Source organism: Stenotrophomonas koreensis, from assembly GCF_001431525.1.
In the GTDB taxonomy this organism is placed as follows: domain Bacteria; phylum Pseudomonadota; class Gammaproteobacteria; order Xanthomonadales; family Xanthomonadaceae; genus Stenotrophomonas; species Stenotrophomonas koreensis.
Genome location: NZ_LDJH01000011.1, coordinates 1 through 188,329, shown reverse-complemented (window position 1 = coordinate 188,329; position 188,329 = coordinate 1). Strand labels below are relative to the sequence as shown.

175 protein-coding genes, 4 pseudogenes and 1 riboswitch are annotated in these 188,329 nt (G+C 66.2%); of the genes and pseudogenes, 73 read left to right on the top strand and 106 right to left on the bottom strand.

Annotated features, from left to right (window positions below; genetic code table 11):
• Positions 1 to 160: 160 nt before the first annotated feature.
• The 4 genes from pyrF to ABB25_RS07070 all read left to right on the top strand — a co-directional run bounded on the left by pyrF (position 161) and on the right by ABB25_RS07070 (position 5,897).
• Positions 161 to 886, top strand: coding sequence for an orotidine-5'-phosphate decarboxylase (gene pyrF / locus ABB25_RS07085; RefSeq protein WP_057665354.1), 726 nt, complete (start codon positions 161 to 163; stop codon positions 884 to 886).
• Positions 887 to 979: 93 nt separating this feature from the next.
• A complete protein-coding gene (locus ABB25_RS07080) occupies positions 980 to 1,930 on the top strand; it encodes a hypothetical protein (protein ID WP_211259297.1) in 951 nt (316 codons plus the stop codon).
• Positions 1,930 to 4,614 (top strand): glycerol-3-phosphate 1-O-acyltransferase PlsB, encoded by a 2,685-nt coding sequence (gene plsB, locus ABB25_RS07075; protein ID WP_083488166.1) that lies wholly within the window; start codon positions 1,930 to 1,932, stop codon positions 4,612 to 4,614. Before ABB25_RS07080 ends, plsB begins: the two co-directional genes overlap by 1 nt.
• Positions 4,615 to 4,778: 164 nt before the next feature.
• On the top strand, positions 4,779 to 5,897 hold the full coding sequence (locus ABB25_RS07070) for a hypothetical protein (RefSeq protein ID WP_152981085.1): 1,119 nt from the start codon (positions 4,779 to 4,781) through the stop codon (positions 5,895 to 5,897).
• Positions 5,898 to 6,082: 185 nt separating this feature from the next.
• Here the strand turns inward: ABB25_RS07070 and ABB25_RS07065 are convergent, their stop codons facing one another.
• The gene (locus tag ABB25_RS07065) at positions 6,083 to 6,286 is read right to left on the bottom strand and encodes a YdcH family protein (RefSeq protein ID WP_057665382.1); all 204 of its coding nucleotides are present in this window, start codon (positions 6,284 to 6,286) and stop codon (positions 6,083 to 6,085) included.
• A gap of 98 nt (positions 6,287 to 6,384) precedes the next feature.
• Between ABB25_RS07065 and ttcA the strand changes: the two genes are divergently transcribed.
• The 3 genes from ttcA to ABB25_RS07050 all read left to right on the top strand — a co-directional run bounded on the left by ttcA (position 6,385) and on the right by ABB25_RS07050 (position 9,103).
• Positions 6,385 to 7,296 (top strand): tRNA 2-thiocytidine(32) synthetase TtcA, encoded by a 912-nt coding sequence (gene ttcA, locus ABB25_RS07060; RefSeq protein ID WP_057665378.1) that lies wholly within the window; start codon positions 6,385 to 6,387, stop codon positions 7,294 to 7,296.
• 69 nt (positions 7,297 to 7,365) lie between these two features.
• Complete coding sequence (locus tag ABB25_RS07055) at positions 7,366 to 8,274, top strand: recombination-associated protein RdgC (RefSeq protein WP_057665349.1); 909 nt, start codon at positions 7,366 to 7,368, stop codon at positions 8,272 to 8,274.
• A gap of 10 nt (positions 8,275 to 8,284) precedes the next feature.
• On the top strand, positions 8,285 to 9,103 hold the full coding sequence (locus ABB25_RS07050) for a M48 family metallopeptidase (RefSeq protein ID WP_425477314.1): 819 nt from the start codon (positions 8,285 to 8,287) through the stop codon (positions 9,101 to 9,103).
• A gap of 45 nt (positions 9,104 to 9,148) precedes the next feature.
• On the opposite strand, the gene ABB25_RS14965 is transcribed toward ABB25_RS07050, so the two are convergent.
• Entirely contained in the window at positions 9,149 to 10,942 is a 1,794-nt protein-coding gene (locus ABB25_RS14965) for a methyl-accepting chemotaxis protein (protein WP_057665345.1), read from the bottom strand.
• 599 nt (positions 10,943 to 11,541) lie between these two features.
• A complete protein-coding gene (locus ABB25_RS07035; protein WP_057665341.1) occupies positions 11,542 to 12,420 on the bottom strand; it encodes an alpha/beta fold hydrolase in 879 nt (292 codons plus the stop codon).
• A 137-nt stretch (positions 12,421 to 12,557) separates the two neighbouring features.
• Between ABB25_RS07035 and ABB25_RS07030 the strand changes: the two genes are divergently transcribed.
• Entirely contained in the window at positions 12,558 to 13,115 is a 558-nt protein-coding gene (locus ABB25_RS07030) for a biotin transporter BioY (RefSeq protein ID WP_057665339.1), read from the top strand.
• Between the two features lie 6 nt (positions 13,116 to 13,121).
• Here ABB25_RS07030 and hemH read toward each other — a convergent pair whose 3' ends face one another.
• A complete protein-coding gene (gene hemH / locus ABB25_RS07025) occupies positions 13,122 to 14,084 on the bottom strand; it encodes a ferrochelatase (protein ID WP_057665337.1) in 963 nt (320 codons plus the stop codon).
• A gap of 153 nt (positions 14,085 to 14,237) precedes the next feature.
• Here hemH and ABB25_RS07020 point away from each other — a divergent pair, with 153 nt between their 5' ends.
• The 4 genes from ABB25_RS07020 to tatC all read left to right on the top strand — a co-directional run bounded on the left by ABB25_RS07020 (position 14,238) and on the right by tatC (position 16,628).
• A complete protein-coding gene (locus ABB25_RS07020; protein ID WP_057665335.1) occupies positions 14,238 to 15,113 on the top strand; it encodes a lipid-binding SYLF domain-containing protein in 876 nt (291 codons plus the stop codon).
• Positions 15,114 to 15,197: 84 nt separating this feature from the next.
• Positions 15,198 to 15,425, top strand: coding sequence for a Sec-independent protein translocase subunit TatA (gene tatA, locus ABB25_RS07015; RefSeq protein WP_057665333.1), 228 nt, complete (start codon positions 15,198 to 15,200; stop codon positions 15,423 to 15,425).
• A gap of 14 nt (positions 15,426 to 15,439) precedes the next feature.
• Positions 15,440 to 15,895: a Sec-independent protein translocase protein TatB gene (gene tatB / locus ABB25_RS07010; protein WP_057665331.1), complete on the top strand. Its 456-nt coding sequence runs from the start codon at positions 15,440 to 15,442 to the stop codon at positions 15,893 to 15,895.
• Complete coding sequence (tatC, locus tag ABB25_RS07005; RefSeq protein WP_057665374.1) at positions 15,888 to 16,628, top strand: twin-arginine translocase subunit TatC; 741 nt, start codon at positions 15,888 to 15,890, stop codon at positions 16,626 to 16,628. The genes tatB and tatC overlap by 8 nt, the downstream gene beginning before the upstream one ends.
• A gap of 596 nt (positions 16,629 to 17,224) precedes the next feature.
• On the opposite strand, the gene ABB25_RS07000 is transcribed toward tatC, so the two are convergent.
• Positions 17,225 to 18,148, bottom strand: coding sequence for a BPSS1780 family membrane protein (locus ABB25_RS07000; protein ID WP_057665329.1), 924 nt, complete (start codon positions 18,146 to 18,148; stop codon positions 17,225 to 17,227).
• A gap of 79 nt (positions 18,149 to 18,227) precedes the next feature.
• Positions 18,228 to 18,947, bottom strand: a complete 720-nt coding sequence (locus tag ABB25_RS06995) for a glutamine amidotransferase (RefSeq protein ID WP_057665327.1) — start codon at positions 18,945 to 18,947, stop codon at positions 18,228 to 18,230.
• 319 nt (positions 18,948 to 19,266) lie between these two features.
• Here ABB25_RS06995 and glyQ point away from each other — a divergent pair, with 319 nt between their 5' ends.
• The 5 genes from glyQ (at position 19,267) to ABB25_RS06970 (ending at position 28,507) form a co-directional block, all read left to right on the top strand.
• Positions 19,267 to 20,178, top strand: coding sequence for a glycine--tRNA ligase subunit alpha (gene glyQ / locus ABB25_RS06990; protein WP_057665325.1), 912 nt, complete (start codon positions 19,267 to 19,269; stop codon positions 20,176 to 20,178).
• A complete protein-coding gene (gene glyS / locus ABB25_RS06985; protein WP_057665323.1) occupies positions 20,175 to 22,250 on the top strand; it encodes a glycine--tRNA ligase subunit beta in 2,076 nt (691 codons plus the stop codon). Before glyQ ends, glyS begins: the two co-directional genes overlap by 4 nt.
• 153 nt (positions 22,251 to 22,403) lie before the next feature.
• The gene (locus ABB25_RS06980; RefSeq protein WP_057665320.1) at positions 22,404 to 24,191 is read left to right on the top strand and encodes an autotransporter assembly complex protein TamA; all 1,788 of its coding nucleotides are present in this window, start codon (positions 22,404 to 22,406) and stop codon (positions 24,189 to 24,191) included.
• A gap of 23 nt (positions 24,192 to 24,214) precedes the next feature.
• Positions 24,215 to 28,045, top strand: coding sequence for a translocation/assembly module TamB domain-containing protein (locus tag ABB25_RS06975; protein WP_057665371.1), 3,831 nt, complete (start codon positions 24,215 to 24,217; stop codon positions 28,043 to 28,045).
• Positions 28,046 to 28,048: 3 nt separating this feature from the next.
• Positions 28,049 to 28,507 carry a hypothetical protein gene (locus ABB25_RS06970; RefSeq protein ID WP_057665318.1) on the top strand — a complete coding sequence of 153 codons (459 nt, stop codon included), beginning with the start codon at positions 28,049 to 28,051 and terminating at the stop codon, positions 28,505 to 28,507.
• 638 nt (positions 28,508 to 29,145) lie between these two features.
• Here the strand turns inward: ABB25_RS06970 and ABB25_RS06965 are convergent.
• Together ABB25_RS06965 and ABB25_RS14850 are read right to left on the bottom strand one after the other, a co-directional pair.
• Positions 29,146 to 29,745, bottom strand: a complete 600-nt coding sequence (locus tag ABB25_RS06965) for a nitroreductase family protein (protein ID WP_057665316.1) — start codon at positions 29,743 to 29,745, stop codon at positions 29,146 to 29,148.
• Positions 29,746 to 29,925: 180 nt separating this feature from the next.
• Positions 29,926 to 31,890 (bottom strand): N-acetylmuramoyl-L-alanine amidase, encoded by a 1,965-nt coding sequence (locus ABB25_RS14850; protein ID WP_211259296.1) that lies wholly within the window; start codon positions 31,888 to 31,890, stop codon positions 29,926 to 29,928.
• A 258-nt stretch (positions 31,891 to 32,148) separates the two neighbouring features.
• Here ABB25_RS14850 and ABB25_RS06955 point away from each other — a divergent pair, with 258 nt between their 5' ends.
• On the top strand, positions 32,149 to 32,664 hold the full coding sequence (locus tag ABB25_RS06955; RefSeq protein ID WP_057665311.1) for a very short patch repair endonuclease: 516 nt from the start codon (positions 32,149 to 32,151) through the stop codon (positions 32,662 to 32,664).
• Here ABB25_RS06955 and ABB25_RS14290 read toward each other — a convergent pair.
• From ABB25_RS14290 to ABB25_RS06870, 14 genes are all read right to left on the bottom strand, one after another.
• Positions 32,595 to 34,160, bottom strand: coding sequence for a DNA cytosine methyltransferase (locus ABB25_RS14290; protein WP_083488163.1), 1,566 nt, complete (start codon positions 34,158 to 34,160; stop codon positions 32,595 to 32,597). The genes ABB25_RS06955 and ABB25_RS14290 overlap by 70 nt on opposite strands.
• Positions 34,161 to 34,357: 197 nt before the next feature.
• Complete coding sequence (locus ABB25_RS06935) at positions 34,358 to 36,481, bottom strand: AIPR family protein (RefSeq protein WP_057665304.1); 2,124 nt, start codon at positions 36,479 to 36,481, stop codon at positions 34,358 to 34,360.
• 14 nt (positions 36,482 to 36,495) lie between these two features.
• The gene (locus tag ABB25_RS14285; RefSeq protein ID WP_160319420.1) at positions 36,496 to 37,452 is read right to left on the bottom strand and encodes a PD-(D/E)XK motif protein; all 957 of its coding nucleotides are present in this window, start codon (positions 37,450 to 37,452) and stop codon (positions 36,496 to 36,498) included.
• Positions 37,436 to 40,156, bottom strand: a complete 2,721-nt coding sequence (locus tag ABB25_RS06920; protein WP_083488161.1) for a Z1 domain-containing protein — start codon at positions 40,154 to 40,156, stop codon at positions 37,436 to 37,438. Before ABB25_RS06920 ends, ABB25_RS14285 begins: the two co-directional genes overlap by 17 nt.
• Positions 40,149 to 41,597 carry an ATP-binding protein gene (locus ABB25_RS14280; RefSeq protein ID WP_083488160.1) on the bottom strand — a complete coding sequence of 483 codons (1,449 nt, stop codon included), beginning with the start codon at positions 41,595 to 41,597 and terminating at the stop codon, positions 40,149 to 40,151. The genes ABB25_RS06920 and ABB25_RS14280 overlap by 8 nt, the downstream gene beginning before the upstream one ends.
• A 75-nt stretch (positions 41,598 to 41,672) precedes the next feature.
• Positions 41,673 to 43,418 (bottom strand): hypothetical protein, encoded by a 1,746-nt coding sequence (locus ABB25_RS06910; protein ID WP_057665294.1) that lies wholly within the window; start codon positions 43,416 to 43,418, stop codon positions 41,673 to 41,675.
• Positions 43,415 to 45,601, bottom strand: coding sequence for a hypothetical protein (locus ABB25_RS06905; RefSeq protein ID WP_057665292.1), 2,187 nt, complete (start codon positions 45,599 to 45,601; stop codon positions 43,415 to 43,417). The genes ABB25_RS06910 and ABB25_RS06905 overlap by 4 nt, the downstream gene beginning before the upstream one ends.
• The gene (locus ABB25_RS06900; protein WP_057665289.1) at positions 45,598 to 46,737 is read right to left on the bottom strand and encodes a BatA domain-containing protein; all 1,140 of its coding nucleotides are present in this window, start codon (positions 46,735 to 46,737) and stop codon (positions 45,598 to 45,600) included. The genes ABB25_RS06905 and ABB25_RS06900 overlap by 4 nt, the downstream gene beginning before the upstream one ends.
• Positions 46,734 to 47,636, bottom strand: a complete 903-nt coding sequence (locus ABB25_RS06895) for a DUF58 domain-containing protein (protein WP_057665287.1) — start codon at positions 47,634 to 47,636, stop codon at positions 46,734 to 46,736. The genes ABB25_RS06900 and ABB25_RS06895 overlap by 4 nt, the downstream gene beginning before the upstream one ends.
• A gap of 3 nt (positions 47,637 to 47,639) precedes the next feature.
• Positions 47,640 to 48,629, bottom strand: coding sequence for an AAA family ATPase (locus tag ABB25_RS06890; protein WP_057665284.1), 990 nt, complete (start codon positions 48,627 to 48,629; stop codon positions 47,640 to 47,642).
• 32 nt (positions 48,630 to 48,661) lie between these two features.
• Positions 48,662 to 49,357: a DUF4159 domain-containing protein gene (locus ABB25_RS06885; protein WP_057665282.1), complete on the bottom strand. Its 696-nt coding sequence runs from the start codon at positions 49,355 to 49,357 to the stop codon at positions 48,662 to 48,664.
• Positions 49,358 to 49,552: 195 nt separating this feature from the next.
• Positions 49,553 to 50,887 (bottom strand): TldD/PmbA family protein, encoded by a 1,335-nt coding sequence (locus ABB25_RS06880; protein ID WP_057665279.1) that lies wholly within the window; start codon positions 50,885 to 50,887, stop codon positions 49,553 to 49,555.
• Positions 50,888 to 50,907: 20 nt separating this feature from the next.
• Positions 50,908 to 52,542 (bottom strand): TldD/PmbA family protein, encoded by a 1,635-nt coding sequence (locus tag ABB25_RS06875; protein WP_057665277.1) that lies wholly within the window; start codon positions 52,540 to 52,542, stop codon positions 50,908 to 50,910.
• A 125-nt stretch (positions 52,543 to 52,667) separates the two neighbouring features.
• Entirely contained in the window at positions 52,668 to 54,296 is a 1,629-nt protein-coding gene (locus ABB25_RS06870; RefSeq protein WP_057665275.1) for a TldD/PmbA family protein, read from the bottom strand.
• A 117-nt stretch (positions 54,297 to 54,413) separates the two neighbouring features.
• Here ABB25_RS06870 and ABB25_RS06865 point away from each other — a divergent pair, with 117 nt between their 5' ends.
• From ABB25_RS06865 to ABB25_RS06845, 5 genes are all read left to right on the top strand, one after another.
• Complete coding sequence (locus ABB25_RS06865; protein ID WP_057665273.1) at positions 54,414 to 55,031, top strand: DUF938 domain-containing protein; 618 nt, start codon at positions 54,414 to 54,416, stop codon at positions 55,029 to 55,031.
• A gap of 245 nt (positions 55,032 to 55,276) precedes the next feature.
• On the top strand, positions 55,277 to 57,073 hold the full coding sequence (locus tag ABB25_RS06860; protein WP_160319419.1) for a M61 family metallopeptidase: 1,797 nt from the start codon (positions 55,277 to 55,279) through the stop codon (positions 57,071 to 57,073).
• A gap of 188 nt (positions 57,074 to 57,261) precedes the next feature.
• A complete protein-coding gene (locus tag ABB25_RS06855) occupies positions 57,262 to 57,900 on the top strand; it encodes a tetratricopeptide repeat protein (RefSeq protein WP_057665271.1) in 639 nt (212 codons plus the stop codon).
• 92 nt (positions 57,901 to 57,992) lie between these two features.
• A complete protein-coding gene (locus ABB25_RS06850) occupies positions 57,993 to 58,907 on the top strand; it encodes an AEC family transporter (RefSeq protein ID WP_057665268.1) in 915 nt (304 codons plus the stop codon).
• 57 nt (positions 58,908 to 58,964) lie between these two features.
• The gene (locus ABB25_RS06845; RefSeq protein ID WP_152981077.1) at positions 58,965 to 60,035 is read left to right on the top strand and encodes a hypothetical protein; all 1,071 of its coding nucleotides are present in this window, start codon (positions 58,965 to 58,967) and stop codon (positions 60,033 to 60,035) included.
• A gap of 148 nt (positions 60,036 to 60,183) precedes the next feature.
• Here the strand turns inward: ABB25_RS06845 and ABB25_RS06840 are convergent, their stop codons facing one another.
• Positions 60,184 to 61,665, bottom strand: coding sequence for an AAA family ATPase (locus ABB25_RS06840; RefSeq protein ID WP_057665264.1), 1,482 nt, complete (start codon positions 61,663 to 61,665; stop codon positions 60,184 to 60,186).
• A 116-nt stretch (positions 61,666 to 61,781) separates the two neighbouring features.
• On the opposite strand from ABB25_RS06840, the gene ABB25_RS06835 reads away from it, so the two are divergent.
• The 5 genes from ABB25_RS06835 (at position 61,782) to ABB25_RS06815 (ending at position 66,058) form a co-directional block, all read left to right on the top strand.
• Positions 61,782 to 62,414, top strand: coding sequence for a ParA family protein (locus ABB25_RS06835; protein WP_057665262.1), 633 nt, complete (start codon positions 61,782 to 61,784; stop codon positions 62,412 to 62,414).
• 20 nt (positions 62,415 to 62,434) lie between these two features.
• Positions 62,435 to 62,911, top strand: a complete 477-nt coding sequence (locus ABB25_RS06830) for a SixA phosphatase family protein (protein ID WP_057665261.1) — start codon at positions 62,435 to 62,437, stop codon at positions 62,909 to 62,911.
• 3 nt (positions 62,912 to 62,914) lie between these two features.
• Positions 62,915 to 63,508, top strand: coding sequence for a YceI family protein (locus ABB25_RS06825; RefSeq protein ID WP_057665259.1), 594 nt, complete (start codon positions 62,915 to 62,917; stop codon positions 63,506 to 63,508).
• Positions 63,505 to 65,553, top strand: a complete 2,049-nt coding sequence (locus tag ABB25_RS06820; protein WP_057665258.1) for a phospholipase D family protein — start codon at positions 63,505 to 63,507, stop codon at positions 65,551 to 65,553. Before ABB25_RS06825 ends, ABB25_RS06820 begins: the two co-directional genes overlap by 4 nt.
• 61 nt (positions 65,554 to 65,614) lie before the next feature.
• A complete protein-coding gene (locus ABB25_RS06815; RefSeq protein ID WP_057665256.1) occupies positions 65,615 to 66,058 on the top strand; it encodes a hotdog fold thioesterase in 444 nt (147 codons plus the stop codon).
• On the opposite strand, the gene ABB25_RS06810 is transcribed toward ABB25_RS06815, so the two are convergent.
• A complete protein-coding gene (locus tag ABB25_RS06810) occupies positions 66,055 to 68,622 on the bottom strand; it encodes a sensor domain-containing protein (protein WP_057665254.1) in 2,568 nt (855 codons plus the stop codon). The genes ABB25_RS06815 and ABB25_RS06810 overlap by 4 nt on opposite strands.
• A 105-nt stretch (positions 68,623 to 68,727) precedes the next feature.
• Between ABB25_RS06810 and ABB25_RS06805 the strand changes: the two genes are divergently transcribed.
• From ABB25_RS06805 to ABB25_RS06790, 4 genes are all read left to right on the top strand, one after another.
• The gene (locus tag ABB25_RS06805) at positions 68,728 to 69,516 is read left to right on the top strand and encodes a lysophospholipid acyltransferase family protein (RefSeq protein WP_057665252.1); all 789 of its coding nucleotides are present in this window, start codon (positions 68,728 to 68,730) and stop codon (positions 69,514 to 69,516) included.
• Between the two features lie 9 nt (positions 69,517 to 69,525).
• On the top strand, positions 69,526 to 70,503 hold the full coding sequence (locus tag ABB25_RS06800) for a YheT family hydrolase (protein WP_057665367.1): 978 nt from the start codon (positions 69,526 to 69,528) through the stop codon (positions 70,501 to 70,503).
• 77 nt (positions 70,504 to 70,580) lie between these two features.
• Positions 70,581 to 72,653: a tetratricopeptide repeat protein gene (locus ABB25_RS06795; RefSeq protein ID WP_057665250.1), complete on the top strand. Its 2,073-nt coding sequence runs from the start codon at positions 70,581 to 70,583 to the stop codon at positions 72,651 to 72,653.
• A 15-nt stretch (positions 72,654 to 72,668) separates the two neighbouring features.
• Positions 72,669 to 73,277 carry a YbhB/YbcL family Raf kinase inhibitor-like protein gene (locus ABB25_RS06790; RefSeq protein WP_057665249.1) on the top strand — a complete coding sequence of 203 codons (609 nt, stop codon included), beginning with the start codon at positions 72,669 to 72,671 and terminating at the stop codon, positions 73,275 to 73,277.
• A 73-nt stretch (positions 73,278 to 73,350) separates the two neighbouring features.
• Here the strand turns inward: ABB25_RS06790 and ABB25_RS06785 are convergent, their stop codons facing one another.
• Together ABB25_RS06785 and ABB25_RS06780 are read right to left on the bottom strand one after the other, a co-directional pair.
• Positions 73,351 to 74,169: an META and DUF4377 domain-containing protein gene (locus ABB25_RS06785; protein WP_244477767.1), complete on the bottom strand. Its 819-nt coding sequence runs from the start codon at positions 74,167 to 74,169 to the stop codon at positions 73,351 to 73,353.
• 48 nt (positions 74,170 to 74,217) lie between these two features.
• The gene (locus tag ABB25_RS06780; protein ID WP_057665247.1) at positions 74,218 to 75,012 is read right to left on the bottom strand and encodes an undecaprenyl-diphosphate phosphatase; all 795 of its coding nucleotides are present in this window, start codon (positions 75,010 to 75,012) and stop codon (positions 74,218 to 74,220) included.
• A 223-nt stretch (positions 75,013 to 75,235) separates the two neighbouring features.
• Between ABB25_RS06780 and glnA the strand changes: the two genes are divergently transcribed.
• The 15 genes from glnA (at position 75,236) to ABB25_RS06705 (ending at position 86,680) form a co-directional block, all read left to right on the top strand.
• Positions 75,236 to 76,645: a type I glutamate--ammonia ligase gene (glnA, locus tag ABB25_RS06775; RefSeq protein ID WP_057665245.1), complete on the top strand. Its 1,410-nt coding sequence runs from the start codon at positions 75,236 to 75,238 to the stop codon at positions 76,643 to 76,645.
• 301 nt (positions 76,646 to 76,946) lie between these two features.
• Positions 76,947 to 77,285, top strand: coding sequence for a P-II family nitrogen regulator (locus ABB25_RS06770; protein ID WP_057665243.1), 339 nt, complete (start codon positions 76,947 to 76,949; stop codon positions 77,283 to 77,285).
• Positions 77,286 to 77,304: 19 nt separating this feature from the next.
• Positions 77,305 to 78,729: an ammonium transporter gene (locus tag ABB25_RS06765; RefSeq protein ID WP_083488158.1), complete on the top strand. Its 1,425-nt coding sequence runs from the start codon at positions 77,305 to 77,307 to the stop codon at positions 78,727 to 78,729.
• Between the two features lie 83 nt (positions 78,730 to 78,812).
• Positions 78,813 to 79,556, top strand: a complete 744-nt coding sequence (locus ABB25_RS06760) for an N-acetylmuramoyl-L-alanine amidase (RefSeq protein WP_057665238.1) — start codon at positions 78,813 to 78,815, stop codon at positions 79,554 to 79,556.
• Positions 79,557 to 79,605: 49 nt separating this feature from the next.
• Positions 79,606 to 80,649 (top strand): two-component system sensor histidine kinase NtrB, encoded by a 1,044-nt coding sequence (locus ABB25_RS06755; protein WP_057665236.1) that lies wholly within the window; start codon positions 79,606 to 79,608, stop codon positions 80,647 to 80,649.
• A complete protein-coding gene (gene ntrC, locus ABB25_RS06750; RefSeq protein WP_057665235.1) occupies positions 80,646 to 82,091 on the top strand; it encodes a nitrogen regulation protein NR(I) in 1,446 nt (481 codons plus the stop codon). The genes ABB25_RS06755 and ntrC overlap by 4 nt, the downstream gene beginning before the upstream one ends.
• A 51-nt stretch (positions 82,092 to 82,142) precedes the next feature.
• Positions 82,143 to 82,712, top strand: a complete 570-nt coding sequence (locus tag ABB25_RS06745; RefSeq protein ID WP_057665233.1) for a superoxide dismutase family protein — start codon at positions 82,143 to 82,145, stop codon at positions 82,710 to 82,712.
• Positions 82,713 to 82,724: 12 nt separating this feature from the next.
• Complete coding sequence (locus tag ABB25_RS06740) at positions 82,725 to 83,348, top strand: superoxide dismutase family protein (RefSeq protein ID WP_425477313.1); 624 nt, start codon at positions 82,725 to 82,727, stop codon at positions 83,346 to 83,348.
• Positions 83,349 to 83,594: 246 nt separating this feature from the next.
• Entirely contained in the window at positions 83,595 to 84,206 is a 612-nt protein-coding gene (locus ABB25_RS06735) for a helix-turn-helix transcriptional regulator (RefSeq protein WP_160319418.1), read from the top strand.
• Positions 84,207 to 84,275: 69 nt separating this feature from the next.
• Positions 84,276 to 84,743, top strand: coding sequence for a DUF2589 domain-containing protein (locus ABB25_RS06730; RefSeq protein ID WP_057665227.1), 468 nt, complete (start codon positions 84,276 to 84,278; stop codon positions 84,741 to 84,743).
• Between the two features lie 57 nt (positions 84,744 to 84,800).
• Complete coding sequence (locus tag ABB25_RS06725; RefSeq protein WP_057665223.1) at positions 84,801 to 85,367, top strand: DUF2589 domain-containing protein; 567 nt, start codon at positions 84,801 to 84,803, stop codon at positions 85,365 to 85,367.
• Positions 85,368 to 85,439: 72 nt separating this feature from the next.
• On the top strand, positions 85,440 to 85,703 hold the full coding sequence (locus tag ABB25_RS06720; protein WP_057665221.1) for a hypothetical protein: 264 nt from the start codon (positions 85,440 to 85,442) through the stop codon (positions 85,701 to 85,703).
• Positions 85,703 to 86,113: a hypothetical protein gene (locus ABB25_RS06715; protein WP_057665220.1), complete on the top strand. Its 411-nt coding sequence runs from the start codon at positions 85,703 to 85,705 to the stop codon at positions 86,111 to 86,113. Before ABB25_RS06720 ends, ABB25_RS06715 begins: the two co-directional genes overlap by 1 nt.
• A 1-nt stretch (position 86,114) precedes the next feature.
• Complete coding sequence (locus tag ABB25_RS06710) at positions 86,115 to 86,327, top strand: hypothetical protein (protein ID WP_057665218.1); 213 nt, start codon at positions 86,115 to 86,117, stop codon at positions 86,325 to 86,327.
• Complete coding sequence (locus ABB25_RS06705; RefSeq protein ID WP_057665216.1) at positions 86,324 to 86,680, top strand: hypothetical protein; 357 nt, start codon at positions 86,324 to 86,326, stop codon at positions 86,678 to 86,680. The genes ABB25_RS06710 and ABB25_RS06705 overlap by 4 nt, the downstream gene beginning before the upstream one ends.
• A gap of 57 nt (positions 86,681 to 86,737) precedes the next feature.
• Here ABB25_RS06705 and ABB25_RS06700 read toward each other — a convergent pair whose 3' ends face one another.
• Together ABB25_RS06700 and ABB25_RS06695 are read right to left on the bottom strand one after the other, a co-directional pair.
• Positions 86,738 to 87,247 (bottom strand): lysozyme, encoded by a 510-nt coding sequence (locus tag ABB25_RS06700; protein WP_057665363.1) that lies wholly within the window; start codon positions 87,245 to 87,247, stop codon positions 86,738 to 86,740.
• Between the two features lie 174 nt (positions 87,248 to 87,421).
• Complete coding sequence (locus tag ABB25_RS06695) at positions 87,422 to 88,309, bottom strand: hypothetical protein (RefSeq protein WP_057665214.1); 888 nt, start codon at positions 88,307 to 88,309, stop codon at positions 87,422 to 87,424.
• Between the two features lie 102 nt (positions 88,310 to 88,411).
• Here ABB25_RS06695 and ABB25_RS06690 point away from each other — a divergent pair, with 102 nt between their 5' ends.
• Together ABB25_RS06690 and ABB25_RS06685 are read left to right on the top strand one after the other, a co-directional pair.
• Positions 88,412 to 89,692 (top strand): acetyl-CoA C-acetyltransferase, encoded by a 1,281-nt coding sequence (locus ABB25_RS06690; RefSeq protein WP_057665213.1) that lies wholly within the window; start codon positions 88,412 to 88,414, stop codon positions 89,690 to 89,692.
• Between the two features lie 506 nt (positions 89,693 to 90,198).
• Positions 90,199 to 90,663 carry an REP-associated tyrosine transposase gene (locus ABB25_RS06685; protein WP_057665211.1) on the top strand — a complete coding sequence of 155 codons (465 nt, stop codon included), beginning with the start codon at positions 90,199 to 90,201 and terminating at the stop codon, positions 90,661 to 90,663.
• 471 nt (positions 90,664 to 91,134) lie between these two features.
• On the opposite strand, the gene ABB25_RS06680 is transcribed toward ABB25_RS06685, so the two are convergent.
• The 3 genes from ABB25_RS06680 to ABB25_RS06670 form a co-directional block, all read right to left on the bottom strand.
• Positions 91,135 to 92,400 (bottom strand): heme biosynthesis protein HemY, encoded by a 1,266-nt coding sequence (locus ABB25_RS06680; protein ID WP_057665209.1) that lies wholly within the window; start codon positions 92,398 to 92,400, stop codon positions 91,135 to 91,137.
• Positions 92,401 to 92,563: 163 nt separating this feature from the next.
• Positions 92,564 to 93,541 carry a uroporphyrinogen-III C-methyltransferase gene (locus ABB25_RS06675; RefSeq protein ID WP_083488155.1) on the bottom strand — a complete coding sequence of 326 codons (978 nt, stop codon included), beginning with the start codon at positions 93,539 to 93,541 and terminating at the stop codon, positions 92,564 to 92,566.
• Between the two features lie 83 nt (positions 93,542 to 93,624).
• Positions 93,625 to 94,404, bottom strand: coding sequence for a uroporphyrinogen-III synthase (locus ABB25_RS06670; RefSeq protein WP_057665205.1), 780 nt, complete (start codon positions 94,402 to 94,404; stop codon positions 93,625 to 93,627).
• A 61-nt stretch (positions 94,405 to 94,465) separates the two neighbouring features.
• Here ABB25_RS06670 and ABB25_RS06665 point away from each other — a divergent pair, with 61 nt between their 5' ends.
• From ABB25_RS06665 to ABB25_RS06645, 5 genes are all read left to right on the top strand, one after another.
• Positions 94,466 to 94,921, top strand: coding sequence for a YiiD C-terminal domain-containing protein (locus tag ABB25_RS06665; RefSeq protein WP_057665361.1), 456 nt, complete (start codon positions 94,466 to 94,468; stop codon positions 94,919 to 94,921).
• Positions 94,918 to 95,340, top strand: coding sequence for a hypothetical protein (locus ABB25_RS06660; RefSeq protein ID WP_057665203.1), 423 nt, complete (start codon positions 94,918 to 94,920; stop codon positions 95,338 to 95,340). Before ABB25_RS06665 ends, ABB25_RS06660 begins: the two co-directional genes overlap by 4 nt.
• 49 nt (positions 95,341 to 95,389) lie before the next feature.
• Positions 95,390 to 95,827, top strand: a complete 438-nt coding sequence (locus ABB25_RS06655; protein ID WP_057665201.1) for a rhodanese-like domain-containing protein — start codon at positions 95,390 to 95,392, stop codon at positions 95,825 to 95,827.
• Positions 95,828 to 95,927: 100 nt separating this feature from the next.
• Positions 95,928 to 96,449, top strand: a complete 522-nt coding sequence (gene secB, locus ABB25_RS06650) for a protein-export chaperone SecB (protein ID WP_057665199.1) — start codon at positions 95,928 to 95,930, stop codon at positions 96,447 to 96,449.
• A gap of 17 nt (positions 96,450 to 96,466) precedes the next feature.
• Positions 96,467 to 97,498 carry an NAD(P)H-dependent glycerol-3-phosphate dehydrogenase gene (locus tag ABB25_RS06645; protein WP_057665197.1) on the top strand — a complete coding sequence of 344 codons (1,032 nt, stop codon included), beginning with the start codon at positions 96,467 to 96,469 and terminating at the stop codon, positions 97,496 to 97,498.
• Between the two features lie 662 nt (positions 97,499 to 98,160).
• On the opposite strand, the gene ABB25_RS06640 is transcribed toward ABB25_RS06645, so the two are convergent.
• The 12 genes and pseudogenes from ABB25_RS06640 to ABB25_RS14995 form a co-directional block, all read right to left on the bottom strand.
• Positions 98,161 to 98,535, bottom strand: coding sequence for a VapC50 family PIN domain-containing toxin (locus tag ABB25_RS06640; protein WP_211259295.1), 375 nt, complete (start codon positions 98,533 to 98,535; stop codon positions 98,161 to 98,163).
• Positions 98,536 to 98,581: 46 nt separating this feature from the next.
• Positions 98,582 to 98,734 (bottom strand): hypothetical protein, encoded by a 153-nt coding sequence (locus ABB25_RS14845; protein ID WP_211259294.1) that lies wholly within the window; start codon positions 98,732 to 98,734, stop codon positions 98,582 to 98,584.
• 3 nt (positions 98,735 to 98,737) lie between these two features.
• Positions 98,738 to 99,193, bottom strand: coding sequence for a helix-turn-helix domain-containing protein (locus ABB25_RS15005; RefSeq protein WP_057665196.1), 456 nt, complete (start codon positions 99,191 to 99,193; stop codon positions 98,738 to 98,740).
• Between the two features lie 390 nt (positions 99,194 to 99,583).
• On the bottom strand, positions 99,584 to 100,087 hold the full coding sequence (locus ABB25_RS06630) for a VanZ family protein (protein ID WP_160319417.1): 504 nt from the start codon (positions 100,085 to 100,087) through the stop codon (positions 99,584 to 99,586).
• Positions 100,088 to 100,117: 30 nt separating this feature from the next.
• Entirely contained in the window at positions 100,118 to 100,696 is a 579-nt protein-coding gene (locus tag ABB25_RS06625; protein WP_057665192.1) for a GNAT family N-acetyltransferase, read from the bottom strand.
• On the bottom strand, positions 100,693 to 101,415 hold the full coding sequence (locus ABB25_RS06620) for a sugar transferase (protein WP_057665189.1): 723 nt from the start codon (positions 101,413 to 101,415) through the stop codon (positions 100,693 to 100,695). The genes ABB25_RS06625 and ABB25_RS06620 overlap by 4 nt, the downstream gene beginning before the upstream one ends.
• A gap of 1 nt (position 101,416) precedes the next feature.
• Positions 101,417 to 102,604, bottom strand: coding sequence for a UDP-N-acetylglucosamine 4,6-dehydratase (locus ABB25_RS06615; protein ID WP_057665187.1), 1,188 nt, complete (start codon positions 102,602 to 102,604; stop codon positions 101,417 to 101,419).
• The gene (locus ABB25_RS06610) at positions 102,601 to 103,776 is read right to left on the bottom strand and encodes a LegC family aminotransferase (RefSeq protein ID WP_057665185.1); all 1,176 of its coding nucleotides are present in this window, start codon (positions 103,774 to 103,776) and stop codon (positions 102,601 to 102,603) included. The genes ABB25_RS06615 and ABB25_RS06610 overlap by 4 nt, the downstream gene beginning before the upstream one ends.
• Positions 103,777 to 103,797: 21 nt before the next feature.
• Positions 103,798 to 104,217 (bottom strand): type II toxin-antitoxin system VapC family toxin, encoded by a 420-nt coding sequence (locus ABB25_RS06605; protein ID WP_057665182.1) that lies wholly within the window; start codon positions 104,215 to 104,217, stop codon positions 103,798 to 103,800.
• The gene (locus tag ABB25_RS15000) at positions 104,214 to 104,438 is read right to left on the bottom strand and encodes a FitA-like ribbon-helix-helix domain-containing protein (protein WP_425477312.1); all 225 of its coding nucleotides are present in this window, start codon (positions 104,436 to 104,438) and stop codon (positions 104,214 to 104,216) included. The genes ABB25_RS06605 and ABB25_RS15000 overlap by 4 nt, the downstream gene beginning before the upstream one ends.
• A 54-nt stretch (positions 104,439 to 104,492) precedes the next feature.
• A pseudogene (locus ABB25_RS14895) lies at positions 104,493 to 104,720 on the bottom strand (glycosyltransferase); the annotation flags it as partial.
• 26 nt (positions 104,721 to 104,746) lie between these two features.
• Positions 104,747 to 104,914: pseudogene (locus tag ABB25_RS14995) on the bottom strand (glycosyltransferase); the annotation flags it as partial.
• Positions 104,915 to 105,697: 783 nt separating this feature from the next.
• Here ABB25_RS14995 and ABB25_RS14265 point away from each other — a divergent pair.
• Positions 105,698 to 106,858: a Coenzyme F420 hydrogenase/dehydrogenase, beta subunit C-terminal domain gene (locus ABB25_RS14265; protein ID WP_083488152.1), complete on the top strand. Its 1,161-nt coding sequence runs from the start codon at positions 105,698 to 105,700 to the stop codon at positions 106,856 to 106,858.
• Here the strand turns inward: ABB25_RS14265 and ABB25_RS14260 are convergent.
• The 24 genes and pseudogenes from ABB25_RS14260 to ABB25_RS06495 form a co-directional block, all read right to left on the bottom strand.
• The gene (locus ABB25_RS14260; protein WP_160319416.1) at positions 106,851 to 107,984 is read right to left on the bottom strand and encodes a polysaccharide pyruvyl transferase family protein; all 1,134 of its coding nucleotides are present in this window, start codon (positions 107,982 to 107,984) and stop codon (positions 106,851 to 106,853) included. The genes ABB25_RS14265 and ABB25_RS14260 overlap by 8 nt on opposite strands.
• Positions 107,977 to 108,957 (bottom strand): glycosyltransferase family 2 protein, encoded by a 981-nt coding sequence (locus ABB25_RS06590; RefSeq protein ID WP_083488150.1) that lies wholly within the window; start codon positions 108,955 to 108,957, stop codon positions 107,977 to 107,979. Before ABB25_RS06590 ends, ABB25_RS14260 begins: the two co-directional genes overlap by 8 nt.
• Positions 108,950 to 109,978 (bottom strand): glycosyltransferase, encoded by a 1,029-nt coding sequence (locus tag ABB25_RS14255; RefSeq protein WP_160319415.1) that lies wholly within the window; start codon positions 109,976 to 109,978, stop codon positions 108,950 to 108,952. The genes ABB25_RS06590 and ABB25_RS14255 overlap by 8 nt, the downstream gene beginning before the upstream one ends.
• A gap of 26 nt (positions 109,979 to 110,004) precedes the next feature.
• Positions 110,005 to 110,967, bottom strand: a complete 963-nt coding sequence (locus ABB25_RS14250) for an ATP-grasp fold amidoligase family protein (protein ID WP_083488148.1) — start codon at positions 110,965 to 110,967, stop codon at positions 110,005 to 110,007.
• A gap of 484 nt (positions 110,968 to 111,451) precedes the next feature.
• A complete protein-coding gene (locus ABB25_RS06585) occupies positions 111,452 to 112,597 on the bottom strand; it encodes a glycosyltransferase (RefSeq protein WP_152981074.1) in 1,146 nt (381 codons plus the stop codon).
• An 8-nt stretch (positions 112,598 to 112,605) separates the two neighbouring features.
• Complete coding sequence (locus ABB25_RS06580; RefSeq protein ID WP_057665171.1) at positions 112,606 to 113,505, bottom strand: glycosyltransferase family 2 protein; 900 nt, start codon at positions 113,503 to 113,505, stop codon at positions 112,606 to 112,608.
• On the bottom strand, positions 113,499 to 114,569 hold the full coding sequence (locus ABB25_RS06575) for an EpsG family protein (protein WP_057665170.1): 1,071 nt from the start codon (positions 114,567 to 114,569) through the stop codon (positions 113,499 to 113,501). The genes ABB25_RS06580 and ABB25_RS06575 overlap by 7 nt, the downstream gene beginning before the upstream one ends.
• A gap of 69 nt (positions 114,570 to 114,638) precedes the next feature.
• A complete protein-coding gene (locus ABB25_RS06570; protein WP_057665167.1) occupies positions 114,639 to 115,955 on the bottom strand; it encodes a lipopolysaccharide biosynthesis protein in 1,317 nt (438 codons plus the stop codon).
• A 104-nt stretch (positions 115,956 to 116,059) separates the two neighbouring features.
• Entirely contained in the window at positions 116,060 to 117,343 is a 1,284-nt protein-coding gene (gene tviB / locus ABB25_RS06565) for a Vi polysaccharide biosynthesis UDP-N-acetylglucosamine C-6 dehydrogenase TviB (RefSeq protein ID WP_057665166.1), read from the bottom strand.
• A 2-nt stretch (positions 117,344 to 117,345) separates the two neighbouring features.
• Entirely contained in the window at positions 117,346 to 118,428 is a 1,083-nt protein-coding gene (locus tag ABB25_RS06560) for an NAD-dependent epimerase/dehydratase family protein (RefSeq protein ID WP_057665164.1), read from the bottom strand.
• Between the two features lie 272 nt (positions 118,429 to 118,700).
• Positions 118,701 to 120,059, bottom strand: a complete 1,359-nt coding sequence (locus ABB25_RS06555) for an O-antigen ligase family protein (RefSeq protein WP_057665162.1) — start codon at positions 120,057 to 120,059, stop codon at positions 118,701 to 118,703.
• Between the two features lie 65 nt (positions 120,060 to 120,124).
• Positions 120,125 to 120,397: a hypothetical protein gene (locus ABB25_RS06550; RefSeq protein ID WP_057665160.1), complete on the bottom strand. Its 273-nt coding sequence runs from the start codon at positions 120,395 to 120,397 to the stop codon at positions 120,125 to 120,127.
• A gap of 92 nt (positions 120,398 to 120,489) precedes the next feature.
• Entirely contained in the window at positions 120,490 to 121,683 is a 1,194-nt protein-coding gene (locus tag ABB25_RS06545; protein ID WP_152981072.1) for a hypothetical protein, read from the bottom strand.
• A pseudogene (locus ABB25_RS14890) lies at positions 121,658 to 122,236 on the bottom strand (CpsD/CapB family tyrosine-protein kinase); the annotation flags it as partial. The pseudogene ABB25_RS14890 and the gene ABB25_RS06545, both read right to left, overlap by 26 nt.
• A 186-nt stretch (positions 122,237 to 122,422) precedes the next feature.
• Positions 122,423 to 123,802: pseudogene (locus ABB25_RS06540) on the bottom strand (GumC family protein); the annotation flags it as partial.
• On the bottom strand, positions 123,784 to 124,473 hold the full coding sequence (locus tag ABB25_RS06535; protein WP_425477311.1) for a polysaccharide biosynthesis/export family protein: 690 nt from the start codon (positions 124,471 to 124,473) through the stop codon (positions 123,784 to 123,786). The gene ABB25_RS06535 and the pseudogene ABB25_RS06540, both read right to left, overlap by 19 nt.
• A 52-nt stretch (positions 124,474 to 124,525) precedes the next feature.
• Positions 124,526 to 125,353 carry a tyrosine-protein phosphatase gene (locus ABB25_RS06530; protein ID WP_057665154.1) on the bottom strand — a complete coding sequence of 276 codons (828 nt, stop codon included), beginning with the start codon at positions 125,351 to 125,353 and terminating at the stop codon, positions 124,526 to 124,528.
• Positions 125,354 to 125,368: 15 nt separating this feature from the next.
• Complete coding sequence (locus ABB25_RS06525) at positions 125,369 to 126,583, bottom strand: MraY family glycosyltransferase (protein WP_160319414.1); 1,215 nt, start codon at positions 126,581 to 126,583, stop codon at positions 125,369 to 125,371.
• Between the two features lie 306 nt (positions 126,584 to 126,889).
• Complete coding sequence (locus ABB25_RS06520) at positions 126,890 to 127,465, bottom strand: OmpO family porin (RefSeq protein ID WP_057665150.1); 576 nt, start codon at positions 127,463 to 127,465, stop codon at positions 126,890 to 126,892.
• Between the two features lie 358 nt (positions 127,466 to 127,823).
• On the bottom strand, positions 127,824 to 128,396 hold the full coding sequence (locus ABB25_RS06515) for a porin family protein (RefSeq protein ID WP_057665147.1): 573 nt from the start codon (positions 128,394 to 128,396) through the stop codon (positions 127,824 to 127,826).
• A 159-nt stretch (positions 128,397 to 128,555) separates the two neighbouring features.
• Entirely contained in the window at positions 128,556 to 129,404 is an 849-nt protein-coding gene (locus tag ABB25_RS06510) for a hypothetical protein (RefSeq protein WP_057665145.1), read from the bottom strand.
• Positions 129,401 to 129,898, bottom strand: coding sequence for a LeuD/DmdB family oxidoreductase small subunit (locus ABB25_RS06505; protein ID WP_057665144.1), 498 nt, complete (start codon positions 129,896 to 129,898; stop codon positions 129,401 to 129,403). Before ABB25_RS06505 ends, ABB25_RS06510 begins: the two co-directional genes overlap by 4 nt.
• Positions 129,895 to 131,166: a 3-isopropylmalate dehydratase large subunit gene (locus ABB25_RS06500; RefSeq protein WP_057665142.1), complete on the bottom strand. Its 1,272-nt coding sequence runs from the start codon at positions 131,164 to 131,166 to the stop codon at positions 129,895 to 129,897. The genes ABB25_RS06505 and ABB25_RS06500 overlap by 4 nt, the downstream gene beginning before the upstream one ends.
• Positions 131,163 to 131,966 carry a GntR family transcriptional regulator gene (locus tag ABB25_RS06495; protein ID WP_057665140.1) on the bottom strand — a complete coding sequence of 268 codons (804 nt, stop codon included), beginning with the start codon at positions 131,964 to 131,966 and terminating at the stop codon, positions 131,163 to 131,165. The genes ABB25_RS06500 and ABB25_RS06495 overlap by 4 nt, the downstream gene beginning before the upstream one ends.
• Before the next feature lie 164 nt (positions 131,967 to 132,130).
• Here ABB25_RS06495 and ABB25_RS06490 point away from each other — a divergent pair, with 164 nt between their 5' ends.
• A complete protein-coding gene (locus ABB25_RS06490) occupies positions 132,131 to 133,390 on the top strand; it encodes an MFS transporter (protein WP_057665138.1) in 1,260 nt (419 codons plus the stop codon).
• A 726-nt stretch (positions 133,391 to 134,116) separates the two neighbouring features.
• On the opposite strand, the gene ABB25_RS06485 is transcribed toward ABB25_RS06490, so the two are convergent.
• From ABB25_RS06485 to ABB25_RS06470, 4 genes are all read right to left on the bottom strand, one after another.
• Positions 134,117 to 134,779, bottom strand: coding sequence for a hypothetical protein (locus tag ABB25_RS06485; protein ID WP_057665136.1), 663 nt, complete (start codon positions 134,777 to 134,779; stop codon positions 134,117 to 134,119).
• 80 nt (positions 134,780 to 134,859) lie between these two features.
• Positions 134,860 to 136,980, bottom strand: coding sequence for a TonB-dependent receptor (locus tag ABB25_RS06480; RefSeq protein WP_160319413.1), 2,121 nt, complete (start codon positions 136,978 to 136,980; stop codon positions 134,860 to 134,862).
• A gap of 317 nt (positions 136,981 to 137,297) precedes the next feature.
• Complete coding sequence (locus ABB25_RS06475; RefSeq protein WP_057665132.1) at positions 137,298 to 138,086, bottom strand: SDR family NAD(P)-dependent oxidoreductase; 789 nt, start codon at positions 138,084 to 138,086, stop codon at positions 137,298 to 137,300.
• A gap of 11 nt (positions 138,087 to 138,097) precedes the next feature.
• Positions 138,098 to 138,751: a hypothetical protein gene (locus tag ABB25_RS06470; RefSeq protein ID WP_057665130.1), complete on the bottom strand. Its 654-nt coding sequence runs from the start codon at positions 138,749 to 138,751 to the stop codon at positions 138,098 to 138,100.
• Between the two features lie 152 nt (positions 138,752 to 138,903).
• Between ABB25_RS06470 and ABB25_RS06465 the strand changes: the two genes are divergently transcribed.
• Entirely contained in the window at positions 138,904 to 140,487 is a 1,584-nt protein-coding gene (locus ABB25_RS06465) for an alpha/beta fold hydrolase (protein WP_057665128.1), read from the top strand.
• Between the two features lie 105 nt (positions 140,488 to 140,592).
• Here ABB25_RS06465 and ABB25_RS06460 read toward each other — a convergent pair whose 3' ends face one another.
• The gene (locus ABB25_RS06460) at positions 140,593 to 141,531 is read right to left on the bottom strand and encodes a VOC family protein (protein ID WP_057665127.1); all 939 of its coding nucleotides are present in this window, start codon (positions 141,529 to 141,531) and stop codon (positions 140,593 to 140,595) included.
• A gap of 85 nt (positions 141,532 to 141,616) precedes the next feature.
• A complete protein-coding gene (locus ABB25_RS14540) occupies positions 141,617 to 142,408 on the bottom strand; it encodes a GntR family transcriptional regulator (protein ID WP_152981070.1) in 792 nt (263 codons plus the stop codon).
• Positions 142,409 to 142,465: 57 nt separating this feature from the next.
• Between ABB25_RS14540 and ABB25_RS06450 the strand changes: the two genes are divergently transcribed.
• The 4 genes from ABB25_RS06450 to ABB25_RS06435 are packed head-to-tail and all read left to right on the top strand — an operon-like array spanning position 142,466 to position 146,001.
• Positions 142,466 to 143,260, top strand: a complete 795-nt coding sequence (locus tag ABB25_RS06450) for an enoyl-CoA hydratase/isomerase family protein (protein ID WP_057665122.1) — start codon at positions 142,466 to 142,468, stop codon at positions 143,258 to 143,260.
• Complete coding sequence (locus ABB25_RS06445; protein WP_057665120.1) at positions 143,260 to 143,550, top strand: DUF1330 domain-containing protein; 291 nt, start codon at positions 143,260 to 143,262, stop codon at positions 143,548 to 143,550. The genes ABB25_RS06450 and ABB25_RS06445 overlap by 1 nt, the downstream gene beginning before the upstream one ends.
• Complete coding sequence (locus ABB25_RS06440; protein WP_057665118.1) at positions 143,547 to 144,587, top strand: nitrilase-related carbon-nitrogen hydrolase; 1,041 nt, start codon at positions 143,547 to 143,549, stop codon at positions 144,585 to 144,587. Before ABB25_RS06445 ends, ABB25_RS06440 begins: the two co-directional genes overlap by 4 nt.
• Positions 144,580 to 146,001 carry an aldehyde dehydrogenase family protein gene (locus ABB25_RS06435; RefSeq protein WP_057665117.1) on the top strand — a complete coding sequence of 474 codons (1,422 nt, stop codon included), beginning with the start codon at positions 144,580 to 144,582 and terminating at the stop codon, positions 145,999 to 146,001. The genes ABB25_RS06440 and ABB25_RS06435 overlap by 8 nt, the downstream gene beginning before the upstream one ends.
• A 59-nt stretch (positions 146,002 to 146,060) precedes the next feature.
• Here ABB25_RS06435 and ABB25_RS06430 read toward each other — a convergent pair whose 3' ends face one another.
• From ABB25_RS06430 to ABB25_RS06415, 4 genes are all read right to left on the bottom strand, one after another.
• Complete coding sequence (locus tag ABB25_RS06430) at positions 146,061 to 146,549, bottom strand: metal-dependent hydrolase (protein WP_057665114.1); 489 nt, start codon at positions 146,547 to 146,549, stop codon at positions 146,061 to 146,063.
• A 212-nt stretch (positions 146,550 to 146,761) separates the two neighbouring features.
• Positions 146,762 to 148,657 (bottom strand): phosphomethylpyrimidine synthase ThiC, encoded by a 1,896-nt coding sequence (gene thiC / locus ABB25_RS06425; RefSeq protein ID WP_057665113.1) that lies wholly within the window; start codon positions 148,655 to 148,657, stop codon positions 146,762 to 146,764.
• Between the two features lie 82 nt (positions 148,658 to 148,739).
• Positions 148,740 to 148,841, bottom strand: a riboswitch (TPP riboswitch).
• A 36-nt stretch (positions 148,842 to 148,877) separates the two neighbouring features.
• The gene (locus tag ABB25_RS06420) at positions 148,878 to 149,303 is read right to left on the bottom strand and encodes a protein tyrosine phosphatase family protein (RefSeq protein ID WP_057665111.1); all 426 of its coding nucleotides are present in this window, start codon (positions 149,301 to 149,303) and stop codon (positions 148,878 to 148,880) included.
• Positions 149,304 to 149,319: 16 nt separating this feature from the next.
• Positions 149,320 to 150,075, bottom strand: a complete 756-nt coding sequence (locus ABB25_RS06415; RefSeq protein ID WP_057665108.1) for a sulfite exporter TauE/SafE family protein — start codon at positions 150,073 to 150,075, stop codon at positions 149,320 to 149,322.
• Between the two features lie 109 nt (positions 150,076 to 150,184).
• Here ABB25_RS06415 and ABB25_RS06410 point away from each other — a divergent pair, with 109 nt between their 5' ends.
• From ABB25_RS06410 to ABB25_RS06400, 3 genes are read left to right on the top strand one after another with little or no spacing between them, the layout of a single operon-like run.
• Positions 150,185 to 151,078 carry an MBL fold metallo-hydrolase gene (locus tag ABB25_RS06410; RefSeq protein ID WP_057665106.1) on the top strand — a complete coding sequence of 298 codons (894 nt, stop codon included), beginning with the start codon at positions 150,185 to 150,187 and terminating at the stop codon, positions 151,076 to 151,078.
• Positions 151,075 to 151,500 (top strand): YeeE/YedE family protein, encoded by a 426-nt coding sequence (locus ABB25_RS06405; protein ID WP_057665103.1) that lies wholly within the window; start codon positions 151,075 to 151,077, stop codon positions 151,498 to 151,500. Before ABB25_RS06410 ends, ABB25_RS06405 begins: the two co-directional genes overlap by 4 nt.
• The gene (locus ABB25_RS06400; protein ID WP_057665101.1) at positions 151,500 to 151,916 is read left to right on the top strand and encodes a DUF6691 family protein; all 417 of its coding nucleotides are present in this window, start codon (positions 151,500 to 151,502) and stop codon (positions 151,914 to 151,916) included. The genes ABB25_RS06405 and ABB25_RS06400 overlap by 1 nt, the downstream gene beginning before the upstream one ends.
• A 53-nt stretch (positions 151,917 to 151,969) precedes the next feature.
• On the opposite strand, the gene ABB25_RS06395 is transcribed toward ABB25_RS06400, so the two are convergent.
• The 9 genes from ABB25_RS06395 to ABB25_RS06355 all read right to left on the bottom strand — a co-directional run bounded on the left by ABB25_RS06395 (position 151,970) and on the right by ABB25_RS06355 (position 158,613).
• Positions 151,970 to 152,545: an HdeD family acid-resistance protein gene (locus ABB25_RS06395; protein WP_057665099.1), complete on the bottom strand. Its 576-nt coding sequence runs from the start codon at positions 152,543 to 152,545 to the stop codon at positions 151,970 to 151,972.
• Between the two features lie 72 nt (positions 152,546 to 152,617).
• Positions 152,618 to 153,055, bottom strand: coding sequence for a GFA family protein (locus ABB25_RS06390; protein ID WP_211259292.1), 438 nt, complete (start codon positions 153,053 to 153,055; stop codon positions 152,618 to 152,620).
• A gap of 21 nt (positions 153,056 to 153,076) precedes the next feature.
• Complete coding sequence (locus tag ABB25_RS06385) at positions 153,077 to 153,574, bottom strand: hypothetical protein (RefSeq protein ID WP_152981069.1); 498 nt, start codon at positions 153,572 to 153,574, stop codon at positions 153,077 to 153,079.
• 81 nt (positions 153,575 to 153,655) lie between these two features.
• Positions 153,656 to 155,404 (bottom strand): gamma-glutamyltransferase, encoded by a 1,749-nt coding sequence (gene ggt, locus ABB25_RS06380; protein ID WP_057665095.1) that lies wholly within the window; start codon positions 155,402 to 155,404, stop codon positions 153,656 to 153,658.
• Positions 155,405 to 155,635: 231 nt separating this feature from the next.
• On the bottom strand, positions 155,636 to 156,535 hold the full coding sequence (locus tag ABB25_RS06375) for an extracellular catalytic domain type 1 short-chain-length polyhydroxyalkanoate depolymerase (protein ID WP_083488142.1): 900 nt from the start codon (positions 156,533 to 156,535) through the stop codon (positions 155,636 to 155,638).
• A 183-nt stretch (positions 156,536 to 156,718) separates the two neighbouring features.
• On the bottom strand, positions 156,719 to 157,024 hold the full coding sequence (locus tag ABB25_RS06370) for a putative quinol monooxygenase (protein ID WP_057665090.1): 306 nt from the start codon (positions 157,022 to 157,024) through the stop codon (positions 156,719 to 156,721).
• Positions 157,025 to 157,103: 79 nt separating this feature from the next.
• Positions 157,104 to 157,418: a hypothetical protein gene (locus ABB25_RS06365; RefSeq protein WP_057665088.1), complete on the bottom strand. Its 315-nt coding sequence runs from the start codon at positions 157,416 to 157,418 to the stop codon at positions 157,104 to 157,106.
• Positions 157,419 to 157,482: 64 nt separating this feature from the next.
• Positions 157,483 to 157,830 carry a hypothetical protein gene (locus ABB25_RS06360; protein WP_152981068.1) on the bottom strand — a complete coding sequence of 116 codons (348 nt, stop codon included), beginning with the start codon at positions 157,828 to 157,830 and terminating at the stop codon, positions 157,483 to 157,485.
• A gap of 228 nt (positions 157,831 to 158,058) precedes the next feature.
• Positions 158,059 to 158,613, bottom strand: coding sequence for a DUF924 family protein (locus ABB25_RS06355; protein WP_057665085.1), 555 nt, complete (start codon positions 158,611 to 158,613; stop codon positions 158,059 to 158,061).
• Between ABB25_RS06355 and ABB25_RS14535 the strand changes: the two genes are divergently transcribed.
• Positions 158,597 to 159,097 carry a hypothetical protein gene (locus tag ABB25_RS14535; RefSeq protein ID WP_152981067.1) on the top strand — a complete coding sequence of 167 codons (501 nt, stop codon included), beginning with the start codon at positions 158,597 to 158,599 and terminating at the stop codon, positions 159,095 to 159,097. The two genes, ABB25_RS06355 and ABB25_RS14535, sit on opposite strands and share 17 nt — an antisense overlap.
• Positions 159,098 to 159,252: 155 nt before the next feature.
• On the opposite strand, the gene ABB25_RS06345 is transcribed toward ABB25_RS14535, so the two are convergent.
• Both ABB25_RS06345 and ilvD read right to left on the bottom strand, forming a co-directional pair.
• A complete protein-coding gene (locus ABB25_RS06345; RefSeq protein ID WP_057665081.1) occupies positions 159,253 to 159,705 on the bottom strand; it encodes a 5' nucleotidase, NT5C type in 453 nt (150 codons plus the stop codon).
• Between the two features lie 238 nt (positions 159,706 to 159,943).
• Entirely contained in the window at positions 159,944 to 161,794 is a 1,851-nt protein-coding gene (gene ilvD, locus ABB25_RS06340) for a dihydroxy-acid dehydratase (protein ID WP_057665079.1), read from the bottom strand.
• Positions 161,795 to 161,946: 152 nt separating this feature from the next.
• Between ilvD and ABB25_RS06335 the strand changes: the two genes are divergently transcribed.
• Together ABB25_RS06335 and ABB25_RS06330 are read left to right on the top strand one after the other, a co-directional pair.
• Complete coding sequence (locus tag ABB25_RS06335) at positions 161,947 to 162,528, top strand: DUF1190 domain-containing protein (RefSeq protein WP_057665078.1); 582 nt, start codon at positions 161,947 to 161,949, stop codon at positions 162,526 to 162,528.
• Positions 162,529 to 162,534: 6 nt separating this feature from the next.
• Entirely contained in the window at positions 162,535 to 163,734 is a 1,200-nt protein-coding gene (locus ABB25_RS06330) for a glutathionylspermidine synthase family protein (RefSeq protein WP_057665076.1), read from the top strand.
• Between the two features lie 232 nt (positions 163,735 to 163,966).
• On the opposite strand, the gene ABB25_RS06325 is transcribed toward ABB25_RS06330, so the two are convergent.
• The 10 genes from ABB25_RS06325 to ABB25_RS06280 all read right to left on the bottom strand — a co-directional run bounded on the left by ABB25_RS06325 (position 163,967) and on the right by ABB25_RS06280 (position 173,661).
• On the bottom strand, positions 163,967 to 165,265 hold the full coding sequence (locus ABB25_RS06325; RefSeq protein ID WP_057665356.1) for a DUF58 domain-containing protein: 1,299 nt from the start codon (positions 165,263 to 165,265) through the stop codon (positions 163,967 to 163,969).
• A 47-nt stretch (positions 165,266 to 165,312) separates the two neighbouring features.
• On the bottom strand, positions 165,313 to 166,305 hold the full coding sequence (locus tag ABB25_RS06320; protein ID WP_057665355.1) for an AAA family ATPase: 993 nt from the start codon (positions 166,303 to 166,305) through the stop codon (positions 165,313 to 165,315).
• A gap of 26 nt (positions 166,306 to 166,331) precedes the next feature.
• Positions 166,332 to 167,447, bottom strand: coding sequence for a DUF4350 domain-containing protein (locus tag ABB25_RS06315; RefSeq protein WP_057665074.1), 1,116 nt, complete (start codon positions 167,445 to 167,447; stop codon positions 166,332 to 166,334).
• Positions 167,444 to 169,027 carry a DUF4129 domain-containing protein gene (locus tag ABB25_RS06310; protein ID WP_152981066.1) on the bottom strand — a complete coding sequence of 528 codons (1,584 nt, stop codon included), beginning with the start codon at positions 169,025 to 169,027 and terminating at the stop codon, positions 167,444 to 167,446. Before ABB25_RS06310 ends, ABB25_RS06315 begins: the two co-directional genes overlap by 4 nt.
• Complete coding sequence (locus tag ABB25_RS06305; RefSeq protein WP_057665071.1) at positions 169,017 to 169,982, bottom strand: stage II sporulation protein M; 966 nt, start codon at positions 169,980 to 169,982, stop codon at positions 169,017 to 169,019. Before ABB25_RS06305 ends, ABB25_RS06310 begins: the two co-directional genes overlap by 11 nt.
• Positions 169,979 to 170,665, bottom strand: a complete 687-nt coding sequence (locus ABB25_RS06300) for an RDD family protein (RefSeq protein ID WP_057665068.1) — start codon at positions 170,663 to 170,665, stop codon at positions 169,979 to 169,981. The genes ABB25_RS06305 and ABB25_RS06300 overlap by 4 nt, the downstream gene beginning before the upstream one ends.
• A 160-nt stretch (positions 170,666 to 170,825) precedes the next feature.
• Positions 170,826 to 172,004 (bottom strand): vWA domain-containing protein, encoded by a 1,179-nt coding sequence (locus ABB25_RS06295; RefSeq protein WP_057665065.1) that lies wholly within the window; start codon positions 172,002 to 172,004, stop codon positions 170,826 to 170,828.
• 3 nt (positions 172,005 to 172,007) lie between these two features.
• Positions 172,008 to 172,253 (bottom strand): DUF2164 domain-containing protein, encoded by a 246-nt coding sequence (locus tag ABB25_RS06290; protein ID WP_057665063.1) that lies wholly within the window; start codon positions 172,251 to 172,253, stop codon positions 172,008 to 172,010.
• 2 nt (positions 172,254 to 172,255) lie between these two features.
• Positions 172,256 to 173,101, bottom strand: a complete 846-nt coding sequence (locus ABB25_RS06285; RefSeq protein WP_057665061.1) for an AAA family ATPase — start codon at positions 173,099 to 173,101, stop codon at positions 172,256 to 172,258.
• Positions 173,098 to 173,661 carry a gamma carbonic anhydrase family protein gene (locus ABB25_RS06280; protein WP_057665059.1) on the bottom strand — a complete coding sequence of 188 codons (564 nt, stop codon included), beginning with the start codon at positions 173,659 to 173,661 and terminating at the stop codon, positions 173,098 to 173,100. Before ABB25_RS06280 ends, ABB25_RS06285 begins: the two co-directional genes overlap by 4 nt.
• Positions 173,662 to 173,813: 152 nt before the next feature.
• Between ABB25_RS06280 and ABB25_RS06275 the strand changes: the two genes are divergently transcribed.
• The 4 genes from ABB25_RS06275 (at position 173,814) to ABB25_RS06260 (ending at position 177,454) form a co-directional block, all read left to right on the top strand.
• The gene (locus tag ABB25_RS06275) at positions 173,814 to 175,127 is read left to right on the top strand and encodes a sensor histidine kinase (RefSeq protein ID WP_057665057.1); all 1,314 of its coding nucleotides are present in this window, start codon (positions 173,814 to 173,816) and stop codon (positions 175,125 to 175,127) included.
• A complete protein-coding gene (locus ABB25_RS06270; RefSeq protein ID WP_057665055.1) occupies positions 175,124 to 175,726 on the top strand; it encodes a response regulator transcription factor in 603 nt (200 codons plus the stop codon). The genes ABB25_RS06275 and ABB25_RS06270 overlap by 4 nt, the downstream gene beginning before the upstream one ends.
• A 107-nt stretch (positions 175,727 to 175,833) precedes the next feature.
• Positions 175,834 to 176,538 (top strand): pirin family protein, encoded by a 705-nt coding sequence (locus tag ABB25_RS06265; RefSeq protein ID WP_057665053.1) that lies wholly within the window; start codon positions 175,834 to 175,836, stop codon positions 176,536 to 176,538.
• A 67-nt stretch (positions 176,539 to 176,605) separates the two neighbouring features.
• Entirely contained in the window at positions 176,606 to 177,454 is an 849-nt protein-coding gene (locus tag ABB25_RS06260; RefSeq protein WP_057665051.1) for a pirin family protein, read from the top strand.
• 49 nt (positions 177,455 to 177,503) lie between these two features.
• Here ABB25_RS06260 and ABB25_RS06255 read toward each other — a convergent pair whose 3' ends face one another.
• The 7 genes from ABB25_RS06255 to ABB25_RS06225 all read right to left on the bottom strand — a co-directional run bounded on the left by ABB25_RS06255 (position 177,504) and on the right by ABB25_RS06225 (position 184,542).
• Positions 177,504 to 178,043 (bottom strand): cytochrome b, encoded by a 540-nt coding sequence (locus ABB25_RS06255; protein WP_057665050.1) that lies wholly within the window; start codon positions 178,041 to 178,043, stop codon positions 177,504 to 177,506.
• A complete protein-coding gene (locus tag ABB25_RS06250; RefSeq protein ID WP_057665047.1) occupies positions 178,040 to 179,098 on the bottom strand; it encodes a catalase family peroxidase in 1,059 nt (352 codons plus the stop codon). The genes ABB25_RS06255 and ABB25_RS06250 overlap by 4 nt, the downstream gene beginning before the upstream one ends.
• Positions 179,099 to 179,544: 446 nt before the next feature.
• On the bottom strand, positions 179,545 to 180,906 hold the full coding sequence (locus tag ABB25_RS06245) for a leucyl aminopeptidase family protein (RefSeq protein WP_057665045.1): 1,362 nt from the start codon (positions 180,904 to 180,906) through the stop codon (positions 179,545 to 179,547).
• 21 nt (positions 180,907 to 180,927) lie between these two features.
• A complete protein-coding gene (locus ABB25_RS06240) occupies positions 180,928 to 181,629 on the bottom strand; it encodes an HAD family hydrolase (protein ID WP_057665043.1) in 702 nt (233 codons plus the stop codon).
• Between the two features lie 62 nt (positions 181,630 to 181,691).
• On the bottom strand, positions 181,692 to 182,663 hold the full coding sequence (locus tag ABB25_RS06235) for a phage holin family protein (RefSeq protein WP_057665041.1): 972 nt from the start codon (positions 182,661 to 182,663) through the stop codon (positions 181,692 to 181,694).
• Between the two features lies 1 nt (position 182,664).
• Positions 182,665 to 183,027, bottom strand: a complete 363-nt coding sequence (locus ABB25_RS06230) for a hypothetical protein (protein ID WP_057665039.1) — start codon at positions 183,025 to 183,027, stop codon at positions 182,665 to 182,667.
• 81 nt (positions 183,028 to 183,108) lie between these two features.
• A complete protein-coding gene (locus tag ABB25_RS06225) occupies positions 183,109 to 184,542 on the bottom strand; it encodes a Do family serine endopeptidase (protein ID WP_057665038.1) in 1,434 nt (477 codons plus the stop codon).
• 475 nt (positions 184,543 to 185,017) lie between these two features.
• Here ABB25_RS06225 and ABB25_RS06220 point away from each other — a divergent pair, with 475 nt between their 5' ends.
• Both ABB25_RS06220 and ABB25_RS06215 read left to right on the top strand, forming a co-directional pair.
• On the top strand, positions 185,018 to 187,171 hold the full coding sequence (locus tag ABB25_RS06220) for an adenosylcobalamin-dependent ribonucleoside-diphosphate reductase (protein ID WP_057665036.1): 2,154 nt from the start codon (positions 185,018 to 185,020) through the stop codon (positions 187,169 to 187,171).
• Positions 187,172 to 187,285: 114 nt separating this feature from the next.
• The gene (locus tag ABB25_RS06215; RefSeq protein ID WP_057665033.1) at positions 187,286 to 188,044 is read left to right on the top strand and encodes a TSCPD domain-containing protein; all 759 of its coding nucleotides are present in this window, start codon (positions 187,286 to 187,288) and stop codon (positions 188,042 to 188,044) included.
• Positions 188,045 to 188,111: 67 nt separating this feature from the next.
• Here the strand turns inward: ABB25_RS06215 and ABB25_RS06210 are convergent.
• Positions 188,112 to 188,329 (bottom strand): transposase (locus ABB25_RS06210; RefSeq protein ID WP_160319412.1); only part of this gene is annotated, 218 nt, incomplete at its 5' end.

The window sequence follows — 188,329 nt, the reverse complement described above, 5'->3', positions numbered from 1 at the left end:
ATGCGCTGTTCAACCAGTACAACGCCTGGTTCGGCCAGCGCTGGTTCGTGCTGCCGGGGCCGACCTACGGTGGCTATGAGCCGGCCGCGTTCGGCAATGACTGGTCGCTGCCGGCCGATGTCCGCCGCGCGCGCAAGCAGCAGGCGCTGGAGCTGGCGCGATGAGCCGCGCGCCGCTGCCGCTGACCGACCACGAGCGGCTGATCTTCGCCCTGGATGTGCCCGGCAAGCGCGAGGCACTGGAGTGGGTGGAGCGCCTGGATGATGCCGTCTCCTTCTACAAGATCGGCATGGAGCTGCTGGCTTCCGGCGAGTACTTCGATGTGCTGGAGGAACTGGCCAGGCGCAACAAGCGCGTGTTCGTGGACCTGAAGTTCTTTGACATCCCGGCCACCGTGGCCGGGGTCATCAAGCGCCTGTCGCAGTGGCCGGTGGACTACTGCACCATCCACGGCTGGCACCCGGGGATGATGGAAGCGGCCGCTGCGGCCAACACCTCGCAGATGCGCCTGCTGGCGGTGACCGTGCTCACCTCGATGGGCCGGGCGGATCTGGCGCAGATGGGCATCGACCGCGAGCCGGTGGCGGTGGTGGTCGAACGCGCGCTGGCCGCGCAGGCCGCCGGCATCGACGGGGTGATCGCCTCCGGCCAGGAGGCCGCGCCGATCCGCGCCGCCACCGGCGCCGGCTTCTCGATCGTCTGTCCGGGCATCCGTCCCGGTGGCCCGGCCGGTGATGACCAGCAGCGCACCGTCGGCGTGGCCCAGGCCTTTGCCGACGGTGCCGATGCGATCGTGGTCGGCCGGCCGATCCGGCTGGCGGCCGACCCGCGTGCGGCGGCGCTGGCGATCCAGGCCGAGATTGCCAGCGCCCGCCAGCCGCGCTGAACACGGCACAGCGCACACAACGGTGCCGGCTCACTTGCGGGCCGTCACCGTTGCTCGGCAAGATGCGCGGGCTTGTGATCATGGGGAAGCGTGATGCTCTGCTTTGAGTCCTTGCCAGCGCGTCGCTGGTGGCTGGCTGCTGCCGGTGTGTTGCTGTTGGCGGCCTGCAGCCGCAGTGAGCCAGCGCTGCAGGGGGCGGCGACCGAGCCGGCCGCAGCGGTACGTCAACTGGCCGACTACCTGCAGCAGGGTGACCTGGCCGGCTTCGCGCGGGCGGCGGTGCCCGCGGAGCAACATGCCGCGCTGGCCCAGGCCTGGGCCGAGGGCGACAGCCTGTGGCCGCTGACCGGCCTGCCGCTGGATGAGCACCTGCCCGACCTGCTGGCCACCCTGGCCGCCGACAACGCCCAGGCCGACCTGCAGCGCGTGTTCAAGGCCCAGTTCGAGGGCCAGGCGGCCAACCTGCGCCAGACCGCGCATTCACTGGGCATGTTCGGTGCCCAGTACGTCAGCCATCAGGGCGATTACAGCCCGCTGCAACGCGAGCACTACCGTCAGCTGGTGCTGGGCCTGAGCCGCTGGGCCAGCCAGGCACCGTTGTCCGACCCGGCCCTGGCACAGGCCAGCATTGCTGCACTGACCGCCGCGGCGCAGGCCAGCGGGTTGGACGGAACCCCGGCCCTGCAGGCCGCCGGCATGGAGCCGGCCCTGCAGCAGCTGGCGCCGGTGCAGCAGGCCCTGTTGGATGTGCTGGCCAGTTATGGCCTGGACCTGCGCCAGAGCCTGGCCGAACTGCAGGTCGGGCTGCTGCAGGAAGACGGCGACCAGGCGCTGGTCCAGGTGCAGTACCCACTGGCCGGCGAGACGGTGTCCTTCCAGGCGCAGATGCATCGCGTCCAGGGCCGCTGGTACATGCAGCAGAACCTGGAAGATGCGCAAAAAGCGCTGGCTGCGGCGGCCAACGCCCGGCAACAGCGGCAATCGGAAGACAATGCGCCGGCCCCGGCGGCTGCGCAGGACGCGCAAATGGCCTCTGCGCCATAATGTGCCCGATGTCGAACCCCAATTCCCTGCCCTCCGGTGAGGGCCACACGCCTGCCGAACCGGCCGCCGCCGCTGCGCCTGTTGCGATGATCTCGCCACGTACCGGCCGCCGCCCGCTGTGGGCGCGCCTGCTCGGGCGCCTGATTGCCCCGTGGCTGGCGTTGAAGATTGAAACCCCCGAGCACGCCCAGGACCCGGACGGGCGTCCGGTGGTCTACGTGCTGGAGGACTACGGCCTGTCCAATGCCCTGATCCTGGACAAGGCCTGCCAGGACGCCGGCCTGCCTTCGGCGCTGATCCCGCTGCCGGGCGACCTGCTCGGGCGCAAGCGCGGTTACCTGGCGCTGTCGCGGCGCAGCTCGGCCAACCCGTTCAACCCGCTGCTGGCTGAAAAGAAGGCCAAGCGCACCCATTCCGATTCGCTGAGCAAGCTGCTGCAGGCCCACCAGCGCGATGGCAGCCTGGATGTGCGGCTGGTGCCGGTGAGCATCTTTGTCGGCCGTGCGCCGGAAAAGCAGACCGGCTGGTTTGCGGTGCTGTTCTCGGAAAACTGGGCGCTGGTCGGCCGTTTCCGCCGCCTGCTGTCAGTGCTGCTCAACGGCCGCGACACCATCGTGCGCTTTGCCGCGCCGGTGGCAGTGCGCGAGACCGTGGCCGAAGGGCTGGATCATGAGCGCAGCGTACGCAAGCTGCAGCGCGTGCTGCGCATGCACTTCCGGCGCATCCGTGAATCGGTGATCGGCCCGGACCTGTCCACCCGCCGCCTGCTGGTGGACAAGGTGCTGGCGGCCGATCCGGTGCGCGAGGCGATCATCAACCAGGCCAAGCGCGACAACAGCAGCCCGGCCGAGGCGTGGAAGAAGGCTCATGCCTATGCCTGGGAGATCGCCGCCGACTACTCCGGCCCGGTGGTGCGCTCGGCCAGCTTCCTGCTGTCCCATGTCTGGAACCGGATCTACGCCGGCGTGCTGGTCCACCACCTGGACAAGTTCAAGGCCGCCGCGCCCGGACATGAAGTGATCTATGTGCCCAGCCACCGCAGCCACATGGATTACCTGCTGCTGAGCTACCTGCTGTATGACCGCGGCATCGTGCCGCCGCACATCGCCGCCGGCATCAACCTCAACCTGCCGGTGGTCGGCACCCTGCTGCGCAAGGGTGGTGCGTTCTTCATCCGCCGCTCGATCCGTGGCAATGCGCTGTATTCGGCGGTGTTTTCCGAATATGTCGGCCAGCTGATGGCCGGTGGCTATTCGATTGAATACTTCATCGAGGGCGGGCGTTCGCGTACCGGCCGCCTGCTCAAGCCCAAGGGCGGGATGATCGCGATGACCGTGCGCGGCTTTTTGCGCCAGCCGCGCAAGCCGGTGCTGTTCCAGCCGATCTACATCGGCTACGAGAAGCTGATGGAGGGCAACAGCTACCTGGACGAGCTGACCGGGCGGCCGAAGGAGAAGGAGTCGATCTGGGGCCTGATCTGGGGCATCCCCAAGGTGCTCAAGTCCAACTACGGCCAGGTCGTGGTCAACTTTGGCGAGCCGATCGCGCTCAACGACGTGCTGGCCGAGCAGGCACCGGAGTGGGACGGCAAGCCGGTGCCGGAGGATGTCAAACCGGCCTGGCTGGGTGGCACCGTGGACCATCTGGCGCGCGTCATCCAGGAGCGCGTCAACGGTGCGGCCGACGTCAACCCGATCAACCTGCTGGCGCTGGCGCTGCTGTCCACCCCCAAGCACGCGATGGGCGAGGCCGACCTGACCGCGCAGATCGAGCTGAGCAAGAAGGTGCTGGAGGAGATGCCGTATTCGGACCGCATCACCGTCACCCCGCACAGCCCGGAGCGGATCATCGGCCATGCCGAGGAAATCGGCGTGCTCCAGCGCATCAGCCACCCGCTGGGCGATGTGCTCACCGTCTCCGGCGACAACGCGGTGCTGCTGAGCTATTTCCGCAACAACGTGCTGCACCTGTTCACTGCCGCGGCCTGGGTGGCCTGCTGCTTCCAGAACAACCGGCGGATGAGCCGCACCGCGCTCAAGCGGGTCGGCCGCCGGCTGTACCCGTTCCTGCAGGGCGAGCTGTTCCTGCCGTGGAGCGAGGAGGAGTTTGCCGAGCGCATCGACCACACGATCAGCGTGTTCGAGCGTGAAGGGCTGCTGCAGCGCGTCGGCGAGGAGGACGAGGACCTACTGGCGCGTTCGTCCGGGCAGAGTGATGAGGTGTTCCGCCTGCGCGCGATCGGCCATTCGCTGCAGCAGGCCTTCGAGCGCTACTACATCACCATCTCGGTGCTGGTGAAGAACGGCCCCGGCACCCTCGGTGCGGCCGAGCTGGAAGGCCTGTGCCAGCAGGCGGCCCAGCGCCTGAGCCTGCTCTACGCCCCGGCTGCGCCGGAGTTCTTCGACAAGGCGCTGTTCCGTGGCTTCATCCACAAGCTGCGCGAGCTCAAGCTGGTCTGGCCCGATGCCGGCAGCAAGCTGCTGTTCGACGAGCGCCTGGATGCCTGGGCCAAGGATGCCAAGTTCATCCTCGGCCGCGAGCTGCGCCACACCATCGAGCGGATCAGCCCGGAGGCGAGCAAGCCGGCGGTTGCCAGTGAGCCGGCCGCCGCCGAGCCACCGGCGCCGGCCAACGATGCCGAGCCGCCAGCGGAGCCGCCGCACGGCAGCGACCCACAGGCCTGATTCCCACCGCCGCGCTGGCTGCCAGCGCGGCGGTTTTCATTTGTGCCTTGTGGGGATTGCCGGTGTGCCGGGTGGCAGTGAATACTGCGCCAGCCCGATAGGGGCAGGGGGAAAACATGAGACAGGTTGTTGCCGGGGCTGCCTTGTTGGCGGCCGGTTGTATGGTGTCCGTGGTGCAGGCGGCAGCGCCGGTACGCGGCTATGACCCGGTCAAGGATGACGGGATCGAGACGTTGCCGCTGTACATGGTGGCGTTGCAGGAGACGGTGCGGCCGCAGTACGGCTACCTGGGCCTGTCGCCGGAGTTGGTGACCCAGTCCTTCATCATCAACCCGGTGCCCGGCATCAGCCCGGCCGCCGGCATTGTCGGTGGTGCCCTGGGGGGGGCGTTGGCCAATGCCATGGTACGGGCCGAGGCCATGGCCATTGCTCGCGAAAACTGGCAGTGGGCCAACAACGGTCAATGCCGGATTGATACCCGGGACCCGCTTGAGCCGGCCCTGGTGCAGGCACTGCAGCAGGTTGGCATGCCGGCGCCTCAGCAGCACGTGGTGCTGGAAGGCGGCAAGCTGGAGGATCACTTCGACCCCACCTTGGCCCACCAGCTGATAAGCCACAGCAGCAGCCTGACCCCGGACATGACCGCGCTGTTGACCACCGTGCGGGTGGAAGGCTGGTCGGACAAAGCGCGCAGCCGGCACCAGGCCGACTGGGTCAATGTGCTGCAGGTGTTGTCCACCCCGATGTGGCTGGATGGCAAGCAGGCCCACGATACCGACTACCTGAAACAGCAGCTTGACCAGTGGTATGCCGGCACCGGGAATGCCGCGCGCATTGGCCAGATCAATGCGGCCGGGCGCAATGCCGACCCGGCCATGCGCCGGCAGGCGGTCAGCCTGCAGCGCAGTTACGACACCCGCCTGCGTCGGATCACACGCAAGGAATGGACCCCGTATGCCGCCGGGATGACCCGCGCGCTGGGTTGGGGCAGCAATGACTGCGCCTTGATGACGCGGGCCTTGCAGGAAAATGCCCGCGAGGCGGCCAGGCTGCTGGCCCTGGCCTATACCGGGAAACTGCCGCAGGAAGGGCAAATGGAAGAGGCTCCGGTGGCCGGGCAGGGGGCCGAACAGGTACTCACCGCCAGTGTGATGTATCGCGCCGACCAGCCCCGGCATCTGCTGCCGTTGGCCCCGTCGGTGCACCTGTCACAGCAGGCGGCCGGTGGTATCCCGGTGGTTCACCACCACACTGTGCTGGATGCCGATGACCTGACGCCCTGAGCGGGTGGCCTGCCTGTGTCACAAGCGGCGGCTAACGGGGTCCGGCTAATGCGGCTCGGCTAATGGGGTCAGGTTGACTTCCATTCTTGCCGTTGTTTTTTGATGGGGCCGGGCTTGGTGGTTGCGGTGGCAGTGGGCTTGCCCGCAATCAGCCTGGGTCTTGGCCGCTGGTGTTGTCCGGCCCGTCAGGCCGGTTCGTCGGGGATCAGCAGGTTTTCCAGCTGGGTGATGCAGTCCTTGAGATGGAGCCTGCGGCGCTTGAGCCGTTTGAGTTCCAGCTCGTCCTCGGGGTTGGCCGCGAGCTGGTCGATGGCCTGGTCCAGCGCACGGTGCTCGGCGCGCAGCTCGGGCAGGCGCTGGCTGATCAGGGCAAGGTTGGCAAGGCTGATGTCCACCGTTGCACCGTACACCACCGGCGGGCCGGGTGGCTGCGAAGTCCGGGTCGCGCCGGCACTGGGGACCGGGGCGAGCCGGTAGAATGGGCGGCATGAGTGCCGTCATCCCCCTTCCCGATCCGATTCCGCGCGCCGCGCGTGACCCCCGCGTGGCCGAACGCGAACACAGCAAGCTGGGCAAGCGCCTGCGCCGCCAGGTTGGCCAGGCGATCGCCGATTTCGGCATGATCGAGGCCGGCGACAAGGTCATGGTTTGCCTGTCCGGCGGCAAGGACAGCTACACCCTGCTGGACATCCTGCTGCAGCTGCAGAAAAAGGCCCCGGTGCCGTTCGAGCTGATTGCGGTCAACCTGGACCAGAAGCAGCCCGGCTTCCCGGAACACGTGCTGCCGGAGTACCTGACCGCGCTGGGCGTGCCGTTCCACATCATCGAGCAGGACACCTATTCGGTGGTCAGCCGGGTGATTCCCGAAGGCAAGACCATGTGTTCGCTGTGCTCGCGCATGCGCCGTGGCTCGCTGTACAGCTGGGCCGAGGCCAACGGCATCACCAAGATCGCGCTGGGCCACCACCGCGATGACATGGTGGCCACCTTCTTCATGAACCTGTTCCACCATTCCAAGATCTCGGGCATGCCGCCGAAGCTGCGCAGCGATGACGGCAAGCACGTGGTGATCCGCCCGCTGGCCTATGTGCGCGAGAGCGACATCATTGAATACGCCGAGGCGAAGCAGTTCCCGATCATCCCGTGCAACCTGTGCGGCAGCCAGGAAAACCTGCAGCGCAAGCAGGTCGGGCTGATGATGAAGCAGTGGGAGAAGGAGCAGCCGGGCCGGATCGAGCAGATCTCGCGCGCGCTGGGTGATATCCGTCCCTCGCAGCTGGCCGACCGCAACCTGTTCGACTTCATGGCGCTGGGCCGCCGCGATGATGCGCCGCTGCCCGATGCCCACGCCTGGCTGGCCGGCTCGCCTGCCGAGGCGGCCGACGAAGCCTCGGCCTGAAACACGTTCAATGCCTCGCTGGCGGCTGCCGGCGGGGCGGTTTTCCGTCCCGTTTCCATAGGTATCGCAATGTTCTTCAAGAACCTGACGTTCTTCCGTTTCCCCACTGCGGTGGATTTTTCCGAAGTCGATACCTTGCTGCCGCACGCGCTGCTGCGCGATGTCGGGCCGCTGGAAATGCACAGCCGTGGCTTTGTTTCGCCGTATGGCCGCGAGGAGAAGGAACAGTTCTCCCAGCGCCAGGGCGATGCCCTGTGGCTGGCCGTCGGTGCCCAGGAAAAGATCCTGCCAGCGGTGGTGGTCAATGACCTGGTCGCACGCAAGGTCGAGGAAATCGAGGAGAAGGAAGCCCGTCGCCCGGGTGGCCGCGAGCGCAAGCGGATCAAGGATGACCTGCTGCACGAGCTGATGCCGCGCGCCTTCGTCAAGGCCTCGCGCACCGATGCGCTGATCGACCTGCAGCACGGCTACATCGCGGTGGATACCTCCAGCCGCAAGACCGCCGAGAACGTGGTCAGCGACGTGCGTGGCCTGCTCGGCAGCTTCCCGGCGATGCCGCTCAATGCCGAGATCGCACCGCGCTCGATCCTGACCAGCTGGATTGCCGGCGAGCCGATGCCGGCCGGGCTGGAGCTGGGCGAGGAGTGCGAGCTGAAGGACCCGATGGACGGCGGTGCGGTGATCAAGTGCCAGAAGCAGGAACTGCGCTGTGCCGAGATCGACAAGCACCTGGATGCCGGCAAGCAGGTGACCAAGCTGGCGCTGACCTTCGAGGACAACCTGTCCTTCGTGCTCGGTGATGACCTGATCGTGCGCAAGCTCAAGTTCCTGGACGGCGCGCTGGACCAGCTCGAGGACAGCGAGGGCGAGGGCCGCCGGGTCGAGCTGGAAGCGCGCTTTGCGCTGCAGAGCGGGGAGATCCGCCGCCTGTTCCAGATCCTGGAAGAGGCCTTCAAGTTGAGCCGTGCCGACGCCTGAGCGCGGCCTGCTGGGCCGCCTGCTGCAGCGGGCGGCTGCCGGCAGTGGCCCCGCGGCGGGCAAGCCCAGGGCCGCCACCCGGGTGCGTGACGTGCTGCAGCTGGAAGTGGAGGGCAAGAGCCTGCAGATCCAGCGCCTGCGCGATCCGCGCTGCCGGCGCATGCGCCTGGTCGTGGATGAGCGCGGTGCGCGCCTGAGCATGCCGCAGCGGGCCAGCCAGGCCGCGGCCGAGGCCTTTGTGCGCGACAACGGGGTGTGGCTGCTGGCCCAGATGGCCGCCCTGCGGGTGGGGGAGGACGGGCACGAAGATCGACCGCTGAGCGAGCGGCCGGCCCGGCTGCCGCTGCTGGGCAGCGAGCGGGCCGTGCACTGGCTGCCGGCCCGGCATACCCATGTGCTGCTGGCCGCTGATGGCAGCCTGCAGTTCCATTACAGCGCCCAGGCCGGGCAGGCGGCGCTGGTGCGCGCACTGGCCGAGTTCTACCAGGCCCAGGCGCGTGCGCAGATCGGCCCGGAAACCGCTCGCTGGCTGCCGGGCCTGCCGCGGGCACCGCGCCGCTTTGTATTCAAGCAGATGAGTTCGCGCTGGGGCTCGCTGGCGCCCGATGGCACCGTGGCGCTGGACCTGTCGCTGGTGCTGGCACCGCCGGCAGTGTTGCAGTACGTGCTGGTGCACGAGTTGTGTCACCTGATCCAGCCCAACCACTCGGCCGCGTTCTGGGCCGAGGTCAGTGCGCGGATGCCGGCCTGGCCGGACCAGCGGCAGTGGCTGGCGGCCGAAGGCCGGCGGCTGAAATACCGGCTGCGCAGCCTGCTGGCGGTGGCCTGAGCCAGGGCCTGGCCAGCCGGCTGGCCACCGCTGCAGCAACGGCGCTCATTCCCGGTGGCTGTAACCGAACACCGCCACCGCATCGCGCAGGTCCTGCACCTGCTGCTGCATCAGGCGTGCCGAGGCCGTGGCCTCCTCCACCAGCGCCGCATTGCGCTGGGTGGTCTGGTCCATCTGGGTCACGGTCTGGTTGACCTGGCCGATGCCGGCGCTCTGCTCGCGCGAGGATTCGGCGATCTGCCCCATCAGCTGGGTGACCTGCTCCACCTGGCTGACCACCTGGGCCATCGTGGTCGTGGTCTGCTGGATGCAGCGCGAGCCTTCATCAACCCGCTGCACGGACTCATCGATCAGCTGCTTGATCTCCTTGGCGGCAGTGGCGCTGCGCTGGGCCAGCGTGCGCACCTCCCCGGCGACCACGGCAAAGCCACGGCCCTGGTCACCCGCCCGTGCCGCTTCCACCGCTGCATTCAGCGCCAGGATATTGGTCTGGAAGGCGATGCCGTCGATCACCGAAAGGATGTCGGCAATCCGCCGCGAAGACTGTTCGATGCCCTGCATCGTGGTGACCACGGCCTGCACCTGTTCGCCGCCCTGGCGGGCAACCCCGGCGGCGGCAATGGCCAGCGTATTGGCCTGGCCGGCATTGTCGGCATTGCGCTGCACGGTGGCAGTGAGCTCCTCCATCGAGGCGGCCGTTTCTTCCAGGTTGGCGGCCTGCTGTTCGGTGCGCGCGGACAGGTCTTCATTGCCGGCGGCGATTTCCGCCGCGGCCGTCTCCAGCTGGCTGCTGGAATCCTGGATCTGCTCGACGATGGTGCTCAGGCGCTGGGCGGTGGTGTTGGCGGCGCACTGGATCTGGGCAAAGACACCGTCGTAGCTGCCCTGCATGCGCGCCTCCAGATGACCGCCAGCCAGTGCATCGAACATCTGGCGTACCTCACTGACGGTATCGGCAAGTATGTCCAGCAGGTGGTTGATGCCTTGGGCCAGGGTATCCAGGAACTCCCCCTGGCCATCGGCGACCAGGCGCTGTTCCAGGTCGCCCCGCGCGGCGGCATCGATGATCGTGGAGATCTGGCCTTCGATGGCCAGTTCGGCGGTACGGTCGGCCCACTCGACGATGAAGCCGCTGTTGCCGTTGTCACTGAATAGCGGGGTGATCAGCTGGCTGAAGTGCACCGGGCCGATGCTGACCTTGCCATGGTGGATCGAACGCAGCTGGTCGAGCAGGCCGCGGATGCGCTCGGGGTGGGTGTGGAACTGGTGGATCGAGGTGCCTTCCAGGCGGTCGACATCAAACTGCGGCCAGCGCTGGCGCAGGGTCTGCTGCTGGTTGCGCAGCAGCTTGCGCATCGCGCCGTTGAGGTAGCGGATCACATGCTCGCGGTCGGCAATCATCACCGCGGTGGAGGAGACATCCAGCGCATGGCGGATTTTCTGGTTTTCCTCGTTTTCACTGTCGCTGCCGTGGTCACTGCGCGCTGGCGGGTTGGCACAGCGCCACACCGCCTGTGCCAGGCTGCCCGGCGTGGCGCGCAGCGGCTGCAGGCCCGCCGGCAGCGGTTGGCCGTGCTCGATGCAGGCCAGTGCGCTGGACAGCTGCTGCGGGCTGGCACCCAGCCAGCGACGCTGGGCCTGCAGCTGGCGGTACAGCACGCCGGCCAGGGCGATGGCCGGCAGGCCCGGCAGCAGGGCCTGCCAGTGGCCGGCAAGGCCGGCTCCCAGCAGGGAGGCCAGCACCAATCCAATCAGCAGCCAGCGCAGCAGGCGCGACCGCGTCGAAACCGTCGGGTCAGGAGGGAGGGAGTCGGGCTTGGGGTAGCTGAGGCTGGACATGGTGTGTTCCTGCTGGAGCGTGGGGGGGGCGTGGCAGCTGATGCCAGGCAGGACAGGCCGGCGCTCGACGCGCACGCTCTGCAGGGTTTCTATCGGCCGCCGGGCGTCCGGCTTGACGCCGTTGGTCGGATGGCGCGGATTCTTTCCCCGTCCTGTCATGAAAGTCTGGCAATGACCGTGCCCGTCGCATCCGCTGTGCGGCCCCGCGCCAGCGCCGGATCCGCTGGCGGGGTCATGGCACCGCGCCCGGCCACGGCATCAGCCCGGTGCGCGAGGCATCCAGTGAGGCACGGATATCTGCGCATTGGCCTGATTGAGCACCTGCTCGCGCGCGTTGCGCGCCTGCAGGTCATGCTGCATCGCCACCAGGCGGTCAGCCAGGCTGCCTGCGGCCGCCTGCCCAGGGCGGCAAATCCGGCACTGACCCAGCCCAGCCACAGGGCCAACAGCAACAGGCCGATGACGGCCGTGGGCATACGGGTGAGCGGACGACGGAACAGCATGCGCGTAATCGAGCCGGCCCTTTGGTCAGCAGGTCGTGGGGATCTGCTGCGGGTAACGGCCGTGCGCGGGAAAAGTGAATCCTGGTGTGACTCAGCTCAAGCTTTCGATTCAGCTTTGTTGACAAAGGCCAGGATCGCTGAAGCCGCCGCGTGGGCGTTTTCCATGTGCAGATGATGCCCGCCGCCCAGGCGCACGGTCTGCAGGCCCGGCAGGCAGGCCTGGCGCTGCTGCTGCAGTTCCGGCGCGATGAAACGACCGGGTGGATCGGCCTGCAGCAGCAGGCTCGGGCAGCGGACCGCCGCCAGCAGCGCCTGTACCTGGGCCTCGTCCATGTAGACGGCACTGGGCAGGGTCAGTGCCGGATCGGTGCGCCAGACCCAGTGGTCACCGTCCTGGCGCAGGCCCCGCTCGACCAGCGCCCGGGCATTGGCGGGGCTCAAGCCATTGGCCTGCACCCGCGCACGCACTGCATGCGCCGGGCTGGGCAGTGGCCGTGGCGGGCGGCGCTGGCCGGGCTGGACCGCCAGCAGGTAGTCGCGCAGCCGGCTGGCGGTCTGTGCTGGCGGCGCGCTCAGCGGGCCGAGGGCATCGATGCAGACCAGCTGCTGCACCCGCTCGGGCAGGCTGGCCGCGAGCAGGGTGGCGATGCTGGCACCCAGTGAGTGCCCGAGCAGGGTGACCCGCTGCCAGTCCAGCGCATCGAGCAGGCCGAGCAGGGCAGCCGCGTGCTGGGCCTGGCTGTAGCCATTGGCCAGCCAGCTGCTGTGGCCGTGGCCGGGCAGGTCGATTGCCAGCAGGTCCCAGTCCAGGCCGGCCACCAGCAGCGGCGCCAGGCGGTCGAAACTGGCGGCGTTGTCCAGCCAGCCATGCACGGCCAGCACCGGAGTGGCTCCCGGACGGCCCCAGCGCCGGCCGGTCAGGCGTGCTGCCGGCAGCGCCAGTTCGAATTCGGTGACAGGGGCGGTGGCAGGCATCGGCAGGCAGGGCAATGACGGTGGAAGGGGCAGACAGTAGGTGGCGGGGACGGGCGCGGCAATGCCCGCCAGCGGCCTGGCTTGCCTGCGACGGGTTTGCCCGGCAGTGTGGGCGCCCGTTTGCTGTCGAGTTGCCGATGAACCGGGTTGTGCGTTTGCTGCCGTTGCTGCTGGGTGTGGGCCTGATCGTGCTGTGCGCGCGGCTGCCGGCGTTGCCGCTGGGGCCGGTGCCGGTCACCCTGCAGTCGTTTGCGGTGATCCTGGCCGGCGCCGTGCTCGGACCCTGGCGCGGTGCCGTGGCGGTGCTGCTGTACCTGGGCCTGGGGCTGGCCGGGGCACCGGTGTTTTCCGGCGGAGCGGCCGGCGTGGCGGTGCTGAACGGTGCCAGTGCCGGTTACCTGCTGGCGTTTCCGTTGCTGGCGCTGCTCGGCGGTGGCCTGGTCTGGCGGGTGATGCCGGCCGGCAGCACGCCGCGTCCGCTGTGGCTGTTTGCCTGTGGCCTGGCCGGCAGCGTGCTGGTGCTGCATCCGCTGGGGATCGCCGGGCTGGTCCGCGCGCTGGAGATCACCCCACTGCAGGCGCTGTCGATCGACCTGCGCTACTGGCCCGGGGATGTGCTCAAGAACGCGCTGATGGCGGTGCTGGCCAGTGCCGTGCACCGCCGCTGGCCGGGCCTGCGCCGCGGCCAGTGCTGAGCCGCTTCAGCCGGCGTGGGCGTTGACCACCGCCGCCAGCGCACGGGCGTGCGCCGGTGAATCATTCAGGCACGGGATGTAGCGCATGCTCGCCCCGCGCTCGGCCAGGGTTTCGGTAAAGCCCATCGCCACTTCCTCCAGGGTTTCCAGGCAGTCGGTGGCAAACCCGGGGCAGGCCACGTCGATGCGCTTGACCCCGGCCTCGGCCATTTCCCACAGCATCGGCTCGGCGTAGGGCTGCAGCCACTTCTCCTTGCCAAAGCGCGACTGGAAGCCCATCGCCCATTGTTCCGGCGCCAGCCCGAGCGCATCGGCAATGGCCTGCGCGCTGGCCTGGCACTGCTGCGGGTAGGGGTCGCCGTTGTTGGCCACCCGCTGCGGGATGCCGTGGAAGGAAAACACCAGCTTTTCCGGCTGGCCGTGCGCCTGCCAGTAGCTGCGGATGGAGTCGGCTACCGCCTCCACCCATTCGCGCTGCACCGGGTAATCGTTGACCGTGACCACCTCGGTGGCCTGGTGGCGCAACCGCCACTGCTGCACCACATCGATCACCGAGGCGGTGGTGGTGGTGGAGTACTGCGGGTACAGCGGCAGTACGATCAGGCGCCGGGCGCCGTCGGCCACCGCCTGGTCCATCACCGTGGCCAGCGCCGGCTGGCCATAGCGCATGGCATGCAGCACGCGCATCTGCGGCAGCTGCGTGGCCAGCGCCCGGGCCAGCCCGGCGGTATACACCGCCAGCGGCGAGCCTTCAGGCAGCCAGACCTGGGCGTATTTCTCGGCCGACTTGCGCGAACGCAGCGGCAGGATGATCCCGCGCAGCAGCGGTTGCCACAGCAGCGGTGGGATCGATACCACCCGCTGGTCGCTCAGGAACTGCGCCAGGTAACGGCGTACGGCCGGCGCGGTCGGCGCCTCCGGCGTGCCCAGGTTGACGAGGATGACGGCGGTATCGGCTTGAGTATGCATGGGCGCATTCTGACACCGCCGGCAGCTTCAATCGACGCGGCAGGCGCCATCGCAGCGATAGCCGGGGCCAAACCGGGTTGGACGCGATTCATCCATTGCGTCCCAATTGCGGCATCTTGCTTTATCTTGCTGACCAGTCCTTGGGAGATCTCCATGCGTAGCCTGCCCCGCTTGATCCTGCTGTCCGCTGCGCTGGCGGCCACTGCTCCGGCGTTTGCCGGCCCGCAGGAAGACCAGCGTTCGCGCAATGCCATCCGTGTCCTGGCCGAAATCCAGAACATTCCCGAGCAGGCCATTCCGGACAAACTGCTTGACGAGGCCCGCGCGGTGGTGGTGATTCCGGACACGATCAAGGCTGGACTGGTGATCGGTGGCCGTCGTGGCCATGGCCTGATGTCGGTCAAGAATGCCGATGGCAGCTGGTCCAACCCGGTGTTCATCAAGCTCACCGGTGGCAGCATCGGCTTCCAGGCCGGGGTGCAGTCCTCCGATGTGATCCTGGTGTTCCGCAACGACCGCTCGCTGGACAACATCGTCAACGGCAAGTTCACCCTCGGCGCCGATGCCGGTGTCGCTGCCGGCCCGGTCGGGCGCAGTGCCGCCGCCGCTACCGATGGCCAGCTCAAGGCCGAGATCTGGTCGTGGTCGCGTGCCCGCGGCCTGTTTGCCGGGGTCGCGCTCGATGGCGCGGTGCTGCAGATCGACGATGCCGCCAACCTGGATGCCTACGGCCCCGGCACCACGCCGCGGATGATCATCGAAGGCCGGATCAACGAATCGCCGTCGCAGGACGTGGTCGGTTTCCGTGATCGCCTGGAAGAGGCAACCTATTCAGCCCGTGGCAACCGCAATGGCACCCCCACCGCCAGCGCACCGGCCGCGCGCAGTGCCGCGGTCGTGGTCAACGCCCCGGCTGCCGAGCCGGCCGGCGCCCAGACCGCACCACTGAACAGCAGCGCCCAGCCGCCGGCGCAGCAGGGCTTCCAGCCGGTCAGTGAAGGCGAGATCCGCACCGAAACCCTGGATTGAAAGATCCAGGTCTCTGGTCATGACGACTGCGGCAACAGCGCTGGGTTATCCTCGGCGCTGTACTTCTTTGAGCGTGGATTGATCATGGGCAGTTTCAGTATCTGGCATTGGCTGATCGTGCTGGCGGTGGTGCTGCTGGTATTCGGCACCAAGCGCCTGACCAGTGGTGCCAAGGACCTCGGCTCGGCGGTCAAGGAATTCAAGAAGGGCATGCGCGAGGACGACAAGCCCACCGCGCAGCTGGGCAACGAGGCCGCCACCGGCGACAAGGACAAGGCCGCCAAGGCCGATGCCTCCCAGCCGCGTGACTGAGCGGTTGTCCTGCCGTGTTTGATGTCGGCTTTTCCGAAATCCTGCTGATCGCGGTGGTCGCGCTGCTGGTACTCGGGCCCGAACGGCTGCCGAAGGCGGCGCGTTTCACCGGGCTGTGGGTGCGCCGTGCGCGCAGCCAGTGGGATTCGGTGAAGACCGAGTTCGAGCGCGAGATGGCTGCCGAAGACCTCAAGCGCAGTATCGACAGCGCGCGCGCCCAGGCCCGCGAGATTGCCGGCCAGCTGGGCAGTGTCGAGCAGGCGCTCGCTGCTGCGCCGGCGGCCGCCGTGGCCGCCAGCACGGACGCCTTGCCGTCTTCGACCGCAGAGCCGGTGACGCTGGCTGCCGACGTTGATGCCGACGCCGTGGCGGAGGCAGAGCCGGTAGCGGTGGCCGGGCGCAGCGTGTCGCTGGAAGGGCCATTGCCCGGTGCAACAACGCCGCAGGGCGAGGAGCAGCGTGGTGGCTGATACCGATGCGCCGTTGATTGAACACCTGATCGAGCTGCGTGGCCGCCTGCTGCGCGCGCTGGCCGGCTTTTTCGTCGTGCTGCTGTGCCTGCTGCCGTTTGCGGCGAAGCTGTACGGTTGGCTGGCACAGCCGTTGACCAGCCTGTTGCCGGCTGGGCAGAGCATCATTGCCACCAACCCGGCCGGGGCCTTCTTCGCGCCGCTGAAACTGGCGATGTTCTGCGCGCTGTTCATCAGCATGCCGTGGCTGCTGTACCAGACCTGGGCCTTCGTGGCTCCGGCGCTGTATGCGCGCGAAAAACGCCTCGCCTTGCCCTTGCTGGCCTCGGCGGTGGCGCTGTTCTATGCCGGCTGTGCGTTCGCGTTCTTGCTGGTGCTGCCGGCGGTGTTCCATTTCCTGACCAGTTTCGGTGCCGATGTCATTGCGGTGACCCCCGATGCCGGCGCCTATCTGGATTTCGTGCTCGCCCTGTTCCTGGCCTTCGGCCTGAGCTTCGAGCTGCCGGTGGCGATGGTGATCCTGGTGCTGCTGGGCTGGGTCAGTCCGGCCCAGCTCAAGGAAGCACGTGGTTACGCGGTGGTCGGCATTTTCGTCATCGCCGCCATCGTTACCCCGCCGGATGTGATCTCGCAGCTGATGCTGGCCATCCCGATGTGCCTGCTGTACGAGCTGGGCATCCATGCCTCGCGCTGGCTGCTGCCGCGGCCGCTGGCCCGCGACGCCGCCGGCTGAGCCTGCCGCTGCGGGCTTTGACCGTACGGGCAGGTAACGCGCTTGCGCGCGAACCGCGATCATCCGCGCCGCTGCTGCAACGCCTCGCTTCCGAGCTTGACTCCCACACAAAACACGATGGCGATGCCCGCCGCGAGCACCGCTGCAACAAAAACGTTGCCTGCAGGTCGCTGCCTGCTTGTAAGCAGCGGGTTTGCTCGCAATGTTTGCCTTGGCTGGGAAGCCCATCGTGCGCAAGCGCACTCCCACAACCGCCCGCGCGCCTGGGGTTGCAGCGCTGTTGCAGTTGTCGCTGCCGCTGAAAGACTCCAACAGCCTGCGCCCCTGGGGTTGCAGCCCCCTTGCCGCGATGCCGTTAGCTTTTGTGGGAGCGGCCTTGGCCGCGATGCGTTGGTGGCGCCCACGAAATCGGCCCGGTGCACACGCCGGGTTGTTGCAGGGGCAATCCTGGCGCGATCAGCAGCAAAACGATGCCGGGCCATTGCCGGCAGGGCTGTCCGCGTCTTGGGCTAACGGGGCGGTGCTTCCGCCGCGCTGGTGATGAAAAACCCCGGCCATGCCGGGGTTTTTGTTGGTGCCGGAAGGCCGTGGCAGGCTCAGGCCTCGAACACGTCCGGGCGGGATTCGCTGGCTGCCGACGGGGTGCCGTTGCCGGGGTGGCTGCCCGGCAGTGGCGGCAGGCTGAACAGGTCCTTCCACGCGGCATACACCGCGCCGGCCAGCACCGGCAGCAGGGTGCCGGTGTACAGCATCAGGATCAGTACCAGGGCCAGCGCCGGGCCGAGGATCAGCGAGACCACCAGCAGCACCACGAAGGCGGCGATGTTCAGCGCCACCAGGCTGACCAGTACGCTGGCATACAGCACCACCATCGCCGGCAGGTTGGCCAGCCCGGCGCGCAGGCTGGCAGCCAGCGCCTGCCAGCCATTGCGCTGCTCGAACATCACCTGCGGCAGCATCAGCGCCAGCATCAGCGCCACCGCCAGCGTGGTCAGCACGCTGATCGCCATCCACAGCAGGGTGCGGTAGACCGGCAGGGTCGCCGCCAGCTCGTACAGGCGCTCCTGGCTGACCTGCTGGCCGCTCTGGCTGAGCTGCTGCAGTTCCTGCTGTACGTCCAGCCAGCGTTGCACGCCTTCCTGGCCGACCAGCAGCAGCTGCAGCAGGCCCAGCACGATACCGGCGAGGAAATACGGCAGCACGGCCAGCATCAGGTGCGGCATGCGCCCGTTGCGGGTGCCTTCGAGCAGGTGGCCGGGGCGTGGCAGGCGGCCGTGTTCGGCCTCGCGCACCGCCCAGATCAGCCCGCCCATCATCACCGGCACGGCAAACAGGATCAGCAGCTGCAGCACAATGCCCAGTGCCGGGTTCAATGCCGACAGGGTGACGCCCAGCATCACCACCAGCCCGAACAGCATGCCCAGCTGTCCCAGCCGCAGCGGCGCGCTGCGCCAGACGGTAAAGCCGGCCATCAGCCAGCGTGCGCCGGCAGCGGCCGGCACCTTGCGGATATCAGTCATACGCCCTTTGATCAACTTGCGGTCGGCGGGGCCGACGAGGGTGGATTATCGCTGTTTTCCGCGCCGGCGTTGGCGGCGCTCAGGCAGCCAGCCGGGTTTGGCGGATGAAACGGCGCAGCAGGTGGCGTGCCTGTGGGGCGGCATGCACCTGGCGGACCAGCTGACGCGCATCACCGCCGTGGCGGGCAATGCATTGCGCGCGTTCGCGCAGGTAGCCGCGCATGTGGTGGGTGGCGAACTCGGGATGGAACTGGACCCCCCAGGCCTGCGGGCCGACGCGGAAGGCCTGGCAGTTGTCGCGCGCCGAGGCTGCCAGCACGGTGGCTCCCGGTGGCGGGGTCAGTACGGTCTGCAGGTGGGTGGCGTGGGCCGGCAGGGTGGCGGGCAGGCCGGCAAACAGCGGGTCGTCGGCGGCTTCGGCGCGCAGCTGCAGTGCGATCGTGCCCGATTCGCGGCCGGCCGGATTGAACCCGACCTCGCCACCGAGTGCATGCGCCAGCAGCTGGTGGCCGTAGCAGATGCCCAGCACCGGCAGCCGGGCGGCGACCGCCTCGGCCAACCAGGTGGCGGTGGCCTCGCTCCAGGGCGCGCGGTCGGTGACATACGCCGCCGAGCCGCTGACCACCACCCCGGCGAGGTTTTCCAGCCGCGGCAGCGGCTGGCCGGCACTGACATCGACCACCCGGGTCTGGCGTGCCGGCACCCCGGCCGCGACGCGGATCCAATGGGCAAGGCTGCCGTAGCGGTTGAGCGAGGGCAGCGGTTTACCGGTCTGGATGATCAACAGCGGGGCGGACATGGGGCGGGCAATCGGCAAGTGACCCCCACGTTGTGCCGGCTTGGCACCGGGCACGCAAGGCCGCTCTGCGCCCAGACGCGGGCGGCCTGGGCTGGCGGCGATTGCGCGCGACCGCCGGCCGCTGCGCAAAGCCTTGCTGGCCAAGGCCTGGCGGCGGTCGACCGGGCCGTGCCTGATAGCGCCAGCGCATGGCCTGATGCGGTTTGGTGATCAGCCGCCGCCCGCGCTGCCAGCTGCCGCAGCCATGGCCTGCGCGGCAAAGGCTCCGGCGCGGGGCGGCGCTATACTGCGCAATCCCCAAGAACAGACAAGCCGGCCGATGTCCGTCACTTCCCGCGTACCGATCACCTTTCAGGGCCTGATCCAGACCCTCAATGAATTCTGGGCACAACAGGGCTGCGTGCTGATCCAGCCGCTGGACCTGGAAGTGGGCGCGGGGACCTTCCACCCGGCCACCTTCCTGCGCTCGATCGGCCCGGAAAGCTGGAACGCCGCCTACGTGCAGCCATCGCGCCGCCCGACCGACGGCCGCTACGGCGAGAACCCCAACCGCCTGCAGCGCTACTACCAGTACCAGGTGGCGATGAAGCCGAGCCCGGACAACATCCAGCAGCTGTACCTGGATTCGCTCAAGGCGCTGGGCATCGACCCGCTGGTGCACGACCTGCGCTTTGTCGAGGACAACTGGGAATCGCCGACCCTGGGTGCCTGGGGCCTGGGCTGGGAAGTCTGGCTCAACGGCATGGAGGTGACCCAGTTCACCTACTTCCAGCAGGCCGGTGGCCTGGAGTGCAAGCCGGTGCTGGGCGAGATCACCTACGGTCTGGAACGCCTGTGCATGTACCTGCAGAACTGTGACAACGTCTATGACCTGATCTGGACCTATGGCCCGGACGGCAGCCCGGTCAGCTATGGCGATGTCTACCACCAGAACGAGGTGGAGCAGAGCACCTACAACTTCGAGTACGCCGACGTGGAGGAAATGTTCCACCGCTTCGACGCCTGCGAGAAGGAAGCCCAGAAGCTGATCGAAGCCGGGCTGCCGCTGCCGGCCTACGAGCAGGTCACCAAGGCATCGCATTCGTTCAACCTGCTCGACGCCCGCCGGGCGATCTCGGTGACCGAGCGTCAGCGTTACATCCTGCGCGTGCGCACCCTGGCGATGGCCGTGGCCAAGCTGTACGAGGCCAAGCGCATCGAAGCCGTTGCAGCCAAGGAGGTGCAGGCATGAGCATGAAGCCGCTTCTGATCGAACTGGGCGTGGAAGAGCTGCCGGTCAAGGCGCTGCCGGGCCTGTCGCAGGCCTTCTTCGACGGCATCGTCGGTGGTCTGGAAAAGCGCGGTGTCGCCGTCGAGCGTGGCGCTGCCAAGCCGCTGTCCACCCCGCGCCGCCTGGCCGTCCTGCTGCCGGGCGTGGGTGCCCAGCAGCCGGAACAGCACTCCGAAGTGCTCGGCCCGTACCTGAACATCGGTCTGGATGCCGACGGCAACCCGACCAAGGCGCTGGCCGGCTTTGCCGCCAAGGCCGGTGTGGAGTGGACCGCACTGGAGCGCACCACCGACGCCAAGGGCGAGCGTTTTGTCGCCCGCAGCACCAAGCCCGGTGCTGCCACGGCCGACCTGCTGCCGGAGGTGATCGCCGAGGCGATTGCCGCCATGCCGATCCCCAAGCCGATGCGCTGGGGCGCCCACACCCATGCCTTTGCCCGCCCGGTGCACTGGCTGGTGGTGCTGCACGGCAAGGACATCGTGCCGGTGCAGCTGCTGGGCCTGAGCAGTGACCGCTTCAGCCGCGGCCACCGCTTCATGCACGACAAGCAGGTCTGGATCAGCGACGCGGCCGAGTACGTCGAGGCGCTGGCCGGTGCCAAGGTGCTGGTCGATGTGGACCTGCGCCGTGAGCGCATCGTCGCCCAGGTCAACGACACCGCCGCCGCTGCCGGTGGCGTGGCGCGCATCACCGAAGACAACCTGGGCCAGGTGGTGCACCTGTGCGAATGGCCGGCTCCGGTGCTGTGCCGCTTCGAGCGCGAATTCCTGGCCGTGCCGCAGGAAGCGTTGATCGAGACCATGGAGATCAACCAGAAGTTCTTCCCGGTGCTGGACGGCGAAGGCCGTCTGACCGAGCAGTTCATCGGCATCGCCAACATCGAATCCAGGGACGTGGCCGAGGTGGCCAAGGGCTACGAGCGGGTGATCCGTCCGCGTTTTGCCGATGCCAAGTTCTTCTTCGACGAAGACCTCAAGCAGGGCCTGGAAGCGATGGGCGCCGGCCTGTCCAGCGTGACCTACCAGGCCAAGCTGGGCACCGTGGCCGACAAGGTCGCCCGCGTCGCCGCACTGGCGGCGGTGATCGCACCGCAGGTCGGTGTCGATGCCGCCAAGGCGCAGCGTGCCGCGCAGCTGGCCAAGAATGACCTGCAGTCCTACATGGTCGGTGAGTTCCCCGAGCTGCAGGGCATTGCCGGGCGTCACTACGCCGTGGCCGCTGGCGAGGATGCGGATGTCGCGCTGGCCATTGATGAGGCGTACCAGCCGCGCTTCGCCGCCGATGACATCGCCGCCTCCGCGCTGGGCAAGGTGCTGGCCATTGCCGAACGCGCCGACACCCTGGCCGGTGGCTTTGCCGCCGGGCTGAAGCCGACCGGCAACAAGGACCCGTTCGCGCTGCGCCGCAATGCGCTGGGCCTGGCGCGTACGTTGATCGAATCCGGGTTTGACCTGGACCTGGGCGCGCTGCTGGCCGCGGCCAATGCCGGCCTGGCCGACAAGGGCGTGCAGGCCGATGTGGCCGAGCTGGCCGACTTCATCACCGACCGCCTGAAGGGCTACTACGCCGACCGCGGCGTGCCGGCCACCCAGTTCAATGCGGTGGCCGAGCGCAAGCCGGCTTCGCTGTATGACTTTGACCGTCGCATCGATGCCATCGGCATCTTTGCCGCGCTGCCCGAGGCCGCCGCGCTGGCGGCAGCCAACAAGCGCATCGGCAACATCCTGCGCAAGGCCGAGGACGTGGTGATCCCGGACAGCGTCGATGCCGCCCTGCTCGCCGAGCCGGCCGAAAGCGCGCTGGCCGAGGCGGTTGCCGCGGCCATTGCGCAGACCACCCCGGCACTGGAGTCCAAGGACTACGTGGCCGTGCTGACCCGCCTGGCCGGGCTGCGGCCGCAGGTCGATGCGTTCTTCGACGGCGTCATGGTCAATGCCGAGGACCCGGCGCTGCGTGCCAACCGCCTGGCCCTGCTCAAGCAGCTGGGTGGCCGCCTGGGTGCGGTCGCGGCGATCGAGCACCTGTCCAGCTGATCCCGCTGCCGGCGTTTTCCCGCTGCATCAGGGCCCGCTTCGGCGGGCCTTGGTGTATCCGGGCCGCGGTCGTTTTCGTGACGCAGTCTTCACCTTGTCTGGCCCGCAACTCCGGCATTTTGTCTGCCCTGTCGCCCCGGTTATGCTGGACCGATGCAGCCTTATCGATTTGTCGTTCTCCTCTCCGCGCTCGTGCTCAGTGGCCTGTCCTTGCCCGCGTGGGCGCGGGGCACGATTGAAAAAGTCAACATCCAGGGACTGGACAAGGATGACGATGCCGAGATCATCGAAAACATCGAGGTGTCGCTGTCGCTGTACCAGGTGATCGGCAAGGAACAGGGCGAATCCCGGCTGGAATACCTGCTGGGCCAGGCCGAGCGACAGACCCGCCAGGCACTGGAACCGTTCGGCTATTACAACCCGGTGATCCAGGTCCAGCCGCAGCGCAGCGATGACCGCGTGCAGGTGCAGATCCAGGTCGACAAGGGCGAGCCGGTGCGCGTGCGCCGCGAGAACATCGCCATCGAGGGCCCGGGCAGCGATGACCTGTACCTGCAGCGTGACCTGCAGGCCTTCGCGCCGCGCCGCGGGCAGCCGTTTGACCACAGCACCTACGAGGCGAGCAAGGTCACCATCACCCGCCGGCTGACCGAGCGCGGGTATTTCGACGCCGATTTCCTGCAGCGCCAGGTCTCGGTGACGCGCGCCGAAAACGCCGCCGACATCGACCTGAGCTGGGATTCGGGCCTGCGCTACAACATCGGCGAAGTGCGTTTCCACCAGGACTATTTCCGTGATGACCTGTTCGCACCGCTGGTGTACTGGGAGCAGGGCAGTTACTGGCACGAAGGCAAGCTGGACCGGCTGCGTGAATCGCTGACCAAGCTGGACTACTTCAGCGTGATCGACATCCAGCCGCGGCCGGAACAGGGCTGGGACAGCGGCGAGGTGCCGGTGGATGTCACCCTGACCCTGGCCAAGCGCACGATCTACACCGCCGGTGTCAGCTACGGCTCGGAAAGTGGCGCCGGTGTGCGGGGCGGGATCGAGCGGCGCTACGTCAACCGCCGCGGCCACAAGCTCAACACGCAGCTGGACTATGCGCAGAAACGCAAGAGCTTCCTGACCAGCTACCGCGTGCCGGCCTTCCGCTGGCTCGATGGCTGGTATGCGGTCACCGCCTCGGCCTATGACGAGCAGACCGACTACATCGACCTGCGCAACTACAAGCTCATCGCCAGCCGCAGCGGCGAAGTCTCGGAAAACCTCACCGTGGTGGCCTCGCTCAATGCGCTGCATGAGCGCTGGCGCTACAGCTCCGGTGCCGGTTACGACGGGGCGCAGTACGAAAGCGCCAACCTGTTCTACCCGCAGCTCACGGCCGACTATGTCGCGGTTGATGACCGCCTGTTCCCGCGCCGCGGTTACAGCGGCTCGGCCAGCGTGCGCGCCGGCATCGGCGGTGCCGGTTCGGATACCAGCTTCCTGCAGGCCCATGCGGTTGCCCGCGCCTACCTGCCGGTGGGCAACAACAACCGCCTGATCGCCCGGGTCGAGGCCGGCTCGACCTGGACCAGCGACGTGCTGGCGATCCCGCCGAGCCTGCGTTATTTCGCCGGCGGTGACCGCTCCATCCGCGGCTATGCCTTCCGCGAGGTCGGCCCGCGCACGCCGGCACCGGACCGCTATGCGCTCGGTGCCAAGAACGTGCTGGTGGCCAGTGCCGAGTACGAGCACTACTTTGCCGGCAGCCCGTGGGGCGTGGCCGCGTTTGTCGATACCGGCAGTGCGTTTGACAACACCATCGCGCTGAAGACCGGCATCGGCCTGGGCCTGCGCTGGAAATCCCCGGTCGGGCCGGTGCGGGTGGATGTGGCCCATGGCCTGGATACGCCCGATTCCTCGTTCCAGCTGTACCTGAACATCGGAGCGGACCTGTGAGCCCGGCCAAGCCGATCACGGAAATGAGCGCAGCCGAGCGCGCCGAGCGCCTGGCCGAGCTGAAGGCGCGGCGGCGCGCCCGCCTGCGCAAGGCGGCCATCGGCACCGGCATCGGTGTGGCCTCCCTGCTGCTGGTGGTGCTGATCGCCGGCTACTGGCTGCTGCAGACCCTGGCCGGGCGCGATGTGCTGCTGGCGCAGCTGCAGGCACGGCTGCCGGCCGGGGCCAGCCTGAGCTGGTCGGCGGTGGAAGGCCCGGTGGCCGGGCCGTTGACCCTGCATGACCTGGAGTTCCGCTACGACGGTGTGCAGCTGCGCGCGGCCAAGGCCTACCTGGACCCGGACATCCGCCCGCTGCTCGGGCGCAAGCTGCGGCTGGATGCACTGCAGCTGCGCGATGCCACGCTGGAGCTGGGCCCGCCCAGTGACGAGCCGTTCCAGTTGCCGCGCTGGCCCGATGTGCTGCCCAGCCTGGAGCTGCCGCTGTCGATCCAGGCCGACACCATCGCAGTGGACAACCTGGCCATCACCCGGCTGGGCGAGCCGCTGCTGGTGCTGCACAAGCTGCGCGGCGGGCTGACCCTGGCCGATGGCGAGCTGCGGGCCACGGCCTTGAAGGCCAATACCGACCAGGGCGACCTGCTGCTGGACGGGCATTACACCCCGCGCAATGACTACGCCACCGAGCTGGTCGCGCGCGCGCTGCTGCCGATGCCGGCCGGGGGCCAGGCCCGGCTCGGGCTGGCCGTGCGTGGTGACCTGGACCGGATGGAGGTGGCCCTGGCCGGGCACGCGCCGCAGCCGGTGCACGCAATGCTGATCCTGGAAGGGCGGCAGCAGCCGCGCTGGCGGGCCTTTGCCCGTGGCGAGGGGCTGGAGCTGGGCCACTGGATTCCCGGCGCGGCCGAAACCGCGCCGCTGTCGCTGCAGCTGGCCGCCCGCGGCCAGGGGGGCCAGGCCCGCGTCCGCGGCCGGGTGCAGCAGGGCGAACAGGACATCGTGCTGGTGCCGTCCAACATCGCCATCGAAAACCAGGTGCTGACGGTGGCGCCGCTGGTGGTGCAGGCCTTTGGCGGCACCATCGGTGCGCGTGGCACGGCCGATTTCAGCGACAGCGCCAACCCGGCGTTCCGGTTGTCACTGGCGCTGGAGGGCCTGAGCTGGACCCCGGAAGCCGAGGGCGATGCCGCGCCGGTGCCGGTGTTCCTGCGCCAGGCCCTGCTTGGCGTGGCTGGCACCGCGCAGGCCTGGGCGGTCAATGGGCTGGCCGATATTGCACGCGAACAGCAGCAGGCCGCGTTGAAGCTGGATATCCGCGGCAACCAACGCGCAGCCTTCATCCATGAACTGGTCGCCACCACCCCCGGTGGCAAGGCCAGCGTCGAGGGCAGGCTGGGCTGGGAGCCGGCACTGGCCTGGGAGGCCCGTGCCAGCCTGGATGGTTTTGACCCGGGCTACTTCCTGCCCGGCTGGGATGGCCGTCTATCCGGCCAGGTGCTTTCCAGCGGTGCCCGGCAGGCGCCTGCCGATCCGGCCGACCCGGCCGCGCAGGCCGGCCCGCTGCAGGCCAGCGTGGACATCCCGCGCCTGCAGGGCCAGCTGCGTGGCCGGCCGCTGCAGGCCAGTGCCAGCGTGCAGCTGCTGGGCGAACAGGCCGAAGGCAAGCTGGAGCTTGCCCTGGGCAACAGCCAGGTCAGTGCCCAGGGCAAGGTCGGCAGCCAGCTGGATGTGCAGGCGCAACTGCAGCCGCTGCAGCTGGATGACCTGCTGCCGGGCAGCAGCGGCAGCCTGGCCGGCTCGCTGGCCTTGCGTGGGCGTAGCGACAGCCCGGACATCACCGCCGACCTGCGCGGCTCCGGCCTGCGCTGGGGCGATTACCAGGCCGACAGCGTCAGCCTCGTCGGTGAACTGCCGTGGCGCGGGCGGCAGGGGCAGCTCGCCCTGCAGGCCAGCCAGCTGCAGGCCGGCATGGCGCTGGACAACGTGCAGCTCACCGCCAGCGGCAATCTGCAGCAGCTGGCGCTCGCCGGCACGGCCGGCAATGAACTGGGCCAACTGGCGTTGCAGGGGAATGTCGGCCAGACCAGCACCGGCTGGGCCGGCGGCCTGCAGGCCCTGCAGCTCGACCCGGCCAAGGGCGCGGCCTGGGCCCTGCGTGCACCGGTCGCCTTCCGCGTCGACGGCAGCCGTATCCGGGTCGGCGACCTGTGCCTGGGCGCGGCCACCGGTGGCGCCCTGTGTGCCAGCGCGGACTGGCCCAACAACGGGGTCCAGTTCAGTGGCGATGCGCTGCCGCTGTCGCTGGTCCAGCCGTGGTTGCCACTCAATGAAGGCCGGCGCACCCACCTGCGCGGCGAGCTGACCCTGGATGGCCGGCTGCGCCCGCAGGGCAAGGCGCTGGTGGGCCAGTTCACGCTGCTCTCGCCCGAGGGCGGCGTGCGCCTGGGCGACAACGCGCGTGGCGAGCTGGTGCGCTATGACAACTTCAATGCCCGGATCGACCTTTCCCCCGGCGCGATCAACGGCTATGTCGGCATTGGCTTTGCCGGCGATGGCTTTGTCGATGCGCGGGTGGCCACCGGCTGGTCGGACAATGCGCCACTGGTCGGCGACATCTACCTGAACATGTCGCGGTTGTACTGGCTGGAGCTGTTCTCGCCGGACCTGGTGCGCCCGACCGGGTTGCTCGAAGGCCATGTCAGCCTGCGCGGGGTACGCGCCCAGCCGCAGATCGGCGGTGAGGCACGGTTGAGCAACTTTGCCGGTGAGTTCCCGGCGCTGGGCCTGAACCTGAGCGAGGGCAGCGGAGAGCTGGTGGCCCAGCCTGATGGTTCGGCGCGGATCCGCGCCAATGTCAAAACCGGCGGTGCCGGTGCGCTGCAGGTGGATGGCGGGCTGTCGCTGTTTGGCCAGGAGCAGCCGTTGCAGCTGCGCATCACCGGCAACCAGGTGCTGCTGGCCAACACCCCGGAACTGCGCATCATCGCCAACCCGGACCTGCAGTTCACCCTGGACCAGCAGGCGATGAAACTGACCGGCAGCGTGCAGGTGCCCGAGGCCAGCATCGACCTGGAGCGGCTGGACCGCGGTACCTCCACCTCCGATGACGTGGTCGTGCTTGACCCGGTGGACCCGACTGCCGGGCCGTCCTCGCCACTGGCCATGGAGCTGGCCATCCGCCTGGGCGACAAGGTCACGATGAGCGGTTTCGGCCTGAAGGGCACGCTGGCCGGCGACCTGCAGGTGGTGGCCCGCCCGGGCCGCGAGATGACTGCCAATGGCCAGCTCGAGGTCGGTGGCCGGTACAAGGCCTATGGCCAGGACCTGACCATCACCGATGGCCGCCTGCTGTGGAACCACGGCGTGGTCTCCGACCCGCGCATCGCCATCCGTGCCCGGCGCGAGATCGGTGAGGTCACCGCCGGCATCCAGGTCAGCGGCCGGGCGATGCAGCCCAAGGTCGATATCTGGTCCGAGCCGGCGATGTCGCAGTCCGAGGCACTGTCCTACCTGGTGCTCGGGCGCAGCCTGTCGATGGCTTCTTCCGACCAGGTCGACCAGGTCAGTGCCGCCTCGGCCGCGCTGTCGGCCGGCAGTGGTTTTCTGGCCAGCCAGATCGGCGCCCGGCTCGGCTTTGACGATGCCGGCGTCAGCCAGTCGCGTGCGCTGGGCGGGGCAGTGCTCGGGGTGGGCAAGTACATCACGCCCAAACTGTATGTCGGCTACGGCGTTTCGATGATCGGCGCCGGCCAGGTGCTGACCCTGAAGTACCTGCTGCGCAAGGGCTTTGACATCGAAGTGGAATCGAGCACGGTGGAAAACCGCGGCTCGGTGAACTGGCGCACGGAGAAATAGGCCATGGGCATGATCGGCAGCTGGTTGTTGCTCGCTGCCGTTGCCGCTGCCGATACCCAGTGGCAGCCGCCACCGGCCGAGCTGCGCGGGGTGTGGTTCCAGCAGGACCCGGAGCAGCTCCAGTGCCAGCGTCTGCTGCAAGCCCGTGATCCCTGGGAGCACGAAGGCAGCGTGCTGATCGGTGCGCTGTGGATTGATGACCGCGTGCTGCACAACTGGGCCGACTATGGTGAAGGCGACATCCATCAGGTCGTACGCAGCGTCCAGGTTTCCCCGACGCAATGGCAGCTGGAGGTGTCAGTGGGCATCGACACCTTGCCGGACCTGGAGCAGGACGGCAGCTTTCCACTGTGGCTGTCACTGGCTGACGGCGTTCTGGTCTGGCATGAGCAAACCGGGCAGCGGTATACCCGTGCCTGGCAGCGGTGCTCGGATCTTCCGCCGCGGCCTGACGGAAATTGATCCAGCCCCGCCTGATCTGTGCCGTCGCAGGAACGCCGCATGGCGCGATGCGCGTGCAGGCAGGCCGATGATGGGCTTGTCGCGGCCGGGTCCGCTGCCACAGGTGTGGCGGTTGTCGCGACCCAGAGCGCTGCTGCAAAAGCCATGCAGGCCGGCGGTTGTGTGAGCGGGCTTGCCCGCGACGGTTGCCCGCTGAGGTCTGTGGCAACGGTAAAAGCATCGCGGCCAAGGCCGCTCCCACACAATCAAGGTCACGACCTGCCTATCAAGACAGTTGACTGCCACATCGGCGATCAACCTCGCCGATTGATCAAGACAGTTGACTGCCACACAGGCGGCATGCCTTTCGCTTTTGTCTGTAGGAGCGGCGCTCGCCGCGATGCTTATCGCTTTTGCAGGCGCTGATCCCGCCGCGATGCGCTTGCTGCTGTGGTAAGCGCGCTTGCGCGCGATGCCTTTCGTCGTTGCAGCAACCGTTTCGGTCGCCATGCGCCGGCTTTTGCAGGCGCCCCAGTCGCGACGCTTCCGTGCCGCAGTGTCGATGCCCGCGGCAGACGTCGCGACCACGTTGCAATAACGTCCACAAAAAAGCCCCACCAAGGGCGGGGCTGTGAAGCGTGATGCAGTCGCGGCAGCAATCAGCCGGCGACGATGAAGCGGGTGGCGTTGTCGATGAAGCCCTTCTCGCCGAAGCCGGCTTCGTTGGAGCCGAACGGCATCTGTGCGCGCAGCTTCCAGCTGGCCGGCACGCCCCACTTGGCGGCCACGGCGGCATCCGGCAGCGGGTTGTAGTGCTGCAGGCTGGCACCGATGCCGGCCTCGCTCAGCGCCACCCACACCGCGTACTGGGCGATGCCGCTGCCCTGCTCCGACCACACCGGGAAGTTGTCGGCATACAGCGGGAACTGCTCCTGCAGGCCCTTGACCACGTCCTGGTCTTCGTAGAACAGCACGGTGCCGGTACCGGCGGCGAAGCTGTTGATCTTGCCTTCGGTGGCGGCAAACGCATCGGCCGGGACGATCTTGCGCAGTTCGTCCTTGACGATGTCCCAGAAGGCCACGCTCTGCTCGCCATGCAGGATCACCGCGCGCGAGGACTGCGAGTTGAACGAGGACGGCGCCTGGCGGATCGCTTCCTGGATCAGCGCGGTGACTTCGTCCTTGCTCTGGGTGACATTGCGGCCCAGCGCGTACTGCGTGCGGCGGCGGGTGATCGCATCAAGGTAGGTGTTGCTCATCGTAGGCCTCTGGGCTGGATTGGAAATCTGGAGCGGAGGTTACGCCGGCAGACACCCGCTGGGAACGCCAAAAATAGAACAATCCGTTGGTTTCTGATTGATTGGTTATATTTTTGTAGACTGAATTTCACAAAAAAACCGCCCGGGAGCGATCCCGGGCGGGTCTGCGACAAGCCGGGCTCAGTAGACGATCTGCACGTCGTCGATGTAGACGTTCACGTCATAGGCGGTGTTGGCCCGCTCCAGCCAGACCGCATCCAGGGTCACCGTGGCGGCGGTGATCGCACCATTGCCGCCGCTCCAGGCATCCCACTGCGCGGCATCGGCCAGGGTCCAGCTCACATAGGTCCAGGTATTGGCCGGCAACGCGCGGGCAACCGAGCGTTCGGTACCGTCGCTGTCATCGATGCCCACCCGCAGGCTCATGCCGGTGGCACCGGTATACGCCCAGAAACCGATCTTGCCGTTGGCGCGGGTCAGGCTGGCATTGCTGGCCGGGCTGCCGCCGCCGGAGAGCAGGCGCACGGCCCAGTTGGCAGTGGTGGCGGTGTTGTCCTTGAGCAGCACGCGCAGCGAGCAGCTGCCGTTCTTGCGCGTGGTGCAGTCACGGGTGGCGCTGGAGGTGGTGGCAATGCCGGTGGTGGAGCCGGAGTAGGTCGGGCTGGTGTTGAAACGGCCCACCGTGCTTTCGAAGCGGTCCAGGTAGGTGGTGCTGCCCGATGGCGGGGTGGTGCCGCCGCCGCTGCCCGGGTTGATCAGGTTGTAGTACTTGGACCAGTTCCAGTTGATGCCCGGGTCGGTGTGGTTCTGCCCGGGGAAATGCTGGTGGCCTTTGATCTTGACCGAGCTGGCCAGCTCGACCAGGCCACTGCTGGGCGCACCCTTGTAGGCGCTGGCGCAGCTGATCGCGCTGAACTTGGCGCAGAAGTTGCGCACCAGTGCGGCCGAGGCGGTGTACATCGCATCGGTGTACCAGGAGCTGTTGTTGACCCAGCCCTCGTGCTCGATCCCCAGGGTGTAGCTGTTCTGGTTGCGGACATGCCAGGCGGTGTGGGCATCGCGCACCATCTGCGTGACCTGGCCATCGGAGGAGCGGATCACATAGTGCGCGCTGACGTTGGAGGTCGAGTTCTGGAACCAGCTGATCGAGCCGGCGTAGGAGCCCTGGGTGGTGTGCACGGTGACGGCACTGACCGCGGCGCTGCGCGAGGCGGTGTAGTTGGTCGAGTGGGCCGGGTTCCAGATCGCCGGGCCGTAATCGGTGGAGGCAATGCCGGCATCGGTAGCCGGGCTGGCGCTGCCCTGCCAGGTCAGGGTCTCGGTCACCGGGTCCACCGCAAAGCCATCGATCTCGATGCGGTCGGCAGCCACGTCCAGGCGCACCATCGGCGCCCGCATCACCACCAGCTGGCGCGCATCGAAGGCCTGCTCCCAGGCAATCGCGCGCTCGGGCACCTTGATCCCGCGGTCATCCACGCCGCGGTCCTGCGCCAGCAGCACATCGAAGGCAAAACTGTTGCGGGCAAAGCTGTCCACCTCGCCACCGGCCAGCGGCGAGGCCGAGTAACCGGCATAGCGCGCCAGCGCCGGACGGATCGCCTCCGGGGTCAGGGCCTGGCCTTTCAGTGCGCGCGGGTTGCCGGCCAGCGGGTGGTCGCGGCGGATCTGCGCATCGAGCAGGGCGGCGGCGGCCAGGATGTTGGTCAGCGGATCGTTGCGCACCTGTTCGGCACTGACCCCGAGCAGGCGGGCGCCCTCGCTGACCTGGTCGGCAAAGCCCTGCCCGTGGTACAGGCCCATCACGCCCCAGGCCGCCGGCATCCGGTGGTGGGCCTCTTCCTGGTGGTCATGCGCGGGCTGCATGTGCAGCCAGCGGCTCTGCACATAGGCCAGTGCTTCCAGGGTGCCAGCCGGGATCGACGGATAGCGCTTGTAGGCCTGGGCAAACATGCGCACAAAGGCCGCGCGCTGGGGTGCCAGGCGCTGCTCTTCGGCACGCAGGGTGGCCTCCAGCTGGGCTTCCTCCAGCGAGGTGCTGCCATCGAGCAGGATCGGCTCGACCGGCAGGTGGACGGACTGGGCCATGGCCGGAGCGGCCAACAGGCTGGTCAGGGCGACAGACAACAAGGTAAGACGATGCGACATCGGACATTCCCCAGGTGTGTGGTTGCCCGGCCATATGTACCTGAACGCTGGCTGGATATTGGAGGCAAACACTGGATGTGTGACCCACTGCGCCAAGGCCACGCGACCCCGTTCATTACCCGTGCCTGCTTGCCGACGAGCGGCAGTGCGGATGCGGCGTTGCCGCAGGGCAAAGCCAGGCATTTACCGATACCGTGAGCCGGGCAAGGTGGACATGGCAATCTGGTTGGCAGTCACAGTTCGTCCAACCTTCCAGCCATGAAGCGAACCAGCAAACCCACAGTGCAGGAGACACCGCAGGAGCAGCGCTCACGCATGATGCGTGGCATACGCGGCAGTAATACCCAGCCGGAATTGCAGGTACGCAAGGCACTGCATGCACGCGGCTTCCGTTATCGCCTCAATGCCAAGGAGCTTCCCGGCAGGCCCGACATTGTGCTGCCGAAGTGGAAGACCGTGATCTTTGTGCATGGCTGCTTCTGGCATGCACATCAGGGATGTCGCTACTTTCGTATTCCTGTCACACGCACTGAGTTCTGGCAGGAGAAGCTGGCGGCGAATGCGGCGCGTGATGCGAAGCAGGTTGAGCAGCTGTTGGCGGCGGGCTGGCGGGTGCTGGTCGTGTGGGAGTGTGCCTTGAGGAGCAAAAACGCCACCAGCCTGGAACAGGTGGTGGCGTTTGTTGAAGGCAATGAGGGCTTCGCTCAGATTTCCGAAGAAGCCTTGCCAGATGCACTGCCGTTGATGGCAGCGAAGACGACCGAGGCAATCTGACGCGCCAAGTAAGGCGGCACAGCATTGCCAACCTGCTTGCGCTGTGCACCTGCTGGACCTTCGAAGAAGAAGTTGTCCGGGAAGGTCTGCAGGCGGGCAGCTTCACGCACGCTCAAGCTACGGAACTGCCTGAAATCAGGATGGATGAAATAGTGACCATCCTTCGCAAGATGACTGGTGATCGTGGAACTAGGGGCATCCGCACACTGCACATTGAACCGATCAACGAACTTGGTACCTTCTGCCCAGTTTTTGTGGGCAGGGCCAAGCGAGGGGAATTCACCAGGTCCGCGAGGTGCACGCTTATGTACTTCGGCAAAAGCAGCGGCGTAGGCATAGCGCTCAAGATCAGAGGTCATATGTCCGCGGCTGAAGTGATTAAGCCAACCTCCTTTCAGGCGCTCATCGACAAGCCATGCACGAAGATCGTGAGGGAGGTGTTTCCCGGAATGCCATTTCTCTGCCCGGGCACTTACAAACTGACCGCCAGTTCCTGGGTCTTTCGCAAGTTTTGACTTGAGGGCATTGGCTCGAGCCATTAGTAACTTTGCAACCTCGGGTTCTGCCGCCGCCACTTTTTGGGCAGTGTTGCGCAGTATGGTTGAGGCTGTCTCAGCCCAGTTCTTCCCATCATCTTCGGTCAATTTACTGCGAAGTTCAGGAAGTCCGTGCAAGGCATGCGCGACGATTACTTGCTTGGCCTTGCCCGGCTGAAGAAGCGCATCTTCGGGAAGGGAGACACCTTCCTTGATACCCATCAGGACAACACGATGCCGTGCTTGGGGAAGCCCCAATTCTTCGGCACGAAGAAGAAAGTCACGTTCTTCCGGTTCAAAGCCGGAATGTCTGACCACAGGGACAACCCGATACTTCGGGCCATCAGGACCGCCAGGTTGTGTCAGGTCAGCGATGATTCGGGGGAACATCCGTTCCCCATCTACTCGCGAAGACAGCATGCCCTTGACGTTCTCGAGGATGAAAACGGCCGGCTGGTACTTCGAGACGATGTGCAGGTAGTGGCGATACAGGAAGTGACGATGATCCTTGGCCGGGTCGTAGTCCTTGATGCCGACATTGCGTGACCTGCCAGCGAGTGAGAAGGCTTGGCACGGCGGGCCACCGACCAGCACCCACGGTGCAGTGGAGTTGGTGCCGATCTTCTCGCTCAGCAGTTGATCCAGTCGATCGTCGTGCTCACCCTCACCAAGTGTCAACTGATGCGCTTCGGAGCAGGCGGCTTCCCATTTCTCACGGGTGTCTTCCGTCCACGGCTGCAGAACTTCGCCACGAACATAGGCGTAGTAGCTGTCAGGAGCCTTGCCCAAGGGGAACTGATGGAAGAACGCTCGAGTGCGCAGGGTCTTGGCGGCATGCCCATCCATCTCGGCAGAAAGCACAACCTTGAAGAGCTTTTCGCCTTGTTCATTCGTGAACGTGGAAAAACCTTCGCCGAGGCCGCCGGCGCCGGCGAAGATATCGACTACTTTGATAGGCATGGAACTGGGATTGCACCTTGTGGGACGTGCCAGGATGGGATCACGGGCCGACAAAGTCAATGAGAAATGCTGTCCAGACGATGGCCTACAGCCGCTATGCTTTTCCTGAGGCATTGATTCAATGTGTCTTGTAGCGCCGCCGTACTCATCCGCGCAGTACTGCATGCAACATTTCAGAAGTGGAAATGGTGGTCAAACTAGGGTTGTCCAACTACATTTTCGTGGTGCCGGAAACCTTCAGCCTCACATCGATCACTGATTTCACGGAGTCGCTTCCAGTCCCGGCCAGTAGCCAAGCGGACTGCGGTTCCGGGTGAGGATGCACGGCGAAGCAAATCCAAGTCCGGCCCAAAAACATGGATTTCAATACTGCGCCATTCCAGAAGTGCTTGCCAGTATCCGTTCTCTGCCTTCATCAGGATCTGCTGTTGCAAAGATATTCCGTCGTCCTGAATTCCTTGCTGTCGTGCATCCCGTGCTTTCGATTTGTGCTCGTTCTTTTCAATTGACCACTCGATGGCTGTTGTATCCAATCGAAATGGAATGGCTGAAAGCTTGCCCCAGCACAACTCCTTTTTCGCCCACTCACCGACGTTGGATGATCCCTCTGGCAGTTCAAGAAGGGTACGTTGCGCGAGAACCGCCGCTCTTTTGAAAACCTGCAAAAAGCCTTGATCTGCTTCCTGCTGTTCCCAGACCTTTTTCAAGTCAGGTTCACGACCCGCTTTGCGAAGTGCATGGAATATAAATGACCATGCATAGGCAACAATCTGAGGACGGTAGTCTCCCTCGTACCATTGCCCCTTTGCAGCGGACACCGTAGTCTCGCCAGCCTTCCATAGTATGGCCATTGCAGCGATATTCTGATAGTAGGTATCGCCAAAGTCAGGGCTCAATTCCTCCCATCGTTGTGCTTCCGTCTGGTCACCTTTCGATGAGAATTTTGTTGCGAATTTCATGAAATTTTTCTGGGCACCAAGGCTCACCCAATATGGCTTTTCATGCAGTACGCTGTCGTACTTGGCCAGATCTGTCTTGTTGATCACTTGGGCGGACGGATACTGCAGGTCAAAGGAATCTTTCTTTGCTTTCGAAAGATAAAGTCGCTCGTTCTGGAATTGCCCGCGAGATCGCTCATAGAACCACTTGCTTTGCACGCGGATGCCAGTGCGCGCCGGAACCATGAGACGTCTTGAAATTTCCTCCATCTTGCGGTGGAAGGGATGGTTGGCAAAGAAGTCCGCAATTGCCACCTTGTTTTGTGTGTTTGCAAATTCGGCTATCTTCGGGATGAGATCATGCGCGTCGTTGCTCGCAACTACCGTAAGCTTCATGGGCACGCTCACACCCGCGAGATTGAGCCGATCCTGCTTCTTGGCGCGTAGGATGCTCGCTGTGGTCTGGCCACCGTTGACGATCTGCAGGTCAGAGATTTTCATTATCCTGGCAGTCGATCCAATCGAATCAAGTGTCACTGATGCCGCAGTAGCTGCAATGCCATTGTTGTAAGCAAAGAACAAGTGTGGTGCATCTTGGATGGTTTTCCGAATGCCCTTGTTTACCCCGCCCTTCATGCCAAGGAATGATCGAACGTTGCCTTCCAAGAGGCGGCTCCCGTAACGATCAAAAAGATCAGCCAAGAGGTTCCCCTCGATAACGCACAGGAAGGATTGAAGTCCTTCGCCTCTTGATGCCTCGATGCACGCGATGCCAGTTGATCCGAATTCGTCCAGATCTATCTGCAGCATCTCCCGCTCTCGGGAGGACTCATAGAGGGCTTTGATGCGCTGGAGATCCCAAATGTGGATTTCCGTTTGAGTACCGCAAACTTCAGATCTGGATTCGCGCTTGTAGGCACGACTGAGAGACTGGTTTGAAAAAATATGGAGACGAATACAGGAAATGGACGCGCGCTTCCTTCGCAGGGTGCTTGCTAGTTGGTAGGCTGGACTTGACTCCGTGATTTTCTCATCCAATCCGCCATCCAGAGCCTCTGCAGCAAAGTTCTCTAGCCATCCGCGCAATTGATCCACATCAGCAGTCGTCAGGATTGCTGGTTCATCGTCATCTATCCAGCGCCCGATAACCATGGAAAGTGTTCCATCGGACTCATCGATATCTGTAAATCCATGGAGCTTTATCTGCTTATTCTTGGCGCCCTGTCTTGAATCTTCGGCCAAGATGAATTCGCCGAAAACGGGGTCTTCTTCCAAACGCTCAGCGACCTCTGAGACAAAGGCGATTGTGTCGACAAGATTGGAGGTTTCTCCGCGCCGCATTACCATCTGGCGAAGTTCATTCAAGAACTCTGAATCTTCCATATCAATTCCCCTTGTTACTGCTTTCTCAGTCTCTTCAATGAAATCACGTAAACAGCCGAGTCAATGCCTTCCGGAACCGTATCAACGGTCAGTCGTGGAAAGTCATCGTCAACAGTGAAGTGCTCCACCTGCATTGGTTCGAACGCGATTCCGTCATAGTGCGACTGCTCGACGTAGCCTGCCTCAAGCAACGCGTCACGAAAAAAGGTCAAAGCGCTGGATTCCGGAGCCAAGCGCTGCTCTAGCTGGGCCACTATTCCATTTAATGTAATGGCAGCCGTTTCCTTTGTAGCCGCTGGGCGCAATGTCCATACGCTCAACGAAATAGGTAGCCGGCTGTCCAGTTGTTTGAGAGAGCTTATGCTTATCCCTTGTGCCCCAGGACCAACTGCCTTGATCTCGATCACAATGTCGGAAAATTGAAAGTCTTGATCGCCGCCGTAAGGGCCAACCCATGCTGCGGCAACCTCTGATATTCCATACCTTTGCTCATCAAGTATGGAGTTCATGGAGAGCAATTCAGCGAGAAGACCCTTGACCTGAAAATCTGCAAGCAATCTAGCGTTGCCTCTATTGAACAATTTTTGCCAAAGCGTGAGGCGTCTGTGAACGAGTTTTACAAGATCGTTCTCGTGTGGTATTTCAGCAATCTCGTCTATCAGGTCCTGACATAGTCGGCCAAAGACGGAGGAAAGCTCCTTGTTGCGCAGCCTGAGAACCATCAGCCACGTATCAAAATCTTTTCTTTGATGCCTGAAGTAGTCCAGCGCGTCTGATCTAATCGCTGCAGTTGGTGGCTTTGTTTTGACTTCGATTGCGAGGAGGTGCGAGCCACTACCATCAACGCCGCCATAGGTCTTCTTGTCTGAGTTTTCATCGACTAGAAAGATCAGGTAATCATCAGGATTTAGCAGGCTGTTGCTTGCCTTTTGGGATGCCACTTCCCAGGTTTTCTCAATCGAGGTCTTCATACGAATCATCCTCATCGTCATCAATCAGTCCAACGTTATGCAGATAGACCTTGTTCAGGCGATACCGGACGGGTGAGAGGTTGGTATCCTCATAAATTGGAAAAGATAGACTTACGCCGATCAGGAAATTTGTATTGATTTTACAGGCAGGAATGATTCGGTTGACGCTTTTGGATCCCGGCTTCGGGTCGGTTGGCTGTACAAGATGGACCGTCAGAAGCGGATTCTCGCGTACGCGTCGATATGCATCGCCTGGGACGCGCGTTTGGGAATTTCTCTCCGGATTGGACGCCCTCCAAGAGTTCTCAGCTTGATCGATCAGTTCATTTTCAATGCCTGTCTTTTCATCTGAAATTTCACCCAAGCGCATCTTGTTGACTTTCAGGAAGTCCGTGCCCGCTGATTTGTTTTTTTCAAACTGGCGTTTGCGTTTTGAGACCCGGATCGGAGATCCATCGGTATTCTCAAGGGTGATGCCATCAGCGGTATCACCCTCACCTTGAGGAAGGCATACATCCCAGTACTGCAAGGATTCGATTTCGTTCTCGGCAATGAAGGACAAGAAGGGCTTGTCTTTGGTTTTGCTGTCAGGCATGAATTCCTGATTTGCTGGCGGGATCTCCAATTCCGCTAGATATGCAGAAATTTGACTGGAGTGCACCCGTCGCCAGAGGTATCGATTACCCATTTGTTCTGGCGGCCCCAGCCTCCTGAGGAATGCCTCTGTAACCCTTGCATTACTCTTGTTCGCTTCTGGCGACTTGGGCAGACTGGTTGTCTCTACCCCTCGACCACTGAAGGAAGCCTCAACCAAGACCTCCTTGGAATGGCGCATCTTGTTCTTCGCGGTTACCAGCAATAAATCAGGATGCGACTTCACTCGAATACCGAAACGGCTGGGCGGTAAACGATTGATGTGCATATGCCTGATATCTGTCCTGAGTTCGTTGACAACCTCAGCGATATGCCCGAACCAGTCTTGTGCCTCGGGAGCCATCCAGACTCGGCAAAGATCATCGTAATCAGGCCTGTAACCGAACCATCTTCCCATTTGCAGCAGGGTGTCGTAAGCCCTCGAGTTGCGATAGAAGTAGCTTACGCACAGTCCTTCAAGCGTAAGCCCGCGCGACAGGGTAAGGCCGCCGATCGCGATGACTCGTCGACCTTTTTCTGTATTTCTGTAATGCCGATAGTTGAGTCTTTCTTCGGCTTCAGTCTTCTGATTGATGGTTACGACTTTTACCGATGCGATTGAATCGTGTAGTTTTCTGCGGATCTGGTCCCAAGTTACGCCGCTTTCAGGGTAATGTTCAATATAGAGTTCATGCAACCTACAAAGCGGTTCGTGGCGCGACCACAAGTCATCATCGACAAGGTACTGTTTGATCTCATTTGTGAGATCAAAAAGGTAGCTCTTCACAGTCTCCGCAAGTCGAGCTTGGACCTCTGTAAAGCGTGTGACATTTACCAGCATGGATCGGTGGCGTAACCCTTCCTTCCGAAGATCCCGTATGGCACATGAAAGAAAGAATACATTCAGTGCATCCTGCATCGACTTTGGAAGCTCAGCCACCTCCAGATTCTTTTTGTGCTTGTCCGGGAAGATCGCCTGCGCATCAGTGATATCGACCAGTTGGTTCGCGTGTTCGCCATCTTCAAGAAATATCGAGGATGCACCGATATATGTGCTCGGGGCTCTGAGACTGTAGATGAAGTTGTTCGGGAACAGGTCCTTCCGCTCCGTGTCGGGATTTATGAAAACGTTTGCAAATGGTGTTGCCGTATATCCTACATAGGCTGATCTGCGGAACTGGTCCATGAGTTCCCGAATCAGGCTGTTGATCCTGGCGGGATCCTCATCTTTCTTGGAATTAACGGATGCGTTGTCTGCCTCATCATCTACCAGGAACAGCGGGATATCCAGTTGCGTGGATCCATGGCGCATCTGGCCTTTGAGGAACTTGATCAGCCTCGTGAGTGGTGTCGTGTTCTTCTTCAGAACCAGGAGCAAGGGTTCCCCGAGATTCTGTAGAGGGATCCCTCGCAGGGCACGCTGGTTGGCTGTCAAGAAGTCAGAATCGATGGACGTGAGTACGTTCGGCGTGGCTTCGCGAAACCTTCCTGCCCCAATTGTCCGTCCGCGAATTCCTTCGATGAGTTCGCTGCTATCCTGGCCCACAAATCCTTCGTCCATGCGTTCTTGAGACTGTGAACGCAATTCCTCGATCATTCCTGTGAGAAGAACAACAACCTTGTAACCGGCATCAGCTGCCTTGTTGATCAAGCCACAATAGTTGGCTGTTTTTCCAGACTGGACATCACCCATTACGAGGCCTTGAGTCCTCCAGGCAGTTACGTCAGCAGGGTTTCCGCATTCCGTCAGGATGTTGTCAGTATCTTCATTGATTGTTCGAAGCACTGGTCCTGTGAAGCCTTGGGACTGCAGTTGGCGCACGTAGGAGTCCCAGTAAGTCCAAGTGATACTGGATCTGGCGTCATCCAGCCAAGGCTCGATCTCTCCGCTTGAAAGCCCTTCTCCAGGACTCATGCTTACTCCAACCATCGCCTCAAGTCGACGTCTTGTCGGCTCAAGATCCATTCCGCTGAAAATCTTGGAGAGAACATCCATCGTACTTACAAGCACGTCGTCAGTCAGATCTTGTACTCCAATGATTCCCATGGCTGTCAGAAATGGATCAGACATCAGCTAGCCTCACTTTGATTGCTTCATGCATGGTCGGGAAACGTGCCAGTGGATCAATTCCAAGAACTTTGGCTACATCAAGTCCCGTAAGTTCAAGAATGATCCTGGCCATATCAACGAGATGATCGATTTGATTATCAGCGTCCTGTGGCTTGTCTGAGCACATGTCGGCATATATCTGGTCGTAGGGCAATGAAACCGCCAGGTGTTCAAATACTGTCTCCATGTGGCGCTGCTGGTCTGCATCCATTGATTCGCAGAGCTTTGCGATCAATGGGTGGTTGATATTTACCTGGTAGCTGAAGCTGCCATGTTTTGGTTCGAATCGATCCCAGAGTGGAACGACTTCAGTATTTTTTCCTGATCGTCGGCCTGTATATACAATCGCTTTTCTGCTCTTTTCAGCAAAGTGTGGGATCAGGCGTTTGAGACGATCGCGGATTGCATCAGGTGGGTAGGCTGCAGACTTCTTGATATCCAATGCCCACAAGTCATCGAATGAATTAGGGATATCGACCCTTACCCTGGTGAGCTTGTAGAACTCATGTTTTGGAACTAGTCGAAACCACGTCCCCCAGATTACAAGACGTCGTCCGCGGTAAACGTAGAAGCCTTGTGTGCCGCGGAGGCCGTCACGTCCCCCAGCAGTCTCGATCTCTTCTTCGCTCAGTCGGCTGATTGGAGGCAGAACGAAGGGTGAAACCTCGACAGTGCCGCGATCATGGCGGATGGTTTGTCCTTCAAGCTCTTGCCGGAACTGGTTGGAGGCCAGAAAAGGGTCGCGAAGAGGCAATGACATTCCATTCACTGTTATCGATACTGCAGAGTGCAGTCCTTCTTTCTGCGTAAATCGATGGAATACAAGCGCCAAGTGCTCCAGCAAGGGGGCCATCTTGGAGGTCATTTCCTTTTGGACGTCCCTTGCTCCAGCTGTCAGCCTGTCGAGATCTTGCCATACCACAAGGGTTCCGGAATCCTGAGCACGCAATCGCGTGAACATTGGCATTTTTTCAAACTCAAGCTCATCAGGGACAACTACCAGCCAGCGTCCTGTCTCCCGTACAACGTCCAAATCCCATCGCCGGGCAGTGATGGTTCCAGCCTTGCTGCTGATAACAGTCAGTTTTCGACACTGGGAAAGAGAGGCCGTCTTGAGTCCCAGTCCAAATCGGCCGAGATCGTCTGTCCCTCGTTGATCGACAGGGTTGGAGCTGCCATGTCGCATGGCATTGGTAAGCTCATCAGGAGCCATGCCTTTGCCATCGTCGAGAATCGCAACGAAGGGGTTTTCGCTGGCGTCGTACTGGATTCGAACGGTAGATGCTCCAGCCGAAAGACTGTTGTCCACGATGTCAGCTACCGCAGCTTCCACTGAATACCCGACGGACCGCATCGACTCGACCAGCGATACAGGGTCCGGAACTACTTCAAGCGTCTCCATCTCATCCCTTGAAAGAGCAGTTTCAAGGAGTCTATTGGATTGTCACGGCCGGGTGAAATCGGCAATGGAGGAGCTTCAATTTTTCCGCTCCACCCACCACAACACACCCAGCAGCCCGACCAGTGCCAGCCACCACGGCCAGCGCGGGCCGGGCTGTTGCGGCAGTGCGTGATCGGCCGGAAGTGAGGAGGCGGCGACGACTTCGGCGGTGTCGCGCAGGCGCTGGGCGCGGTGCAGGCCGGGGGCAGTTTCGGGTGCGGTGACGAACACGGCTTGCTCGCCGATGCGGTGCCAGCCGCTGTGTTCGGGCCACCAGGCGGCGCAGCCGGGCGTGGCCGGGTCGATGCGCAGGTGCTGGCTGTGCTGGCTGTCGCTGTGGACCACTTCGGTGTCGCCATCCAGCCCGCACAGGGTGTTGCGTTCGTGCTGCCACAGGCGCGCATCGTGCTGCACATAGGCGCCTTCCTGCACCCGGGCACGGGCCAGGGTGCCGGTGGCCTGCGCCCACAGGGCGGCGTGCAGTTCGTCGCGACCGGCCAGCACCAGCAGGTGGGTATCGGGCAGGGCGAGCAGGCCGATGCGGCCACGGCCCACGGTCTGCCAGAAGCCGATGGCGTGCGTGCCCTGACGCAGCGGCCGGGCATCGTTGGAGGTCACATTCCAGCGCTCCAGCGGCGGTGCGCTTTCGGCCTGTGCGGGCGTGTGCGCACGCGGGCCGCGCAGTACGTCCAGGCGTTCGGGCGGGGTCTTGTCCGTTTCCAGCGCCAGCGCTGCGGTACGGTTGCCGCCGCTAACGCGCAGACCCAGTTCTGCCAGGGCCTGGCGATGGCTGGCCTCCAAAGCGTCGCGTGGCTGCACCAGCACGCCGAGGCCTTCGCGCAGCGCGCTGCGCAGGCGGGCGCGGCCGGCACTGCCCAAGGCCAGCAGGCTGCGTTCGTCGAGCAGCAGCAGGTCGCTGTTGGCCAGTTGCCGTGCCTCGATGCCGGCACCGACATCGCCCAGCACCACGCCGCCGCCGGTGGGCAGCTGGCGCGTGGTGGCCAGTGCCGCATCGCTGGCCCAGCGCTGGAAGAACTTGTTCTCCGCATTGGGCGCGCCGGCCAGCTGGTGCAGGCGCAGGGCATGGCCATCGACCACGCTCACGGGCAGCGGGGCGCTGTCGATCAGGCGGTTGTCGGCATCATTGATGCGCAGGGTGTAGAGCACCTGGCCGGCAGCGCGCACTGGCGCCTGCAGGGCGATGCGGCCGTCATCATTGATGGGCTGGCGATCGACCAGACGCTCGGCCGGGTCACGCAGTTCGGCCTGCCAGTCGCGCTTGGATGCACCGGCCACCCGCGCCAGCACCTGCAGCTGGCCGCCGGCGGCGACGGCATCGGGCAGTTGCACCTCCACCAGCCCGTGCAGCGGTGCGGGTGTGTGCGCGAGCGCGGCACGCTGCGGCAGGCGGTCACGCGCGGGCAGGCCATCGCCGATCAACTGCACGGCGGTGATCTGCGGCTGGGCACGCAGCAGGCTGGCCAGGTCCGGCACGTGCTGCGCACCGTCTACATCGCCGGCTTCGGGCAGCGCGTAGCGCGGGATGCTGGCATCGCTGCCCGGCGTGGCATCGGGCGAGGTCAGTACTTGCGCGGTGACGGCCGGCTGGGTCTGCAGCGGCGGGAACAGCGTCAGCCACAGGGCGCTGGCCACCAGCGCCTGCACGATGCACAGCACGGTCTTGCGGGCGGCAGACAGGCCGGGGCGGCGCAGGGTGCCGACCATGCCGACCAGTGCGGGCAGGACGATCAGGCCCAGCGGCCAGGACAGGGCGGTGCTCATGGGTGGGCCTGCATGGTGCGGCTCTCCGGGGCGCGCTCCAGCGCATCGAGGTAACGCTGGCCCATGGCATCGGTGGCCGGACGTGCCAGTGGACGGGCCACCGGCTGGGTCCAGGCCTGCCACAACGCGGCGCGCAGGCTGTCGCGGCAGGGCAGGCAGGTGGGATCAGCGATCAGCGGGTCCAGTGCCGCGGCCAGGGCCAGCGGGTCGCGCAGCGTGGCGGTATGGGCCGCCAGCCAGCGCTGCAGCGCCGGGATGTCCGGCAGGCCGCCACGGTCCAGCGCCAGCCAGGCCTGGGCGATGGCGTCCTCGCCGGCAGTGCTGCCGACAAGGCGCAGGCGGCGGCTGGCCAGCCCGTCGCGCTTGCCGCCCATGCGCCGGTTGAAATCGATTGGTGGCAGCTCCGGCCCCAGCCGCGCCAGGTAGATGCGCTCGGCCTGCTGCACCTGCTTGATGAAGCCCAGTGCCTTGTAGGCATGGGGCAGAGCCTGCTCGGGGCGGCCCTGGCGCAGCTCGCCCTCGCTGAGCCACATCGCATCCAACGCGGCTTTCAGCGTGGCGCGGGTCTGCGGGTCGAGCAGGGTGGCCGCTTCGGCGTGGTCGTGGGTGTGGCCGTACTCGGCCAGCACGTCGGCCACGGTGGTGGTGCCCATGGGGCGCGGTTCGGACGGCTGGCCGTGGTCGTGGCCGGCATGGCCAGCGGCAGCGTGATCGTGACCATCGGCGTCGTGATGATCCTGGCTTTCGTGCTCGCTGCCAGCATGATCGCCGGCTGGTGGCTTCAGGCCCGGCGGCGGTTCCGGCTCGCCCTCGCTTTCCTCGCCCAGGAACTGGCCGTAGCGCAGGCGCAGGATGCGCTGGTCCACGCCGATGGCATCGGCGCGCACCACAAAACGTTCCGCATCCAGGCTGCGGCGCTGGGCGATCAAACCTTCCGCATCGAGGATGATCTGGCGCTGGCTGCGGAAGTAGGCCGGCAGCACCTTCTTGATCGCACCTTCCAGGTCACTGGCCTGCTGCTCGGCCTCGCTGGGCAGGCGCAGGATCAGGCTGGGGCTGTGGCTGGTCTGCGCGTTGGGCGCGCGGTTGTCGCGCACTTCCAGCCGGGCGATCACATCATCGCCGGGGCCGGCACCGAGCGCGGTGATATCCACGCGGTGGCTGTAACGGCGCAGGCGCGCATTGCCGCTGCCGGTCAGCACGATGCGGGTTTGCTGGAAGGTGATGTTTTCGCCGCTGCCTTCGGTGCGGGTCAGCAGCAGGCTGGCGGCCGGCTGCACGGCGTAGTCGTCGCTGGCCTCGAACACCAGCTCCCAGTGGCGCTGGCCGATGCGCCCCGGGGTGAGCGGCTGTTCGGGCGTGACCACGCGCACCTGCGGCGGCAGGTCGGGCGTGGCATCCAGGCGATGCAGCGGGGCATCGGCCAGGGCCGGTGTGGTGACCACGCGGTACAGCGCAGAGGTGATGAGCGTGTGGCGGGCCTGCCAGCTGTCACCTTCGCCACGTTCCAGCGCGATCTGGTGGCCATCGTGGAAGTGCAGGGCGGCGCTTTGCACGTTGGCCAGGCGCAGTTGCCAGTGCAGGACGGTGTTGTGCGGGGCACGCACGTCCAGCGCTGCCTGCGTGCTGGCGGCCTGGCCGGTGTAGGCCGGTGGCGTGACGCGCAGGGCGATGGCCTGCAGCTGCGGCATGGCATCGGTGGCAATGGCTGGCACGGGCGTGGTTGCGCGGGCGGGCACAGGCGGCGCAGCGGGAGGGCCTGCCCACCAACTGGCGGCGATCAGCAGCAGGACCACTGCCACGGCAGCGATCAGAGCACGGCGCGGGAAGGGCGTGGACAGCGCTTCGCGGCGCTGGGCGATGGCCGCTTCCAGCTGCTGCCTGAGCCGGGCCTGCAGCGGGTTGAGGGGGGCGTCATCGGCCAGCAGCAGGTCGGCACTGTCCAGCAGGGCCGCATCGCGGTTGAGCTGGCGCACCAGCCAGCGCGCATCCATCGCACGCAGGCTGCGCCACAGCCAGAAACCCACGGCCAGCAGCGCGGCGGCGAACAAGGCGACCGACCCGTGGCCGAACGGGCGGATGGCGACGGTGGCGGCACAGGCCAGCGGCAACAGCAGCCAGCCGGCCTGGCGGATGCGTGCCAGGCGGGCGCGTTGCCACAGGCGCTGCACGCTGGCGTTCATGCGGCCTCCCGGCGCGGCCAGCTGGCCACAGTGCGTTCGAGCAGGAACAGCGCGGCGATCAGCACGACCAACAGCGGTGCCAGCGGCTGCGGTGTGGGCGCGTACAGCCAGGCCGCACCGGCGAGCGGCGCATGGTCGGCGGCATCGGTGCGGGCGGCGGTCACGCGCGGCTGCAGCGCGGCGAGCAGGCGTGCGGGGAAGTCGGCATCGAGCACGCGCGGGGCAGCCGCAGCGCTGAGCGGGGCGGTGAGCAGGAAGCGGCCATCGGCAGCGCGGGCCAGCAGCGGGGCACCGTCGCCGTTGTCGAGCAGGGTGGGGGTGCTGTCATCGATGGCGGCGGCCACCAGCACGCGGCCACCCTGATGGCGGTGTTCCTGCGCGGCTTCGGGCAGCGGCGCCTCGGCCAGCCATACCAGCAGGGTATCGGCGTCGAGTGCGGGCAGCGGCGCAGTGAGCGGTGCGATGTCGGCATCAGACTCCGGTTGCCAGGCCGCGGCCACGGCCTGCCACACGCGCAGGCTGGCGCGCATGGCGTCGCTGTCGTCATGGCGCAGCACGATGCGCGGTGCGGCCGGTGCGGCGGCTTTGCCAGCATCGCCGGCTGGCGCGGTATCAGGCGCGGCCTGCACCTGCCAGTCCACCGCGCGGGAAAGCCGTGGGCGTTGGCCGTCAGTCCCATCCATCATCGGACCGACCATCACCTGCAGGGCGGTGCCCGGTGGCAGCTGGGCATCAAGCTGGCGCAGCAGCGAGCTGGTGGGTTGGTCGGCCGGCGGTACCGGCACATCGGCGGCGATGGCGGGGAAGCCGTCAGCCAGCCAGACATCGCGCAAGCCTTCGACAGGCGCAGGCGCAGGCAGCACGGGCGACACCGCACGCACGCGCTCGTTCGCGCTGCCGGCCTGACGCACCGGCTCGGCCAGCAGCAGCGCCAGCGCGGTGATGAGCAGCAGGCGCAGCAGCAACAGCAGCCACTGGCGCAGGCGCCACTGCCGCTGCGGGCGGGCCACATCACCCAGCCAGCGCAGCGCGGCAAAGGCGAGGGTTTCGGTGGGCGGGCGGCGGATCAGGTGGATCAGCAGCGGCAAGGCCAGGGCAAGCAGGCCGAACAGGCCGGCGGGCAGCAGGAAGCTCATCGCGCCCCTCCGCTGGCAGCGCACAGCCGCCCCAGCACGGCCGTGGTGGCTTCATCCGTATGACCGACCGCCACATGCACCCCGGCGGCGCGCAGGCGGCCGTGCAGGGCGTCCTGGGCCGCAGCAAAGCGCTGCAGGTAGCCGGCACGCAGTGCCGGGCCGTGGCCGGGCAGTTCGCTGCCGGTTTCCGGGTCGACGAAGCGATGGCCGGCGGCAAACGGGAAGTCGCGTTCCTCACCGGTGAGCAGCTGGGCCAGCCAGGTATCGCGGCCGCTGGCAGACAGCCGTTCCAGTGCGGTGGTCAGTGCGTCTTCAAAGCCATCGCTGAGGGCAATCGTCAGGTCATCGCGGCCGATACGGGCCAGCAGCGGGGCCAGCACCTCACCTTCCGGCCACTGGCCCTGCGGCGTGGTGCGGGCCAGCTGCAGGGCCAGGGCATCGCGCTGGCGCAGCGCACTGGTGGCCGGCAGCAACTGCAGGCCGTTCGCGCTGACAACCGCAAGGCCGAGGTGGTCGCCTTGGGCAATGGCCAGTTCGGTCAGGCAGGCAGCTAGCTGGCAGGCCGCATCCCAGCGCCGCCACGTTGGTGTGGCGCGGTCGGCCTGGGCCATCGAGGCGCTGGCATCGAGCAGCAGCCAGATCGTCAGTGGCGCTTCGCGCTCGCTCTGGCGCACGAACAGTTTTTCCGAGCGGGCGTAGAGCTTCCAGTCCACCCGGCGCGGCTCATCGCCGGGCTGGTAGCCGCGGTATTGCGAGAACTCCAGTCCTTCGCCCTGCTGGCGGCTGGCATGCAGGCCCAGGCCGCGCACGCCCCGGCCGCGGCGCGGGCGCAGGGACAGGCCGCGCAGGCCGGCACGCACGCCGGCCGGCAGCGGGAACAGCGGGGAGGGCGTGCTCATCGCTCAGTTCGGATGCGGGACATCGGCCAGCAGCGCGGCGACCACGGCATCGGCGCTGACCTGCTCTGCTTCGGCATTGAAGCTCAGCAGCAGGCGGTGGCGCAGCACCGGTGCGGCCAGCGCGGTGATGTCCTGGCGGGTGACGGCCAGCCGGCCCTGCAGCAGGGCACGCGCCTTGGCCGCGAGCACCAGTGACTGGCCGGCACGCGGGCCGGCGCCCCATTGCACCCAGTGGTTGATGCGGGCCGGTGCGCCCTCGCCCGGACGGGTGGCGCGCACCAGGGCGGCGATCCATTCCAGCAGGTCCTGGCCGATGTGGACCTGGCGCGTGGCCGCCTGCAGCGCGATCAGCTCGGCCGCATTCATCACCTGCGGCACCTCGGCGCTGCGGCTGCCGGTGGTGGCAGCCAGGATCTGTACTTCCTCGGCAGCAGTGGGGTAATCCACCCGCACATGCAGCAGGAAGCGGTCCAGCTGGGCTTCGGGCAGCGGATAGGTGCCGGCCTGTTCGATCGGGTTCTGCGTGGCCAGCACGAAGAACGGCTGCGGCAGGCTGTGGGTGGTGCCGGCGTAGCTGATGGTGCGCTCGCCCATCGCTTCCAGCAGCGCGGCCTGGGTCTTGGGCGGGGTGCGGTTGAGTTCATCGGCCAGCAGCAGGTGGGTGAACACCGGCCCCTGCTGGAAACGGAACTGCCGACGGCCACTGGCCGGGTCTTCCTCCAGCACCTCGGTACCGATGATGTCGCCGGGCATCAGGTCCGGGGTGAACTGCACGCGGCGGAAATCCAGCGCCAGCGCCTGGCCGAGCGAGCGCACCAGCAGGGTCTTGCCCAGACCGGGCGCCCCTTCCAGCAGGCAGTGGCCACCGGCCAGCAGGCCGATCAGCAGCTGTTCGACCACATCGGCCTGGCCGACGATGGCCTGGCCCAGGGCCGCGCGCAGCTGGGCCAGTTTCGGCAGCAGCGCATCAAGTTGCGAAGCAGAAGCAGTCATTGCGGTCACCGGCGGGGGGCAGTGGGTGGTGTTCAGTGGGTGAGGGCGTACATCACGATGTTCACGCCGAACTTTGTGATGTCCTCGGCCAGGAAGCGTTTGTTGCGCCAGTCAAAGTCCCATTCACAGCCATAGTCCTTGTTGCTGTAGAGCAGGCCCAGACGGTTGTTGAATTCGATGCCCTTGAGGTAGTCGTGCACCAGGTCATCGCCCCAGCCATTGAGCTCGAAGCCGGTGGCCGGTGGGCCCTCGGGGAAGGCGAAGAAGCTGTGGTAGAGCGCGTGGTTGTTGGGCAGTTTCTGCAGTGCATTGGCGCCGAAGATCTGCGCCATCTGGTGCTCGAACGAGGTGGCGAACAGGCCGTCGATGTCGTGGTTGCAGTCATCGACGAAGACAAAACCGCCGCTGCGCACATAACGTTCGAAATTGGCGCGTTCGGCCGGATTGAAATCCACCAGCTTGTGGCCGGCCAGATAACAGAACGGGGCACGCAGCATGGCCGGATCGCTCAGGGCGATGACGTGCTCGTTCGGGTCCACCCGCAGCGTGGTGTAGTCGATCAGCGAAGTGATGATGTTGGACGGCATGCGCGCATCCACATCCCAGTCGCCGCTGTCGTACTTCAGGCGGGTGAAGTGGAAGTCGTAACGCGCGCTGGCCACTGCACGCGGCAGGGCCAGCGCGGCCGAAGCCGCCGCGAGTGCGGCCAGGAAGGCGCGACGGTTCATGGGGGAGAAGCCAGAAACGAGTGGAGAGGAGTGAGAAACGAGTAAAGCGCTGCCGCTGAAACCGAACGAATAAAGACGCTCGCGCTTGCCTTGTTGAAAGCGCGCGCTCCTGTTTCTACTCGTTCCTCGTTTCTCTGCACTTTTTCCTCGCTGCTCCCCACTCGTTCCTCTTTTCTCTTCACTCTTTCCTCGCCCTTACACCGCGTCGGAGAGCGAGGTGAAGGTGAAATCGCGCAGTTTCATCGGTGGGATCACCATCACATAGCGCGACTCGTCGCCGGCCACGCGCACTGGCTTGCCCAGCTCGTCGATGTTGTTGAGCATGATGATCGGCGATTCGTTGAAGCGGAAATTCTTCACCGGGTACTTGATCTGGCCGTTCTCGATGTAGAAGGTGCCGTCGCGGGTCAGGCCGGTGAGCAGCACGGTCTGCGGGTCGACCATGCGGATGTACCAGGTGCGGGTGACCAGGATGCCGCGCTGGGTGGAGCGCACCAGTTCGGCGGTGGACTTGCTGCCGCCGGCCATGATCAGGTTGCCCGGGCGGGCCAGCGCCTGCTTGCCCTGCTGCTGTGCCCAGTAGCGCGAATACAGCAGGTTGGCGATGCGGCCATCCTTGATGATGTCCAGCTTCTGCCGCGGCATGCCTTCGCCATCCCACGGCAGCACCGGCGCCTCCGGGTGCCACGGGTCGGCAACCAGGTTGACCTGCGGGTCATACACCAGCTCGCCGAGCTTGTTGCCGCCGCCCTTTTTGGACAGGAAGCTGCGGCCTTCATCGGCGCTGCGCGCGTCGAAGAAGTTCATCATGAAGCTCACCAGGCCGGCAGCGGCGGCCGGCTCCAGGATCACCGTGTACTTGCCCGGCTCCAGCGCCTTGGCCTCGGCCGAATCCAGCGCCTTTTGCTTGGCGATCTCGATCTCGTCGCTGGCATTGAAGCGGTCGGCGTGCTGCAGGTTGCGGCCGACCCAGCCCGAGCCACGGCCATCTTCGGTGCGCACGGTGCAGGTGTAGTTGAAGTTGGTGTGGCGCTGGTAGGCGAAGTTGCCATTGGAGTTGGCGGTGGCGGTGAAGCCGCGGCCGTCATCCAGGAAGCCGGCGGCGATCAGCCCGTTGCCACGGCAGGGCAGGATCGAATCGGCCGCGACCTGGGCGCGGAACTCCGGGTCGATCGCCGCGGTGCTCTCGCTCCAGGTATCGGACGGGGTGTAGACCTGCTTGCCGATGGCCGGCAGGAACTCCGGGTTTTCCGGCGCCAGCCGGGCCAGGTCCTCGGCACGGCGGACCACCCGTTCCAGCGCGGCGTCATCGAACTCGTTGATCGAGGCGCTGCCCACGCGTTTGCCAAAGGCCACCTGGACCATCAGCGAAGTGCTCTGGACCACGCCGCTGGTGGAGACGTTGTTCAGCGCAAAGCGGATGTTGCCGTCGATGCTGCCTTCCAGCGTGGCGGTGCATTCATCGGCGGTGGACAGTGCGATGACCTTGTCCAGGATCGCCTTGGCCTGTTGTTCGGTGTAGATGCTCATGGATCGATGCTCCAGGCCGATCAGCCGAGGCTGCGGGCAGTGTTGATGACGTTGATGCCGTTGAAACGGGCGGTGGACGAACCGTGCGAGACCGCCGAGACCTGGCCCGGCTGGCCCTTGCCGTCGAAGAACGAGCCACCCAGGCGGTAATCGCGCTCATCGGCGACCGCGCTGCAGGCGTTCCAGAACTCCGGGGTGCGGATCTGGTAGGCCACGTCCTCGAGCATGCCGGTGACCTGGCCATTCTTGATTTCGTAGAACAGCTGGCCGCCGAACTGGGCGTTGTAGCGCTGCTGGTCGATCGAGAACGAGCCATCGCCAATGATGTAGATGCCGTTTTCCACGTCCTTGACCAGCTCGGCCACGCTGAGCGGGGTCTTGCCCGGGGCCATCGACACGTTGGCCATGCGCTGGAACTGCACCGACGACCAGGAGTCGGCATAGCAGCAGCCGTCCGATTCGCTCTTGCCCAGGATGTGTGCCTGGTCGCGGATGGTCTGGTAATCGACCAGCTTGCCGTCGGTGATCAGGTCCCAGCGCTTGGTGGCCACGCCTTCGTCGTCGTAGGCCACCGCACCGAGCGAGCCGGGCTGGGTCTTGTCGGCGAACATGGTGACCAGCTCGCTGCCGTACTGGAAACCCTGCTCGCGCTTGTCCAGGGTGGCAAAGCTGGTGCCGGCATAGTTGGCCTCGTAGCCGAGCACGCGGTCCAGCTCCAGCGGATGGCCAACCGCCTCGTGGATGGTCAGCCAGGTATGCGAGGGGTCCAGCACCAGGTCGTACTTGCCCGGCTTGACCGAGGGCGCACGCAGCTTGGCGCGGGCATGGCGGGCGGCGGCAATGGCGTCTTCGACCATGTCGTAGGAGTGGCCGTAGACGGTGTCGCCGGTGGGCAGCACGGTCTTGCCCGAGGCCGCGCCGTCCAGGTATTCCCAGCCCAGGCCCATCGGCGAGGACAGTCCGGCGCGGGTGCGGAATTTGCCGGTGTCCTTGTCGATCGCGGTGATGGTCATCGGCGCCCAGATCCGGTGCACGTCCTGGTCGATGTAGGAGCCGTCGGTGGAAGCGAAGTACTTCTGCTCGTTGATGGCAAAGATCTGCGAGTTGACGAAGCTGGCGCCGGCCGCCATTGCGGCGGCATTGACGCTGAGCAGCAGCTCGACCTTGTCCTTGACCGGAACCGCCATCGCGTTGGTCTTGATCGGCGTGGCCCAGCGCACCTCGCCCACGCCCGGGGCCGCGGCCAGCTGCACCGGCGCGGTCTGGATGCGGGCGTTGGCGCGGGCAATCGCCGCGGCCTGGCGCGCGGCAGCGGCCACGCCATCGGCCGTGAGCTGGTTGGTGGCGGCAAAGCCCCAGGCGCCGTTGACGATGACCCGGATGCCGGCGCCGGTGGATTCACCGTTGACCACGTTCTGCACCTTGTCCTCGCGGGTGACCACGAACTGGCGCAGGTAGCGGCCGATGCGCACGTCGCAGTAGCTGGCACCGGCCTGGCGTGCGGCCTGCAGGGCGACATCGGCCAGGCGTTTCTTCAGCGCCGGGTCGAGCGTTTCAATCAGTTGCTCGGCGGCCACGGCCTGGCCGAACCAGGCCGGCAGCACCAGGCCGCCAGCGGTCAGCCCGGACAGGGCGAGGAAGTCACGTCGTTGCAAGGCGGCTCTCCAACTCGGAAGTTACGGCGGGTGGGGCGAACAGCAACGTGGCGCCCACGTTGACCGTCGATTCTTGCGATGCGGCGCAGACAGCGTCAAATGACTTTTGACACGGTTTGCCTGCGTCAACCCAGGTTGCGTGCGGTGTTGATAACGGCCATGCCGTCAAAACGGGACGTGGCCGAACCGTGCGAGACCGCCGAGACCTGGCTGGGCTGACCCTTGCCGTCGAAGAACGAGCCGCCGAGGCGGAAGTCGCGCGCATCGCAGATCGCCGAGCAGGCGTTCCAGAACTCCGGCGTGCGGATCTGGTAGGCCGCATCCTCGACCAGGCCGGTCACTTCGCCGTTTTTGATCTGGTAGACCAGCTGCGCACCGAACTGGGCGTTGTAGCGCTGCTGGTCGATCGAATACGAGCCGCGGCCATGGAAGTACAGGCCGTTTTCGACCTTGGCGATCAGGTCGGCCGGGGTGAGTGCTTCCCTGCCCGGTGACAGCGAGACATTGGCCATGCGCTGGAACTGCACGCTCTTCCACGAGTCGGCATAGCTGCAGCCGTGCGAGGCGTCCTCACCGAGGAGGTGCACTTCATCGCGGGTGGCCATGTAGTTGACCAGCTTGCCGTCGCGCACCAGGTCCCAGCGCTTGGTCTGCACCCCTTCATCGTCATAACCCACCGCACCGAGCGAGCCGGCGGTGATGCGGTCGGCAAAGAAGTTGACGATGTCGCTGCCCCACTGGAAGCCCTGCTCGCGCTTGTCCAGGGTGGCAAAGCTGGTGCCGGCGTAGTTGGCCTCGTAACCGAGCACGCGGTCCAGCTCCAGCGGGTGGCCGACGTTTTCGTGGATGGTCAAAAACAGGTTGGAGGGATCGATCACCAGGTCGTACTTGCCCGGTTTGACCGAGGGCGCACTGAGCTTCTCACGTGCCTGGCGGGCGGCGGCGATGGCATCCTCGCGTGGGTCATAGCTGGCGCCGTAGGCGATCACCCCACCCGGCAGCACGGTCTTGTCGGCCGCGCGGCCTTCCAGGTATTCCCAGCCCTTGCCCATTGGCGCGGACAGCCCGGCGCGGGAACGGAACTTGCCGCTGGCCTTGTCCACTGCAGTCACGGTGAAGGGCAGCCAGATGCGGTGGATGTCCTGGTCGATGTAGGAGCCATCGCTGGAGGCGAAGTACTTCTGCTCGTTGATCACAAACAGCTGCGAGCTGACGAAGCTTGCCCCGGCCTTGAGTGCATCGGCATTGATGTCCATCAGCAGGGCCAGCTTCTCTTCCAGCGGCACCGCCATGGCATTGCGCTGCAGCGGGGTGGCCCAGTGCACCTCGCCCAGCGACGGGGTCGGGGCCAGGATCACCGGCTGCTGGCGCAGGCGGGCATTGGCGCGGGCAATTGCCGCGGCCTGGCGCACGGTGGCCACCACCGCTTCGCTGCGCTGGTCGTCGGTGGCGGCAAAGCCCCAGGCGCCACCGACAATGACCCGGATGCCGATCCCGGCCGATTCGCCATGGACGATGTCCTGCACCTTGTCCTCGCGGGTCATCAGCGCCTGGTTGAGGTAGCGGCCGATGCGCACGTCGCAGTAGCTGGCACCGGCCTCGCGTGCGGCCTGCAGCGCGGTGTCGGCCAGGCGCCGGCGGGCGGCGGTATCGGCCGGTTCGAGCAGGCGCCGGGCGGCGACAGCATGGTGCGGGGCGAGGGACAGGGCAGTGAGGCCCAGGCCGGCGGCGGTGAGGAACTGGCGACGCTGCATCCCACGACTCCCACGATGTGCAAGCCTGCGACTTTCCGCAGTGTGGCCACCGGCTGGCAAGTGACCATGGTCATGTTGGCAGGCACACTGGCAAGGTTATTTCGCTGGAGCTTTTCGATGACCGACAAACCCTTCGCCGAATCCTGCGAGCGCAACCGCGATCCGATCCTGGCCGCGCTCGCACCGTTGCTGGCCGATACCCGCCAGGTGCTGGAGATCGGCAGCGGCACCGGCCAGCATGCGGTGCACTTTGCCGCCGCGCTGCCACACCTGGTCTGGCAGGCCAGTGACCATCCCGACCACCTGCCCGGGATGCGGCTGTGGCTGGACGAGGCGGCGCTGGCCAATACCCCGGCGCCGCTGGTCCTGCAGGTCGACCCGCAGGCAGGTTTGGTGCCGCTGCCGCCGGTACCGGAAGGCGGCTTCGATGCGGTGTACACCGCCAATACCCTGCACATCATGGGCTGGGATTGTGTCCAGGCGCTGTTCGCTGCCCTGCCGGGCGTGTTGCGCGAGGGGGGCCAGTTCTTCAGCTACGGCCCCTACAACCGCGATGGCCAGTTCACCAGCGACAGCAACCGTCACTTCGATGCCTGGTTGAAGGGGCGCGACCCGCGCTCGGGCCTCCGTGACCTGGGCCAGCTGCAGGCGCTGGCCGCCCTGCATGGCCTGGCCCTGGTCGAGGACCTGGCCATGCCGGCCAACAACACCCTGCTGGTCTGGCAGCGCTGCTGACGGGCTGTCGGTCGCGACCAGCGGCGCTCTTGCGGTCTGTGCCGAACTGTTGCAGGAGCGGGCCCTGTACGCGGCCAATCCACGGCGCCTGCGCGCGAAGGGTTTTCCATCTGGCATGCTGCTGCGATCCGGCAGGGGGCCGGCGGAGAGCGATGATGGCGCGTTGGCAGGAATGGGCGGCGGCAGCAATGGTGGGCGGGACGATGCTGGGAGTGCTGTGGGCAGGTCCGGCGAACGCATCGGCAGTGCCATGGCCATTACCGGCCATGCAGCTGACCGTGCAGGCGCACGATGTGCAGCGCCGCATCCAGCAGGTGCGGCAGTCCCTATCGGTCAGGCCGGGGCCGCTGACCCTGCATTACCCGCAATGGATTCCCGGCCATCACGCCCCCACCGGGCCGATCAACCAGATCGCCGGGCTGCAGTTCTCCGGCAACGGCCAGCCGCTGGCCTGGCAGCGTGACCCGCTGGACGTCTACGCCTTCCAGTTGACCATTCCCGAAGGCGTCAGCACGCTGGAGATCGCCTTCGATTACCTCTCGCCCACCGCCAGCGACCAGGGCCGGGTGGCGATGACGCCCAACCTGCTGGCTATCCAGTGGCACCGCGTGCTGCTCTATCCCAAAGGCTTTGATACCCGGTACCTGCTGGTGGCGCCCACGCTGTGTTTGCCGACGGGCTGGTACAGCGCCAGTGCGCTGCGCAGCGTGCGTCGCGGTGATTGCGAGCACTACCTGCCGGAATCGGTGATGACCCTGATCGATTCGCCGGTCTATGCCGGCCGCCACCTGGCCCGTTTCCCGCTGGATGCCGGCAAGAGCCAACCGGTGATGCTGCATGTGGTGGCTGAGCAGGCGGCGTTGCTGCAGCCCGCCGATGCGGTGCTGGCAGCGCACAAGGCGCTGGTGGCCGAGGCCGATGTGCTGTTCGGCCAGCGGCCGTACGCGCACTACGATTTCCTGCTCGCGCTGTCGGACACCTTCTCCGGCATTGGCCTGGAGCATGCGCAGTCCAGCGAGAACGGCATGCACGAGGGTTACCTGCAGGGTGAGGGGCCGATTGCCGACAACGACCTGCTTGCGCACGAGTACGTGCACGCGTGGATCGGCAAGGCCTGGCGCCCGGCCGGTAGTTTCTCGCCGCACTACAACGCGGCGCAGGACAACCGTGGCTTGTGGATCTATGAAGGCCTGACCCAGTACTGGGCGCTGGTGCTGGCCGCGCGCTCGGGGCTGTGGAGCCAGGAGCAGGCGCTGGCGCGGCTGGCCCAGCTGCAGGGGCAGTTTGCTGCCCAGCCCGGCAACCGCTGGCGGTCGCTGGCCGATACCCAGTACCAGGGCATCATCGATTTCAACGACAAGCCGCAGGCCTGGGCGGACTGGCAGCGCGGGTTTGATTTCTACGATGCGGCGATCCTGCTCTGGCTGGAGGTCGATGCGCGCCTGCGCACACTCTCGGCCGGCCAGCGTGATCTGGATGGCTTCACCGCGCGTTTCTTCGCTGGCGGTGTGCACGGCGACATCCGTCGATTTGATCCCGAGGCCCTGGTGGCCGCGCTGGAGCAGTACCAGGCGGGCGACTGGTCGCCCTGGCTGGCCCAGCGCCTGCACGCCGTTGATGGTCAGCGCCCGCCCGGGCTGGCCGCAGCCGGCTGGGAGCTGGTCTGGAGCACCACGCCCAATGCGATGGTCCGCGATGCCGAAGCCGATGGCAGTACCGACCTCCAGCACGCGCTGGGCATCAGGCTCGATGCCGATGGCCGCATCGGCTGGGTGGGCTGGGATTCGCCAGCCGCCGCGGCCGGGCTGGCGCGCGATGTGCAGGTGGTGGCGGTCAATGGCCTGGCTTTCAGCCGGGCCCGGTTGAAGGCGGCACTGGGCGATGCGGCGGCGACCGGCACGCCGCTGAGCCTGCTGGTACGCCAGGCCGACAGTTACCGCAGCCTGGCCATCGACTACCGCGGCGGCCTGCGTTACCCGCAACTGCGCCGGATTGCCGGCCAGCCGGACCTGCTTACGCCGATCCTGCGCCCGCAGCGCTGAGCGCCCTGGTCTGCCCGCCCATCAGTGGCGGGCATAACCCACTGAAAAACAATCGAAAAACTCCCGGACTGGGGACGTCTGTCGCGGCCTGGGTGGGGTCGATTCCGTTCTCCTGCTCGCATGAAGGGCAGATGAAGGTTTACGATCAATGACAGGGGGGAAGTTTTTTGCTTGCAGGGGGAATAGTGATGCGCATCCAGAAATACCTGTTCGGGTTGTTGCTTGGCCTTGCCCTGGCAACGGCATGGAGTGCTTCGGCACAGGCGCTGCCACCGATCCGTGAGTTCTACTTCGATGAGGACGCGGCAGCACAACCGATCGTAGTGGTCGACCCGGCCGCCAGCGACCTGCTCGACCAGCTGGTGCGCCACCGCACCCGGGGCCGCCGTGCGGTCGAGGCCAGTGTGCAGTTGGCCAACATTGCCGCCGCCGACAACCGGGTGGAACTGGCAGATTCGCTCTACCAGGAGGCCCTGACTGGCTCGGCGCCCAATTCCACCATTGGCCGTGGCGTGCGCTGGAACATGGGCTGGCATGCCTTCCGCCAGGGCCGTCATGAGCAGGCACAGCAGCTGTGGCTGCAGGCACTGGAGCAGGTACGCGGGGAGCCGTCATGGGCGCCGCCGACCCTGGCCCTGGTGCTGCACCGCCAGGGCAATACCGACGAGGCGGTGAAGTGGTATGCCGCCGCCGTGCGTACCGAGCCGCAGCTGTGGATCGACCCGGCCAATTTCGAGCGCCTGCTGCCGCACTGGCAGCCGGTCGAGCGGCAGGCACTGGAGCAGGTGCACCAGGCCTGGGTAGCCAACCCGCCGAGCTGGCCCTGACGCCAGCGGCTTGAGGCCGGGTTTGTTGCGGCGCACACTGGCCAGCGTGTGAGGGCGCCGCGCGCCCGCTTCCTGCCCGGTGGTTGCCCCAGATGGCTGTTGATGCGTTTGCCCTGATGCTGCTGTTGCTCGGCCTTGGGATGCTGTTTGCGCGCCTGCGCGTGTTTGCCTCCAATGCCCCGGAAACGCTCAACAAGGTGGTGCTGTACCTGTGCCTGCCGGCAGCGGTGCTGCTGTATGTGCCACGGTTGCAGTTCCAGCTGCACCTGCTCGGGCTGGTGCTGACCCCGTGGTTGCTGATGCTGGCCACCCTGGCGCTGGTGGCACTGGGCGGCCGCCTGCTGCGCCTGGACCGGGCACGCCAGGGCGTACTGCTGCTGTGCGTGGCGCTGGGCAACACCAGTTTCATCGGCTACCCGATGGTGCGCGCGCTGCTGGGCGAGGACGCGCTGCCGTATGCCGTGGTGTATGACCAGTTCGGCACCTTCGTGCTGTTGTCCACCTTCGGCCTGTACGTGCTGGCCAGCTACGGTGGCAACAGCCGGCCCGGGCTGCGCCAGATGCTGGCGCGGATCGTGCGTTTTCCGCCGGTGTGGGCGCTGCTGTTCGCGCTGCTGCTGATGCCGGCCCAGCCGCCCCACTGGATTGCCGCGGCATTGCAGACGCTGGCCGATGCCATGCTGCCGCTGGTGATGCTGGCCGTCGGCCTGACCATCGAGCTGAAACTGCCACGCGAGGAATTGCCGGCACTGGGCTACGGCCTGCTGCTCAAGCTGCTGGTGCTGCCGGCGCTGGCCCTGCCGCTGGGGTGGGCGTTTGGTCTGGACGGCGCCGCGTTGCAGGTCAACGTGCTCGAATCGGCCATGCCCAGCATGATCACCGCCGCCGCCTTGGCGATGATGCAGGGCCTGGCCCCGCGCCTGGCCGCCGCTCTGGTGGCCTACGGCATCGTGTTGTCATTGGCCACCCTGCCGGGCTGGCTGTGGGTGGTGTCCCGCCTGAGCTGAGTGACGTATGCGTCACCGTTCCGGGTTGTGGCAAGATGGGGTAAATAGGGAGGGGTGATGCGTTCTGCACGGATGTGGGCGGTGGTGGGGGCCTTGTTGCTGGCGGTGTGCGTGCTGCTGGCGTCCTGGCTGGGTGCCGGCCGTGCGGCCGAGGCGCCCGTTCCTGCCGGTGCGATGGACAGCCGCGAGCCCACCGGCGCGGCAAGCTCCGGCGTAGGGGATCAGGCGAATGCAACGGCAGGGCCTGCCGCCTTGTCGCTGGCGACGGTGTCGTTCCCGCCCAGCCCGGAGCAGATCGCATCGTACGAGGCCAGCAAGCAGCGGCTGCTGCCATTGCTGGCGGTCGGCTCGCCACGGGAGCGATTGGCGGCCCTGATGCTGCAGGGCGGGCTGCCCGATGGTGCCCGCAACGCGCAGTTGGTGGCCCTGCTGCTGGGCGGAGGGGGCGCCGAGCCGGCGGTGGCATTGCAGGGCTTGGTCGCCTGCGAGCGCTGGCCGGCCTGCCCGCGTGAGCAGGTGCTGGCGGCCACCGCCGCCCTGGCCGCAGAGGATGCCCACCTGCAGTTGCTGCGCCTGCGCTTGAGTGCGCCGGACGCGCAGGAGGCGGCCTGGGTGGCCGCGGTGCAGGCACCGTATTACGCCGATGCGTTCGAGTCCCAGCTGCAGGTGTTGATGGACGCCACCGCACCGCTGGCCAGCAACCCGGCCCATGACATGCTGCGCACCGTAGAGGCGTTTGCCCTCACCTCGGGGGCGGGAATGTACGACGTGGACACGATCAGGCAGCGTTGCCCGGCGGCCATACAGGTCACAGAGCGGGTGCGGCAGTGCCGTCAGCTGCTCCAGCGGATGGCCGACAGCCCGACACATGCCAGTGCCAGCGTTGGCATGGCGATATTGCTGCGCCAGGCGCTGTCACCGGCCGAGGCGGGCCTGTGGCGGCAGCGGCTGCGGCAGTTGTACTGGCAAGCGGCACTGGCCGCGCCGCGGGGCGATGCCGAGCCGGGGTATGCGCAGCAGGTGGCAGGTCTGGGCGAGCGCAATGCGTATGTGTGGTTGCTGCGCCGGCATGGCCTGCCGTTGAGCCCGCCGCCACACTGGCAGCCGGGTCAACCGACCGGTTACTGAGGTTGCCCGGATGTGCGCTTTCGCGGCCGGGGCCGCTCCTACGGGTATGGGGGCGGCTAGGGGGAGCGCGCAGGAGCGCCGCCCGGCGCGATGCTCCTGCGCCGGGCTAATGTGGATATCGACTAGGGTTGCTGGGCCGTGCGCGGCTTCAGTCCGCCGGTACGGTGCGCGGCAGGGCCCATTCGCGCAGGGCCTGCACCTGTTCGGCCATCAGCACCGACAGTGGCCGGGTGTTGCGGATCTCGGCCATCAGCAATGGCGTATCCAGCGGCCTGCCTTCGGCAAAGGCGGCATACAGGCCGGAAACCACGGCCTGTTCGATCTCGGCACCGGAGAAACCCTCACTGGCTGCGGCCAGGGCCGGCAGCTGGAACTGTTCGGTATCCAGCTCGCGTTTGCTCAGGTGCAGCTGCAGCAGCTCGACCCGGGTATCGGCGTTGGGCAGGTCGACGAAGAAAATCTCGTCAAAGCGGCCCTTGCGCAGCAGCTCCGGTGGCAGCTCGTGCACGGCGTTGGCGGTGGCGACGATGAAGACCGGCGCCTTGCGCTCGGCCATCCAGGTCAGCAGGTAGCCGAGCACCCGGCGCGAGACGCCGCCGTCCTCGCCCCCGCTGGCCAGGCCTTTCTCGATTTCGTCGATCCACAGCACGCACGGCGCCAGCTGCTCGGCCGAGGCCAGCGCATCGCGCAGGTTGGATTCGGTTTCACCGTGGTACTTGTTGTACAGGGTGCCGAAATCCAGCCGCAGCAGCGGCACGCCGAAGCCGGCCGCCGTGGCCTTGGCCAGCAGCGATTTGCCACAGCCCTGCACCCCGAGCAGCAGCATGCCCTTGGGCGGGTCCAGCCCGGGCGGCACCGCACCACCGATGAACGGCAGCCGGCGCTGGTTGATCCAGCGCTTGAGCCGGTTGGCCCCGGCCACCTCGGCAAAGCGGGCGGTATCAAACTCGTAGTGCAGGTGGCCGGAACGGTTGAGCAGCTCGAATTTCAGCCTGGCCAGCTGCGGCAGGTCGCCGGCCGCCAGCGCGCCATCGGCATGGATCAGCTGGCGGGCAATGCGCCGCGCATCGCCCAGGCTCAGGCCCTGCAGGTTGCGCAGGATCTGCTGCACCGCCTCGGTGTCGACCTCGACCCGGCGCCCGCCGTGCTCGCGCGCGTAGCCGGCCACTTCCTCGCGCAGCATCCGCAGCAGCGCGCCGGCATCGGGCAGGCGCGGGTTGAAGCGGGTGGCCATCGCCTCCAGGTCAGGTGGCAACTCGACCTTGGTGCCCACCAGCACCACCACATGCGGCTGGCAATGCCGGCGCAGCAGGATGTCGCGCAGCAGCCGCTGGTGGCTGGCATAGCCCAGGTAGGGGTGGAAATCCAGCAGCAGGTAGATGCCGCGCTGGTCGGCAGCATGGATGTGGCGCAAGACCGAGCTGGGGTCGGTCGGGCCCTCGGCCGGGTCCTCGCGGTCGATGTCCAGCCGGCGCAGACCCTCGGTGATCGACCAGCGGTGCAGGGCCCGCCAGACCTGCATCAGGCTCTGCCGGAACAGGTCCACCACCTGCGCTTCGTCGGCGCTCTGGATCACGATCAGCGGGGTATTGGCACGGATCAGTGCCGCCAGGTCCTGCAACTCACTCATGGCACGGGCCGGAAAACAAAGCGGCCACGATAGCAGAGCACCCGCCCGCCACGCCGCGCTACCGCCGGCAACAGGCCACGGTGTAGGCTGCAGGGGTTGCCATGTGAGGAATGAGCATGAAAACGATCCTGGTGGCCGGTTCCAAGGGCGGCGTGGGCAAGACCACGGTCTCCACCCACCTGGCGGCACACAGTGCCCTGCAGGGCCGCAACACCGTGATTGCCGATGCCGATCCGCAGGCCTCGGCCAGCCGCTGGGCCCAACGCCGGGTCGAGCTGGACAGCGCGGTGCTGCCGTTGAATGTGTACCGCAAGAAGGCCTGGGAAAAGCTGGTTCCGGCCGGCACCGACACGGTGATCATCGATGCCCCGGCCGGCGCCTGGGCCGATGAGCTGGGGCACTTCCTGGCCGTCGCCGATGCGGTGGTGGTGCCGGTGCTGCCCTCGGCGCTGGATATCGAGGCGATCGTCGGCTTTCTGGATTCGCTGGCCGGCAATGCGCGGGTGCGCAGCGGCGCGCTGCCGGTCGGGCTGGTGCTCAACCGCACCAAGCCCTGGACCCAGACCAGCCAGGCCGCGATCCAGATGCTGGCGCAATGGCCCTACCCGGTGGTGGCGCAACTGCGCGACAGCCAGGGCTATGTGCTGATGACCAGCCATGGCCGCAGCCTGTTTGATTACAACAACGCGGCCGTGCGCGAGCACCAGGCCGATTGGCAACCACTGCTGGACTGGCTTGAACGCGCCTGAGGCGCCCTGGAGGCAACACCATGCGGGAACTGATTTTGCTACGTCACGCCCATGCCGAAGCGGCCGCCGATGGCCTGGCGGACATGGACCGGCCGTTGTCGGCGGTGGGCCAGGCCGAAGCCGAGGCCGCCGGCCGCTGGCTGCGCGACAACCACCTGCTGCCGGACCGGGTGATCTGCTCGCCGGCGCGGCGTACCCGCGAAACCCTGGAGGCGGTGCTGGCGCAGACCGGCTATGTCGAGCAGCGGCTGGAGCCACGGATCTACGAGGCGATGCCGGGCAGCCTGGTCAGCCTGATCGAGCAGCACGCGGAGGTGCAGCGGCTGTTGCTGGTCGGCCACAACCCGGGGCTGGAGCAGCTGGTGGCCCTGCTCAACAGTGGCAGCAGCAGCGAATACCGCGGCATGCCGCCGGCCGGGATCGCGGTGCTGTCGCTGCCGGCACAGGCCGCACTGGAGCCGGGCGTGGCCACCCTGACCAGCTTCTGGTGGCCATAAACCATGGGCGGTTGGCGCTGGCTGGCGTTGCTGGCGCTGCTGGCCGGTGCCTGCGCCCAGGCGCAGCCGCCGCTCCGGGCTGCCGGGCCGACGCAGACGGTGGCCATCGATACCCAGCGCAGCCTTCTTGGCTTTGAGATCCGTACCCGTTACGGGCAGCGGCTGACCGGCCGCTTTCCGGTGTTCAGCGGCCAGGTGCAGACCCTGGCCGATGGCCGTCACCAGGTCAGCCTGGTGATTGACGCCCGCAGCGCCGAGGTCAGTGGCCACCGGCGCTACACCGGCTGGTTGCGCGGTGCCGAGTTTTTCGACGTCCAGCACCACCCGCAGATCCTTTTCAGCTCGCAGCCGCATCCGGCCGATACCGCATTGGCTGGGGGGGATGTCGAGGGCGAGCTGACCCTGCGCGGCATCCGCGGGCCGATCCGGATGCGGGTGATGCCGGCCCAATGTGATGCTCCCGGCTATGATTGTCCGGTTTCCGGGCGCGGAACGGTTTCGCGCACCGTGTATGGAATGGACGGCTGGCAGTTGGCCTTGGGTGATCGGGTGACGTTTGTAATGCAGGTGCGCCTGAGCGGCGTGGATCCATCGTGATGGTCTGGTTGCGCCTGATCGCGCTGGCCGTGCTGCTGCTCGGCAGCGGCTGCAGCTCGTTGTCCCAGTTCGAGCGCGAACGCGCCGTCGGCATCGCGCTGCAGGCGCGTTCGGACGCGCGCGACTGCCAGCGCGAGGACAACTGTGCGGCTGATTCGCCGTTGCGCGCGCTGGCCGGGGAGGCCTTCAGCCGCTCCCAGCCCAGCCAGCCGGTGCATTACGCCACCATCCTGGATGAGGGCGAAGCCTCGCTGGTGGCGCGGATCAACCTGTTGCGCAGCGCCACCCGCAGCATTGACCTGCAGACCTACATCTTCGATACCGATGACAGTGCGCGGCTGGTGATCGATGAACTGCTGGCCGCCGCCCGGCGCGGGGTCAAGGTGCGCCTGCTGATCGACCAGCTCTCGGCGATCACCGACCTGCAGACCCTGGGCGCACTGGCCGGAGCGCACCACAACCTGCAGCTGCGGGTCTACAACCCGACCTTCGGCAAGGCGACCCCGACCTACCTGCACTACGCCGCCAGCGTGATCTGCTGTTTCCGCCGTTTCAACCAGCGCATGCACAACAAGCTGCTGGTGATTGACGATGCCATCGGCGTGGTCGGTGGCCGCAACTACCAGGACGACTATTACGACTGGGATACCGAATACAACTTCCGCGACCGCGACGTGATCATCAGCGGCCCGGAAGTGCGGGAAATGGCCGTCAATTTCGATGCGTTCTGGGCCGCGCCGCGGGCGGTGCCGGTGGAGCAGCTCAATGATGTCGGCCGCTACCTGCTGCGCCATGGCGTGCCGGCGTTGCCGCCGTTGCCCGGACGCAACCCGGAACGGGTGGCGCGGGCGCAGGCACTGGCCGATGACCAGGCCTGGGTACAGGCGCGCTTTGTCGACAGTGCGCTGGAAGTCGGCCCGGTGCACTACGTGGCCGACCTGCCGGACAAGCACCAGCCGGCGGCCGGCGACGAGGATGCCAGCTTCCGTCTGGACCGCCTGCTCGACAGGGCGCAGCAGGAAGTGTTACTGCAGACCCCGTACCTGGTGATGTCCGATGCCGCGCGTGATCTGTTCGGGCAGCTGCGCCAGCGCCCGCAGCGGGTGCGGGTGAAGGTGTCCACCAACAGCCTGGCGGCCACCGACAACCCGATCGTGTATGCGCTGTCCTACAAGTACAAGCGCCGCAACATGCGCGAGCTGGGGATGGAGATTTACGAGTACAAGCCGTTCCCACAGCAGCCGCCGGTAGCCGCGTTCAACCTGGAGCCGGGGGCGGCCACCGACATGCTGCCGGCCTGGGTGCTGGCACCGCAGGCCAGTGCCGGCGGTGAGCTGCGCCGGCCCCTGTCCGCCGGCGTTGCGGTTGAGCGTGAGCTGCCGGCTGCGCAGCCCCGGTCCTCGTTGCTGGGCTCCGGGGCCAGCGGCCGGTCGCAGACCAATGCCCTGGGTGACCTGCGCCGCCGCCAGCCCGGTGGCAGCGAGGTCGAGCGCGATGTGCTGCGTGCCGAAACCCGGCCCTCGTTCCTGGGTTCCGGCGCGACCAGCAGGCCGCTGCCGGTGACCCGCGATGGCGTGCGCATGGGCCTGCATGCCAAATCCCTGGTGATCGATCGCCGGATCGGCGTGATCGGCACCCACAACTTCGATCCGCGCAGCGAGAACTACAACACCGAGGCGATGGTGGTGATCGAGGATGCAGCGTTTGCCCAGGCCCTGGCGGGCAGCATCGAGGCGGACATGCGCCCGGAAAACTCCTGGGTGGTGGCGCCGCGCCAGCACCTGCCGGTGCTCGGGCAGCTCAACTACAGCGTGGGCAAGGCTTCAGAAGCCTTGCCGGTGCTGGATGTATGGCCCTGGCGCTATGCCACGGTGTTTGAGTACCAGCCTTCGGCGCAGTGCCCGCAGCCGCTGTCGATCCGCGATCCACAGTTCTATGCCTGTTACCGCGCACTGGGCGATTTCCCCGAGGTCAATGTCGGCGGCAAGTGGCTGCTGGTGCGTATGCTCACCGCCTTCGGTGCCGGGCTGGTGCCGATCCTCTGAGGGCAATCCTCCGAGGACAATCCTGCGCGACCTTTTTCTACCTGGATGGGAGTGTTTGACGATGTCTAGCGTGTTTGTTTCCCCGGTGGACCTGGCGGCGGTCAATGCACTCAGCGCCGACAGCCTGATTGCCCATCTGGGAATCGAGTTCACCGCCGCCGGCGATGACTGGCTGGAGGCCACCATGCCGGTGGATGCGCGCACCCATCAGCCGTATGGCCTGCTGCATGGCGGGGCCTCGGTGGTGCTGGCCGAAACCCTGGGCAGCACCGCCGGCAACCTGTGCGTGGATCCGCGCCAGTGGATGTGTGTCGGGGTGGAAATCAATGCCAACCACCTGCGCGGCGAGCGCAGCGGGGTGGTGACCGGGCGCGCCACCGCGGTGCATGTCGGGCGCAGCACCCAGGTCTGGGAAATCGATATCCGCAATGCCGCCGGCAAGCGCGTGTGCGTCTCGCGCCTGACCCTGGCAGTGGTGCCGATGCAGCAGCGCGCGGGCGCTTAAACCGGCCGTGCGCTCTGCCCGGCCTGATGCTGCCGCAGCCACTGCACCAGCGCCGGTGCCTGCAGGGCACTGGTGTAGTGGAAGCCCTGCGCGGCGGTGAAGCCGAGCGCGCGCAGCCTGGCGACCTGGGACGCCTCGGTAATGCCCTCGGCGATGATGGCCAGGTTCAGTGCCGCGCCGATCCGGCAGACCGCCTCGGCCAGCGCCAGCGCCACCGGGTCGGTCTCCAGGTTGGCGACAAAGCTCTGGTCCAGCTTGATCTCCGCCACCGGCAGGTCGCGCAGGTAGTTGAAGCTGGAATAGCCGGTGCCAAAGTCATCCAGTGACAGCCGCACGCCCAGCTGGGCCAGGTTGCGCAGCGTGCGCAGGGTATCCGGATGGCGGTCCAGCAGCACCGCCTCGGTCACTTCCAGGGTCAGCTGCGCCGGCTGCAGGGCATTGGCCTGGAGGTGCTGCCTGACCCGCGCCGTCAGGCCCGGATCACGGAAATCGGTCGGCGACAGGTTCACCGACACCGAGTTCACCGCCAGTCCCTGCTCGCGCCACTGGCGCAGGTCGCGGCAGGCCTGGCCGAGCATCCACATGCCCAGCTCGCCGATCAGCCCGCATTCCTCGGCCAGCGGGATGAAACACTCCGGGCTGATGCTGCCCAGTTCCGGATGGTCCCAGCGGGCAAGGGCCTCCACGCTGTGCACCTGGTTGTCGTGCAGGTTGACCTGCGGCTGGTAATGCACGCGCAGGCTGTTTTCGCTGACCGCCTGGCGCAGGCGGATTTCCAGCGCCCGCCGCTGCTGCATCGCATGGTCCATCGATTCGCTGTAGAAGCGCGGCTGGCTGGCACCGGGCAGCTTGCTCTGGATCCGCGCCAGGTTGGCCTGCTGCAGCAGGCTCTGGATGGTGCTGGCATTGTCCGGATACAGGCTGATGCCGACGCCGGCGCGCAGGCGCAGCTCGGTCTGTCCCACCTGCAACGGTGCCTGCAGGCGGTCGATCAGGTGCTGGCTGATGCTGCGTGCCTGCTCGGCATCGCAGTCGGTAATGACCATGGCAAATTCATCACCGACAAAGCGTCCGGCAGTATCGGCCGGGCCGAGCACGGACTGGATCCGCTGGGCAATTTCGCGCAGCAGGTTGTCACCGGCGTGCTGGCCCATCACCTGGTTGATCTGCTTGAAACGCTCGATATCCAGCGAAACCACCGCGACCGGGTGGTGGGCATGCTCGGCGGCAGCCAGTGCCAGGTTGGCACGGGCGACCAGCTGGCTGCGGTTGGGCAGGCCGGTCAGGTTGTCGTGATAGGCCAGGTGGTGGATGTGCTGGCGTGACAGGTCACGCTCCAGCGCCACCGCGCACAGGTGCACGCAGGTGTCGATCAGGCGCAGATGGCGCGGATCCGGCTCCTGGGCGGTGCGGTAGTAACAGGCAAAGGTGCCCAGGATGCGCCCGTCGCTGGCTTCCACCGGGGTCGACCAGCAGGCGGCCAGGCCATGCTGCAGCGCCTGGTAGGCAATCCCTTCCCAGTTCGGATCGGTGGCGATGTTGCTGCTGACCACCGGTTTGCCGGTCCAGGCGGCGGTGCCACAGCAGCCACAGGCCGGGCCGATCGGCATGCCATCGATCAAGGCGGTGTAGCTGGGCGGCAGGCTGGGGCCGGCGAACGGGCGCAGCTTGCCTTCATTGTCGATGCGCACCACCGAGGCGATGATCTCCGGCGCGATGCGCTCGACCTCGTTGCACAGCAGGGTCATCACCTCTTCGGTGGGGACATCGCGGGCCATCGCCTCGAGCAGGCGGTTGAGCAGCATGGCATGCACCCGCGCCTCGCTGATATCGGTGAGCACGACCACCAGGTGGCTGGGCTGCTGCTGCTCGTCAAACACCGGGGTGGCATTGATCTCGCACCAGACGCCGGGTTCGGAGCAATGGCGCAGGTAGACCTCGGTGCGCAGCGGCTGTCCGGCCAGCAGTGGCGCGAGCAGCTGCTGGCTGGAGCTGGTGCCCTGCGAGCTGTCGATGACCAGCGGCAGCAATGACTGGCCGACCAGCTGGGCATCGCTGTAGCCCAGCAGCTGGCGCAGGCCGCGGTTGGCGTGCAGGATCCGCCCCTGGCCGTCGGTGATCAGGATCGCCGCACGGACCTGGTCAAAACCGATCGTGAGCAGCTGGCTGCGTGCCTCGGCTCTGCGCTGGCTCTGGATGTCACTGAGGTAGATGGCGCGCAGCCCACTGCCGGCGATGCCGTGCACCGATACGCTGACCCAGTGCCGGTGGCCATCGGCGTGCAGCAGCTGGATGTCGCCGCGGTAGCGTTGCACGGTGTCGATCCGGGTACGCCGCTGGCGGCCGCGCGGGTGGAAATGACGCGCAAGCGGCAGCGGAACCAGCTCGGCCAGCGGCTTGCCGATGGCATGCCGGCGGCGCAGCCCGCACAGGCGTTCAGCGGCCTGGTTGAGCCAGCGCACACGCAGCTCCCGGTCAAGCAGCAAGATGCCCTGGTCGGCTTGCTCGGCGGCCAAGGCAATTGCCTCGGGATTGCTGTCCAGACCACTCTCCGGTTGTTCCATTGCAGGCTCTGTTCCCGATGCAATCGTGCGCGTTTGCCCAACCTACCCGTAACCCTGACCCGCGGCTGCTGGCGTCGACTCCGGGCTATCCGGTATCGTGAATGGATGAATTCACGCCCTGTCGTCACCGACCATTGGGTGGCGCGTACCTTCCGCTACCTTTATCGCATTCCTTGGCTCCTCGTGCATCTGTTTTTGGGGCTTCCGCTGGTGCTGCTGTCCATGTTGCCGGCATGGCGCGACTGGGGCGTTGGCGGCCTGCCGCTGGAGCAGCGTGCCGTGCAGCTGTGGTCGGGTGGGCTGCTGCGTGTCTTTGGCCTGCGGGTGTCGCGGTCGGGTTCCCCGTTGCCCGGTGGCGTGCTGCTGGTGGCCAACCATGTCAGCTGGATCGACATCCAGATGATCCACAGCCAGCAGATGGTCGGCTTCGTTGCCAAGGCCGAGATCGCGCGCTGGCCGGTGGTCGGCTGGCTGGCCGCGCGCGGTCAGACCATCTTCCATCACCGTGGCGATACCCAGTCGCTGGGCGGGGTGATGGATGAAATGGAGCAGCGTCTGCGCCAGCAGCGGCCGGTAGCGGTGTTTCCGGAAGGGCGCACGCGCAGTGGTGACGAGGTCGGGCCGTTCCATGCGCGCATTTTCACTTGTGCGGTACAGGCCCGGGTCCCGGTACAGCCGGTGGCGCTGGTCTATGGTGAGCACGGCCAGGCGCAGACGCAGGTTGCCTTTGCCGAGGGCGAAGGTTTTGTCGGCAATTTCCTGCGCCTGCTCGGTGAACCGGCGCGCAGTGCACAGCTGCATTTCCTGGCCCCGATTGCGCCGGGCGAACTGGCCGGGCGGCGGCAGATTGCCGAGCTGGCACGCGAGCGGATCGTGCAGGCGATGGCGGCCTGAGAAGCGATGATGCAGGCCTATCAGCCGCCGGCGTGGTTGCGCAACGGCCACCTGCAGTCCTACCTGTCCTCCAGCCAGCTGCGCCAGCGGCGCGGCGCAGGCCTGCTGCGCCAGCTCGGGGTGGTGAGCGAGGAACTGCTGCTCGATGGCGGCAACGGGGTGCGCCTGCAGGCCTGGCACAGCCGCCTGCCGCAGGGTTCGCCGCAGGCCCTGGCGCTGCTGCTGCATGGCTGGGAGGGCAGTGCCCGTTCCGGCTACATGCGGATGACTGCCGCGCGGCTGCTGCAGGCCGGGTTTGCAGTGGTGCGGCTGAACTTCCGCGACCACGGTGACACCTTCCACCTCAATCCGGGCCTGTTCCATTCGGCGCGGCTGGACGAGGTGGTCAATGCCACCGCCGACCTGGCCCGGCGTTATCCCGCCTTGCCGCTGGTCGCGGCCGGGTTTTCGCTGGGCGGCAATTTTGCCCTGCGCCTGGCCCTGCAGGCGCCGGCGGCCGGGATACCGTTGCAGCGGGTCGCGGCGGTCTGTCCGGTGCTGGACCCGGGCCAGACGATGGACCAGCTCGAGCGTGGCAGCGGCCTGTATGGCCGCTACTTCCACCGCAAGTGGACTGCCTCGTTGCGGCGCAAGCGCGCGCTGTTTCCCGAGCTGATGGCCCATTGTGATGACCAGGTACTGGCGCAGGACCTGCGCGGGCTGACCACCTGGCTGGCCAGTCGCTATGCCGGTTTTGCCACCGTCCAGGACTATTTCGATGCCTATTCGGTGGCCGGCCCGCGGATCGCGCCACTGCAGGTGCCGGCCTCGGTGCTGATGGCCGCCGATGACCCGGTGATTCCGCTGGCCAGTTTCCAGGACTGGCCGTTGCCGGCGCATTCGCAGCTGCTGATCAGCCGCTGGGGCGGCCACTGCGGCTTCATCGAGAACCTGCATGGCGACGGCTGGGCCGAACACTGGGTGTGCCGGCAGCTGCAACAAATCTGAGCCTGGCATGGCTGCTGGCCGGGCAACGGCGGTGGGGATGGCTACAATGCGCAATTGCCCACTGATTCCTGAACGTCATGCAAGAACAGATCCTCCAGGCCTTCCAGCGCAACGCCAACGATGAGGCTGTTGTTCTGGCCCAGCAGTGGGTCGAGCAATCCCCGGGCCAGGTACAACCGTTGAGCTGGCTGGCCACTGCGCTGCGCCAGCAGGGCCAGGTCGAGGCCGCGCTGGCCGCGCTGGACCAGGCGCTGGGCCTGCAGCCCGACGATGCGGTGCTGCACCTGCAGCGCGCCACCCTGCTGCTGACCGGCCGCCAGTTCGAGCAGGCGCACGCGGCGCTGGAACGCACCACCGAGCTGGACCCGAACCAGCTGGACAGCTACCTGATCCAGGCCCATCTGGCGCTCGCGCAGCGGGATTTCGAGCGCGCGCAGAGCCTGAGCAAGGTGGCTGCACGGCTGGCTCCGGAGCATCCGCAGCTGCTGGCCATCGATGGCATGGTCGCGCTGCATCAAGGCAATGCCGACCAGGCGCTGGCCCTGCTCAACCATGCCGCGCAGCAGCTGCCGGATGACCCGCGCATCCTGTACGGCCTGGGCTTTGCGTTCCTGGCCAAGGAACACCTGGCCTTTGCCGAGCAGACCTTCCGCAAGGTCATCGCCGGCCAGCCCGACAGCCTGCCGCTGATGTCGCTGGTGGCCGACCTGTGCCTGCGCCAGGGCAACAGCGAGGGCGCCGCGCAGATGCTCGAGCAGATGCTCACCGCCCCGCAGGGCAACACCCCGGGGGTACGCCGGCTGGCGGCAATGATCCAGCTGCAGGCCGGGCAGCCGCGAGCGGCCGCCGACCATGCCATTGCCTGCCTGCAGGACGAGGTGCTGGATCCACGTGCACTGCAGGTGGCATTGATGGCCTGGCAGCAACTGGGCGCCGAGGACGAGGCACGGCAAGTGCTCGATGCGCAGCTGGAGGCCCGCTCGCAGGAGCATTCGCTGTGGCTGGCCCGGCTGGCGGTGGAGCCGGTGGGCTCGGAAGCGGCCGCCGCGGTGGCCCAGCGCTGGGTCGAGGCGATGCCGGCACATGTGCCGGCGTGGGAGGTGCGCATGCGCCTGCACGACATGCTTGCCCAGCCGGAACAGGCCGAGGCGGTGGCACGCCGGATCATCGAACTGGAGCCGGGCCGGGTCAGCGCCGAACAGCGCGTGGTCGGCGCCCTGCTGGAGCGCAATGACGCCGATGCGGCGGTGGCGCATGTGCAGGCGATGATCGAGCGCGCCGACGAGGCTGCGCGGCCGACGCTGCGCACCTGGCTGGGCGTGGTCCAGGACGGTGCCCAGCGCCCGGCCGATGCCGTGGCCACCTGGCTGGAAGTACGCCAGGCCGAGGCACCGCAGCGGCTGCCGCTGCCGCCGCAGGCCAAGAGCCCGATGAGCTGGCCGGAGCTGGCCCCCATCAGCGAAGACATGCACGACCGCCCGCTGTTTGTCACCGGCCTGCCCGGTTCGGGCGTGGAGCGGGTAGTCACCGTAATGGGTGCGGCCAGCCCGGTGCTGCGTACCGACCGTTTCGGCAGCAACCCGCCCAATGACCCGTTCCAGCGCTTCGATACCCTGGCCGCGCTGGCCAGTGGCGAGCTGTCCGCCGAGGCACTGGTGCAGCAATGGCGTGATGCATTGCCGGCCCGTGGCGTTGCCAACGGCAACATCATCGACTGGCTGCTGTGGTGGGACAACGGCCTGCTCTGGTCGCTGCGCCAGCACCTGCCACAGGCCCGCCTGCTGGTGGTGCTGCGTGACCCGCGCGACATGCTGCTGGAGTGGCTGGCCTTCGGTTCGTCCGCGCCGTTCGCGCTGAACACCATCACCGAGGCCACCGCATGGCTGCAGCGCGGCCTGGAGCAGCTGGCCAACCTGCACGATCAATCGCTGTATCCGGTGGCGCTGATGCGCATCGATGGTTTCGAGCGCGACCCGCAGGGCCTTGCCCAGCTGCTGCAGCAGGTCTTCAACACCGGCTTCCCGGTGGTCGACCAGCTGCCGCCGCCGCGCCTGCCGTCCGGCCATTGGCGCCAGTACCGCGATGTGCTGGGCGCTGCCTTCAACAACCTGACCCCGGTCGCTGTGCGTCTGGGCTATCCCGAAAATTGAGCACAGGAGGATGTGATGCGACTGACCAGCAGCAGTTTTGACAACGGCCAGCCGCTGCCGGTGGCCCTGGCGGCCGGCAAGGCCGATGGCTTTTCCAGCAACCGCAACCCGCAGCTGGCCTGGGAGCAGGTTCCGGAAGGTACCGCCTCGTTCGTGCTGTTGTGCGTGGATCCGGATGTGCCGACGGTGCCGTCGATGGTCGGTGCCGAAGGGGTCATCATTCCGCAGGAACAGCCACGCTGTGATTTCAGCCACTGGGTGATGGTCGACATTCCTGCCGATGTGCGGGAAATCGCCGAAGGTGCCTGTTCGGACGGCTTTGTCGTCGGCGGCAAGCAGGCACCGGCCGGCCCGGCCGGCGCGCGCCAGGGCATCAATGACTACACCGGCTGGTTTGCCGGCGATGCCACCATGGCCGGCACCTACCGCGGCTACGACGGCGCCTACCCGCCAGCCAACGATGCCCGCGTGCACCGTTATTTCTTCCGCCTGTTCGCGCTGGATATCGCCACGCTGCCGGTGGACGGCGATTTCAGCGCCGCCCAGGTGCAGGCGGCGATGCAGGGCCATGTGCTGGCCGAGGCCGCCATCCATGGCACCTACACGCTGAACCCGGCGCTGTAAGCGCAGGCAATGAAAAAACCGCCGGTGCAGACCGGCGGTTTTTTGTTGCCTGCGCTTATGGCATCGCCTGGGCTCAGGGGCCGACGTTCTCGCTTTCCACCACCAGGTCCAGCACGTAGGCCAGCGAGGAGCCATCGGCCGGCGGGTTGGCCACCGGATAGCGCTTGAGCCGCAGGATGTTGCGGGTGCCGGGCTGGTGCTGGTATCCCTCGATTTCACCGTAGAAAAGACTGAAATCCGCACTGGCAGGCTGCTTGATGCCTTCGGCGCTGTAGTGCACCGGCCGTACCTGCAGGCACTGGGCGTTGGCCATCACGCCGTGGCTGCACGGCTTGCGCTGCGGGGTCACTTCCCAGAACACGGTTTCGCCCGGGCCGCCAAAGCGGGTCTGCGCGGTGGGCTCGCCGCGCCAGCTCAGGGTGGCGCCGTCGGCACTGACCAGCAGCAGCTGCCCCGAATCGATCGCCTTGACCTGCAACGGCTTGCTGAACTGGGCGGCGATGGCCTGGTCGGCGGCCATCAGCGCCGGTTCGCAGGCGCGTTCGGTGGCGGCCAGCGGGCCGATGACCAGGGTCTGCTGCTCGAGCCGGTAGCTGCCATTGTGCTGGTTGCAGCCGCCGGAAATGTGGATCCGGCCCTCGGCAAAGTCCAGCTGCAACGGCACGTCTTCATTCGGGAACAGCACATCGATCGGCTGGTTGCCGGCATCGGTTGCCGAGGTCAGCAGCCAGTGGTTGGCACCCAGCTGGCTGGCATCGACGGTCAAACCCGTGGATTCAGCCGGGGACACGGACGTCTGGCTGTCCACGGCCTGGCTGGCCGGGGTCGGCGTTGATGGGGCGCAGGCAGTCAACAGCGCCAGCGGCAGGGTCAACAGGGCGGCTCGCAACACAACAACCTCCAACAATCCAAGTGAATGGGGGGCGGGAAGGCCGCAGACTCAGCTGCCGGCCGGCAGCAGCAGCAACAGGCCGATACCGAGCGCGATCCGGTACCAGGCAAAGCCATTGAAACTGTGGTTCTTGATGTAGCCCAGCAGCCATTTGACCACGACAAAGCCGGTCAGCGCCGAGGCGACAAAGGCCAGTGCGACTTCTGCCCAGGCCTCGTTGCCGAGCTGGCCCTCGCTGGCCATTTCCAGCAACGCGTAGCCACTGGCGGCGAACATGGTCGGGATGCCGACCAGGAACACGAACTCGGCCGCGGCCGCGCGCCGGCTAAGGCCCAGGAACATGGCCAGGAAGATCGCTGCGGCCGAACGCGAGGTGCCCGGGAAGACCCCGGCCACCACTTGGGCCAGGCCGACGCCGACGGCGACCGTCCAGGTCACCGTGGTACGGTCCGGCAGCAGGCTGGCGCGCTTTTCGGCCAGCAGCATCCACAGCCCGCCGATGATCAGGGCGATCGCCACCGGGGTCACCGTTTCCGGCAGTTCCCAGCCGAGCAGGCGTACCGGCAGCCCGACCAGGGCGGTGACCAGGAAGGCGGTGCCCAGCTTGAGCACGTAATCGCGGTTGTCGGCCTGGCCCAGGCCGGTGGCCAGGCTCCACAGGCGCTGGCGCAGCACCAGCACCACCGCGACGATCGCGCCGGCCTGGATGACGATGTTGAAAAAGTCCGAGCGGCTGCCCAGCCAGTGCTGGGCGATCAGCAGGTGGCCGGTGGAGGACACCGGCAGGAATTCGGTGAGGCCTTCGATGATGCCCAGCAGCAGGGCGCTAAACAGGTCGGACATGGGCAGTGGGCAGCGCTGGAGCAGGAAGGGCGGAAAACGCGTTCAGTTTGCACCCATGCGGTGCGTTGCAGCAAGGATGCACCTTTTTGGTGCACAGCCAAGGGGCGCGGCCTTCCTGCATGTTTTTATTTCCCTATTAAAACAATGGCTTGCAGAAAAATCAAAAGTTGGCACGTGGTTTGCTATACCTGATCTACGAATCCACCCCGCCGAGGTTGTAACGATGTCCGTTGAAAACGTTGAGAAGCTGATCAAGGAAAACCAGATCGAGTTCGTCGACCTGCGCTTTGTCGACATGCGTGGTGTGGAACAGCACGTCACCTTCCCGGTTTCGATCATCGAGCCGAGCCTGTTCGAGGAAGGCAAGATGTTCGACGGCAGCTCGATTGCCGGCTGGAAGGGCATCAACGATTCGGACATGGTGCTGATGCCCGATACCGAGTCGGCCTACGTCGATCCGTTCTATGCCGACCCGACCCTGGTGATCAGCTGCGACATCCTCGACCCGGCCACGATGCAGCCGTACAACCGCTGCCCGCGCGGCATCGCCAAGCGCGCCGAGGCCTTCCTGAAGTCCTCCGGCATCGCTGACCTGGCCTTCTTCGGCCCGGAACCGGAATTCTTCATCTTCGATTCGGTGCGTTACGCCAACGAGATGGGCAACACCTTCTTCAAGATCAATTCCGAGGAAGCGGCCTGGGGCACCGGCGACAAGATGGGCGGCGCCAACTCCGGCTATCGCCCGACGGTGAAGGGTGGCTACTTCCCGGTGCCGCCGACCGATTCGCTGCACGACATCCGCGCCGAGATGTGCAAGACCCTGGCTGCGGTCGGCATCGAAGTGGAAGTGCACCACCACGAGGTGGCCAACGCCGGCCAGTGCGAGATCGGCGCCAAGTTCAACACCCTGGTCAAGAAGGCCGACGAGCTGCTGCGCCTGAAGCACGTGGTCAAGAACGTGGCCCACCGCAACGGCAAGACCGCCACCTTCATGCCCAAGCCGATCGTCGGTGACAACGGCAGCGGCATGCATGTGCACCAGAGCCTGGCAAAGGACGGCAAGAACCTGTTCTCCGGCGACGGCTACGGTGGCCTGAGCCAGACCGCGCTGTGGTACATCGGCGGCATCTTCAAGCACGCCAAGGCGATCAACGCCTTCGCCAACGCCGGCACCAACTCCTACAAGCGTCTGGTCCCGGGCTTTGAAGCCCCGGTGATGCTGGCCTACTCGGCCTCCAACCGTTCGGCCTCCTGCCGCATCCCGTTCGTGGCCAACCCGAAGGCCCGTCGCATCGAGATGCGCTTCCCCGATCCGATCCAGTCCGGCTACCTGACCTTCACCGCGCTGATGATGGCCGGCCTGGACGGCATCCGTAACCAGATCGACCCGGGCGCACCGAGCGACAAGGACTTGTACGACCTGCCGCCGGAAGAAGAGAAGCTGATCCCGCAGGTCTGCTCCTCGCTGGACCAGGCGCTGGAAGCGCTGGACAAGGACCGCGAGTTCCTCAAGGCCGGTGGCGTGATGAGCGACGACTTCATCGACGGCTACATCGCCCTGAAGATGAAGGAAGTGACCTCCTTCCGTGCCGCCACCCACCCGCTGGAATACCAGCTGTACTACGCGATCTGATTGTTGATCGCGGCAACCCATCCCGGCCGGAGGTTCCTCCCCCCGCCGGCCAGGATGTTGCCGTTGCCCCGGTTGGGGAGCCGGGGCAGGGGCTTGCAGCAGTGCCATCCCTTGTGGGTGCAGCCGTTATCCGGACGTGTCTTCCGCATCAGCGGGAGGTGGCGTTGACGGCGCGCAAGCACGCGCCGTGATGCACACACAGCACTTTTCGATGTACCGCCTGCGCCGTTGTTGCGCAGTGCGGCCAGCCAGGCGTGGCCGGCAAGGCCATTGCCTCGACCTCCACCATCGGGATACCTGCATGAAACTGATCACCGCCATCATCCGGCCGTTCAAGCTCGACGAGGTCCGCGAGGCCCTTGCCGAGGTGGGCGTGACCGGCATCACCGTGACCGAGGTCAAGGGCTTTGGCCGGCAGAAGGGCCACACCGAGCTGTACCGCGGTGCCGAGTACGTGGTGGATTTCCTGCCCAAGATCAAGCTGGAAACCGTCGTAGCCGAAGCCTCGCTGGAGGCGGTGATCGAGGCGATCCAGCAGGCCGCCGGCACCGGCAAGATCGGTGACGGCAAGATCTTTGTCGCCACGGTTGACCAGGTCATCCGTATCCGTACCGGCGAAATCGGCGTCGACGCGCTCTAACCTCCCACGGAGCTACCCCATGAAGACTGTTCGTCCTGCCGGGCTGATGCCGCGGCACGCTGCGCTGTTGCTGTTTTTCACCGTCCTGCTGGCGCTGCTGGCCGGGCCGCTGGCATTTGCACAGTCACCGGCCGAAGTGATTCCGCTGCCCGACCCGGAAGTCAGCGTCGCTGCGCTGGAGCCGACAGCGGCCGAGCCGGCCGCGGTTGCCGGGCCGGCTGCCGCCGCCTATGACCACGGTGACGTGGCCTGGATGCTGACCTCGACCCTGCTGGTGCTGCTGATGGTGGTGCCGGGCCTGGCGCTGTTCTACGGCGGCATGGTGCGCAGCAAGAACGTGCTGTCGGTGCTGATGCAGGTGCTGGTGGTGTATTCGGTGGTGGTGCTGGTCTGGGTGGCTTACGGCTACAGCGCGGCCTTCAGTGCCGGCAATGCCTTCTTCGGCTCGTTCAGCGAGCGTGCCTTCCTGCGCGGCATCACCGCCGATTCGGTGGCCAACGGCCTGCCTGAATTCCTGTTTGTCGCCTTCCAGTCCACCTTTGCCGGCATCACCACCGCGCTGGTGATCGGCTCGTTCGCCGAACGCATCAAGTTCAAGGTGGTGATGTTCTTCGCCATCGCCTGGGTCACCCTGGCCTACCTGCCGATGGTGCACATGGTGTGGAGCGGCGCCGAGGGTTTTCTGGCGCACAAGGGCGTGATCGACTTTGCCGGCGGCACCGTGGTCCACATCAATGCCGGCGTGGCCGGCCTGGTCGGCGCCTGGCTGCTGGGCCCGCGGCTGGGTTATGGCCGTGAGGCGATGAAGCCGCACAGCGTGCCGTTCACCTTCATCGGTGCCGCGCTGCTGTGGGTGGGCTGGTTCGGCTTCAATGCCGGTTCGGCGCTGGCGGCCAACGGCGCCGCCTCGCTGGCGATGCTCAACACCATGGTGGCCACCGCCGCCGGTGTGGTTGGCTGGACCGTGATCGAAGCCATCAGCAAGGGCAAGCCCTCGGCACTGGGTGGCGCTTCCGGCGCGATTGCCGGCCTGGTCGGCATCACTCCGGCCGCCGGTACGGTGGGCCCGATGGGGGCGATCGTGATCGGTGTGCTGGCCGGTGCGGTCTGCGTGTGGGCGGTCAATGGCCTCAAGCGCCTGCTGCGCGCCGATGACAGCCTGGACGTGTTCGGCGTGCATGGCGTGGGCGGCATCATCGGTGCGTTGCTCACCGGTGTGTTCAGTGATGCCTCGCTCGGCGGCACCGGGCTGGAGGGCAGCATCGGCGCGCAGGTCTGGGTGCAGCTGGTCTCGGTGGTATTCACCGTGGTCTGGTGCGCGGTGGCTACCGCGTTGATCCTGCTGCTGGCCCGGGTGCTGTTCGGCGGCCTGCGCGTGGACAGCGAGGCCGAGCGCCAGGGCCTGGACATCTCCAGCCACGGCGAGCGCGCCTACGAGGGCTGATGGTTGCAACGGTCACGGGCGCCGGCTGGCGCCCGTGACTTCGGTAACTTGTGGGCCCCGCCGTTGACGGTTGCAATGCCCGGATGAAAACAAACCTGCTGCTGCCCCTGGCGCTGGTCGCCGCCCTGAGCGCCTGCTCTCCGCAGGTGGTGCGTAACCCGCTGGCGAGCTGGCACCCATCGCCCAACCACAATGAACGCGGGCCGGTGGTGATCGTGCTGCACCACACCGACCAGGATTCGGTGGAGGAAAGCCTGCACACGCTGAGCACGGCCAACAGCGGTGGCAAGGTCAGCTCGCACTACCTGCTCGGCAAGGACGGCCACCTGTACCAATTGGTGGAGGACAGCCGCCGCGCCTGGCATGCCGGCCCGGGCCGCTGGGGCCCGCTGGGGGATCTGAACTCGACCTCGATCGGGATCGAAATCGACAACGATGGTGACAGCCCGTTCCCGCCGGCCCAGATCCAGGCATTGATCGTGCTGCTGGAGGACCTGAGCACACGGCTGAACATCCCGCGCCATGCGGTCATCGCCCATGCCGACCTGGCACCGATGCGCAAGCAGGACCCGAACCGTTTCTTCCCGTGGCAGACCCTGGCCGAGGCCGGCTTTGGCCTGTGGCCCAAGGCCGAGCATGGCCCGGCCCCGGAAGGGTTTGATCCGCTGCTGGCCCTGCGTGCGTTTGGTTATCCGGTCGATGCCGGCAAGCCGGAGGCGGCCATTACCGCCTTCCATCGCCGCTTCCGCGGTGATGACCAGCTGCCGCCGGTGCTGGATGCGGAGGATGCGCGCATCCTGCACTCGTTGCTGCAGCAGCTGCCTTGAGCAGACCAGGGCGCTGCCGGCTGCGCGGGCTTTGCACTATATTGGTGCAATGACTGCCAGTGACGCCCCACCGGATCTTGAACAGTTGGCCACGCCCCTGGCCTGGGCCGGGCCGGATGGCAACGTGCGCGGGGTCAACCCGGCCTTCGTGCGCTGGCTGGGGGTCAGTGCCCGGCGGCTGATCGGGTTGCCGTTGTCGGCGTTGGAAGCCCAGGGCCAGGTGCTGGCGCACTTCATGGCGCGCGACCAGGCCGATCTGTTGCGGCTGGACCGGCTGGCGCTGGCCCTGCCCGGCGAGAGCGTGCAGTTTGCCCAGGGCTGGCTCGGGCGCAGCGATGATGGCCGCTGGCTGCTGGAGCTGCATCCGGTTGATGAGTTTGCCGTGGCCGACCCGGTGCAGGCCCTGCCCAGTGCGTTGAATGCCGCGCTCAAGGGCCTGGCGCACGAGCTGCGCAACCCGCTGGCCGGGCTCAAGGGCGCGGCGCAACTGCTGGCCCGGCGCAGCGCCGGGCGTGACCCGGAAGAGGGCGAGCTGATCGCGCTGATCAGCAGCGAGATCGAGCGGTTGAACAACCTGCTTGAACAGCTGCTCTCGCCGCAGCCGCCGCAGCCGCCGGCGCGGCTCAACATCCATGCAGTGCTGGAACGGGTGCTGCGCCTGGCCGAAAGTGAAGCCGGCTGGGCGGTGCGCCTGCAGCGCGACTATGACCCGTCGATTCCCGAATTCACCGGCGATGCCGACCGCCTGACCCAGGCGATCTGGAACCTGGTGCGCAATGCGATGCAGGCCGGCAGCAGCACGGTGACCCTGCGCACCCGGGTCGACCACGGTGCGCGCATCGCCGAGATGATCCACCCACTGGTGCTGCGGCTGGAAATTGCCGATGACGGCCGTGGCGTGCCGGAAGACCTGGCCGAACATATCTTCCTGCCGCTGGTCAGTGGCCGTGCCGAGGGCACGGGCCTGGGGCTGGCGCTGGCACAGCAGGTGGCGCGCGAACACCGCGGCTCGCTGGGCTACCGCTCGCGCCCCGGGCATACCGTGTTCACCCTGTTGCTGCCCTTGCTGGACGACGTTGCGGAGGTGCCATGACCACTGTTGATGCTGCAGCCGTGATCTGGGTCGTCGATGACGACCGCTCGGTGCGCTTCGTACTGGCCACCGCGTTGCGCCAGGCCGGCTGGAAGGTAGCGGTGTTCGACAGCGCCGATGCGGTGCTGGCGGCGCTGGCCGCTGGCCAGGTGCCGGCCCTGCTGTTCACCGATGTGCGCATGCCCGGGCAATCCGGCCTGGCCCTGCTGGAGCGGCTCAAGGCCGAGCATCCGCAGCTGCCGGTGATCGTGATGAGCGCCTACACCGACGTGGCCAGCACTGCCGGGGCGTTTCGTGGCGGCGCGCATGAGTTCCTGTCCAAGCCGTTCGACCTGGACGAGGCGGTGGCGCTGGCGCGGCGCGCCTTGCCGACCCTGCAGGAGCCGCCGTTGCCGGCTGCTGCGGCCACTCCCGCCGCGGTCTCGGTGGACGGCCCACCGCAGCTGATCGGCGATACCGAGCCGATGCGCGCGCTGTTCCGGGCCATCGGCCGGCTGGCGCAGGCGCCGCTGAGCGTGCTGATCCATGGCGAAACCGGCACCGGCAAGGAGCTGGTGGCCAATGCCCTGCACCGCGAATCGCCACGCGCACACGGTCCGTTCGTGGCGCTCAATACCGCCGCGATTCCGGCCGAGCTGCTGGAAAGCGAGCTGTTCGGGCACGAGGCCGGCGCGTTCACCGGGGCCAACAAGCGCCATATCGGCCGCTTTGAACAGGCCGATGGCGGCACCCTGTTCCTGGATGAAATCGGCGACATGCCGGCCTCGCTGCAGACCCGCCTGCTGCGGGTGCTGGCCCAGGGCGAATTCTTCCGGGTCGGTGGCCGTGAGCTGATCCACGTCGATGTGCGCGTGGTCGCCGCCACCCATCAGGATCTGGAGGCACTGGTCGAGCAGGGGCGTTTCCGTGCCGACCTGCTGCACCGGCTGGACGTGGTGCGGCTGCGGATGCCACCGCTGCGCGACCGCCGGGCCGATATCGCGGTACTGGCGGAGAACTTCCTGGCACGCGCGGCTCAGCGGCTGGAAATGCCCCTGAAGCGGCTCAGCGCCCCGGCACTGGCGGCGTTGTCGGCGCATGACTGGCCGGGCAATGTGCGCGAGCTGGAAAACGTCTGCTGGCGGCTGGCGGCGCTGGCGGTGGCCGACACCATCGATGCGGCCGATGTCCAGGCCGCGCTGGCGCGTGGTGGCCGCCTGGCCGGGCCGGCGCTGGCCGGCAGCGGCATGGACTGGGAGGCGCCATTGGCCGCCTGGGCCAGGCAGCAGCTGCATGCCGGGGTGGCCGATGTGCACGCGCAGGCACGGCAACGGCTGGATACCACCCTGCTGGAAGTGGCGCTGGAACTGACCGGCGGCCGGCGCGCCGAAGCGGCCAGCCGGCTCGGGGTAGGGCGCAATACCCTGACCCGCAAGCTCGGTGCCAGCCGTCACCGGGGCTAGGCGTGTTTGCTCTACCATTGCCGCGCACGATGTTTTGACGGAGGCAGGCGCATGCGGGTTGATTGGTTGGCGGTAGTGGCGATGGCAGGCCTGGCCGCGTGTTCAAGCGCACCGGTACCCAGGCCCGAAGCGCCGCCGGCACCGGTACTGGCGCAGGTGGGCACGGTGATGCAGGCCGAGGCGGCGCTGGCACCGGCGTCGGCCAGCCTGGTCAGTGGCCGTCTGGAACTGGCCAGCCAGCCCGGTGGCGTGCGCATCACCGGCACCCTCGGCGGCCTGCGTGCCCACCAGCTCGCCGCCTTCCATGTGCACGAGCGTGGCGATTGCACGGCGGTGGATGCCAGCAGTGCCGGTGGCCACTTCAATCCGCTCGGACAGGCCCATGGCCGTGCCGGCCAGGGCGGCCATCACCTGGGTGACATGGACAACCTGCAGGCCGATGCCGGCGGGCGGGTAGCGGTGGATGTGTACCTGGCCGGGGTCGTGCTTGGTGGCGGTGCCGGCAATGACATCCTTGGCCGTGCCCTGGTGGTGCATGGCCAGGGCGATGATTACCGCAGCCAACCGGCAGGCAATGCCGGGGTGCGGGTAGCTTGTGGCGTGATTCGTAGCAGATCCTGACTTTCTGGAGGAATACCCATGCGTAGCGTAGTGAGTGCGGCCGTGTTGAGCGTGTTGCTGGTTGGCTGCAACCAGGCCGGACAATCCCCGGCGGCCCCGGCCGAGCCGGCACCAGCGGCTGACAATCCCGCGCCGGCGGCAGCGCCGGTCAATACCGCACCCAACGATGGCCCGGGGCAGGCGGTTGCGGCGGCCGAGTTGCTGCCGACGGCCGGCAACCAGGTCAGCGGCCGGCTGCAGTTCTACCGCGAGGGCGGGCAGCTGCGCGTGCGTGGCACCATCAGCGGCCTGAAGCCCAACAGCGAACATGGCTTCCATGTCCATGAAACCGGTGATTGCGCTGCGCCCGATGGCAGCAGTGCCGGCGGCCATTTCAATCCGGACGCGGTGGCCCATGGCGCGCACGATGCCCCGGTCCACCACACCGGCGACATGCCGAACATGCGGGCCGACGCCCAGGGCGTTGCCACGGTCGATGGCCTGCTCGCGCGCGAGGCCACCCTGGGCGATGGCAGCAGCCACGACATCCTCGGTCGTGGCCTGATCATCCATGCCGACCCGGATGACTATGTCAGCCAGCCGACCGGCAATGCCGGTGCCCGCCTGGCCTGCGGGGTGATCGGCAGCGCGCAGTAACGCCGACAGGCAACCGCGTTACAACCTGTGAGCAAACCACGATGCCGGCCCTGTGCCGGCATCGTGCGTTGAGGGGCAAACGTAAGAGGACAGGACCGGTTTGGCAGTTCGCCGCCTCTGGTGTGTTCTGACAAGTTGTTGCAACGCGTGGAAAACACCGGGGCATTGCGATGGCGACAACCATTGCTGTCCTGCCCGCCCGTGTTGGCGGCAGGTCAGGGAATGGAACAGTCACAAGGAGACGCAATGGAGGTTCATGACCCGATGACGAAGTGCGAATGCGCTGCAACGCCCACACCGGGCGAGCTGTGGTTTGCCACCCGGAAAAGCCGTGCTGAGCCGGCGGTGGGAAATCTGGGGTCAAGCACGCTGTGCGTGCTGGCCTGGGCCCTGGCGCTGCTGGGTGAAGCCTGCCGGCAGTGTGCGCTGCAGCAGCCGGCATCACCCGGCGATGGCCCGCGCCGGCAACGCCAAGAGGTACTGCAACGGGCGATTGCCTGGATTGAAGAAAATGCCAGCAGCGAAAACCTGTCCGTCGAACAGATGGCCGATGCACTGCATATGTCGCGTTCCAGCCTGCACCGGAAAATCGTCGACCAGGCCGGTTGCTCGCCGGGGGAGTTGATCCGCCAGATACGCATGCAGCTGGGCAAGCAGTTGTTGCTGGCCGGCAGCGACAATGTTTCCGAAGTGGCCTATTCGGTCGGTTATTCCAGCCTGTCCAGTTTCAGCCGCGCCTACCGGCAGTACTACGGCATTGCACCGTCAGCGGAATACCTTCCGGCTACCCGCATGCGACCTGCAACGGTGGGCCAAGCAACTGCAACCGGCTGGAAAAGCCTGGATTTGCGCCTGTAGCAGACTGATCGGCATCCGGGCTGTTAGAGCCATTGAGGGGGGCAGATGGTCGCAGCAACAGCAATCACTTTGAGCCAGCTGGTGCAGTCGCTGGCAACGGCGGTGGTGCAGGCGCAGCAGCAGGTCGAAGACCATCAAGTGGCGGGCCTGGATCGTTATTTCGATCCCGACGGCCGGCCGCACAGCCTGACCATCCGCACCCGTTCGCTACGCCCCGATGCCGCTGCCGATGCCGAGGACTGGTACAGCGCACCGTTGCTGCCGCTGCTGCCCAACAGCCAGTTGCGGATCAAGAATGCACATCTGGAACTGCGTGCGGAACTGGCTGACCTGGGCAACAAGGCCACCGCACAGCCTGGCGATGCGCAGGGCAGCGGTGCCGCTGCCGCGGTGCCGGAGCTGGCACTGGTGCTGGCCAACAACAGCAACGAAGGCAGCGTGCGGATCCGTCTGGAGCTGGAAGCCGTGGAGGCCGGCGATGGCCGTTCCCGGCTTCTGGATCACCTCGCCAAGACCCAGGGTTTCATCGACAGGTGATCCCGGGTGCTGCCTGCAGTGTGCAGGTGGTCGCCGCCGTAAATAAGGAGAGTTGCAATGGCTAATGCCGCAAGTGTTGTTGACCAGTTCAAGGGCCTGCCGATGGAAACACTGATCGGTGCCCCGCTCAAGGCGGCCTGTGATTCACAGGTACAGCTGGCCCAGGCCACCGCTGACTTCATCAAGCAGGTGGGGCAGCTGGAGGATGGCAAGGCACGCATGAGCGAATTCAAGTACAAGCGTCCGACCTACGATGCCAACGGCATCCAGAGTGGCAGCGAAGAAGTGTCGCTGGAGGTGCCGATGCTGGCCGTGGTGAAGGTTCCCAGCCTGGGGATCACCTCGTTGGACATCACCTTTGACATGGAGGTGAAGTCCTCGTTTGCCGAGAAGAGCAACACCCAGGCCTCGGCCACTGCGAACGCGTCGTGGAGCGGCTGGGGCGCGAAGGTGAGCATCCAGGGCTCGGTCAGCACGGCCCGCGAAAACACCCGCAGCAGCGACAACTCGGCCAAATACCATGTGCAGCTGCATGCCGAGGACCGTGGCCTTCCCGAAGGCCTGGCGCGGGTGCTGGATATCCTGCAGGCCTCGATCTCGACCCCGCTACCGGTAACGCCGTAAGCACGGCCCGGCGTGCGATCACCCAGCGGCCAGGGGTGATCGCAACGGCGCGCGGGTGCAGGAGGACAGAGCATGGTTGACCTGAGTGACGTGCGTTACATCAAGCGGATCGTGATTGGCAGCAGCAATCCGTCACGGATGCAGACCGAGCAGGAGCTGGCGCAGAGCCAGGCACTGCTCAACCGCTGCCTCAACGAATCGCCACGCGGCTCGATTGTCGGTATCGAGCGCAGTTTTACCCTGCTCCAGCTCGGTGAGCACCAGGTGGTGATGCAGTGGCTGTGCTACCACGTTGGTTTTGCGCGGCGTCCGGTGTGGCTGCAGGAGCAGCCGTGATGCACGATCTGGATCAGCTCGCGCAGGGGGTGGTGGATGCGCTGGTTGGTGCCCACCGCAGCTGCCGGCAGCTGCACAGCCAGCAGCTGTGCCGCCAACTGGGGATCGGTGCCAGCGTGTCGGTCACCACCCTGCGCGATGGCCAGTGGCAGACCCGGCAGCAGGCGCTGCGTGGCTTGATCAACCGCCATGGGATACAGCCGCGCCGCCTGCAGTTGCAGCTGCGTTGCCGGGTGCAGGATGCCGGAACCGATCACCAGGGCCAGCCGCGGTTGTGGCTGGAGCTGGACCGGCGGGCGGCGACGCACCAGCTGCTGATCCAGGCCGATATCGATATCTGCTGCCGGCTGCGGATGTGGTTTGACCACTGCCTGCTGCGGGATGTCTCCATCGCGCTGGAGGAGGACTGAGATGGCATGGCCGTGGCAGCAAGCGCGCTGCAGGATCGCGCTGGACCCGGAAACCACCCGCCTGCTGTGGCCGCTGGTGGCGGCCGAACTGGCCCATCGCCGCCGTCGGCAGCGGCAACGCCGTGCGCTGCTGGCTGCCGCCGGGTTGCTGCTGTTGATGGTGTTGTCCCTTGCCGCCTGGCAGGCTTTTTCAATCACCCTGGGAGGGTTATGAAAACACTCAATTGGATTGTGGCCTCATCGCTGTTGTCAGTGGCCGTGTGCCTGCCGGCACGGGCGCAGTCGAGCCCGGCGTTGATGCTGGTCGAGCAGCAGCAGCTGGAGGTGGTGGTCCATCGTGGCCAGGCCGCCATCGATCATGTCCGCGCCCATGCCGGGCGTTCGCTCTGGCTGGATGTCAACGACCTGGCCCTGCGCCTGAACCAGGCCCAGTGCACGGTGATCGGGCGCTATGTCGAAAATGGCCAGTACCAGGTCCAGCCGCTGAAGTTCAGTGGTTTGTGCAATCAGCTCGACCGGCTGACGGTGATTGACGCCAACGTGTTGCAGGCCACGCTGCGGCCTTGACCGGCCACCGCCGGCGGCAGTCATCCGGGGCCCGGCTGCGCCAGGGCCCCGGTGGGTTCACGGGTAGCGCGCGTGCAGGTAGATCGCCAGCTCCTCGCTGCGCCGGCGCAGCAGCCCGGGCATGGTCTTGCCCTGTGAACGCGACCAGGCTTTCCATGCCGCCTCCAGGTCGGGGTAGGGCGTGGGTGCAGCCGGGTCGTTGACCAGCTTGAGCACCGAGGAGCTGGCAAAGGCCTTGCCGCCGATGTTGAAGCACAGCCCTACCAGCGCATCGAACTGATGCGGCCGCAGTGCCCGGCGCACACCGGCAAGCACGGTCTTCTCGAACGGACGCAGGTCCTGCTGCAGCAGCTGCCCGGCCTGGCCCTGGCTGATGCCGTGGCAATACTGCGGCCATTGCTCGCGGCTGATCAGATGCCCATAGCCGATGGTCGCACCGGCCACCCACTGCCGGCAGGGCTTGCCGGTCTGGTCATCATAGGGGGCAAGCCGCAGCCCTTCGGCTTTCTGCAGCCAGGCCAGGCCGGCCTGGCTCAGCGCTTTGGCGCCATCGAAATGTTCGTGCATGAGGATGTTGTGGTCGCGTGCCGATTGCACCTGACCGGTATACCCAGTGGCATTGCACCGGGTTTGCCCGGCTGGCGCAGACGCTGTGCCGGGTGGTGCAAAGCCCCGCCGCCATTGGCCCGGGCATGAAAAAACCGGCCCTGGGGGCCGGTTCGGGGGCAGCACGTGCCGGGCTCAGTGGCCGATCAGCTGGCGGGCGTCCTGGCCGCTGCGGACGTGTACGTAGAGCACATCCAGGCCGTGGGCTTCCAGCACCGCGGCCATCTGCCGCTGGCGGATCAGGAACTGTTCGTACACCCGGCTCAGACGCTCGAAATCGGCGCGCTCATGCTGGTAGTGCTCGCACCAGCTTTGCGGGTCGAACAGGGCCATGCGCACTTCCCCGCCGGCGTAGCGCAGCAGCGGCTCGGGGGCCGCATCCAGCCATTGTTCCTGCTCCGGCGCCAGCAGCGCGGTTTCGATCAGCGGCCACAGCGCGCCCAGGCCCTGGTTGTCGTACTGCATGGCCATCATCGCGGCCAGGTCGTGCACGGTGAAATAGCGCGCATGCTCGATCCGGGCACCGAAGGCATTCTGGGCCAGCAGCGCGGTGTCCGGCTGCGCCATGCCATTGGCCAGCAGCACCTCTTCCAGCGCCTCGCGCACGCTCTGGACCACGGCCGCATCACTGCCGGAAAGCAGGAACGGCACCACCCGCAGGCCGCCACCGGTCAGTTCCGGGTTGGCCTGCAGCGGCATCGGCACCTCGCCGTTGGCGTCGGTGCCAAAGGCCAGCACCCGCGGGCCCTCATCCTTGCCCGGTGCGCGCTGCTGCAGGTCGGCAAAACGGCGGTGCACGGCCCAACCCGGGCGCAGTACCTCGGCCGGGTCGAAATGCGCAGCGGCGAAGACGAAATCCAGTTCCGGCGCCTGCGGTACCAGCTTGGCCAGATCACGGCCGACCAGGGCGGCGAGGTTGCCGGCGGCGGTGGTGTCCAGCGCGGCATGCTGCGGGGTGTCGCCACCGGCCAGCTCCAACGCGAGCAGGCCCAGGGCGTGGTCTTTCGGGAAGTGATTGCTCATGGCTCCAGTCTGGCCCCTACGGGGGCGTACAGCTACACTTTGGCCATTATGCCTGCACGCGCTGTGCAGGGGTCGTTGCCCTTCATCCTGCAAGGTGTGTCCATGTCTACTGTTCGCCGTGTCGCCATCCTGGGCGGTGTCCGCATTCCGTTCTGCCGCCAGAACACCGCTTACGCGGATGTCGGCAACCTCGGCATGAGTGTGCGTACCCTGGGCGCGCTGGTGGAGCGTTTCGGCCTGCATGGCAAGCAGCTGGGCGAAGTGGCGATGGGCGCGGTGATCAAGCATCCGTCGGACTGGAACCTCGGCCGCGAGGCGGCACTGTCCTCGGGGCTGTCGCCATTGACCCCGGGCATCACCCTGCAGCGCGCCTGCGGCACCTCGCTGGACAGCATCATCACCGTGGCCAACAAGATCGCCGTCGGCCAGATCGAATCCGGCATCGGTGGTGGCTCGGATACCACCTCCGATGTGCCGATCGTCTACGGCAAGGCCCTGCGCAGCCGGCTGTTGGCCGCCAACCGTGCCAAGACCACCGGCGACAAGATCAAGGCCTTGGTCAGCGGCTTCCGGTTTTCCGAGCTCAAGCCGGAATTTCCCGGCGTGGCCGAACCGCGCACCGGCAAGAGCATGGGCGCGCACTGCGAGGACATGGCCAAGCAGTGGAACATCAGCCGCGAAGACCAGGATGCCTGGGCGGTTTCCTCGCACAAGAAGCTGGCCGCCGCGTATGAATCCGGTTTCTTCAGCGACATGGTGGTGCCGTTCCGCGGTGTCGAGCGCGACAACATCCTGCGTCCGGATACCAACCTGGAAAAGCTGGCAACCCTGAAGCCGGCCTTCGACAAGGTGTCCGGCCGTGGCACGCTGACCGCCGCCAACTCCACCCCGCTCACCGACGGTGCCTCGGCGGTGCTGCTGGGCAGCGAGCAGTGGGCGGTGGACAACGGCCTGGAGGTGCAGGCGTACCTGCGCGATGCACACGTTTCGGCGGTGGATTTCGTCCACGGTGAAGGCCTGCTGATGGCGCCGACCATCGCCGTGGCCGAGATCCTCAAGCGCAACAACCTGACCCTGCAGGATTTTGACATCTACGAAATCCACGAGGCGTTTGCTGCCCAGGTGCTGTGCACGCTGCGTGCCTGGGAAAGTGCCGATTACTGCCGCGAGCGGCTGGGCCTTGACGCACCGCTGGGCGCGATTGATCCGGCCAAAATCAACCCGATGGGCTCCTCGCTGGCCGCCGGCCACCCGTTTGCCGCCACCGGTGGCCGGGTGATTGCCGCCGCCGCCAAGCAGCTGGCCCAGCGCGGCGGTGGCCGTGCGCTGGTGTCGATCTGCACCGCCGGTGGCATGGGCGTGGTCGCCATCGTCGAACGCTGAGTGCAGCCCGGAAGCCTCGCCACCGGGAGGCTTCAACAACTGCACAAAGCATCGTGAGCAGGCTCGCCCCCACAAAAGCCGGCATGGAAGCATCGGTCGCGTGGGGCATGTGGCTTGTGTGGGAGTGCGCTTGCGCACCACGGGCAGTGGCAAGCATCGCGAGCAAGCTCGCTCCTACAAAAGCGGCATGAAAGCATTGACCGAGCCGAACAGGTAGCTCGTGTGGGAGTCAACTGTCCTGGTCAATCTGCGTGGTTGATCGCCGTTGTAGGTGCGGCGCCCGCCGCGACCCGGGCCATCAAGATATCCCACCACCGCGAGCAGGCTCCCCACAAAAGCAACGGCATCGCTGCCAGGTGGGGTTGCACCACCCAGGGTCGCAGCTGTTGTGGGAGCGCGCTTGCGCGCGATGGCAGAAGCACTGACAGCCCGGGTTCCCTGTTGCCCAGGTATTCAAGCGCTGTCCTCCTGCATGGTTGCCCACTGCCCATGGGCATCCTCAGCGCATGACAGGCTCATTCGACAAACCAGGCTATGCCGCCTTGCGACAGGGCAGATGGTCGGCGCCCGGCCAGGTCTACCTGTTGACCTTCACTACCCACGACAGGCTGCCGCTGTTCGCCGATCCTGCCATCGCCGTGCACTGCTGCCGTGCCATCGCCGCACTTGCCCATACACCGGATGGGGAGTTGCTGAGTTGGGTGCTCATGCCCGATCACTGGCATGGGCTTTTGCAATTGGGGGGTCGGATCACCCTGTCACAGTGGGTCGCACGCTTGAAGTCGACAACCACCCGGCACCTGCCGGAGGGTGTGGCCAGACCTGTTTGGGAGAAGGGCTTCCATGACCACGCCGTGCGTCAGGAGGAGGATCTGCTGCAGGTTGCCCGCTATATCGTAGGCAACCCTGTGCGTGCGGGATTGGTCAGTCGGTGTGGTTTGTATCCCTGGTGGGATGCGGTGTTGTTTTGATTTACCTACTCATCGCTGACTGAGTCCCACAAGAGCTTCGCGAGCAAGTTCGCTCCCACAAAAACCGGTATGGAAGCATCGGTCGCGTGGGGCATATGGCTTGTGTGGGAGTGCGCTTGCGCACGATGAGCAGTGGCAAGCCGTGAGCAAGCTCGGCTGCCACAAAAGCGAAAAGTTTCGCGAGCAAGCTCGCTCCCACAAAAAACCTGCATGAACGCCATCGGTTGAGTGGGGCATGTGGCTTGTGTGGGAGTGCGCTTGCGCACGATGAGCAGTGGCAAGCTTCGTGAGCAAGCTCGGCTGCCACAAAAGCGAAAAGTTTCGCGAGCAGGCTCGCTCCCACAAAACCGGCATGAAGGCATTGCGGGTGGGGCTGGGGGCGCGCAGGCGGCGGGTGGGTGCCGGTAGCGGGCGTAGGGCAGCCCCGCGGGTGAGGCGGGGCGTTGGTTTCTTGCCGGTCGGCCCCGCCGGTCAGGCGGGGTCGTCGCTGAGGTGGGGCAGGCCGTGCTGGTCGCGTTGTTCGACGGCCGCAGGCGCTGCCGTTGTCGTGGCCGGTTCCAGTGGCTGTACCGGTTCGCCGTGCTGCAGCCGCAGGGCATTGAGCAGGCACTGGCTGGCGCGGGCGTGGTCATCCTGGGCGGCATGCAGCTGGCCCAGGGTTTCCCAGGCCGGTGCGCCGGCACCGGCGGCCAATGCCTGTTGCAGCAGGGTCTGGGCCTGTGGCCACTGCTGGTGGCGGCAGGCAATCTGCGCGGCGGCCAGCAGCAGTGCCGGGTCTTCCGGGTGGCTGTGCAGCCAGCGTTGCAGGCGTTGTTCCAGCGCCTGTGGCTCGGCGCCGGCATCCAGCGGTACCAGCAGCGGCAGCAGCTCCGGTGCCCACTGGGCCTCCAGGGCCTGTTCCAGTGCGCGTGCGGCCGGTTCGTGCCAGCCCAGGGCGATTGCACGCTGGACATAGGCGGCGGTGACCTGCGGCTGCTGGCGCAACGGTTTGGCCAGTGCTTCCCAGTGTTCGGCCAGGCGGGTGACATCGCCGGCCTCGCTGAGCATCTGGCTGGCGATCGGCGCTTCCAGTGTGGCCAGCTGCTCGACGGTCAGGGCCTGTTGGCTGCGCAGCGCACCGAGCAGCCCGTAAGCCTCCTCGGCCCGGCCCAGTGCCAGCAGCGCGCGTTGGCGCAGCACCTGGCCGCGCGGCGGCAGCGGCTGCAGGGCGGGTGTATCGAGCAGGGCCAGGGCCTCGTCGGGCTGTTGCCGCAGCAGCAGGCGGCGGGCCTGGAGCAGGGCATGACGCAGGGGATCGATCTCCTGCAGCCGCTGCAGGTGGCGCTGGGCGGCGGCTTCATCACCGCGCTTGTCGGCCGCCCGCAATGCCGCCGACAGCGCAACCGGGCCGACCTCGGCCTCGCCGGCCGCCGATAGCAGCAGTTTTTCACCAGCCAGCCAGCGGCCATGGTGCAGCGCGCTCAGGCCATCGATCAGGCGTGCACGGGCCTGCTTGCGGCGGTAGCGCACCCAGACACGGAACGGCGCGGCCAGCAAGGTCCACAGCAGCCACAGCAGCAGGCCGGCGATCAGCAGCAGCAGGCCGGCCTTGGGCAGGGTGGAGACGTAGTCGTTGCCCCCGACCGACACGATGACCTGGCCAAACCGGCTCAGGCTGGGGTCGTTGAGCCATTGCGCGCCCAGGATCGCCACGGCACAGATCAGGACCAGGGCCAGAACAGCACGGAACAGTTTCATGCAGTGGTACCTCCATGGCGCAGGGCCGAGCCGGGCCCGGCGAAGCTCAGGGAAAGCGGGTGCTGGCACCTTGTTGCCGGTGCCTGCGGCAGGTGTGGGCGGGCCGGGTTTTCCGGCCCCGGGCGCAGCGTCGGGTGGTTGGCTGCAACCGCACGGAACAGTTTCATTCAGCGCTACCCCCCTGGCGTAGCTGACGCATCTGGCGCAGGGTCGAGCCCAACTCTGCCGAGGTCAGGGAAAGCGAGGTCTGGCGCATGTTTTCCAGCGCCTGCTGCTGGCGTTGGCGGGCCGGGCTGTCCGGCCACAGGCGTACCACCCAGTCGTTGATCCGGGCCACCGCGCGCGCCCAGCCTTCCTGGTCGCCACGTTCCAGCGCGGCGCGGGCCAGGCTGGCTTCCAGTTGCAGCGCATCCAGGCCGTGCACGCGCTGGGCATCGGCCAGCAACACGCTGGCATCGCTGGGATGGATTTCCACCAGCGGCGAAAGCAGGCGCTGCCACCACTGCAGCTGCGCCGCCGGGGTGGCCTGGCTGTGGTGCTCCAGCGTCAGCAGGGTCTTGAGCACCTGGTCCAGCGCGCGTGCCTGGCTGCGCCGGGGGTCTTCACCGAGCGCGTCCAGGGCGCGTTTTTCCTGCACCAGGGCCTGGCGCAGGTCGAGCAGGCCGGGGCCTTCCAGGTCCTGCAGCAGGGTGGCGGCCAGCCCGTACAGGCGGCGTGCGCCGTCCAGGTCATGGCCATGTTCGAGCCGTTGCAGGGCCTGGCCGAGCACCACCTCGGCCTCGTCCTGGCGCAGCGCCAGCAGGCTCTGGCGGCTGTCGGCACTGAGCCTGGCGACGTTCTCTTCCAGCAGTGCATTGCGCTGGGACAGGCCCAGCACCTCATCGCGCAGCAGCCGGTTGCCGCTGGCGGCATCCTGCAGTGCCCGGGCATTGGCGCGCTGGTCGGCACGCAGCGCCTGCAGGCTCTGCTCCAGCGCGCCGACCTGCTGCTGCAGCTGGCTGGCAAGGGTGTCGGCCTGCTGCCGCTGCTGCAGCACATAGCCGGTACCGGCGGCCAGCAGGCCAACTGCCATCAACACCCCGGCAACCGGCCAGAGCCAGCGCGGGCGGTGAACAGGGGGCGCGGTAGGAAGGTCGCTCATTGCCACGTCAGGTCACAGCGTAAAAGGGAGGTGGGCCAAACCGGAAGGGCAAGCATCCCCTTTGCCCGGGCGGGCCGCAAGTTTCAGCCGCCGCCAGGCAAGGCCAGCGCCTGCCAGGCAGCGAACAGGTCGGCGGGCATCGCACTGCTGGCCTGGTGGACGCGGGCAAAGCCGAGGTCACGCGCCTGTTGCGCCAGCCGCGCACTGGCGGCAATGGTGGTGCACTGGCGCAGCTGTTGCTGCTGGCGTGGCTCCAGCTGCGCCCACAGCTGTTCCAGTGCCTTGCCGCTGCTGAGCATCAGCACGCTGTTGGCCGGCAGCCGGTTCAGCCGCGCGCGCTGGCGCCCGCGCAGGCGCAGCGGCACGCGGTCATACACCTCGGCCAGCACCACCTGCGCGCCGCGTTGCTGCAGGGTCCGGGCGATCACCCCGCGCCCGCCCGGCGCGCTGACCATGCCGATGCGCTGGCCGCGTGGATCGCGCAGGGCCGGCAGTGCGAGCAGGCCTTCGCTGTCCATCTGCCGTGGCGCCTGCACCTGTGCCAGCCCGGCCTGGCGCAGGGCATGGGCGCTGCCTTCGCCCACCGCCAGCCAGGCCGGTGGCGGGTCGATGCCGGCCAGCGGCAGCAGGGCATTGGCCGCCTGCACCGCCGCCGGGCTGGTGAACAGCACCTGCGGGCAGGCCAGCGCCGCGGCCAGCTGCTGGCGGTCGGCCGCCGTGGTGCGCGGCACGATTGCCCACGGCGACAGCGCCAGCAGCCGGCCACCGGCCGCCGTGGCCAGGCGGCGCAGCGGCGCGTGCTGGCCGCGCGGCCGCAGCGAGAGCAGGGTCCAGGAAGGGGGGAGATGTGCGGGAAGGCTCATTGGCGGCATTATGCGGGGCCTGGCCGTGCTGGCCAGCGTGTCCGGGTTTTGGGAAATCACTATGCAAGAGCATCTGGCGCAACTGAGCGCCACCCTCAAGGCAATGCCACCGGTGGTTGCGCTGGGTATCGAGGTGGATCACTACCACAACCACCAGCTGAGCTTGCGTGCGCCGCTGGCCGCCAACCTCAATGACAAGGGCAATGCCTTCGGCGGCAGCCTGGCCTCGGTCCTGACCCTGTCCGGCTGGGGGCTGGTATCGCTGGAGCTGGCCGCTGCCGGGCTGCAGGCCGATGTCTATGTCGCCGACAGCCGGGTGCGCTATCTGGCGCCGCTGTATGGCGACCTGCTGGCCAGCGCCCGTCTGGACGAGGAAGCCAGCTGGGAGGTGTTTCTGACCCGCTTTGCCGAGCGCGGACATGCCAGCGTGAACCTGGTGGCGCAGGTGCTGGCCGATGGCCGGCCAGCGGCCACCCTGAGCGGGCGCTTCGTGGCCAAGGCAAAGGAGCAGGCATGAACAGGCGACTGTGGTGGCTGGCGATCCTGCTGGCCGGGGTGCTGCCGCTGCTGGCGATGGCGGCCAACCCGCCACGCAAGGCGATGCGCAGCTTCGACCAGGTGCACATCGCCTGGGCCAATGCGATGCGCTGGGGCGAGCTGGAAGAGCGCGAGCCGTTCCTGAGCGAGCAGGCACTGGCGCGGCTGGATGGTTTCCAGCGCAGCCGCTGGGCCCAGGTCAGCATCAGCGGCTACCGCGAGCGTGCGCGGGCGCTGCAGCCCGATGGCCGGCTGCGCGTGCGTGCCGAGCTCAGCGTGGTCAATGTGCACACCCTGGCCGAGCGCAGCGTGGTGGTGGATGAATACTGGGCATGGTCGCCCGAGGACCGCAGCTGGAAACTGGCCTCCGGCCTGCCGGACCTGTGGCCGGAGCCCTGAAACGGTGGCTTGTGCGACAATCGACGACCAATTTTTGGATTGACTGTCAGTGAACGTGGAAGAGCTGATGGCCTTTGCAGGCCGTAACCCGATGTTGTCGCTGGCCCTGGCGGGCCTGACCGTAGCGATTATCTACACCGAAATTGCCGGCCTGTTCCGTGGCTTCAAGGCCATCAAGCCGGCCGAGTTGACCCAGCTGATCAATGCCGGCAATGCCGTGCTGGTGGACCTGTCGGCCCCGGTGGACTTTGAAAAGGGCCATATCGCCGGCAGCCGCAATGTCCAGCCCCAGCAGTTCGGCCCGACCCACAAGCTGGTGGCCAGCGCCAAACAGCAGCCGGTGGTGCTGGTGGACCGTACCGGCGTGGCCTCGGTTGCCGCGGCCAAGGCGCTGAAGAAAGCCGGTTTTGAAAAGATCCATGTGCTCGATGGTGGCCTGCCGGCATGGACCGCCGCCGACCTGCCGTTGGTCAAAGGTCGTAATTGAGTGATCCGGCCTTGCATGTTGGCCTACGCGCCTCCATTGCTATGCCTTGCTGCACCCCTTCATCCTTCTTCCCAGTAATTCGTTGCGGAGTACTTAAGAAATGTCCGAAGAGAACACCAACGGCGTTGCCGCCCCGGCTGAAAACACCGCCAACGGCCCGGCCTTCACCATCGAGAAGATCTACGTCAAGGACGTTTCTTTCGAATCCCCGAATTCGCCGGCGATCTTCGGCGAAAACGTGCAGCCGGACCTGCAGCTGAACCTGAACCAGCGCGTCCAGCGCCTGAGCGAGCAGGTGTTTGAAGTGGTGCTCGGCGTCACCCTGACCTGCAAGGTCGGTGACAAGACCGCCTACGTGGCCGAAGTGCAGCAGGCCGGTGCGTTCGGTCTGGTCGGCCTGGAGCCGCAGGCCATCGACGTGCTGCTCGGCACCCAGTGCCCGGCGATCCTGTTCCCGTACGTGCGCACCCTGGTGTCGGACCTGATCCAGGCCGGCGGCTTCCCGCCGTTCTACCTGCAGCCGATCAACTTCGAAGGCCTGTACGCCGAAACCCTGCGCCAGCGTCAGGCCCAGGCCGATGGCGCCAGCCTGGCCGACGCCGAGCCGGCCGGCAACGCGTAAGCGGCTGCGGTTACTGCATGACTGACAGCCACGCCAAGATTGCCGTACTCGGCTCCGGTTCCTGGGGAACGGCGCTGGCCAGTCTGGTCGCACGACACGGTCACCCGACCGTGTTGTGGGGCCGCGACCGGGCCGTGATCGACGCCATCGACCAGCAGCACGAGAACCCGCGCTACCTGCCGGGGCTGGCACTGCCGCAGAACCTGCGGGCCACCACCGACATGGCCCAGGCCGTGGCCGGTGCCGCCTGGGTGCTGGTGGTGGTGCCCTCGCATGCCTTCGGGGAAACCGTGCGCAAGCTGGCGCCGCTGTTGCCGGCCGGGGTCGGCGTGGCCTGGGCAACCAAGGGCTTCGAGCCCGGCTCGGGCCGTTTCCTGCATGAAGTGGCCGCCGAAGTACTGGGCGAGGGCGTACCGCTGGCGGTGGTCACCGGGCCCTCGTTTGCCAAGGAAGTGACCCAGGGCCTGCCCACCGCAGTGACCGTGCACGGCGATGACCCGGCCTTCATCCAGACCGTTGCCGATGCGATGCACGGGCCTGCGTTCCGCGCCTACACCGGCAACGACATGGTCGGCGCCGAGCTGGGCGGGGCGATGAAGAACGTGCTGGCTGTGGCCACCGGCGTGGCCGATGGCATGGCACTGGGCCTGAACGCCCGCGCCGGCCTGATCACCCGTGGCCTGAACGAGATGCTGCGGCTGGCCGCGGCGATCGGCGGCCGTCCGGAAACCCTGATGGGCTTGGCCGGCCTGGGCGACCTGGTGCTGACCAGCACCGGCGACCTCTCGCGCAACCGCCGCCTCGGCCTGGCCCTGGGCCGTGGCAAGGGCATTGCCGAAGCCGTGGCCGAGATCGGCCAGGTGGTCGAATCCATCCAGACCGCCGACGAAGTGATGCGCCAGGCCGAACGCCACGGCATCGAACTGCCCATCTCCAACGCGGTGCGTTCGGTGCTGCACGGCGAACTCAGCCCGGCCGACGGCCTGAAACAGCTGATGGCCCGCGAACAGAAAGCCGAATACCCACAGACCCTGTTCAAGAGCGAATAAACCCGCACAGCACACCTGTCACGCACAGGTGCGCTCCTGCAACAGCGATCCAACGCGTTTTTGTAGGAGCGGGCTTGTGCTTCTGTGGGAGCGTGCTTGCACGCGAAAAGCCTTCGCCACGCTGCCCCAATGTGCCGCTGTTTTGTAGCAGCGGCGCCCGCCGCGACCAACGCCATCGCCATCCAAACATCGCGCACAAGTGCGCTCCCACAAGAGCGATTTACCGGGTTTTTGTGGGAGCGTGCTTGCACGCGAAACGCCTTCACCACGATGCCCCCAATGCGCCGCTGTTTGGTAGCAGCGGCGCCCGCCGCGACCAACGCCATCGCCATCCAAACATCGCGCACAAGTGCGCTCCCACAAGAGCGATTTACCGTGCTTCTGTGGGAGCGAGCTTGCTCGCGAAACGCCTTCGCCGTGATGCCCCCAATGCGCGGCTGTTTTGTAGGAGCGGCGCCCGCCGCGACCAACGCCATCGCCATCCAAACATCGCGCACAGGTGCGCTCCCACAAGAGCGATTTACCGGGTTTTTGTAGGAGCGAGCTTGCTCGCGAAACGCCTTCGCCACGATGCCCCCGATGCGCCGCTGTTTGGTAGCAGCGGCGCCCGCCGCGACCTACGCCATCGCCACCCAGGCAAGGTGCATCGGCACCGCCGTGGTTCAAAGGGTATCGATATGAGTGCGCAGGGCGGCTACGGTCGTGGCAAGGCCAAGGCCCTGGTAGATATCCAGCAATTGGTTGGCGGCCAGGGGAGGGTGTTTGAGCGCCGTACGTGCATCGCGGACGGCCTTGCAGACAGTGACCGGGTCCAGGTCATAGGCATGTTCGAGAAATTCATCCGGATGCTGTGCAGATAGCCCCAAGGGGGCGAGCAGGTGGTCCGGGAAATCCTTCAGGTTGTAGGTCACGATGGTACCTGGGCCACATTTGATCGCGGCCGCCAGTACATGGCGGTCATCCGGGTCAGGCAGTGCGAGGGTAGCTTCAATACCTTCATAGCCACTCACCAGGCAGTCCGGTACGGCCTGGTCCATCAACTCACGGGTCCGGTCCAGCTGCTCGCGCTTGAGATCCTGCCGGTTACGCAGAACCGCCTGGGATCCATTCGTCGTGAATACGTTCGCTCCAGCGCGCCCTGAACAGCCCGGTGACCGCCAGCCGCAGCAGTAGATCGCGGATCGGCGCCGGATAAAGCACGCAGGCATCGAACACCGCCACGAAGTTCGATGCCACGTCTCAGTACCCCATGCCCAGTTGCTGCGCCTGTTCGGACAACGCGTCCAGTGCCTCCAGGCTTTTGCCCATGCGCTTTTCGCGGTAGGCCAGCAAGTCACGGAAGAAAATACGCCGGTGGGTACCGGCCTTGTGATGCGGGATCTCCCCCTTGTCCACCAGGCCCACCAGGTGCGGGCGTGATACCCCGAGGAAGTCGGCAGCCTGCTGGGTGGTCAGTTCGGCATGGATGGGCACCAGGTTGATGGCGTTGCCCTCGGCCATGTTGGCCAGGATATCCACCAGCATCCGCAGTGCTGCCACTGGCACCTCGATTTCCTCCTGGCCATCGATCACCCGCAGGCGTGCTGTTTCCCCGTGGCCGATGCAAGCGGCCAACAGGCGGCTGCTGGTGCGGGCCAGTTCGGCATCCTGCTGGCTGGGCAGCAGGGGAGGGAGTTGGTAATGGGCGGCGCTCATGGGTGCTTACCCGTGTTGTTCAGCGGGAGGGTGAGTCTAGCACCAAACGAAATAAACGAAACAAGACCGGCACTGAATGCCATCTCCACCGGTACCACCACCCACAGGCATCGCACACAAGTGCGCTCCTACAAGAGCGATTTACCGGGTTTTTGTGGGAACGTGCTTGCACGCGAAACGCCTTCACCGCGATGCCCCCGGATGCACGGCTGTTTTGTTTGTGGGAGCGTGCTTGCACGCGAAATCCCTTCGCTGCGATGCGCCGCTGCTTTCTTCTGTGGGAGCGTGCTCGCACGCGAAATGCTTTCGCCTCGATGCCCCACAGCTTCTGCAAGAGCGGCGCCCGCCGCGACGGCTTTGCGCCGGCTTTGCCGTTGCTCCCATCAGGCGCTATCGCTCCGCGTCGGACTGCTTGCCCAGGCGTGGGCGCAAGCGTTGCAGCATGCTGGCCAGCAGCACTCCCAGCGCTGAGCCAAGCAGTAGGCCGGTCACTCCGCCAACCAGGTTGGTGACTACATCATCCAGCCGTGGCGCCCGGCCAGGGGCAAGGCCCTGGGCCAGTTCGGCCGCTATGGCCAGTACCGCCACCATTGCCCAGGCCTTCCAGCCGCGAAGATCCACACGGCCCAGCCAGAGCAGTAGTCCAAGCCATGCAAAGATCAGGAAGTGGGTCCATTGGGATATATCAAACGGCGTGTGTGCTGCCCAGCGCCGCAACCATCCGATACCTTCGGCGCCTACCAGCCCTGTGATCTGTTCGCCCGGCAGGAACAACAGCCCGGAGGCAAGCATTGCCGAGCCAAAAAGTACGGCCTGCGCCACCGGCGATGCACGGTAGGCGAAGAAGGCTCCGGCACCCAGCACAAGCAGCGCCAGCAGGATATCGCTCAGCATGCCGCCCATTCCTGGAGCCAAGGTCCGTCCTTAGAGGCGGTGGACATACACCATGGATTTTTCGCCACCGTGCACTTCAATCTCGCTGCTGATCTGCGCGCCCATGCGTTGATAGAACCGATGCGCAGGGGCCAGTGCCTCACCGACGATGATGCGAAAGGCCTCCACCCCGCGCCGGCTGAACTCATCCACCAGGGCCGCATACAGTCGGTCTGCCACGGATTTGCCGCGCCATTGCGGGGCGACAGCCAGGCTCAGCAGCTCTGCGTCCGGTAGACCCTCTGGCAATCCGGCATTGCTGGAATAGCGCAGGATTTCCAGAATCCGACGCACCTTGGCCGGGCTGATCAGCGCCGGTGCCAGTGCCCATCCCAGCCGCAGCGGACTGCGCAGCATGCGCTTGTAGATCGCTCCCATTCCCGCACCACCGGTAATGAAGCCAGCAATTTCACCGTTGCATTCCTCGGTGATCAGCAGGCTGTCATCGGCCTGATCGATGGCTTCATACATCAGGGCCAGGAAATCCTGGCCCAGCGTCGCGAGAAAGCCCCGATCCAGGCACTGCATGTGCAGGATCGCTACCTGGCGGTAGCGTTCGTTCGGGGTCATATGGCCGGCCCGGAAGTCTGCTGGCGTGGGGCCGTTGCCGGCGCACCTTTGGCGCCGCCCGCAGCCACCAGCTCGGCGGAAGGAAGCGGTACTCCAGAGAAGGCGCGCCAGAACAGGGTGGAGCCTGGCACCAGCACTACCCAGGCAGTGACGAAGATGCAGCACAGGTAGGTCCACAGCCCTTGGTTGGCTACGTACCATTCTTCCAGTGCGCCCTTGTACGGCATGATCACCTCGTCATAGAAGCGCTCCGGTTCGGCACTGGCATGCATCAGCTCTTCCTCGTCGCGGAAGACGATCGAACCAATGCCGGAAAGACCCGGCCGCACGGTCAGGATCGCCGCCTGCGAGCTGGCCGGGAACGCATCGAAGCAGCGCTTGGTCTGCGGTCGAGGGCCGACGATGCTCATGTCACCGTTGAAGATGTTCAGCAGCTGCGGCAATTCGTTGATCTTGGTCTTGCGCAGGAAGCGGCCAATCGGCAACACGCGCGGGTCGTTCTTCACTGTCACCGTACCGGTGCCCAGGCTGGGGCTGTTCTTCAGCATGGTGGCGAACTTGTACAGGCCGAACATACGGCCACCGCGGCCGATGCGTTGCTGTACGTAGAACACCTCACCCTCGCCGGTCAGGCGCAGGATGATGGCGATCGGTACCAGCAACGGTGAGAGCACCAGCAGTGCCAGGCCGGAGAAGACGATATCGAGCAGACGTTGCATGTCACATCCTGTTATCGAGGTACTTGCCCGTTTCCTTGTGGGCAAAGTCGGGAATCATGTAATTGAACAGCGCCACGATCTCGGGCTTGTCCCAGGTTTTACCGGAACGGATCGCCTCGATGGTGGCCAGGAAATGTTCAAGCCGGTCATTGTCGAATGTCGGCTCATTGAGGATCACCCCGATGTTGTCGAAACGCTGCATGTCCAGGGTTTCGGCATCGGTGAAGAATTCCTCGAAGTCCTTCTCACCGGTGGTGTCACTGGCGAAGAAGTACACCGGCCATTTTTTCGCGGCAATCAGCTCATCAGCACGGTCACGGGCTTCGTCCTCGCTGGCGCATTCGTAGGGTTCAAACCCCAGCGATTCCAGGAAGCGCACCGCAATATCCGAGAACCGGGTCAGGTCCAGTTCCTCGCTCAGCTTGGGGAAGAAGATGTCGCGGTTGTTGCCGAGCAGGCAGGAGCTCAGGCACAGCTCACCCGATTCCTGCGGGGTGACGAAGTAGCGGCGCACATCATTGGGGGCGGAAATCGGCTGGCGTTTGGCAAAACGCTGGTTGAAGCCGTGCAGCAGCGAGCCATCGGAGAAGGCCACGTTGGCAAAGCGTGCGGTGGAGATTGGCAGCTCCAGGCTGGCACGCATCAGGAACATCTCCATGATCCGCTTGCTGGCGCCCATCATGTTCACCGGGTTGGCGGCCTTGTCGGTGGACACGCAGAAATACTTGCGTGCCCCACCAGCCTGCGCCTGGGCAATGGTGCTGATGGTGTTGAGCACGTTCACCTCGATCAGCCGCATCAGGGTGAACGGGTCCTTCTCGCTGCGCACATGCTTGAGCGCGGAGAGGTTGAGCACATAGTCGTAGCCCTGGCCGGCAGCCATCAGCGCTGCGAACTCACGGCTGCCGCAGTCGATGGCAAACGTGCGGAAGTCACCATCGATATAGCCCAGCGTGCTGCGGATATCGCGCACCAGCTCCACCATGTTGTTCTCGCTGATATCCACCACATGCAGTGCCCGCGGCTTGCGCTTGAAGATCTCGCGGGTGACGGCCTGACCGATGGAGCCGGCACCGCCGATTACCAGAAAGCGGCTGGCCTGGACCAGGCCGGAGAGCTCGGCCTCGTGGCGCTGGATATCGGTATCAAACAACGGCGCAGTACGGCCGATCAGGTCAAGAATGTTCATGCTTTCAGTTTCCCAAATTCACTTTCAGGCACGCTGGAGGGCAGGTTCAGCACCCGGGCTTCCAGCCACAGCGAGTTTTCCAGGCCATCGTTCTGGCAGTGCGCGAACATGGGCAGGCGCGACATCAGCCGCCAGATCGGCCGGGTCATCACCTCATGGCTGTTGGTGTATTCCAGCAGGGCATCGCGCTCGGCTTCGGAGCCAAGCACGATGGCATTGAGCCAGTAGTTGGCCGTGGTGCCGGGCAGTGGGTCAACAAAGCGCACATCGGTGCCAGCGAAGAAATCGCGGTAACGCGCTGCGACTTCAGCCTTGATCTGCAGCATCTGCGGCAGCCGTTCCATCTGCGCACAGCCCAGAGCGGCGTTGAGGTTGGGCATGCGGTAGTTGTAGCCCACCTCGTCGTGCACGAACTCGTAAGGGTGGGGGATCTTGGCGGTGGTGGTCAGGTGCTTGGCCCGGCGTGCCAGCGCTTCATCATCGGTGATGATCATGCCGCCACCGCCAGTGGTGATGACCTTGTTGCCATTGAAGCTGAGCGTGGCCAGGCGGCCGAAGGTGCCTGTGTGGCGATTGCCCACCCAGCTGCCCAGGGATTCGGCAGCGTCTTCGACCACGGCAATGCCGTACTCGTCACAGACCGCCACCACCTCTTTGATGCGTAGCGGGATGCCAAAGGTATGCATCGGCACACAGGCGCGAATGCAGCGGCCAGTATGGCGGTTCCAAGCCTTGCCATCGCGCACTTCGGCATGCTCGGCAAGCCAGCGCCGTAGTGCTTCCGGGCTCAGGCCCAGGGTGTCGCGGTCCACGTCGACAAAAACCGGGTGAGCCCCTGCATAACTGAGCGCATTGCAGGTGGCAATGAAGGTGAGTGCCTGGGTGATGACCTCATCATCGCGCACCACACCCGCCAGTTGCAGGGCAACGTGCAGGGCAGCGGTGCCGTTGACCGTGGCAATGGCGAACTTCGCGCCGGTAAAGGCAGCAATGTGCTGCTCGAACTCAACCACCTTTGCCCCCACCGAGGAGACGAAGTTGGAGTCGATGCAGTCCACCAGGTACTGCTTTTCGTTGCCCTCGAACACGGGGCGGTGCAGTGGAATGAAGCCGGTGCCGTGGATGTCCCGCACCATGTCCACCAGCGACTGGCCCGTCTCTTCAATCGTCATTGCCATTGATCCAGTTGTAATTCAGGCCTGCCACGGGTCGATCACCGCGATGCCGGCGCCCTCGAACCCACCCCGGCCGCGGGTGGCCACGGCAAAGCCGTGCGCGGCCGCGATGGCGGCGATCTGACCGTCGGCCACGCCGATCGTTGTCCCGGCGCGGTGCCCATTGCCGATGATTCCCGCGTAATGCTTCGCGGCCTGTTCGTCGAACGCCAGCACCCGCCCCCCGAACAACTCGTCCAGCAGCCCGGCTAGGGCCGCATCCAGCCCCGGCTTGCGCTTGCCCTGCGGCAGCAGCTCGAGCCCCACCAGCAGCTCGGCCAGGTTCACCGCGGTCAGGTGCAGGGTCTCGGCGGCCTGCTGGTCCAGCCATGCCAGCACCTGCGGACTCGGGGAAGGCCGCATCGCCTCGGACACGACATTCGTGTCAAGCACGATCATTCGATCGACGCCGGCTCTGTCGGCGAAGCATCCCGAGCGGCGTCCAGTTCCAGCCCGCCATAGCGACGACCGAACTCGGCCAGCCTGGAACCCACCTTCACCCGGCCTTTCGGGCGAACGGCATCCTCGTGGATTTCCCGGACCTCGGCCTCGGTGCTGCGGCCGTGTTCGGCTGCACGCTGCTTGAGCGCACGGTGCGTGGCTTCGGACAGGTTGCGGATGGTGATGGCGGGCAGGGCGCACCTCCTTGCAGACAGGAAATGATATCACTCAATCTATTCTGATATCGGCCCTGCGGCCGTGGTGATCCCCATCTCCCGCAGCATCACTACATTGACCTTGTGCACGTTGTACTTGTCCTCTGCGATCTGCCTTGACCGCCGGCCCATGCGCGGGGCGAGCGTGGGATCTTCGATGAACTTGAGCATGGCCTCGGCCAGCGCATCGACCGACTGCACCGGCACCAGGAAACCGTTGTCGCCATCGATGACCGTCTCGCGATAACCCGGGGCATCGGGATGATGGGGCGCCCCAAGGCCATGGCCTCCAGGACCGTGCGCGAGGTGCCTTCGCGGTACGACGCAAGCACGTAAACCGTGCTGGCTGCGATGGCAGGGCGCGCGTCGTCGAGTTTGCCGAGGAACTCGAGGGGCCGTCGGCCACCTAGGCGCCCAGCTCCGACTGGGCACAGGAACACCGTGGGGGCGGCATTCAGCGGCGCGACCGGAAATGCCTCCACGTCCACCCCGGAACCATTGACGACCTCCTTAGGAATTCCCGCCTGGACGACACCCGGGTCGCGAAAGCTATCCACATCATCATGCGCCTTCTTGCTAGGCGGAAGTAATGATAAGCAACAAGTCCGCGCGCTCGCGAGGATTGCAGACCGGTTCCGCCATACACGTCGGCCCAGCCATACTCGCCAGATCCTCGCCCACTTGCGCGCCCAGCCCTCTAGACGAGCCAAGGGCAAGGCGGAAGTGGAGCGCGCTCGCGAATCTGCTCCTCCGCCTCACCCCCTAAGCTCATCCATGCATTGCTTGCTGTTTATGGACAACCCTGCTGCGACCTTGGATCATGGCCTCTGCATGAAGCGCTGGGCGACCCAGCGACCAATCGGCGCACCCGTCAGAGGAAGCCAGGGCAGCTTTCTATCGACCATAAGCAGGCAAGGCCAAAGCGGCTTGGCTCAAACAAGCCCCCCCTCCCAAGAACGAATGATTCATAAAAACTCAGGACGACTGCCTTGTCATTGCACGGAATTGAACAAACCATCGCTCGGGGCATATGTATTGGTTGTGGTGCCTGCTCGGTAGCATCTAGAGGCGCAATCAGCCTGAAACTTGCGCCGTCGCGACTCTACCAAGCGGACATATCCAACGCGTCCGAAAGTGATATTCGCTCCGGAAGTCGCGTCTGCCCATTCTCGGATGAGTCCCCGAATGAGGACCAACTTGGCGCCCCTCGCGAAGATTCACTGATGCACAAGCACAAGCTCCTCGGAAATTTTACTCAAACATTCGCGGGGCGGGTCTCTAATGATGCATATGTTCTAGGCAGCAGCTCAGGTGGCCTAACTTCGTGGCTCCTGAGCAAGTTAGTCCAACTGGGAATCGTCGATGGCGTGATCAACGTAGGGGCTGCCGGAGAAGACGCGCAAGAAATTTTTCGATACTCCGTGGCGACAGAATCCGAGCTTCGCAATCGGCGGAAATCACAGTACTACGCAACCACGATGGCCGACGTGCTTGAGTTGATCAAGGATGAGCCAAAGCGGTACGTGCTGGTGGGGGTCCCCTGTTACATCAAAGCAGCTCGCGCCATGTGCAAGGAAGATCCAAAGATTGCACAACGGCTTGTGTTCTTCGTAGCCCTGGTTTGTGGGCATATGAAAACTCAAGCGTATGCGGAGTCATTGGCTTGGCAAGTAGGCGTTCCTCCACATGACCTTGAAGCGGTCGACTTTCGTGTCAAGGGTAAAGGGCGCCTTTCGAGTGACTACGATTTCGGCGCCCTGAAACGTGGTGAAACTGAAATGCGGGTTGCTCCGATGTCAACACTACAAGGCGGGAACTGGGGCCACAACACCTTTCAGCCCGAGGCATGCAACTTCTGTGACGACGTGGTTGGAGAAACAGCAGATATCAGCTTTGGAGATGCCTGGCTGGCCAAATTCACCTCTGATCCAAGAGGAACCAACATTGTCATTTCAAGAAACCGACGTATCGATGAGATCTTCGCTTGCGCCGCCGATGCTAATGAAATCACCTTGCACGAGGTATCAGCAGATGAGGCTGTGGCTTCGCAAGCAGGCGGTTTCCGGCATCGCCGCGACGGCTTGGCTGTCCGCCTGGCTGACGACATAGCCGCCGGACTATCTGTACCCGTCAAACGCGTCTCCCCAAACGTAAACGCAGTGGACAAACAACGGGCCAATTTGTTCCGGCAGCGTCGCCGCATTGCAAAAGTAAGTCAGGAGTTATTCTACGATGCCGTTCTTCATGGAGATCTCCGGGTATATCTCAAGGGGCTCAAGCGCGAAATCGTCCGCTATGAGCGCCTCGAGTCCTTCCGGGTCAGGATGCGACGAGCACTGCGGCCGGTGAAGCTATTCCTGAACCGAATTAGGCTGGCTAAATGAGCGATTCCGTAAGAAAGTGAAGCGAATGCTTACGGACTTCCTCGATGCGATGGTCGACATCAATCCAATCGACACTGAGTGCTGCAGCAATGTCGGGAGTATGCGAGAGCATGCGATCGTCCAAACCGGTGTGCGCCAGAAGAGTTTCGAAACGCGAGTTCATTTTTCCACGGGGGACCAACAAGAACGGAACGTGAAAGATCGTGGCAAACACACTTGCATGGAATGAGTCGGTGACCAACAACTTGGCACCACGAATCGCGCCAATGAACTCTCTGGGTCCGAACGCGACCAACGCAGGATCACTGGGGGAGTGCAGATCAACGATATCGAGGTTTCCGCTTCGAGCATGCTCGTGCACTTTGGTCAGATCAGGCCCACCAGTTGCAACTGAATCGCCGGCGGATAGCATGAACGTTGCAATGTAGGAGCCTGGCCGCAACTGCGGTGGTCGCACTGCCATGGTGTCCCACTGTGTCCGTTTGAGCAACATTGTGGGGTCAAGCACCACGAGCGGCTTTCTGCCCGTCAATACTCGAGTTGTTTCTGCCGCCTGGTGTTCTCGCACCGAGATCTTTTCGATCTGCCGGAGCCCCGCACGATATCGGCCGCGCAGATAGGCTGGAACCTCAGGCACTCCGATGCTCGCCGCATAGGCCACCCTCTGCTCAGGCTTTGCAAAAGACAGAAACCATTCCGGATTCGCCTGAGTGAAAGCTGGATTCCACACTTGGTCTGAGCCCACCACGAAACGCTTATAGCGATCAGTGAACGCATCGACCTGTCGAGCACCAGTGTATCGTTGTGGCCCTGGGGTGATGTATTGGTCAGAGAACGCCTGAATTGCTTCACGACGCTGGGGCGGGCATTCGTACACATCACGAGGCGGCCGTGTGCCTGGCCGGCCCAATACGCGACCAAGAACTTCGTGGCGGCGATCATAGGCTGTAACCAGAAGGCGACGGGCCCTGAGTGGTTTGCTCTCTCTGCGTGGAAATCCTTCCAGAGACTCAACGTTCCTGAATCCCAGAGACTTGATCGCTTCCTGGAGAGCGAAATTCTGCAAGCGGTTCCCATAGTTCGTATTGCCAGGCAGCGTGACGATGCCGATCGGTTGGTCAGTCACGGCTGCTCCGGATTGCAGTGATCATTTGACGGGAACGCACGAAAAGCCCTGCCGAGAAGGAAATGAGCAACGCCTTCAGTTTGGTTGGAAGCGAGATCGTTCGAGAGAGAAGAATACGGAACATATCCGACCGGAGTCTAGCCTGAAACTTTCTGATCAAGGGTTTCGACTCGCCCTGATGGAACTCACGAGCATCCTGAACCAAAATCCCCAGAATATTGACCCTGGTCTGCAGCACGTGATCCACCAAGGCAGGGTGCTCCTCTCGAACAAGCTCCTCGAGAATCTCCGTCATCCTCAGACCAGTGAGACGCTTCAGGTTGATCCTGCTCCTGGTGGCGCTACCTTCGGACTGGACATAGTGGTAAAGCGGCCGATGGATGACTGCTGAAGATTTCGCGCGACGGGCAACCTCCACCACGAAGATCGTGTCCTCCCCCCAGTGGATGTCCTCTCGAAAGCGTGTCGATCCAATCAGCGCACGACGATATACCCGGGAGCACGCAAAGCGATTCTGCGTGGTCAGCACAGTCTCCAAGCCTGACCTTGTATCAAGAATGCCATCGAATCTGGCAAGCGTCATGCCAGCGATAGACCTTTCCGGGTAGTCGACGAAATACCCGAACGTCACGAAGTCGAGGCCATTCGTGATTGCCTCGTTCACAATAAGCTCAAAGGAGTCAGGCTCGAGCCAATCATCCGCATCAACAAAGCTCACGAAACTGCCGGTGGCCGCATCCAGTCCTGCGTTTCGCGCTGCAGAGACCCCCGCGTTCGCCTGGAAAATTGGCCGGATCCGGCTGTCGCGTTCAGCGAAATCTCTAATTATCGCAGGACTACGATCGGTTGAACCATCGTCGACGACAATGATCTCCAAGTGCGGAAAAGTTTGGCTGATTAGGCTTCCCAAACATTGAGCAAGATGTTGTTCAACATCGAATACCGGAACGATTACGCTAACAATTTCATCCATGTTTCGCACGCTTCACAGTATTCCAATTTATGTTCAAAGCGTACATTACGTCCGCTACCCACATACGAACTCCGCCGCGGATAGTTCCGGAACTGCGATGGTAGTGATTGAACTGGATTATCAATCGCAAGGCTCGCGCCAATGACGGAACTTCTGAGAACGCAATTCTTTCAGCAAGGAACGCAGCCGCCTGCTCAACAGACCTTCGATCCGAGTGTGAAAGCTTCATGCCAAGCTCATCATTTTCGAGCAGGGCAAGATGAGCATCACGAGACTCACGAAGCATCGTGATACGCCGATCTTGGGTCGAGGAGAGCACCGTCTTTTTCCGCAAACCTCCCAGCGAAATATTCCCACCATGCACGCGACGCCGCATGAGAGTGTCAGGCAACAGCTGACAATCACCAAGCACGGCGCTCCAAATCCCGATATACCAGTCCGCGCCCAAACTCATACTCAAATCTGGAAAACCACCTGCTTTGCCGATTTTTCGCAGCACATCACCCCGGACACACATGGCATGAAGAGGCACGGCGGAATAGCCAACGAAGTCATCGAATGTCAGCTCCTGAATTGATCCAGATGGTCCACGGTGGATTCGAGAGTTGTTTAACATCTTCTTCAGGATCCAAGGATCGGCGGGCTTTTCACCGTTCTTGTCCACGATCGTTGTTCTGGAAACAAGCATGGACAGATTGGGATGATCAGCCATGTGTCGAGTCATGACGGCAACCTTATTTAGCTCCCAAACATCGTCCTGATCACCCAAAAATACGATATCGCCGCTCAACGCTTCCAGATGAGTCAAAATATTTGACGCTGGACCAAGATTCTTGGGATTGACATTGATCGACCAACCGTCCAGTCCATTGAGTTCAATGAATGCCTTAACTTTCTCAACCGTTCGATCCGAAGAACCATCATCGAAAATAAGGACCTGATCCACGGCCCTGGTCTGATGAAGAATCGAAGTCAGCTGCTCTTCAATGAAAGCATCACCATTGAACGTGGTCAGCAGCACGGAAGAACTCAAATAACCACTACCTCTCATACGACTCGCCCTTCAGGTTTTCCTGATCGCACCAGACGGCTCAAATCTACCCACTCCCCGAGAATCAATTCGTACTCTTCTGGCTCCATGATGTTGTTTCCACCAGCATGGAAGAATGTGATCTCACCGAAAATAATCTTGTTGCCGGTGGGGTTGTAAAGATCAACACGGCAGAATGGAAAAGGCTCAGATAGAATCTCAGCAACCTGAACCATTCGCTCTAGCATGGCCGGCTTCTCCAGCACCCGATCCTGTATGCGAGGACGTGAAACCTTGACATCAAGCAGTTTCCAATTGGTGTCATAAACATTTCTTCTGGCATCTTCCCTATGGGCTCCCGCGGCGTCCGCAGTATCAATATCAACGAAAATTCCGTGACACTTCCCATAAGAACAGAAGAATCGATAATCAATAAGGCCATCCTCGCCATCTGTCTCAATAATCGGCTCAACCATTATCCTTGGCGTTATGTCACGATAGTTCCACTCACGACTTAGTGCGTAATGATTCCGCCTGAGGTATAGCTTTAGAAGCCTGCACGCCTGCTTGATATTAAAAGTCTGTAGCTCTCCGCAGCGAATATTAGTTGCAGACGAATTGTTCGTTTTTATATAGAACTGAGAAGGGAGCAAGGCCCAGTTGATTTCTTTAGGGCTGGAATACACTCCCAGAACCGGATGAAGCAGATCACCCAACCCTTTACTCTCAACGTAACCACGCACCGCCACCTTGTCGGTACATTGCGACATTATTGGATTACGATAGTTAACCTTCAGCCACCACTGTTTTTCATCAAAGGTCTGAGGATTAGCGAGATTGAGGGGCTTACCGGTAGCGCGAATGTGGGATCGCTGTGCAAATTCTTCGTCAGAGAGCCGCGAAAGCCAGAATGCTCGGATACGGTGATAGGCGTGAGCTATCAGCGCTTCAAGTTCGACGAGTGTCGGATTCTTCCGCATGTATCGGCGTGCCGAACGTATCAATTTTCGCTCCTAGTTAATGCTGCCAAGAGTTCATACCGCTGCGCCCCCGCATGCACAAGCAGCCATCTGCGCAGCCCCCCGGGGCTCAGGCGAAGGGTGTTGCAACCCTGTTCGACGAATACGGAATTGGCGCTGACGCAGCTCAAAGCATTGCGGATTGTGATGAAGATCGGGGCTTGGCTGATGGCGTTGTTGTCGCGCTGCACATCTGCCAGTCACAGGGCCACGTGCGCACCCCGCGCTGCCGATGACCGGAGCAACGACAAACATCGCGCCGGCGAGTGAAGCTGCGTGCTGTTCGAGATCGGTCACCTTCGCGCCCGCGGAGTGCACGAAGTTAGAGTCGATGCAGCCCACAAGGCACTTCACTTCATTGCCTTCGAATGCGGGGCGATGAAGCGGCGCCAAGCCCTCGTCGTAGATAGCACGCACGTCGGCGACAGTGCCTGCAGAAGTATCTTCAAGCCTGTTCATAGAAGACGCCGTACCGTTCCCAAACTCGTTCCTGCGCAAAATTCTCCAGAACCCAGTGCCTGGCGTTGGGATACTGTTGCGAAGCCGCCAAAGGGTCGCGCCAGATCTCCTGCATCGCCTTCCACACTGCGTCCACGTCGCCAAAGGGCACTTTCGTACCGCTGATGCCGTCGGCAACGCTGTCCCGCACGCCCACCACGTCGAACGCAATGGTGGGCACGCCCATTGCCGCGGCCTCCACGGCCACGTTGCCGAAGCCTTCGCGATGGGTCAGGAAAAGGTGCACATCCGCCAAAGCGAGGTAGCTCGCTACGTCCGACGTAAAGCCTACATGCAGCACGTTCCGTCTCGCCATCAATCGCTCGAACGCGCCCCCTGCACCATCTTCCACCGGCCCGACCAGAACAAACCGTATCCGCGAGTCTTCACGCGCTGCCCGCCCCACTAGCGCCTCCAACTCCACGAGCCCCTTGTCCGCACATATGCGGCCAATCGCCATAGCGACGAACTCCCCGTCCGCCAGACCCAGTTGCGCGCGCAGATGCCGTGTGCTTGGAGCTTGACGCACCACAGGGTCAAACCTTGTGGCGGACACACCGTTCCCGGAGCCCGCGCCCAGAACCCGCCCTTTGCGGGCGTAGATCGCAGCATCGCGGCAATACTCGTCCATTAGGGAACGGGAAACGAAAAGTACTTCGTGAGCACAGGATGCGGCCAACCGGTCCAGCAGGCGATACAGCGTCCGAGAAATGCCGGAAAAGTTCTCGTAGACCCGCCCCTGAAAGAAGATCACCCTTCGCGATTGCCGCCTGAATGCCGCGGCAAGGGCGCCCAAGAGAATCGCCTTGGGCGTGGTGACAACCACTACGTCGTAGCGCTGGCGCCCGAAGTGCCTGATCAGCTGGACCAAGGCCCTGAGGTCTGCCAAGGGACGGGGCGGCCTGACCAGTCCAACCGGCACCACAGCGCCGACATTGCGGTCGCGCAGCGTCTGCAGCTCACTCATTTCACCGCCGCAAACCAGGGTCAGCCGGTGGCCGCGCTCGCTCAAGTACTCCAACTGCCCTTGATAAAGAACATTGAAGGAAATAGCGTCGGTTGCCACGAAGCAGAGACTTTTCGTTGTCGTCATGGTAGTCACTACACCATGGGAACAGTGGTACGGCGAATAGCCATGATTTCTTGGGCAACCTGGTGCTCTTCTTCCAGGCTCAGCGCGGACCGGTTCCTGCGCGCGCGGATCAGGTCGAGTCGCCCTACCCGCGCCAAAGCAGCTACAACGCTGCTTTTGATATGTGAGACAGCCAATGCACGCAGTCTCTCGGTCTGCGGGAAACGGGATCCGGCATCCTCACGTACGGTCGTACGCCCAATGCGGTAGGCCAGAAGCAGCTTGTCAGCGGTCACATTGCCATCTTCCCTATAGAAGTAGAGTGGCTCGGGAATGATGGCCGCTCGGAGATCGCCCTTCGAGTAAGCACGCACCCACAAGTTGGTATCCTGCGACTTCGCGAGATCCTCACGGTATGGGTTCCGTTGAAGCCACTCCTTTCGAGCCAGCACGGATGCATGCACGATCCCCGACTGACCTGCCAATAGCCCGCGAGGCGTAATGCAATGGCCTGGAGAAACACACCGCCTGCCGACCGCAACGTACTGGTCATCGAGCGAATAGACGCCCGTTGCAACCAGTGCCACGGTGGGATCACGGTCCAACTCAGCCATCTGCCGCTCAATCCTGCACCTTGCCATCAGGTCATCCGCATCCATGCGCGCAAGGTAGGGATACTGCGCAAGGCCGGTAATCTGGTTGAGCCGCGCGGCAAGACGGCGATTCTGTCCGTCAGAGAACACGCGGACGCGGGGATCATCTATGGATCTCGCAAGCTCCAGCGACCCGTCGGTCGATCCGTCGTCGACAAGAAGCAGTTCCCAGTTGGTGTAGGTTTGCGCAAACACTGACCGTACCGCATCCAGCAGCGCGGGGCCGGGATTGTAGAACGGGATGGCGATGGAAACCGGCGGATCAGCGATCACCATCGAAGAATCTCCGAGTTGATCTGATACGGCACCAGATCGGAAAATGTGGTAGTTGTCATGACAAAAAACGCGACTGCAACTGCCAGAAACCCAACAGATGCAATCCCGCGCAGCACTCTTTCGGAGATCAGGATGAACACCATGGGCCACAGCAGGATGGCCATCGAACTGAAGTAGATATGCAGGCGCAGCAGGCCTGACGGGTTGACACTGGATACGACGGCCGCAACCGCAATCACCAACCCGACCAGGTAAATGTTGAGCAGACGGCAGTACACCTCACGCTGATCCTGCCTGATTGTCCGCTGCAGCCACAGCAGAGCGGCCCCCTGGCCCAGCAAGAAGGCCAACATGACAGTGCCCCCGCCTTCCGTAGCCTCTGCGTAAACGGCGTACTTGTCGTCGAAGAGGTTCGCCGCAAAACCCACGAAGACGCGCAGAAAGATTATCGTCATCGCGGTTGCCACTGCCAACAGCGCCAAGCGCAGTGGGCTGATCCTGGGTGCCGCCAGAAAATACAAGGGCAACGCCACCAGGGCACTCCTGTGGAACAGCATGGCGAGTGCGACTGTGGCGAAGTACGGCCATGCGCGCCGCTGCAACAGGAACGGCATCGCGGCAAAGCAAATGGCAGCCGCAATGCCCTGCCGGGCACCGTTGAAGAAGAAGGTGTATGCGCCCAGGGCGATGAACAGGAATAGCGCGGTTTCATAGCGCCGACTGAGCTTGACGATTGTGGGCAAATAGCACACCACCACGATGGCCGCGATCATCAACAGCAAAACGCTGTACGACTCAGAAATGGACCGTGCCAACCAGGAAAGAAAGTGGTAGCCGACCTCGTTTCGCCCCTCGGTCACGCTGACAAAGGACTCACTGCGCTGGAACTGGCGCAGGTAATTTCCGGTATCCGTCCCCACCCGATAGTCGCGAAGGCCAGCAACAAGCACCATGACGCTCCCCACTACCCAGAGGCTTGTCCTGCGGATGGTTTTGGACCCGGAGCGCCGGCCCAGATAAGCCAATGTGGGCACGAATACCAGCAGCAAAAGATAAGGCATCATGTGGCGCTGTATACCTGTTCAACTCGGCTTGGCCCGGCGGCAGCGAAAGATCTCGGTTGTTCTTCAGCCTCAAGCACGGCGCCCTTCCCGGGATACAGTAGTAGCTCGCCCCAGCACCAGAGCAAGAAGAAACAAGTATCCCGCTACATTCACGAGAGAGAATGCTGCCACGGCAGTAAGGTCGTTTCCGATCGTTGCGCCGAAGTATAGCGCTACAACCCTGGCTGCAGTAATGAAGACCTCATAACACAGCAAGACACCCTGCATCTGAAGCACGGCCATGGCAGCCACCGCTGGGCGCGTAATCAGAACGCTGGCCATCCAGATCGCGATCCACTGCGCGAATTCGCCAGCCCTCTGCCATTCGCCACCCAAGACAGACGGGATGATGACATCCCCTAGAATCGCGACCACGCCGAACGGGACGATAGCCAGAAGCGTCATTACGGCGGTAGCACGCTTCAACAATGGCGCCGCAGCCGAGTGATCCTTGCGAATCGTCTCAGTGGCCCGGGGGAAGAACACCTCCGACACGGATTGCCCCAGAAGCATGATCGGCGCCCCCAGAATCATCGTGGAGATCGCGTACTGCCCCGACGTGGACGAGCCGAACAGTGTAGTGAGCAGAATAACCGGAAGGCCGAAGGATGCAGCACCAATTACGGTCTGCGGCATTCGGTACAAAGCGAAATCTCGCTGTTCTCGGGCCGCAGTACGAATACCTGAAACTCCGAACCACCGCCGAACTTGAAAAGTGCCCCGTCGCGGAACACGGGCGAGCAGCATGGAATAGTTGAGGGCCTTGCCCACTATCGAGAGGACGATCAGCAACAGTCCCGATGGTACCAGCACGCCCCCAGCCAGCTTGCCTATGTTCATCACCAACGTACTGACTACCTGGGAGCCTGCCTTCGCCTTGAAGAGCCCTTCGCGGATGGCAGTCTGGTTGGCAACCGACAGTAGTGCACCCAGCAACAACGACACCGGGATCAGATAGAGAAAGTCAGGTGTCGCCTCCAGCCCCGTCCACACGGCCAGTTCGGACTGGAAGAAAAATACCAACACCAGTGCCAGCGGCGCGACTAATGCTGCGCATACCAGCGAAAGCCGCGCAACCGCGGTAGCACCTTCCTCCGTCTCCGGCATGACGATGGCATTTGCGTACCCTAGAGTGGCCAGTGGAGTGATGATGTTGACCATTGCTGTGAAAGCAGACAGCGCGCCGAAAGCTTCAGGCCCGTACAAGCGGGTGAGGAACGGCATGAACAAGAGCGAGATCGCCTGCGCGGCAGCAGTCCCCATCGCCACGGCAGCGACATTACGGACGAAGCGGCTTTTGCTGAGCGCGTGAGCACGGTCGCGCACACGAGCGAATACGCTGATCATGGCGCAGCAAATGCCCTAGCCGTAGACGCTCTCTGCGCATATCCGCTCGGGCTGCAAGACCCAATGCATCCGGCGTCACCGATCACAAGTACACGCATTGCCGATCAAAGCCGCCCGTCCACTGCTTCTCGCGGCAGCACGTACTTCACGTCGTACAACACCGCCCCCGGCTTTCCATGCGCGCGGATCCCCGCCGCACCCAGCTTCCGGAACTCCTCGTGCCCCACCGCCACGATGATGGCGTCGTACTCGCCCTCGCCCGGAGCGCACAGGCTCAGACCGTACTCGTGCTTCGCCTCGCCCGCGTCCACCCATGGGTCGCAGACGTCGACCTGGGCGTTGTAGCCCTTGAGGGCGTCGATGATGTCGACCACGCGGGTGTTGCGCAGGTCCGGGCAGTTTTCCTTGAAGGCCAGGCCCATGACCAGGATGCGCGCGCGCACCGGGTTGATACCCTTGCGCACCATCAGCCGGATTACCTCATTGGCCACGTAGGCGCCCATGCCGTCATTGGTGCGCCGGCCGGCCAGGATCACATCCGGGTGATGGCCCACTTCCTGCGCCTTGTGGGTGAGGTAGTACGGGTCCACGCTGATGCAGTGGCCACCGACCAGGCCGGGGCGGAACGGCAGGAAGTTCCACTTGGTGCCCGCCGCTTCCAGCACTTCCAGGGTGTCGATGCCGAGCTTGTTGAACAGCATGGCCAGGTCGTTGACCAGGGCGATGTTGAGGTCGCGCTGGGTGTTCTCGATGACCTTGGCCGCCTCGGCCACCTTGATGCTGCTGGCCTTGTGGGTGCCGGCGGTGATGATGCTGGCATACAGCGCATCGACGAAGTCGGCGGCGGCGGGAGTGCTGCCGCTGGTCACCTTCAAGATGGTGGTGACGCGGTGTTCCTTGTCGCCGGGGTTGATCCGCTCCGGGCTGTAGCCGCAGAAGAAACCGGTATTGAACTTCAGGCCGGATACCTGCTCCAGGATCGGCACGCACACTTCCTCGGTGCAGCCGGGGTAGACGGTGCTTTCATACACCACCACATCCCCTTGCTTGAGCACCTTGCCCAGCGCCTCGCTGGCTTTGCGCAGTGGAGTCAGGTCCGGGCGGCGGGCGCTGTCGATTGGCGTGGGCACGGTGACGATATACACGTTGCAGCCGGCAATGCCGTCCAATTCGCTGTTGAAGCTCAGCTGGGTGGCCTGGGCCAGCAGCTCTGGCTCCACTTCCAGCGTACTGTCGCGGCCGGCACGCAGCTCGGCAATGCGCGCAGTGTTGATGTCATAGCCCACGGTGGCGTAGCGCTTGCCGAATTCCACCGCCAGCGGCAGGCCGACATAGCCCAGGCCGACCACGGCGATACGCAGGTGCTGGGTGTCCAAAGGGAGATGCATGGTCACGATCCTTGTTGGGCAGAAGAATTTTTGGCAAATGCGGCGACATACCACGGCAGCGCGGCAGCCACGCCATCGGCAAAGCGGTGGGTGGGTGCATAGCCAAGCAGCTGGGTGGCCTTGCTGATATCGGCCTGGCTGTGGCGCACATCGCCGGTGCGGAACTCGCGGTATTGCGGTTCAACCACCGCAGGCACGCCGTGCTGGGCAAGACCATCACGCAGCTGGCGGAAGACCTCGTTCAGCGTGGTGCGGTCGCCCAGGGCGACGTTGTAGACCTGGTCCCGCGCTGCGTCGCTTTCGCTGGTGGCGGCCAGCAGGTTGGCCTGCACCGCATTGGCGACAAAGCAGAAATCACGGCTGGTTTCACCATCGCCATTGATCCACACCGGCTGCTCGCGCAGCAGCGCACCGATCCATTTGGGAATCACCGCGGCATAGGCGCCATCCGGGTTCTGGCGCGCGCCGAACACATTGAAATAGCGCAGGCCGATGGTCTTGAAGCCGTAGCAGCGGGCAAATACCTCGGCATACAGCTCGTTGACGTACTTGGTTACCGCATACGGGCTGAGCGGGCGGCCGATGTTGGCTTCCACCTTGGGCAGGGCCGGGTGGTCGCCGTAGGTGCTGCTGCTGGCGGCATAGGTGAAGCTGCGCACGCCGGCATCGCGAGCGGCCACCAGCATGTTGAGCATGCCGCCGATATTGGTGGCGTTGCTGTTGATCGGGTCATCAATGCTGCGCGGCACACTGCCCAGCGCGGCCTGGTGCAGCACGTGTTCCACCGGCAGCGGTTCGGCATTGGCATCAGGGCGGAACTGCATCGCACGCTGGCAGTCCTCCAGCTGGCGGATGTCGCCTTCGATGAAATCAAACCGTGCCCACTGCGCCGGGCTGACCAGCCGGCGCACTTCGTCCAGGTTGTGGCGGAAGCCGGTGGCAAAGTTGTCCAGGCCGACCACGCGCTGGTCCAGCCGTAGCAGGGTTTCCAGCAGGTTGGAGCCGATGAAGCCGGCCACGCCGGTGACCAGCCAGGTACGCGGTGCAGCCTGCAGGCTCTGCTGCAGATCGGTATAAGCAGTCATTGCAGGGGGCTTTCCAGAGGGTGGCCAGACAGGCCGGTTGCCTGCAGCCTATGGCCAGCGTCGTGCTGGCCGGCGAACACAAGGCAAGGAACGCAGCCATGACGGTATTGGCGAGCAGGCCGCAGGCCAGAGTGGCCAACAATGGCTACGCCCAGACGCACGTCAACCGGTAAAGCAGCACACCTCATTGGTATCCCTTTCAATTCCAGCCACCTGCCTTGAAGCCAGGCTGGGCTTGCGATTATGCCAGATCGGGAAAGCTGATTGGAAGCTTAATGGGCGCGGGGTGTTGGTTCGGATTCTGTGCAGGTGGTCACCGCCAGCAGCAGCGCCACCAGTGCGCCGATGGCCAGGGTGCGCAGTGGGTAATCCACCGCGCTGTGCAGCACCGGCAGCCAGAGGCCGAGTACGGCCACGCGGGGCAGCAGGGCGGCCTCGCTGCGCGCTGCGCGCCACACCTGCCAGCTGATTGCCACCAGCAGCGCGATGCCGGCCAGCAGCAGCAGGCCGCCGGGCAGGCCCAGTTCCAGCAGCAGCTCCACCGGTTCGTTGTGGGCGTGCAGCACGTAGTTGGGGGCGAGCAGTGCCAGTGGCTCGTGCGCGCCATACACCTCACGGAAGCTGCCGGCACCGCTGCCCCAGGGCAGGTACTGGCCAATCAGCGGCCAGCCCTGTTGCAGGTAATCCAGCCGGCCATCCTCGAGCATGGGCCGGCCGAAGCGGGCGGCCAGCCGTTCCCAGGCATACGCAGCCACCGCCAGGCTGGTGCCGGCCAGGGTGAGCAGCAGCAGCGGGTGGCGCCAGAACGGACGCCGCTGGCCCTGCGCTGCTACTGACAGCAGCAGGGCCAGGCTGGTGGCCAGGCCCAGCACCAGCAGCGCGTTGCCGGCACGCGAGAAGCTCAGGGCCACGCCCAGCGTCATCAGCGCGGCGGCGGTATACGGCAGCAGGGCCGCACTGTGCTGGCGGCGTTGCTGGGCCTGCCAGCCCAGGCCCAATGCCAGCGGTACCAGCATCGCCAGCAGGCAGGCCAGGTGGTTGCGGTTGGCGAACAGGCCGGTGGCCACGCCGATGTTCTGGTTCGGGTGCAGGGCCAGCACTGCCCGGGCGCCGGCACTGGCCTGGGCAAAGCCGAGCAGTGCCTGCGCGCTGCCGATGGCAATGGCCAGCCACAGCAGCCGGCGCTGGGCGCGGCCATCCAGGCTGGCGCACAACAGCCACAGGCTGCCGACGCTGAGCAGGGCCAGGCCGGCGCGCAGCGTGCCTGATGGGCTCAGGCTCATCGGCAGCCAGGCCGGTGCCAGCCCGGCCAGTTCCAGACCGCTGACAACCCCGGCACGGCCGGGCAGCGTTGCCACCAGGGCCGCCGGCAGTGGCAGCAGCTGTAGCCCGAGCAGCGCCAGTGCTGCCAGCCACAGCCAGCTGATGGTCCGCTGCAGTGGCGGACGTGGCCGGGCGTACCAGCGCCAGCTGCCCAGCACCAAGGCCGGCAGGGCAAGCAGATGCACCAGCAGGTCGCCGGCACCGCGTGAGCCGCCACCGGCGAGCAGGGCGCCGGCCAGCAGCAGCCCGGCCAGTACCTCGGCGATGCGGTCCTGGCTGGAAGGGGGAGCAGTAGTGCGCAGGTGCATGGGCAGGCCCTTGAAACGAACAAGCCGCCCGGAGGCGGCTTGTCAGATGTACCGGAACGCAGACCTTACGGGCTGGTCGGTGCCGGCGGCGGGGTCGGGGTCTTGTCGCCACCACCGCCATCGGCAATGGCAGCAACCACGGCCGCGGCAGCCAGGCTGCTGGCAACAATGGTAGCGGTCTTCTTCTTGGCAGCGCTGGCGGCTACCTGGGAAGCGGCTGGCTGGCCGGCAACCGGGGCGTTGTTGGCCGGCTGCTGTTGTTCGGCAGCAGCGGTGGTGTTGGCCGAAGCAATGCTGGCGAAGGCCATCATGGCAGCGGCGAAGAGGAGCTTCTTCATCGGTGATTGTCCTTACGTGGGTGTCAGCTGTTCAACCAAGGACCGCACGGTACCCGAAAACGGCTGGCTTGGCAAGCAATTTGCTGTGTGGGTCAAGGGTCTTGGCGGGTGATCTGCACCGAATCCAGCCACAGGCTGCCGCGCAGTACGCGCTCCGGTACGGTGCGGCCGGCATGGCCCAGCCGCAGTACCGGTTCATTGCAGGGAGTTGCCAGCACGAAACCCTGCTGGCGGTTCTGCCAGCCGGGGGAATCGGCCAGGGGCAGGGTGGCCAGGATCTGCCGGCCGCAGTGCAGCTGCCACTGGAAGGCACGGGGGTTGCCGGTGCGGTTGTCGGCGCTGGCCTGCAGCAGGTAAGTGCCCGCTGGCAGTGGGCCGAAGGTTTGCCGTGGCCCGTCAAAACGCAGGCTGCGCCCGGCAAATTCCACCCGCAGCGCGTACTGCCCGTCCCGGGCATGGCTGTCATCGCGCACGGTGGCCACCCCGGCCTGGCGTGGCCACCGCCAGTGGTAGGGGGTATCACCAGGTTCGGTCTCAAAGCCGCCATCAAACACGGTTGCCAGGTATGGCTGCAGCGTGGGTGGCAGATGCTCGCGCCATAGCTGGTAGGCACCGGCGGCATCACCGGCCAGGCGGCGCTGCTGCTGCCTGGCCTGCAGTTCGGCTGGCGCCAGCGGGCCGCGGGCGGCCAGCTGTTGCCAGAGTGCCTCCGCCCCGGCGGTGGCCTGGGTCTGGCGTGCCAGCAGGGTGGCCAGGTGGGGCCGCCACGGCGGGTCCGCCTGCAGGTGGTCAAGCAGGGCAGTGCGCAGCGCGGGGTTGCCCAGTTCGGGCAGCAGCATCTGCTCCAAAAGCGGTGCACGCAGCGCTGGCTGTACCCGCATCAGGGCGTCCAGGTGTTGCAGCGCGGCGGCCGGTTTGCCGGCCTCCAAGGCCTGGTCGGCCAGGGCGGCGCGGGTGTCGATGTCACGCGGTGCCCAGGCCAGTGCCTGTGCCCACAGGGCCTGGCTGGCCGGGCTGTCTGCCTCTGCGTTCTGCGCCAGCACGCGGAAGGCCTGGCCGTTGACCGGTGCGCTGCGCAGCACCGCCCGGGCGGCGGCCTGCGCTGCGGCTGGTTCGCCGGGGGGCGGGTTCAGCGCCGGGTGCCAGCCGGCGATGGCCGCGGCTCCGTGGTCATGCGGCAACAGCCACCAGGCTGCCGGAACGGCCGCCAGCGCAACCAGCAACGCGGTTGCACTGGCCAGCCAGCGGCGAAGGTGGGGCTCAGCCCTGGCCGGTGCCGTATTCATAGTAGGCGTAACCGTAGCCACTACTGCCGTGGCGCGGGTTGTGGCGGGTGAGCAGGCTGCCCAGCACGCGCGCATGTGCGGCCTGCAGGCGGCCGTTGGCCAGCACCAGGCTGTCATCACGGGTGGCTTCGGCCGCTGCCACCAGCACGGTGGCCTCGGCGTGGTGGGCCAGCAGCGGTGCATCGGCCAGGCCCAGTACCGGCGGGCCGTCGATGATGATCACCTCGTACTGCTGCCCCAGCTCACGCAGCAGGGCCGGCAGGCGGTCACCGGCCAGCAGCTCCGGCGGGCTCGGCGGCAACGGGCCGGAGAGCATCAGGTCATGCCCCAGTGCCGGTACCTGCATGATCGATTCCTCGATGCTGCATGCCCCGGCCAGCAGGTTGGACAGGCCAATACTGTTGCCCACCCCGGCCAGGTGGTGCTGCGAGGGCTTGCGCAGGTCGGCATCAATCAGCAGCACGCGCTTGCCCAGCTGGGCGATGTTGCGGGCCAGCTCGGCGGCGCTGGTGCTCTTGCCCTCACCGGCCCCGGCGCTGGTGATGAACAAGGTGTGCGGCAGGCCATGGCTGGTGGAAAACTGCAGCGCGGTGCGTACCGAACGGTAGGCCTCGGAAAAGGCCGAGCGCGGGTCGGCAGCGGCCTGCTGCGGGGTCTGCTTGGCCAGCAGCGGCACAACGCCCAGCACCGGGCGCTCGAGCAGGGCTTCCAGCTGCTTGGGGCTGTGGATGGCACGGTCAAGGAAATGCAGCACGAAGGCCAGCAGTACCCCGGCAAAACCACCCAGCAGCAGGCCGATGGCCAGGTTCAGCGGCAACCGTGGTGAATGCGGGTTGCGCGGTACTTCGGCGCGGTCGACCACCGAGATGTTGTTGGCGCCGACGCCACCGGCCACGCCGATTTCCTTGTAGCGCTGCAGCAGGCCGTCGTAGAGCTGGCGGTTGGTTTCGGCCTCGCGGCGCAGGATGTTGTACTGGATGCTGCGGTCCTGCAGGTCGAGCACGTCGCCCTTGAGCTGCTCGATGCGGTCCAGCAGCAGCTGCTCACGGGCCAGGCTGGCCTGGTGGTCGGCTTCCAGCGCGGCACGGATATGGCGCACTTCGGTCTGGATCTGCAGGTCGATCTCGCTGATCTGGCTGGCCAGGCGCTGCATGTCCGGATAATCCGGCTTGTAGGTGGCCAGGCGGTTCTGGTACTCGCCGCGCAGCTGTGCGCGCTGCTCGCGCAGGCGCTGGATCAGCGGGCTGGCCACCACCTGCGACAGCCCCAGGCCATCGCCGGTGCGGGCCTGTTGCCAGATGGATTCGGCCTTGATCCGCTCCTGCTGGGCCGCGGCCAGGGCACTGTTGAGCTCGCCCAGGTTCTGCGCCGCCAGCGACGGCGAGCCTTCGCCCACCGACACCAGCTGCTGCTCCGAAGCAAACGCCACCAGGGCTTTTTCCGAGTCTTCCAGGCGCGCCTTGAGCTGGGCCAGGCGTTCTTCCAGGTACTTGCTGGCGTAGGAGGACGCCTCGAAACGGCGCTCCAGGTTGCTGGCGATGAAGGCCTCGGCCCAAGTGTTGCTGACCCGCGCGGCCAGTGCTGGATCAGTGGCATCGAACTGCAGGTTGACCAAGCGCGAGTTGCGCACCGGGGCTACGGTCATACCCGCCAGCACACCGCCGACCAAGGCGCGTTCGCGCTCCAGCTCGGTCAGCGGCTTGCCGTTTTCCTGCGCGCGCTCGGCCAGGGCGGCCATCTGTTCGGCGTAGACCGGGTGCGCGGTGAGTTGGGCATCCTGGACCACACGCTGTGCGAGGCTGCGGCTTTTCAGCAGTTCGTACTGGGTCTGGTAAAAATCACGGTCGGCCGTCGATTCCATCGGCGTCACCCCCTCGACGTTGATCACGTTCAGGGTATCGCGCTCGATCTGGATGCTGCTGCCGGCACGGTAGACCGGGGTGGTGAGCAGGGTACCGGCCAGGGTCAGCAACACGACCGCCGCGGTGACGCCGAGCACCAGCCAGCGCCGGTCCATCAGGATGTTCCAGTATTCGCGCAGGTCGATCTCGTCGCTGTCCTGCGCCTCACGCGTAGTGTTGCTGGTTTCGGTGGTGCTGCTCATCGGTAGGCTCTCCAGACCGCGAGGAACGGCACGAGTTGGACCATGGTTTTCAGGGTGGTGCGGCCGGTAGAGCTGTCGACAATGACGATGTCCTCGCTGGCCAGCAGCGGATCCTGCAGCCGGCCCTGCTCGATCGCATCGATATCAAAACGGGCCACATGCTGCTGGCCCTGGATGTTGCGCAGCACGAAGACATTCCTGCGGCTGGCGACATCGCTCAGCCCTTGTGCCGAGGCGATGGCCTGCAGCAGGGTCAGGCGCGAGGTGGTCATCGGGTAGATGCCCGGCTTGTCGACCTCACCGCCAACGGTGATGCGCTGGCTGGCGAATTCCTTGACGAACACGCTGACCTGCGGCGACTGCAGGTAGCGCTGGCCATACAGCTGCGCCAGTTCCTGTTCCAGTTCACTGACCGTGCGCCCGGCGACGGTGACCTCGCCGACCAGCGGCAGGCCGATGGTGCCGGCATTGTTGACGCGCACTTCGCGCTCCAGATCGGGTACCTGGAACACATTCACGCTGAGCAGGTCGCTGGGGCCGATGCGGTATTCCGGCTGGCCCAGCAGCGCGGCGACCGGGTCCGGTTCGGGCAGTGAGGTGGCCAGGTCCCGCGAGGGGGAGCTGGTGCAGGCGCAGAGGAACAAGGTGCCTGCCAGCAGCACAGCGTGTTGGATTTTCTTGGACAAGTGGTAGATCCCTGAATGTCGGGTCCGCAGCATGCGGTCAAAACCTGCGCGATTATGCACGGCGGCCGAGCTTATTCCAAAGCGCACGCCACCCTGTGGTTTCGGCCGCGGCGGCGCGTTCTGAAGGGGCGGCACCGCGGCTGGCCAGCGAGGCGGGCAGGCTGTGTGGAGGGGTATCGGCCAGGATGCCGGCCGGCCGGCCCTGCACCATCAGCGCCGCTTCCTCGGTGCCGACCCGGCGCGCAGCCGCTTCGCGAGCCTCTGCCAGCAGCGGCGGACGGCGTTGCGGGTGGTGGGCATCGGTGGCCAGGATCATGCAGTGGCCTTCATCGATGAAACGCTCGGCCCAGTATTTCGGGCGCCGGCCATGGCGGCCGGTGAGCGCGCCGGCGGTGAGCTGCATCCAGGCACCGCGCTCGGCCAGGCGCACGAACACCTCGTAGTGATCCTCGACCCAGCTCAGGCGCTCGGGATGGGTGATCACCGGCACCAGCCCGGCGGCCATCAATTCAAAGATGGACTCTTCCAGCCGCGGCGGTGGTACGTGGTGAGGCGGTTCGACCAGCAGATAACGCGAGCCGGCCAGGGTCGGCACGCGGCCCTCGGCCACGCCCTGCACCAGCCCCGGTACCAGGTGGACATCGGCACCGCAGACCAGCTGCAGGTCGATACCGGCCTGCTGCAGCTGTCCCTGCAGGTCGGCAATGCCGGCGGTGATGCCGGGGCCGGTGTTCTCGTACAGCCCGGGATAGATATGCGGCGTGCAGGCGATGGTGGTGATGCCGTCGGCCTGGGCGATGCGCGCCATTTCCAGCGCCATCGACAGGTCGACGGCGCCATCGTCAATGGCCGGGAGCAGGTGGCAATGAAGATCGATCATCGGGGAAGGAAATGCTCAGGCCGCATCGCGGCGCTTGGCATTTTGGGGGTGATCCTTGTCACGACTGGAGTGGGGGGCGGGAGTCGGCTGCAGCTGCGCGCTGGCGGGGAGGACCATTGTGCGCAGACCGGCAAACAGCGCCACCGCCCGGGCCGGGGAGCGGCTGAGCCAGAACCAGAGCCCGAGCACGATGAAAAAGCCCAGCAGCAGCGCCGGCCGTGGGACATCGGCCAGCAACAGCAGGGCTGCCAGCAGCCCGGTGACCAGGCTCAGGGCTGACAGTGCCAGCACCAGCGATGCACTGGAAAAGCCGGCGTCGCGCATGAAGTGGTGGACATGGTCGCGGCCGGCGGCAAACGGCGAACGGCCGGCACGGTAACGGCGTACGATCAGCACCAGGCAGTCCAGCACCGGGATCGGGATCAGCCACAGCGCCAGCACCGGGCTGACCGGATGCCCCGGGTTCTGGGTCAGGCTGAAGGAGATCCAGGCGATGCAGAAACCCAGCAGTGCGCTGCCGCCATTGCCCATGAAAACGCGCGCGCGCGGCCGCCAGGGCAGCGCGAAATTGTGGGCCAGAAAGCCCAGCAGCGCCCCGACCAGGGCCAGCGCCATCATCGCCATTGGCAGGTTGCCGGCATACACCGCAGCCCCGGCCAGCATCAGGCAGGCACAGGCCACCAGCGAGCCGCACAGGCCATCGACCCCGTCGATCATGTTGATCGCATTGATCAGCCCGACCGTGGCAAACACCGTGAACGGCAGTGACAGCCCGCCCAGGGCCAGGCTGTCCAGGCCGAAGGCCGGGCCCAGTTGCTCCACCCGCACTCCGCCGAGCTTGACCATGATCAGCGCGGCCACTGCCTGGGAGAGGATCCGGATTGACCAGTGCAGGTCGTACAGGTCATCCAGGATGCCGACCACCATCAGCAGCCCCGCCCCGGCCAGGAAGCCCAGCAGCGCCGGGTTGTCGGTGGGGAAGAAGAACAGCGGGCTGAGGACCAGCCCGAAGAAGATGCCCAGGCCACCGGTGACCGGGATGCTGTGGCCGTGATCCTTGCGGGCGTGGCTGGGGTGGTCGACCAGGCCCCAACGCGCAGCGAACGGCTGCAGCAGCCAGATCGTCGCCCAGGCCACCAGCGCGGCAACCAGCAACCATCCGGCCACCGGGCCGGCACAATCCACACTTACCGTGCTGCAAGTGGGCATCAATGCCACGGAATCAAACATCCTGATCATCTCGAGCATAAGAGGCGATGCGTATTCACATTACTGTGACGTGGCGCACATGATCTTTTAACTTAACACGCGATTAACTTGTCAGCAATTCAGGTGCTTGGCGCTACGTCACAACCTGTGCAAACAGGCACGAAAAAGCCCGGCGTGATGCCGGGCTTTTTCCTGTCGGAGTCTTGCATGCTCGGGGGAGGGCACTCCGGCAGTCGGGACCGGGTGAAGGGGATGTTTCAGCCCCGGTCCCATGGGTGCAGCGCTGACGGGAGAGAGGGACGTCAGCGCCGCACCTTGCTGCGCGCCTTACCAGCTGAAACGCGGGCCAACGAACCACTCGCGGGCACCGGCCTTGGCCAGCTTGACCTCACCGGTCACGCCCCAGTTGGCGTTGATGTTGGCCACCGCACCGACGCGGCCATAGAACTCGCCGTCCGGGTTGATGCCGTGCTTCTTGCTGTAATCCTCATAGCCGGCGAAGGCATAGCCTTCCACCACCGGGTGCAGCTGCGAACGCAGGCCCACTTCGGCGCTGACGCCGTTGAAGTCATAGCCGTACTGCGGGTCGAACTTCTGGTAGGCGGCACGCGCAACCAGGTCGGTGGTCGGGTTGATGCCGCGGTTGTAACCGGCGCCGATGCGCCACTGGTCGACATCGACCTTGCCCAGGTCGGTTTCCTGGCCGGTGTAGTCTGCAAACACGTGATAGTTCGGGTGCACGGCAAGCGAACCCTTGATGCCAAAACCGTCGGCATCGCCGCCCTTGGAATCGGTGGCAACGTAACCGCCTTCAACATAGTTGTAGGACAGACGACCGTCGGCAGCAGAAGCAGCGAACGGGACAATGGCAGCCAGGCCCAGGGCGATAACAGTGTTCTTCATACGGGTACACCTTCCTGTTGGTTTTGATCCCGCCGGCAGCCAATGGCGCAACCCGGCGGGTGGACGGATTTAGGCATAAACGTCCCAAATTCCTCCTGAATACCAAACTTGCCAGTTCATAAATGAGCAGGCCATTACGGGAACTTTGGCAATGCAATGGCCTGTCCCGTTTTTGTGGGAGTGCGCTGGCGCGCGATGCGCAAGGCCTGATGGTGGGATGTCACTGCCGGGGTCGCCTACAAGGGCGAAGGGCTTCGTGGCCCGGGCCTGGCAAAAGCCAGAGGCGTCGCGACCAGGGTCGACTCCCACAAACGGGGAGGCTGCCAACGGCGCTGGACCGCTGGCAGGGTGGGAGGGGTTACCAGCTGGCGCGCGGGCCGATGAACCACTCGCGGCTGGACTGCTTGCCCAGGCGCACCTGGGCGCTCAGGCCCCAGTGTTCGTTGAATCTGGCGACGGCGCCGAGCCGGCCGTAGAACTCCGGTTCCGGGTTGATGCCGTTGTGCTCGGCATAGTTTTCCCAGCCGGCGAGGGCTTCCACTTCCCAACGGTGGTTGGCGAACAGGCGCCCGCCCAGCTCCAGCGCATAGCCATCGACGTCGCTGCCGTATTCGGGGCGCCAACCCAGCCAGCTGGCGCGCAGCAGCAGGTCGGTGGTGGAGCTCAGTTCGTGGTTCCAGCCGATGCCGGCCCGCCATTGGTCGACATCGACATCGACCTCATCCACGCGCTGGGCGCTGTAATCGGCAAACACATGCACGCTGGGGTGCAATGCCAGCATGCCCTTGATGGCCACGCCATCGGCGCGGGCATTGTCGTTGTCGGTATGGATGTAACCGGCTTCGATCAGGTTGTAGGGCAGCGCGTCGCTGGCGGGGGCGGCCAGCGGCAGGCCTGCCAGCAGGCAGGCGGCAAGCAGGGTTCTGTACATCCTCGTACGCCTTCTTGGTTGATGCCCCGACCGATGCTGGCCAGGGGCGGGAAAACCACAAAGGGCGGGAATCTAGCACTGCCGGCGGCGCTGATCTGCGGGGCGGTGCGGTGTTGTGGCGGCGGTCACGTCGACCTTGCGACCGCGGCCACAAGCGGCTCAGCGCAGCAGCTGGATGTGCTCGCCGGCCGGGCCGAACCAGCCATCACTGCTCTGCGCGCAGGCGCGCTGCCAGCCGGCGGCCTGCAGCGTGGCCGCGTCCACCGCCGGCAGGCGCAGGGCCAGGCTGTGCACGCCGGCCAGGCGCCCGGCCGGGCGTGGCGGCAGGTCGACCTGGTCGATCTCGACCATGCACTGCCCGGGCATCGGCACCACTGCCACCGGATAGCGCCCTTCCAGCGGCTTGCCATAGGCGCGGTTGAGCACGGTGATCTTGGTTTCGAACGCCCAGCCGGGTGCACCGAGCAGGGCCGCCCAGGCCGTCTGCGAGGCGGCGCGGTCGGGCGTGGTCATCACCCCGATGAAGGTGGAGGCGACCGTATCGGTGGTCATCGGCAGGTCGAACGGCGGTACCGCGGCCTTGATCTGGGTGAGATACAGCAGCTCACCGGCCGGCCCCAGCACCTGGGCGGCGCGGATGGCATTGCTCAGTTCCAGGTTGGCCGGTGCGCCGAGCACCCGGAACGGGGCCTGCAGCCCGGCGGCGAGGGTGTCGATGTCGCCGACCAGGATTTCCAGCGACAGCCAGCCATGGCGGAACATCGGTTCGATCACCGTGGCGGTCGGGTCCTCGATCACCCGCAGCACCGGCTGGCCGGCGCTGTTGGCCAGCCAGGCCAGTGGTGCGCCGGCCAGCGCGGGCAGGCCGAGCAGCGCGGCGTCCGCCTCTTCCAATGTGCCTTGTGCCTGCAGCTGCAGGCCCAGCTGCTGCTGGTAGGCCGCGCACAACGCGGCCAGCTCCGGCGCCAGCACGGTGGCATGCACGATGCCCTGGGCCAGGGCGCTCATTGTCCGCGCTCCGCGGCCAGCCGGCGTTCCAGCCAGGGCATCAGCCCGCCTCCGGCGACGATCTCCATCAGCTGCGGCGGGATCTTCTCGCAGGCAAATTCACGCCCGCTGGAGTGGTTGAGGATGCGCCCCTGTTCGGGCAGCACTTCCAGTTCGTCGCCGCGGGCCACTTCCAGGTCCGCACAGATCAGTGCCGGCACGCCCAGGTTGAGCGCGTTGCGGTAGAAGATGCGTGCGAACGATTTGGCCACGATCGCACCGACGCCAAGCTCGGCCAGCGCCTGCACCGCCTGCTCACGCGAGGAGCCGATGCCGAAGGACTCGCCACCGACGACGATGTCCCCGGGGCGCACTTCGCTGGCGAAGGCTGGATCCACCGCCTCCAGGCAGTGGCTGGCCAGCACCGCCAGCGGCTCGCGCATGTACGGACCGGGAGCGAGCACATCGGTATCGATGCGGTCGCCGAACACAAAGGCCTTGCCGCGCACGTTCATGCGCCTTCTCCCAGCAGCTGGCGTGGATCGGTGATGTGCCCGGTGACCGCGGCGGCGGCCACGCTGTAGGGCGAGGCCAGGTAGACATCGGCCTGGGCCGAGCCCATGCGGCCCTTGAAGTTGCGGGCGGTGGTGGAGATGCAGACCTCACCGGCACTGAGCATGCCCGCCCCCATCCCGGCACAGGCGCCGCAGCCGGACGGCAGCAGGATCGCACCGGCCTCGGTCAGCGTGGCCAGGGTGCCTTCGGACGCTGCCTGGGCGGTCATCGCCACCGAGGCCGGGGCGATCAGCAGGCGGGTGCCGCGGGCGACCTTGCGCCCGGCCAGCACGCGTGCGGCCATGCGCAGGTCTTCCAGCTTGGCGCCGGTGCAGGCGCCGATATAGGCCTGGTCCACGCGCACGCCGGCATGTTCGGCCACCGGGCGGCTGTTGGCCGGGCTGTGCGGCGCGGCCACATACGGGGTGATGGCAGCGGCGTCATAGCGGTGCACGGCGGCATAGGCCGCATCAGGATCACTGCGCCACTGCGCGATGTCTCCGCTGAACGGTTTGCCGGCGGCTTCCAGTGCGGCCAGGGTGATCGCATCGGGTTCGACGATGCCCGTCTCCGCACCGAGCTCGGCGGCCATGTTGCACAGGGTCAGGCGCTCGTGCATCGGCAAGGCCTGCACCGCGCTGCCGCCGTATTCGAACACCTGGCCTTCGTTGCCCATGCCGTGCTGCGCGCACAGCATCAGCATGATGTCCTTGGCGCTGACACCGTCGGCCAGCTGGCCGTCAATCTGGATGCGGGTGGTCTGCGGCACGCGCAGCCAGACCTCGCCGGTGACCAGGGCACCGGTGATGTCGGTGGCGCCCATGCCGACCATGAACGCGCCGAAGGCGCCGCCGCTGGGCGAGTGCGAATCCCCGCCGACACAGAACATGCCCGGCTGCACGTGGCCATGTTCCTGCAGCACCACATGGCAGATGCCGAGCATGTCGTAATGGGTGACCCCGGCCTTGCGCGCCCAGTTGCGGGTCAGGGCCAGGATGTCGGCACTTTCCATGTCCACGGCCGGCACGAAGTGGTCGGAGACCACCACGATCTTGTCCGGGTCCCAGACCGAGGCACCGAGCTTTTCCAGCCGGCTGGCGACCCGGCGCGGGCCGCCGGAGTCATGCATCATCAACAGGTCCAGGCGGGCGGTGAGGATTTCACCGGCACGGACGCTTGCCTGGCCACAGGCGCGGGCCAGGATTTTTTCAGCAAGGGTGGCGCTCAAGCAGAGCTCTCCATCGGGTCAGGGGTGTGATCCAGGCGCATCTGATAACGCAGCTGGTCGGGGCGGTATTGAATTTCCAACAGGTCCAGCAACTGGTCATCGCGGTCGAAAGAGCGTCGCTCCAGCGTCATCACCGCCTGGCCGGGCTGCATCTGCAGGTAGATCGCCGGCACCGGATCGACGCGGAGGGCCGAAATCTTCTGCTCCACCCGCACGATCGGCAGGCCGCACTGGCGGAACAGGTCGATGCGTGACTGCCGTGCCAGCTGCTCGGCATTGAAATCCGGATGTCGGGTGCGCGTCCAGCTGCTGTAGTAACCAAAGGTCTGGCCATGCCGCGAGCGCACGCGCACACAGCTGACCAGGGCTTCGTCGGCGGGCAGGTTGAAGGCTTGGCGTACCGGCTCCGGTGGCGGTATCCGCTGGTAACTGAGCAGGCGCACCTGGGTGTTGTCGGCCAGCGTGTCCAGGTTGTCGATCAGCTCGTACAACGGGCTGCGCAGCGGCGGCGGGCCCGCATGTCCGGGGTTGCGGCTGCGGCCGGAGGTGATGCGGGTGCCGCGCCCGCGCTGGCGTACCAGCAGGCCTTCCTCGGCCAGTTCGGCCAGGGCCAGGCGGACGGTTACCCGGGAAATGCCCAGACGCTTGGCCAGGTCCTCCTCGCGCGGCAACTGCTGGCCATCACGCAGCTCGCCCCGCTGGATCTGCTCGCGCAGCAACTGACGCAGCTGGTGGTACAGCGGCGTATGCAGATCCCGCCGCAGCAGGCCTTGCAGGTTGGCGTTGTCGTACAGATCCACGGGCTGGCCCTTGTGCCGTGCACATAGATAATAATGTTATATCTATATAGCTATAAAGGACGGCCTTGCCAAGTCCCCGCGGACAACTGGCGGGGACGACATCGCTGTGGCATTGTTTGTCCGGACAAGTGGTACGGCTGTTCCAGCAACTTGACGGGGTGCGGATGAAGCGTTGTTACCCATGGATCATCTGCGTGGTCGCGATGATCATGCTCTCGATCTCCAACGGCATGACCATGACCGGGATCACGGCCTTTGACTCCTCGCTGCTGGAGGAATTCGGCTGGAGCCGGGGGGCGCTGAAGTTCCGCGACATGTTCAACCTGCTGCTGGCGGCGCTGCTGTCGCCGTTCATCGGCGCGCTGATCGACCGGGTCGGGGTGCGCGCGCTGGTGCTGTTCGGCAGCGTGCTGCTGGCCATCCTGTATGTGGCCTATTCGCAGATCAGCAGCATTGCCCACGTCTACTGGATCCATGTCGGCTTTGCCGCGGTGGTGGTCAGTTCGGGCCTGAGCGTGGCGGTGATCATGGTCTCGCAGTGGTTCAATACCCAGCGTGGCACCGCACTGGGCATCGCCCTGGTCGGCTCCAGCCTGGGCGGGATGCTGATCCCGAAGCTGATCACCGCGCTGCTGCCGGCACACGGCTGGCGCGAGAGCTTCATCTGGATGGCGCTGCTGCCGGTGGCGCTGTTCGTGCTCAGCCTGGTGCTGGTGCGTACCCCGCAGCGCATGGGCCTGCAGCCGTGGGGGCATGACCATCCACGCACCGCCAAGCAGCAGGCGGCCAGCCAGTGGCCGGACCTGAGCTACCGCCAGGCCCTGTGCACGCCGACGTTCTGGGCGCTGGCAGTGGTGGCGATCACCACCTTCTGGGCGATCATGTCGCTGTCCTCGCACCTGATCCTGCACATGCGCGACCTGCAGTTCAGCGCCGAACGTGCCGCCGATGGCATGTTCCTGCTGTTCGGCTTGGGCATGGTCGGCAAGTTCCTGTTCGGCTTCCTGGCCGACATCTGTTCGCCCAAGCGGGTGTTCGTCTGCAATGTCGCGCTGATGGCGCTGGGCAGCCTGATCCTGGCCAGCCAGCGTGCCGAACTGCTGTGGACCGGGCTGGTGGTGATGGGCCTGGGCTGGGGCGGCCTGTATGCGGTGCTGCAGCTGCAGATCGTCGATGCCTTCGGCCTCGGCTCGGCTGGCAAGATCCTCGGCACCATCTCGCTGATGGATGCAACCTCGGCCGGGCTCGGCATCTGGCTCAGCGCGGTGATGTTCGACCATTTCGGCAATTACGGCGTGGCGTTTGCGGTGATGGCCGCGATGGTCTGTACCGGCCTGCTGGCCTCGCTGTTCGTGCGCGATGAGCGCCGACTGGCCTGGGAAGCCGGTGGCCGGGAAGGCCGCGCACCAGCGGCAACCTCCTGAGGCCGGACTGGCAGCACTTTTCGCGCGCGAGCGCGCTCCCACACGAGCTACATGGCCGGCATCGAGCGCGATGCTTTCCTGCCCGATTTTGTGGGAGCGAGCTTGCTCGCGATGCTCCTGCTTTTGTTGGAGCGACTAAGGTCGCGATGCCGATGCTTTTGTGGGAGTCGAGGTTGCCACGGCTCGTCGTGCGCGAGTGCACTGCCGTGATGGCAGGAGAGTCGATTCGCGCGCGAGCGCGCTCCCACAAAAGCCTGTTGCCTGTCCGTGGCGGTGCATGGCGTGGTGCATGATTTGCAGTAGTGCACCTGTGCGGTGTTCTACCCCGAAATCACGGACTGTTTGGAAAGAGCTGAAAACTTCTGCTCCTGCCTGGCAAGGTGCCGTCGCATCCTGGGGTTGTGGCGGCGCCGCTAAAAGGGAAAGTGGCGGCCCTTGTGGGAGCGCGCTAGCGCGCGAAGCAGGATGCTCGGCAAGGCGTAAAGCATCGCGAGCAAGCTCGCTCCCACACAAGCAATGTTCATGGCCGCCTGATCAAGGCGGTTGATTCCTGCAGGGCCTTCTTCAGGCCTCAGCAACTCATCTCCCAGTATTCCCCTTTCCTCACTCCTCTTTCCTCGTTACTCGTTCCTCGCACCGCACTCCTCACTCATTTCCCACCCAAAAAGAAGGCCCGCGATGCGGGCCTTGAAGAGAGCGAGGAGCTTGGGTATCCGGAGGGGGCGCTCAGATCAGTTTGAGCTTGCCGAAGGCGGCGATCACGATGATGCAGGTCCAGATCAGCAGTACCGGAATCTTGACCCGGTCCACCAGCTGCTTCAGTGCCTGTTGTTCGGCATCGCTGGCGGTGTTGCTGGCGACCTTGCCGAACAGGGGGCCGAAGGGTTTGAGCTGGATGCGTACCAGCAGGCCCATCGCGATGATGGTGGCAAACAGCAGCAGCTTGACCGCCAGCCAGCGCACCTGCGGCACCAGGCCGCCATCGCTGAAGGCATCGATGCCGGCACCGACACAGGCAGCCAGGACCAGCAGGCGCAGGCCGAAGTCAATCTGCGCAATGCGGTGGCCCAGTGGGGAGTGTTCCTTGAGGAAGGCAAACCAGGCCAGCCCCATCCACAGCGCGGTCAGCAGCCAGACCAGCCACAGCCAGCCATTGATTGGCAGCAGGCCCATCTGCGTGGCCAGGGTCACGCCACTGCCGAAGGCCAGGATCAGGCAGCTGCGCGGGATCATGTCCAGCAGCAGCATCGATTTGGCCGAGAACAGGCGCACGGCCAGCGGCTGGGCGGGGTCGGCAATCTTGCCGGCGATATAGAACACGCCCAGGTCACCACCCAGCCAGTAGCCGGCAATGAGCAGGTGCAACAGCAACAACAACGCGTAATCCATGGTCAGGGCTCTCGTGACGCTGCCGCTCCCGGATGGGAGCGGCAGGTGGTACGGGTGGGAAGGGTTTTCGTCCGCTGTGCTTACCAGAACCGGTACTTGAACTCGACGCCGTAAGTGCGTGGCACGTTCGGGTAGATCACGCCGATGCCCAGGCCAGCGATGTCAAAGCCACCGGTGGAGGAGAACTCGTTGCTCAGGTTCTTGCCCCACAGTGCCACCGACCAGTTGGCATCATGCGGTTCATAGGCCACGCGTGCGTTGTACTCGGTATTGGCGCGGGTCATGATCAGCCGCGAGGTGTCCTGGTTCTGGTAATACTCATCGGTGTAACGGGCCTGGGCGCTGAGTACCAGGTCGGCAGTGGCCAGTGGCTGCACGTAGCTGGCACCGATGTTCCACTGCAGGTCCGGCGAGCTCTTCATCGAGCGGCCGTTGAAGTAGGCAGCATTGGCATCGCTGTAGTTCTGGTATTCGCCATCGATGGTGCCGAAGCTGGCGTTGACCTTCAGCTTGCGGGTGACCTGCGCCTGCAGGTCCACTTCGATGCCCTGGATCAGCGCGCCGGTGGCATTGGTCATCACGAACACGCCTTCCGGGTTGACTGCGGTCAGCTGGATGCCGTCGTAATCGAGCCGGTAGTAGTTGGCGTTCAAGCGCACGCGGTTGTCCAGCAGCGTGGTTTTTACCCCGATTTCATACGCGGTCAGGGTCTCGGCATCGACCGGGGTGATGGTGGCAAACGTGGTGCCGCGGCCGTTGTAGCCACCGCTCTTGAAGCCGGTGGTGACGCTGGCATAGCCCATGATGTTGTCGTTGAAGTCGTAATCGAGCATCACCTTCCAGTCCGGGCGGGTCCAGGTCTTGTCCAGCGCCTTGGTGAAGTCGATGCTGCCGTCGTTGCGCCGGGCAACCACGTTGAAGTCCTTGTTCTCCGAGCTGTAACGCCCACCCAGGGTCAGGGTCAGCCTGTCGCTGAAGTCATAGCCGCCCTGGGCGTAGACCGCCCAGGCGGTGGTGTCCTGTTCCACGTAATAGGTGGTGGCGCCGCGGGCGAAGATGTCCGAGCGGGTCGGCTGGTCGTTGCTTTCCTGGAAGGCGAACACGCCGGCCACCCAGTTGAACGGGCCATCGTGCTGGGAGGTGAACTGGGCCTCGTAGCCGCGCTGCTTCTGCTGCTGGTCCTGTTCCAGGTGGTAGCGCATCTGGTCGGTGCCATCGACGTCCATGTAGAAGTGATGGTCCATCGTGCGGTAGTGCAGGATGTTGCGCCAGGAGAAGCTGCCGAAGTCGGTTTCGCTGGTCAGCGCGACGCCGAACTGGTCCATGTCGCTCAGGCCTTCGGCGTCGGTGCGGGTCTGGTAGAAACTGCCCAGCTGCGGGAACACCTTGTCATCGACCATGCCCACCGGGGTGCCCCAGGCCGGGGTCGAGCGCTCGCGCAGGCGGTCGATGCTCAAGGTGGCATACGAGGCTTCGCCCCAGGTGCTGGCCAGGGCCAGACGGCCGGCCAGTACGTCCTGGTCGTTGACATCGCGGTTGCCGACCTGGTCATGCAGGATGCCGTCGCGGTTGCGGCTGAGCACGGCGGCCGACACGTCCAGGGTCTCGCCGACGCGGGTGGCGAACATCACCCGGCCATCCAGACGGCCGAGGTTGCCCACGCTCAGGTCCGCCGACAGTCGGTCTTCGCCGGTTGGCTTCTTGGAGATGTAGCGGATCGCACCGCCGGTGGCATTGCGGCCATACAGCGTGCCCTGCGGGCCGCGCAGCACTTCGATGCGCTCGACATCGTAGAGGTCGAACATCGCGCCGTTCTGGCGGGCGATGTAGACATCGTCGATGTACAGCGCCACCGCCGGGTCATTGGTGAACATCGATTCGTCGGCGCCGACGCCGCGCATGATGATCTTGGCGCCGGAGCTGGTGCCGGTGTTCTGCTCGATGATGATGTTGGGCGTGGTGAACTTGACATCATCCACGCGGGTGACCTGCATCCGCTCCAGCTCGGGGCCGGAAATCACGGTCAGGCTGAGCGGGGTTTTCTGCACTTGCTGCTCGCGACGCTGGGCGGTCACGCTGACCTGGTCCAGCTGCACGGCCTGCTCATCGGTCGACTGGGTCGACTGGGCCTGGGCATTGCCACTACCAAGGGCAGTCACGATCGCAACTGCCAATGCACTCCGGTACATAACTTCTTTCATGACTCGCCTCTGGAACGCGGTGGAGGATGAAGAACGCTTGTTTCGGGTCTTGCCGTGGGGAGAAACAAATTGCTGCATTGCTATATCAATATGTGAATAGAGTATTAAGCCTGCGACGGTTTTGGACAATCGGTCTATTGACTTTCTTTTTCGCTGCTGCGCAACACGTTGTTTCTTATGCAAGTGACTGTTTGTAGATGGGAAATAAAAAAACGCCCCGTAATGGGGCGTTGAAGTTGCACCTGATTGGTGCATCAATGACTTAAAGGTGCCATCGATATGTCATTGATACCTGGGTGCCGTTGCCGCTACCGCCTTCAGTCACGCATCAGCGCGCCGCCGTTGACGTGCAGCACCTGGCCGCTGATGTAGGCGGCCGCATCGCTGAGCAGGAACAGCACCGGCGCGGCGATGTCGGCGGCCACGCCGATCCGGCCCAGCGGCACCCTGGCCGCATAGGCATCGATGTCCAGGCGCAGCGGTGCACCGTCCTCGCGCCCGCCGCGGCCATAGCCGCCGCGCAGGAAGGCGGTATCCACCCCGCCCGGTGCCACCGCATTGACCCTCACCTGCGGCGCGGCCTCGGCGGCGAGCACGCGGGTGAGCGCATTCAAGCCGGCCTTGGCGATGGCATAGGCGCCATAGCCGGCCGCGCCGATGCTGGCGATCCCGGTGGAGACATTGACGATGGCCGGGTGCGGCGCCTGGCGCAGCAACGGCAGCGCCTGCTGGCAGCAGTGCAGGGCGCCGCGCAGGTTGCCCTGGTGGATGTCCTCGAACACTGCCGCCTCCAGCCCGTCCAGGGTCTGCAGGCCACCGGTGTAGCCGGCGACATTGACCAGGCCGTCGATCTGCGGGTGGTGCGCGGCCACCTGCGCGAATGCGGCGCTGACCGCGGCCGGGTCGCGGATGTCGGCAGCCACGCCGTGCACGCCGTCCGGCAGTGGGCGCTGCTGCAGCGACTGGGCCAGGTCGACCACGCTGATCTGCGCCTGCTGGGCATGCGCGGCCTGGACGATGGCGTGGCCGATGCCACCGCAGCCGCCGACGACGACCAGGTGCATCCGCGGTGGCAGCACGATGCTGGCGGGATTGGCTGTATGCATGGCAGGTTTCCTCAGAAGGGTTTGAGCAGGCCGGCAAAGGCCATCAGCGCGCTGGTGGTCCAGAACACCCAGACAATCGGCCGCGCGCGGCGCAGGCTGTCACGGAAGATCGCCTCGGTGGCCGGGGTCGAGCCCTCGGCCTCGAGCCGGGCAAAGCCACTGGCCCAGCCGCCCATGATCCGGCGCAGCACCAGGCCCAGGATCAGCAGCAGGCCGAAGCCGACCAGCTTGGCCGCCAGCCAGCCGACATACACGCCCTGGCCGGTGACCAGCGCCCAGCTGCCGCTGCCGATCAGCACCAGCGCCAGCACCACGCGGATGCCATGGTCGATCCGCTTCAGGCGCTGGCCCAGCGCATCGGCCGGGTGCCGGTAGACCGACCAGGACAGCAGCAGCCAGGCGATCCCGGCAGCCCAGATCAGCGCCATCGACCCGGCCGGCAGCGCTATCAGCTGCAGGTTGCTGGCCAGCTGCAGGCCCAGCGGCAGCAGCAGGATCAGGCACGAGCGTGGCACCAGGTCGATGCGCAGCGCGGCCTGCAGGAAGCGCCGGCGCTCGGCCAGCGGCAGGTCGGCGCGGGCGACATAGGCCGAGGTCACATATACGCCCCAGTCCGGGGCCAGCCAGTACGCAAACAGCAGCAGGTGGGCATAAACCAGGTACATGTGGTGTTCCACGGCACTCTCCGTAGTGAAGGAAGCCGCCGGCGCAGGTCATATGCCGGGCTGGCGGTGCCTGCCTTATTGACATATTGGTATGTCAATGGTCAAAGCGTGACTGATACCTTCCGCCACCGCCCACATCTCCAGGAGCAGGCATGATCCAGCGGCAATTCGTACGCATCGGCAACCGGCATGTGCACTACCGTTACGCCGGCAGCGGCCCGGTGTTGATCCTGTTGCACCAGTCGCCACAGAACTCGCGGATGTGGCTGTCGATGATCGAGCGCTTTGCCGGCCGCTACACGGTGATCGCGCCCGATACCCCGGGCTTTGGCTACTCCGATCCATTGCCGGGCGAGCAGGACATCGATGGCTTCGCCCGCGCCACCCTGGCCTTTGCCGATGCGCTGGGCATCGGGAAGTTCGCGCTGTTCGGCATGCACACCGGCGGCCTGATCGGCATGCACCTGGGCTGGATCGCGCCGGAGCGGCTGAGCGCGCTGGTGATCGACGGCTACGCGCTGTTCAACGATGCCGAGCGTGCGCGCTACACCGACAAGTACCTGCCGCCGTTCGTGCCCAGCTGGGATGGTGGCCACCTGCGCTGGCTGTGGTCGCGCATGCGCGAGCAGCTGTACTTCTTCCCGTGGTGCGACCCGTCGGCCGACTGCGCGATCGTGCTGCCGCCGTACACGCCCGCAGGCACGCATGACGCGGCGATGGACATCCTGGATGTCGGCGACAACTACCGCATCGGCTATGGCGCGGCCTTTGCCTACACCCAGCGCCAGCGCGTGGCCGAGCTGCGCTGCCCGGCCTGGCTGGTCTACCGCTCCACCGACGTGCTGCTGCCTCACCACGAACGCCTGCCGGCGCTGCCGGACAACGTGGCCTGCGTGATCGAGCACGAGGATGTGGACGGCCTGCACCGGCGCATGGATGCGATCCTGGCCGACACCACCGATGCACTCGGACCGGCATCGGTTGATCTGGGCGCGCGCGTGCTGGAGGGCTGGTACCGCCAGATCGTGGATACCGCCGTCGGTGAGGTGGCCGTGTGGGTGCGGCAGGGCCAGCAGGGCGCGGTGCTGCACATCCACGCCCCGGGTCAGCGTCCGCTGCAGCCGGAGGAGGTGGTGGCCGATGCACGTACCCAGTTGCTGGTCGAGCTGCCCGGCCATGGTGCCTCGTGCGAAACCGCGCACGCGCCGGAGGCGGCCACCATGCACGCCGCGCTGTTGGCTGTCAGCACCCGGCTGGCCGGCGGCCAGCCACTGGAGGTGCAGGCACACGAGGCTGCCGGTGGCTATGTGCCGGCGCTGGTGGCCGCACTGGCCGGCCAGGTCAGTGGCGTGGTGTTGCACCGGCCGTGGCTGCTGGATGCGGCCGAGTGCCAGACCTTCCTGCAGCAGTTGCCTGACCCGCAGGTGCACCGCGCCGGCGGCCATATGGCCGAGGCCTGGCAATGGGAGCGCGAGCGCCACCTGTTGTGGCCGTGGCTGGCACCGTCGGCCGGCGCGCGCCGGCGCGTGGCCGGGCCGGACACTGCGCGCGTGCATGCCAACGTGGTCGAGCTGCTGCGCCTGGGCCAGCGCCTGCCGCTGCTGTTTGCCGGTGCCGTCGTGCCCGGGCTGGCGCAGGCCATTGCCGCGCTCGCCGTGCCAGTACGGCTGGAATGTGCCGAAGCGGACGACTATGCCGGACGTACCGCCGCCCTGCGCCGCCAGCTGGCTGGCTGAGCCGGGCACGCGCTGCAACGACAACGCCCACCGCAAGGTGGGCGTTGTCGTCTCAGCCGAGGTATGGCGTCACCACGGTCGCGGTGCGGTGATCGACGTGCGGCGTCACTGCGGCTGGAACAGCTCCAGCTGCTCGCCATCCGGGCCGAACGCGCTGGCCACCGCGCAGCGGCCCACGCCGGGCAGCTCCACTACCTGCTGTGCGATCAGCTGCCCGCCCAGCGTCAGCACCCGTGCCACGTCGGCGTCCAGGTCATCGCTGCGCAGCGAGGCGGAGAGGATGCCGATGTTCGGCGGTACCGCCGCATCGCGCAGCGGCGCATCGGGCAGGTGCTCCATTTCCAGGTAGGCAAACATCTCGACCCGGCCCGGGACGATATGGCCGTCCTTGATCAGGTTGACGTTGTGGATCTTGACCGGGCGGTCGGTGCCCAGCAGCGCCTGCAGTTCGGGGAAATCCAGCACCCGGTCAAACAGCGTTTCAAAGCCCAGTGCCTGGTAGAAGGCGACCGAGCGGGCGACATCGCGGGTGGCGATGGCGATGGTCTGCACCACGCTGACCTCGGTCTCCAGCGCGCCGCGCAGTTCGCCGCCGCGCTCGTACGAGAACACGTCCAGGCGGATGCCATCGGGGTCGTCGTTGATCGAGTCGCGCACCGCGACCTGCTCGCTGACTTCCCAGTAGCTGGGTTCGTGTGCGCTGCTGCCGCCGGCGGCGGTGACCGCCTGCATCGTTGCCAGGGCATCGCGGCAACGGAAGTTCAGTGCGTAATAGCCGCTGCCGTTGTACAGGTTGCCGGCATGCCACAGGCGCTGGCCGGGCGCATCGAACTGCAGCAGGCGGATCCGGCCCAGGCCGCTGTCGTCGGCGGCAATCACCGCCCAGCGCCCACGCAGTGCCGGGTCAAAGCGCCACAGGGCGGCCAGTTCGGCAGGGATGTCGCCACGCGCCTGCAGCCGGTAGCCCAGGGCCTGGGAATAAAAGGACAGGGCGCGCTCCAGATCGCTGACGCCCAGGGTGACCAGTTTCACTTCTGACAGCATGCCGCGGACTCCAGTGACAGGTGACAAGATGCGTGGGGCATCCCGATCCTGCTGCATGTCCGGACATTTCGTCCAGCCGCAGGTATTACTCCGCGCCGTTTTCCATGTCCAGGGTCATCTGGTAGGTGAACTGGTCCGGGCGGTACTGGATGTTGAGCAGGTCCACCAGCTGGCCCTCGGCATCGTAGGAGCGGCGTTCCAGCGCAAGCAGGGCGGTGCCGGGTTCGACCTTCAGGTGCAGGGCAGCCACCGCATCGGCATTGACCGCACTGAGTACCTGCTCGACCTGCTTGAGCGCGATGCCCATTTCCTTGAACAGGGTCAGGCGGGCGGTGTTGGCCAGCCGTGCCTCGTTGAACACCTCGTCGTTGTCGGTGCGGGTCCAGCTGACGTAGTAGCCCAGCGGGGTGTCGTTGCGCAGGCGCAGGCGGATGGCCTGCACCAGCGGCTCGCGCGGGCCGGTATCGAACAGGGCGCGGATCGGCTCCGGCGGCACTGCGCGGCGGAATTGCAGCATCTTCACCCGGGTGTGCTCGGCCATCACCTCCAGCGTTTCGATCAGCCCGGTCAGCGGGCTGTGCATGGGCTTGGGCCGGCTGCGGTGGATGACATGGGTGCCCTTGCCGCGGCGGCGCTCGACCAGGCCTTCGGCGGCCAGTTCGTCCAGTGCCCGTTTGGCGGTGATGCGCGAGACCCCGAAGCTGTCGGCGAGGTCGAATTCGGTCGGAATGCGCATGCCGCGGGCGATCTCGCCGGACAGGATGCGGTCACGCAGCAGCGAGAACATCTGGTGGTACAGCGGGGTCGGCAAATCATTGCGCAGCAGCTTGTGCGCGTTGGCGCTGAGCAGGCTGGTCAAGGCATCTTGTTGGGACATGTCGGCTTCACCCTCCTTTGGCTTAATGCTATAACGATATGACAAATAGGATAGGCCATGACCACCTTCGAGCATGTGATTTCAAGCCACCGCGACCGAAACGTGATCCAGATCGCGATCCAGCGTCCGGACAAGCGCAATGCGCTGGCCTCCGCGCACTGGGCCGCGCTGGAGGCCGCCCTGGACGAGGCGGCCGTTTCCGATGCCCATATCCTGGTGCTGTCCGGGGTTCCGGGCGCGTTCTGCGCCGGTGCCGACATCGACGAGCTGGGCCGGCTGCTGGCTTCGCCGCAGGCCTTCGCCGACAACAATGCACTGGTACAGCGCACCCAGCTCAAGCTGCAGCGCATCAAGCAGACCACCATCGCGGTGATCGATGGTGCCTGCGTCGGCGGCGGCCTGGGCCTGGCGCTGGCCTGTGACCTGCGCCTGGCCACGGCGCGCAGTCGTTTTGCCATTACCCCGGCCAAACTCGGCCTAGTCTACAGCGCCGCCGACAGCGCCCGCCTGGTCCATGCTGTCGGCATGGCGCGGGCGCGCGAGCTGCTGCTGACCGGCCGCCTGCTCGATGCCGCCACTGCCGCCGACTGGGGCCTGGTCAGCACCCTGTGCGCCGATGCCGACGCACTGGAACAGGCCCGGGCCAGCCTGCTGGACAACCTGGGGGCGACCTCCGGCCAGGCCCGCGCCGGGATCAAGACCGTACTGGCGCACCTGGGGGGCGACCTCGCGGTGGATGCCGCCGCCGCCGAGGCCGCCTTCGCTGCCGCCTTCCACAGTGATGATTTCGCCGAAGGCGCTGCCGCCTTCCTCGGCAAACGCCCACCCACCTTTACCGGAGCCCTGCGCTGATGCCCGCCTACCTCGTGATCAAGGCCAAGGTCACCGACCCGGCCCGCTTTGCCCCCTACGCCGCACAGGCGGCGGCCCTGCTCGAACGCTTCGGCGGCCAGTACCTGGTGCGCGGTGGCAGCCAGCAGCGGCTGGAAGGACAGGACGATGGCATGCGGGTGGTGGTCAGCCGTTTTCCCGACCGTGCCGCCGCGCTGGCGTTCTGGAACAGCCCCGAATACACCGCGTGCAAGGCGATCCGCGCCGGCACCGGGGTGTTCGAGGTGACCCTGGTGGAGGATGCGGCATGAGCCTGGCCTATCGCGCGCTGGCGCTGCAGACCACCTGCCATGCGGTCAACGGCTGTGCCGATGCCGGGCAGGCGCAGGCGCTGATGGCGCGCAACATCGAGCGGGTTGGGCGCCAGATCCGTGCCTCCAAGGCCTTCATCGGCGCCGACCTGAAGCTGGTGGTGCTGCCTGAGTACTTCGCCAGCAGCTACCCGCTGGGCGACACCATCGAGGGCTGGGCGGCCAAGGGCAGCTTTGCGATGGACGGGGCCGAGTACGAACAGCTTGGCCGCATCGCCCAGGACAACGGGGTGTACCTGGTGTCCAACGCCTACGAGCGCGACCCCCACTTCCCGGGCCTGTATTTCCAGTCGCAGGTGGTGCTTGACGATGCCGGCAACCAGATCCTGCGCTACCGCCGGCTGATCTCGCTGTACGCGCCCAGCCCGCATGACGTCTGGGACAAATACCTGGACATCTACGGCATCGACGGGGTGTTCCCGGTGGCGCGCACGCCGCTGGGCAACCTGGCCTGCATTGCCTCCGAGGAGATCCTGTACCCGGAAATCGCGCGTGCCCATGGCCTGCGCGGGGCCGAGGTGCTGCTGCACTGCACCTCCGAGGTCGGCAGCCCGGAGCTGACCCCCAAGGACATCGCCAAGCGCGCGCGCGCGATCGAGAACATCGCCTACGTGGTCTCGGCCAACACCGCCGGCATCAGCGGGGTGGACATGCCGCTGGGCAGTGCCGATGGCATGAGCAAGATCGTCGATGACCAGGGCCGGGTGCTGGCCTGCGCCGGTACCGGCGAGTCGATGGCCGCCAGTGCCGAGCTGGACATCGCCGGTCTGCGCCGTCGCCGGCAGCGTCCGGGCATGGGCAATTTCCTCTCGCGCCTGCCCAATGCCGCGGTTGCCGCCGGCGTGGCCCCGGCCGCGCTGGCCCCGAACCAGCTGCTGCAAGGCGGTACCCACACCATCCCGCAGCGTGCCGATTTTGCTGCCCGCCAGCAGGCCTCGATCGCCGCGCTGAAATCGCTTGGAGTCCTGCATGACTGAGCCGACCTCCCTGCCGCTGCGCAACCCGCGTACCGGCGCCCACGATGGCGACCTGCCGGTCACCGCCACCGCCGACGTGGCCGCTGCCGGCCAGCAGCTGCGTGCCGCGCAGCCGGCCTGGGCGGCGTTGCCGGTGGAGCAGCGCTGCGCCCGCCTGGCCGCGCTGGCCGAGGCGATCGCCGCCCGCCGCGAGGCCTTGCTGGAGCTGCTGCTGGCCGATACCGGGCGCTGGCATGAGTCGGTGATCGAGGTTGACGGCACCATCGCCGCGATCCGCCGCTGGGCCCAGCAGGCGCCGGCCTGCCTGGAGGAGAAACCGCCCCAGGTCGAGGCCATCGGCTTCATCCACAGCCAGCAGACCTGGGTCGCCTACCCGGTGGTCGGGGTGATCAGCCCGTGGAACTTCCCGCTGATGCTGACCCTGATCGACGCGGTACCGGCGCTGGCCGCCGGCTGCAGCATCCTGGCCAAGCCCAGCGAGGTCACCTCGCGCTTCGTGCCGCTGCTGCGCGAAGCGCTGGCCGAGGCCGGGCTGGCCGAGGTGTTCGTGCTGGTTACCGGCGCCGGTGCCACCGGCCAGGCGGTGATCGAGGCATCGGACCAGATCTGCTTCACCGGCTCGGTAGCCACCGGGCGCAAGGTCGGCGAGGCCTGCGCGCGCCGCTTCATCCCGGCCTCGCTGGAGCTCGGCGGCAAGGACCCGGCGCTGGTGCTGTCCGATGCCAATGTCGAGCACGCCGCGCGGGCACTGGCCTGGGGCAGCTTCGTCAATGGCGGCCAGAGCTGCATGTCGATCGAGCGCGTCTACGTCGAGGCGCCGGTGGCCGAGCGCTTCATCGCGGCGCTCACCCGCGAGGCCGCGGCGCTGACCCTGACCTGTGATGACCCCAAGGCCGGCCAGATCGGCCCGGTCATCGCCGCCTCGCAGGTGGAACTGGTGCGCGGCCAGCTGGCCGATGCGCTGGCCAGGGGCGCGCGTGCACTCACCGGCGGTGCGCTGGTCGAGCGTGGCGGCGTGTGGTGCCCGCCCACCGTGCTGGTGGATGTCAGCGATGACATGGCGGTGGTGCGCGATGAGAGCTTTGCCAGCGTGCTGCCGGTGATCGTGGTGGCCGATGAGGCCGAGGCGATTGCGCGTGCCAATGCCACCGAGTTCGGGCTGTCGGCCGCGGTGTTCAGTAGTGATCAGCAACGCGCGCTGCGCGTGGCCCGCCAGCTGCAGGCCGGCGGCATCTCGATCAACGATGCCTGCCTGACCGGCATGGTGCAGACGGCCGAGAAGCAGAGCTTCAAGCTCTCCGGCATGGGCGGCTCGCGCATGGGCACCGCCTCGATCCGCCGCTTCGTGCGCGCCCGCGCGCTGCTGATCAACAACGGCACCGCCTCGCCGTGGTGGTTCCCGCCGGCGGCCTGAGCCGGGCAGCCGCGTTTGATATCACCCTGTCCGGGGCTCTGTCCCGGCAGGGTTGGCGCTCAGCGCCGCCGCGCCTGATGGTAATGGCGCAGGCCAATCACCAGCAGGCCCAGCAGCCCGAGCAGCGCGCAGCCGCCGTGCAGGGCCGACCAGGACAGGGCATCACGCAACGGGTTGGCCGTTGTCAGCGGCCACAGCGGCTGGATGTCGGCGTGCATCAGCGCATCCAGCGCGATATGGCTCAAGCTGCCGACAAACGCCCCCAGCGCCGCCGCCGGCCAGTCAATGGGCGGCGCAGGCCAGCGCAGCAGGCGCAGCATCCTGTTGCCGATCGGCCGCCCGGTCAGTGTGGCCAGCAGCCCGATCAGCAGGGCCCCGGCCAGGCTGTGGCTGACACCGTGCAGGCTGTCGATCAGCCCGAGCAGGCCAAGCAGCGGCTCGATATCCATCAGCACCTGGGTGCCGGCAAACACCAGCAGGCTGATCCGGTGCCCGCCCAGCGGCTTGATTGCCAGGCCGGGGCCAAGATGGAACGGGGTGAACGGCATGGGCGGGGACTCGCAAGGGGACAGGCCTGCGCCCTGCCGGGAGGACTTCCCGGCCCGGGCGCAGGTTGTACAGGTTGCGCAAGGTAGCCGAAGCGGATGCGCAGTGGCCACCGTGCCGGCCCGCTGAGTCCCGCTGGGCTCCATGCATCCCAACCCGGCCACGGTCTGCCCCGCCACGGCCGGCAGCTGCCGGCCGCAACGGGGCAGGTCGCTTACTGGCGCTGGTAGACCTGGCCGCCCTCGGCCAGGAACTGCGCCGACATCCCGGCCATGCCCTCGGCAATGGCCTGCTCCGGCAGCGCCGGTGCCGGCGGCTGTCCGGCCTGCGCCGCAGCGGCATCGCGCACGTCCTGGGTGATGCTCATCGAGCAGAAGTGCGGCCCGCACATCGAGCAGAAGTGCGCGCTCTTGTGCGCATCCTTGGGCAGGGTCTCGTCGTGAAACTCACGCGCCTTTTCCGGGTCCAGCCCGAGGTGGAACTGGTCCTCCCAGCGGAATTCGAAGCGCGCCTTGCTCAGTGCGTTGTCGCGCACCTGCGCGCCGGGATGGCCCTTGGCCAGGTCGGCGGCGTGGGCGGCAATCCTGTAGGCCATGATGCCGTCGCGCACGTCCTGGCGGTTGGGCAGGCCCAGGTGCTCCTTCGGGGTCACGTAGCAGAGCATCGCGGTACCGTACCAGCCGATCATCGCCGCGCCGATCGCGCTGGTGATGTGGTCATAGCCCGGGGCGATGTCGGTGGTCAGCGGGCCCAGGGTGTAGAACGGTGCCTCGCCGCACTCGGCCAGCTGCTTGTCCATGTTGGCCTTGATCAGCTGCATCGGCACATGGCCCGGGCCTTCGACCATGCACTGCACATCGTGCTGCCAGGCGATCTTGGTCAGTTCGCCCAGGGTTTCCAGCTCGCCGAACTGGGCCGCGTCGTTGGCATCGGCAATGCAGCCCGGGCGCAGGCCATCGCCCAGCGAGAAGGCCACGTCATAGGCCTTCATGATTTCGCAGATTTCCTCGAAGTGGGTGTAGAGGAAGTTCTCGCGGTGGTGGGCCAGGCACCACTTGGCCATGATCGAGCCGCCGCGGCTGACAATGCCGGTGACCCGGTTGGCGGTCAGCGGCACGTAGCGCAGCAGCACCCCGGCGTGGATGGTGAAGTAGTCCACGCCCTGTTCGGCCTGTTCGACCAGGGTGTCGCGGTAGACCTCCCAGCTCAGGTCCTCGGCGCGGCCATCGACCTTTTCCAGTGCCTGGTACAGCGGCACCGTGCCGATCGGCACCGGCGAGTTGCGCACGATCCACTCGCGGGTTTCGTGGATGTGCTTGCCGGTGGACAGGTCCATCACGTTGTCCGCACCCCAGCGGATCGCCCAGACCAGCTTCTCCACTTCCTCGGCAATGCCCGAAGACACCGCGCTGTTGCCGATGTTGGCGTTGATCTTGGTCAGGAAGTTGCGGCCGATGATCATCGGCTCGCTTTCCGGGTGGTTGATGTTGCACGGCAGGATCGCGCGGCCGCGGGCGATCTCCTCGCGCACGAATTCGGCGGTGATCCGCTCCGGGATGCTGGCGCCGAAGGACTGGCCCGGGTGCTGTGCGCGCAGGCCGGCATCGGCCAGCGCCTCCAGGCGCTGGTTCTCGCGGATGGCGACGAATTCCATTTCCGGGGTGATGATGCCGCGGCGGGCGTAGTGCAGCTGGGTGACATTGGCACCGGGCAGGGCGCGACGCGGCGCGCGCCGGGCCGGGAAGCGCACCGCATCCAGCCGCGCATCCAGCTCGCGGGCACGGCCGAAGGTGGAACTGAGCCGGTCCAGTACCGCGCTGTCGCCGCGCTCGGCAATCCAGCCGGCGCGCAGTGCCGGCAGGCCGGCGGCCAGGTCGATGCGCGCGTCCGGGTCGGTGTACGGGCCGGAGGTGTCATACACGGTGACCGGCGCATTGGGTTGCGGGCCGTTGGCGGTCGGGGTGTCGCTCAGCGCGATCTGGCGCATCGGCACGCGCAGGTCCGGGCGCGAACCGGCGACATGGATCTTGCGCGAACCGGGAATCGGCCGGGTCACGGCCTCGGAGAGGGACTGGGTCTGTTGCAACAACGCGGTGGTGCTGGCATTCATGGCACTTCGTCCTGGTGATGGGAACGAAGCGGGAGCGCGCACGCATGCCGGCACCGGGCGTGCGCATGCACGGTCCCCGGGCCGGTTGGCCTGCGAAGCTTCCCTACGCCGGTATCAACCGGATCAGGTTCGAAGGGTCTGTCTCAATCACCGCATCAACCCGGTGATACCCCCGCTTCGGCGCCGATTAGAGCATATCCGCCGGCCCGACGGGCAGCGCTCAGGCGTCGGCCAGCAGCTCGCGCACGCAAGGTTCCAGCCCGAGCAGGCCGGCGCGCCGGCCCAGCGCGATCGCCTCTTCGGCCGCCATGCCCTGGTGCCAGGCCGCGTGCAGCGCGACCAGTGCGCCGACCCGGTTGGCGCTGGCGCAGTGGATCAGCAGCGGTTGTTCGGCGTGGGTCTGCAGCAGCTCGGCAAAGTGCGCGACCCGGACGCGGTCCAGGTCATCGCCACTGGCAATCGGCAGTGCGTGGTAGGCCAGGCCGGCGGCGCGCACCAGTGCGGCCTCGTCCACCCCGGGCTGTTCGCTGTCCGGGCGCAGGTTGATCACTGCGGCCAGTCCGGCCTGCTTCAGGGCGGGCCATTGGTCGTGGCTGATCTGGCCGGCGGCATATCGCAGCGGGGCATAGGCTTCGGGCAAGGACATGGGGCTTCTCTCTCTATCAGGCGAAGGAAACAAACTTGCTCAGCAGGATCGACACCGCGACCAGCACCAGCACCACGGCGAAGATACGCCGCAACAGCGCCTGCGGCACGCGGGTGCCGAGCCGCCCGCCGAGCATCGAAGCGGCGCCGCCGATGGCGATGAACAGGCCGATCACGGTCGCATCCAGCTGCAATTGGCCACTATCGGCCATTAAATATTTGCCAAAGCCGACCGCACTGTTGAGCACGATCAGCAGCAGGCTGGTGGCCACCGCGCGTGGCATCGGCAGGCCCAGCAGCAGCACCAGCGCCGGCACGATCAAAAAGCCGCCACCGATGCCGACCAGGCCGGTCAGCAGGCCGACCCCGATCCCGGCCAGGGCAATGGCCCAGGCGCTCTTGCGCGGGCCCTGCACGCTGGCGGCGCCGCCGCTGGCCATCCGCCAGGCCGCCACCAGCATCACCGGGGCGAAGATCAGCAGCTGGCTGCCTTCAGGCAGCCGTTGTGCCAGCCAGGCACCGGCCACCGTGCCGAGCATGCTCGGCGGGCCGAAGGCGAGCAGGGCGCGGCCATCGACCAGACCACGTCGCAGCAGCGGCAGTGCACCGATCAGGCTGATGCCGCCGACGATCGCCAGCGAGCTGGCCACCGCGGTCTTTTCCGGCATGCCCAGCAGGTAGGTCAGGATCGGCACGGTCAGGATCGACCCCCCCGAACCGAGCAGGCCCAGGCTCAGGCCGATGATTGCAGCGCCCAGGATGATCCAGTGCATAGTTGTCGCTCCCGCGAAGATGAACATCACGCGACCTGCGTGGTGGTGTAATCATTCTGACTGAGCTAAATTTAGCAACAACTGAACTACAACGCCAACGAGGTGTTCCATGACGACCGTTGCCGCTTTGCCCAGCCCGCAGGTGGAGAGCTTCTTCCACGCGCCCACCAACACCTTCACCCATGTGGTGTATGACCAGCGCGGTGGGCATGCCGCGATCATCGACCCGGTGATGGATTTCGATCCGGCCTCCGGACGTACCGGCTATACCTCGGTACAGGCGGTGATCGACTTCATTGCCGACCAGCAGCTGACGGTGCAGTGGATCCTGGAAACCCACGCCCATGCCGACCACCTGTCCAGCGCCGGCTACCTGCACGACCGCTATGGCGCACCAGTGGCCATCGGTGCCGGCATCGTCGCGGTGCAGGAGCGGTTCAAGGCGCTGTTCGGCCTGGGCGATGAGTTCATCGCCGATGGCCGCCAGTTCGACCGCCTGTTCAACGATGGCGACACCTTCCAGGTCGGCCAGCTGCCGGCGCGGGTGATCGCCACCCCGGGGCACACCGATGACAGCCTGAGCTACGTGATTGGCGATGCCGCCTTCATCGGCGACACCCTGTTCGCACCGGATACCGGCAGCGCCCGCGCCGATTTCCCCGGCGGCGATGCCGGCCGGCTGTATGACTCGATCCAGCGCCTGCTCGGCCTGCCGGCCAGCACCCGGCTGTTCCTGTGCCACGACTACCCGCCCGAGGGCCGGCATGAGGATCCACTGACCCGGGTGGCCGAACAGGCCAGCGCCAATGTGCATGTCGGTGGCGGCCGTTCACGCCAGGAGTATGTGCAGCTGCGCCAGACCCGCGATGCGCACCTGCCGGTACCGAAGCTGCTGCTGCCCTCGCTGCAGGTCAATATCCGCGGTGGCCGGCTGCCGGCCGCTGACGCCAATGGCATCGCTTACCTGCGCTTGCCGCTCAATGTGATGGGAGGTGAACAATGAACCTGCATCCATGGCTGCAGGCCCTGGCCGGCGGCGTGTTGATCGGGCTGTCGGCGGTGGTGCTGCTGCTGCTCAATGGCCGTATCGCCGGCATCAGTGGCATTGCCTTCAGCCTGTTCGAGCGTTCGCGCCTGGGGGAATGGGCCTGGAAGCTGGCCTTCATCGCCGGCATGGTCGGTGCCGGTGTGGCCGTGCTGGCCTGGCAGGGCCAGGCGCCGGCAGCGCCCGTCTCCACCCCGATGCTGGTTGGCGCCGGCCTGCTGGTCGGCATCGGCACCGCGCTGGGCAATGGCTGTACCTCGGGCCATGGCGTCTGCGGCCTGGGCCGGATGTCCGCACGTTCGCTGGTGGCGGTGCTGGCCTTCATGGCCACCGCGATCGCCACCGTGTTTGTCGTCCGTCATGTCCTGGGAGGTGCGTAATGGCACGGATTCTTGCTGCCCTGTTGTCGGGCGTGTTGTTTGGCCTGGGTCTGGCCATTTCCGGCATGACCGACCCGGCCGTGGTGCTGGGCTTCCTGGACCTGTTCGGTGACTTCAACCCGGCGCTGATGTTCGTGCTCGGCGGTGCGGTCGGCACCACCATGCTTGCCTTCCGCCTGGTGCTGCGCCGTCCGGCGCCGTTGCTGGAGGACAAGTTCCAGCTGCCGACCCGCAAGGACATCGATGCCCGCCTGGTGATCGGTGCCGGCCTGTTCGGCATCGGCTGGGGCCTGGCCGGCTACTGCCCGGGCCCGGCGCTGGTCTCGGCCGGCGCGCTGGTGGACACCGCACTGGTGTTCGTGCCGGTGATGCTGGTCAGCGGTGTGCTCACCCGCCGCCTGCTCGCCGGGCGTTGAGCCACTTAGCCGGCCATCACGGGCAGCTGTCCGTGGTGGCCGGCACGGCCGTTTCACAACGTGTGCAGGCGCCGGTTGATCCGGCGCAGCTTGAACGCCAGCAGCACCATCAGGACCCCGGCCACCAGCGCATACAGCGCGATCAACCACAGCATCGCCACCGCACCGGCTCCCGGCGAGAACGCCAGGGTCAGCCCCAGCGCCAGTGACAGCAGCCCCAGCACGGCCAGCAGCCATTCCCCCGGCATGACCTGGCGCAGGTGCCAGGCGGCCAGCAGCTGGACCACCCCGATCAGCACCGCCCACAGCGCCATCAGCACGATCAGCACCATCGCCGTGCGCATCGGCTCGATGAAGGTCAGCACCCCGACCGCGACCCCGAGCACGCCCCACAGCGCCAGCAGCCAGCGTGTGCCGGTGCTGCGCTGGCTGCGGCCCAGTGCATTGGCAATGCCGATCAGGCCATCGGCCAGCACATAGGCGCCAAACAGCAGCGCCACCGCGGCAATGGTCTGCCCGGGGAAGAAGAAGGCCACCAGCCCGAACGCGATGGCCACCAGCCCGCGCAGCAACAACAGCCACCAGCTGCGGGCCAGCAAGCTGACAAACGGTGAGAACAGCAGCGACATGGCAACCCCCTGGTGTGTGGAGGGCCAAGCATAGCCGTGGCCGCCACCGGCTGCGGTGAGCCGCGCGCTGGCTCAGCGCGGCCGGGCAGGGGGTGAGGTGTCGGCCGGATGGTGGATACCGTCGCGCACCGGCACCGGTTCCAGCGCGAACGGGTCAATCCCTTCCAGGCAACCGACATTGATGGCGTACTGCTGCGGGTTGGAGCGGCGCTGGTGATGGGTGTGGATGCCGCAATGGCCGCAGAAATAATGCCTGGCGGTGCCGGTGTTGAACCGGTACAGGCGCAGGTCCGCGTGCCCGCGCAGGATGCGCAGATCGGCCAGCGCCATCGAGGCGACGATGGTGCCGCGGCGCCGGCAGTAGGAGCAGTCGCAACGGCGCGGGTCGATCAGGCCGTCAGGCAGTCGCAGTTCCAGCTGCACGCGGCCGCAGTGGCAGCTGGCCCGGTGCAACGGCTGTATGCAGATCCCGCCCACCTGTGTGATGCCCTGTACCTGCTGCATGGCCATGCCCCTTATGCGGATAGGGCCTCAATTGTGGCGCAGGTGGTACAGCGATACGGCCAGCGCACCGATGGCGCCAGACAGTGCCGGCACCACGCTGCTGCGCAGGCTGCCCGACGACCAGCCCAGGCCGATAAACCAGACTGCCCCCAGCGCAGCGCCCAGCAGCACACAGGCCAGCGTGCCCGGCCAGCGCGGCAGCCATGGCCGGGCGATCCCGGCCAGTGCACCGCAGGCCAGGGCGGGCAGCAGGCCGCCGACCCAGGACAGCAGTGCGCCCATCAGCAGAGCGGCGGGGTGGAATTCACCGTGCGCCAGCATCGATACCAGCAGCACCACACACAGGCCCACTGGCGGGGCGAGCAGGCCGTACAGCAGGCTGCCGGCGAGCAGGTCGCGGCAGACGTCAAACGCGGCGATCTTCCAGTGCCCGGCCTGCTGGCGCAGGACGATCACCCGCGCCAGCAGGGCCAGCAGCACGCCTGCGGGGATCAGCCACAGCCACCACACCGCATCAGACGGCATGGTTGCTACCGTTGCGGGCGCGCCCGTTGCCGGGTGCCTGGTGTGCCTGACGGGGCAGGGGACCGGGCATCACTGGCCCGCTCAGTAACCGGCCGCCTGGCCGTCCTTGCGGCTTTCCGAGGCGCCGATGTACACGCCCTGTTCGTGGTCACGCATGATGGCCTGGTAGCCGCCATACGGGCCGTCGGCAAACGTCACCTTGTGGCCCATCTGCATCAGCGCCCGCACGGTGGCATACGGAAAGCCGGTTTCCAGGTTGATCTCGCCGCCATCGCTCATCGCCGTGGCCTGGCCGGTCGGCTCGGTCGAGCGCTCGTGCTGGATGCGCGGCGCATCGCCGGCTTCCTGCAGGTTCATGCCGAAATCGATCAGGTTCATCACAATCTGCGCATGGCCCTGCGGCTGCATCGCCCCGCCCATCACGCCGAAGCTCACCCACGGCTTGCCGTCCTTGGTGATGAAGGCCGGGATGATGGTCTGGAACGGGCGCTTGCCCGGCGCGTAGGCATTGGGGTGGTCGGAGGTCTGCCCCGGCGGCGGCAGCACGAACATCTCGCCACGGTCCTGCAGGATGAAGCCCAGGCCATCGGGGGCCATGCCGCTGCCCATGCCGCGGTAGTTGGACTGGATCAGCGAGACCATCATGCCGTCGGCATCGGCGGTGGTCAGGTAGATGGTGTCGCCTTCCTCCAGCTGCGCCGGGGTGGCCGGCTGCACCACGCGCGCGGCGCGCTGCGGGTCGATCCCGGCACGGCGGGCGGCGGCGTAGCCCTTGGAGATCAGCTGCGCCACCGGCGCCGGCGAGAACGCCGGGTCGGCATAGAAGCGGGCGCGGTCGGCAAAGGCAATCTTCTTGGCCTCGGTGAACAGGTGCACATGCTCGGCCGAGCCGAACGGGATCTTCGAAAAATCGTAGCCTTCCAGGATGTTGAGGATCTGCAGCGCGGCAATGCCCTGGCTGTTGGGCGGCAGCTCCCAGACGTCATGGCCGCGGTAATTGCTGCTTACCGGCTCGACCCACTCGCCCTGGTGGCTGGCCAGGTCCTCGTAGCGCAGGAAGCCGTCATGGCGGCGGAAATACGCATCCATGGTGCGCGCGATATCGCCCTTGTAGAACGCATCACGGCCACCGCGGGCAATCGCCTCCAGGGTGTTGGCCAGGTTCGGGTTGCGCCACATCTGCCCCTTGCGCGGGGCGCGGCCATCGATGGTGAACTGCTCGACAAAGCCCGGGTAGGGCGACAGCCGCGGCACCGAGCGTTCCCAGTAATGGGCAATCACCTCGTGCACCGGGTGGCCGTTGCGGGCATAGGCAATCGTCGGGGCCAGGTTGTCGGCCATCGGCCGCTTGCCGAAACGTTCGTGCAGCGCAAACCACGCATCCACGGTGCCCGGCACCGATACCGGCAACGGGCCATGTGCCGGTATCTCGCTCAGGCCACGGCGGTGGAACTCCTCCACCGTCAGCGCCCGCGGTGAGCGCCCGGAGCCGTTGTAGCCATGCAGCTTCTGCGTCTTCGGGTCCCAGACGATGGCAAACAGGTCACCGCCGATGCCGTTGCCGGTCGGCTCCATCAGCCCGAGCGCGGCATTGGCGGCAATGGCCGCATCCATCGCACTGCCGCCGGCCTTGAGCATATCCAGCGCGATCTGGGTGGCCAGCGGGTGCGAGGTGGCGGCCATCGCCTGCGGTGCAATCACTTCCGAACGGGTGGCAAAAGCCTGGCCGCTGATACGGTCGGCGGCGGCTGCCGGCAGCACGGCACAGAGCAGGGCCCCGGCCAGCAGCAGCGGGCGCAGGTGGCGGCAGGAGGAGGGCAGGCGGCGCATCGGGGACTCCAGCGGCAAATTGTGCACCGAGCATAGCGGCCCGCCGCCTGCCTGCGGCAGGTGCGGAAGGTCACGGCTGGCCGACTGTGCCGGCCGGACGGGAGAAGCGCGGTGGCAGGGGCGCGGCGCGGTTGCTGCCGTTGATGGGCAAGCCCGGCCACGAGGTGGCTGCAGCGCCCGTGCGGATGTCTGCTGCCCGGGTGGTCACTGCACCCAGGTCCGGTGTGGCGCTCAGGGCAGGCGGTGCCGGGCAAAGAACGCCCAGATGCGCGCGCTGGCATCCACTGGCCCGGCGGCGATCGCCCCGGGTCTGGTCATGCCAGGCCAGGCATGACCATGGCCTTCCAGGGTGTACAGGATCACCTCGGCCGCACCGGACCAGCGTTCAACACGGATTGCTCCCTGCTGCACCGTTGCCGGCACCGGGCCGCAGTGGTTGTGCTGCGCCCACAACGCGGCCCAGCGCCGGATTGCCGGCAATTGCCCGCGGCCGGCATACGGCACGATGCGGTCGGCCGAGCCGTGGAAGGCCAGGATCGGGATCGGGCGTGCGGGTCGATAGTCCGCAAAGTCGTAGTAGGCACCGGCCACGGTTGCCACGGCGGCGAAGCTGTCGGCCATTTCCCCGGCCAGCAGGTTGGCCATGCCGCCCCCGTTGGACAGCCCGGTGGCATAGATCCGCTGGCGGTCAATCGGGTAACGCAGCTGCAGTTCTGCCAGCAGGGCGCGCACGAAATCCAGGTCTGCCTGCTGGTCTTCCGAGCGCCGGGTGTTCCAGTGCGGGTGGCCGCGCTGATTGGGCAGCGCCTGCGGGTAGACGACCGCGAAACCGTGGCGGTCAGCCAGCGGCGAAAAACCGCTGATGGTTTCCTGCCGGCCGGCCGATGAACCCAGGCCGTGGAAATTCAACACCAGCGGCAGCGGGCCGCTGCGTCTTGCTGCCGGCGGCAGATGCAGCCGGTAGGCGCGCTCCACCCCGTTGACCTGCAGGGTATGCACCGTCGTCCCCGGCCACAGGGGGGCGGCGCTGGTTGCCACTGCCGTCAGCGGCGGTTCCCGGGCAGCCGCCGGCAGGCAGCTGAGCAGCAACACGATGATCAACAGCAAAACGCTCAGTTGCCGGCCTTGCATCGGCGCCTCCCGGTGCGGCGGTTGTCAGTGACCTGAAAGGGTGAGGCTAATGCAGCGGCAACCGTACATCGCATCCATGCCGGCTGACAGACAGGACAAGCCTTCGGGGTGATGGCGCTGGTGTGTGGCAACGGTCGATGCCGGCACCGATCCGGTTGCCGGGACCCGGCTGCCCGGGAGTTTTCAGGCCGCCGTGACCGGGTGCCAGAAGGAAATATCGGGCGGCCCGGCAAGAAAGCGGTCAGCAGCCTGGATGAAGGACTGGATATGGGGTTGTTGCATGTGTGGGCCGAGGAAGATCTCCCGGCTGGGCCAGGTCTCGATCAGGGTGAACCCGGTCGGGTCCGCTGAATCCTGGAGCAGGGTGATGCCGCTGCAATCGGGTTCGGATGCGAGGACGCAGGCCACCAGGGCCGTGATTTCCTGCCGGGCAGTGTCCACATGCTCCGGCAATGCGCGATAGCGGATGATGACGATGGTGTTGCTCATGGACGCTCCGGAAGCTTCTTCGGCTGTCTGATCCCTGCACCAGTCCAGCCTGCACGCCAGCCTCGGCCTGGCTCAGTACTCAGGTAGCACTGTTGAACTTTTCCGCGCCCAGGGCAAGCCAGACAGCAATGCACAGGCTTGCCACCAGCATCAGGCCGAAAAGCACTGGCGATATACCCGGTTTTTGCAGTGATGCAACGCCTGACAGCAGGAAGCCGGCGGGAAGCAGCAGCAAGCGGTTGCCTGCCCAGCGGTGCAGGGCGGCAGGATCCTGGACACGCGCGTAGTCGACGTTGTTCAGTGGCCTGGAGCTGCCGGCAAAACGCACGCCCAGCGCGACGGCCAGCAGCAGGGGCACCAGCAGCAACTGGATGATCGCAAGCAAGGCATTCATTGGCGTTGGCAGCCCGTGTCAAGCCACGCCGCCGCCGGCGTCAGCCTCGGTGAAGGGGCAGGCATTACGGTTCGATGGGCAGCTGGACGCTGCTTTTCTGCGCCAGTGCGATGAACTCATCGGCGCTCATGCCGTGCACGCGATCCTTGATCAAACCAATCGAGGGATTCTGCAACTCCGGCCGTGCAACGACTTCATGGGCACTGCCGACGCCGTCCAGCGCAATGGCGAACACCGCCATCTGCACTGCCATCACCTGCTCCGGGCTGGCGGCCGCGATCATCTGCGCAAAGCTCTGCCGGGCGCTCTCGTCGGTCGTGCCGTCGATGCGGATCGGCTCCGCGGCCTGGGCGGCTGAAGCAGCCAGCAACACCAGGCTGGCGAGAAGGGACTGGGTGGCCTTGATCAACACCGTACGCTCCTTGTGGTCCGTGCCTGACTGACGCCGGCGGATTCTGTCGCCGGCATTGCCCAGCCTGTCCATCCCTGCACCGGTCGGCAGGCGTCAATGCCTGCCAAGCATGCAGGACGCAAACGCCACTGGCCAGACCCGACGATCGCACTGGTTGTGTCATCACAACGCATGCCGGCCGCCGAGCTGGCACGCCGACACCGCGCCCGGTCGCATCACCCGGCTGGCTCAGAAGGAAGAGCCCGGTGTCTTCAGGAACGCAAGCTCTTCCGGCGTCGAGGGCCGGTTCAACACCTGGTTGCGGTGGGGATAGCGGCCGAAGCGGTCAATGATGAGCTTGTGCCGGAGCTCGTAATCCTGGACCTCGGGCAGGTCCAGTGCGCCGAACAGTTTCTCGGCCACCACATGGATCCGGGCCGACTCGCTGTGCATGTACGGCATGTACAGGAAGCGGCGCTGTACCGGGTTCAATTGCTGGTCGTGGCCCAGCGCAATCGCTTCCTGGGCCAGACCCAGGGCCAGCGGGTCCTGCGCATAGGCGCGTGGGTCATTGCGGTACAGGTTCCGCGACAGCTGGTCGAGCACGATGATCTCGGCCAGCCGCCCCTGCGCATCAGTGCGCCAGCCATACAGCTCGCAACGGGCCGCCGCTTCCAGAGTCGACAGGAAGCGATCGCGCAATGCCCTGTCCAGGGCGTCGTCCTTGGTCCACCACTGCGAGGGCTCCAGCACGTTGAACCAGTAATCAAGGAACTGCTCGGGCGATGTGATCGATGAGGGCATGGCGGTCGGCTGCTTGGGTCAAGTCATGGGGCGGATGTTGCTGGCGGTCGGGCTGTTTGGCGGGGTGGACTTGGCAAATGCCCGCTGTGGCACCGGCGTGGCCGGTGAAAACGGCCTGACAGTCCTGTCAGGTCGATACGGCCCGGTAGACAACGTAGCTGCCAATGCCGATCCCGGTCCAGAAAAGCAGGCCTGCAACCACGCATATCGTGTCATCCGGCCCGGCCTTTATCCGGAGGGTCCGCACAAGCAGGTAGCCGGCACCACGGATCATGCATTCAACGAAGAGCTCAAAAAGAAGGCGCCCGGCAATGCGGGCCATTCCTCCCAGTGCGTCCCCGGCGATTTCTCCCAGTGGCATGTTTGTCCTGAAAGCAGTTGGGTGGTCATGACAGGCTGGCATGCTCGGTGGGCGGCACGACCATCCAGGTGGTGGGAATCTGTTGCCGAGACGTATGCACACTCAAGCCGGAGGGATGATTGATGCGGCGATGTCGCGTCAGTTGGTGCCGATTCACGGCATAGACGCAGGTCTGGTCATGGCAGAGGTGGCGTGGCATCTCGTGTGGATCCTGGACCCAGGAGGACAGTCGTGCCGCTGTTTACCTTTGCATGCCGCAGTACTGGTGCGGCACAGGATCAGGCCAGGGGCCTGAGGTGTTCCAGTACCGCCTTCCAATCCGGGAAGGCGTCCGTGCCGAAGTGGATGTGCTGACCCCGGAAGCGGTCCACGCCATTCCTGGTGCGGTCATCGACCAGGAAGTCGCCGTGGTTGAGGTGCTTGTGGTGGGACAGGATCAGCCGCTTGTAGGCCGGCACGCCCAGGTGCAGTTTCACCCAGGCCAGCTTGTCCGACCAGGCACTGCCGTTTTCCCACGGCGCGGTGGACAGGATGTAGGTATCAAACAGCCCGCTGAGCTCGTGGAAGGCGTCCACCGCGCCCGGCAGTGGCTGCATCAGTGCGAAGATGCCGGGCACTTCATCCAGACGGTCGGCATAGGCGGCGTGTACCTCTTCGCCGAGGTGGCCAAAGGCGCTGGGAAAATCCACCAGCACGTTGTCCATGTCGATATACAGCGTTTTCTTCCCCATTCGCTTTCCCCTGTGGACTGTCGTGATGAGCCTATCGTGCCAGCGCTGACGCGCACAGGCTGAGACGCCGCTCGGGGGGCGTGGCGAGAGGTGCAATAGCCCAGCGGCAGCAGTACGGCTCAGCGTGAGCAGGACAATGGGATGGGCTGGCGCACTGTCGCACAGTGATGCTGTTCAGCCGCCCCTGCACCCGCTTGCGGGCAGGTGCAGGAAGTGATCAACAGCCAGCGCCTGTGGCTCAGTCGCCCAGCAGCGCCAGATTGCGCACCGCGCCCTTGTCGGCGCTGGTGGCGAGCAGTGCATAGGCCTTCAGCGCGCTGCTGACCTTGCGCGGGCGCGGGGCGGCCGGCTTCCAGCCCTTTGCCTGCTGTTCGGCGCGGCGGATGGCCAGCTCCTCATCGCTGACCAGCAGGTGGATGCCACGCTGCGGGATGTCGATGCGGATGGCATCGCCATCGCGGACCAGACCGATGGTGCCGCCGGCCGCCGCTTCCGGTGAGCAGTGGCCGATGCTCAGGCCCGAGGTGCCGCCGGAAAAACGGCCGTCGGTGAGCAGGGCGCAGGCCTTGCCCAGGCCCTTGGATTTCAGGTAGCTGGTGGGGTAGAGCATTTCCTGCATGCCCGGGCCGCCCTTGGGGCCTTCGTAGCGGATCACCACCACCTCGCCGGCCTGCACTTCATTGCCGAGGATGCCGGCCACCGCCGCGTCCTGGCTTTCGTAGACACGGGCGCGGCCTTCGAAGACGTGGATCGATTCGTCCACGCCCGCCGTCTTGACCACGCAGCCATCGGCGGCGAGGTTGCCGTACAGCACGGCCAGCCCGCCCTCGCTGGAGAAGGCATGGGCAACATCGCGGATGCAGCCCTCGGCACGATCGGTATCCAGCGTCGGCCAGCGGGTGGACTGGCTGAAGGCGGTTTGTGTCGGGATGCCGGCCGGGCCGGCCTTGTAGAAGGTGTGCACCGCCTCATCCTGGGTCTGCGTGATGTCCCAGCGGGCGATCGCTTCTCCCAGGGTCCTGCAGTGCACGGTCGGCACCTCGGTGTGCAGCAGGCCGCCACGGGCCAGCTCGCCGAGGATGGCGAGGATGCCGCCGGCACGGTGCACGTCCTCGATGTGGTACTTCTGGGTGTTGGGCGCGACCTTGCACAGCTGCGGCACGCGCCGGCTCAGGCGGTCGATGTCGCGCTGGTCGAAGGCCACTTCGGCCTCCTGCGCCGCGGCGAGCAGGTGCAGGATGGTGTTGGTCGAGCCGCCCATCGCGATGTCCAGGGTCATCGCGTTCTCGAACGTTTCGAAGGTGGCGATGTTGCGCGGCAGGGCGGTGGCATCCTCGGCGCCGTACCAGCGGTGGCACAGCTCCACGATCAGGCTGCCGGCGCGCTTGAACAGCGCTTCCCGATCGCTATGGGTGGCCAGCACGGTGCCGTTGCCGGGCAAGGAGAGGCCCAGCGCTTCGGTCAGGCAGTTCATCGAGTTGGCGGTGAACATGCCGCTGCACGAGCCGCAGGTGGGGCAGGCGCTGCGTTCGATCGTGGCCACCTGCTCATCGCTGATGCTGTCATTGGCGGCAGCCACCATTGCATCGATCAGGTCCAGCTTGTGTACGGCATCGCTGCCGGCCAGCCTGGTCTTGCCCGCTTCCATCGGCCCGCCGGACACGAACACCACCGGGATGTTCAAGCGCAGCGCAGCCATCAGCATGCCCGGGGTGATCTTGTCGCAGTTGGAAATGCACACCAGTGCATCGGCGCAGTGCGCATTGACCATGTACTCCACGCTGTCGGCGATGATTTCGCGGCTGGGCAGCGAATACAGCATGCCGTCGTGGCCCATCGCGATGCCGTCATCCACCGCGATGGTGTTGAACTCCTTGGCCACCCCGCCCACGGCCTCGATCTGCCGCGCCACCAGCTGGCCCATGTCCTTCAGGTGCACATGCCCTGGCACGAACTGGGTGAAGGAGTTGGCGATGGCGATGATCGGCTTGTGGAAGTCGCCATCTTTCATGCCGGTGGCACGCCACAGGGCGCGGGCACCGGCCATGTTGCGGCCGGCGGTGGAGGTCTTGGAGCGGTAGGCAGGCATGGCGAGTGGCTGTGAGGCGGGGGATGGCCCGATTCTGCCGCACCGGTTGAAGTTGCGTCTGTAACCACAGCGGCCGGAGCGTGCCACCGCTTTCAGGTGTGTGCCGGGCAGATCGGGCAAAATGGGGCGGACATCCAAGACAAGGACCTGCGATGAAGCGCTCCAAGACCACTGCCCTGTTGCTGATGAGTACCGTGCCGCTGCTGCTGACTGCCTGCTCCTCCGAGCCGGAAGTGCAGGTGCAGGAAGGCCTGTACACCTCGGTGGAAGCCTGCAGCGAAGCCACCGGCGATCCGTCCGCCTGCCGCACCGCGTTTGCCGCCGCCGCCGCGCAGTCGGCCGATGCCGCCCCGCAGTACGCGTCCAAGGAACAGTGCGCGGCCGACTACCCGGCCGAGCAGTGCGTGGAACAGCGCACCACCGCCGGCACCTCGTTCATCGGCCCGATGATGATGGGCTTCTTCATGGGCCAGATGCTCAATGGCGGCAACCGTGGCCTGGCCCAGCAGCCGCCGCAGTCGGCCCCGGCCTACCAGGACAAGAACAAGGGCTGGGCCAAGCCGGCCGCCCCGTCTTCCACCGGTGGCCTGAACACCGCCAGCCGCATCGGCACTGGCAAGGCCGGCCTGGCCCCGACCGGCCTGCAGCCCAATGCCGCGCCCACGGTCAGCCGTGGTGGCTTCGGCTCCACTGCACGCAGCCGCAGCAATTCCTCCAGCAGCTTCGGTGGTTGATCGCCCGTGAAGCGCATTGCCATTGCCGAGCGCGCCCACTGGCGCGCCCGGGCCGAGGAAGCCGGGTTCGCCTTCCACACCATCGACGGTGCGCGCTACTGGGACGAGCGCGCGTACTACGCCTTTACCCTGGCCCAGATCGAGAACGACATCGAGGACCCGACCGCGCAGATCCACGCGATGGCGCTGGACCTGGTGGACGAGGTGGTGGGCAGCGAAGAGCTGATGGACAAGCTGGCCATTCCGCGCGATTTCCGCGACTGGGTGGCCAACAGCTGGAAGCAGGGCCATGGCCACCTGTACGGGCGCATCGACCTGGCCTACGACGGCCGCGGCCCGGCCAGGCTGTACGAGTTCAACTACGACACCCCGACCTCGCTGTACGAGGCCAGCTTCTTCCAGTGGCAGTGGCTGGAGGAGCAGAAGGCTGCCGGCCTGCTGCCGGCCCATGCCGACCAGTTCAATGCCATCCACGAGGCGCTGGTGGAGCGGTTCGGCTTCCTGTCCGGGCACCTGCCGCCGCCGCTGTGCTTTGCCGCGATGTCCACCTCGGTCGAGGACCGCGGCACGGTGGATTACCTGCGTGACTGCGCCGCCCAGGCCGGCCTGCACGGCCAGGCGATTGCGCTGGAGGAAATCGGCATCAGCGCCGATGGCCGCTTCACCACGCTGGATGACACGGTGATCGGCAGCCTGTTCAAGCTCTACCCGCTGGAAGACCTGATGGCCGAGGAATTCGGCAAGGCGCTGCCGGCTTCCGGGCTGCAGCTGCTGGAGCCGGCCTGGAAGGCGGTGCTGAGCAACAAGGGCATCCTGCCGCTGCTGTGGCAGCGCCACCAGGGCCACCCGAACCTGCTCGAAGCGCACTTTGACACCGGCGCGGCGCTGCCAAAGGGGTGGGTACGCAAGCCGCTGTTCTCGCGCGAGGGGGCCAATATCGCCCTGCACCTGGCCGATGGCAGCTGGCAGGAAAGCGAAGGCCCGTACACCGGCCCGGCGATCCTCCAGGCGGCACACCCGCTGCCCAACTTCGACGGCAATTACCCGCTGATCGGCAGCTGGGTGGTCGGCGATGCCGCTTGCGGCATCGGCATCCGCGAGGACGACAGCCGCATCACCAAGGACTCGGCGCGCTTCGTACCGCACGCCATCATCGATGACGTGCCGCCGCCGGTCAGTGCCGGCAATGGCCGGATTTACGTCTAGCCGGGGCGGGTGGTAGCCGCCCATAAAAACGGGCGCCACGAAGGCGCCCCACTTGGAGAGAGAAAGCGTGATGTAGTAATCAGGCCCCGCCACGCTGGGGGCCTGTCCGTTATGCGCGCCAGTGTGTAAGGCAGTGGTGACATTGGCGTTACCGCCGCAACAAAAATGACTTCCCGGCAGTCAGGGCCCATTGCGGTGCCGCGATTTGCGCCTGCAGGGCAGGGGCCGGGCGCTACAGCCGGCCGGCGCGCTTGATGGCCAGGTAGTGGTTGACCAGCGCGGCCGGCAGCGCGGCCGGGGTGACATCGAGCACGTCCACGCCGTGGCGGCGCAGGGCGTCATGCACCTGGGCGCGCTGGGCCAGGTAATGCGCGGCGGCAGCGGCGTGGATACCGCCGTGCGGGGTATCGCGCTGCGGCACCAGCATCGCCTGCAGCGCGGTTTCGTGCAGGCTGGCCACGCACACCAGGTGGCGCTGCTTGAGCAGCTGCACGGCGGCCAGCAGCTCGTCGCTGTCCTCGTCGCGGATATTGGTCAGCAGCACCACCAGCGAGCGCCGGCGCTGGCGCCCGCTCAGCTCGCTGGCTGCGGCCAGGTAGTCGGTGGCCACCGGTTGCGGGTGCAGGTCATGGCAGGCGCGCAGCAGGGTATCCAGATGGCCGGGGCCACGCTTGCCGGCTACCCAGCGCTGCTCACCGCCATGGGCGGCCATGGCCACCGCATCGCCCTGGCGCAGGGCCAGCCAGGCCAGCAACAGGGCGGCATTGAGCACGTCGTCGAAATGGTTGCGGCCATCGTCGCGGGCGAGCATGCGCTGGCCGGTATCCAGCAGCAGCACCAGCTGCTGGTTCTTCTCGTCCTGGTACTCGCGCGAGATCAGCCGGCGCACCCGCGAGGTGGCCTTCCAGTCGACATGGCGCAGGCTGTCGCCGATGCGGTAATCGCGCATCTGGTGGAAATCGGTGCCTTCGCCGCGACGGCGCTGGATGTGCGCGCCGATCAGCTGGCTGGCACGCTCGGCGCTGTGCAGGGCCAGCCGGGTCAGCGGCATGAAATCCGGATACACCCGCACCTGCTGGCCGGGCGGGGTATGGCGCAGCTGGGTCCACAGCCGCAGGCTGGAAAACAGGCGCAGGTCCACCCCGGCAAAGCGGGCGGCGCCGCGCCGCTGCGGGGTGGCCTGGTAACGCAGGCGGCTGCACTGGCCGGGGCGCAGGCTCAGCCGGCGCGGCAGGCCCTGCTGTTGCCAGTGCGCCGGGACATGGTCGAACACGTCCAGCGTCTGCCGGCGGTAGCCGTCGATTTCCAGCACCACCTCGCGGCCCACGTCCAGTGGCCATACCTCGGGCAGCAGCCGGCGCACCTGTGGGCTGGCACGCCGTGCCAGGTACCACGCATCAATGCCTGCCAGCAGGGCCAGCACGGCGCCGGCCAGCCACCAGTCCCGGGCCGGCAGCTGGCCCACGTTCACGGCCAGGCCACAACCGGCCCAGAGCAGGGCCGGCACCCACATGGCCGGGGCCGGACGCAGGCCGTGCCAGCGCCCGGGACGGGAGGCAGGAGCGGGCAGGTCCGGGCTCATCGACGCGGGGCGCTGACCTTGGTCAGCAGCGCGCCGAGCACGTCATCGCAGCTCTGGCCCTCGATCTGCAGCTCCGGAGACAGGCTGATGCGGTGGCGCAGGGCTGGCAGGGCCACTTGGCGGACATCGTCGGGGATGACGAAATCGCGGCCGTTGAGCAGGGCCTGGGCGCGGGCGGCGCGCACCAGGGCGATCGAACCACGCGGGCCGGCACCGGCGCTGATGCCCGGCCAGCGCCGGGTGGCGGCGGCGATGCGCACGGCGTAGTCCAGCAGCTGGTCATCAACGCTGATGCTGGCGGTGGCCTGCTGCAGGGCGCTGACATCGGCGGCAGTGAGCACGCGCGGTACGGCGTCCAGGTCAAAACTGCTGGCGGCCCGGCCAGTGGTCACCGCCGCGACCAGGGCGCGCTCGTCTTCCAGGCTGGGGTAGCCGATCAGCACCTTGAACAGGAAACGGTCCAGCTGCGCTTCGGGCAGTGGGTAGGTGCCTTCCTGCTCGACCGGGTTCTGGGTGGCCAGGGCCAGGAAGGGCTGGTCCAGCGCAAAGGACTGGCCTTCGATGGTGACCTGGCCTTCGGCCATGGCCTCGAGCAGGGCCGACTGGGTCTTGGCCGGGGCGCGGTTGATCTCGTCGGCCAGCAGCAGGTGGGTGAACACCGGGCCGCGGCGGATCTGGAATTGCCCGCTGGCCGGGTCGAGCACGGCATGGCCGCAGATGTCGCTGGGCATCAGGTCCGGGGTGAACTGCACGCGCGCATGTTCCAGCGACATCGCCCGCGACAGGGCGCGCACCAGCAGGGTCTTGCCCAGCCCGGGCACGCCTTCGATCAGCACATGGCCGCCGGCCAGCAGGGCCACCAGGATCTGTTCGAGCACCTCGTCCTGGCCGATGAAGGCCTGGCCGACTGCCTCGCGCAGGGCCTGTACCTGGCCGGCGAGGGGATGGCCGGCGGCAGCGGGGGCCAGCGCCGGGGTCAGCGAGGGCATGGCTTCGGGCAGGGGCGGCAGCGCGCTCATAGCAGGTTCCTTGTTTCCATCAAAACGGTGATGCGCTGTGCCAGCGCGGTTTTGTCATGTGCCGGCGGGCGGCGCAGGGCGCTGGCCAGCTGGCGCGCATCGATGCCGGTGCGCTGGGCCAGTGCCTGCTCCAGCGCGATGCCCTGCAGCCCGGCCAGCGCCGGGGCGCGGCTGGCGATGCGGGCGTGCAGGGCGGCCAGGGCCTGGTCATACAGGCTCAGGCCACGGCCGTTGCGCCACAGGTGGTGGGCACTGGCAATGATGTGTTCGCGCAGCGAGCGGCGTTCCGGCTCCGGGTCGGGCAGCAACGGGCCCAGGCGCTGGCTGCGGGCCCACAGCCAGCCGGCCAGCAGCAGGGCCAGCGGCAGCCAGGTCATCACCCCGTCGCGCAGCAGGCGCATCCACCAGCGGTCGTGGCGCTGGTCGTAGACCAGGTAGACATGGCCGCGGCCGAGGTTGGGGGCCAGCAGCTGCCAGGCCTTGTTCTGGTTGTCGGCCGAGGCCAGACCGTCGCTGGCAAAACCGTTGATGCCGGTCTGTTCGCGGCCCGGCAACACCTTGCCGGTGCGCAGGAAGTCCAGTGAGGTGAACAGGTCCACCCGGCCGTGGCCAAGGCGCACGCTGAGCTGGCGGCGGTCGTGCTGCTCGACGCTGGCACCGTCGGGAGGCAGCAGGCGCTGGTCGCAGTCGTCCTGCTCGCAGTCCGGGTTGGCCTGGAAGCCCAGTTGCCGCAGCAGGCGGCCCGGGTCGATCGCGGCCTGCTTGCGCCGCCCGCCGGGTTGCAGGGCGACCAGGTGCAGGCCCTGCTCCACGGCTTCGGCCAGCTGGCGGGCCTGGCGGCTGTTGAGCTGGCGGCCGTCGGCCAGCATCACCACGGTGTCGCCGGGCATCAGCGGGGCCTGGATGGCACCGAAGTAGCGGTGCGAGCTGGCCGGGTAGTCCAGTTCCTGCAGGGCCTGCTGCAGCACGAACAGCGGGTTGTAGGCGGCCGCATTGCGCGCCGGGGTGACGTAGTGGACGGTGCGCTTTTCCAGCGTGCTGACATACCAGGCCAGCAGGCCGGCGGCCAGCAGTACCAGCGCGGACAGCACTGTGATCAGGCGGTTGCTCATGTCAGCCACCCCGGTTGCTGGCGCAGCCGTTGCAGCAGCTGGGCAAAGCCGGCCTCGCTGGGCAGCTGGCCGGCCCAGGCGGTCTGCTGCCAGCTGCGCACGGTATCGCTGAACAGCTCGCGCTGGCTGGCTTCGGGCAGCTGGCGGGCAGCACGCAGGCATTGCGCCTCGGTGGCGCCGGCCGGCAGCGGCTGCTGGCCCAGGCGGTCCAGCGCGGCCACGCTGCCACGGTAGAGCAGGGCCATGGCCTGGCGGCCGCGGCCTTGCTGCCACAGCCGCTGGGCATGGTCGGCAATGCCGTCGGGCAGGGTGTCCGGCAGGCCCAGTGCCTGCTGCTCGATCTGGCTGAGTGCCAGCTGCGGGGCGCGCTGCCAGCCCAGCCAGGGCAACCAACGCCGGGCCGTGAGCACGATGGCCAGCAGCGCGATGCCCAGCAGCACCCACAGCACCACGCCGCCCAGGGTGGACAGCACGCGGGCCAGGCCGGCGAACAGGTCGGGGAGCTGGATGGGTTTCGTGGCGGCCGGATCCTGTTCAACCACCCGTTCCTGGCGCTGGCGTTGCTGGCCGAAATCCGGGTGGGCATAGGCCTGGGTCACAGCACGGGCAAAGGCCTGCTCGCTGGCCGGCGTGGTGGCATCCGTGGCGCTGCGTGCGGTTGCGCTGGCTGCCTGCTTGGCTGGGCCAGGTTGGTCCACATCGCTGACCTGTTTGCTCACCGGCGCGGTATCGGCCGGGGTGTCCTGCGCCTGTGCCAGCGGGCTGGCCGTCAGCAGCAGGCCCAGGCCGAAGGCCAGCAAGGCCGCCGACAGCGGCCGGTGCAGGGCCAGCAGGCGTTGGCGCAGGCGGCGCAGGCCCAGTTCGATATCCCAGGCCTCGCGCCGGGTGCGCGCATCCAGGTACAGGCCGAAACCGGCGCCGACATACAGCGGCCCGATCACCGTCATCGCCACCAGCGCCAGCAGGTTCATTACCAGCACGCGGTAGGTGTGGTCGCCGCTGCGGATGTTTTCCCACAGCTCGCGCGCTGCATCACCGAGCATGTCCGGCGGCAGCATCAGCCCGCTCAGGGCGACGATGCCCACGCTCAACAGCAGCTCGAAGTGGGCCATCAGCCAGGTCACCAGCGCGGCCATGCCGTACTCGCCGAGCAGGGCATGGCGGCGTTGCCGGCGCAGGGAGGGCGGCCCGCCTTCGAGCATGTCCACCGGCATCATCAGGCTGCGCGCCAGGCCCAGCCGCCGCCACAGCAGATAGGCCGGCAGTCTGCCCAGGCCGAAGCCGGCCTGGGCGCGCAGGGCCTGGCCGACGCTGACCTGCTCACCGAAGGCGGCGCGCGAGATCACATACAGCGGGATGCGCTCGAACACCGGCTTGAGCCACCACAGCAGCAGCCCGGCCAGCCACAGCATGTCCAGGTACCAGCCGGCCAGGTTCAGGGCCAGGGCCACCGGCAGCACCAACGCCAGCCAGGCCAGCCAGATCACCCGCGCATTGGCGCGCACCAGGCCCATGCCCAGATCGGCGGCCTGGAAGCCGCCGCGCGGGCGCAGCACCAGTGTGAGGTCCTCAATGCGCACGGCCGTCCCCACGCCCACCGAGCAGCAACCACGCGGCCACCAGCAGCCAGCCCAGCGCGCTGGCAGCGTATTTGACCCCGGCCGGGATCACGGTCTGTGCCGACCAGAACGCCTCGATGAAGGCGGCCAGCAGCAGCATCACCACCACGCCGAGGATGATCACCGCACCATCGCGCCCGGCCTGGGCCAGGGCCTGGCCGCGCGAGAGTTGCCCCGGTGCCAGCACCCGCATGCCCAGCTGCAGGCCGGCACCGCCGGCCAGCACGATGGCGGTCAGTTCCCACGGCGCATGGCTGCTGACGAACTCCCAGAACGGGGCACCGGCGCCGGTCGCGGTCAGGTGGCCGGCGGCCGAGCCGATGGTGATGCCGTTGAACAGCAGGATCACCAGCGCGCCGATGCCAAACAGCAGGCCGCTGGCAAAGGTGCGCAGGCCGATGGAGATGTTGTTGTAGATGTAGAAGCCGAACATCTGCCAGTCGCTGCCGCTGTCGCGGCCCAGGCGCTCGGCCGTGGGGTCGTACATCTTTTCCATCTGCGCCAGGGTCTGGCTGTCGAGCAGGGTGTCGGCCAGTTCCGGGCGCCATTGCAGCAGGGCCAGGGTGGCCAGCAAGGGGCCCCAGAACAACACGCTGGCCACCAGCATCGCGCCGTGGTGGGCACGCACGGTGCGCGGGAACTGCACCAGCAGGAACAGCGGCAGCCGGTACCAGGGCACCGGCGGGGTGCGGTAGAGCTCGGCATGGCCCAGCTGCATCAGCTGCTCCAGCTGGGCCAGCAGCTGCGGGCTGTAGCCGCGCCGCCGGGCCAGTGCCAGGTGGTGGCAGAGCTGGCGGTAGAGGGCTGCAAAGCGCTCGGCGTGGCGGCGTTCGCGTTTGTGCGCGGGGGTGTGCAGCCACTGGCCCAGGGCTGCCCAGTTGGCCTGGTGGCGGGCAACGAACTGCGCCTGTTTCATTGCCGCCCCAGCAGGCCGTTGGCCAGTGCGTACAGCTGCCGGGTGGAGGCCTCGCCGCTGCAGCCGGTGAGCGGGCTGGCGAGGTTGGCCAGCTCGTTGCGGCGCGCGCCGGGCAAGCCCTGGGCGCGTTCGGCAAAGGCCAGCAGCAGGGCGTGTTCGTGGGTCTTGAGCGGCAGCGGCAAGGGTTGGCCGGCAACCTCGGGCAGGCGCAGGCGGCTGTGCGTGTTGCCGGTGTGGATGACCTGGCTGCCGGCCACCAGGTCACCGAGGCGGCGGCCGTGGCGGTCGAACAGGCTGCTGAGCAGCCCGATCATGTAGCCCAACGGCAGCATGTCCACCGTGCGCAGCAGGTTGCGTACCACCGCCGCGGTCCAGCCCAGCGGGGCCCCATCAGCGGCCACCACCTTCAGCCCGAGCAGGCGCTTGCCCGGGGTGGCGCCCCAGCGCCCTTCGCAGACGATGGTGTAGCCCCAGGTGACGCAGAACATCACGATCAGGAACAGGCCGACCCCCAGCTTGCCCAGTACCTGCAGCGCGCTGCCCAGCAGGGCCAGCAGCACCAGGCGGATGATCAGGTCCACCAGCCAGGCCAGTGCACGCGGCAGGGCACCGGCGGGAATCAACGGCAGGGCCACCCCTTCGGGGGTGTAGACCACACGGTGGTTGTCCAGCAAGGCATCCATTGCCACGGGCAAGACCGGTTTGACGGGAAAGCCCAGCACTTTACCGGCTCAACGCCGCCGGCCGATAGCCCTGTGCCCCGGCACCGGCGGCACACTTTGTTGCTGCCGGCGGTGCGGCCCTGCCCGGTTGCCGCACCGGCACAGGGCACGGCCGCTGCCTTTACCGCGCCAGCTCGGTCATGGCCCGGGCCAGGCCGTCAGGGGTGAGCGGGTACATCCGGTCCTCCAGCAGCTGGCGTACCAGCGTGGTGGACTGGGTGTAGGGCCAGCGTTCGGCCGGCACCGGGTTGATCCACACCAGGTGCGGAAAATGCGCCTGCAGGCGCTGGAACCAGACCTGGCCGGGTTCATCGTTCCAGGCTTCATTGCAGCCGCCCTGGGCAAGGATCTCCCACGGATGCATCGCCGCATCGCCGACGATCACCACCCGCCAGTGCGGGCCGTAGCGGTTGAGCACGTCCAGCAGCGGCACTTCGTCGGCGCTGCTGCGCCGGGCCTGGGTCCACAGCGTGTCGTAGAAGAAGTTGTGGAAGTAGGCGTGCACCAGGTGCTTGAACTCGGCCCGCGCCGCGCCGAACAGCGCCTCGGCGGCAGCGACGTGGTCATCCATCGAGCCGCCGATATCCAGCAGCAACAGCACGCTGACCGCGTTGCGCCGCTGCGGGCGCATGGCCACGTTGAGCAGGCCGCCGTCGCGCGCGGTGGCGGCAATGGTGCCTTCCAGGTCGAATTCCTCGGCCGCACCGCTGCGGGCAAACTTGCGCAGCCGGCGCAGGGCCATCTTCAAATTGCGCGGCCCCAGTTCGGCATCGCCGTCGAGCTCGGCAAAGCTGCGTTTTTCCCAGACCTTGGCCGCGCTGCGGTGGCGGCTCTGCCCGCCCACGCGCATCCCGCCCGGGTGCCAGCCCGAATGCCCGAACGGGCTGGTGCCGCCGGTGCCGATCCAGCGGTTGCCGCCTTCGTGGCGCTCGTGCTGCTCGGCCAGGCGCTCGGCGAACTGGCGCATCAGCTCCTCCAGCGAGCCGACCTGCTGCAGCCTGGCCTTGTCCTCGTCACTGAGCTCGCGCTGCAGCGCGTCGCTCAGCCAGTGGTCGGGGATCACCTTGCCCAGTGCATCGGCCGGGGTGGAGGCGACCTGGCCAAGGAACTGGGCAAAGGCGCGGTCAAAACGGTCGTAATGGCCCTCGTCCTTGACCAGCACGGTGCGCGCCAGTGCATACAGGCCTTCGGGCGTGGGCTCGCTGACACCGGCCTGCAGCGCGGCCAGCAGGTCCAGCCATTCGCGTGGCGTGACCGGCACCCGCTGCCTGCGCAGCGCATCGAACAAGGCCAGGAACATCGCTCAGCGCTCGGCCTGTTCCAGGTCGGAAATGCTGTGCTGCAGCTCGTCCACGCGCTTGGCCAGCAGGGTCTGCGCATCACGCAGGCCCTGGTTGTACCAGTAGGCGCCGAGCAGCTGGCTGACATGGTCCAGCAGGAAGCCGGCCTCGAAGCGGCCGATGTCGGCACTGGTGTTGTTGGCCAGCCATTGCTGCAGGTCGGCGGCCAGTTGTTCGTGCTGGTCGCGGGAAAAGTGGATGCCTTGCATGTTCAGCGCCCCTGTCGACGGTGGAGGAACATCAGCCGCTCCAGCAGCTGCACGTCCTGTTCGTTCTTGATCAAGGCCCCGGCCAGTGGCGGCAGGGCCTTTTCGGCCGGTGCGTCGGTGAGCTGGCGCGCGGCCAGCTCATCGGCCATCAGCAGCCGCAGCCAGTCCACCAGCTCGGAGGTGGTGGGTTTCTTCTTCAGCCCCGGGACCTCGCGCAGCTGGAAAAAGGCCCGCAGCGCGTGGCCGACCAGCTGCTGGTCAATGGCCGGGAAATGCACATCGACAATCTGGCGCAGGGTATCGGCATCGGGAAAGGCGATGTAGTGGAAGAAGCAGCGGCGCAGGAACGCATCCGGCAGCTCCTTCTCGTTGTTGGAGGTGATCAGGATCACCGGGCGGTGGCGCGCGCGCACGGTCTGGCCGGTCTCGTAGACATCAAAGGCCATCGCGTCCAGTTCGTGCAGCAGGTCGTTGGGAAACTCGATGTCGGCCTTGTCGATCTCGTCGATCAGCAGCACCGCGCGCTGCTCGCTGGCAAAGGCCTCCCACAGCTTGCCGCGGCGGATGTAGTGGCCGATGTCGTGCACGCGCGCATCGCCCAGCTGCGAGTCGCGCAGGCGCGACACCGCGTCGTATTCGTACAGGCCCTGCTGCGCCTTGGTGGTGGACTTGATGTGCCAGGTGATCAGCGGTGCGCCCAGCGCGGCGGCCACTTCCTCGGCCAGCAGGGTCTTGCCGGTGCCCGGCTCGCCCTTGATCAGCAGCGGCTTCTGCAGTGCGATGGCCGCATTGACGGCGGCCATCAGCTCCGGGGTGGCGATATAGCGCTGGGTACCGGCAAAGCTCATGCCCCGGCCTCCTGGCGGCCCTCGGCGACCATGCCCAGGTACTGGTCCTTGACCTTGACGTAGTGGTCGGCCGAATAGCGCAGGCCTTCGATGTCCTTCTGGCTGAGATCGCGCATGTGGCGGGCCGGGTTGCCGGCCCACAGCTGGCCGCTGCCGACCACCTTGCCCGGGCCGACCACCGCACCGGCGGCGATGAAGGCATTGGCCTGGATCACCGCGCCGTCCAGGATCACCGCGCCCATGCCGATCAGGCAGTAATCGCCGATCGTGCAGGCGTGGATGATGCAGCCGTGGCCGACGGTCACGCCCTCGCCGATCAGCGTCGGGTAGCCGCCCTTGTTGTAGGGGCTTTCGTGGCTGACGTGGATCACGGTGCCGTCCTGCACGTTGGTGCGCGCACCGATGCGGACATGGTTGACGTCACCGCGGATCACCGTGCCCGGCCAGACCGAGGCATCGGCGCCGATTTCCACGTCACCGATGATGGTGCAGGCCGGGTCGATGTAGGCGCGCTCGCCGACGGTGGGGAATTTGTCCAGGAAGGGGCGCAGGGCAGGCATGGTCGGGGGTCCGTCAACACAAGTGGAAGCCCGGATGATAGCCGGACGGCAGCCGGCTGCATGACAGTTGTCAGGTGCGATGGCTGACGCTTGCCAGTAGGGTGGCAGGCGCAGGCAGCGGAGCATGGCCGCACCAACCAGGGAGTTCAGCCATGTCGATCACGATCACCCACACGGAAGACACCATGCGTCAGCCCCATCCCTTTTTCGACCGTTGGCCGCAGTGGCTGCGGCCGGCCGATGACTCGGCGCTGATGCGCTGGGCTCGTGCGACATCGCACAAGCGGTCCGACTTCTACTTTTTCGTCGTAACGCCGCTGCTGATCCTGCTGTCGGCGCTGGTTGGCCTGATTGCACTGCCGTTTCTTCTGCTGTCCGGCAATCTCGACGCGCAGGGGGTATATGGGCTGATCGGTGTTCCCCAGAGCATGGAGAAAGATCTTTCGCCGTTGCTGGGCAGCCTCGCCTACGAACTCTGGGGTGGGTATGTCCTCATCGTTGCCTGGTGTCTGTGTGCGTGGTTGCCGGTGAGGCGGTCGCTGTGCCTGGCGCTGGTGGCGATGGCCGGGGTTCTGGCCGTGCAGGCCTGGAGTCCGTCCCACTCGCTGATCCTTCCCTACGGCCTGGCCGTGGGCTGGCTGATCGATGACGTGATCGGGAGCAAACCCCGGCTTTCCAAGCTGGTTCAGGTGCTCGTGGTGCTGATCGCTGTCGGCGTCCATGCCGGTCTTACCCTGGGGCTGGGGCAGGGCCTGGCGAGGACGGGAGGGGTGCTGCTGCTGGCCGTATCGATGTTGCTGTCCACCTGGTACTACACCGCTGAATGGTCCCGCCGGAAACTGCTCGACAACAGCCAGGCCGCGCTGCGTGCCCAGGCCAGTGCCGCCGAGCGTGAGCGCATCGGCCGTGACCTGCATGACCTGCTCGGCCACACCCTGTCGCTGATCACGCTGAAGCTGGAGCTGTCGCGCAAGCTGGCCGACAGTGACCCGCAGCGCTCACGCAAGGAAGCCTTTGATGCCGAAACCGTCGCACGCCAGGCGCTGGCCCAGGTGCGTGCAGCGGTGACCGGGATGCGTGCCACCGACCTGCATGGCGAGATCGCCTCGGCCGGCCTGCTGCTTGAATCGCGCGGTGTCAGCTGGCAGGCGCATGCGCCGCCGCCGCTGCCGCCGGGGCTGGACACCGCACTGTCGCTGGTGCTGCGCGAGGCGGTGACCAACATCGCCCGGCATGCCGACGCCAGTACCGCCAGACTGCAATTCGTCGTTGCCGGCGATGTGCTGCAGATGATCATCAGTGATGATGGGCGTGGCATCGGCACGCGACGTGGCAATGGCCTGACCGGGATGCGCGAACGGGTGGAAGCCGTGGATGGTGTGCTGTCCATCGATGGCGGGCGTGGCATCGGCAGCCAGCTCACCGTCAGTGTGCCGCTGGCGGTGGCGGTGGAGCAGCCGGCATGATCCGCATCGTCCTGGCCGAAGACCAATCGATGGTGCGCGGCGCCCTTGCCGCCCTGCTCGGGCTGGAGCCGGATATCGAGGTGCTGGAAGCGGTTGGTGATGGCGAGGCGGCCTGGCGGGCGATCGAGCGTCACCGCCCGGACCTGCTGGTCACCGATATCGAGATGCCCGGCCTGACCGGGCTGGAGCTGGCCCAGCGCATCGCCCGCCAGGAACTGGCCACCCGCGTGGTGATCGTCACCACCTTCGGCCGCGCCGGCTACCTGCGCCGGGCGATGGAGGCCGGGGTCGGGGGCTATCTGCTCAAGGATGCGCCGGCCGAACAGCTGGCCGCCGCCCTGCGCACGGTGCAGGCCGGCGGCAAGGTGGTCGACCCGCAACTGGCGGTGGCGGCCTGGACCGAGCTCGACCCGCTGAGCGAACGCGAGCGCCAGGTACTGCGGCTGGCTGGCGAAGGGCTGACGTCCGGTGACATCGCCAGCCGCCTGGGCCTGAGCCACGGCACGGTGCGCAATTACCTGTCCGAGTGCATCAGCAAGCTGGCCGTCTCCAACCGGGTCGAGGCGTATCGGCTGGCGCGGCAGAAGGGTTGGCTGTAGCCGCAGTGGAACAATCAGTCTTTTTAAGTGGGGTTTATTGCAGATTTGTTGGTAATAGACTGTCGGCATCGCCACCCATGTCGGGCGGCCTCCTCGGAGCATCCGTGATGATCACCCTGCGCGCCGCCGCCGACCGTGGCCATGCCAACCATGGCTGGCTCGATTCCTGGCACAGCTTTTCCTTTGCCGGCTACCACGACCCGGCCCACGTCCACTTCGGCCCGCTGCGGGTGATCAACGAGGACCGGGTAGCTGCTGGCGGTGGCTTTGGTGCCCATCCGCACCGCGACATGGAGATCATCAGCTACGTCATCGACGGGGCACTGGCGCACAAGGATTCGATGGGCAATGTCGGCACCATCGTGCCCGGTGAGGTGCAGCGCATGAGCGCCGGCACCGGGGTGATGCACTCGGAGTTCAACCACAGCCCGGGCACCACCCATTTCCTGCAGATCTGGATCTTCCCCGACCGCCAGGGGGTCACCCCGTCGTACGAGCAGAAGGCCTTTGCCGAGGCCGACAAGCGTGGCCGCCTGCGGGTGGTGGCCAGCCCGGACGGGCGCGAGGATTCGGTCTCCATCCACCAGGACGCGCTGCTGTATGCCGGGCTGTTTGACGGCGACGAGCAGGCCAGCCTGGCGCTGGCGCCGGGCCGGCTGGGGTATGTGCATGTGGTGCGTGGCCAGCTGCAGGTCAACGGCCGCGCGCTCGGTGCCGGTGATGCCCTGAAGTTCGACGGCGAGCCGCTGATCACCCTGGGCCAGGGCAACAACGCCGAAGTGCTGGTGTTCGACCTGCCGCCGCTGGCCTGAGCCGGCCACGACGTGATCGCAACGCAGGCATCGGCATCCTGCCCGCCTGCCCTTCTGGAGTGTGGCCATGCTGCAACAGGTGATTGATCAACGCCGGCACTCGCTGGGCCAGCTGGAAGTGGGCCGGGTGCTGCCGCACCGCAGCCGGCGGATGGTCGGCCCGTTCGTGTTCTTCGACCACATGGGCCCGGTGCAGTGGGCTGCCGGCTTGCCGCGCGAGGCCGACATCCGCCCGCACCCGCATATCGGCCTGGCCACCATCAGCTGGCTGTTCGAGGGCTGGATGATGCACCGTGACAGCGTCGGCAGTGAGCAGCCGATCCTGCCCGGCGAGGTCAACTGGATGACCGCCGGTTCGGGCATCACCCATTCGGAGCGTTTCGAGCAGCAGCGCGCCCAGGGCGGCCCGCTGCATGGCATCCAGACCTGGGTCGCGCTGCCCGACGGCCAGGAGGAGATCGCCCCGTCCTTTGACCACATCGATGCCGCTGATGTGCCGTTGATCGACGAACCCGGCCTGCGTGGCCGGCTGATTGCCGGCAGTGCGCTGGGCCTGCGCTCGCCGGTGCCGGTACACAGCCCGCTGTTCTATTTCCACCTGGAACTGGCCCCTGGCCAGGTGCTGCCGCTGCCGCCGGGCGAGGTGGCCGCCTATGTCGTGGCCGGGGCACTGGCGGTGGGCAGCCAGACCCTGCAGCCGGGCCAGCTCGGCGTGTTCGCCCCCGGAGCCCAGGCCCGCGCCAGCGAACCGACCACACTGATGCTGTTCGGTGGCGAGCCGGTCGGCGAACGCTTCGTGGACTGGAACTTCGTCTCATCCTCGCGCGAGCGGATCGAGCAGGCCAAGGCCGACTGGCGCGCCGGGCGGATGAAGCTGCCCGACGCCGACGACCAGGAATTCATCCCGCTGCCCTGAAGGGCCATGCCCGGCCAGGGCCACTGAATGCTCTGGCCGGGGTGGGGCTTCAGCGGCGCTTGCCGCCGGCCATCGCCTGCCACACGCCATCGCGGTGGACCCAGGCATGCAGCAGGGCAGCGCCGATATGGCCGAGCACCAGAGCGGCCAGGGCCCAGGCACCGAGCTGGTGGATCTGGTGCAGCAGGCTGTAGGTGGCCGGCGACGGGGCGACCAGCGCCGGCAGCAGCGTGCCCGGCCACAGCTGTACCGGCAGGCCCCCGGCCGAGAGCATCGCCCAGCCCAGCAGCGGCATCGCCAGCATCAGTGCATACAGCGCGACATGGCTGGCCTGTGCCGCCCACACCTGCCAGCGCGGCAGGCTGGCCGGCAGCGGCGGGGTCGCCTGGGTCAGGCGCAGGCCCAGCCGCAGCAGCGCCAGCAGCAGGATGGCCACGCCCAGTGGGCGGTGGATGTCCAGCAGCAGCGGGCGCAGGGTCAGCGAACTGGTCATCACCAGGCCAACCCCCAGCATCGCCACGATCAATACCGCCATCAGCCAGTGCAGCACGCGCAGGCTGGGGGCAAAGCGGTCCGGCTGTGCACTCATGGCGTGTCCTCCGCTGCCTGGCGCTGCTCCTGCAGCCGGCGGTTCCAGGATTGGGCGTAGACCGCCGAGCGGGCTGCCAGGATCGGGTCGGCCGAGATCGCGATGCCGTCCGGAACCACGGTGGGGTCAAAATTGACGCCATCGCAGTAACCGCCCTGCTGGGGCTGCATGGCATCGATCCACAGCGTGCCGGCATCGACCGTGCGCCGCTCCTGCGGCCAGGCGATGGACGGGTCTTCCAGTACATCACCCGGCTCGGCCAGCTGCAGCTGCAGGGTCCAGCCGACCGGACCCTGGGCCAGGCGTCCGGCCAGCTCGGTACTCAGGTAATTGGCCGGTGCCTGCTGGCGCTGCTGCTCGCTCATGCTCTGTGCCTCGGCCAGTGGTACGAACGACCAGCGCAGCGGGGTGCGCTGGCCATCAGCGTCGACAAAGTAGAAGGTGTGGATGCCGTTGTAGCCGGTATTGGCCCAGCTGTCGGTCCACGGTGCCGTGCGCGCCCACTGGGCAAAGGCACGCGCACTGGGGTAGCGGGCCTGCAGCGCGGCGATGGCGGCCGGGTCGGGCTTGCCGGTGGCCGGGTCCGGGGTCTGCGCGCGCACCTGTTCCAGGAAAGCTTCGGCGCTGGGCATGGCAAAGAACGGGAAGCTGTTCATCGCCAGCCGCCACTGCTGGCCATCCTCACCGGTCAGCTGCAGGGCCAGGCTGCGCACCCGCGCGGCGGCCTCGGCGGCCTCCGGGCCACCGCCACCGATCGACAGCCGGCCCTGGGCCGGGATCCGGGTCTGGGTGAACATCGCTGCCCGCGACAGCTGGGCCAGCGCCGGCCGGGGTTCGAACCAGCCGGAAACGCAGACACCATGGCTGTGCGCGCGCCGGTAGCCGGCATGCCTGGCGCCGCTGGCTTCCAGCGTATCGATGAACTGACGGGCCTGGCGCGCCGGGCCCAGCCGGTCGGACAGATACAGCAGGCCGCCCGCGGCGGCGGCCAGCAGGGCACCGATCGCGGCGGTACGTCCCAGCCGCTGGCGTGTACTCAAAGGAGGAGGGGACATGGATCCACGCGTGCTTGCCAAAGGTCGGGGCACAGTATCGGGTACCGCTGCCGGCAGGATGAAAGCACGCCATCCGGACAGTCCGTTGCACGGATGCAGCCACCGGCACACAGCCCTCCGCCGGCAGGCACCCACGCCGGCCAATGCCTTCCTCCCCTTCCTCACTCCTCTCCACTCACTTCTGGCTACTGGTTCCTCGCTCCCCGCCGTCCGCACCAACAAAAAACCGCGCCCGAAGGCGTTGTTCTGTCGGTCAGGCAACAAGGCCGGCAACCACCGCCTCTCGTTCCTCACTCCTCTCCACTCACTCCTGGCTACTGGTTCCTCGCTCCCCGCCGTCCGCGGCAACAAAAAACCGCGCCCGAAGGCGCGGTTCTGTCGGTCAGGCAACAAGGCCGGCAACCGCCGCCTCTCGTTCCTCACTCCTCTCCACTCACTCCTGGCTTTTAGCCATAACGCGCCTTGAGCATCGCCCAGGCACTGCGCAGGGCCAGCGCCTCGCCACCGGCCGGGCGGCCCGGGCGGTCGGTATCGTTCCAGGCGTACACGTCCAGGTGCGCCCAGGTCTGGCCGGCCGGGATGAAGCGCTCCAGGTACAGCGCGGCAGTCACCGCACCAGCCATGCGCGAGCCGGCATTGGCCATGTCGGCAACCCCGCTCTTGAGGTAGCGCAGGTAGGGGCGGTACAGCGGCATGCGCCACACCGGGTCGGCGCAGGCGATGCCGGCATCGATCCACTGCTGTGCCAACACATCGTCATTGGCGAACAGCGCCGGCAGGTCCGGCCCCAGCGCGATCCGCGCCGCACCGGTGAGGGTGGCAAAGTCGATGATCGCTTCGGGCTTGTCCTCGGCGGCATAGGCCAGCGCGTCGCACAGGATCAGCCGGCCCTCGGCGTCGGTGTTGTCGATCTCCACGCTGATCCCGGCGCGGGTGGTGACCACTTCACCCGGGCGCAGTGCGTTCGGGCCGATGGCGTTTTCCACTGCGGCCACCAGCAGGGTCAGCTGCACCGGCAGCTTCTGCGCCATCACCAGCGCGGCCAGGCCGATGGCATGGGCGGCACCGCCCATGTCCTTTTTCATGTTGCGCATGCCGTCGGCCGGCTTGATGTCCAGGCCACCGGTATCAAAACAGACGCCCTTGCCGACCAGGGTCAGCTTCGGCGCATCGGCCTTGCCCCAGCGCAGTTCGATCAGGCGCGGGGCACGGTGCGAGGCGCGGCCCACGGCGTGGATGGTCGGGAAGTTGTGCTCCAGCAGGGCATCGCCGGCAATCACCGTGCACTGGCCACCGTGGGCCTGGGCCATCGCCTTGATGGTGTCTTCCAGCTGCTGCGGGCCCATGTCCTCGGTCGGGGTGTGCACCAGGTCGCGCACCTGGCAGCAGGCGGCGATCAACGCAGCGACCTCGGTCGACGGCGTGGCGGCCAGCTGGGCCGGCGCTCGCGCCGGCTTGCGGTAGCGGTTGAAGCGGTAGCTGCCCAGGCCCCAGCCCAGGGCGAGCAGGTCGGCATTGGTATCGCTGCTGGCCAGCTGCCAGCTGGTGCCGGCCGGCAGCGCGAACGGGGCGTGGGCGTAGCTGTAGGCATCGTTGCGGTCACCCACGCCGATGGCGGCCGCGGCCAGGCCGTCGGCACCGGGAATCAGCGCGACGCTGCCGGCGGCGGCGGTGAAGCCGGTGGCATCCAGGTAGGCGGCCACCGCTGCCGGCTGGGTTGCGCGCCAGGCCGCCAGGCCGGTGCTGTCGAGCACGTACAGCGGCAGCGCGTTGTCGGTGGGGGCGGTAAAGCCGGCAGGCAGGGTCATGGCAGGTCCTCGTTACGGAAGTCAGGCGGCGACGTGGGCATCGAGCCAGTCGGCCAGCCCGGTCAGGGTGTCAAAGTGGAGGTCAGGCTGCAGCGCAGGGTGGTTCCATTGCGCGCCGATCCGGTTGATCCAGCAGCCGCGCAGGCCCGCGCGCTGGGCGCCAGCCACATCCAGCTCGATGTGGTCACCGACATGCAGCACCTGCGGTGGCGGCACGCCGAGCTGGGCGCAGGCGGCATGGAAGATGCTCGGCGCCGGTTTGGCTGCGCCGTGCTCACGCGCGCCCAGCTGGAAGGCAAACAGGTGGTCGATGCCGATGGCCGTCAGGTCGGCGTTGCCATTGGTCAGTGCGGCGATCGGGAAACGCGCGGCGATGCGCTGCAGTGCGTCCAGCGCATCGTCATAGAAGGTGACGGTGTTGCGCGCGGCATAGAACGCCTCGTAGGCCGGCTGCACCAGTTCCAGTGGCGCACCACTGGCCTGGAACGCCGCTTCCAGGGTGATCCGGCGCAGCGCCGACAGGTCGTGGGCCAGCTCCGGGTGTGCCTGCCAGGTGCGCTCGCGCAGCTGTTGCATGGCCGGTATCGGGAAGCGTTCGGCGGTGGCCGGGCTGTGGGTGCGCAGCCAGCGATCGAGCACCTGGTCGATATGCGAGGCGATCGGCGCAAACGGCCACAGGGTGTCGTCCAGGTCCAGGGTAATGGCAGCAATGGGCATGTTCACCGCGCCATTCTACCCCCGCGCCGGGGTGGGCCCGGCGCGGGGTCATCGCCAACGCTCAGGATTCAGCGTTGTTCGTCTTCGCCCAGCTCGGTCGCCGCTTCGGCGGCCGGCGGCTGCTGGCCGTGGCCGCTGGCGTTCAGGGGCTGGCTGACCCCGGCCGCGGCTGCGGTGCTGGTGGCCATGCCCGGCACCGCGCTGGCCACTTCGGCGCCGGCGGCCTGGGCACCGTCTTCGTGCTGCCCGGCTTCGGCCGCGGCGAATTCGGCTTCGGCCGCTGCCACCTGGGCCCGGGTCGCGGCCAGCAGGCCGGACAGGGCAGTCAGCAACTGCAGGATCTTCGGGGCGGAGGCAAAGCGCGAGGCGACCCCGGCGGCGGCCTTTTCCGGATCCAGCTTGCCGGAGACGAAGCCTGCGCCGAGGCCGGCACCGAGGATGCGCCACGGGGTCCAGGCCGCATGCCAGGTGCTGCGCATCTGCTGCATGTTCTGGCGCAGCTGGGTGCGGCGGCCGTCCATGACCTGGCTGGCCCGTTCGATGCGTCGCTGCACCTGGGCCAGGTTGGGCTTGCGCACCTGGTCCTGCTCATCGTCGCCATCGTCGCGTGACAGGTGGGCCAGCTGCTTGCGGCTGGCCTCGAAGCGGGCCATCTCGAAGTAGCGCAGTGATTGCCACGCACCCACGGCGGCCACCAGCAGGCTCACCAGCGCACTGATCGAGGTGGCGGCCAGCCAGCTCAGCCCGGCTGCGTACAGGCCGGTGATCAGGGCGGCCATCAACAGCAGCCAGGCGCTGGCCCCGAAGGCCACCGCGATACCCAGCCAGACGGCGGCACGGGCGAGCACGATGCGTGCCTGGGCCACTTCGGCAGCCACCAGCCGGCGCATCGCCCGGCCCATGTCCCGCCCGGAGTCCAGGCTGTCGCGCCCGGCCTCGCCGATGGTCTGGAAGGCCTCGCCGATGCCCGGGGCGTCACCCCCGGGCAGGTCCGCCGACGCAGACGATGCCGCCGTGGCGGCGGTATCGGGCGTGCTCACGTCAATCGTGGCTGCTGCGGGTCAGCTTGGCGATCAAAAAGCCGGCGGCAAACGCCACGCCGAAGGAGGCCAACGGCTTTTCGCGGATCAGCTCGGCAGCGCTGTCGATCAGGTCGCGGCTCTTGTCCATCAGCGCATCGACCTGTTCCTTGGCCACCGCACCACCGGCGTGGGCGGCGGACTTGCCGTACTGCGCGGTTTCAGACAGCTCGGCCTTGATCCTGGCCTTGGCCTGCACGGCTTCGTCGGAGACGGAACTGGCCACGCCCTTGACCGCGGTGCCGGCGGCATTGGCAGCGGCCTTCAGGTGGCTGCCGGCTTCGTTGAGCTGATCCTTGAGGTTTTCGCTGTTGGTCGGACTCATCGCTTACTCCTTTGCTGGGGGAACAGCGCCTGCTTGGCGCCAAAGAGCGGTCTTGATAGCACGTTCGACATTCACACGCTGTCAGCGCATCACCAGGTCGCCCCGCCGGTTGCCACGCAGGATGCGCAGCACCAGCTGCGGCGGCTTGCGCTTGAAGCTGGCACGCAGCCCGGCCAGGTCATTGAATTCACCGGCGCTGCTGGCCAGCAGCACATCGCCGCGGGCCAGGCCACTGGTTTCGGCGCGGCTGCCACGGGCCACCTCGGCCACCAGCACCCCGCTCAGGCCGGCCTGGCGGGTGGCTTCGGGCAGCTCGATGAAGCGGGCGCCGCCCAGCCGCGGGTCCAGGCTCTCGCCGGAGAGCTGGCGCAGCTGCTCGTGCAGGGTCGCGCGCAGGGTCAGCGGCTTGCCGTCGCGGCGGATCTCCAGGCTCAGCCGGCTGCCCACCGCCTGCAGGCCTTCGATGTTGTGCAGGGCCGCGGCATTGGCGATGCGCTGGCCATTGGCACTGAGCACCACATCGCCGGGCTGCAGGCCGGCATCGGCCGCACCGGAGCCGGGCAGCACGCGGGTGATCAGCGCGCCGCGGGTTTCCTCCAGCCCCAGCGCATTGGCCAGCTGCGGGGTCAGGTTCTGGGTTTCCACCCCGAGCGTGCCGCGGATCACCTCGCCATGGGCCAGCAGCTGCTCCACCACGCTGCGCGCCAGGTTGGCCGGGATCGCCAGCCCCAGGCCGATGTTGCCGGCCATCGAGCCCTGCGGGTTGAAGCTGGCGGTGTTGATGCCGACCAGCTGGCCGGACAGGTTGACCAGTGCGCCGCCGGAGTTGCCGGGGTTGATCGAGGCATCGGTCTGGATGAAGTTCTGGTAGCCCAGGCCGCGGATGCCGCTGCGTCCGACCGCCGAGACGATGCCGCTGGTCACCGTCTGGCTGAAGCCGAACGGGTTGCCGATGGCGACCACGAAATCGCCGACCTTGAGCTGGTCGCTGTTGGCCAGGGTGATCGCGGTCAGGCCTTCGGCCGGGATCCGGATCAGCGCCACGTCGGTGTCGGCATCGGAGCCGAGGAACTCGGCACTGAAGCTGCGCCCGTCGGCCAGGGTCACCTGTACGTCGTCGGCGTTGTCGATGACATGGTGGTTGGTCAACACATAGCCCTTGGCCGCATCGATGATCACCCCCGAGCCGAGCGATTCATTGATGCGCTCGGCCGGCACCTGCGGGAACAGGCGGCGGAACACCGGGTCATCGAAGAACGGGTTGCGCACCCGCACCACCTGCTTGGTGTTGATGCTGACTACCGCCGGCATGGTCTTTTCCAGCATCGGTGCCAGCGACGGCAGCGGCTGCCCGGCGACACTGGCCGGCAGGCTGGCGGCGGCCGGCAGCACGCTGGCCGCCGGGACGCTGGCGGCCTGGGCCGGGTTGTCCAGCAGCGCATGGATGCCGCTGGCGGCAAAACCACCAAAGGCCGCGGCCAGGGAGAGGGTGAGCAGGGTCGGTAACGGACGCATCGGCAGGTTCCCTTGGGGGTTGGGCAGCTTCACGAAGGTAGTGGCAGCGAGCCGGGTTTCAAGCTGAACGAGTGTTGCCAGCGGGCCCTGAACGGTCAACCAAACCCGGTAACGACGGCAAACCCAAGCCCGGTGCGGGGTTGCTGGATTGCAAGCCCCCGCGGGCAAATTTTTCGTTTGACTTGCACCGTGCGGTGGGTAAGCTGGGCTGCGTCGAAGGCACAAGATGTAGCGGTGCCACGAATGTAGTCCACTAGCGGTAGGGTTATCGCTTGAGGCAGCACCCAATCAGCAATGGTGTGCAATGACAATGATCGAAGTGCCCCGCAACAGCAGCACCGCAGGTCCCCATCCCCAGTACAGACGGGCGCGTCAGGCGTTCGGTCCGGGTGTCTGTCGTTGTCACCTTGATTGTGATCCACATCACTAATTTCAGATACGTACCTTCGGGTGCACCATGGAGAGCAGGCACAACATGAGCAAGGTTCAGGCGGTCGTCGCTACCACCGGGGTTCCGGACAGCCAGGAGATCCCGATGCAGCCGGCATCGATGGATATCTGGGACAAGAAGTACCGTCTGAAGACCAAGACCGGTGAGGCCGTGGATGCCGATATCGACGGTACCTACCGCCGTGTCGCGCGCGCGCTGGCCGAAGCAGAAGCCACGCCGGAGCTGCGTGCGCACTGGGAAGAACGCTTTGCCTGGGCGCTGCGCCGTGGCGCGATCCCGGCCGGCCGCATCACCTCCAACGCCGGCGCGCTGGAACACAAGCCGGCCACCAGCACCATCAACTGCACCGTGTCGGGCACCATCACCGATTCGATGGACGGCATCCTGGAGAAGGTCCACGAAGCGGGCCTGACCCTGAAGGCCGGCTGCGGCATCGGCTATGAGTTCTCCACCCTGCGCCCGCGCGGTGCCTTCGTCGCCGGCGCCGGTGCCTACACCTCCGGCCCGATGTCCTTCATGGATATCTACGACAAGATGTGCTTCACCGTGTCCAGCGCCGGTGGCCGCCGTGGCGCGCAGATGGGCACCTTCGACGTGTCCCACCCGGACGTGAAGGACTTCATCCGCGCCAAGCGCGAGGACGGCCGCCTACGCCAGTTCAACCTCTCCCTGCTGATCACCGACGGCTTCATGGAAGCGGTCAACACCGATGCCGAATGGCCGCTGGTGTTCCCGATCAACACCAAGGAACAGGCCACCATCGACGAGAGCGTGGACAACATCGTCTGGCGCGAGTGGCCGACCCACGAGAACTACATCGTGCGTGACGACGGCCTGGTGGCCTGCAAGGTGTATGGCCACATCCGTGCCCGCCACCTGTGGGACATGATCATGGTCTCCACCTACGACTACGCCGAGCCGGGTTTCATCCTGATCGACCGCGTCAACGAGATGAACAACAACTGGTGGTGCGAGACCATCCGCGCCACCAACCCGTGTGGCGAGCAGCCGCTGCCGCCGTACGGTGCCTGCCTGCTCGGCTCGATCAACCTGACCAAGTTCGTGCGCAACGCCTTTACCGACCAGGCCAGCTTTGACTGGGACGAGTACAAGGAAGTGGTGCGCGTGTTCACCCGGATGCTGGACAACGTGGTCGAGGTCAACGGCCTGCCGCTGGAGCAGCAGCGCATCGAGATCATGCGCAAGCGCCGCCACGGCATGGGCTTCCTCGGCCTGGGTTCGACCCTGACCATGCTCAAGATGAAGTACGGCTCGCCCGAGTCGTGCGAGTTCACCGAGGCCATTGCCCGCGACATGGCCCTGGCCGGCTGGGAAACCGGCGTCGAGCTGGCGCGCGAGAAGGGCGCCGCGCCGATCATGGACGAGGTGTTCGAAGTCACCGGCGAGATGCTGCGCAAGCGTCCGGAAATGGCCGCCGATGGCTACAAGGTCGGCGACAGCATCGAAGGCCGCGTGCTGCACGCGCGCTACAGCCGCTACATGCAGCGCATCGGCGAGGTCGCCCCGGAGCTGATCGAGCAGATCGCCACCGTCGGTGCGCGCTTCACCCACCACAGCTCGATCGCCCCGACCGGCACCATCTCGCTGTCGCTGGCCAACAATGCCTCCAACGGCATCGAGCCGTCGTTCGCGCACCACTACAGCCGCAACGTCATCGTCGAAGGCAAGAAGTCCAAGGAAAAGGTCGACGTGTTCTCCTTCGAGCTGCTGGCCTACCGCGAGCTGGTCAACCCGAAGGCGATGCCGTATGCCAGCGAGGCCGATGCCCAGCTGCCGGATTACTTCATCGCTGCCGATGACATCAGCCCCAAGCAGCATGTGGATGTGCAGGCCGCCGCGCAGAAGTGGGTGGACAGCTCGATCTCCAAGACCGCCAACGTCCCGACCGACTATCCGTACGAGGACTTCAAGGACATCTACCGCTACGCCCACGAGCAGGGCCTGAAGGGCTGCACCACCTTCCGCTTCAACCCGGCCGCCTTCCAGGGCGTGCTGGTCAAGGACACCGACCTGGCCAACACCACCTACCGCTTCGAGCTGGAAGACGGCTCGGTGGTGGAAGTGCCGGGCAACGAGGAAATCGAATACGACGGCGAGATGCACACCGCCGCCAACCTGTTCGATGCGTTGAAGGAAGGGTATTACGGCAAGTTCTGAGCCGTGCCGGCGCCGGGATCGGTTTCCCGGCGCCACCGCTTGCCGCTGCCGCATCACTCCATTACCGGGCAACGCGCCTGTCGCGGCCCCTCACCGTTAAAAGGACACGCCTGCATGGCCGTCAAGATTGCAAAGAAGATCAAGGGTTATTCGGTCATCACCCCGGATGACAAGGCGCGCGAAGCCGCTGCCGCGGCCAAAGCGCCGGCACCGCTGGCCGCCGCGCCGGCCGCCAACGACCCGGCCATCGTGCAGATGCACGAGGCGATCGAACGCCCGGAGATGCTGCTGGGCAGCACCTACAAGATCAAGTCGCCGCTGGTCGAGCACGCCTTCTACGTCACCATCAACGACATCATCCTCAACCCGGGTTCGGAGCACGAGCAGCGCCGCCCGTTCGAGGTGTTCATCAACTCCAAGTCGATGGAACACTTCCAGTGGATCGTCGCGCTGACCCGCATCATGAGCGCGGTGTTCCGCAAGGGTGGCGATGTCACCTTCCTGGTGGAGGAAATGAAGGCCGTGTTCGACCCCAAGGGCGGCTACTTCAAGGCCGGTGGCGTCTACATGCCCTCGCTGGTGGCCGAGCTGGGCTTTGTGGTCGAAGAGCACCTGAAGTCCATCGGCATGCTGCACGACCCGGAAATGAGTGCGCACCAGAAGGCGCTGATTGCCGAAAAGCGCAAGCAGTACGAGGACCGTTCCAAGGGCCACAGCGAGAAGGTTGCCGAGATTGTGGTGGTGGAGGCCAATGAAGGTGATGCCTCGTTCCCGGCCAGCGCCACCATGTGCGACAAGTGCAGCACCAAGGCGCTGGTGATCATGGATGGGTGCCAGACGTGTTTGAACTGCGGTTACTCGAAGTGCGGTTGAGGCTTGCAGAAAGCTGACATCAAGAAGTTGTGATAAAAAGCCCAGCGAAAGCTGGGTTTTTTATGGTTCATCGCAGGATACCGGGGAAGGCTGCGCGGATTTTCAAGAAGAAATATTCCTGATCGCGGTACCCGTAGGCGCGGCGTTTGATGACCTTGATGGTGTTGTTGATGCCTTCCACGATGCTGGTGTTGAGCCGGTGCCGGCAGCGGGACAGGATTCCGTGCAGGTAAGCCTTGAGCTTGTGCGCGAAGTGCTCCAGGGCCGCAATGCCGCTGCCTTGGG

What these genes read in the sequence shown, in the direction of transcription:
- ttcA (WP_057665378.1), top strand. Translation starts at nt 6,385, where the DNA reads ATGAGTGCCGTCATCCCCCTTCCCGATCCGATTCCGCGCGCCGCGCGT.
- ABB25_RS07055 (WP_057665349.1), top strand. Translation starts at nt 7,366, where the DNA reads ATGTTCTTCAAGAACCTGACGTTCTTCCGTTTCCCCACTGCGGTGGAT.
- ABB25_RS06645 (WP_057665197.1), top strand. Translation starts at nt 96,467, where the DNA reads ATGACTGACAGCCACGCCAAGATTGCCGTACTCGGCTCCGGTTCCTGG.
- ABB25_RS06760 (WP_057665238.1), top strand. Translation starts at nt 78,813, where the DNA reads ATGAAAACAAACCTGCTGCTGCCCCTGGCGCTGGTCGCCGCCCTGAGC.
- ABB25_RS06720 (WP_057665221.1), top strand. Translation starts at nt 85,440, where the DNA reads ATGGTTGACCTGAGTGACGTGCGTTACATCAAGCGGATCGTGATTGGC.
- ABB25_RS06815 (WP_057665256.1), top strand. Translation starts at nt 65,615, where the DNA reads ATGTCTAGCGTGTTTGTTTCCCCGGTGGACCTGGCGGCGGTCAATGCA.
- ABB25_RS06385 (WP_152981069.1), bottom strand. Translation starts at nt 153,574, where the DNA reads ATGCCGTCTGATGCGGTGTGGTGGCTGTGGCTGATCCCCGCAGGCGTG.
- ABB25_RS06605 (WP_057665182.1), bottom strand. Translation starts at nt 104,217, where the DNA reads ATGATCGTGCTTGACACGAATGTCGTGTCCGAGGCGATGCGGCCTTCC.
- ABB25_RS14265 (WP_083488152.1), top strand. Translation starts at nt 105,698, where the DNA reads ATGCACAAGCACAAGCTCCTCGGAAATTTTACTCAAACATTCGCGGGG.
- ABB25_RS06480 (WP_160319413.1), bottom strand. Translation starts at nt 136,980, where the DNA reads ATGAAAGAAGTTATGTACCGGAGTGCATTGGCAGTTGCGATCGTGACT.
- ABB25_RS06670 (WP_057665205.1), bottom strand. Translation starts at nt 94,404, where the DNA reads ATGAGCCTTCCCGCACATCTCCCCCCTTCCTGGACCCTGCTCTCGCTG.
- ABB25_RS06525 (WP_160319414.1), bottom strand. Translation starts at nt 126,583, where the DNA reads ATGTTTGATTCCGTGGCATTGATGCCCACTTGCAGCACGGTAAGTGTG.
- ABB25_RS06620 (WP_057665189.1), bottom strand. Translation starts at nt 101,415, where the DNA reads ATGCAACGTCTGCTCGATATCGTCTTCTCCGGCCTGGCACTGCTGGTG.
- ABB25_RS06770 (WP_057665243.1), top strand. Translation starts at nt 76,947, where the DNA reads ATGAAACTGATCACCGCCATCATCCGGCCGTTCAAGCTCGACGAGGTC.
- ABB25_RS06560 (WP_057665164.1), bottom strand. Translation starts at nt 118,428, where the DNA reads ATGACTGCTTATACCGATCTGCAGCAGAGCCTGCAGGCTGCACCGCGT.
- ABB25_RS06215 (WP_057665033.1), top strand. Translation starts at nt 187,286, where the DNA reads ATGGCCGTCAAGATTGCAAAGAAGATCAAGGGTTATTCGGTCATCACC.
- ABB25_RS06375 (WP_083488142.1), bottom strand. Translation starts at nt 156,535, where the DNA reads ATGCAAGGCCGGCAACTGAGCGTTTTGCTGTTGATCATCGTGTTGCTG.
- ABB25_RS06610 (WP_057665185.1), bottom strand. Translation starts at nt 103,776, where the DNA reads ATGACGATTGAAGAGACGGGCCAGTCGCTGGTGGACATGGTGCGGGAC.
- ABB25_RS06570 (WP_057665167.1), bottom strand. Translation starts at nt 115,955, where the DNA reads ATGATCAGCGTATTCGCTCGTGTGCGCGACCGTGCTCACGCGCTCAGC.
- ABB25_RS14540 (WP_152981070.1), bottom strand. Translation starts at nt 142,408, where the DNA reads ATGTCCCAACAAGATGCCTTGACCAGCCTGCTCAGCGCCAACGCGCAC.
- ABB25_RS06515 (WP_057665147.1), bottom strand. Translation starts at nt 128,396, where the DNA reads ATGTACAGAACCCTGCTTGCCGCCTGCCTGCTGGCAGGCCTGCCGCTG.
- ABB25_RS06285 (WP_057665061.1), bottom strand. Translation starts at nt 173,101, where the DNA reads ATGAGCTTTGCCGGTACCCAGCGCTATATCGCCACCCCGGAGCTGATG.
- ABB25_RS06790 (WP_057665249.1), top strand. Translation starts at nt 72,669, where the DNA reads ATGCGACTGACCAGCAGCAGTTTTGACAACGGCCAGCCGCTGCCGGTG.
- ABB25_RS06855 (WP_057665271.1), top strand. Translation starts at nt 57,262, where the DNA reads ATGCGCATCCAGAAATACCTGTTCGGGTTGTTGCTTGGCCTTGCCCTG.
- ABB25_RS06550 (WP_057665160.1), bottom strand. Translation starts at nt 120,397, where the DNA reads ATGAAGAAGCTCCTCTTCGCCGCTGCCATGATGGCCTTCGCCAGCATT.
- ABB25_RS06465 (WP_057665128.1), top strand. Translation starts at nt 138,904, where the DNA reads ATGATCCAGCGGCAATTCGTACGCATCGGCAACCGGCATGTGCACTAC.
- ABB25_RS14280 (WP_083488160.1), bottom strand. Translation starts at nt 41,597, where the DNA reads ATGGAGACGCTTGAAGTAGTTCCGGACCCTGTATCGCTGGTCGAGTCG.
- ABB25_RS14285 (WP_160319420.1), bottom strand. Translation starts at nt 37,452, where the DNA reads ATGAAGACCTCGATTGAGAAAACCTGGGAAGTGGCATCCCAAAAGGCA.
- ABB25_RS06355 (WP_057665085.1), bottom strand. Translation starts at nt 158,613, where the DNA reads ATGCCCTCATCGATCACATCGCCCGAGCAGTTCCTTGATTACTGGTTC.
- ABB25_RS06845 (WP_152981077.1), top strand. Translation starts at nt 58,965, where the DNA reads ATGCGTTCTGCACGGATGTGGGCGGTGGTGGGGGCCTTGTTGCTGGCG.
- ABB25_RS06700 (WP_057665363.1), bottom strand. Translation starts at nt 87,247, where the DNA reads ATGCACGAACATTTCGATGGCGCCAAAGCGCTGAGCCAGGCCGGCCTG.
- ABB25_RS06270 (WP_057665055.1), top strand. Translation starts at nt 175,124, where the DNA reads ATGATCCGCATCGTCCTGGCCGAAGACCAATCGATGGTGCGCGGCGCC.
- ABB25_RS06370 (WP_057665090.1), bottom strand. Translation starts at nt 157,024, where the DNA reads ATGAGCAACACCATCGTCATCATCCGCTATCGCGCATTGCCGGAGCAT.
- ABB25_RS06580 (WP_057665171.1), bottom strand. Translation starts at nt 113,505, where the DNA reads ATGGTGATCGCTGATCCGCCGGTTTCCATCGCCATCCCGTTCTACAAT.
- ABB25_RS14290 (WP_083488163.1), bottom strand. Translation starts at nt 34,160, where the DNA reads ATGCCTATCAAAGTAGTCGATATCTTCGCCGGCGCCGGCGGCCTCGGC.
- thiC (WP_057665113.1), bottom strand. Translation starts at nt 148,657, where the DNA reads ATGAATGCCAGCACCACCGCGTTGTTGCAACAGACCCAGTCCCTCTCC.
- ABB25_RS06830 (WP_057665261.1), top strand. Translation starts at nt 62,435, where the DNA reads ATGCGGGAACTGATTTTGCTACGTCACGCCCATGCCGAAGCGGCCGCC.
- ABB25_RS06530 (WP_057665154.1), bottom strand. Translation starts at nt 125,353, where the DNA reads ATGATCGATCTTCATTGCCACCTGCTCCCGGCCATTGACGATGGCGCC.
- ggt (WP_057665095.1), bottom strand. Translation starts at nt 155,404, where the DNA reads ATGCGCCGCCTGCCCTCCTCCTGCCGCCACCTGCGCCCGCTGCTGCTG.
- pyrF (WP_057665354.1), top strand. Translation starts at nt 161, where the DNA reads ATGAGCCGCGCGCCGCTGCCGCTGACCGACCACGAGCGGCTGATCTTC.
- ABB25_RS06710 (WP_057665218.1), top strand. Translation starts at nt 86,115, where the DNA reads ATGGCATGGCCGTGGCAGCAAGCGCGCTGCAGGATCGCGCTGGACCCG.
- ABB25_RS06725 (WP_057665223.1), top strand. Translation starts at nt 84,801, where the DNA reads ATGGCTAATGCCGCAAGTGTTGTTGACCAGTTCAAGGGCCTGCCGATG.
- ABB25_RS06880 (WP_057665279.1), bottom strand. Translation starts at nt 50,887, where the DNA reads ATGAGCATCTACACCGAACAACAGGCCAAGGCGATCCTGGACAAGGTC.
- ABB25_RS14250 (WP_083488148.1), bottom strand. Translation starts at nt 110,967, where the DNA reads ATGCGGAAGAATCCGACACTCGTCGAACTTGAAGCGCTGATAGCTCAC.
- ABB25_RS06245 (WP_057665045.1), bottom strand. Translation starts at nt 180,906, where the DNA reads ATGACCCTGCCTGCCGGCTTTACCGCCCCCACCGACAACGCGCTGCCG.
- ABB25_RS06405 (WP_057665103.1), top strand. Translation starts at nt 151,075, where the DNA reads ATGAACCTGCATCCATGGCTGCAGGCCCTGGCCGGCGGCGTGTTGATC.
- ABB25_RS06485 (WP_057665136.1), bottom strand. Translation starts at nt 134,779, where the DNA reads ATGGATTACGCGTTGTTGTTGCTGTTGCACCTGCTCATTGCCGGCTAC.
- ABB25_RS06665 (WP_057665361.1), top strand. Translation starts at nt 94,466, where the DNA reads ATGCAAGAGCATCTGGCGCAACTGAGCGCCACCCTCAAGGCAATGCCA.
- ilvD (WP_057665079.1), bottom strand. Translation starts at nt 161,794, where the DNA reads ATGCCTGCCTACCGCTCCAAGACCTCCACCGCCGGCCGCAACATGGCC.
- ABB25_RS06220 (WP_057665036.1), top strand. Translation starts at nt 185,018, where the DNA reads ATGAGCAAGGTTCAGGCGGTCGTCGCTACCACCGGGGTTCCGGACAGC.
- ABB25_RS06980 (WP_057665320.1), top strand. Translation starts at nt 22,404, where the DNA reads ATGCAGCCTTATCGATTTGTCGTTCTCCTCTCCGCGCTCGTGCTCAGT.
- ABB25_RS06275 (WP_057665057.1), top strand. Translation starts at nt 173,814, where the DNA reads ATGTCGATCACGATCACCCACACGGAAGACACCATGCGTCAGCCCCAT.
- ABB25_RS06395 (WP_057665099.1), bottom strand. Translation starts at nt 152,545, where the DNA reads ATGTCGCTGCTGTTCTCACCGTTTGTCAGCTTGCTGGCCCGCAGCTGG.
- ABB25_RS06265 (WP_057665053.1), top strand. Translation starts at nt 175,834, where the DNA reads ATGATCACCCTGCGCGCCGCCGCCGACCGTGGCCATGCCAACCATGGC.
- glyS (WP_057665323.1), top strand. Translation starts at nt 20,175, where the DNA reads ATGAGCATGAAGCCGCTTCTGATCGAACTGGGCGTGGAAGAGCTGCCG.
- ABB25_RS06975 (WP_057665371.1), top strand. Translation starts at nt 24,215, where the DNA reads ATGAGCGCAGCCGAGCGCGCCGAGCGCCTGGCCGAGCTGAAGGCGCGG.
- ABB25_RS06865 (WP_057665273.1), top strand. Translation starts at nt 54,414, where the DNA reads ATGACCGACAAACCCTTCGCCGAATCCTGCGAGCGCAACCGCGATCCG.
- ABB25_RS06615 (WP_057665187.1), bottom strand. Translation starts at nt 102,604, where the DNA reads ATGAACATTCTTGACCTGATCGGCCGTACTGCGCCGTTGTTTGATACC.
- secB (WP_057665199.1), top strand. Translation starts at nt 95,928, where the DNA reads ATGTCCGAAGAGAACACCAACGGCGTTGCCGCCCCGGCTGAAAACACC.
- ABB25_RS06320 (WP_057665355.1), bottom strand. Translation starts at nt 166,305, where the DNA reads ATGCCCTCGCTGACCCCGGCGCTGGCCCCCGCTGCCGCCGGCCATCCC.
- ABB25_RS06400 (WP_057665101.1), top strand. Translation starts at nt 151,500, where the DNA reads ATGGCACGGATTCTTGCTGCCCTGTTGTCGGGCGTGTTGTTTGGCCTG.
- ABB25_RS06920 (WP_083488161.1), bottom strand. Translation starts at nt 40,156, where the DNA reads ATGTCTGATCCATTTCTGACAGCCATGGGAATCATTGGAGTACAAGAT.
- ABB25_RS06825 (WP_057665259.1), top strand. Translation starts at nt 62,915, where the DNA reads ATGGGCGGTTGGCGCTGGCTGGCGTTGCTGGCGCTGCTGGCCGGTGCC.
- tviB (WP_057665166.1), bottom strand. Translation starts at nt 117,343, where the DNA reads ATGCATCTCCCTTTGGACACCCAGCACCTGCGTATCGCCGTGGTCGGC.
- glyQ (WP_057665325.1), top strand. Translation starts at nt 19,267, where the DNA reads ATGTCCGTCACTTCCCGCGTACCGATCACCTTTCAGGGCCTGATCCAG.
- hemH (WP_057665337.1), bottom strand. Translation starts at nt 14,084, where the DNA reads ATGCATACTCAAGCCGATACCGCCGTCATCCTCGTCAACCTGGGCACG.
- ABB25_RS06765 (WP_083488158.1), top strand. Translation starts at nt 77,305, where the DNA reads ATGAAGACTGTTCGTCCTGCCGGGCTGATGCCGCGGCACGCTGCGCTG.
- ABB25_RS06345 (WP_057665081.1), bottom strand. Translation starts at nt 159,705, where the DNA reads ATGGGGAAGAAAACGCTGTATATCGACATGGACAACGTGCTGGTGGAT.
- plsB (WP_083488166.1), top strand. Translation starts at nt 1,930, where the DNA reads ATGTGCCCGATGTCGAACCCCAATTCCCTGCCCTCCGGTGAGGGCCAC.
- ABB25_RS06490 (WP_057665138.1), top strand. Translation starts at nt 132,131, where the DNA reads ATGAAGCGTTGTTACCCATGGATCATCTGCGTGGTCGCGATGATCATG.
- ABB25_RS06965 (WP_057665316.1), bottom strand. Translation starts at nt 29,745, where the DNA reads ATGAGCAACACCTACCTTGATGCGATCACCCGCCGCCGCACGCAGTAC.
- ABB25_RS06970 (WP_057665318.1), top strand. Translation starts at nt 28,049, where the DNA reads ATGGGCATGATCGGCAGCTGGTTGTTGCTCGCTGCCGTTGCCGCTGCC.
- ABB25_RS06685 (WP_057665211.1), top strand. Translation starts at nt 90,199, where the DNA reads ATGACAGGCTCATTCGACAAACCAGGCTATGCCGCCTTGCGACAGGGC.
- ABB25_RS06430 (WP_057665114.1), bottom strand. Translation starts at nt 146,549, where the DNA reads ATGCCGTTCACCCCGTTCCATCTTGGCCCCGGCCTGGCAATCAAGCCG.
- ABB25_RS06435 (WP_057665117.1), top strand. Translation starts at nt 144,580, where the DNA reads ATGACTGAGCCGACCTCCCTGCCGCTGCGCAACCCGCGTACCGGCGCC.
- ABB25_RS15005 (WP_057665196.1), bottom strand. Translation starts at nt 99,193, where the DNA reads ATGAGCGCCGCCCATTACCAACTCCCTCCCCTGCTGCCCAGCCAGCAG.
- ntrC (WP_057665235.1), top strand. Translation starts at nt 80,646, where the DNA reads ATGACCACTGTTGATGCTGCAGCCGTGATCTGGGTCGTCGATGACGAC.
- ABB25_RS06905 (WP_057665292.1), bottom strand. Translation starts at nt 45,601, where the DNA reads ATGAACGCCAGCGTGCAGCGCCTGTGGCAACGCGCCCGCCTGGCACGC.
- ABB25_RS06715 (WP_057665220.1), top strand. Translation starts at nt 85,703, where the DNA reads ATGCACGATCTGGATCAGCTCGCGCAGGGGGTGGTGGATGCGCTGGTT.
- ABB25_RS06890 (WP_057665284.1), bottom strand. Translation starts at nt 48,629, where the DNA reads ATGACTGCTTCTGCTTCGCAACTTGATGCGCTGCTGCCGAAACTGGCC.
- glnA (WP_057665245.1), top strand. Translation starts at nt 75,236, where the DNA reads ATGTCCGTTGAAAACGTTGAGAAGCTGATCAAGGAAAACCAGATCGAG.
- ABB25_RS07000 (WP_057665329.1), bottom strand. Translation starts at nt 18,148, where the DNA reads ATGACTGATATCCGCAAGGTGCCGGCCGCTGCCGGCGCACGCTGGCTG.
- ABB25_RS06420 (WP_057665111.1), bottom strand. Translation starts at nt 149,303, where the DNA reads ATGTCCTTGCCCGAAGCCTATGCCCCGCTGCGATATGCCGCCGGCCAG.
- ABB25_RS06280 (WP_057665059.1), bottom strand. Translation starts at nt 173,661, where the DNA reads ATGCCTGCCCTGCGCCCCTTCCTGGACAAATTCCCCACCGTCGGCGAG.
- ABB25_RS06315 (WP_057665074.1), bottom strand. Translation starts at nt 167,447, where the DNA reads ATGAGCAACCGCCTGATCACAGTGCTGTCCGCGCTGGTACTGCTGGCC.
- ABB25_RS06230 (WP_057665039.1), bottom strand. Translation starts at nt 183,027, where the DNA reads ATGAGTCCGACCAACAGCGAAAACCTCAAGGATCAGCTCAACGAAGCC.
- ABB25_RS06780 (WP_057665247.1), bottom strand. Translation starts at nt 75,012, where the DNA reads ATGTCCGACCTGTTTAGCGCCCTGCTGCTGGGCATCATCGAAGGCCTC.
- ABB25_RS06575 (WP_057665170.1), bottom strand. Translation starts at nt 114,569, where the DNA reads ATGATGCCTTATCTTTTGCTGCTGGTATTCGTGCCCACATTGGCTTAT.
- ABB25_RS06795 (WP_057665250.1), top strand. Translation starts at nt 70,581, where the DNA reads ATGCAAGAACAGATCCTCCAGGCCTTCCAGCGCAACGCCAACGATGAG.
- ABB25_RS06810 (WP_057665254.1), bottom strand. Translation starts at nt 68,622, where the DNA reads ATGGAACAACCGGAGAGTGGTCTGGACAGCAATCCCGAGGCAATTGCC.
- ABB25_RS06510 (WP_057665145.1), bottom strand. Translation starts at nt 129,404, where the DNA reads ATGAGCGCCCTGGCCCAGGGCATCGTGCATGCCACCGTGCTGGCGCCG.
- ABB25_RS06660 (WP_057665203.1), top strand. Translation starts at nt 94,918, where the DNA reads ATGAACAGGCGACTGTGGTGGCTGGCGATCCTGCTGGCCGGGGTGCTG.
- ABB25_RS06300 (WP_057665068.1), bottom strand. Translation starts at nt 170,665, where the DNA reads ATGGATGCCTTGCTGGACAACCACCGTGTGGTCTACACCCCCGAAGGG.
- ABB25_RS06460 (WP_057665127.1), bottom strand. Translation starts at nt 141,531, where the DNA reads ATGCTGTCAGAAGTGAAACTGGTCACCCTGGGCGTCAGCGATCTGGAG.
- ABB25_RS06250 (WP_057665047.1), bottom strand. Translation starts at nt 179,098, where the DNA reads ATGTCCCCTCCTCCTTTGAGTACACGCCAGCGGCTGGGACGTACCGCC.
- ABB25_RS07035 (WP_057665341.1), bottom strand. Translation starts at nt 12,420, where the DNA reads ATGCCTGCCACCGCCCCTGTCACCGAATTCGAACTGGCGCTGCCGGCA.
- ABB25_RS06870 (WP_057665275.1), bottom strand. Translation starts at nt 54,296, where the DNA reads ATGCAGCGTCGCCAGTTCCTCACCGCCGCCGGCCTGGGCCTCACTGCC.
- ABB25_RS06935 (WP_057665304.1), bottom strand. Translation starts at nt 36,481, where the DNA reads ATGGAAGATTCAGAGTTCTTGAATGAACTTCGCCAGATGGTAATGCGG.
- ABB25_RS06450 (WP_057665122.1), top strand. Translation starts at nt 142,466, where the DNA reads ATGACCACCTTCGAGCATGTGATTTCAAGCCACCGCGACCGAAACGTG.
- ABB25_RS06410 (WP_057665106.1), top strand. Translation starts at nt 150,185, where the DNA reads ATGACGACCGTTGCCGCTTTGCCCAGCCCGCAGGTGGAGAGCTTCTTC.
- ABB25_RS06415 (WP_057665108.1), bottom strand. Translation starts at nt 150,075, where the DNA reads ATGCACTGGATCATCCTGGGCGCTGCAATCATCGGCCTGAGCCTGGGC.
- ABB25_RS06705 (WP_057665216.1), top strand. Translation starts at nt 86,324, where the DNA reads ATGAAAACACTCAATTGGATTGTGGCCTCATCGCTGTTGTCAGTGGCC.
- ABB25_RS06900 (WP_057665289.1), bottom strand. Translation starts at nt 46,737, where the DNA reads ATGAGCTTCCTGCTGCCCGCCGGCCTGTTCGGCCTGCTTGCCCTGGCC.
- ABB25_RS06805 (WP_057665252.1), top strand. Translation starts at nt 68,728, where the DNA reads ATGAATTCACGCCCTGTCGTCACCGACCATTGGGTGGCGCGTACCTTC.
- ABB25_RS06625 (WP_057665192.1), bottom strand. Translation starts at nt 100,696, where the DNA reads ATGACCCCGAACGAACGCTACCGCCAGGTAGCGATCCTGCACATGCAG.
- ABB25_RS06675 (WP_083488155.1), bottom strand. Translation starts at nt 93,541, where the DNA reads ATGAGCGACCTTCCTACCGCGCCCCCTGTTCACCGCCCGCGCTGGCTC.
- ABB25_RS06470 (WP_057665130.1), bottom strand. Translation starts at nt 138,751, where the DNA reads ATGTACCTGGTTTATGCCCACCTGCTGCTGTTTGCGTACTGGCTGGCC.
- ABB25_RS07080 (WP_211259297.1), top strand. Translation starts at nt 980, where the DNA reads ATGCTCTGCTTTGAGTCCTTGCCAGCGCGTCGCTGGTGGCTGGCTGCT.
- ABB25_RS06590 (WP_083488150.1), bottom strand. Translation starts at nt 108,957, where the DNA reads ATGGATGAAATTGTTAGCGTAATCGTTCCGGTATTCGATGTTGAACAA.
- ABB25_RS06545 (WP_152981072.1), bottom strand. Translation starts at nt 121,683, where the DNA reads ATGAATACGGCACCGGCCAGGGCTGAGCCCCACCTTCGCCGCTGGCTG.
- ABB25_RS06445 (WP_057665120.1), top strand. Translation starts at nt 143,260, where the DNA reads ATGCCCGCCTACCTCGTGATCAAGGCCAAGGTCACCGACCCGGCCCGC.
- ABB25_RS06295 (WP_057665065.1), bottom strand. Translation starts at nt 172,004, where the DNA reads ATGTTCCTGGCCTTGTTCGATGCGCTGCGCAGGCAGCGGGTGCCGGTC.
- ABB25_RS06735 (WP_160319418.1), top strand. Translation starts at nt 83,595, where the DNA reads ATGGAGGTTCATGACCCGATGACGAAGTGCGAATGCGCTGCAACGCCC.
- ABB25_RS07030 (WP_057665339.1), top strand. Translation starts at nt 12,558, where the DNA reads ATGAACCGGGTTGTGCGTTTGCTGCCGTTGCTGCTGGGTGTGGGCCTG.
- ABB25_RS06910 (WP_057665294.1), bottom strand. Translation starts at nt 43,418, where the DNA reads ATGAGCACCGCCCTGTCCTGGCCGCTGGGCCTGATCGTCCTGCCCGCA.
- tatA (WP_057665333.1), top strand. Translation starts at nt 15,198, where the DNA reads ATGGGCAGTTTCAGTATCTGGCATTGGCTGATCGTGCTGGCGGTGGTG.
- ABB25_RS06835 (WP_057665262.1), top strand. Translation starts at nt 61,782, where the DNA reads ATGAAAACGATCCTGGTGGCCGGTTCCAAGGGCGGCGTGGGCAAGACC.
- ABB25_RS06800 (WP_057665367.1), top strand. Translation starts at nt 69,526, where the DNA reads ATGCAGGCCTATCAGCCGCCGGCGTGGTTGCGCAACGGCCACCTGCAG.
- ABB25_RS06690 (WP_057665213.1), top strand. Translation starts at nt 88,412, where the DNA reads ATGTCTACTGTTCGCCGTGTCGCCATCCTGGGCGGTGTCCGCATTCCG.
- ABB25_RS06695 (WP_057665214.1), bottom strand. Translation starts at nt 88,309, where the DNA reads ATGAGCAATCACTTCCCGAAAGACCACGCCCTGGGCCTGCTCGCGTTG.
- ABB25_RS06850 (WP_057665268.1), top strand. Translation starts at nt 57,993, where the DNA reads ATGGCTGTTGATGCGTTTGCCCTGATGCTGCTGTTGCTCGGCCTTGGG.
- ABB25_RS06885 (WP_057665282.1), bottom strand. Translation starts at nt 49,357, where the DNA reads ATGAACCGTCGCGCCTTCCTGGCCGCACTCGCGGCGGCTTCGGCCGCG.
- ABB25_RS06640 (WP_211259295.1), bottom strand. Translation starts at nt 98,535, where the DNA reads ATGGACCAGGCCGTACCGGACTGCCTGGTGAGTGGCTATGAAGGTATT.
- ABB25_RS06895 (WP_057665287.1), bottom strand. Translation starts at nt 47,636, where the DNA reads ATGAGCACGCCCTCCCCGCTGTTCCCGCTGCCGGCCGGCGTGCGTGCC.
- ABB25_RS06755 (WP_057665236.1), top strand. Translation starts at nt 79,606, where the DNA reads ATGACTGCCAGTGACGCCCCACCGGATCTTGAACAGTTGGCCACGCCC.
- ABB25_RS06840 (WP_057665264.1), bottom strand. Translation starts at nt 61,665, where the DNA reads ATGAGTGAGTTGCAGGACCTGGCGGCACTGATCCGTGCCAATACCCCG.
- ABB25_RS06335 (WP_057665078.1), top strand. Translation starts at nt 161,947, where the DNA reads ATGAAGCGCTCCAAGACCACTGCCCTGTTGCTGATGAGTACCGTGCCG.
- ABB25_RS06260 (WP_057665051.1), top strand. Translation starts at nt 176,606, where the DNA reads ATGCTGCAACAGGTGATTGATCAACGCCGGCACTCGCTGGGCCAGCTG.
- ABB25_RS06520 (WP_057665150.1), bottom strand. Translation starts at nt 127,465, where the DNA reads ATGAAGAACACTGTTATCGCCCTGGGCCTGGCTGCCATTGTCCCGTTC.
- ABB25_RS07020 (WP_057665335.1), top strand. Translation starts at nt 14,238, where the DNA reads ATGCGTAGCCTGCCCCGCTTGATCCTGCTGTCCGCTGCGCTGGCGGCC.
- ABB25_RS06585 (WP_152981074.1), bottom strand. Translation starts at nt 112,597, where the DNA reads ATGACGACAACGAAAAGTCTCTGCTTCGTGGCAACCGACGCTATTTCC.
- ABB25_RS14965 (WP_057665345.1), bottom strand. Translation starts at nt 10,942, where the DNA reads ATGTCCAGCCTCAGCTACCCCAAGCCCGACTCCCTCCCTCCTGACCCG.
- ABB25_RS06255 (WP_057665050.1), bottom strand. Translation starts at nt 178,043, where the DNA reads ATGAGTGCACAGCCGGACCGCTTTGCCCCCAGCCTGCGCGTGCTGCAC.
- ABB25_RS06440 (WP_057665118.1), top strand. Translation starts at nt 143,547, where the DNA reads ATGAGCCTGGCCTATCGCGCGCTGGCGCTGCAGACCACCTGCCATGCG.
- ABB25_RS06390 (WP_211259292.1), bottom strand. Translation starts at nt 153,055, where the DNA reads ATGGCCATGCAGCAGGTACAGGGCATCACACAGGTGGGCGGGATCTGC.
- ABB25_RS06225 (WP_057665038.1), bottom strand. Translation starts at nt 184,542, where the DNA reads ATGCGTCCGTTACCGACCCTGCTCACCCTCTCCCTGGCCGCGGCCTTT.
- ABB25_RS06680 (WP_057665209.1), bottom strand. Translation starts at nt 92,400, where the DNA reads ATGAAACTGTTCCGTGCTGTTCTGGCCCTGGTCCTGATCTGTGCCGTG.
- ABB25_RS06290 (WP_057665063.1), bottom strand. Translation starts at nt 172,253, where the DNA reads ATGCAAGGCATCCACTTTTCCCGCGACCAGCACGAACAACTGGCCGCC.
- ABB25_RS14850 (WP_211259296.1), bottom strand. Translation starts at nt 31,890, where the DNA reads ATGTCGCATCGTCTTACCTTGTTGTCTGTCGCCCTGACCAGCCTGTTG.
- ABB25_RS06475 (WP_057665132.1), bottom strand. Translation starts at nt 138,086, where the DNA reads ATGCATACAGCCAATCCCGCCAGCATCGTGCTGCCACCGCGGATGCAC.
- ABB25_RS06505 (WP_057665144.1), bottom strand. Translation starts at nt 129,898, where the DNA reads ATGAACGTGCGCGGCAAGGCCTTTGTGTTCGGCGACCGCATCGATACC.
- ABB25_RS06955 (WP_057665311.1), top strand. Translation starts at nt 32,149, where the DNA reads ATGAAGCGAACCAGCAAACCCACAGTGCAGGAGACACCGCAGGAGCAG.
- ABB25_RS06630 (WP_160319417.1), bottom strand. Translation starts at nt 100,087, where the DNA reads ATGCTGAGCGATATCCTGCTGGCGCTGCTTGTGCTGGGTGCCGGAGCC.
- ABB25_RS06305 (WP_057665071.1), bottom strand. Translation starts at nt 169,982, where the DNA reads ATGAAACAGGCGCAGTTCGTTGCCCGCCACCAGGCCAACTGGGCAGCC.
- ABB25_RS06555 (WP_057665162.1), bottom strand. Translation starts at nt 120,059, where the DNA reads ATGCACCTGCGCACTACTGCTCCCCCTTCCAGCCAGGACCGCATCGCC.
- ABB25_RS06365 (WP_057665088.1), bottom strand. Translation starts at nt 157,418, where the DNA reads ATGAATGCCTTGCTTGCGATCATCCAGTTGCTGCTGGTGCCCCTGCTG.
- ABB25_RS06745 (WP_057665233.1), top strand. Translation starts at nt 82,143, where the DNA reads ATGCGGGTTGATTGGTTGGCGGTAGTGGCGATGGCAGGCCTGGCCGCG.
- ABB25_RS06995 (WP_057665327.1), bottom strand. Translation starts at nt 18,947, where the DNA reads ATGTCCGCCCCGCTGTTGATCATCCAGACCGGTAAACCGCTGCCCTCG.